This window comes from Flavobacterium sp. FlaQc-47 (assembly GCF_044006475.1).
Classification (GTDB): Bacteria; Bacteroidota; Bacteroidia; order Flavobacteriales; family Flavobacteriaceae; genus Flavobacterium.
The window spans coordinates 115,344-346,029 of record NZ_JBIPCQ010000004.1; the positions used below are offsets into that span (position 1 = coordinate 115,344).

Annotated in this window: 196 protein-coding genes, 4 tRNA genes and 1 pseudogene (1 of these 201 running past the window's edge); 135 read left to right on the plus strand and 66 right to left on the minus strand. The window is 34.4% G+C overall.

Annotated elements, in window-relative coordinates; all coding sequences use genetic code 11:
* Positions 1–775: the 5' portion of a FecR family protein gene (locus ACHRVX_RS13720; protein ID WP_395333101.1), read on the minus strand. 377 nt of this gene lie to the left of the window's left edge; only the first 775 of its 1,152 coding nucleotides appear in the window; its start codon is at positions 773–775; its stop codon lies beyond the left edge, outside the window.
* Between the two features lie 278 nt (positions 776–1,053).
* On the opposite strand from ACHRVX_RS13720, the gene ACHRVX_RS13725 reads away from it, so the two are divergent.
* The 9 genes from ACHRVX_RS13725 (at position 1,054) to ACHRVX_RS13765 (ending at position 10,164) form a co-directional block, all read left to right on the plus strand.
* A complete protein-coding gene (locus ACHRVX_RS13725; RefSeq protein WP_395333103.1) occupies positions 1,054–1,650 on the plus strand; it encodes an RNA polymerase sigma factor in 597 nt (198 codons plus the stop codon).
* Between the two features lie 246 nt (positions 1,651–1,896).
* Entirely contained in the window at positions 1,897–2,274 is a 378-nt protein-coding gene (locus tag ACHRVX_RS13730) for an SDR family NAD(P)-dependent oxidoreductase (protein WP_395334091.1), read from the plus strand.
* Positions 2,275–2,572: 298 nt separating this feature from the next.
* On the plus strand, positions 2,573–3,295 hold the full coding sequence (locus ACHRVX_RS13735) for a helix-turn-helix domain-containing protein (RefSeq protein ID WP_395333105.1): 723 nt from the start codon (positions 2,573–2,575) through the stop codon (positions 3,293–3,295).
* A gap of 176 nt (positions 3,296–3,471) precedes the next feature.
* Positions 3,472–4,416 carry an NADP-dependent oxidoreductase gene (locus tag ACHRVX_RS13740; RefSeq protein ID WP_395333107.1) on the plus strand — a complete coding sequence of 315 codons (945 nt, stop codon included), beginning with the start codon at positions 3,472–3,474 and terminating at the stop codon, positions 4,414–4,416.
* Between the two features lie 51 nt (positions 4,417–4,467).
* A complete protein-coding gene (locus ACHRVX_RS13745; protein ID WP_395333109.1) occupies positions 4,468–4,704 on the plus strand; it encodes a hypothetical protein in 237 nt (78 codons plus the stop codon).
* 317 nt (positions 4,705–5,021) lie between these two features.
* Positions 5,022–5,915 (plus strand): SDR family NAD(P)-dependent oxidoreductase, encoded by an 894-nt coding sequence (locus ACHRVX_RS13750; RefSeq protein WP_395333111.1) that lies wholly within the window; start codon positions 5,022–5,024, stop codon positions 5,913–5,915.
* A gap of 281 nt (positions 5,916–6,196) precedes the next feature.
* Positions 6,197–7,600: an NAD-dependent succinate-semialdehyde dehydrogenase gene (locus ACHRVX_RS13755; RefSeq protein WP_395333113.1), complete on the plus strand. Its 1,404-nt coding sequence runs from the start codon at positions 6,197–6,199 to the stop codon at positions 7,598–7,600.
* Between the two features lie 258 nt (positions 7,601–7,858).
* Complete coding sequence (locus ACHRVX_RS13760) at positions 7,859–9,367, plus strand: ATP-binding protein (protein WP_395333115.1); 1,509 nt, start codon at positions 7,859–7,861, stop codon at positions 9,365–9,367.
* 374 nt (positions 9,368–9,741) lie between these two features.
* The gene (locus ACHRVX_RS13765; RefSeq protein ID WP_395333117.1) at positions 9,742–10,164 is read left to right on the plus strand and encodes a response regulator; all 423 of its coding nucleotides are present in this window, start codon (positions 9,742–9,744) and stop codon (positions 10,162–10,164) included.
* 281 nt (positions 10,165–10,445) lie between these two features.
* On the opposite strand, the gene ACHRVX_RS13770 is transcribed toward ACHRVX_RS13765, so the two are convergent.
* Genes ACHRVX_RS13770 through ACHRVX_RS13805 form a run of 8 tightly spaced genes read right to left on the minus strand, consistent with a single transcriptional unit; the run spans position 10,446 to position 15,589 of the window.
* Complete coding sequence (locus ACHRVX_RS13770) at positions 10,446–11,249, minus strand: PRTRC system ThiF family protein (RefSeq protein ID WP_395333119.1); 804 nt, start codon at positions 11,247–11,249, stop codon at positions 10,446–10,448.
* Positions 11,246–11,962, minus strand: coding sequence for a PRTRC system protein B (locus ACHRVX_RS13775; RefSeq protein ID WP_395333121.1), 717 nt, complete (start codon positions 11,960–11,962; stop codon positions 11,246–11,248). The genes ACHRVX_RS13770 and ACHRVX_RS13775 overlap by 4 nt, the downstream gene beginning before the upstream one ends.
* Positions 11,959–13,050, minus strand: a complete 1,092-nt coding sequence (locus ACHRVX_RS13780) for a hypothetical protein (RefSeq protein ID WP_395333123.1) — start codon at positions 13,048–13,050, stop codon at positions 11,959–11,961. Before ACHRVX_RS13780 ends, ACHRVX_RS13775 begins: the two co-directional genes overlap by 4 nt.
* Positions 13,051–13,106: 56 nt before the next feature.
* Complete coding sequence (locus ACHRVX_RS13785; protein ID WP_395333125.1) at positions 13,107–13,325, minus strand: PRTRC system protein C; 219 nt, start codon at positions 13,323–13,325, stop codon at positions 13,107–13,109.
* Positions 13,319–13,852 (minus strand): prtrc system protein e, encoded by a 534-nt coding sequence (locus ACHRVX_RS13790; protein ID WP_395333127.1) that lies wholly within the window; start codon positions 13,850–13,852, stop codon positions 13,319–13,321. The genes ACHRVX_RS13785 and ACHRVX_RS13790 overlap by 7 nt, the downstream gene beginning before the upstream one ends.
* Positions 13,853–13,856: 4 nt before the next feature.
* A complete protein-coding gene (locus ACHRVX_RS13795) occupies positions 13,857–14,063 on the minus strand; it encodes a hypothetical protein (protein WP_395333129.1) in 207 nt (68 codons plus the stop codon).
* Positions 14,064–14,110: 47 nt separating this feature from the next.
* A complete protein-coding gene (locus tag ACHRVX_RS13800; protein ID WP_395333131.1) occupies positions 14,111–15,172 on the minus strand; it encodes a DUF932 domain-containing protein in 1,062 nt (353 codons plus the stop codon).
* A 30-nt stretch (positions 15,173–15,202) separates the two neighbouring features.
* Positions 15,203–15,589 (minus strand): single-stranded DNA-binding protein, encoded by a 387-nt coding sequence (locus ACHRVX_RS13805; RefSeq protein WP_395333133.1) that lies wholly within the window; start codon positions 15,587–15,589, stop codon positions 15,203–15,205.
* Positions 15,590–16,254: 665 nt separating this feature from the next.
* On the opposite strand from ACHRVX_RS13805, the gene ACHRVX_RS13810 reads away from it, so the two are divergent.
* Positions 16,255–16,902: a hypothetical protein gene (locus ACHRVX_RS13810; RefSeq protein ID WP_395333135.1), complete on the plus strand. Its 648-nt coding sequence runs from the start codon at positions 16,255–16,257 to the stop codon at positions 16,900–16,902.
* A gap of 146 nt (positions 16,903–17,048) precedes the next feature.
* Here ACHRVX_RS13810 and ACHRVX_RS13815 read toward each other — a convergent pair whose 3' ends face one another.
* From ACHRVX_RS13815 to ACHRVX_RS13845, 7 genes are all read right to left on the minus strand, one after another.
* A complete protein-coding gene (locus ACHRVX_RS13815; protein ID WP_395333136.1) occupies positions 17,049–17,603 on the minus strand; it encodes a hypothetical protein in 555 nt (184 codons plus the stop codon).
* Positions 17,604–17,648: 45 nt separating this feature from the next.
* Positions 17,649–18,347 (minus strand): hypothetical protein, encoded by a 699-nt coding sequence (locus ACHRVX_RS13820; RefSeq protein WP_395333138.1) that lies wholly within the window; start codon positions 18,345–18,347, stop codon positions 17,649–17,651.
* A gap of 212 nt (positions 18,348–18,559) precedes the next feature.
* Positions 18,560–19,570 (minus strand): hypothetical protein, encoded by a 1,011-nt coding sequence (locus ACHRVX_RS13825; protein ID WP_395333140.1) that lies wholly within the window; start codon positions 19,568–19,570, stop codon positions 18,560–18,562.
* 164 nt (positions 19,571–19,734) lie between these two features.
* Positions 19,735–20,700, minus strand: a complete 966-nt coding sequence (locus tag ACHRVX_RS13830; protein WP_395334093.1) for a YhcG family protein — start codon at positions 20,698–20,700, stop codon at positions 19,735–19,737.
* 25 nt (positions 20,701–20,725) lie between these two features.
* Positions 20,726–22,708 (minus strand): conjugal transfer protein MobC, encoded by a 1,983-nt coding sequence (gene mobC / locus ACHRVX_RS13835; RefSeq protein WP_395334095.1) that lies wholly within the window; start codon positions 22,706–22,708, stop codon positions 20,726–20,728.
* Between the two features lie 17 nt (positions 22,709–22,725).
* Positions 22,726–24,030: a relaxase/mobilization nuclease domain-containing protein gene (locus tag ACHRVX_RS13840; protein WP_395333142.1), complete on the minus strand. Its 1,305-nt coding sequence runs from the start codon at positions 24,028–24,030 to the stop codon at positions 22,726–22,728.
* The gene (locus ACHRVX_RS13845) at positions 24,015–24,407 is read right to left on the minus strand and encodes a plasmid mobilization protein (protein WP_395333144.1); all 393 of its coding nucleotides are present in this window, start codon (positions 24,405–24,407) and stop codon (positions 24,015–24,017) included. Before ACHRVX_RS13845 ends, ACHRVX_RS13840 begins: the two co-directional genes overlap by 16 nt.
* Before the next feature lie 640 nt (positions 24,408–25,047).
* On the opposite strand from ACHRVX_RS13845, the gene ACHRVX_RS13850 reads away from it, so the two are divergent.
* The 3 genes from ACHRVX_RS13850 to ACHRVX_RS13860 all read left to right on the plus strand — a co-directional run bounded on the left by ACHRVX_RS13850 (position 25,048) and on the right by ACHRVX_RS13860 (position 27,519).
* A complete protein-coding gene (locus ACHRVX_RS13850; protein WP_395333146.1) occupies positions 25,048–25,338 on the plus strand; it encodes a hypothetical protein in 291 nt (96 codons plus the stop codon).
* Positions 25,339–25,666: 328 nt separating this feature from the next.
* Positions 25,667–27,151 carry a DoxX family protein gene (locus ACHRVX_RS13855; RefSeq protein WP_395333149.1) on the plus strand — a complete coding sequence of 495 codons (1,485 nt, stop codon included), beginning with the start codon at positions 25,667–25,669 and terminating at the stop codon, positions 27,149–27,151.
* A 101-nt stretch (positions 27,152–27,252) separates the two neighbouring features.
* Positions 27,253–27,519 (plus strand): DUF6520 family protein, encoded by a 267-nt coding sequence (locus ACHRVX_RS13860; RefSeq protein ID WP_395333151.1) that lies wholly within the window; start codon positions 27,253–27,255, stop codon positions 27,517–27,519.
* Positions 27,520–27,579: 60 nt separating this feature from the next.
* Here ACHRVX_RS13860 and ACHRVX_RS13865 read toward each other — a convergent pair whose 3' ends face one another.
* From ACHRVX_RS13865 to ACHRVX_RS13875, 3 genes are all read right to left on the minus strand, one after another.
* The gene (locus tag ACHRVX_RS13865; protein ID WP_395333153.1) at positions 27,580–30,231 is read right to left on the minus strand and encodes an alpha/beta hydrolase family protein; all 2,652 of its coding nucleotides are present in this window, start codon (positions 30,229–30,231) and stop codon (positions 27,580–27,582) included.
* A gap of 10 nt (positions 30,232–30,241) precedes the next feature.
* Entirely contained in the window at positions 30,242–31,537 is a 1,296-nt protein-coding gene (locus ACHRVX_RS13870) for a RagB/SusD family nutrient uptake outer membrane protein (protein ID WP_395333155.1), read from the minus strand.
* Positions 31,538–31,676: 139 nt separating this feature from the next.
* On the minus strand, positions 31,677–34,706 hold the full coding sequence (locus tag ACHRVX_RS13875) for a SusC/RagA family TonB-linked outer membrane protein (protein ID WP_395333158.1): 3,030 nt from the start codon (positions 34,704–34,706) through the stop codon (positions 31,677–31,679).
* 515 nt (positions 34,707–35,221) lie between these two features.
* Here ACHRVX_RS13875 and ACHRVX_RS13880 point away from each other — a divergent pair.
* Positions 35,222–35,476 carry a helix-turn-helix domain-containing protein gene (locus tag ACHRVX_RS13880; protein WP_395333160.1) on the plus strand — a complete coding sequence of 85 codons (255 nt, stop codon included), beginning with the start codon at positions 35,222–35,224 and terminating at the stop codon, positions 35,474–35,476.
* Between the two features lie 303 nt (positions 35,477–35,779).
* Here the strand turns inward: ACHRVX_RS13880 and ACHRVX_RS13885 are convergent, their stop codons facing one another.
* The 4 genes from ACHRVX_RS13885 to ACHRVX_RS13900 are packed head-to-tail and all read right to left on the minus strand — an operon-like array spanning position 35,780 to position 40,500.
* Positions 35,780–36,691 carry a hypothetical protein gene (locus tag ACHRVX_RS13885; protein WP_395333161.1) on the minus strand — a complete coding sequence of 304 codons (912 nt, stop codon included), beginning with the start codon at positions 36,689–36,691 and terminating at the stop codon, positions 35,780–35,782.
* A gap of 6 nt (positions 36,692–36,697) precedes the next feature.
* Complete coding sequence (locus ACHRVX_RS13890) at positions 36,698–38,467, minus strand: hypothetical protein (RefSeq protein ID WP_395333163.1); 1,770 nt, start codon at positions 38,465–38,467, stop codon at positions 36,698–36,700.
* Between the two features lie 4 nt (positions 38,468–38,471).
* Positions 38,472–39,653, minus strand: a complete 1,182-nt coding sequence (locus tag ACHRVX_RS13895) for a metallophosphoesterase family protein (protein ID WP_395333165.1) — start codon at positions 39,651–39,653, stop codon at positions 38,472–38,474.
* Between the two features lie 4 nt (positions 39,654–39,657).
* Positions 39,658–40,500, minus strand: a complete 843-nt coding sequence (locus tag ACHRVX_RS13900; RefSeq protein WP_395333167.1) for a DNA adenine methylase — start codon at positions 40,498–40,500, stop codon at positions 39,658–39,660.
* Positions 40,501–40,857: 357 nt separating this feature from the next.
* Here ACHRVX_RS13900 and ACHRVX_RS13905 point away from each other — a divergent pair, with 357 nt between their 5' ends.
* From ACHRVX_RS13905 to ACHRVX_RS13955, 11 genes are all read left to right on the plus strand, one after another.
* Entirely contained in the window at positions 40,858–41,874 is a 1,017-nt protein-coding gene (locus tag ACHRVX_RS13905) for a hypothetical protein (RefSeq protein ID WP_395333169.1), read from the plus strand.
* A gap of 124 nt (positions 41,875–41,998) precedes the next feature.
* Positions 41,999–42,541, plus strand: coding sequence for a hypothetical protein (locus ACHRVX_RS13910; RefSeq protein WP_395333171.1), 543 nt, complete (start codon positions 41,999–42,001; stop codon positions 42,539–42,541).
* Positions 42,542–42,767: 226 nt separating this feature from the next.
* Positions 42,768–44,048 carry a DUF4297 family anti-phage-associated protein gene (locus tag ACHRVX_RS13915; RefSeq protein ID WP_395333173.1) on the plus strand — a complete coding sequence of 427 codons (1,281 nt, stop codon included), beginning with the start codon at positions 42,768–42,770 and terminating at the stop codon, positions 44,046–44,048.
* A 2-nt stretch (positions 44,049–44,050) separates the two neighbouring features.
* Positions 44,051–45,730 carry an ATP-binding protein gene (locus ACHRVX_RS13920; protein WP_395333175.1) on the plus strand — a complete coding sequence of 560 codons (1,680 nt, stop codon included), beginning with the start codon at positions 44,051–44,053 and terminating at the stop codon, positions 45,728–45,730.
* A 69-nt stretch (positions 45,731–45,799) separates the two neighbouring features.
* Complete coding sequence (locus ACHRVX_RS13925; RefSeq protein WP_395333176.1) at positions 45,800–46,774, plus strand: hypothetical protein; 975 nt, start codon at positions 45,800–45,802, stop codon at positions 46,772–46,774.
* 248 nt (positions 46,775–47,022) lie between these two features.
* Positions 47,023–48,483 carry a DUF3375 domain-containing protein gene (locus ACHRVX_RS13930; RefSeq protein WP_395333178.1) on the plus strand — a complete coding sequence of 487 codons (1,461 nt, stop codon included), beginning with the start codon at positions 47,023–47,025 and terminating at the stop codon, positions 48,481–48,483.
* Positions 48,480–49,061 (plus strand): DUF4194 domain-containing protein, encoded by a 582-nt coding sequence (locus tag ACHRVX_RS13935; protein WP_395333180.1) that lies wholly within the window; start codon positions 48,480–48,482, stop codon positions 49,059–49,061. Before ACHRVX_RS13930 ends, ACHRVX_RS13935 begins: the two co-directional genes overlap by 4 nt.
* Positions 49,045–52,446, plus strand: a complete 3,402-nt coding sequence (locus ACHRVX_RS13940; protein WP_395333182.1) for an ATP-binding protein — start codon at positions 49,045–49,047, stop codon at positions 52,444–52,446. The genes ACHRVX_RS13935 and ACHRVX_RS13940 overlap by 17 nt, the downstream gene beginning before the upstream one ends.
* Positions 52,443–53,591, plus strand: a complete 1,149-nt coding sequence (locus ACHRVX_RS13945) for a Wadjet anti-phage system protein JetD domain-containing protein (RefSeq protein ID WP_395333184.1) — start codon at positions 52,443–52,445, stop codon at positions 53,589–53,591. Before ACHRVX_RS13940 ends, ACHRVX_RS13945 begins: the two co-directional genes overlap by 4 nt.
* Before the next feature lie 374 nt (positions 53,592–53,965).
* Positions 53,966–54,433 (plus strand): N-acetyltransferase, encoded by a 468-nt coding sequence (locus ACHRVX_RS13950; RefSeq protein WP_395333186.1) that lies wholly within the window; start codon positions 53,966–53,968, stop codon positions 54,431–54,433.
* A complete protein-coding gene (locus ACHRVX_RS13955; RefSeq protein ID WP_395333189.1) occupies positions 54,426–54,974 on the plus strand; it encodes a hypothetical protein in 549 nt (182 codons plus the stop codon). The genes ACHRVX_RS13950 and ACHRVX_RS13955 overlap by 8 nt, the downstream gene beginning before the upstream one ends.
* A 180-nt stretch (positions 54,975–55,154) precedes the next feature.
* Here the strand turns inward: ACHRVX_RS13955 and ACHRVX_RS13960 are convergent, their stop codons facing one another.
* Complete coding sequence (locus ACHRVX_RS13960) at positions 55,155–55,331, minus strand: histone H1 (RefSeq protein ID WP_395333191.1); 177 nt, start codon at positions 55,329–55,331, stop codon at positions 55,155–55,157.
* Between the two features lie 85 nt (positions 55,332–55,416).
* Positions 55,417–57,093 carry an AraC family transcriptional regulator gene (locus ACHRVX_RS13965; protein WP_395333192.1) on the minus strand — a complete coding sequence of 559 codons (1,677 nt, stop codon included), beginning with the start codon at positions 57,091–57,093 and terminating at the stop codon, positions 55,417–55,419.
* A 351-nt stretch (positions 57,094–57,444) separates the two neighbouring features.
* Between ACHRVX_RS13965 and ACHRVX_RS13970 the strand changes: the two genes are divergently transcribed.
* The 23 genes and pseudogenes from ACHRVX_RS13970 to ACHRVX_RS14080 form a co-directional block, all read left to right on the plus strand.
* The gene (locus ACHRVX_RS13970; protein ID WP_395333194.1) at positions 57,445–58,158 is read left to right on the plus strand and encodes a hypothetical protein; all 714 of its coding nucleotides are present in this window, start codon (positions 57,445–57,447) and stop codon (positions 58,156–58,158) included.
* A gap of 337 nt (positions 58,159–58,495) precedes the next feature.
* A complete protein-coding gene (locus ACHRVX_RS13975) occupies positions 58,496–59,359 on the plus strand; it encodes a helix-turn-helix domain-containing protein (protein ID WP_395333196.1) in 864 nt (287 codons plus the stop codon).
* A gap of 108 nt (positions 59,360–59,467) precedes the next feature.
* Positions 59,468–60,148, plus strand: coding sequence for a hypothetical protein (locus tag ACHRVX_RS13980; RefSeq protein ID WP_395333198.1), 681 nt, complete (start codon positions 59,468–59,470; stop codon positions 60,146–60,148).
* Between the two features lie 23 nt (positions 60,149–60,171).
* Complete coding sequence (locus ACHRVX_RS13985; RefSeq protein WP_395333200.1) at positions 60,172–60,720, plus strand: hypothetical protein; 549 nt, start codon at positions 60,172–60,174, stop codon at positions 60,718–60,720.
* A 261-nt stretch (positions 60,721–60,981) separates the two neighbouring features.
* Complete coding sequence (locus tag ACHRVX_RS13990; RefSeq protein ID WP_395333203.1) at positions 60,982–61,461, plus strand: hypothetical protein; 480 nt, start codon at positions 60,982–60,984, stop codon at positions 61,459–61,461.
* 198 nt (positions 61,462–61,659) lie between these two features.
* The gene (locus tag ACHRVX_RS13995) at positions 61,660–61,944 is read left to right on the plus strand and encodes a DUF4134 domain-containing protein (RefSeq protein WP_395333205.1); all 285 of its coding nucleotides are present in this window, start codon (positions 61,660–61,662) and stop codon (positions 61,942–61,944) included.
* Between the two features lie 11 nt (positions 61,945–61,955).
* Positions 61,956–62,384 carry a DUF1896 family protein gene (locus tag ACHRVX_RS14000; RefSeq protein WP_395333207.1) on the plus strand — a complete coding sequence of 143 codons (429 nt, stop codon included), beginning with the start codon at positions 61,956–61,958 and terminating at the stop codon, positions 62,382–62,384.
* Positions 62,385–62,422: 38 nt separating this feature from the next.
* Positions 62,423–67,993 carry an Eco57I restriction-modification methylase domain-containing protein gene (locus ACHRVX_RS14005; RefSeq protein ID WP_395333209.1) on the plus strand — a complete coding sequence of 1,857 codons (5,571 nt, stop codon included), beginning with the start codon at positions 62,423–62,425 and terminating at the stop codon, positions 67,991–67,993.
* 10 nt (positions 67,994–68,003) lie between these two features.
* Positions 68,004–68,321: a DUF4133 domain-containing protein gene (locus ACHRVX_RS14010; protein WP_395333211.1), complete on the plus strand. Its 318-nt coding sequence runs from the start codon at positions 68,004–68,006 to the stop codon at positions 68,319–68,321.
* A gap of 40 nt (positions 68,322–68,361) precedes the next feature.
* Positions 68,362–70,833: a TraG family conjugative transposon ATPase gene (locus ACHRVX_RS14015; RefSeq protein WP_395333213.1), complete on the plus strand. Its 2,472-nt coding sequence runs from the start codon at positions 68,362–68,364 to the stop codon at positions 70,831–70,833.
* A 25-nt stretch (positions 70,834–70,858) separates the two neighbouring features.
* A complete protein-coding gene (locus ACHRVX_RS14020; RefSeq protein WP_395333216.1) occupies positions 70,859–71,545 on the plus strand; it encodes a conjugal transfer protein TraI in 687 nt (228 codons plus the stop codon).
* Between the two features lie 15 nt (positions 71,546–71,560).
* Entirely contained in the window at positions 71,561–72,190 is a 630-nt protein-coding gene (locus tag ACHRVX_RS14025; RefSeq protein WP_395333218.1) for a hypothetical protein, read from the plus strand.
* A complete protein-coding gene (locus ACHRVX_RS14030) occupies positions 72,187–72,822 on the plus strand; it encodes a TerB family tellurite resistance protein (RefSeq protein ID WP_395333220.1) in 636 nt (211 codons plus the stop codon). Before ACHRVX_RS14025 ends, ACHRVX_RS14030 begins: the two co-directional genes overlap by 4 nt.
* 12 nt (positions 72,823–72,834) lie before the next feature.
* On the plus strand, positions 72,835–74,031 hold the full coding sequence (traJ, locus tag ACHRVX_RS14035; protein ID WP_395333222.1) for a conjugative transposon protein TraJ: 1,197 nt from the start codon (positions 72,835–72,837) through the stop codon (positions 74,029–74,031).
* A gap of 29 nt (positions 74,032–74,060) precedes the next feature.
* The gene (traK, locus tag ACHRVX_RS14040; RefSeq protein ID WP_395333224.1) at positions 74,061–74,669 is read left to right on the plus strand and encodes a conjugative transposon protein TraK; all 609 of its coding nucleotides are present in this window, start codon (positions 74,061–74,063) and stop codon (positions 74,667–74,669) included.
* 13 nt (positions 74,670–74,682) lie between these two features.
* Positions 74,683–75,168 (plus strand): hypothetical protein, encoded by a 486-nt coding sequence (locus tag ACHRVX_RS14045; RefSeq protein ID WP_395333226.1) that lies wholly within the window; start codon positions 74,683–74,685, stop codon positions 75,166–75,168.
* A 4-nt stretch (positions 75,169–75,172) separates the two neighbouring features.
* Positions 75,173–76,456: a conjugative transposon protein TraM gene (gene traM, locus ACHRVX_RS14050; RefSeq protein ID WP_395333228.1), complete on the plus strand. Its 1,284-nt coding sequence runs from the start codon at positions 75,173–75,175 to the stop codon at positions 76,454–76,456.
* A gap of 19 nt (positions 76,457–76,475) precedes the next feature.
* Complete coding sequence (gene traN / locus ACHRVX_RS14055; protein ID WP_395333231.1) at positions 76,476–77,321, plus strand: conjugative transposon protein TraN; 846 nt, start codon at positions 76,476–76,478, stop codon at positions 77,319–77,321.
* 29 nt (positions 77,322–77,350) lie between these two features.
* Positions 77,351–78,148 carry a hypothetical protein gene (locus ACHRVX_RS14060; protein ID WP_395333234.1) on the plus strand — a complete coding sequence of 266 codons (798 nt, stop codon included), beginning with the start codon at positions 77,351–77,353 and terminating at the stop codon, positions 78,146–78,148.
* 3 nt (positions 78,149–78,151) lie between these two features.
* Positions 78,152–79,210 carry a hypothetical protein gene (locus ACHRVX_RS14065; protein WP_395333236.1) on the plus strand — a complete coding sequence of 353 codons (1,059 nt, stop codon included), beginning with the start codon at positions 78,152–78,154 and terminating at the stop codon, positions 79,208–79,210.
* An 11-nt stretch (positions 79,211–79,221) separates the two neighbouring features.
* Positions 79,222–79,506 (plus strand): hypothetical protein, encoded by a 285-nt coding sequence (locus ACHRVX_RS14070; protein WP_395333238.1) that lies wholly within the window; start codon positions 79,222–79,224, stop codon positions 79,504–79,506.
* A gap of 74 nt (positions 79,507–79,580) precedes the next feature.
* Complete coding sequence (locus tag ACHRVX_RS14075) at positions 79,581–79,784, plus strand: hypothetical protein (RefSeq protein WP_395333240.1); 204 nt, start codon at positions 79,581–79,583, stop codon at positions 79,782–79,784.
* A gap of 17 nt (positions 79,785–79,801) precedes the next feature.
* Positions 79,802–80,584: pseudogene (locus ACHRVX_RS14080) on the plus strand (recombinase family protein); the annotation flags it as partial.
* Positions 80,585–81,314: 730 nt separating this feature from the next.
* Here ACHRVX_RS14080 and ACHRVX_RS14085 read toward each other — a convergent pair.
* The 3 genes from ACHRVX_RS14085 to ACHRVX_RS14095 form a co-directional block, all read right to left on the minus strand.
* Positions 81,315–81,388 (minus strand) — tRNA-Arg (locus ACHRVX_RS14085).
* A 32-nt stretch (positions 81,389–81,420) separates the two neighbouring features.
* Positions 81,421–81,495: transfer RNA gene (locus tag ACHRVX_RS14090), tRNA-Pro, on the minus strand.
* 17 nt (positions 81,496–81,512) lie between these two features.
* Positions 81,513–81,596: transfer RNA gene (locus ACHRVX_RS14095), tRNA-Ser, on the minus strand.
* 239 nt (positions 81,597–81,835) lie between these two features.
* On the opposite strand from ACHRVX_RS14095, the gene ACHRVX_RS14100 reads away from it, so the two are divergent.
* Together ACHRVX_RS14100 and ACHRVX_RS14105 are read left to right on the plus strand one after the other, a co-directional pair.
* Entirely contained in the window at positions 81,836–83,014 is a 1,179-nt protein-coding gene (locus ACHRVX_RS14100; RefSeq protein ID WP_395333242.1) for an acetyl-CoA C-acyltransferase, read from the plus strand.
* 67 nt (positions 83,015–83,081) lie between these two features.
* Positions 83,082–83,843 carry an NlpC/P60 family protein gene (locus ACHRVX_RS14105; protein WP_395333244.1) on the plus strand — a complete coding sequence of 254 codons (762 nt, stop codon included), beginning with the start codon at positions 83,082–83,084 and terminating at the stop codon, positions 83,841–83,843.
* Positions 83,844–83,977: 134 nt separating this feature from the next.
* On the opposite strand, the gene ACHRVX_RS14110 is transcribed toward ACHRVX_RS14105, so the two are convergent.
* Positions 83,978–84,823: an AraC family transcriptional regulator gene (locus ACHRVX_RS14110; RefSeq protein ID WP_395333246.1), complete on the minus strand. Its 846-nt coding sequence runs from the start codon at positions 84,821–84,823 to the stop codon at positions 83,978–83,980.
* Between the two features lie 119 nt (positions 84,824–84,942).
* On the opposite strand from ACHRVX_RS14110, the gene ACHRVX_RS14115 reads away from it, so the two are divergent.
* From ACHRVX_RS14115 to ACHRVX_RS14125, 3 genes are all read left to right on the plus strand, one after another.
* A complete protein-coding gene (locus ACHRVX_RS14115; RefSeq protein ID WP_395333248.1) occupies positions 84,943–85,929 on the plus strand; it encodes an aldo/keto reductase in 987 nt (328 codons plus the stop codon).
* Between the two features lie 369 nt (positions 85,930–86,298).
* Positions 86,299–86,901 (plus strand): NAD(P)H-dependent oxidoreductase, encoded by a 603-nt coding sequence (locus ACHRVX_RS14120; RefSeq protein ID WP_395333250.1) that lies wholly within the window; start codon positions 86,299–86,301, stop codon positions 86,899–86,901.
* A 19-nt stretch (positions 86,902–86,920) separates the two neighbouring features.
* Entirely contained in the window at positions 86,921–87,199 is a 279-nt protein-coding gene (locus tag ACHRVX_RS14125) for a putative quinol monooxygenase (RefSeq protein WP_395333252.1), read from the plus strand.
* Between the two features lie 87 nt (positions 87,200–87,286).
* On the opposite strand, the gene ACHRVX_RS14130 is transcribed toward ACHRVX_RS14125, so the two are convergent.
* A complete protein-coding gene (locus ACHRVX_RS14130; RefSeq protein WP_395333254.1) occupies positions 87,287–87,994 on the minus strand; it encodes a class I SAM-dependent methyltransferase in 708 nt (235 codons plus the stop codon).
* A 328-nt stretch (positions 87,995–88,322) separates the two neighbouring features.
* Here ACHRVX_RS14130 and ACHRVX_RS14135 point away from each other — a divergent pair, with 328 nt between their 5' ends.
* Positions 88,323–89,204 carry a LysR family transcriptional regulator gene (locus ACHRVX_RS14135; protein WP_395333256.1) on the plus strand — a complete coding sequence of 294 codons (882 nt, stop codon included), beginning with the start codon at positions 88,323–88,325 and terminating at the stop codon, positions 89,202–89,204.
* Positions 89,205–89,462: 258 nt separating this feature from the next.
* Positions 89,463–90,737 (plus strand): DUF2130 domain-containing protein, encoded by a 1,275-nt coding sequence (locus ACHRVX_RS14140; protein WP_395333258.1) that lies wholly within the window; start codon positions 89,463–89,465, stop codon positions 90,735–90,737.
* A 267-nt stretch (positions 90,738–91,004) separates the two neighbouring features.
* Here the strand turns inward: ACHRVX_RS14140 and ACHRVX_RS14145 are convergent, their stop codons facing one another.
* Positions 91,005–91,787: an META domain-containing protein gene (locus tag ACHRVX_RS14145; protein ID WP_395333260.1), complete on the minus strand. Its 783-nt coding sequence runs from the start codon at positions 91,785–91,787 to the stop codon at positions 91,005–91,007.
* A 266-nt stretch (positions 91,788–92,053) separates the two neighbouring features.
* On the opposite strand from ACHRVX_RS14145, the gene nirB reads away from it, so the two are divergent.
* The 8 genes from nirB to ACHRVX_RS14185 all read left to right on the plus strand — a co-directional run bounded on the left by nirB (position 92,054) and on the right by ACHRVX_RS14185 (position 102,279).
* Complete coding sequence (gene nirB, locus ACHRVX_RS14150) at positions 92,054–94,567, plus strand: nitrite reductase large subunit NirB (protein ID WP_395333262.1); 2,514 nt, start codon at positions 92,054–92,056, stop codon at positions 94,565–94,567.
* Positions 94,568–94,763: 196 nt separating this feature from the next.
* Positions 94,764–95,141, plus strand: coding sequence for a nitrite reductase small subunit NirD (nirD, locus tag ACHRVX_RS14155; RefSeq protein ID WP_395333264.1), 378 nt, complete (start codon positions 94,764–94,766; stop codon positions 95,139–95,141).
* Positions 95,142–95,261: 120 nt separating this feature from the next.
* Positions 95,262–95,846 carry a DUF4202 domain-containing protein gene (locus ACHRVX_RS14160; RefSeq protein ID WP_395333266.1) on the plus strand — a complete coding sequence of 195 codons (585 nt, stop codon included), beginning with the start codon at positions 95,262–95,264 and terminating at the stop codon, positions 95,844–95,846.
* Positions 95,847–95,873: 27 nt separating this feature from the next.
* Complete coding sequence (locus tag ACHRVX_RS14165; RefSeq protein WP_395333268.1) at positions 95,874–97,679, plus strand: type IV pili methyl-accepting chemotaxis transducer N-terminal domain-containing protein; 1,806 nt, start codon at positions 95,874–95,876, stop codon at positions 97,677–97,679.
* Between the two features lie 203 nt (positions 97,680–97,882).
* Positions 97,883–98,542, plus strand: coding sequence for a response regulator (locus tag ACHRVX_RS14170; RefSeq protein ID WP_395333270.1), 660 nt, complete (start codon positions 97,883–97,885; stop codon positions 98,540–98,542).
* Between the two features lie 94 nt (positions 98,543–98,636).
* Positions 98,637–100,127, plus strand: coding sequence for a nitrate/nitrite transporter (locus ACHRVX_RS14175; RefSeq protein ID WP_395333272.1), 1,491 nt, complete (start codon positions 98,637–98,639; stop codon positions 100,125–100,127).
* Positions 100,128–100,227: 100 nt separating this feature from the next.
* The gene (locus ACHRVX_RS14180; RefSeq protein ID WP_395333274.1) at positions 100,228–101,490 is read left to right on the plus strand and encodes an alginate export family protein; all 1,263 of its coding nucleotides are present in this window, start codon (positions 100,228–100,230) and stop codon (positions 101,488–101,490) included.
* Positions 101,491–101,655: 165 nt separating this feature from the next.
* Positions 101,656–102,279 (plus strand): class I SAM-dependent methyltransferase, encoded by a 624-nt coding sequence (locus tag ACHRVX_RS14185; RefSeq protein ID WP_395333276.1) that lies wholly within the window; start codon positions 101,656–101,658, stop codon positions 102,277–102,279.
* A 148-nt stretch (positions 102,280–102,427) separates the two neighbouring features.
* Here ACHRVX_RS14185 and ACHRVX_RS14190 read toward each other — a convergent pair whose 3' ends face one another.
* Positions 102,428–103,132, minus strand: coding sequence for a Crp/Fnr family transcriptional regulator (locus ACHRVX_RS14190; protein ID WP_395333278.1), 705 nt, complete (start codon positions 103,130–103,132; stop codon positions 102,428–102,430).
* Between the two features lie 185 nt (positions 103,133–103,317).
* Here ACHRVX_RS14190 and ACHRVX_RS14195 point away from each other — a divergent pair, with 185 nt between their 5' ends.
* The 3 genes from ACHRVX_RS14195 to ACHRVX_RS14205 all read left to right on the plus strand — a co-directional run bounded on the left by ACHRVX_RS14195 (position 103,318) and on the right by ACHRVX_RS14205 (position 109,574).
* Positions 103,318–106,836: a molybdopterin-dependent oxidoreductase gene (locus tag ACHRVX_RS14195; protein ID WP_395333281.1), complete on the plus strand. Its 3,519-nt coding sequence runs from the start codon at positions 103,318–103,320 to the stop codon at positions 106,834–106,836.
* Positions 106,837–107,154: 318 nt separating this feature from the next.
* On the plus strand, positions 107,155–108,585 hold the full coding sequence (locus tag ACHRVX_RS14200; RefSeq protein WP_395333283.1) for a rubredoxin: 1,431 nt from the start codon (positions 107,155–107,157) through the stop codon (positions 108,583–108,585).
* A 371-nt stretch (positions 108,586–108,956) separates the two neighbouring features.
* Entirely contained in the window at positions 108,957–109,574 is a 618-nt protein-coding gene (locus ACHRVX_RS14205) for a hypothetical protein (protein WP_395333286.1), read from the plus strand.
* 492 nt (positions 109,575–110,066) lie between these two features.
* On the opposite strand, the gene moaA is transcribed toward ACHRVX_RS14205, so the two are convergent.
* The 16 genes from moaA to ACHRVX_RS14285 form a co-directional block, all read right to left on the minus strand.
* On the minus strand, positions 110,067–111,074 hold the full coding sequence (gene moaA / locus ACHRVX_RS14210) for a GTP 3',8-cyclase MoaA (protein ID WP_395333288.1): 1,008 nt from the start codon (positions 111,072–111,074) through the stop codon (positions 110,067–110,069).
* The gene (gene moaCB, locus ACHRVX_RS14215) at positions 111,061–111,975 is read right to left on the minus strand and encodes a bifunctional molybdenum cofactor biosynthesis protein MoaC/MoaB (RefSeq protein WP_395333290.1); all 915 of its coding nucleotides are present in this window, start codon (positions 111,973–111,975) and stop codon (positions 111,061–111,063) included. Before moaCB ends, moaA begins: the two co-directional genes overlap by 14 nt.
* Before the next feature lies 1 nt (position 111,976).
* Positions 111,977–112,408, minus strand: a complete 432-nt coding sequence (locus tag ACHRVX_RS14220; protein WP_395333293.1) for a molybdenum cofactor biosynthesis protein MoaE — start codon at positions 112,406–112,408, stop codon at positions 111,977–111,979.
* 179 nt (positions 112,409–112,587) lie between these two features.
* Positions 112,588–113,667: a molybdopterin-synthase adenylyltransferase MoeB gene (moeB, locus tag ACHRVX_RS14225; RefSeq protein ID WP_395333296.1), complete on the minus strand. Its 1,080-nt coding sequence runs from the start codon at positions 113,665–113,667 to the stop codon at positions 112,588–112,590.
* 10 nt (positions 113,668–113,677) lie between these two features.
* The gene (locus ACHRVX_RS14230) at positions 113,678–113,914 is read right to left on the minus strand and encodes a MoaD/ThiS family protein (protein ID WP_395333298.1); all 237 of its coding nucleotides are present in this window, start codon (positions 113,912–113,914) and stop codon (positions 113,678–113,680) included.
* A 30-nt stretch (positions 113,915–113,944) separates the two neighbouring features.
* Positions 113,945–114,718 carry a uroporphyrinogen-III C-methyltransferase gene (cobA, locus tag ACHRVX_RS14235; RefSeq protein ID WP_395333300.1) on the minus strand — a complete coding sequence of 258 codons (774 nt, stop codon included), beginning with the start codon at positions 114,716–114,718 and terminating at the stop codon, positions 113,945–113,947.
* A gap of 5 nt (positions 114,719–114,723) precedes the next feature.
* Positions 114,724–115,296 carry a molybdenum cofactor guanylyltransferase gene (locus ACHRVX_RS14240; protein WP_395333302.1) on the minus strand — a complete coding sequence of 191 codons (573 nt, stop codon included), beginning with the start codon at positions 115,294–115,296 and terminating at the stop codon, positions 114,724–114,726.
* Between the two features lie 222 nt (positions 115,297–115,518).
* A complete protein-coding gene (locus ACHRVX_RS14245; protein WP_395333304.1) occupies positions 115,519–116,265 on the minus strand; it encodes a sulfite exporter TauE/SafE family protein in 747 nt (248 codons plus the stop codon).
* 197 nt (positions 116,266–116,462) lie between these two features.
* On the minus strand, positions 116,463–117,635 hold the full coding sequence (glp, locus tag ACHRVX_RS14250; RefSeq protein ID WP_395333306.1) for a gephyrin-like molybdotransferase Glp: 1,173 nt from the start codon (positions 117,633–117,635) through the stop codon (positions 116,463–116,465).
* Positions 117,636–117,811: 176 nt separating this feature from the next.
* Positions 117,812–118,060 carry a DUF6755 family protein gene (locus ACHRVX_RS14255; protein WP_395333308.1) on the minus strand — a complete coding sequence of 83 codons (249 nt, stop codon included), beginning with the start codon at positions 118,058–118,060 and terminating at the stop codon, positions 117,812–117,814.
* 23 nt (positions 118,061–118,083) lie between these two features.
* Positions 118,084–118,596 (minus strand): ubiquinol-cytochrome c reductase iron-sulfur subunit, encoded by a 513-nt coding sequence (locus ACHRVX_RS14260; RefSeq protein ID WP_395333310.1) that lies wholly within the window; start codon positions 118,594–118,596, stop codon positions 118,084–118,086.
* 10 nt (positions 118,597–118,606) lie between these two features.
* Entirely contained in the window at positions 118,607–119,176 is a 570-nt protein-coding gene (locus ACHRVX_RS14265) for a 4Fe-4S dicluster domain-containing protein (protein WP_395333312.1), read from the minus strand.
* A 19-nt stretch (positions 119,177–119,195) separates the two neighbouring features.
* A complete protein-coding gene (locus ACHRVX_RS14270) occupies positions 119,196–121,412 on the minus strand; it encodes a molybdopterin oxidoreductase family protein (protein ID WP_395333314.1) in 2,217 nt (738 codons plus the stop codon).
* 134 nt (positions 121,413–121,546) lie between these two features.
* The gene (locus tag ACHRVX_RS14275) at positions 121,547–122,599 is read right to left on the minus strand and encodes an MFS transporter (RefSeq protein ID WP_395333316.1); all 1,053 of its coding nucleotides are present in this window, start codon (positions 122,597–122,599) and stop codon (positions 121,547–121,549) included.
* A 26-nt stretch (positions 122,600–122,625) separates the two neighbouring features.
* A complete protein-coding gene (locus ACHRVX_RS14280) occupies positions 122,626–124,218 on the minus strand; it encodes a magnesium transporter MgtE N-terminal domain-containing protein (RefSeq protein ID WP_395333318.1) in 1,593 nt (530 codons plus the stop codon).
* A gap of 12 nt (positions 124,219–124,230) precedes the next feature.
* Entirely contained in the window at positions 124,231–125,706 is a 1,476-nt protein-coding gene (locus tag ACHRVX_RS14285; RefSeq protein WP_395333320.1) for a nitrate/nitrite transporter, read from the minus strand.
* A 1,262-nt stretch (positions 125,707–126,968) separates the two neighbouring features.
* On the opposite strand from ACHRVX_RS14285, the gene ACHRVX_RS14290 reads away from it, so the two are divergent.
* The 13 genes from ACHRVX_RS14290 to ACHRVX_RS14350 all read left to right on the plus strand — a co-directional run bounded on the left by ACHRVX_RS14290 (position 126,969) and on the right by ACHRVX_RS14350 (position 147,957).
* Positions 126,969–130,100, plus strand: coding sequence for a SusC/RagA family TonB-linked outer membrane protein (locus ACHRVX_RS14290; RefSeq protein ID WP_395333322.1), 3,132 nt, complete (start codon positions 126,969–126,971; stop codon positions 130,098–130,100).
* A gap of 16 nt (positions 130,101–130,116) precedes the next feature.
* Entirely contained in the window at positions 130,117–131,589 is a 1,473-nt protein-coding gene (locus ACHRVX_RS14295) for a RagB/SusD family nutrient uptake outer membrane protein (protein ID WP_395333324.1), read from the plus strand.
* 28 nt (positions 131,590–131,617) lie between these two features.
* Positions 131,618–133,549, plus strand: a complete 1,932-nt coding sequence (locus tag ACHRVX_RS14300; RefSeq protein ID WP_395333327.1) for an arylsulfatase — start codon at positions 131,618–131,620, stop codon at positions 133,547–133,549.
* 74 nt (positions 133,550–133,623) lie between these two features.
* A complete protein-coding gene (locus ACHRVX_RS14305) occupies positions 133,624–133,890 on the plus strand; it encodes a hypothetical protein (protein WP_395333329.1) in 267 nt (88 codons plus the stop codon).
* A 3-nt stretch (positions 133,891–133,893) separates the two neighbouring features.
* Complete coding sequence (locus ACHRVX_RS14310; protein WP_395334097.1) at positions 133,894–134,175, plus strand: DUF1254 domain-containing protein; 282 nt, start codon at positions 133,894–133,896, stop codon at positions 134,173–134,175.
* Between the two features lie 707 nt (positions 134,176–134,882).
* Positions 134,883–135,476 (plus strand): DUF1214 domain-containing protein, encoded by a 594-nt coding sequence (locus ACHRVX_RS14315; protein WP_395333331.1) that lies wholly within the window; start codon positions 134,883–134,885, stop codon positions 135,474–135,476.
* 269 nt (positions 135,477–135,745) lie between these two features.
* Positions 135,746–136,816 (plus strand): sterol desaturase family protein, encoded by a 1,071-nt coding sequence (locus ACHRVX_RS14320; RefSeq protein ID WP_395333333.1) that lies wholly within the window; start codon positions 135,746–135,748, stop codon positions 136,814–136,816.
* 74 nt (positions 136,817–136,890) lie between these two features.
* On the plus strand, positions 136,891–137,604 hold the full coding sequence (locus tag ACHRVX_RS14325; protein ID WP_395333335.1) for a rhodanese-like domain-containing protein: 714 nt from the start codon (positions 136,891–136,893) through the stop codon (positions 137,602–137,604).
* Positions 137,605–137,880: 276 nt separating this feature from the next.
* Positions 137,881–139,497, plus strand: a complete 1,617-nt coding sequence (locus ACHRVX_RS14330; RefSeq protein ID WP_395333337.1) for a sulfatase-like hydrolase/transferase — start codon at positions 137,881–137,883, stop codon at positions 139,495–139,497.
* Between the two features lie 299 nt (positions 139,498–139,796).
* Complete coding sequence (locus tag ACHRVX_RS14335) at positions 139,797–141,059, plus strand: YeiH family protein (RefSeq protein ID WP_395333339.1); 1,263 nt, start codon at positions 139,797–139,799, stop codon at positions 141,057–141,059.
* A 451-nt stretch (positions 141,060–141,510) separates the two neighbouring features.
* A complete protein-coding gene (locus tag ACHRVX_RS14340) occupies positions 141,511–143,151 on the plus strand; it encodes an arylsulfatase (protein ID WP_395333342.1) in 1,641 nt (546 codons plus the stop codon).
* Between the two features lie 392 nt (positions 143,152–143,543).
* Positions 143,544–146,552: a SusC/RagA family TonB-linked outer membrane protein gene (locus ACHRVX_RS14345; protein ID WP_395333345.1), complete on the plus strand. Its 3,009-nt coding sequence runs from the start codon at positions 143,544–143,546 to the stop codon at positions 146,550–146,552.
* Positions 146,553–146,562: 10 nt separating this feature from the next.
* On the plus strand, positions 146,563–147,957 hold the full coding sequence (locus tag ACHRVX_RS14350; protein WP_395333347.1) for a RagB/SusD family nutrient uptake outer membrane protein: 1,395 nt from the start codon (positions 146,563–146,565) through the stop codon (positions 147,955–147,957).
* Between the two features lie 70 nt (positions 147,958–148,027).
* Here ACHRVX_RS14350 and ACHRVX_RS14355 read toward each other — a convergent pair whose 3' ends face one another.
* Positions 148,028–148,489: a DUF1810 domain-containing protein gene (locus ACHRVX_RS14355; RefSeq protein ID WP_395333349.1), complete on the minus strand. Its 462-nt coding sequence runs from the start codon at positions 148,487–148,489 to the stop codon at positions 148,028–148,030.
* 417 nt (positions 148,490–148,906) lie between these two features.
* Positions 148,907–150,160, minus strand: coding sequence for an ornithine--oxo-acid transaminase (gene rocD / locus ACHRVX_RS14360; RefSeq protein ID WP_395333351.1), 1,254 nt, complete (start codon positions 150,158–150,160; stop codon positions 148,907–148,909).
* 781 nt (positions 150,161–150,941) lie between these two features.
* Here rocD and ACHRVX_RS14365 point away from each other — a divergent pair.
* The 6 genes from ACHRVX_RS14365 (at position 150,942) to ACHRVX_RS14390 (ending at position 157,059) form a co-directional block, all read left to right on the plus strand.
* On the plus strand, positions 150,942–151,394 hold the full coding sequence (locus tag ACHRVX_RS14365) for an Lrp/AsnC family transcriptional regulator (protein ID WP_395333353.1): 453 nt from the start codon (positions 150,942–150,944) through the stop codon (positions 151,392–151,394).
* Positions 151,395–151,562: 168 nt separating this feature from the next.
* Positions 151,563–152,423, plus strand: a complete 861-nt coding sequence (locus tag ACHRVX_RS14370) for a cyanophycinase (protein WP_395333355.1) — start codon at positions 151,563–151,565, stop codon at positions 152,421–152,423.
* Positions 152,424–152,425: 2 nt separating this feature from the next.
* Positions 152,426–154,627: a penicillin acylase family protein gene (locus tag ACHRVX_RS14375; RefSeq protein ID WP_395333357.1), complete on the plus strand. Its 2,202-nt coding sequence runs from the start codon at positions 152,426–152,428 to the stop codon at positions 154,625–154,627.
* 98 nt (positions 154,628–154,725) lie between these two features.
* Positions 154,726–155,499: a dienelactone hydrolase family protein gene (locus ACHRVX_RS14380; RefSeq protein WP_395333359.1), complete on the plus strand. Its 774-nt coding sequence runs from the start codon at positions 154,726–154,728 to the stop codon at positions 155,497–155,499.
* 162 nt (positions 155,500–155,661) lie between these two features.
* A complete protein-coding gene (locus tag ACHRVX_RS14385) occupies positions 155,662–155,898 on the plus strand; it encodes a hypothetical protein (protein WP_395333361.1) in 237 nt (78 codons plus the stop codon).
* A gap of 144 nt (positions 155,899–156,042) precedes the next feature.
* Positions 156,043–157,059, plus strand: a complete 1,017-nt coding sequence (locus ACHRVX_RS14390) for a M28 family peptidase (RefSeq protein WP_395333363.1) — start codon at positions 156,043–156,045, stop codon at positions 157,057–157,059.
* 298 nt (positions 157,060–157,357) lie between these two features.
* On the opposite strand, the gene rho is transcribed toward ACHRVX_RS14390, so the two are convergent.
* On the minus strand, positions 157,358–159,271 hold the full coding sequence (rho, locus tag ACHRVX_RS14395; protein WP_395333366.1) for a transcription termination factor Rho: 1,914 nt from the start codon (positions 159,269–159,271) through the stop codon (positions 157,358–157,360).
* A gap of 183 nt (positions 159,272–159,454) precedes the next feature.
* On the opposite strand from rho, the gene ACHRVX_RS14400 reads away from it, so the two are divergent.
* The 3 genes from ACHRVX_RS14400 to ACHRVX_RS14410 all read left to right on the plus strand — a co-directional run bounded on the left by ACHRVX_RS14400 (position 159,455) and on the right by ACHRVX_RS14410 (position 161,657).
* Positions 159,455–159,868 carry a DUF4293 domain-containing protein gene (locus tag ACHRVX_RS14400; protein ID WP_395333368.1) on the plus strand — a complete coding sequence of 138 codons (414 nt, stop codon included), beginning with the start codon at positions 159,455–159,457 and terminating at the stop codon, positions 159,866–159,868.
* 167 nt (positions 159,869–160,035) lie between these two features.
* Positions 160,036–160,698 (plus strand): response regulator, encoded by a 663-nt coding sequence (locus tag ACHRVX_RS14405; protein WP_395333370.1) that lies wholly within the window; start codon positions 160,036–160,038, stop codon positions 160,696–160,698.
* Positions 160,699–160,742: 44 nt separating this feature from the next.
* Positions 160,743–161,657: a sensor histidine kinase gene (locus ACHRVX_RS14410; RefSeq protein WP_395333373.1), complete on the plus strand. Its 915-nt coding sequence runs from the start codon at positions 160,743–160,745 to the stop codon at positions 161,655–161,657.
* A 6-nt stretch (positions 161,658–161,663) separates the two neighbouring features.
* Here the strand turns inward: ACHRVX_RS14410 and ACHRVX_RS14415 are convergent, their stop codons facing one another.
* Positions 161,664–162,158: a metallophosphoesterase family protein gene (locus tag ACHRVX_RS14415; protein WP_395333375.1), complete on the minus strand. Its 495-nt coding sequence runs from the start codon at positions 162,156–162,158 to the stop codon at positions 161,664–161,666.
* A gap of 459 nt (positions 162,159–162,617) precedes the next feature.
* Here ACHRVX_RS14415 and truA point away from each other — a divergent pair, with 459 nt between their 5' ends.
* The 8 genes from truA to ACHRVX_RS14455 all read left to right on the plus strand — a co-directional run bounded on the left by truA (position 162,618) and on the right by ACHRVX_RS14455 (position 170,715).
* Positions 162,618–163,352 (plus strand): tRNA pseudouridine(38-40) synthase TruA, encoded by a 735-nt coding sequence (truA, locus tag ACHRVX_RS14420; RefSeq protein ID WP_395333377.1) that lies wholly within the window; start codon positions 162,618–162,620, stop codon positions 163,350–163,352.
* Between the two features lie 71 nt (positions 163,353–163,423).
* The gene (locus ACHRVX_RS14425; RefSeq protein ID WP_395333379.1) at positions 163,424–165,178 is read left to right on the plus strand and encodes an ABC transporter ATP-binding protein; all 1,755 of its coding nucleotides are present in this window, start codon (positions 163,424–163,426) and stop codon (positions 165,176–165,178) included.
* Positions 165,179–165,358: 180 nt separating this feature from the next.
* Entirely contained in the window at positions 165,359–165,652 is a 294-nt protein-coding gene (locus ACHRVX_RS14430) for a ubiquitin-like protein (RefSeq protein ID WP_395333381.1), read from the plus strand.
* Positions 165,653–165,940: 288 nt separating this feature from the next.
* Positions 165,941–166,231, plus strand: coding sequence for a ubiquitin-like protein (locus ACHRVX_RS14435; RefSeq protein ID WP_395333383.1), 291 nt, complete (start codon positions 165,941–165,943; stop codon positions 166,229–166,231).
* 360 nt (positions 166,232–166,591) lie between these two features.
* Entirely contained in the window at positions 166,592–166,882 is a 291-nt protein-coding gene (locus ACHRVX_RS14440; protein WP_395333385.1) for a ubiquitin-like protein, read from the plus strand.
* A 453-nt stretch (positions 166,883–167,335) separates the two neighbouring features.
* The gene (locus ACHRVX_RS14445) at positions 167,336–167,920 is read left to right on the plus strand and encodes an NUMOD4 domain-containing protein (protein WP_213298848.1); all 585 of its coding nucleotides are present in this window, start codon (positions 167,336–167,338) and stop codon (positions 167,918–167,920) included.
* 448 nt (positions 167,921–168,368) lie between these two features.
* Positions 168,369–169,757, plus strand: a complete 1,389-nt coding sequence (gene lpdA / locus ACHRVX_RS14450; RefSeq protein WP_395333388.1) for a dihydrolipoyl dehydrogenase — start codon at positions 168,369–168,371, stop codon at positions 169,755–169,757.
* 208 nt (positions 169,758–169,965) lie between these two features.
* On the plus strand, positions 169,966–170,715 hold the full coding sequence (locus ACHRVX_RS14455; RefSeq protein WP_395333390.1) for a DUF2314 domain-containing protein: 750 nt from the start codon (positions 169,966–169,968) through the stop codon (positions 170,713–170,715).
* Between the two features lie 128 nt (positions 170,716–170,843).
* Here ACHRVX_RS14455 and ACHRVX_RS14460 read toward each other — a convergent pair whose 3' ends face one another.
* Positions 170,844–171,995: a thiol-activated cytolysin family protein gene (locus ACHRVX_RS14460; protein ID WP_395333392.1), complete on the minus strand. Its 1,152-nt coding sequence runs from the start codon at positions 171,993–171,995 to the stop codon at positions 170,844–170,846.
* Between the two features lie 33 nt (positions 171,996–172,028).
* Positions 172,029–172,874 (minus strand): hypothetical protein, encoded by an 846-nt coding sequence (locus ACHRVX_RS14465; protein WP_395333394.1) that lies wholly within the window; start codon positions 172,872–172,874, stop codon positions 172,029–172,031.
* 614 nt (positions 172,875–173,488) lie between these two features.
* Between ACHRVX_RS14465 and ACHRVX_RS14470 the strand changes: the two genes are divergently transcribed.
* The 9 genes from ACHRVX_RS14470 (at position 173,489) to ACHRVX_RS14510 (ending at position 179,530) form a co-directional block, all read left to right on the plus strand.
* Positions 173,489–173,668 carry a SymE family type I addiction module toxin gene (locus ACHRVX_RS14470; RefSeq protein ID WP_395333396.1) on the plus strand — a complete coding sequence of 60 codons (180 nt, stop codon included), beginning with the start codon at positions 173,489–173,491 and terminating at the stop codon, positions 173,666–173,668.
* Between the two features lie 52 nt (positions 173,669–173,720).
* Complete coding sequence (locus ACHRVX_RS14475) at positions 173,721–174,626, plus strand: arginase family protein (RefSeq protein WP_395333398.1); 906 nt, start codon at positions 173,721–173,723, stop codon at positions 174,624–174,626.
* Between the two features lie 184 nt (positions 174,627–174,810).
* Positions 174,811–175,413 (plus strand): carbonic anhydrase, encoded by a 603-nt coding sequence (locus ACHRVX_RS14480; RefSeq protein ID WP_395333400.1) that lies wholly within the window; start codon positions 174,811–174,813, stop codon positions 175,411–175,413.
* 141 nt (positions 175,414–175,554) lie between these two features.
* On the plus strand, positions 175,555–176,199 hold the full coding sequence (locus ACHRVX_RS14485) for a suppressor of fused domain protein (protein ID WP_395333402.1): 645 nt from the start codon (positions 175,555–175,557) through the stop codon (positions 176,197–176,199).
* 867 nt (positions 176,200–177,066) lie between these two features.
* Entirely contained in the window at positions 177,067–177,459 is a 393-nt protein-coding gene (locus ACHRVX_RS14490) for a DUF1801 domain-containing protein (protein ID WP_395333404.1), read from the plus strand.
* 35 nt (positions 177,460–177,494) lie between these two features.
* Positions 177,495–178,049, plus strand: a complete 555-nt coding sequence (locus tag ACHRVX_RS14495; RefSeq protein WP_395333406.1) for a hypothetical protein — start codon at positions 177,495–177,497, stop codon at positions 178,047–178,049.
* A gap of 58 nt (positions 178,050–178,107) precedes the next feature.
* The gene (locus ACHRVX_RS14500) at positions 178,108–178,539 is read left to right on the plus strand and encodes a GNAT family N-acetyltransferase (protein WP_395333408.1); all 432 of its coding nucleotides are present in this window, start codon (positions 178,108–178,110) and stop codon (positions 178,537–178,539) included.
* A gap of 67 nt (positions 178,540–178,606) precedes the next feature.
* On the plus strand, positions 178,607–179,014 hold the full coding sequence (locus ACHRVX_RS14505) for a hypothetical protein (protein WP_395333410.1): 408 nt from the start codon (positions 178,607–178,609) through the stop codon (positions 179,012–179,014).
* Positions 179,015–179,110: 96 nt separating this feature from the next.
* The gene (locus ACHRVX_RS14510; RefSeq protein ID WP_395333412.1) at positions 179,111–179,530 is read left to right on the plus strand and encodes a hypothetical protein; all 420 of its coding nucleotides are present in this window, start codon (positions 179,111–179,113) and stop codon (positions 179,528–179,530) included.
* A gap of 199 nt (positions 179,531–179,729) precedes the next feature.
* Here the strand turns inward: ACHRVX_RS14510 and ACHRVX_RS14515 are convergent, their stop codons facing one another.
* A complete protein-coding gene (locus ACHRVX_RS14515) occupies positions 179,730–182,237 on the minus strand; it encodes a M14 family zinc carboxypeptidase (protein ID WP_395333414.1) in 2,508 nt (835 codons plus the stop codon).
* Between the two features lie 215 nt (positions 182,238–182,452).
* Between ACHRVX_RS14515 and ACHRVX_RS14520 the strand changes: the two genes are divergently transcribed.
* The 16 genes from ACHRVX_RS14520 (at position 182,453) to ACHRVX_RS14595 (ending at position 195,313) form a co-directional block, all read left to right on the plus strand.
* Positions 182,453–183,232, plus strand: a complete 780-nt coding sequence (locus ACHRVX_RS14520) for a hypothetical protein (protein WP_395333416.1) — start codon at positions 182,453–182,455, stop codon at positions 183,230–183,232.
* A gap of 80 nt (positions 183,233–183,312) precedes the next feature.
* On the plus strand, positions 183,313–183,651 hold the full coding sequence (locus ACHRVX_RS14525; protein ID WP_395333419.1) for a nuclear transport factor 2 family protein: 339 nt from the start codon (positions 183,313–183,315) through the stop codon (positions 183,649–183,651).
* A 377-nt stretch (positions 183,652–184,028) separates the two neighbouring features.
* Positions 184,029–184,922 carry an NAD(P)H-binding protein gene (locus tag ACHRVX_RS14530; RefSeq protein WP_395333421.1) on the plus strand — a complete coding sequence of 298 codons (894 nt, stop codon included), beginning with the start codon at positions 184,029–184,031 and terminating at the stop codon, positions 184,920–184,922.
* A gap of 12 nt (positions 184,923–184,934) precedes the next feature.
* Positions 184,935–185,849 (plus strand): helix-turn-helix domain-containing protein, encoded by a 915-nt coding sequence (locus tag ACHRVX_RS14535; RefSeq protein ID WP_395333423.1) that lies wholly within the window; start codon positions 184,935–184,937, stop codon positions 185,847–185,849.
* A gap of 62 nt (positions 185,850–185,911) precedes the next feature.
* Positions 185,912–186,325 (plus strand): hypothetical protein, encoded by a 414-nt coding sequence (locus tag ACHRVX_RS14540; RefSeq protein WP_395333425.1) that lies wholly within the window; start codon positions 185,912–185,914, stop codon positions 186,323–186,325.
* Between the two features lie 24 nt (positions 186,326–186,349).
* Positions 186,350–187,030 carry an aspartate/glutamate racemase family protein gene (locus ACHRVX_RS14545; RefSeq protein ID WP_395333427.1) on the plus strand — a complete coding sequence of 227 codons (681 nt, stop codon included), beginning with the start codon at positions 186,350–186,352 and terminating at the stop codon, positions 187,028–187,030.
* Positions 187,031–187,081: 51 nt separating this feature from the next.
* The gene (locus ACHRVX_RS14550) at positions 187,082–187,687 is read left to right on the plus strand and encodes a hypothetical protein (protein WP_395333429.1); all 606 of its coding nucleotides are present in this window, start codon (positions 187,082–187,084) and stop codon (positions 187,685–187,687) included.
* A 113-nt stretch (positions 187,688–187,800) separates the two neighbouring features.
* The gene (locus tag ACHRVX_RS14555; protein ID WP_395333430.1) at positions 187,801–188,169 is read left to right on the plus strand and encodes a nuclear transport factor 2 family protein; all 369 of its coding nucleotides are present in this window, start codon (positions 187,801–187,803) and stop codon (positions 188,167–188,169) included.
* Positions 188,170–188,308: 139 nt separating this feature from the next.
* Positions 188,309–189,355, plus strand: a complete 1,047-nt coding sequence (locus ACHRVX_RS14560; protein WP_395333432.1) for a serine hydrolase domain-containing protein — start codon at positions 188,309–188,311, stop codon at positions 189,353–189,355.
* Positions 189,356–189,360: 5 nt separating this feature from the next.
* Positions 189,361–189,777 (plus strand): DUF1801 domain-containing protein, encoded by a 417-nt coding sequence (locus ACHRVX_RS14565; protein ID WP_395333434.1) that lies wholly within the window; start codon positions 189,361–189,363, stop codon positions 189,775–189,777.
* A 14-nt stretch (positions 189,778–189,791) separates the two neighbouring features.
* Complete coding sequence (locus ACHRVX_RS14570; RefSeq protein ID WP_395333436.1) at positions 189,792–190,889, plus strand: MBL fold metallo-hydrolase; 1,098 nt, start codon at positions 189,792–189,794, stop codon at positions 190,887–190,889.
* 166 nt (positions 190,890–191,055) lie between these two features.
* Positions 191,056–192,219 carry a lactonase family protein gene (locus tag ACHRVX_RS14575; RefSeq protein WP_395333438.1) on the plus strand — a complete coding sequence of 388 codons (1,164 nt, stop codon included), beginning with the start codon at positions 191,056–191,058 and terminating at the stop codon, positions 192,217–192,219.
* A gap of 199 nt (positions 192,220–192,418) precedes the next feature.
* Positions 192,419–192,958 carry a GNAT family N-acetyltransferase gene (locus tag ACHRVX_RS14580; protein WP_395333440.1) on the plus strand — a complete coding sequence of 180 codons (540 nt, stop codon included), beginning with the start codon at positions 192,419–192,421 and terminating at the stop codon, positions 192,956–192,958.
* 297 nt (positions 192,959–193,255) lie between these two features.
* Complete coding sequence (locus ACHRVX_RS14585) at positions 193,256–193,837, plus strand: TIGR00730 family Rossman fold protein (RefSeq protein ID WP_395333442.1); 582 nt, start codon at positions 193,256–193,258, stop codon at positions 193,835–193,837.
* A gap of 124 nt (positions 193,838–193,961) precedes the next feature.
* Positions 193,962–194,429 (plus strand): SRPBCC family protein, encoded by a 468-nt coding sequence (locus ACHRVX_RS14590; RefSeq protein ID WP_395333444.1) that lies wholly within the window; start codon positions 193,962–193,964, stop codon positions 194,427–194,429.
* Between the two features lie 203 nt (positions 194,430–194,632).
* Entirely contained in the window at positions 194,633–195,313 is a 681-nt protein-coding gene (locus ACHRVX_RS14595; protein WP_395333446.1) for a 2'-5' RNA ligase family protein, read from the plus strand.
* Between the two features lie 104 nt (positions 195,314–195,417).
* Here the strand turns inward: ACHRVX_RS14595 and ACHRVX_RS14600 are convergent, their stop codons facing one another.
* From ACHRVX_RS14600 to ACHRVX_RS14615, 4 genes are all read right to left on the minus strand, one after another.
* Positions 195,418–195,780 carry a VOC family protein gene (locus ACHRVX_RS14600; protein ID WP_395333448.1) on the minus strand — a complete coding sequence of 121 codons (363 nt, stop codon included), beginning with the start codon at positions 195,778–195,780 and terminating at the stop codon, positions 195,418–195,420.
* Between the two features lie 31 nt (positions 195,781–195,811).
* Positions 195,812–196,366 carry a hypothetical protein gene (locus ACHRVX_RS14605; protein WP_395333450.1) on the minus strand — a complete coding sequence of 185 codons (555 nt, stop codon included), beginning with the start codon at positions 196,364–196,366 and terminating at the stop codon, positions 195,812–195,814.
* A 66-nt stretch (positions 196,367–196,432) separates the two neighbouring features.
* Positions 196,433–197,176, minus strand: coding sequence for a DUF2625 domain-containing protein (locus ACHRVX_RS14610; RefSeq protein WP_395333453.1), 744 nt, complete (start codon positions 197,174–197,176; stop codon positions 196,433–196,435).
* Positions 197,177–197,199: 23 nt separating this feature from the next.
* Positions 197,200–199,347, minus strand: a complete 2,148-nt coding sequence (locus tag ACHRVX_RS14615; protein ID WP_395333455.1) for a cation:proton antiporter — start codon at positions 199,345–199,347, stop codon at positions 197,200–197,202.
* A 320-nt stretch (positions 199,348–199,667) separates the two neighbouring features.
* On the opposite strand from ACHRVX_RS14615, the gene ACHRVX_RS14620 reads away from it, so the two are divergent.
* The 8 genes from ACHRVX_RS14620 (at position 199,668) to ACHRVX_RS14655 (ending at position 211,790) form a co-directional block, all read left to right on the plus strand.
* Positions 199,668–201,095 carry an L-serine ammonia-lyase gene (locus ACHRVX_RS14620; protein WP_395333457.1) on the plus strand — a complete coding sequence of 476 codons (1,428 nt, stop codon included), beginning with the start codon at positions 199,668–199,670 and terminating at the stop codon, positions 201,093–201,095.
* 143 nt (positions 201,096–201,238) lie between these two features.
* Positions 201,239–202,438, plus strand: coding sequence for an SH3 domain-containing protein (locus tag ACHRVX_RS14625; protein WP_395333459.1), 1,200 nt, complete (start codon positions 201,239–201,241; stop codon positions 202,436–202,438).
* A gap of 49 nt (positions 202,439–202,487) precedes the next feature.
* Positions 202,488–203,306 (plus strand): 3-methyl-2-oxobutanoate hydroxymethyltransferase, encoded by an 819-nt coding sequence (panB, locus tag ACHRVX_RS14630; protein ID WP_395333460.1) that lies wholly within the window; start codon positions 202,488–202,490, stop codon positions 203,304–203,306.
* A gap of 389 nt (positions 203,307–203,695) precedes the next feature.
* Positions 203,696–204,385, plus strand: coding sequence for an RluA family pseudouridine synthase (locus ACHRVX_RS14635; RefSeq protein ID WP_395333462.1), 690 nt, complete (start codon positions 203,696–203,698; stop codon positions 204,383–204,385).
* A 75-nt stretch (positions 204,386–204,460) separates the two neighbouring features.
* Complete coding sequence (locus ACHRVX_RS14640) at positions 204,461–205,789, plus strand: aldehyde dehydrogenase (protein WP_395333464.1); 1,329 nt, start codon at positions 204,461–204,463, stop codon at positions 205,787–205,789.
* Positions 205,790–205,911: 122 nt separating this feature from the next.
* Positions 205,912–206,703 carry a hypothetical protein gene (locus ACHRVX_RS14645; protein WP_395333466.1) on the plus strand — a complete coding sequence of 264 codons (792 nt, stop codon included), beginning with the start codon at positions 205,912–205,914 and terminating at the stop codon, positions 206,701–206,703.
* A 95-nt stretch (positions 206,704–206,798) separates the two neighbouring features.
* Entirely contained in the window at positions 206,799–210,851 is a 4,053-nt protein-coding gene (locus ACHRVX_RS14650) for a PAS domain S-box protein (protein ID WP_395333468.1), read from the plus strand.
* Between the two features lie 90 nt (positions 210,852–210,941).
* Positions 210,942–211,790, plus strand: a complete 849-nt coding sequence (locus tag ACHRVX_RS14655; protein WP_395333470.1) for a neutral zinc metallopeptidase — start codon at positions 210,942–210,944, stop codon at positions 211,788–211,790.
* A gap of 884 nt (positions 211,791–212,674) precedes the next feature.
* On the opposite strand, the gene ACHRVX_RS14660 is transcribed toward ACHRVX_RS14655, so the two are convergent.
* The 4 genes from ACHRVX_RS14660 to ACHRVX_RS14675 all read right to left on the minus strand — a co-directional run bounded on the left by ACHRVX_RS14660 (position 212,675) and on the right by ACHRVX_RS14675 (position 215,161).
* Positions 212,675–212,748, minus strand: a tRNA-His gene (locus tag ACHRVX_RS14660).
* An 87-nt stretch (positions 212,749–212,835) separates the two neighbouring features.
* Positions 212,836–213,552: a bacillithiol biosynthesis deacetylase BshB1 gene (gene bshB1 / locus ACHRVX_RS14665; protein ID WP_395333472.1), complete on the minus strand. Its 717-nt coding sequence runs from the start codon at positions 213,550–213,552 to the stop codon at positions 212,836–212,838.
* Positions 213,553–213,658: 106 nt separating this feature from the next.
* Positions 213,659–214,726, minus strand: a complete 1,068-nt coding sequence (locus tag ACHRVX_RS14670; protein ID WP_395333474.1) for a chorismate-binding protein — start codon at positions 214,724–214,726, stop codon at positions 213,659–213,661.
* A gap of 3 nt (positions 214,727–214,729) precedes the next feature.
* Complete coding sequence (locus ACHRVX_RS14675; RefSeq protein WP_395333476.1) at positions 214,730–215,161, minus strand: PaaI family thioesterase; 432 nt, start codon at positions 215,159–215,161, stop codon at positions 214,730–214,732.
* 234 nt (positions 215,162–215,395) lie between these two features.
* On the opposite strand from ACHRVX_RS14675, the gene ACHRVX_RS14680 reads away from it, so the two are divergent.
* The 3 genes from ACHRVX_RS14680 (at position 215,396) to purL (ending at position 223,158) form a co-directional block, all read left to right on the plus strand.
* Complete coding sequence (locus ACHRVX_RS14680) at positions 215,396–216,913, plus strand: hypothetical protein (RefSeq protein WP_395333478.1); 1,518 nt, start codon at positions 215,396–215,398, stop codon at positions 216,911–216,913.
* A gap of 338 nt (positions 216,914–217,251) precedes the next feature.
* Positions 217,252–219,117, plus strand: coding sequence for an endonuclease (locus ACHRVX_RS14685; RefSeq protein ID WP_395333480.1), 1,866 nt, complete (start codon positions 217,252–217,254; stop codon positions 219,115–219,117).
* A 369-nt stretch (positions 219,118–219,486) separates the two neighbouring features.
* The gene (gene purL / locus ACHRVX_RS14690; RefSeq protein ID WP_395333482.1) at positions 219,487–223,158 is read left to right on the plus strand and encodes a phosphoribosylformylglycinamidine synthase; all 3,672 of its coding nucleotides are present in this window, start codon (positions 219,487–219,489) and stop codon (positions 223,156–223,158) included.
* A gap of 567 nt (positions 223,159–223,725) precedes the next feature.
* Here the strand turns inward: purL and ACHRVX_RS14695 are convergent.
* Entirely contained in the window at positions 223,726–224,004 is a 279-nt protein-coding gene (locus tag ACHRVX_RS14695; protein WP_395333484.1) for a hypothetical protein, read from the minus strand.
* Positions 224,005–224,343: 339 nt separating this feature from the next.
* Between ACHRVX_RS14695 and ACHRVX_RS14700 the strand changes: the two genes are divergently transcribed.
* The 3 genes from ACHRVX_RS14700 (at position 224,344) to ACHRVX_RS14710 (ending at position 229,274) form a co-directional block, all read left to right on the plus strand.
* Positions 224,344–226,749 (plus strand): TonB-dependent receptor domain-containing protein, encoded by a 2,406-nt coding sequence (locus ACHRVX_RS14700; protein WP_395333486.1) that lies wholly within the window; start codon positions 224,344–224,346, stop codon positions 226,747–226,749.
* 136 nt (positions 226,750–226,885) lie between these two features.
* The gene (locus ACHRVX_RS14705; protein WP_395333488.1) at positions 226,886–227,317 is read left to right on the plus strand and encodes a hypothetical protein; all 432 of its coding nucleotides are present in this window, start codon (positions 226,886–226,888) and stop codon (positions 227,315–227,317) included.
* A gap of 178 nt (positions 227,318–227,495) precedes the next feature.
* Positions 227,496–229,274, plus strand: a complete 1,779-nt coding sequence (locus ACHRVX_RS14710; RefSeq protein WP_395333490.1) for an AMP-dependent synthetase/ligase — start codon at positions 227,496–227,498, stop codon at positions 229,272–229,274.
* 52 nt (positions 229,275–229,326) lie between these two features.
* Here the strand turns inward: ACHRVX_RS14710 and ACHRVX_RS14715 are convergent, their stop codons facing one another.
* Positions 229,327–229,872: an exonuclease domain-containing protein gene (locus ACHRVX_RS14715; protein ID WP_395333492.1), complete on the minus strand. Its 546-nt coding sequence runs from the start codon at positions 229,870–229,872 to the stop codon at positions 229,327–229,329.
* Between the two features lie 187 nt (positions 229,873–230,059).
* Positions 230,060–230,590 (minus strand): hypothetical protein, encoded by a 531-nt coding sequence (locus ACHRVX_RS14720; RefSeq protein WP_395333494.1) that lies wholly within the window; start codon positions 230,588–230,590, stop codon positions 230,060–230,062.
* Between the last annotated feature and the right edge of the window lie 96 nt (positions 230,591–230,686).

Here is a 230,686-nt window from a genome sequence, read left to right on the forward strand (position 1 = left end):
CCGTACTTATATCTTCAGTGTAGCTGCTTACATTGAATCTTGTACCCAAAACCTGCACATTAATATCCTGCGTATTAACCGTGAAAGGATGCTGTTTATCTTTTGCAACTTCAAAATACGCTTCTCCAACCAGAAAAACCTGGCGGGATTTGTTCTTTGAGAATTGCACCGGATATCTAAGGGAGCTTCCAGAATTCAAATACACTATTGTTCCGTCCGAGAGTTGCACATCGAACCTTTTCCCATAAGGAATTTTCAGCGTATTATAGGTAACCGGTCCTTCCAAGTTCGCATCTGAATATACCAGTCTTTTATTGTTAATCTTACCAATCGTTTTTCCAAATTTATCTGTGATGTCCCGGGTTTTGGATGGATCAATTATTTCTGACGCTTCATTACCAATCTGCAAAACAATTTCATTTTCTTTTGGAATGATAACATTCTCTTTCGACACAGATAGAATATCACTTTTATAGAAATAAAAACTTCCAAGTACTACCAGCAAAATTGCAGCATACTGGTAAAAAGATGTATAGTTCCTTTGGTAGAAAGTTTTATCTTCCTTCCGGATTATCTCGGTAAGTTTTTTTTTTACTTTGGAAGAATCATATTCACTAAGCAATATATCGGCGGCGTAGTTAGCTTTTACGAATTGAGCAAAAATCTCTTTGCTTCCATCTTTATCAAGCCACTGAGTCAACAAATTCATCTCTTCCTGCGTAGCCTGGTTGGTGAGATACTTTACAATTAAACGTTCTGACTTTTTTAATGCCATCTTTATCTTTCTTTATGCTAAAACGAATGAATAATAATTGACCCCGTAAATTTTTTAAATAATATTTAAATTTTAACAAATTGTTACCAAATTGAGAGTTAATACTGTCAAATACTTCAAATTTAGTCTATGTTAAAGAGAAATTATACCATAAATAGAAAATAGAATTATTCACTAATTTTCATGCAAAAGAAAAAAAATCTCAAACAAAAGAGCGTTATACTGAAAATAATATTCAATTACTTTTTTAAAACAAACAATTTTATATATTTGCTCTAATGAAAATCAATCAATTCAACGAAAATGAAACTTTAGTCAATTCCCTTATTAAAGGGGATGAAAAAGCATATATGTATTTGATTGATACCCATCATCAGAGTTTATGTGCTTATGCAAATAGCCTTGTTAAAAATATTTACACAGCTGAAGATATTGTACAAAACACCTTTATAAAAGTTTGGGAACAGCGCGATGTATTGAAGCCTAAAAATTCCATTAAAAGCTTTTTGTATAAGTTGGTATATAATGAGTTTATAGATATATACAGAAGATCACAGCTACTATATACAGTCGAAAAAAACTATTTTGAATCACTAAACAACATAGCTCATGAAGATGATTCAGAATCTATAAATCAAATATTAAGTGCTGTAAACAAACAAATTGAAACGCTTCCTCCTAAGTGCCGCAATATATTTATTTTAAGTAAAAAAGAAGGACTGACAAATATTGAGATTGCTGAGCATCTGGAAATATCAATTAAGACTGTTGAATCCCAAATGACAATAGCCCTAGCTTCATTGAAAGGTTCCTTGGAGGAGAAGATAAAAAACTTTCTATTTATTCTTTTTGGAAGAAAAAAAATCACTTTGTAAAGTTAGTTAGACGTCATTTTCGCAATGAATAACAAATATATTGAGAATACGTTTATTTTATTATTAAAAACAAAAATCAGTTATTAATTTATCTTCAAACAAATCAGTAAAAAGACTTTCCACTTAATTTTCATAGATTTGATTCGTGTACAATTATCCTGGCCTCGAAAATGCCCTTTTATTTTCCCCAGATATCTCCGATATCATTATCAAATATAGAATACTATTTCCAAGAGCTTCGGCCTTATCGAAGTAACGCAGCATTTTCTGGAATTGCTAAAAAAATCAGACGAGCCAAGAATTGTCAATGTTTCCAGTGATTTGGCTTCATTGAGTAATCACAAAGATCCTGAATATCCATTCTACGAAGCTAAAGTTGCTGCATATTGCTCATCGAAGACCGCACTTAATGCTTTTACTGTAATGTTATCACACGAACTTAAAAATAAAACACGATTCAAAATTAATAGTGTCAATCCAGCATTTACAGCAACTGACCTAAATCACTTTACAGGAACACAAACTATTGAACAAGGAGCAAATGCTATAGTAAAATACACAACAATTGGCAATGACGGGCCAACTGGTGGTTTCTTCGACCAGGAAGGCGAAATTGCCTGGTAGGAAATTTTCAAAAGATAAATAATGAAGAGCTGGAGTTTACACTTCAGCTCTTTTCTGTTTAACTCGCTAAATCAATTCTGACGATCAAAATAGAATCATCAAAAAAAACTATAAGATAAATTCATTCCTGTATTTATGTATGTTTTATAATTAATTATGAGAATATAAAAGCCACTTTGGACTTAGAAGTTCCCTTTAAGTGAAATATGTAAAAAGTTACCTTATCCATAGTGTCCGGTGTGGATAAATGTAATATTATTGTAAAGAAAAAAAGCTATTATTAAATTAAAAGCCAACTATGAATCAATTTGTTTTAGGTCTGCAGGCACGAAATCTAACTGTTGAAATTCACCACCATTCTGCATACCAGATCGTTTTATCAAATGATACGCCTTTTAATTCAACTATCAGCGGTAAGCTTCATGAGCATATTCACGGTTTTCTCATAAAGCCTCATGTCAGGCATTTGTGTGTAGCAGAAAAAGGAACATTAAATGTTTTGAACATAGAACCCTACTCCTCGATTGGTTTAGAGTTATCAGGCAGGTTTAAAGAAAATCAAGAATCTATAATTTTTGATTCTCCATTAGAAACAAATGCTTTCTTTGATACACCTGCAAACAGTCTTAACATTAATGTGGTGCTTGAAGCCCTGCTTTCAAAATTACCAGCTGCAGATTATGATGAAAGGGTAAGTAAAATAGTTGAGTACATTAAAAATAATTACTACAAATCAGATATAACACCGCAGACCTTTGCTGATATCGTGTTTCTTTCCCCCTCACGCCTGGCCTCTCTTTTTAAGCAGCAGACCGGAAGCAGTTTGTCAAAGTACTTATTGTGGACACGACTGCGACAAGCGATTTATATTGCTCTAACAGATAAAGAAAAAAGCCTTACGGATATTGCGTATGATACTGGATTCTATGACCTTCCGCAACTAAACAAGTATATGTACGAAATGTTTGGAATGCCGCCTAAAGCCTTAAAATTCAGCAGCGATTTAATACAGATTTACTAAGTTAGCAACATACACCTATTTTCTGGAGGGTATCGGCATCATTGCTGATAACCTTTTTTTTATTTCCTAGATTCTATTTATGTTTTCCAAAACACAATAGTGATTTGATACAAGTTTGGCTGGCAGCATATCTGCAATTTTGCCTTATCAAATCTAAACAATTAAAAATTTTAAACATGAGAGCAATAGCATACAAAGATTTTGGAAACACAGCTGTTTTACAAATTATAGAACAAACAAAACCTATGATTCAACCTGAACAGGTTTTAGTCAGAGTAAAAGCATTTTCTATCAATCCAATGGATTGGAAAATAAGAAAAGGAGAAATGAAACTAATGTCAGGATCGAAGTTCCCAAAGCATACGGGAGCTGATTTTTCGGGCATTATTGAAGATATTGGATCTTCTGTAAACAGTTTCAAAATTGGAGATGAAGTTTTTGGAGTGGTAAAAAACATAATGAAAGAAGGCGCTTCATCAGAATATGTTGCCGTGCCGTCTTCCCTGGTTTGGAAAAAACCTGAAAACATCAGTTTTGCACAGGCTGCTTCTATTCCTGTAGCGGGAACAGCGGCCGTAACTGCCATCGAGAAAATGGGTAAAATTAATTCTAAAACTTCCATTTTAGTTAATGGTGCAACAAGCGGTTTCGGAATGTTTTTATTACAATTATTAAAGGAGTACGGCGCAAACCTTACAGCAGTTACAAGTACAAAAGGTATAGAGTATGCTAAAAAATGGGGTGCGGATACGGTCATCGATTACACGAAGGAAAATATTCTTTTACACAGAACTGCCTATGACATTATCATCGACTTGTCCGGCAAACTGGGATATAAAAGCGCAAAAGAAATCATGAAGCCTAAATCTATTTTCCTGAACCCAACCCCACGGCCAATTGAAATCCCGCTCTCAATTTTAAAAAACCTGTTTACAGATAAAAAACACACTGTCATTCTTTCAAGTCCTGGTACAGCTTACACTAATATTCTGTTAGATGCAGTGAATAAGGGGCTGGATATCGAGGTTAATAAGGTATTTCCTTTCTCGCAATATGAAGAAGCTTACCGATATGCAGAAAAAGGCGGCTATACAGGAAAGATTGTCATAGAAATAAATTAATCAAATAAATAATCAAAACAATGATCACGAAAATTGATAATACCATAAAATATGGCAGACAGCCCGAAGGTTTTGGAAAAAGGAGGTGTTTTACAAGGGCTGCAGATTTTTATGCGACCTGAAAAAAATAACCTCCCTGCACAGTTCCAATTTCTCGATCTGCCAGAAATCTACAGTATAAACCAATGGCGAGAAATAGCAGGGAAAGGAAATGATTACCCGCTACAAATTGGAAGTAATACCTGGCTGATGGATTTGCGATTAGAAAAAGGCGAAGAAATCATTTAGCCAGAACCTGCCTCCAAAAACTCAGAATTTCTTTTTTATGTATTTCATGCAGAGATAAACCTAAAGGACAGAATATTGCTTAATGGAGGTGAAAACGCAATAATTTAAAGTCAGCGCCCCGCATTTTCGGCTTTGGAAACTAGTGGGATCGTACTGTTTATTACAGAGCGTGAAGCTAAATATTTCGACCAAGGCATGTACAGTGGCAATCTGCACCAATGATCAGCAAATAAATTATGAACAGTGATTTGATACAAGTTTATCATCGCTGATTACAACACCTTTGCAATGTAATAAATAACTAAAAATTTAAAAAAATGAAACGAAGAATAGTAATACTTGGAGCAACAGGAAATGTTGGAAGCAAAATTGCAGAAAACCTTTTAAATGAGGGCCACAATGTAATTGTTATTGCCAGAAATACAGAAAGACTGGAAAAATTCCGCAGCATGGGTGCCGAAATCATTGCAGGGGATGTAAATGATGCTGAAGTTCTTACCAATGTTTTTAAAAATGCAGATAGCGCCTTTCTCATTCTGCCAGATAATGTTAAAGCTGAAAATACCAGAAACTATCAAAGACAGGTAACGGGAAACTTCATTGAGGCTATTGAAAAGTCTGGCATAAAACATATTGTAAACATGAGCAGTCTAGGTTCCCATATGCATGAAGGAAACGGAATGATGGGAGGAACAGCAGAACAGGAAGTCCGATTAAATCAATTAGCCTGTGTAAACGTCCTGCATATTCGTTCTGCCTATTTTATGGAAAACTTTTTAAGGACTATTGCTCTGGTAAAAAGCAAAGGAATTAATGGAACTGCTGCAGATGGAGATCATCCTATCCCAATGGCAGCAACAAAAGATGTCGCAAAAATTGCAGCAGGGCATCTGGCAGATCTTGATTTTGAAGGCAAAAGCGTCCATGCTGTGATGGGACCCCGCAACTACACTATGAGGGAATTTACCAAAATTGCCGGTGAAGCTATTGGAAACCCAGATTTACAATATGTTCAAATTCCTTTAGAACAGGCAAGACAAATCTTTTCAGGCAATGGTTTTACCGAAGATTTCATAGAAAATCTGTTAGAGATGGCAATTGGCATTAAAGAAGGGATCTTTAATTATCAAAAAAGAGATGAATATACAACCAGCCCAACTACTGCTGAAGATTTTGCAAAGGAAGTTTATGCAGCCGCATATAATAATTAAATTAGAGCTGGCTTCAATTCAGCCATAAAAGTTAAGGCAGTTTTAGAAAACGAGAATAACGGATTGTTTTTTTGACGCTGTACTAATCAGCAATTTCTATTATAATTTACCGTATCCTCATTTTTAGTAGTTCTACCAAAATATACTACTAAGTCGATATTATGGTTTGATTTGATAAACACTTTGCAACTTTAACAAAGCGATAATAAACATTAACAGTACGCTAAGGTTATTGGAAAACCTATAGACTACCTTTATAAGAATACTTTAAATATTATATTATGGAAAATTCAATTAAAGAATCATCTGTTAAATCAGTCAATCCGTTTACTAACGAAATTGTGAAACAGTTTGACGTTATGAACGATAAAGAGCTCGAGTCAAAAATTTCAAAAGCAGACGCAGCTTTCAAAACCTGGAAAAAAACCGCTTTTAATGTCAGAGCTAAATTATTGCATAAAGTAGCCTCTATCATGCGCGACAGAAAAAAAGAATTAGGGGCCTTGGCCACACTGGAAATGGGTAAATTACATCGGGAAGCGATACAAGAAGTAGAACTAAGTGCCGCTATTTTTGATTATTATGCTGACAATGGCGAAAAATTTCTGGCTGATAGTCCGTTAGAAACTCCTATAGGGTCTGCTTTCCTTAGCTATGAACCGCTGGGCGTTTTACTTAGTGTCCAACCTTGGAACTTTCCTTTCTACCAGATTACCAGATCAGCGGCGCCTAATATAATGGCTGGGAATACGATGCTTTTTAAACATGCTTCAAATGTACCCCAGTGTGCTCAGCTTATGGAAGATATTTTTCTGGAAGCCGGTGCTCCCGAGGGCGTTTACCAAAATCTTTTTATACCCGGTGATAAAGCAAGTGAACTTGTTGCCGATTTACGTATTAAAGCTGTTACCCTGACCGGGAGCGAGCCAGCCGGAGCATCGATTGCAGCGGCAGCCGGTAAGTATATCAAAAAATCAACTTTGGAACTTGGCGGAAGCGATGCATTTATTGTGCTAAATGATGCCAATGTAGATGAAGCTGTTGAAGCTGCCGTAAACGGCCGTATGTGGAATGCAGGACAAGTTTGTACTTCTCCTAAACGAATTATTGTTGAGGAAAGCATTGCAGATTCATTTTTAGAAAAAGTTAAAATGAAATTTGCCTCTATTAAAGCGGGAGATCCTATGAGCCCAGAAACAACACTTGCTCCTCTTAGCAGCGAGAAAGCCGTTGAAGGTGTTATCAAACAAGTGCAGCAGGCAGTAAAAGAAGGCGCTACTGTATTATTGGGCGGTAAACGAATTGATCGCAAAGGTGCTTTTATGGAACCGACCCTACTTACAAACATAGAGCCTGGAAACTCTGCTTACACCGAAGAAATCTTTGGCCCGGTATTTATGTTTTATAGTGTTAAAGATGAAAATGAAGCGGTAGAACTTGCTAATGCCACTAATTTTGGTCTTGGCGGAAGTGTTTTTAGCGGCGATGAAAAAAGAGCGTTAAATGTAGCGCGACAAATAGAAACCGGAATGGTTTACATCAACCATCTTACAGGCATTACCCCAGAACTGCCATTTGGGGGAACTAAAGGATCCGGATATGGCCGCGAACAATCTCCTGCCGGAATTTATGAATTTGTAAATGCTAAGCTTATACGAATTACAAAAACTTCAAATCCAAATTAGAAAGATTTTTTTTTCTATAAAGAGTCCGTTTGGGTAAATACCGAAACGGACTCTTTTTTTTATTTTTGGTTAAAAAATTATAATGAAGTATGATATATATTTAATAAACAACTAAAAATTTAAGAATATCAAATAAAAAAGTTTAGATCAATGCATTGAGGGTCAAAACATTGTAATGATGAAATATTCATATAAATTATTATAACAGAAAATGCGGCCAGCTAAAATAAATTCGTAAAAAATCTAAATCTGGCACACATGTATGATAATCTACTGCTTTTAAAAGACATTGTGAATCAAACCCCTCTGCCAATAGCTGTTTATTTAGGAGAAGAACTCAAAATAGAACTGGCCAATACAGCTATGATACAGGCCTGGGGCAAGGGAGATCAGATTATTGGAAAAACATACCTTGAGTTGCTTGCTGAAATTGAAAACCAGCAGTTTTATCAGCAGGCTGTCAGTGTGTTTCAAACCGGGATCCCTTTTCATGCCAAAAACAAAAAAGTGGACCTGGTCATTGATGGTGTCTTGCAGTCCTACTACTTTAACTACAGCTTTATCCCTCTTTTTGACAAACAGGCAAAAATATACGGTATTATGAATACAGGCTCAGATGTGACAGCACTGCATCTGGCAAAGCTTCAGACCCAAAGCGCAGAGGAAAGGCTCAGGATCGCTATTGACTCTTGCGGAATAGGCACTTATGAAATAGATCTAGCTACAAAAAAAATCAAAACCTCTGGAAATTTCAATACAATCTGGTCCCTTGATAAGGAAACAGCAAATGAAGAACTCATTACAAAACTTCATCCCGAGGATCAGGCACTGCGGGAAAAAGCACATCAGCAGGCACAATTGACAGGAAAAATGTGCTATGAGGCCCGAATCATAAATGCCGATCAGACTATTAAATGGGTTAAAATTAACGGCAAAATCATCACAGACGAGAATGGGATTCCTGCCACTATTATTGGGATTGTACAGAATATCCACGAGCAAAAAGTGTTTGAGCAGGAATTAAAAAAACAGGTCGCTGAAAATACCCGCGAACTGAGAAGATCCAATGAGGACCTTATGCATTTCGCCAATATTGTAAGCCATGACCTGAGGGAGCCGGTTCGAAAAATTAAAATCTTCAATACCTTATTAAAAGAGGAAAAGCAATCCGATTTCAATGAAAACTCCAAAAAGTACTTCAGTAAAATTGACCAGTCGACCCAAAGGATGGAAAATATAATAGAGGGGATACTGGCCTACTCCACGCTGGATAAAAGCATGCAGCCAATTGAAAATATTGACCTGAATGAGGTTATTGAAAATATTAAAACAGATCTGGAACTAATCATAAAGGAAAAAGGCGCCATGCTGCATACTTGTAAGTGTCCACAGATAGAAGGTGCCCCGATCCTGATCAGCCAGCTTTTCTTCAACCTGATCCAAAATGCGCTGAAATTCTCCAATGCAGATGAGCCTCCTAGGATTACTATGACCTGTTCGATATTAAATAATAATGACAGGGACTGGGTAGAAATCACAATAAAAGACAATGGAATAGGACTTGATTCCGCGTATGCGGAGAAAATCTTTACAGCCTTTGAAAGACTGCATTCCAAAGACCAGTATGAGGGCAACGGGCTTGGCCTGGCACTCTGCAGAAAAATAGCCAAAAGACACAACGGAACGATCAATGCCAAAGGAGAAAGAGATAATGGGGCAGAATTCACTGTTGTCCTGCCCTTAAAACAGGCAGGCGAAGCGCTTTAATTTTTTCTTCTGCTTTAAACTTTAGGCCTTTTCAGCAAACTTTCCCACTTATGAGATTTATTGCCTGCCAGATAAGGGATGGTAAAATGGAACCGAAGGGTTCATAAATATCCCTACTTGGAATCTGCAGTGCAAAAGTGATAATGATAAAGATTCCCAGCAATATCTCACATATACGCAATAAATCTTCTTGAAAATAAATCCAAAAAAAATCATGGGCACAAAAAGGATTAAACTATAGAATAACTGATGCATAAAGAGCCCCATAAAATTCGGCTTTCAACCACCTGGCTGACGATCTTTGAACATTTGGCTTCTAAGTATGAATATGTAAAAAAAACTTTATACATTTAGATCCCTTTAAAACCTATAAAATGACAAAGAACGGTAATATCCTAATAATAGAAGATGATGCAGATGACAAGGAAATTTTAGAAGATGTAATCGTATCTCTTGGCAACACCAACAAAATAGTGTGGAAAATTAATGGCGCAGAAGCACTTTCCTATCTTTGCGAGAGTACTGAAAAAATGCTGATTATTTTCTGCGATATGAACATGCCAATTATGAATGGACTTGAATTAAAACGACTTATAGATGCTGACCCGATTCTGAGAAAAAAAAGTATCCCTTTCATTTTTTATTCCACTGCTGCAACGCAAAGTGCCATTGAAGAAGCTTACACTACACTCAGCATTCAAGGTTTCTTTAAAAAAGAAAATGATTATCATAAAACAAAATCACTGGTAAATACTGTACTGGAATACTGGAAAACCTGCGTTCACCCAAATAACTAAGTTTGAATTAATTTCTTTCAGTTATTTAATTTGTTTATAATTTCAATTTGCGTGTCACGGCAAAATGCCATTTTAATATCATTGAGTTCAATTATAAATTTGGGAAAATTCAGCACCTTATTGCCCTGTATGCAACACTAAAGCCAGCTTGGAGAATACCTATAACAAACAAACGTGCCTTCCCTTTTCGTTAATTTCACGAAAAGGGAAGGCACACCGCTTAGAGCGCCCCGCAATTGACCGACCAGAGGAAGGAAGCTCAATTGCGGGGCGGGCGGGCATCAGCCCACCGCTATGGGTACTGAGCGCAAAGTTCCCAGATTCAGAAAAAATCCCCTATGGGCGGTCATGCCCTCCCGAAAGAGTTTCCACAGGAGCGATGCCCCCATACTGGCAAGTGTGCTGTTGATAAACAAATCCTGCTTTTCAAGTGCCTCGGCAAGGGAACAGCTCGGCTCATTGCTATCGTCCTGCATTTGGAGTAATTCCTTAAATTCAGCGGTTACCATCGGAAGACTGGAGACCGTCTTGTAAAGGTTAGAGTGAGGCTGTTTGATTTCGCTGATTGTGGAGAGCACAGCCTGTCCCGTATTCTGAGCGTTGCCAAGGTCAAGCCAGTAGAGGGATTTGGTACGTTCAAAATCACTGTTAGCATTACAACTCAGCAGGAAATCTGCAATATCAAAACGTGCCCTTGCGGTATCCACACAGCTGATATAAAGGTTTGCCCTGCCACGATTGGGAAGGGATTTCAGATTAGCTGTTGAGAATTGCTGGGTTACAGCTTTCCAATTGGTTCCAAAAAAACGGTTGGTACGGTTGATAAGTGCCACGGCTTTAGGCAGTCCTACCTCGGCATCTGCAAAAAGCTGTCTGCCCTGATTGGCTTTGGTTATCAGGTCATCATCAAATAAATTGACCTGCAGTCCAACGTGCCCCAAGGCGATAAGGCTGTGGCTTATTCTTGCGAGTTCGGTAAGCATCCTGCTTCCCGTCCCTCCCGCCCCAATGAGATTTACCGTTATAGGATTAGTTGGGTTTATCAGGTAATTGTGGGTGTAATGCATAGCGCTTTGTGTTTTCATGATAGTATATCTTTAATTGTTAAACCGTTTTTGATCAGGGACTTTATTGGAAAGGGTTCATTGCCCCCTACCAGTTTCTGCCAAAGCTGTATGATGTTCCCTTTTACAGGGCTTGAGTTTCCAATGAGATGACTGAAATAGCTGTTAAAAAAATACTGCTCCCATAATGCAATGAATTCTTCCAAATGGCAATTGGGCTTTATATTTACCGATACTGTCCCCATACATACCCTGCCATCGGTGTAGAGATTAAAAAACGGTGCATGGCACAGGGCTGTATTTTCATCCATCTGATCATCAGCGTACATTGCATAAATATACAGGGCATTTTTAGAGGCTTTCCACAGCAATGGCGGTAGAAATGCTTCTCCGTTTTTAATACCCAAACTCTCCACGAAAAACAAACTGACTTTTTGGGAGGGCGTATACCAAATAGCAGAACCATCATGTTCGGGATTCAGGTGCAGTACATTTTTGGGAAGCAGTCCTAAAGGTTTCAGGAATTTGCGAGTGAGTTCCTCTGAGGTGTCAAGCGCATCGGCAAGCTTTGTGCTTTCCCTCAGACTTAAGGGATGGGCATTTATGGGACAGCCGTTTATATCGATGTCATAGCCTTCCACATAAATGGATTTTTCAGCGGAAAGTTTCTGATAGACCACAAAGGCTTTTACAGGATTGTATAATGTCCCGAATTTTTGGGTTATATCTTTCATGTCATATTGTTTAAAAGGGTACATAAATCATTTAGAAGCGCAAAGAGCCTGTACTCGAAATCAAGCAGTTTACGGGTTAACCCGTTTGGGGCGTCATAGACCTGCAGGAGTGTCGGCTCTTCAATTTGGGAGCACTCGTTAAATTCGTCATTGATTACACGTGCAATATTCTCATAGAGCAGTCCATCGGTGTCTGCTATAAAAGAAATATACTGCTCTGCCCTTATTATCCCCTGCTCGCTTTCAAACACCCGATTCGATGTATTTTGGAAAACACTACAGGCAGGATATTCGAGCATTAATGCCAATGCCTGTTTGGCAACACTCAGACAATCCTTTTCGAAATCAGTATTTGGTTTATAACTTCTTATACGTTTTTCAAAGACGTTTAAATGATAGGCATTGTAGATTTTACGGTGCATAACATCTCCGCAGTAAAAAGCGGAGTTTAATTCTGAAATCATGCTGTTTCCTGCTTCGGACTCTTCATCCTCCAATTCATCAATCAGCCATTCTTCCATACACTCGTAGTTATAAAAAAGATAGCTGTTGTTTTCCCTGTAATACGGAATTCCTGCAATATGGTACAGATAGGCAAAAACAGACAGCAATAATTCAGCAGTTTGTTTCTGTTTCCTATTTTGTAATAGTCGATACAAGGGCAGTACAGGAATATAGTACAATGTATTGGAGGTGTTATAGCAATGTTGGGTTGCCAGTTTTACTATGCCATCATCATCCTGCATTATTTTAAGTTCAATATCCTTACCCGATTGACTAAGCTTTTTCTGAATGTCTGTGTATACCAAGAGGATATTATAAGGATAGGATTTGTCTGTCACATCTATTGTTTCAAAATCATACAGCCTTTTCAGGATAACAAGAGAATTGAAAAAATCATTTTCCATCTGAAATTTGCGGGGTAAATTTTCGCCTTTTTCGAACAATGGTAGAAAGGAATGTCTTAAAAAACCATCGGCAAAAGGTCGAGCGGTACGGAACTTTTCGGGTTGTTTCTTATTTCCTGCGCATCGGGAAGCCTCTCTGCGTCCTGAATGAATTTTCCTAACTGCTTGTATAGTCTGCATAGCTTTTTATTTTTTGGAGGCTTAATACTGCCTGCTGTGATTTTCTTTTTCATGGTTTATCCTTTTGTGCCGATCTGAGATATAAATTTGTACTGCACGGCATCATCGTTTATAACAGGTCCTTCTATGGATGCTGTGGTGAGAATGGGATAGGTCTGCGCATAAAAGTTCAATACCGCTTCGGGACTTAGGGATGGTGACGGGTCAGCGAGTTTAATCTCTACCTCTTTATCCTTAAAAGAGAAAATGCGCTCTAAGGTGGTTGCTGTTAACATGATTCTTCGTTATTAGGGTCATTAAAAAGGTCTACGGGAAACTTGTCGGAAAGTTCTGCCTTGCGGGCGTGAATAATATCCTTATACTCAGGATACAGGTCGACAGAAGGCACTTTCATCCATGCTTCCTTAAATTTTCCTGCTGTTTCGAGTTCTTCAGCTTTTTTCATAGCTGATTCATACTGTTTCTGCTTTTCGGATTTTTCCTTTTTCAGTTCGTTGTCTTTCTGCATCTGCGAGCTGACTTTTGCCTGTTCCTTTTCTTTGAGGAACTGCTCCATATTGGCAAAAAGCTTTGCGGTATCTTGTACAGGCTCTGCAATCGCCTGAAAAAATCCGTTGTCGAGTTCCTCTACCGTACCTTTTAGCAAAATAGGCGGTACTTTTTTACGGGCATCATCGCCAATGGTATCGTTAAAAAACAATACCGATACAATGAGTTTGTCTGCCTCTTCTTTGGCTATATTTATGTTCCAATTCCCTGCTACCTGCAAGGCAAGGATTGATTTAAAAAAATTGGTTTCCATTGCTTTACTCTTTAGTTTGTTCTACCTCTAAATCACTAATTGCTACTAACTTTTCGTAAACGTCCTGCCAATAGGCCTGCCGTTTTTTATCAAACTTTTCAAATAGTTTGTCGCTGTGGGCAAAATTTCTGAAATAGTCTGCCTGCTTTATCGCTTCGGATAAATTGATTATATCAATGTTTTCTCCGTTTATATCTTCTATTTGTATCATGTTCTCAGGATTTAAAAGGACAGGCAGGAACTTCCTGTCCTGATTGGTTAATTAAGAATCAAGGCATTCGAACCTTCATTTGCAAAATCCAAGCAAAGATTAAAAGCGGATTGTGTGCGAATCTGCCCTGTACCCCCCATCAAAAGGGAAGTTAATTTAGCCTCTTCATCTTTGTAATTTCTCACGTTCTGAAAATATCCTGTGACTGCATTGTAAGCCCCAAATACAGTTCCCTCGGTGGTATCCATCAATTGTGTTGGGTTGCTCATGGCATATTCAAATGCATTATCTACCATATTGGTAAAGCAAGTGGAGAGTTCCTCTTCCTTACCATCTTGTATGGTTTTAAGCACTTCCTTATTTGGAACAAGGGCGGACTGTATTAGTTTTTTTACTTCATTGTCCGTTATTCGGATTTTTGTCCAACGGTTAAAAATATTCTCCATCTGTGATGATAACATATCGGATATGCCCATTACTTTATGTGCCTGTTCCAAACGCTGTTTGGCATTGGAGGTATGACGAATACGCACGGTATTGGTTTTACTGTTCATAGCGGCATTAAGGGTATTGTTGCATACGATGCGTATGGGGGTGAATGCTGCGGTTATGCTTCCGCTTCCGTCATGGGAAGTGGTCAGGAACAAGTATTTTTCAATCAAATCATCGTTACCAACACGGATATAATCCGGCAGTTTAGCAGTTATAAAGATGCGTTCCCCTTTTCCGAGTGCCCCTGCGGTTTCGTATAGGATACCGTCACCACCTACGATGCTGTCAAAAAAAGAAAAGGCATCCCTGTTTTGTACGATTTGGTAGTCTTTTCCAACCACGCCCAATACAGCATCATTATCGGTTCGCACCGTACTGTAGTAATTCGGTACTTCTATTTTACTCCGGATGATTTCATTATCCAAAATAATTTCAGTTGAACTGGGTGTAAACAGTTTGCGTTTTTCTACTTCATAATCCAAACCTGCATGGGTAATTGCCTGGGCGCTTGTTGGATAATCCGTAATAACCTGCCCTAAATTGTGCCATGCTTTTTCTTTAGTACTGAAAAAACTGTGTTTCCCTGACTGCTCGTTGTAATTTATATTGTGTGCCATGATGTTACATTTTAAGTGATTACTCTATTATTAAAAAGGTACGTCTGCTGTTTTTTTTGATTTCTTTTCCTTTACTACTGAATTGCCCCGAGTAGTTTCTGCTTTTTTAGGAAAAACCAAAATCTTAATGTTATTGGTGTGAAAGGTCAGACTGCCCACCGCTACACCTTCACTGTTATTGTATACACTTAAGCCAATGCGCCCAAAGAGCTGTACGAGTGTCCCTTTTTTCAACCACTGTGCTGTAGCAGTATTTAACCAATAGGAACATTCGATATAGGTTGTTACTTCCTTTACTTCGGTACTGCCTTTAGGCTTGTAACTGTCATTGATGGCAATACTGAAATTGACCACTTGTTTGTCATTGTTCACTTTTTGAACTACTGCATCTGCTGTTAATCGTCCTGTGATTTCCATAATTTTAATTTTTAAGGATTACTACTGTTTACTTTCTCTCTAATCCTGCTCCCACAAAAATTGTTTTCAAAACGAAAAAACGGGAAAAAAGAAAGCAAGATGCCAGTGGCTTAAGGATGTGCACGGGCTATAAGTCCCGAAGGGTGGCAAGGGGAGCGCCGCCATTATGCGCACGGGGCATGCTTAAGTCACTATCTTAGCTGCCCTTTTAGTCCGTTTCGAGTGAAAGCTTAGATAACCTATAGCTTTCTTTACAAATAATTAAGCATTTTGAACAGATGAGTAGTTTTTCTTTAAATGTGCCTCAAAGGGAACTTGTTTTAAGAACAATGAGAAAAAGACAGCACCGAGGATCAATCTTAGAAAATAAATATTTACCGCTTACAGCATAAAAAACTATGCATCAAAGTAGTAAGAGCGGAACAACAAGATGAATCCTAGTAAAAAATTAATACCTGAAAATAAAAAATGAAGTCTAAACCATGAGAAAAATCATTCCACGCTGCCGGAAATCTTTATTCTGCTTATCCAAAAATTACAATTCAGCTGAATAATACGAGATTAACTTTACGGTTTATATGCCGTGATTCATGAAATATTTACACTTTCTATTTACATTTACGGCAGTTTGAAAAATCCCTCATCTAAACATTAGCTGCTATCAAATGAAAAACCTCCTAAAGAACCTCAACAGAAAAAAAACACAAAGCCTTAAGAAGGCCCACGCTGCCAGACAAGACTGGAGTACGTTACGTGAACTTGCAAGAGAAATTTTTTCACAGATCACAAGTACAGCTTCTGAGATAAAGTATTATGATTCTCTGTATATAATTGATGAGCAGGATACGATGTTTTTAAGAACTAAAAATTTCTCCAACTTTATACAGTTTTACATTGGAAAAAGACCCTCGGGAAGATTTCACCAAGAGTTTGACAAAGAAGGGGAACTGCTGAATAGCGAACTTGAGGTGATAGATGGCGGGGCGTTAATAATTTCACAGTCCTCGGATGGAAAGGTACATTTTGTAATTTTTCCCGACACCATTGAAAACCAGCAAAATGAGAAACCTTTCATCCGGTCCGTTTTTAAAAGTCCCAGTAAAGTAAAATATCATCACATTAAAGAGGCAGGTGAAGATTTCTTAACTTTTATTGTACTGACCAGTCCTGATTATATCCCAAATAAACTAGAGAAACTGGAATTATACATGATAACCAAAAAATATAAAAAAGACTTTTTACCCTTCTTTAAAACGTTATTTACCTGGGGCTTACGCATTATTTCATTTGCAAAAGGATTCTTTGCTGCTTAAAGAGATAGATTCCATTCTCTTTTGAAAAAACATTAGTCATAATAAGGAGTCGAGATAAGTATTGAGCTTATGGCTGCAATTTATAAAAGGCATTTAATAATAATTCCCTGTGTATTGATGCAGGGAATTAATTTATATATCTCAAATTAATTTCGGATCCGAAGATTGACTAATGTCGTGTGATTCTCTATTTGCTGCTCCAGATTAACATCTGAAATATTAATTGGTGTCAAATCAACCGGATTACGGCTTTTTATATATTCCATTAAGCTGTTTACCTGATGGTAAATACTATCAAGCCATTGCTGATTAACGATTGTCGAATAATACCGGTTATCGAGAATTCCTGTTTCATTTCTAAAATCAATTTCACTTTCCAGCTGATATCGAAGATAGACCTCGTATTGTTCAAGGTTTATTGTAATGATTTCATTGTATTTTATTTTCGAGTCAGGCTCCAGCAGATCAACAAGTTTTGCCAGCTTGTGCGTTTTTACTTTATTATACGCTTCTTTTACATCAAGCTGGGTTTCAAGAAAGATTAAAGATTTTAAAGCACATTCCAAGGCAAAGCACAAATCAACGAGTAATTTGCTTCTACTACCTAAATGAGAAGCATGTTCGTTTAGTATTTCATAACGCTTTAGAAATTCATAAGCATCAGTGTAGAAGAAATCAGAAATTTTATTTTGTATCGGCATTTGAATTGTCATTTATTTATTAGAGGTACTGCTACTTGTGACGTGTTAGGGTGTCCACCATTCGAAGTTATCCTTAATATCATACAGGTTATCCATTTTTCTGGCAAAAACTCTTCGCAGGGGATTGTAGGCGGGATCAGGATTTTGTAATTCGTCTAAATATGTTCTAAAATACGCTTCCAATGCATATTGAAGCAAGGTCCTGTAAATTACATTCCCCTTCTGTTTCTGTTTAATAAATTTTCGATCTGACGGATTATCATTTGAAGTAGCATTAATATGCCAGTTTCCTTTTGTTTTGGCTTCATGCATTAGTCCGCATCGCACCTGGGCATAAAAAGATGCTGCGCTAAAAGGAGTATTTCTGGGATTTCCTGCTTTGTCTTTCGCATGAAAAATTCCTTCAAAAATTGCAGCCGTAGTAAGGAATCCTGTAAACAGCAAACTGCTGTTTTTGTATTCATATGCAGGACTGTTAGGAGTTAAGCCATGGTTGTAAACTGCTCCTTTTTTAAACGCGGCAAACATTTCAATTAGCGCACACTGCAGAGTTACTATTGCAAAACCCTCCCCTTCTTTGGTATTGGGATGGATAAGATTGTTGATTGCATTAAAATATTTTGTTAGAATTCTATTTTGAAAAATCATTACAGCAGTATTCCACTGCCCTGAGTAATCATAAGAATTATTCAAACTGCTTCTTATGGCGACCCATTGGTCAATTTCGTTGATTTGTTTTTTCATTAAAAGGAAATTAAAAGACGAATGTACATAAAAATAATTCTGTTAAAAAACTAAAGAAAATGTCGTTCCAATATCAAATAAATCTCCTTCAACCCCCAACAAATTGGATAAGAAATAATGCTCTAAACTACTATAACCAATTACGTTCAAGTAAGCGTCTCTATCCGGAAAACTGGTATGGAAAGTCCAAATAATTGTAAACTTTTTGCGCCTTAGTTATCTTGCATAATAGTTGCTGCCATAATTTTTCTAATATTTTCAAAACTATATTTTTTGCCAATGGGTTCCTCGCTTGCCGCAATGTTATCGAATATTTTTTGCTTTAATCTTACATCCATTTTTCCTTTACCACCTAGTTTTTGGTGTAATTGATCAAGAATTTGAGCATATTCGTTCATTCGTAAAGATGCAATATGGTTGACAAGATTTTGAATAATTTCCTGCAGTTCACTTTCCTTAATTGACAATATCCTCTCTGGCGCAAAAGCTGTATTATATTCCGCTTTTTTTATTAAAATTTCTGAACCGTAAAACGTACATTCCATAGCTTTCAAATACGTGGTTTTAAAATAGAAAAACAGAATAAACTCATCAACCATTATTGAATATGGTCTAATATTGAACCCTGAGCAATGAAGGTATGTATGAGGTACCTGCTTATAATTTGCCGACCTTATTAATTTGTATCCTATGTTCTTCAAGTCTTCATCAGAAGTGACGAAATTATCATCAGTCAGGTACTTTTTTAAAATTCTTCTTAGTTTTCTTTCTTCCTTTTCTTTAAGCTTAATTCCGCACTTTCCTAATATGGACAATCTCCAAAGAATTGAAATCCAAAACAAAAAACCAATACCTTCCTTTTCAATACTGTTATAATTGGTGTCATGATCTGCTGTTTTATTTAAACTTACGGCATACAGGCTTTCCAGATTTCCTAATTTTTTTTCACAGTCAGAACAGAAAAAATGGTCTACTACAAGAGAAATATCATTATTTTCAATTAACTGCTCGTCAACCTCTCCATAAATTTTCTCTAAGTCTTCAGGGAGTATATTTCTACCAAAATAACCTTTGGTTTCCAGTTTTCCTATAACAAATCCTAACTCCTTATCCCTTCCTTTTGCCCCGGTTTGGTTGTCAATTCGTTTCATTAAAAAATGAGGGACTATGTGGGAACCTGTTTTATCAGCTTCTTTTTCTTGGCATAAAAGGCATTTTTTCATAATTAAAATCTGTTGGGATGGCTACTTAAACAAGTACAAATTTAACTGCAATTTTCAGCCTTTCGCTGGCAAAATTTAATTTTTACGCTTTTGTATTTAAGATTTGAATCATCGGACACTTTTTAATAAATCCAATTTCAAAAAGCATGAACCGCGAATCATCTCTATTCCAGTAATTCCTGCATTTTTTGCTGCAGTAATTTTTTGTCGGGAAGCTGAATCTTATATTCAGCAACCATAGTAGAAGACATACTCCTATTAAGAGCATACTCCACTACCTTGCTGTCTTTATCGGTGCACAATAATATCCCAATACTTGGATTTTCATGAGGTTTCTTAACGTCCCGATCCAATGCTTCCAGATAAAAATTTAGCTGTCCCAAATGTTCTGGCTTAAATTTATCTGCTTTTAATTCAAAAGCAACTAAACATTGTAATCCTCTGTGGTAAAATAAAAGGTCAATATAAAAATCGCTATTGCCAACCTGCAGTTTATACTCCTGATCAATGAAGATAAAATCTTTCCCTAATTCCAAAATGAAATTCTTCATCTGCTTAATTAGTCCCCGCTGTAATTCGTTCTCACTGTAGAATTCAGAAAGGTTTAAAAAATCAAAAATATAACTGTCTTTAAAAGTATTATTGACATCCGTGTGTATTTCTCGCACCAGTGGTGCGAGTTTTGAATTTCCAATCATAGTTCTTTCAAAAAGACTGGATGAAATCTGACGTTCCAGTTCTCTTTTACTATAGTTTTCTCTTTTTGAAAAGCTTAGATAAAACTCTCGTTCTTCTACTGTTTTACATCTAGAAAAGATAATCAGATTATTGGACCAGTTAATTTCTCGCACCAGTGGTGCGAGTTTTGGCGTATCTTTATAGATTTCATAAAACTGCCTCATACGCCAAAGGTTTGCATCCGAAAATCCTTTTAAATCAGGCTCACTTCTTTGCAAAAAATCAGCCAGTTCTTTAACTACTGATTTCCCCCACTGTGCTGTTTCGATACGATTATAAATGTATTGTCCAATATTCCAGTACAGATTAATCATTTCAGTGTTAACTGCTGAAATGGCTTTTGATCTGGATAGTTTTATTAATTGGATTATATCGGTAAATTGTTCTTGTATCATTATTTTTGATTTTAATTTATTATCACTTCTTAATTACTAAATGACTTAGTTCAATATCATTTAATAGTCTTTCCTTTTCTGCATAAATAATATCCTTGATGTCCTTTTTTATCTGTAGATAATTGCGCTGTACCATTGCATTATCAACTTTGCGAATAATAGGAATATCGACATACCCATCCTGTTCTTTTTTCAATGCTTCATGGTCATTTATTATTTCCGAATGAAATGTTTTGAGTTCTATTTTACAATCAGGATCATCGGCTACCATACCGACGAATTCACCGGAACTAAGTCCAGAAATTTTGGACGGCGGTACAGCAGATTCCAATTGTTTTGACCGGCTTATTGAAGTATCTCCGCTATTGATGGAAAGGCTTTCCCTGTCCTGCATAATTTTTCCAAAACGCTCTGACAATTGTTTGGCAGTATCTCCTGTAACCTGTCCGCTTACTACGTTTCCAACAATATTCATAATCACGTCTGCCTGTTCCCGTCCATAGTCTTTACGCAGCTGGCTAAAATCCTGAATACCCAAACAAGTTGCTACTTTATTGCTCCTAGCTGTGGCAATCAAACTGTCCATATTGTTGAGGTAAATAGTTGGAAATTCATCAAATATCAGACTGCTTTTTTGTTTCTTTTTTTGATTTACCTGCTTTACCAATCGGTTAACATATAGTGATAATACAGCTCCATATATCTGGATTTTCTGCGGATTATTGCCCATGCATACAATCTTGGGATCTTCAGGATTATTGATGTCCAATGTAAAATCATTGCCCGATAAAACATAATACAATTGTGGAGAGGAAAGCCTTGCCATGGCAATTTTCGCTGAAGCAATTTGCCCCTCTAATTGGTCCATAACATTATTTAGGTAGGCATTCACAAAAGGATTAATGAGTACTTCAATTTCTTTTTCAGTCCTAAGCAGAGTAAAGAGACTATCATAGTCTTCCTGCATGAGTTCAATTACATGGGGAAGCGTACAGAATTCGCCGTCTTTATATTTTCGTAAATACCATATTATGGCTGAAAGAAAATTAATCGGTGATTCTACAAAAAAATCGCCCTGTCTTTTTATCCATTCCCTGTTGAGTCCGAGCAAAATAGTACGTGCCGATTCGGAAGCATCCGTTATATCACTCATACCTGAAGGCTCCAACGGATTACACCTGTTTGTTCGGGTCAGATCATCAAAATTAATAACATAAAACTGAGGTAATTTTGGATAGAGATGTTTGTAATTAAGCCAGGTATTATAGACAATTCTGGTCAGGTCGTCAAACTTGAAATCATAGACAAACATGGTAAATTTTTTACGGATGTGCTGGGTAATGACATGACGTATAACAAAATAGGATTTCCCGGCTCCAGGAGTACCGGAAACCAGCAGTCCCCGAAAAGGATTAATAATATTTATCCAGCTGTCCCTTACCTTATCCTTTAAATGATAGCGGGCCGGGAGATTGATGGAATATTCATTTTCCAAAAGTCTTTCTTCCTGAGGAAAAGTTTCATTTTCGTTGTTAAAAATATCTTTGCTGTTGAGCCTGTTTTTTATAATACGCGATAATAATGTACCGCCGGAAAGCATCAGAAGAAAGCCACTGGAAGTAATGGTCATGTAGGCAATTGCTGCCAGCATTAATTCTATTTTCAGGTATAGTGAAAGATAACTTATAAAGTAAATAAGAATGCCTGTAATGATGTAAGCAAAAGCTGTTTTGTAATTCAGTTTTTCATCTTTTCGCCCTTTGGCACCAATTAAAGAAATAATCAAAAATCCCAATGCAAAGAGTTTGGATTTATGAAAATTACTGAATAATCCGGTATTGTAAATATTGCCCATAATTTTATCACTAAAGCCACTGACAAGATGCCACTCCTGAAAAGCAGCATAGCAGTAATAATAAAAATGGATTATTAAAATAATAATGCTGATGAGTCTTGTCATATCCAAGATCTTTCTTAGTGCCTGTTCATTTTCTCCTGTCTGCATAGCCATGATTCTACTTTTTAACGATTATTAGACTGCCCTCTTCTTTTTTTCTTTTTGTTTCTCAGCTCGTATGGTAGGTAATTAGCTGTCTGTTCAGCTTGCGTGAGCATCTCTGCTAATTGCCCCATTATTGTGCTGGATCCTACATATTTGTTATCTATAAAATCATCTCCAAAAAGCGATGCCATAATTTCTGCTTTTGGTGTTTCAAATGTGATTTCATGTAATTTTTCACTAACCAAATTTGTCATTTTTTGCTCTGCCGGATTAATGGATGCACAGCGTTCTTCTATTGCTTTAGCACTGTATTGTTTCCCGAGTGTACTGCCGTTAAAAACACATTTTGTGGTATGGTCAACGTAGGTAATACCATAAAGTAAGCCCTCTGCGTTTTTTCTGAAAACAGTATTGATTCCCTCTTTTTCCAGTAACTGAACTAATTCTTTAAGTGATATTTTTGTTCTTAAAAATGCCATATCAATGGCGTTTTTCACCCTTCTTATATCTGAGACTTCATTTTTGGTATTGGACGCGAATTTTTCTTCTAAAAATTTCAGTGTTGGCTTGTTGTAAAAGAGACTGGCTTTTATGGGGACTCCAACAGGTTTTCCATTTTCATCGAGTATCCTGTACATTAATCCTTTTGCTTTAAACATTCTTGAATCTTCATTGCCCCGGTCTGCTAAAACATTGTATTGTTTGAGCACCGCATTGAGCTGCGGAAGGCTGGTATATTTATACGATGAAAGTACCTGAGCCAGTACATTTGTAATAGCTTTTTTTGATTCGCTTCGCCCGTATTGAATCTTACCTGAAATGATTGGCTTTAGCTGAAAATCCGGACTATTTTTATTGCTTTGTGCCCTAACAAGTCCAAAGCGTTCTTCGATTTCTTTTCTTGCCGGTTCAGATCGATTTTTTCCAATATTCTGCATGTCAATTCGTGTACCATCCCTCTGAACATTTATGGAAACCAAATGGATGTGCGCATGCCCGGAATCATGATGCTGATAGACCAAATAAGGCTGCTGGCTAAATCCGATTTTTTCCATATAAGTATCCGCGATGTCCAATAATTTTTCCTTGGAATAATTTTCGGATGGGTCGAAGTTGATTGAAATATGTACACTGTTTCGTTTTACATTTTCATTTAGTTCCAGCTGTTTCAAAAACCGGTTCAGCTTTACAGTAACTCCCATTTTATCCACATCAATCGGATAATTTCCGGCACCTATACATTCTGCTACACGCTCTTTTACTTTGTTTTCATTGTAATAGAAAACCTTGTGAAGGGAATGACCGGTCTTTATGATCGCAACCATCTTTCCGAGATTTTCCGGATGCAGTTTTTGATTTCATCCATCTTGTCAAAAAGGATCTTTTTATCCAGTTCAGCGCTTATAATCCATACTTTAAATTCCGGAATTTGATTTAGGGTATGCAGTTTTTTAACTGCCTGATTGAAGTTGTTTCCAATGCCGTTTAATTGCCTGAACAACTGGGTCATTTCATGGATCATATCATCCAAAGACTGATTCCTGTAAGTAGTGGTTATAGATTTCTCAAATAGGTGTCTGCGAATGTAATCGCTCAGCTTGCGGCAAGTACTAGCTTTCCATTTTTTCTCAATTTTCGCATACTCTTTAGGTGTAAACCTCAACCCGACAATGCGTGTTCTGTTTGAATTTTCTCTTTTCATCATCTCTCTTTTTCATTGTTATCAAACCTTAATTTATCCTTTCAGTATCACTGCTCACGAGTTCCGAGTGTAGAGCAGCAAGAAGGCTGTTGTTTAACAACAGGACATCTTGCCGATTGCAGGAACGTGGCAATCCTGCTAATACTTTAATGTTCTTTAAACATTCTAGTATTTTCTAAGATTTTAAAAATTTAAAATATCCAACTATTACCTCTTTTTGGACAATTTGACGTTTTAACTGTATTGTTCATAGAACTTAATACACTATAAAGACAGCCATTAAATTTTTAATATTTTTTCTAAAATCTATTTCATTTTTATTTTTAGAATTCAAGGAAAGTGCACACTTCATAGAACTTGGAACTACTGTAACGGGGCAGCTATAATGCCAATTTATCTTCCGATTCTTAGATTGAAAACGTGCTCTTTCAAAGCAATAAACGAATTTTAAAACAACAAAATCCTGACTGTTTTAAGGAAGGTTTTTGATTGCTCATTTTGATCTTTGTTGTTTAATTCAGAGACAAAATTAAGTAGGCGAAATGGATTTTATCTATGATGGACATATTATGTCCATGACACTTTAATATCGGCTTTATACCTTTGTATAAATAAATTACTAATTAAAAACGTGAAGATTATGACAACAAATGATGTGGCCAAGGTGTTTGATACTGTACTGAGTATCCCAAGCATGAATGATGTAGTGAAGATTGATTTGAAAATTTCACGAAAAAATGTATTACTATTAAACCATGTTATTGAACGTGGATTATCTGCTAAGGAAAATGATAAACCATCGATTCTTATGACAAGTATTCAAGAAGAAAACCTACAGGAATTAAAACTCTTAGGAGAGGAATGTTTACAAAAAGCAGGACTGATTGAACTGAGTGAAAAACTTAGTGTCCTTGGTGATGTAATAAAATAGTGACATTTAAAAATCAACAATTACTTGATGCCATTAGAAATTCATTTTTCTTGTGGCATCTTTTCATTATAATCTGCAACTTATTCTGTTTTTTAACTACGATTGATTGTTATTGAAAAATCTTCGCTTGTTTTTGATAACAATCACACTTACTGTTCATTGTAATTTTGCTTTGGATATGACTCTGAACAAAACGAATAGGAAATTTAGTATAGTGTATTATTTATCCTAGTACTAAATCAACATGACTGACATATAAAAAGGTAAAGAATCTTCAGATGATGTTGATAGTTCAAAGTTCTATTTTTTTTACTAAACGTGCAAAAAAATGAAATCAAAGATCAATATTAAAAGTGTTATTATAGAGTCAATTTGTCTTCTGTACATTCTTCTTTTTGTTTATGCGGCTTTGAGCAAATTATTAGACTTTGAGAATTTTCAAACTCAACTTGGACAGTCTCCAATTTTAAGCCTTTATGCTGATTTTTTCTCAATTAGTGTAATTGTAATAGAACTTGTTATAGCAATTTTAATAAGTGTTCCCAGATCAAGGTATTTTGGTTTATGGGGCGCAGTAGTTTTGATGAGTATATTTACCGCTTATATTGTAATCATTTTAAATTTCAGCTCTTTTATTCCCTGCTCCTGCGGAGGCATTTTAGAAAAGTTAGGATGGAAAGCGCATTTAATTTTTAATCTTGGATTTATATTTCTAGCCATTACTGCCATAAGACTAAAATCTGAAACTAATCGTACTGTAATACCACTCATAGTTGTCATTTTAGCGGGTGTTGTTTTCGTAGCAGTATTATTTCTTTTGTCAGAAGATATCATGGAAAAAGAAAATCCCTTTATTCGTCGCTTTCCAAATGCCAGTGCAGCAAAAACTGATCGAATTGACTTAAGGAATTTTTCGTATTATATTATTGGTACCGATAAGGATAAAATATATTTAGCCAATCGAATGGCTCCGCTTCAAATCTTAGAAGTGGATTCCGATTTCAAAAACAAAAAGAGTTATACCATTACATTGGATCGTGAGAATTTCAAATTTAGGGCTGTTGAAGTCCGCCTAAATCCTCCTTATTTTTATGTTATTGACGGGAGTGTTCCGGTAATTTACAGAGGGTTTATTTCTACATGGGAAGCAAAAGTAATAAGTGATGGTAAATTTCGATTTTCAGATATTATTTTCAGTGATGACAAACAGGCATTCATCAGAACTCAAAAGCAGTATACAGGGGAAAATATTCTGGGCTTAATTAATGATTACACTTGTTCAGAGATACAATATAATCAGGAGTTGTTAGAGAAACAGATTGATGGTATTTTTGATACCGATGGAACAATGCAATACAGCAGATCGCTGCGTAAATTGATTTATGTTTATTACTACCGCAACGAGTATATCGCAGTGGATGAAAATTTAAAACTTCAATATCGGTCTAATACTATTGATACCACCAGCAAAGCAAAATTGAAAGTGGTAAAGCTAAAGCAATCGGGAGATACTAAGCTTGCGGCACCGCCACATATGGTCAACCGGCATACCGCACTTTGTAATAATCTGCTTTTTGTCAATTCCCTGCTGCGAGGCAGATATGAAGGAAATGATGTATGGAAACATGCCACAGCTGTTGATGTATATGATATATCAAAACAGCATTATATACTAAGTTTTTACGTGTATGATGAAGAAGGCTTTCGCATGAACAATTTTTTTGCAACCGATTCATCTATGTATATCATTTCGGGACATTATCTGCTCAAATATGGATACGGAAAAAACCTTAAATCAAAATTTAAAAAGTGACTTAATAATGAGTTTAAAAGATACCGGCCGGTAGCAGGAGTAATGATCGAAAACCTGTAGAAAAGAGTAGATCAAATTTTATTAATTTAAATTTTAAGATTATGAAAACTACAATTTTGAAAGCAATTGTACTGCCTGTGGCTGCATTTGTTTTGGCTAGTGCCGGTGCTGTTAGCACCAATACTGCAAAAGAGAGTAAAGCAGATGTTTTAATTACTGCTTACATTCACAATCCGGCAGTGGATGACTGTCAGCCAGTACAGGTTAACTGTAGCCCAGGAGCAGGTCCAACGTGTCTTAGCGGCAGCTTTACAGCTTATGGAAAGGAATCCGCAGAGTCCTGTACTATGCAATTGCACCGCAATTAAATGAATCAAATTAATCCTAAAATGTAATGCAGTTTCTACTTATAGAAACTGCATTATTTTTTAGTTATAAGATACTCCTTTGGTAATCCACGAAGGTCTAAGATCATCTTTTAAAAAGTAGTCAAACCATTGCATCATTCGATTGCTAAGATCAATTTGATTGTCAGGATATTCAAGGGAATGATCCTCGTTAGGATAGACCAGCATAATATTTCTACCCCTAAGTTTTCTAAGGGCTAAATAAAAGGAAATACTCTGGTTCCATGGAATTATTCGATCGTTTTTACCTGTCCATAAAAGCAATGGTGTTTTTACATTTTGAGCATTTAAAATAGGAGAATTTCTAGAGTAACTTTCTTTATCATCGTACAGAGATTTTCCTATGCGGAACTGCTGGCTTTCATAGCGCCACATGTCGGACTGAAAAACACCATTTTTGCTGATGTTGAAATAAGCTCCGATAACATCACTGACTCCCGCCCCTGATACAGCCGCTGCAAAAAGATTGCTTTGAGAAATGATGAAATTAGTCTCGTACGCTCCGAAGGAGTGTCCAAACAAACCAATTTTATTCTTGTCGACATAACCTTTTTTCGTAGCAGTTTCTACTGCTGCAGTCACGCTGGTCAAGGCTGATATACCTGGATTTCCTAATTCATATTGGATATCGGGCAATAATACAAAGTAGCCGTTAAGAGTATAGTTTGTGATGTTAAAACCCTCACTGTTTAGTAAAGATGGATTGACATATTTGTGGATTTCTTTAGACATATTATCATAGATATGAACCACCATCGGATATTTTTTTAAAGGATCAAAATCAGCAGGAAAAAATAGGGCAGCTTTTAATTTTTCCCCTTTTACACTCTCATAATAGAGCAACTCGGATTTACCAAACAAATAATTTTTTTGCTGTTTGTTGGAAGCAAATAAAACAGCAGCTTTGCTATCTTTTTTTCTTTTAATTTCCAGCCATGGTGCCTGATCATAGGTCTGTTTTTTGTACAGATAAGTGTTATTGGGGCTTCTTTGTATTTCGCTCAAATCATAAAAACCATAATCAATTGGTTTTATACCGGAATGGATGTTTAAAACGCAATAACCAGTTGAATGGTTTTGTTTATTCTCAACAGAGAGGATCAAATCTTTGGACATATCAAAAGATGCCTGCAGTCTCCCGTTATAACTGAGCTGTGAGCTGTTATTGAATTCAGAGGATGCGATCCTGTAAACGATGTTTTTCTCACGGCCTTCGGTGAGCCGGATAGATACAGAACCATCTGTTCCTGTAAGCCAGATATCATACGCATCGTAGAGTAAAATATTATTTCCATTCAAACTCCAGCCAGGGTTTCCATAGACCATAAACTGATGAGGGGCAGAAGATTCTGTGCTGTTATCCCATGAAGTCGTAATCTTACCTGTAAGATTGATATGTGTATTTTGCAAAGGATCGAAAATCCACCAATTTTTCTCTTTATAATAAAGTATTTTGTTACTGAGTGGTTCAAATCCTATTTGGCTGGGATCACAAGATTGTTTTTGCAGAATCAGGTTCTGGGTATCATTTTTCAGATCTTTGAGATAGTAATCTACTTCGTCATAATATTTGGACTGCAGACCGTACGCATTTTGATCATAAAGAACAGCATAATCCCGCTGGCCGGTCAGCATAAAATTTGGCAGTTCAGTGTTATTTATTCTCGAATATCCATTAGTTTCGGGATACCAGAGCGCCAGATTAGGAATCCCTGCTTTACTTTCTATACGCTGTTTATCTATAAAGAGCCATTTATCATTTCCATTCCAGATTTCTACTGTTTTTGAATCTTTTTTTACATTGGGCTCTTTTTTTTTAATCTCCATAAAAAACACTTTTTTTCCATCTGGAGAAATCGATAATGAGGTATTATTAAAAACAGTCAGCTGCTTTGGCAATCCTACTTGCGTGTTGTACTCAAAAGAGAAAAGCTTCTTGTCAGCAATCCTGAAATAATTAAGAGCGAACTCTTTTGAAACAGAATCTTTTTCATGGAGAAAAGCGGCTGATTCGGCGTTATTCTGCCAGACTAAATTGCAGAATTTGCCAATACTGTCTTTTGATACAATATATCTGGAGTAAGGCTGAAACCGGATTATCCCCACTTCAATTTGGTTTTTGACTTTGCTTGTATAGAGCAGGGCATTTTTTCGGGAACTTAAGGAGTACTCTGAAATGTCATTTAGACTGTCCCTTATTTCTCCCTTATCATTTCTAATTTTCAAAAGACTTTTCTTTGCATAATCCTGATCAAAAGTAAGGATGTACTTTCCGTCCAATGCCAGTTCATAGCGCTTGACATTTTCAATTGTTTTGAGTTTGCCTATTTTAAGGGTAAGAATTTTTAAGCGGGATTCAGGCTGTAAAAACGTGAATATGTTTTTCCCTGCAAAATGGCCGTCCTGAGCGCCGGCAAAAGAGAAGGTTTTGTTTGTATAAGTGTTCTGTACAAACAAAGTATCGAGATGGTTTTCATAAGACATCTGATAACTCGCCCAGTTTCCGTCATCAGAAAGAGCCTTTACATTTAGAGTTCCCCATTTGATATAATCGCTTTCCTTAAGGTGTTTTTTTTGCTGCACCTGCCCCGTTAAAGGGCAGGTTAACAGCAAAAGCAACCAATTCAAAATGGAAACGTTAATGCTTCTTTTTATTAAAAAGAGATTGGTCATAACGTGTTATTTAGTATCCTTGATTCTGTGGTTTTAGATTTGGATTGGCATTTAGTTCCAGAACTGGAATTGGCCAGAGACTGTCCGTTGCACTCCAGCCGGGCTTAGAAGCGGATAAAGTTTCATTTAATTTTCCGGTTCGTTTCAAATCAAAAAAACGTTGTCCAAATTCAGTAAAGAGTTCAAAACGGCGCTGATTGAGAACATCTTTCACAATTTCTTCTGCGCTAATGGCGGTTGTATTGGAAAGCCCGGCGGTGTTTCTAATGATGTTTAAATCTTCTTTGGCACCAATTAAATCTCCCTGATAGGCTCTGGCTTCTGCACGGATAAGATATTGCTCTGATATTCGAAACAAGATGGAGTATTCCACCGAAGTAGGTGTACTGGATTCCTGTTTGTATTTGGAAGCATAATACCATGTTGCTCCGTCGTTTGTGACCTCTGTAGTCCAGTGTGTTTTTCTTTGATCATTGCTCTCAAAAGCATTTATAAATTCAGGTTTAAGGGCTACAATAGCCGGAGGTCCTGCTGTAAAAATATAGAGACTGCCTTCTGATGTATTGGCCCCGGCTACTGAGGGCATAAACTGCCAAATGGTGGTCTTACTTGTTTTTAGAAATATTTTATCTAAATCACTCTCTCCTATATAAAGCGGATTATTGATCACTGCCGATGCAGCATTGGACGCCTCGGGATATAATTTCATATAGAGATATACTCTTGCCAGAAGAGCCTGGGCTGTACTTCGGTTGGGACGAATGCGATCAGTTGAGATATAATTCTCCGAGAGCAATGTAATGGACTGGTTCAGATCTTTTACAATATACTGGTAAACCTGATCTGCAGATAATCTTGAAACCCGGCTGTTCTGCAAATAATCTGTTGTGGTGATATACGGGATATCCCCGTAGATATTTAAAAGATAGAAGTGTAACAGGGCTCTTATAAAAATGGCTTCTCCCAGAGGCTGTTTTTTGTCGGATTCAGTAATGGAATTGGATTTATTTAATCCTTCAATTATAGAGTTGGCAGAATATATTTGGTTATAACTTTGATTCCATATATCATTTACTCCCAAGTCTGCAGCAAATAAAGAGTTGTTGTAAAAGTTGCTCACGGCATTTTGCTGATAATAGTCAAATTCATCGGCGTACAAACCCAGATAGCAGGAAATACCCGTTGCGTCTCCTGCTAGTATTCCACTGTTTCGCATTTTGGTATATACTCCGGCCATAGCAGCATTGGCTGTTGCGACATCTTCAAAAACGGCCTGGGCTGTAAGCTGGGATTTAGGAATGTCCACATCCACAAAGTCATTGCAGGAGCCCAAAAGAGTACACAGTGCAAGGAGCAAGAATTGATAATGACTTAAACGATTCTTATCTCTAAAAAAGAGAACCTGTGGTATTTTAAGTATATTTTTCATGGCTTTACGTGTTAAGTTAAAAAGTGAGCTGGATTCCTGCTGTACATACTTTCAGAGGAGGAAGATAACCGGTGTATTTAAATTCAGGATCACCGCCTTTGTATGACGTGAAGGTCAGCATATTCTGCCCCTGAAGCGATATTCTGCAATGAACGCCCTTTATTGTGTTCAATGGAAGATCGTAACTCAGGGCTATATTTTTCAGTCTTACATAGGAAGCGTCTACAATTCCGGCATTGCTGTCAATGTAATTGTAATAGGCATTTACAGCATCTCCATTTTGCCCGGAGGTATTAATTTGAAAAGAAGCTTTATCACCCACTTGTGTCCATGCACTAGTCATCTCCAAGGGCTGGTTTATTGGACTGCCTCCCGGTACATTTGAAGTGTAATTGTAATTCTGCTGTTTTACAAATTGAAAGAGAAAGTCAAGCTGCCAGTTTTTGTATTGAAGCTGGTTTTCCAAACCTCCAAAATATTTTGGAGTCAGATCAGCTATCGTTTTTTTGTCTTCCAACGAAGTAATTTGACCATCTTTATTTACATCTTCAACTTCATATAATCCGGTTTGTGGATTAATTCCCTTGTACTGGTAAACTTTTACAATGTTTGTAGATTGTCCTATTACGTAGTTGTTGGAGTAGGTAGATCCTTCGAGTCCGGGAAAGGAAATCAGCTTGTTTTTGGCAAGTGATATATTAAAGTTTGTAGACCATTTAAAAGCTCCGGCATTAAAATTTACAGTACGAAGGGTAAATTCGAAACCTGAATTCTGAACAGTTGCATCCAGATTGGCATTTATAGAACTGAATCCGGAGGTACCGGGAAGCGGGATTCCAACGAGCTGGTTTGAAGACCTGTTTTGGTACCAGGCAGCGGTAAGGAAAATACGATCCCTGAAAAAACCGGTTTCAATTGCCGCTTCGAGTTTTTTATTGATTTCCCAACTGAAATTTGGATTGTAAAGGCGTGTCGGATCCATACCGATGATGCCGTTGTAACTTTGTCCCGAAGACACATAGGTGTCTAAATATTGGTAATCTCCGATCTGGTCACTTCCGGTACTTCCATAGCTGGCACGAAGTTTTCCAAAACTCAGAAAAGAGCTTTCTTTTAAAAAGTTTTCTTTTGAGAACAGCCAGGCAGCTCCTGCTGCTGCAAAGACTGAAAACTGTTTTCCCGGACCAAATCGGCTTGAACCGTCCCTTCTGGCAGTAAGGTTCAAAATGTATTTCTCCTCCCAGTTGTAATTGATCCTGCCGAAGAAAGCCTGATATTTATAAATGGTCTGATCGCTTACGAAAATTGATTTTGTTGTTGCCGATGCAATATCAGTAATTAGGCTGTTGCTTGTAAAACCACGGCCATATTGGTATAATCTTGAGGAGTTTTGCTGCTGCGCCGTAGCACCAATTAAAACATCGAGTTTACTGCTTTCAAATTCATGGTTCCAGCGAAGCTGAGGCTCGATAATCCAGGATTGTCTTGAGGTAAGATTGGAATACATCAATGATCTGCTGCTGCCGATTTTAAAAGCAGGATCATAAATGGTAGAAGGCAGTAATCGCTGTTCTGCATTTTTTAGATCCGTGAATCCCAGATTGACTTTAAGTTCCCAGTTCGGTCTGAATTCATAGCTGATCACACTGTTGGCTACAAGATCATTTGTTTTGGCGGTAGTTACAGCCCGAAGTGCCGCAAGCGGATTTTGAAAGGTACTGTTTTCGAAGTTCAGACTCCCGTCAGGGTTATATAAAGCCGGAGCATTCGGCGCAAGGTTTCTGGCAGTACGGGTAAGATCTGTTGCTGCCTGTTTATTATTTTGGAAGGTGTAACCGGTTGAAAAAGTAAGTTTAAATTTTCTGTCTTCACTGGCATGGTTCATATTAAAATGAACTGCTCCCTTATCGTATCCAAAATCTTCGGGAAGAACAGTTGTTTCTGTATGATAGGTTCCGCTTAGCAAATATTGTGTCAGATCGGAACCTCCCGAGAGGGATGTCTGAAGGTTGGTCATAACAGAGGTTCCTCCTAATAGTTCTTTCTGCCAGTCGGTATATCTGCTTTGATCCCAAGTTCCGTTGATATCATAATCTGTAGCAGGATAAGAAGTAATACCATCATTGGCAAATCCCTGTCTTCTCATCTGCAGATACTGTGGAGTATTCATCAGGTTCATCATTTTGGTTACCTGTCCAAATCCTGATGAGGCAGTAACTGTTACACGGGTTTTTCCTGATATTCCTTTTTTAGTGGTAATCAGTACAACGCCATTGGCTCCACGGGAGCCATAAATAGCAGTGGCATCGGCATCTTTTAAAACCTCGACACTTTCAATGTCAGAGGGATTGATATTATTAAGAGGGCTTGTCGGGGTCGGAATTCCTGTTGTGGTATTGCTGTACCCAATAATATCGGAGGAATAAGGAACCCCATCAATAATATATAATGGCTGATTACCTTCTTCACGCAGACTGTTGATCCCTCTTATTTTTATCTGAAAGCCTCCACCGGGTGTTCCTGAATCCTGAATTATATCCACTCCTGCCATTCGCCCCTGCATGGTGGCCAGTACATTGGTAACAGGCTGTTTCTCGATGTCTTTTGCCGATATTTTGGCAATGCTTCCGGTACGCTCACTTTCTTTTACAGAATAATATCCTGCATTCACACGAACTTCCTGCAAGGTTGTAGTGTCATAAATCAATTGAATATCTACTGTTTTACGCCCTTTTATTGGCACGAGGGCAGTTTTAAAACCTATAAACGAAACGATTAAGGTATCGGTAGCTGAGGCAGAAATACTATACTGACCGCTATAATCTGAAATTGCAGAAACACCTGATTTATTTTTAATAACAATGGTTACCCCGGGCAAAGGATTACTGCCATCGGCGACGATTCCCTGAATTTGGTTTTGTTGAAAAACAGAAATGCTCTTCCGATTGTAAGATTTGGCATGAATAGATGAAAAAGAAAAACAAAGCCATATAAAAAATAGGCAATAAAGACCTTTCCCATCCTTGTAAAATGAAAAATTATTCATAATATTGGATTGGTTAATTGAAACATTGGTTGAATTAGCTATGATCCTCTATACTAGTTTGCGAGACGAAGTAGAGGGTCATTTTTTATGCTGTAAGTTGAATGTTGTATGGTATCTACTACCATTTTTGTTAAATCATGGGCACTAAATTTTGGTTAGTTAAACTAATTAGAGTTTTACGAGACTTAAAAAAACAATGAAGATTGGTGCTATGAATGAAAGCTGAAGGATTTGCTTAAAAATAAAAAGGGCAGGTACTCAGCTTATTGCTCCTAAGGTACTGGTATACCCGTACGCGAATAAGTGAGCCCACGCCCTTTAAGGCGTGAGCATTTACACTTATCGTCCTGCGCGTACGAAAATTACCAGTTTTAAGGAGCAGGATTCAAAGCGAATGCTTCAAATATTTTCAAATGAAGTATCGCAAATTTAATAATTCTATTCAAAAGTATAGAAAAAAAATATGTAATGCAAATGCATTACACTAAAAATATAAAAAAAAATGAAATTGCTATATGGGAAATTTAAGACCAGAGGATATAATTTTACGAGATCAGATTAAATTAAGGCTTAAAGAGTTAAGAGAAAAAGCAAGCCAAAATAAGTCTAATCTATCGAAAGATGTTGAGATAGATAGACAAAATTTTCAGGCATGGGAAAAACTGGAGATTGGAAGAGGAATGACCATTTATTCTATCGGCAGAGTTTGTAAAGCTTTAGGAATTACACTTAAAGATTTTTTTGATAGTGATATATTCGACAATACATAAAAAAAAGATGCTTAATGAAATTTAAAAAAGGTATACATACATTAGCAATATCTTTTTTAAAAGAATTATTTTGCAACATAATAATGAGACTGATTACGGAAAACCGTAAACTAAAACAAAAGCGGTATTGTACGTTTTGTAGAGAAAAGTGATGTCATAAAGCTAACCGAAATTAGATTTATTGAAGCTGTTTTATATCAGGTTTAAATGAGTTAGCACCATTTTCCCCATAGGACTAAGATAAGAATAAATATATTTACTTCTTACATTACAATTTTAGGATTATTTTGGATATCTTAATATTTACTGTTCAAATAATACTTCACAAATTATAAATGACTTATCATTAATTGGTTCATTATAATATTCATTTATATCATTGCCAGAACCTACCCGCCAAATATCGATATCAGGATATTTGATTGACATGAGCATTGATATAAAAGTAAAGGGTTTGGGTCCAAGTGGAGCTATGATAATACTGTAATCATCTCTTAATGTGAAATATAAAGAAGTTAATTCTCTCTCAAGAAACAATAAATCATTAAAAGGATAAGTACGAGTATAGTTAGACCGTTCTTCTAAAATATTAAAATTATTAATTTCTAATGTTTTAACAAACTTATTTTCTGAAGCAGGTTTAGTATAAAATAGGTAAGATAGTTTTGGGTCTAAATGTTCAATAATACCTTCTGCTTTATTTTGTTCGTAACCTAGACAAACTATTAGTGCTTTTGGCTTATCTGTAGGTACTATGTACTTTCCTGGTAATGGTCCAATTTCTTTATTAGGTTTAGGTTCTTTAGGTTCATTATACTTTGAAGGCGTGTAACTAAAAAGAATGGAAACTTTTTGAAATTCAATCTCTTTATTTTTTAAATATAAAATAATTGAATAATACCATGATTTGGTCATACATGAATAATCGATAACGATAGTTATGCTCTCTTTTGTAATTTCTTTAAAAAGTTTATCTAATAATTTATAAATTTCAGAATGGTTATTTATTCTAATTTTTTTTACACCTTCTTTTTTAGTTTTACAAATTTCATCTTTGTAACACAATACTATTGAAGTATTAATTTTGTGGGTTACTTGCAGTTTATCAAGTAAAGCGTATGATCTTTTTTCATGATTTTCGACACAAAAAAATAAATCAATTTCTATTGAATCTATATCATTTATTAAAATTTGTTTACCGTATGATATTTCCATGGATTATTAAAATAAAGTAGTTTGAAATGATAAATCTGTACCCTTAAGACATTCGCTTAGATTTACTTTAGTATAATTTCTAAGTGGTAAATTATATATTGCAAAGAATAAATAAGATAATTTAAATCTATGTCCTCTAATCTCAAAATCAAAAAAATCGTCATTTGAATCAAGTAATATAAATGCGCCTTGAGAAATTCCTTTTTCTATTAATTCTATTATATTATCTGGAATTTTTGAATTTTCTTTATCAACGGAAAATGTTCCTTTAGGATCCATTTTAAACTGTGAACCCAAAATTTGATCTTTGAAATAAACTCCAATTTTGTCTATTACATCAATGATTGTTAATTTATTATTTCCAATAGGAATATTTTCTATTACATTTTTAAAACGTTGAGCTGCTGAAAATAGTTCACTATACTGAATGTTTTTATCAGCACCATGTTCATCGGATTTCGCAAGTATAGAATTTATTATACCAATTAACCATCGAGGATTACCATCACAAATTTTGCTTAAAACCTCAATACCTGAAAGTAGTTCATTCGCCTTTCTGCTTCTAAAATTATGACTTTTTCCACCTTTTTTAATAAAGAAGTTCCTGTAATAAACTATTGGTTTTATTTTTCTATGTAATGTGTTTTTTTGATCTTCACTAATTGGGATAGGATTTGATAATTTCACCTTTTTACTTTTCAAAAATTCTTTAAACGAATCATCTTTTTTGATCAGCTCAAGCATTTCATTATAAAAATCGCTATCCTTCTCATAACTATTAGATTTACCGTTATAAATATTGTTTGTTCCAAAGTATTCTACACAATCTGCAGATGGATATTTTCTAATAAGTAATGACTCAATTAATTTTTTTGAAAAAGATTCGTGATCAGGCAAATTCCACATTTTAATTAGCTGATAATCATTTCCCGAAGTAGCCCTATATGCACCTTTTAACGAATTTTCTAATTCATAGGATAATATTGGGCTTGCGCTTAATTTGTAAAGGATGAACTGCTTTCTACTTCTTAAAGACAGAAAAAGTTCAGTTTGAAGCCATAATGGGGCAAATTCAAGTTCATCAAAGCATAGAGCCCATTTTTTTTTATTTTCTACACCATAAATTCTTTCAAAAATAGGAATTATAGATTCAATTGAAGTTTCAAAGGATAGATTAAAATAATCTGCATGAGGTAACAAATCACCCGAATTATAATTAAAAATAAGATGTTGAATCATTTGATTCACTTCATCAATTCTTGTGTTTAAAGCTTCCTTAATGAATTTTAACTTTGGAATAACTGAACTAAGTTTCCAAGCAGAAATTAAACATTTACATAACTCAGTTTCTTTTTCCTCATTAGAATCATTTATTTCATACTGTATAATATTCATAAATGTATCACACAAGGAAGTGAAGACATTTGTAGAAACTGAGAATCTAGAAATTAATAGTGGAAAGTTTCCAAATTCCGATAGTTGGGAATTATATGTTTGATTTTTAACATCCCAATAAATATCGGTGGATATGTATATAGCATAGAAACTGATATCTTTTTTTATACTTTCAGCTTTTTCATGAAGCCATGAGTATAGTGCTGGTAAGGTTAACATTTTCATTAAAGTGGTTTTGCCACAACCTCTAGCTCCTAAAATTACTGAATGATTATCTTGAATTAATTTTTCAAAACTTTCCGACCAAATGAAACTTTCAGCAACATCCTTTGGCGCATAATGGCGTGCATTATATGTTGGAAATATTGTATCAACTTTCATGATTTTAATAATTTGAGTTAAAAATATATGTTGGACATTCCCAAATATGTTTGTCTGTTAGAAGCCCATTACTTTTTAGTAATTCATTCAATTTCTTTGAATCATCAGGTATTAAATTTTTTATATCCTCTATGTCATCAGTAATTTCAGACCACGTTAATTTATTCTTATCTTTTATTAGATCACTTACTCTTTCATAAATTTGATCAACTGTCTTAACATTTCCAAAGCCAGCAAAAGGTGCGAAACCATTTTGATCATAATTTATCTTCCAGCCTTCATTTGGAAAAAATGTCCAAGTTTTTATCTCACCTTTGCAAATTTTCGCTTTTTTAGTTACATCTATGATATGAAAAGCGTTACGGACACTTGAAAATATTAGATTAGCGCCAGATGAAAAACTTCCTGCTGAAAAAAGTGTAATTTTATTATTTCCATTAACGGTATTGTAATTTTTAATAAATGGATCATGTTTATGACCGTAGATAAATAAATCAAAATTATTTTTACCTAATAAATCTAAGAGCAAATCTCCATTTACAATTTTGTCATCTTCACCGAGTTTTTTATTGGGATGAGGAACTGGAGGATGATGACTCATCGCAATTTGGATTTTGTCATCGTTGAATTTTTTTAGGTAGTCATCAATGTATTCGATAGCATCATCGCTAATTTTACCATCATGTGAAGCTTCTTTGTTATAATGAAAATGTGAACTATTAATTACAAGAATTCTATATATATCCTCTTCTACAAAAACACAACCTTTTTCCCAGAAAATTGTTCTTTGCTCGTCACTTTTAATAGGGAAATCGCGTTTAATTCCTTTTGCATTTGTTAAGCTATAGTTGGAAGTAGATAAATATACATCAACATCATGATTACCAACTGTTGCAATTATGTTTTCTGATTTAAGTTCTTGACTAATTTCTAAGGAAAATCCCCATCCAGATATTAGACCTTGTAAATTTGATTTATCAGTAAAATCTCCTGGACATAGCGTTATATTAACTGTAATTTCTTCCTCTCTAATAATTTTCAAAAGGCTTTCTACTGGATGATCGTTGCTAGGGGATCGGAGCTTATCAGCTAATAAGTATGTTTCATCAATTCCTTCTTCTTTTTTTCTTTTAGGATGACAATGAAGATCACTAATAATAGCAATTCTTAGTTTTTTTTCATTCATAATATCAAGGTCTCGTATTATGTATTATTAATTCATTATAAACTCCTCTAGTCTTATTTCTTCCTCCTACCTGACTGTTCCTAGATAATTTTATTATTTTGCCCACTGCTCCATATAAATTAGTTATAGATATATGCGACGCATTGGTCAATATATAAAAAGCTTTCTTTTCAATAATGTTTTCAACATAAACTTTTAATCTTTCTTGATCTTCCCATGAGAATAACTTTTGATTATATTCGATAAATCCATTATTCTCATGAGCTACGGTATAGGGAGGATCTATGAAAACAAGATCTCCCTCATTAATATTTCTAAGATTTTCTTCAAAACTCTCGTTTTTAATGATAGCATTTTTTAGTTTTTGACTGATGTTCATTAATAAATTTTCATTTATAAAATCAACATTTTTTCGCTTACCGTATGGTACATTATAAATTCCCCTGCTATTAACTCGAAATATTCCATTAAAAGAAGTTTTATTTAAATATATAAAGCGGGCAGCTCTTTTTTCTTTAATGCGTGGGTTAACATCCCGAATTTTGTAATAATACTCTGAAGTGTTTTTAAATTTTTTTAAATATTTAATAACAGATTCCGGATTATCCCTCAATTGTATATAGGTGTTTATTAGGTCTTCGTTTGTATCAGATAAATAAAATTGTCTATCAGGTTTTCCAGTAGAATTTATTAAATAAAAGAAAACTGATCCAGCACCTAAAAATGGCTCATGATAATTGTTAAAATTAGAAGGTAAAAAATCATTTAAATATTTATTTACAAACCACCGTTTGGATCCAGTCCATCTAAGAAAAGGTGTAATTCTATCGACTTCTATATTAACCATTAATTTAGTTGTTTTAAAAAGTTCCGCTCTAATTTAATTTGAAACCTATGTAAAGCGCAAAGATGATTAATTTGTTGCTGAATTTCTTTAAGATACATTATTTTTTTTGCATTTAATTGTCTAAAATAGTTTTTTTTAGGTTTCAAAATAATGCAATTTTGATTATTATTCTAAAAACCTCTTATCCTTACATTAAAATTTAATGCAAAAAGAGTAGAATAAATATCCTGTTGATGGTTTATAATCTTTTTTGGTTATTTTTGAAAATATACAAAACGAAACAAACTTGTTTGTACACATCAAATTAATTAGATTGGTGATGTTTGCTTCATATAGCTAAAATTTAAAAGAAATTTTATGGAAACCCAAAGCAAATATAATGTCTTTTATTCATGGCAATCGGATCTGCCAAAGGAAACTAATTTAAATGGCATTAGACAATGTTTAAGAGAATCAGCCAATCTTTTAGAAAATGAGATAAGTGAAATTCATATCGAATTAGATGAAGCCACAAGAAATACTTCTGGCAGTCCAAATATTCCTATGACAATTTTTAGCAAAATAGAGAATACTGATATTTTTATTTGTGATTTAACAATTATAAATGAGGATTATGAAGGAAGAAAGGTTCCTAATCCGAATGTTTTAATCGAACTTGGACATGCCATTTCTTCTCTGGGATGGGAAAGAATTATTTTATTATACAATTTAAAGTTTGGTAAATTTCCTGAAGATTTGCCTTTTGACATAGATAGGCATAGAATTACAACATTCAAAATAGAAGACAAAAATGATAAATCTGGTAAAGGAGCTTTGTCAAGAGTTCTTAAGGAATCAATCGAAACTATATTAAAAAAATCTCCTCTCAAGCCATCACAAATAAAAAAAGAAACTCTCGAAGAAAAAAAAAGGAGAATGGATGTGGAAAATTTAAAATGGATTCTTGAATCCCTACATATTCCAACTTTTGACTCATTCATTCAGGAATTTCCTGATTTAATAATTCATAAGATATTTGATTTTGAACTTAATTTTAATTCAATTTTTGACAGTAGCTCCTTTCACTTATATGACAAAAAAATATTAAAACTTCTTAAAAATTATAAACTTTTATGGGAAAAATCTCTGTCATATTATAGACACTATTATCCAATTCCTGGTGCAAAAGTTTATAAATTCACTTCAACAACTGTACATGGAGACAAAATTAAGGATGCTGACCTTGATTATCAGACACTAACCGAAGTAGTTGTAGAACTAAAGAAAAGTTTTTCTGCTCTATTAAAACACGTTCGAGAATACTATTTGGAAATTGATTTAAATGAAACAAGTGAAGTAGCCTTAAGAAACTACATCAACGGAGTTCAAGAATAAAATTTTACCCGCTCACGAAGTAATCTTACATGCTATTGCAAATGTCCCTGACTCTTCTTGCATTTTTTTCAAACATTTGAGTCGCATATCTTTTGTGAATATAATTTTAAAAATAGTCTTAAATATGAAACAAATATTATTAGAAATTTCAGATTTTGAAGATTTAAAAACATTAAAACTTTTTGAAGAATTGGAATCATTAAGCAAGCAAGATTATTTGACAAAAGAACAGCTTTTGAAAATTCTTAATTGGAAGTCACCACGGCCACTAAATCATTATAAAGCAAATAGTGAAAGTGAAATAAAAGAGATCACAAAACTTGCATTCAGTACAGAAAATGACATCTTGAAAATTCATATTCTGACCGCTTTAAAAGGTGTAAGTTTTCCGGCTGCTTCTGCTATTCTTATGTTTTATAATCCTAAAAAATTTCCGGTACTGGATATTAGAGTTTGGAGGCAATTATATTATGCTAAATTGGTTGATACAAATGCACGTGGTCAAAATTTTTCATTGAATGATTGTGCAAAATATTTTCAAGTTGTTCGAATGCTTGCGGATGAACTTAATATAACAGCGAGACAAGTCGAAAAGCGCTTGTTTGATTACGATAAATCGAATCAGATAGGTAATTTATATCGTGTAAATGTTCCAAAAGAACCTTAATATGAAAATTTTAAAGATGCGTTGGCATTTTTTTTATGCTCGATAAAATTTTAAAACAGGTATTTATACGGTATCCTTTTCATTATTAAAAGAATTATTTTGTTATTTATTAATGATACAGATTATGGAAAACCGTAAAATAAAATAAAAACGGTTCTGTAAGTTTGATCAAGTAGAATATAATGACATAAAGCTTAATAAAATTAGATCTATTTAAGCCGTTTTTATGGCAAGAATAAATGAGATAGTTAAATATAAAAAGAAAAGGGAAACAACAGAAATCATTTTAACATATATGGCAGACAGAACAGCAATTGACACGATAAAAGGTTACTTCTACCAATTCGATTATGCAATTGTAAAAGTATTGGAATTAAGTCAAGATACTGATGCAATCATTGTTGAGGGAATTGAAGACGTGGACTTAAACACAGTAACAGAAGAAACCGCAATTCAATGTAAGTATTACGCGAAAACTGAGTACAATCATTCGGTAATTGCAAAACCAATAAAGCTGATGCTTAATCACTACAAGGAAGTAACAAATGGAACTAAAAAAAGAATAAATTACAAGCTTTATGGTTATTTTCAATCAGGTCAAACAAAATTAGCCCTTCCAATAAGTTCAACTTTTCTAAAAGACCATTTTCTAACTTATACCGAAAATAAAATAAAACGTTACCATCATTTAGAGCTAAATCTTACTGATGTAGAATTAGATGATTTCATTTCTTTACTTGAAATAGATATTTCAGCTTTAGAATATCAATCACAGCTTTCAAAAATATCCACATTATTGATGAATCATTTTGGATGTAAGGCTTTTGAAGCTGAACATTTTTTCTATAACAATGCTCTTAAAGTAATAAAAGATATTGCAGTAGAAAGTAACATCGCAAAAAGAAAAATAAGCAAGTCGGAATTTCTAAAAAGAATCAATTTCAAAAGAGTCTTATTTAATGAATGGTTCATTTTGTATAAAGGAGAAGCAAAATTATTTGCGGAATTAAGAACTCAATACTTCACAGATTTAAACATCTCACCTTTTGAACGATTTTTTATTATCGAAGTACCGACCATAAATTATGTAAGAGCAGAATTAAAAGATTTAATCTTTACTGTTTCAAGAAAATGGTCGAAACTTTCAGCAAGAGAACCACACCCATTTTGTCCATACATTTACCTGCATAATATTCTTCCACAAGAGTTACTTGATTTAAAAAAAGAACTTTTTTCAGAAGGCTTCATTTTTATTGATGGATTTGATTTTGATGGTTCTGAATTTAATCCAAAATCAATTTCTAAATCAGCTAACAATAGTAATTGCATTAAACTTAAAATACTCAATAAATTAGAACACATTGATTTAACCGTAAAAGAAATTAACAAAACTAAAGAGATATATCAGTTCTACAATTCCAATCCCTTTTTTGATATTCCATATCCAAGTGTTAAACAAACTCATATTCAATTTTCATTATTAACCGACATCAAAAAAATTATATAAAAATGGCAGACGAAGTTAAAAAAGTAAATGCAGAGGTAATTGCAGTTTACCCAGATAAAATAAAAATTGTTGTTGACAATCTTGAAGACTTTAGATTAGCAGGAGAGGTTTTGCAAGTTGGTTCATATCTCAAAATTTCAGATAATGAAAATGCTATCTTAATGTCGATAATTGAAAACTTTTCAATTATTGTAAATGACTCAGGAAAAAGAGATTATGCAATTGAAGCACTTCCATTAGGAATGATAAAAAATGGAATGTTTATTAGAGGTGGAGATTCTTTAGCAATTCCTCCAAAAAAAGTCGAACCAGCGACAGAAGAAGAAATTAAAAAAATATACGAGCAATCTATTGACCCTAAAGAGAAATTTACTTTTGCTTCGTTATCCTCAAATCACAACATACGAATACCAGTAAACGGGAATAAGTTCTTCAATAAACATGTTGCAATAGTGGGTTCAACAGGCTCAGGAAAATCTCACACGCTATCTACAATAATCCAAAAAGCTGTTTCAGAAAAAAGTGGAGAATTTTCAATTAATAATTCTCACGTTATTATATTTGACATTCACTCTGAATACAAGTCAGCATTTCCAACAGCAAATTTTATAGACATAAAAAATTTGGTATTACCATATTGGCTATTAAATAGTGAAGAATTAGAGGAGTTTTTTTTAGATACTGAAGCGAATGACCATAATCAAAAATTTATCTTCAAAGAAGCCATTGTTTCAGACAGAAAAAAGCATTTCAAAGGAACTGATACAAACAAAAATAAAATACACTATGATTCGCCTTTGTACTTTGACATTGACTATGTTTTAGAATATGCAAATATGAAAAACACTGAATTAGTTGATTCGGGTGAAGTTTATGCAGCTAGTAATAAAGAAAAAGCAGGACAACCGAAGCTTACAAATGGAAGCCTAAACGGTAAACTTACAAACTTTGTAAATAGATTAGAAAATAAAATAAACGATAACCGTTTATCATTTTTACTGGGAGAAAATTCAAAAAAAATTACATTTGAAGAAACATTAAATCAATTAATTGGTTATCAAAAAGACAAGAATTCTAATGTAACAGTTATTGATTTAAGTGGTGTTCCTTTTGAGGTTTTAAGTATTACAGTTTCCCTTATTTCAAGAATGGTTTTTGAATATGGGTATTTCTACAAAAGACTAAGGAATGCAAAAGACCCTAATGAAAAAATAAATAATGACATTCCTATTTTACTTGTTTACGAGGAAGCACATAAATATGTTCCCAACAGTGATTTAGTTAAATATCGTTCTTCAAAAAAATCAATTGAGCGAATTGCAAAAGAAGGTAGGAAATATGGAATCACTTTACTTCTTGCAAGTCAAAGACCATCTGAAATTTCAGAAACAATATTTTCACAATGCAACAACTTTATTGCTATGCGTTTAACAAATCCTATTGACCAAGGCTATGTAAAAAAACTTCTACCAGACACTTTAGGAACTCTAATTGACACAATGCCATCATTGAAACAAGGAGAAGCTTTACTTGTTGGAGAATCAATTATTTTACCCTCTATTGTTCAAATTGACAGATGCACAAATGAACCATCATCTAATGATATACCATATTGGGAACTATGGAAAGAGGAATGGAAGGATATGAGCATTGACGAAATTAAAACCGAATGGTATAGCTAAAAATCCACTACACCGTTACCGGCTATAATACAACAGCTGGGCAAAACAACAAACAACTAAAATGAAAATATGTGCAAAACGGCCAATCATAAGAAAACTGACATCACTTTGACAACAACTCATTGTTCAAAGGCAGGTCCTCTGACAGAAAAATCAACTTTAACTACCGACCTTGCGGTTATTGGTATTTGGATTTTACTTTCTGTTATTGTTTATTTCTTTTTTCAGCGACTTATAAAACAAAAAGCAATTGACAAGGCAAGGTTTTTCGTTGGCTATTTGGTATTGTCCTCCTTGACAGTTTTAATATTAATTGGCAGCCACTTAATTTCATCTGACTATTACGCAAACCTTGTGACAGAAGTTATTGGTATTGCATTAACCGTTCTAATCATTGACAGAGTTAATCATTACTTAACCGACCGTAATGAAAAACTACATCGAGAGATTTCTTTAAGACATTGTAAAACGCCAATTTATTCATACTGCTATATGTGGTTTGCAATTTACGAGCCTAACCAAACGACAAGACAAACAAGACTTCAATCATATCAGACTTTAGAACATTTTTATATGTCGGATGACTTTTATAATTCAGTTTGTGCCTTCAACTTTGCAAACTTAATTGCACCAACTAAAACCAGTGCTCAATACTATGCTGAGAAGCTTGACAAAACGGAAGAAAGTTTCCAAAACATTCTTGCCAAATATGCTTCTAAGCTATCGTTAGAAGACATACAAAGACTTGAATTTTTTGGTGGTGGTTCCTATTTATACAAAGTATTTAGAATTATGGACTTTTTGAGAACAGTCCAAGTTTCCACACAGATAAATAATAATCCCGTGACACCGCAGAGAAATTTGACACATATAAATAACTTTACTAGCGTTAGCAAGGATAACTTTCAAAAACATTTTAAAAAATTACTTGCACTTATAAATGACTATAATTCAGTAAGTAGTACTAATGACCAATGGACAATTACTTCTTTAAATACTTTGACAACATTGGCTGGACCAAATGCAAATAATTATGACTGGTAAACTAATCTAAGAGAGAATTACGGCAGCTAACTGCTACAACTGATTTGGGAAATTGGTTTAATGAAAAGTTGGTTTTGTATTTGACAATTTGGCAAAACCGAATAATGGAGTTAATTTAGTAGAAAGCTCTCTTTGTAACATCCTGAAAGTTGTGTCTCAATCTATTAAGAATGACAATGCTAACATAAGCCTACCTTTCGCAGAACCAAAAGAGCTAATTTTGCCAATCCAAGATACCGCTGAAACTAATGATTGACAGTTCAAAAATATCACATATACTAAACAACTCTCCTAGTGTTGAGCTTCTCCGACTCAGAAACAGAGACACGATAATTATATTTCTTGTCAATACTTTTTCAAACCATCAAGGAGCAATTTCTGCTGAAAACATAAATACCAGACTTGCTGACTATTTAGAGTACAGACAAATTGAAAATGATGAAGAAAGTGAAATCGAAGTTTTTGACACTTATGAAATAAAGGCAAAAAAATACATTCATAATTGGACAAACAGAGGTTTCTTGACAAATTACCAAGACGAAAGAGGTGAAATATTTTACGAGCTTTCCTCCCATTCGAGTAAGACAATAGATTGGCTTATAAGTCTAAAAAAAGAAGAATATGTTGGAACTGAATCTAAATTTAAAAACATCTTTAGCCTACTAAAAGAGCTAGTTGAATTTACAAATGATGATGCAGAAAAAAGAATTCAATTACTTGAAGACAAGAAACTTGAAATTGAACAGCAAATTCAGCGAATAAAAATTGGCGAAGATGTAAAAGTATTTGAAGAATTTGAAATCGTTCCAAGGTTTAATCAACTTAATCAATCAGCCAAAGAACTTTTATCAGACTTCAAAGAAGTTGAAGACAACTTTAAAGAAATTACAAAAGGAATTTATCAAAAACACGCTGACGGAAGTCTTACGAAAAGTGATATTCTTGAGTTTACTTTTGAGGCTCTAGATGAATTAAAAGAAAGCCAACAAGGCAAAAGCTTTTATGCTTTTTGGTCCTTCCTTTTAAATCCAGGTTTACAGTTGGAATGGGAAAACCTTACCAAAGAGCTTTATTTTACATTAGAAGAAAAAGGAATTTCAGTAAATGACCTTTTCCTAAAGGGGATGAAAAATCATTTGTGGACTTCTGGACAAAAGGTTTACAAAGCAAATGATAAAATGGCTGAAAAACTTAGTAGAATTATAAGAGAGAATGAAGCCTCGAAATCAGAAGTCACAAAAAACATAATTCAAGAAATTAAAAAATCACTTTTAGAAATTAGCAAATCAAAGAAAAGATCTGAGCTTTCTTTTGAACTAGAATCAGACTTTGAAATAAATATTCCTTTTGAAAGAAAACTCACTTTTGAACAAACAGAAGTGCAAACATATAATTCCCGTCCAAAACTTGCAGATGAAGATATTACTCACTCAAATCATCTGAATGGACTTTTTTCAAAATCAAACATTGACAAAGACCTTCTACGAAAAAGGATAAAGGATGTGTTGAGGAACAAATCTCAAACTACTATTTACGAAGTAATAGAAAACAATGGAGGTATTGAAAATGGCTTACCTGAATTATTTGGCTATATCGGAGTGGTGAAAGAGTTTAAGTATTCTATAAGCACAGAAAAAACACAAAGAATTTTGTTTGATGTGGAGCAAAATAAGTCAATTCAAATACCTGAAATTATTTTAACTAGATGAGCAATTTAGAAAAGAATATAAAACCATATTCAAAGGCAATTGTAAAATTGCTCAAATCCCCTGTAGAAAGAAATTCACCTATTTGGGATGATGTGGTTAACTATCAATTGGAAATCCAAAATTATATAAGTCAAATTGGACTGGAACTTATTGTAAAGAAAGATGAAGGATTTGCTTTTGTAAAACAATTTGAAGATAGCGAAGGAAGCACTCTTGGCTTAATTGTGAGAAGACAAATTGGGTTTGAGACATCTATAATATTAGTTGTCCTTCGTCAATCATTAGAGGAATTTGATAGTAATCCAACACAATTTCAAGTTGCGGAAAAATTCATAACCGATTCTGAAATCAAAGAAGAATTAGAACTTTTCCTTCAAGAAGGTTACAATAGATTAAGGTTTCTAAAAGACCTGGACAAATACATAAAAAATGTTGTTGATTTAGGTTATTTGAAAGAAGTAAACAAGAAAAACAATGAGACTCAATATCAAATACACAGAATCATAAAAGAAAAAATAACGCTGGATATCTTACAAGAATTTAAAACCAAATTACAAGAGTATGTTGAGTCTATTTAGCACTAGTTCTGATAAAGCTGGTTTTAGACTTCAATATATGGAAGTTTATAACTGGGGAACATTTCACGAGAAGATTTTCAAGATTAATCCTCAGGGGAATAACTCTTTATTGACAGGAGCAAACGCTTCTGGAAAAAGCACATACATTGATGCCCTTTTAACTCTATTAGTACCAGTGAAAAAAGATAGATTTTACAATCAATCATCTGGAGTGGACAAGAAAGGCGATAGAACAGAAGAAACATATGTTTACGGTAACTATGGCAACATTCAACGAGAAGGTGAACTAAGCACAACCACACAAACATTAAGGGATAAATCGGCTTATTCAGTAATTCTTGCATCATTTTCGAATACCGACCAAAGAAATATTACACTCTTCCAAGTAAGATGGTTTTCTAATGGTGAATTAAGAAGAGCTTTTGGAATTGCTCACGTTCAGCTTGAAATTGAAAAGGATTTTAGTGATTTTGACAGTAAAGGGAATTGGAAAAAGCGTTTGGAAAAAATCTACAATTCAAATACTACAAAAAAGAAAATTGAATTTTTGGATGGTCCTACCTCCTATGCCGAAAAAATTTCCTACTTGTTTGGTATGCGTTCTACAAAAGCACTTAGTCTATTCAACCAAGTTGTTGGTGTAAAAGTGTTGGACGACTTAGATGATTTCATAAGAACCAATATGCTCGAAGAGCAGGATGCCGAAACAGAGTTCATTCAGCTAAAAGGAAGCTTTATGACATTGATGGATGCAAAAACCAATATAGAAAAAGCAAAGGAACAAATTGCTCAATTAACTCCTATCGATGATATAGCAAACAAGCTCAATGAAATTCAGTCTGAATTAATCAAGTTAAACAAATCTAAGCACCTTGGGGTTCATTGGTTTGCCAAAAAGAATGTGCAGCTTGCCGAAAAAGAACTTGTCAATTACAGTGAAAAGCTGGAAAACCTTAACATTGAACTCGAAAATTTAAGAGAAAAAGAGAAAACTTTTAAGCAAGAAGAAAGAGCTTTATCAATTTCAATTGAAAGTGATGAGGTTGGAAGTAAAATCAAAGACTTTGAAAAAGAAATCAAAAGTCTAACCGGACAAAAAGAAACAAGAAGCAGAAAACTTGATCAATACAATAAAATTGCTCAGAATGTTGAATTAAACACCAATCCAGGTGAAGAAACCTTTAAAGTAAATAGAGAAAAGGCGAGTCAGAAAAGGTCTGAGTTGGAATTAAAAAGGCTGGAAAATGATGAAAAACTGAGATTATCCAAAAACAAACGTGAAGATTTAAATAAAAAAATTGAAGAAGGCATTGAAATTATCAAAACACTTCAAAGGAATAAAAATAATATTACTGGAAGAGTAGCAGACATACGAGATGACATTTTAGAACATATTGGTGCTACTAAAGAGGAAATTCCATTTATTGGAGAACTTATAAAAGTCCGAGATAACGAAAATGAATGGGAACTTTCGACAGAAAAGATTCTTCACAATTTCGCGTTACGACTTATCGTTCCTGAAAAATATTACAATAAGGTTAACGAGTATGTGAATAGCACCAATTTAAAAGGAAGAATAACCTACCAAAGATTCAAGGGCTTTACTTCATTGTCAAATATGAACAATAAAAATATTGCTCAAAACGCTCTTATCAATAAATTAGAATTTAAACAAAAAAGCGTTTATGCAGAATGGCTAGAAGATATTATTTCGAATCAGTACAATTATGCTTGTGTCAATGATCTAAAGGAATTTGGCTTATATGAAGAAAAAGCTATCACTAAGGAAGGACTAATAAAGTTTGCAAAGGGAAAACATGAAAAAGACGATAGACCGCATATTTCAAGAAAGGAAAACTTTGTTTTGGGTTGGGATAACAAGGACAAAATTAGATTACTCCAAAACGAAATAAAAGATCTTCAAGAAAAGGAACGATTAGCATTACAGGAGAACCGAGAAATTGAGCAAAGAATAAAAGCTATAGAAAATCAAAAAGAATCATATTCTGACCTTTTCAAGCTATTCCCAAAATATGATGACATAGATTGGAAAACCTTTGCAGAAGAAATACAGGAAAAAGAGGGTCAGAAGGCGGTATTAGAAAAAACTAACAATCGTGTTCAAGCTCTTCAAAGACAATTAGAAGAGGTTCAAGGAAAATTGAAACAACTTTCAGAAGTTGAAATATTTAATAAAGGGCAAGAAATTTTTTCTCAGAAAAAAAAGATTGAAGATTTAAATTCAGAAATGCTAGAAGCCAATAAGATTCTTCAAATAACAGGAATTGTTGACACTATAGAATTTGAAAGCCAAAATTCTGAATTGCAGAATATTGAGTATTCCAATTTAAAAACAACACAAGCAGAATTTCAAAAAGAGCTTTCAAGTAAGCTCACTGAATTAGATAAAGATAAACGAACAAAAGAAGATGAAGTTAAATTGAAGATCAATGCCTTTAAGCAACCCCTTCAAGAAATCACAGACAAATTTAAAGACTGGCGCGCAGATGTGAACCGCCTTCCTGATTCTACACATTTAGAATTTATCAGTGACTATCAGACACTTCTCAAACAATTGATAAACGATAATTTACCAAAGTTTGAAAAGAAATTCAATGAGTATTTACAAGAAACCATAACAAACAAAGTTGGTGACTTTAGAATGTTTTTCGAAAATTGGTCTGATTCAATCAAAGAAAATATCAGACTATTAAATGATTCGCTAAGGGAAATTGATTTTAGAGATAAGGACTTCAAAACTTATATTCAAATTGTAGCTCCAAACCGAATTAGTGATGAAGTGAAAGAATTTAGAGCCTTGCTTAACAATGCCATTCCTAATATTCGAGAAATGGATGCTTCAATAGATGGCCGAAAAAATCATTTCTACAATAATATTGAACCTCTAATCACTAAATTAGATAAAGAGGATTGGAGAAAGAAAGTAATGGAAGTTCGTTCATGGTTTAGTTATAAGGCAGAAGAATTCTATAAAGGGAACCTTTCAAAGTTCAAGACATACGAAAATATGGGACAACTTTCGGGTGGTGAAAAGGCTCAATTAACTTATACAATTTTAGGTTCGGCAATTGCTTACCAATTTGGTTTGACAAAAGAAGGCTTACAGAGTAACTCCTTCCGATTTATTGCAATAGATGAAGCCTTTAAAGCGCAGGATGAAGACAAAGCAAGATACTTGATTACACTTTGCAAACAGCTGCATCTTCAATTATTAGTAGTTACACCAAGCGACAATATACACATTGTTGAAAATGATATTTCGTTTGTTCATTTTGTTGAACGAAAAGAAGAAAAGTATTCTTGGCTTTACGATATGCCTATTGAACAGTTCAAGGAAAAAAAAGCAAATTTCTTTAATCAATGATAAGTCCGAGCGAAATAAAAACTAAAGCTGGTAGAAAGTATCTTTCGTTTCTTCAATCGATGCTTGAGGAAAAACCTTTCACGGAACTTGTAATTCGTGGTGACAAAAATTATACTAAATCATCATTATCCGAATTCGAAAAAGAGATTTTGCTCTTAATTAGCCAGTCAAAAGAAAAAAAGGGGTTTGGCTATACATTAGATTTTCAAAAGGTAAAAACAAAATATTTAGGAACTCAAGACCTACCAATCACCATCTATTTTGAGACAGAGACTGACTTGCTTAAATATTTGGGCAAAGAGAAGGAAGCGGAACTTTTTAAAGTAAATTGTGAAAAGATTATCTTCAACTTTCCAGAGTTGAGGAATTGGGTAATTCAAAATCCTTCAAGGATAATACAAAATCAAAATGAATGGGAAAGCATATTAAAGGTTTGTATTTTTTTTAAGCAGAATCCTAAACCTAATCTTTATGTTAGGGAATTACCTATAAGTGTTCATACAAAGTTTGTGGAAAGAAATCAGGCTTTCATAAAAGATATACTTGATGAGCTTATTCCTGAATCTGCGAATACTCAAGAAAGGCAGTTTGAGAAGAGATTCAATCTAAAATTCAGTGAGCCATTAGTCCGATTTAAAATACTTGAAAAGGAGATAAGTCGCAACTTATTTTCAGGACTTGACGACATTGCAATTCCTGTTAGTCAATTTGAGAAATTGAACTTGCCAGTAAACAAAGTAATTATAGTTGAAAACAAAACAACACTTTATACAACTTTGACACTTCCAAGAATGAATAAGACTATTGCAATATTTGGAAGTGGATACAGTGTTTCCAATCTTAAAAATGTTAACTGGTTTAAAAATCTTGAATTACTTTATTGGGGCGACATTGACGTTCATGGCTTTGAAATTTTATCTCAATTCAGAGGCTATTTTCCGCACACACAAAGTAGGTTAATGGACAAGCAAACCTTCGATAGATTTTTTGAAAATGACCTTGGAACAGTTTCTAATATCACAAGGAAACTCAATCTGACGCATTCTGAACAAGAACTTTATACTATTTTAAAGTTAAACAATTGGCGACTTGAACAAGAGAAAATCCCATTTGACTATGTAAACAAATCCTTTGAAAATGAATAAACCAACTCTTCACAAAATGCTATGGCGAACTTCTCTGGCTTCGCACTTTTTTATCACTTATAAATTGTAAATACTATAAAAATTTTCAGAACTTTTAAAATCGATTATTACTTTCTTTGATTTATTAAATATCAAAAGCTCTAATTAACTTGTCAAATAATTCGTTTACATTAACATTCCTATACCCGTTATAGTTTCAGAACTTTGTAAATCATTTTAAAAACCACTACATTTTTAAAAAATTATAGACCTATGATACAAACACTATCACTTAAGTTGTTTCGCATACATACAAGTCAGCTGTAACTTTCCTAAAAACGTAAACTTAACAATAAATGTTTCCGTAATAAGTAAACTATTTGTAAATTTGTAAGATGACAATTCAAGAAACTTCTTCGGGAAAAATTTACAATGTAGAAATTCTGCCGGTAGAGGATATTGATTTTAAGTCTATAGATAAAAAACGCTATTTTTTCGATTGGAAGACTGAAAAGGCGTACGAAATCTATAAGTTAAAAATTGTCAATTCAAATGATATTTTAGGAATTATTTCTTTGGAAAGAATGCCCGGCGAATGGAGAGTCCATATTAGACTTCTGACTGTTTCATTAGAAAATAAAGGTGCGAATAAGAAATTTGATAATATTGCTGCAAACTTAATTGCACATGCTGCGAAAATTGCAGTAGCAGAATATGCAGAGTTAGCCTGCATATCACTCAAACCAAAAAGTAATATTGCCCAGCATTATATCGACAAATACAATATGAATATAACCGGAATGACTTTGAGTCTTGAGGTTCCAGAAATTTTAAACTTGATAAACACATACGATAATGAATAAGAAAGTAAATATTGAAGATATTGAATTTGGAGTAGATTCAAGATACAAATCAAATTCAGAACGTGACACTGATGGAGCGGCTTTAATGGAAGCACGTTTACAACGAATTAAAAACTTACCCATAGATCAGGTTATTCGTGCCAAACTATTACAATTGAAATTAAAAATGGAAGCTTATATAAGCAAACCGACTTATGATAATCATCACTATTTTTCAGAATTCTTATCGGCATATATTGATACTATTTACAATAAGAGAAGCAGTTTCGCAAAAGATATTGATATAACTCCGGTAAGTTTAAGTCAAGTCATAAACAATCATCGAGAACCTAAAGAAGAATTTATTATGAAGTTAATGATCCATTCTGAAAAAACATATCAGAATGTTTGTGAGTTCCATAAAAAGACATGGTATCAAGTTTATTTTCATGAAAAAATTTGTGATACTATGTCAACACAGGACAAATGGAGACCAAAAATTGAAAAACACGTAAAGTTTAATGAATCTATAAAATTAGAAACTGTAGATAACAGCCGATAACCAAAACAGATAATAGCAATTACTCTTTTAGGGGCTCATTGTGTTACTTTCATAATATTAGAATCTCAGGGATTAAAATTACTTACAGATTTATTAAGATCTATTACAAGGATCATAATCAGTTTATTATAAAAAAGCCTTTCAGAATCTGAAAGGCTTTTTAAGTAAAGTAAGATTGAATTATTTTTTCGACTCTTCAATAGAAACTTTTCTAAACTCTTTTAAAAGTTTTTCAATCTCTAATGACGATTTACGTGCTCTTGCTCCTGCTGCTTTAACACCTTTCTCAGATAATGATTCAGATTCTGTTTTGAATATTTCAAGTTCAGCGTTGATTTTTACTAATAAATCTTTCATGATATTTTATATTAAATTAAAGGAGCAAAAATAGAATTTTACTTCTTATACACAACAGCGATAGGCTAAATAATAAAATTACTTATTACTCCGAAGTCTTATTAAGTTCCTCTACAAAATAAGATGTCGGAAATCCCATTTTCGAATAAAAAGCCTGCGAAAACTTTTGGGTAGTGCTAAACCCTACCTCATCACCCAATGCTTTATTTGTATACTTTCTTATTTTCTTATCTTTTTTCATTAATGTGACCAGATAGTCAATTTTTAGATCACTAATGTATGTGACAAACTTTTTACCTCTATAATGATAAATAACTCTTGACAAATATTTCGGATTACAGCCAAATGCCGCTGCAAGTTTGATCGAATTGAGATCTCTTTCAAGAAATTTTTTATCTTTCTCAAATTTCTCAAGTTTAATGAGTATATCTGCAACCTTATCCTCACTTATCTCATCAATACCTTTTGGAACTATATTGGCTACATCTTTGGAAACTACTTTGTTTTTCTGCATGTATTCCTCATACCTTAATTTATAAATACTTTTGATCTTAAAATGCCTGTAAGCAAAAAATAATAAGACCATAAGCATGACTACAATAATAGCAGTAAAGATTAGGTCATTATACTTTCTTTTATTAAACAAATTTTGAATTCTTTCCTTTTCTGCAAGCAGTAATTTTGTATCATAAACTTTCCTAACGCGACCTGAAAGATAGATGAACTTGTTATCTAGTACACTATCTGCCTTAAGCAGTTTCTCTGTATAATAAAGCTGTTTGTGAAGTTCCTTCTTTGATCTATAATATTTCAATAGTAATTCGTAGTTCTGCCTAAGATCCGGACGAATATAACCTTTCGAATCAAAAATGTGATCTACCTTAATGAAATAAGGAAGTGCCATTTCCGGTTTGTGCAGACCCCAATAGCTTTTACCAATGTAAAAATATCCAACAGACTCATTGCCAAAATCTTTATTTTTCTTTATAGAAGGAATTGAGTAGTTTATTTTTTTTATAGCTTCTGCATAGTTATTTTTAAAGTATTGATTGATACCTTCAGAGTGAATAAAGTAGCTTCTCATCTCATTATTTGACAGTCTTTCCCCTTCTTGAATTCCTTTCTTATTTATCTCAGAGCATAATCCGTAATTACCAATCCTATTATAACACAGACCCAGTAAATGCAATGAGTTAAGATATGCCCTTGTATTTTCCTCTTTAAAATAATCAGCACACTCAGTAAACAAAGAAATTGCTTCATCATAAAAACCGAGAAAATATTTTATGCTGGCAATATTATATTTAACCTTGTAGATTAAATACTTATCATGGGTTCTGGAAATAAAATTATCTGCTATCAGATAATTATCCAGAGCATTTTTATGCTCTTTCCTGGCGTAGTAAACAATTCCCTTTGAAAGATAAGATGAACCAATAAGAGCGTTGTCGTACGATTTTTTGGCAGCATAAATCATACTGTCCGCATACACTAATTTTAGATCTTCGGAAGAATAGTGTAAATAGTTTTTATATGCATTTACAACTTCCTCGAAATTTTTCTCCCTTTTAGCCTTACGCAAAAAATATTGAAGATAATACAGCTGTTTTAACTTATCATCAGCAAGAGTTTCTATACGCTCAAATAGGTAATCATAATCCTTTTTTTGAAGCGTATCAGAACCCTTAGATCCCATTTCCTGAGCATAAATCTGCTCTATTAAGCAAAGAATTACTAATAATATATACTTTTTAATAATCATGTTAAATAAAAATTAGACATTATTTGATGTGAAATATATTTTTTAGACAAAAAACACATTGTAATTACACAACTCATTATTTTTCAAAAAAAACAGCATCAAAACTAACTTAATTAATTAACAATCAATGTGATATACTTCACAAAACGCCTATGGATTTTCCGAAAATCCATATCCTAAATGCGGAAAATCCATACTAAATGTTTTGTAAACCCCAATAAGTGATTTTAGATTTGCCTTGAATTCAAAAGCAAAAAACATTTGGCATCGTGCCAGATTAAAGTTCTGCTGACCCGGGTAAAATGAACTGACTGAGAAAAAAGCAGTCGTTACATTTAACACTTTTTAATCATGAAAAATCTTTTATTATTGTTGGTGATTCTTACGTCACTATTGTTCTCGTGTACAAGCGAGAATATCGAAAGCTCAAGTATTAATTTGGTCGAAGAGAAATCTAAAAACACGGCAAAACTACTTCAAAATCTGAGCCCTGAAAATCCTGCTAATGCATATGATATAGCAGGTAAAATACACAATGATCTTCTTGATGTTTACCTCTCGTGTAATTACACATTTAGTACAATTCCTGAAATAAGTCAGAAAGTAGATTCCATCTCGGCTCTAAATAATGACCTTTTAATTTTAGGAACAAATCTTCCTGTAAACTTTCAGGAAATTCAAGAAATTGTAGATGATCCTCAAACAAAATTAGAGCAGGCGATTACAAACTCCTCAATGACAAATGCTGCTAAAATCTGTCTATCCAATTATATGGCATCCTTACTCTTATGGGATACAAATGAATATCCTATAATTCATCAGTCCATCATTTCATTTGAAGCATCCATCTTAGCCAATACACAGTTTACCAGTGAAGATAAAAGAATCATTCTGACCACTTCATCTATTGTAAGATATTCGACCTATTACGCCAAAGAGCGCAAAGACAAAGACTGGGAAACTTCTGTTGGTAATCGTGTTGGAGCTGTGCAAGGTGCGGTGGCTAATTCTTCAACTGCGGTTAACAAATCAATTGTAACAGGACTTCTAATTCACAATCTCTAAGCTAAATAGTGATGTACCTAACTGAGTTGAAAGAAAAACAGTTGCAATATGTCTATTGTGTGTTTTTGATTCTTTTCAATCTTGTAAGCCTTTATTTCATCATAGATCTATTATCCTATGATGAAATAATAGGCTATTTAACCGATGGCGGGATAAAAACTGATTGTCCCAGAAGACTGGCCTATTTATTTTTTATAAACGGAGTTTCAAATTTATTTTTTGTCTGCGTTTCATTGATGGCCAGATTATTTGACAAGTAGTACTTTGTGTTTGATTTCATCAATACAAAGCAAACACTTAGAGCACAAATAAAATTAAACTTTATAAAATATTTATTTTGGCATCTATTAAATCCATTTATAATCGCTTAGGCATACAAATTTACATTTTTGAAGCCATCACATCCAGGATTGTTTTGAGAGAAATACTTACAGTGGATAGATTTACCGTCTTGATGGTAAATTCCGGGGCAGTATATATGCACATTAACAGCAGAAAGATCCACTTGTTTATAAACGAGGTTATGGTTATTCCAAAAAGGTCAGTATGTGAAATTTTAATCATAACTAATCCCTTTAAAATTAGCCTGCTGTCTTTTACCTCTGAGTTTGCTTTTCATAATAGTACCAGATGGCCTCATATAGGATATTTTGAATTTTTTATTGCAAAAGATGCTGGTAAATTTTTTTTAAAGGACAAAGAAATCGGATTGCTGGTTGATTTGCTTAAAATAATCAATAGTAAAGCAAGGAGTTCAAATAAGCACATTTTTAAAAAGGAATTATTGCTTTTGAGTTTTAATCTTTTTCTCTACGAATTGGCAAGGTCTTACTATAGATCGGCATGGTATAAAAATGTTAAGCATACTGGAAATGAAAAAATCGCCATCCATTTTTTCAGATTATTAGAACTTAACTGCAGAAAAGAACACAGTGTAAAGTTCTATGCAAACGCTTTAAATGTAACAACGGGCCATCTTACTAAAACTATCAAACAAGTTACAGAGATAACAGCAAAACAATGTATCGAAAATGCAATAATTCTGGAAGCCAAAATTCTTCTTCAAAATAATGATTTAACTATTTTACATATTTCAGAAGAATTGAAATTTGCCAATACTTCCTTTTTTAGTACTTTTTTTAAAAAGCATACTTACCTGTCTCCTTCCAAATACCGATTACAATTAAACTCACTTAAATAATCAAACAATAAAGTTTTTTGACTAGGTAGAGGATGTTCTATAAGCATTGATTCAGAGTACTGTCGGCAATAATCCGGGAGAGATATTTACTAAGTAAAAGTAAAAAAAATGACTCAAACCTATCTTTTAGAATGGATGGATGTAACGGTGACTTCAACCCTTAATCCCAATAAAACAGACCTTAAGATGATTACTCCTGTTCAATCAAGAGCAATTATTAAGAAAGCGACCGAGCAGACATTTTTGATTCAGTCACAATTTACTATACAAGTTTTTTCGCTTACTAAGGAGAAACAGATTAAAATTTTAGTTGGGAATTATCATTCGGCATTACTTTTTCTTTTGGATAAAATCAGGGAAATAAATAGTCGTGATGATTTGGACAGAGTTAATCTAAAGGAGGTAACAGCTGCCTTAATATCTTGTCTTGATGAATTGATAACATTTGTTGAGTCAAGATTTGCAAACTATTTAAGCGCGCCTTTTCAAATTATTGAAAAGAAAATAAGTACGCCTGTAGTTATGAATAATATTTCCGGCAAAGTTTTATGTAAACTTTCAACGGATCAAACAGCATTAATACTCAGGGCTTCCGATGAATTAAAAATTCTTATTTCAAAATCAATGAATCATTTATTTAAAACAATTGTTCCTTTTCTATCTACTCCAAACAGAGCTGATCTGTCTTACAATGCCATGCGGAGCAAAGCATACGTTTTTGAAGAAAGGGATAAGCAAATAGCAATTGAAACTTTAGAACGTATGATTAAACAGATTAAAGAATACTAAATAATAATTTAAAATTTAAAAATATGAAAAAGCTATCTTTTATTTTGACAATGGTATTTCTAATAATGACAAGCTGCCAGCCTGGAAAGCTGGATGAGAAATTGGCTACAGCCCTTATTTTGGAAAGAAAACATTACCCTGCTATTGTACACCATGACATTTTTTGCAGTGATCCGACGCATGCTTACACCATTTTTAAATCCGGACTCGTAGAAAAAGGATTTGTAAAAGTACTTCAAAGCAAGAAATTTGGTGATACAACTTCGTTTGTGAGTTTTACCCCTGCAGCAAAACCGTACCTACTACATACACCAGCAGATGATAAAATAAGTAAAATACAGCGCGTAAAAGTAGCTGATGAAGAATTTGGGGCAATCAAAGAAATAAGGATGATGAGTTCTGGTAATAAGGCAATTGTAGAATACACTACAATTCGAAGAAAGAATGTTTTTGCTGCTGCCATTAAAAACGGATTGAAAGATACACTAAATCATGAAGTCTATTTTATACGAACAGAAGATGGCTGGAATCTCATGGATAAAAAGTCAGAATTTGAATTTTTATCTTATTAGAATAGGATCAACGATTCAAAAATAATCTATTTCATCATCAATTTGGCCTCCCCATTCGGGAGGCTTTTATTTTTCTTGCATTTTTTTAAATTTTTTCTGCTTGATTTTACTGGGGGTTCAATGAGGTACAACTGGGGTACAACAAAAAGTTGTACTTGTGGCAGTTTTATCTCTATCGTTTCTTTGCCTTGTAATGATGAAGATCCGGACTTAGAAACCGGGATTATGAGAAACTAATGTAGAACGATAAAATGATGAGGTATGTTTACAAACATTTCATGGAGTAATTACATAGTTGTAGTTATTCTGCTATTGGCAAGCTGGTATTTATTTGTTGGATTTCGATTTTATTTTGATGATCTCAAAGAAGTCTTATCTGGAAAGCGGAAACTTCAATTCCGTGGATTTGAAAATACAATCTACCAAGATATTGAACCCGAATTAAAGAATGATGATTCTCCTGAACTGACTTCAAACCAAACTTCTTTTGGAGAATTTGACACCACTTTTCAGGACGTTGATGTTTTGGTGGCAAGATTAAAAACTTTTATTGCAGATGCCGCAAAGAAAAAATTAGTCAAAAAAGAATTTACCTATTATCTGCAGCTTCTCCTAAGAGAATTTCCCTCAGTTAAAAATTCCCCTTTTAATTCCTCAGTAAGTGAGTTGATAGTTTCAGAATGTGACAAACTCGAATCAATTACTTTAACACAGAAGGAAGCAGAAGCTCTTTGGGAATAAACTCTAAAACAATATAACGGAGGAACTGTCCCTGTCCGTCCCGGCGCAGTATGGCAGATGTAACAGGAAAGTGGAACTGCGACAGCGGCAATACCTCCGTTTTTTATCTGAATTTTTAAACTTTAAAAATAATGTGTGATGAAAAAATGGAACTGGAATTTTAAAAAGTTTATTCAAGAAAAAACAAATAAGATCTGTATGCTTCTGACACAAATCCTTTTTGTGATCAGTTATGAAACCTACGCCCAAGATGGTCTGGCGGGAATCAATGAAGCCAACCAACAGGTAAGAAGCTATTTTGATGCCGGAACGGAACTCATGTACGCCGTTGGAGCACTTCTCGGACTGATAGGTGCTGTGAAGGTATATCAAAAGTGGAATGCTGGTGATCCTGATACCGGAAAAGTGGCTGCTGCCTGGTTTGGAAGCTGTGTTTTTCTGGTAGTAGTAGCTACCGTAATCAAATCCTTCTTTGGGATTTAAAACAAATCGTTATGGAAGATTTACTCAAAGAAAAGTTATGGTTTTACATTATCCATAACAATCCCGATTTGATGTTTACACTACAGGAAGATTATAGTGTATTGGATTATCTCAATGAGAAAATAAGTAGTGTAAAATCCATATTGGACGATATGCTATCTGATGATACACCTCAATACATCATCGAAGAAATCTGTCTAAATGTACTTACCGAAGATCTGAAACCTTCCCGGTTTTTATATATCCGCTCCCTTCTTTCGGATGAGTTTGAGAAAACTTATGCCGCTTTTCAAGAATCAGGTATCCTGACCTTTGAAGTAATCAATCTTATGGAAAGCTGCAAGACGGTTTTTGAAACTATTGGTTTTAGTAAAGAAAATGAAGAAGATCCTAATTTGAGAAATGCCCTTATCGGTCAGATTGCTGACTATCTGAATTGAGCTATTTATAGCAGTGTGCAAAATGAAAAGGAGTAATTATGGCTTACAATCAATCCCAAAAACTAAATACCAATATCAAGGCGATTACCATTGCAATGCAATGGCAGCAAGGTGATGCTTTATCGGCAGAAGCAGTTGACGCGCTTAAGGCATATGCCGGCTTCGGAGGTATCAAGGCTGTATTATACCCAAATGGCACTACCGAAGACTGGATAAAATCTGGCGCTACTAAAGAAGATCTGAAGTTGCATCCGGAAATGACAAGACTGCATGAATTATTGCAGGAACACTATTCTGAAAAAGAGTATAATCCAGTTATTTCTTCACTTCGTAATAGTGTCCTTACCGCATTTTATACACCGGAAATAGTACCGAGCACTTTGTACACTGCTTTGGAAGAACAAGGTATTAATCCTAAAAGATTATACGAGCCATCAGCAGGATCAGGCATTTTTATGACTGAAGCAGACAGAGCATTTTCAAGTTTGGAACAAATTACTGCTGTGGAAAAAGACCAATTAAGCGGACTGGTGCTTTCAGTATTAAGCAGTACACTTTCGACCCAAAATACCACACATGTAATAGGACTCGAAGAAGCTCCAACAAATGATAACGGCAGTTATGATCTTGTGGTCAGCAATATTCCTTTTGGTAATTTTTCTGTGTATGATGAGGCTTATCCCGATAAAACGATTTCGGGAAAAATTCACAATTACTTCTTTGCAAAAGGACTGGACAAACTGGCTGATGGCGGTCTTATGTCATACATAACTACAGACGGTTTTTTGAACAGTCCTTCCAATCAGAGTGTCCGCGAATATCTTTTTCAAAATGCAGATTTTGTGAGTATCATAGTTATGCCTGATAATCTGATGAAGGAAACCGGAAATACCGATGCTCCTAATCATCTGCTTATTGTTCAGAAAAACGAGCATAAACAAACCCTGTCTGCTAATGAAAATGAACTGCTGCAAACCGTTGAACTCGAAAATGAATTTGGAAAATACAGTATTAATAAATATCTGCATAATAAACCTGAACTCATCATTGGTAATGAAATACAAGCCGGTAAAAACCAATACGGACAGGCGCACCAAAGCGTGAGACAAAACGGTGACATTAATTCTATTGGAAACCGTCTTGGAGAAAATATTGCCAAAGGATTAAAAGAAAACTTTAATACGGAACGCTTTGAGCAGGCTCAAAAAACGGAGATCGTTCAGCCTGCTGAAGCAATCGGGCAAAAGTTCACTTATTTACCCATGCCCGAGAGTAAAGCAAGCGGTATTTCAGTTCAGCTTGGCTTGTTTGATACTGTGCCTGCAGAGAATATCAATCGTGCTATGGATTACATCAATCCTCTTGATGAAACTGTAGTAGATAAAAAAACAGCACGAATACTCAGTACCATACGCACAAATGATAATCCCTTACATGAAAATGTTGTGCTTATCACTGCTAAACAAAACAAGTCCAATCGGTATTTGTATAAATTATATTCTAATGTAAAAGAAATCGATGGCTTTTCAGCCAATTGGATGAATGGCGGATTACTGTCACATGAATTATTGGCTTTATCTAATACCCTTCAATACTATGATCACAAGTATACTTATGAAGGGGATAAAACCCTTGAACCTGCTTTTAACCTTGAAAAAAGACTTTATGAAGAAGTTGCTTCATTTAAATCTTTTTATACAGAAGGCACTCTGGTTAGGGTTAGAGAATCCATTGGGATTATCAGTGATATCAATGAGCAGCACAAACAAGCCTTTTTCCAACCATTAGTACCACAAGGCAATCTGAAATTCTATGATTCCTATATTGCTATTCGGGATCATTATCTGGAATTGTTTGAGAAAGATCAATCAGATAAAGCTGGCAGTGAAGAGGTTCGGACAAATCTAGATGAGCAGTATACCAAATTTGTGTCCCACTATGGTATTTTAAACAGTGCTGAGAATCGCAGGTTAATCATGCAGGATTCCGCATTTGGTTTTACCATACTTTCTTCATTGGAACGCAAAGAAGGCGAACGTTATGTGAAGTCTGATATTTTAATCGAGTCTGTAGTAAAACAGCAAGAACGCTATTATACAGATGATCCGGTTGAAGCGCTGGCCCGAAGTCTGAATGAAAAAGGAGCTGTTGACTTAGGATTCATAACTGCTGCAACAGGACTTGAACAAAACGAGGTTATAGAACGTCTGAACCATCATATTTATTTGAATCCTACAGGTCAGAATTGGGAAACTTCAGACCTCTATTTAAGCGGCAATGTTGTAAAAAAGTTACAACAGGCTAAACAGGCTGTGGAGTTATACCCTGAAAACACGCAATATTACAAAGGATTACAGGCACTGGAAAAAGTTCAGCCAGAGCGTATCCCTTTTGAATTACTTGACTTTAATCTGGGCGAGCGATGGATTCCCAACCGTTACTATGAAAGTTTTGCCGGAAAATTATTTGACCAGCCAACTGAAATTAATTATTTCCCATCTCTGGATACCTTTAAAGTAAGTACAGGGCATAATACCAAAATAGACAGAGAATTTTCTGTAACTCCCAAAAGCGGCAGAACCACTTATGGCTACACGATATTGGAGCATGCACTCGAAAATACGGCTCCCTTTTTTACCTATGAAGTTGAGGGAGCTGGTGGCAAACCCATCCGACTGCCCGATAATGAAGCCATACAGCTTGCTCATCAAAAAATCGAAAACATCCGTAATGTCTTTATTGAGTGGCTGCAGGAATTGCCCATAAGCGATAAAAATGAACTGGAAAGCCTCTATAATAATACCTTCAATTGTTATGTATTACGCGAGTATGACGGAAGTCATCTGAGCTTTCCGGGTTTGGATAAAAAAGCACTTGAAATTGATGACTTGTACAGTTCTCAGAAAAATGCGGCATGGCGTATTATGCAGAACCGTGGCGCTTTAATTGATCATGAGGTTGGGCTTGGAAAGACATTAACCATGATTGTGGCTGCCAATGAAATGAAACGATTAGGGATTATTCATAAACCTGCAATACTGGCATTGAATGCCAATGTAAATCAAATTGCAGCAACCTATCGAAAGGCTTATCCCAATGCAAGAATATTGGCACCTGGTGAAAATGATTTTACTCCGGCAAAAAGAATGAGACTCTTCCATGAGATTAAAAATAATAATTGGGACTGTATCATTTTAACCCACGATCAGTTTGGTAAAATTCCGCAGTCACCCGACATACAAAAAGAGATCTTACAAAATGAGCTGGATAATATAGAACGGGACCTTGATACGGCCAGAGATCTGGGAGGCGATATCTCTAAGAAAATATTAAAAGGTCTTGAAATACGAAAAAATAATCTGGACGGCAGACTAAAAACACTGCTGAAAGATATAGAAGATAAAAAGGACAGCGGTATCAACTTTAAAGAAATGGGGATTGATCATTTGTTTGTAGATGAATCTCACAAATTCAAAAATCTGACTTTCACTACCCGTCATGACCGTGTTGCCGGAATAGGAAATATGCAGGGAAGCCAAAAGGCGCTTAATATGTTATTTGCTGTACGCACGCTTCAGGAAAAATTCGATTCGGATCTAAGTGTGACCTTTCTTTCAGGTACTCCTATTTCAAACAGTCTGACAGAAATGTACCTTCTTTTCAAATACTTGCGACCTAAAGAAATGGAACGCCAGCATATTGAAAACTTTGACGGATGGGCAGCTGTTTTTGCCAGAAAAACAACTGATTTTGAATTTTCGGTCACCAATGAGATTATTGCAAAGGAGCGTTTTCGCCATTTTATTAAAGTTCCGGAACTGGCACTGTTCTATAATGAGATTACCGATTATAAAACAGCCAAACATATTGAATTGGATAAACCTGAAATTGAGGAACAGCTTGTCAATATCAGTCCTACACCGGAGCAGAGCGAGTTCATTACCCAGCTCATGCAGTTTGCCAAAACAGGTAATGCAACACTTATCGGCAGGGCACCTCTTACACAACAAGAAGATAAAGGCAGGATGCTAATCGCTACTAATTATGCTAAAAAAATGGCTGCCGATATGAGGCTGATAAATGAAAGATATGGCGATCATCCGAATAATAAAGTGAATACATGCGCCAGAAATGTGGCTGAAATTTACCATGCTTCCATGGAGCATAAAGGCACCCAGATTGTTTTTTCGGATATCGGGACACCAAAGCCGGATGACTTTAATATTTATGATGCCCTTAAAGAAAAATTGGTAAGGAATTTTAATATCCCGGCTCATGAGATTACCTATATACACGACTGGACCGATAAGAAGAAACCTGAGTTGTTTTCTAAAATGAATACAGGTGAGATACGTATTCTTCTGGGCAGTACGGAAAAAGCAGGTACCGGGCTTAATGTACAAAAGCGTGTTGTAGCGATGCATCATATGGATATTCCCTGGAGACCATCAGATCTGGGACAACGCAACGGCCGAGGCAGCAGACAAGGTAATGAAGTCGCCAAACAGCATTATGGGAATAAAGTAAAGAATTTCATCTATGCCACAGAGCAATCCCTTGATAATTACAAATTCAACCTTTTGAAGAACAAACAGACTTTTATCAGTCAGATGAAAAACTGTGAACTTAATGTGAGGACTATTGATGAGGGGGCAATGGATGAGCAAAGCGGAATGAACTTTTCAGAATATATCGCAGTATTATCAGGTGATACTTCATTATTGGAAAAATCAAAATTGGAGAAAAAAGTAACGGTAATGGAAAGCCTAAAAAAGGCACATTACAAGGAAATTTCCAGAACTAAATATCAGGTTGAATACCTAATGGAGGAAAAAGGAATCACCACTAAAACACTGGACAAACTAACTGCTGATCACAGTTTTTACAAAAACAATCTGAAGTATGAGCCTGATGGTTCCAAAGCCAATCCTATAGAGTTGTATGACTGCAAGACATCAGATCTTGAAAGTATCGGTAAAGAAATTATCCTGCTCTATAAAAACTGGAAACCTCCCGAAGGAGAAAACCAGGCAAAACAAATTGGGAAATTATATGATTTTGGACTCTATATAAAAAGAGAACGTGAAGCCTATCAAAATGATGGTTTGTACCAGTACCGTTACTCCAACAGCTTTTATGCACAACGTTTGGAAGATGGTATTAAATATACTTCCAATGGAGGAACTCCAAATGTAGACAATCCAAAATTGGCAGCCCGTCATTTTCTAAATGCCATTGATAAGGTGGAACATCTCACGGCAAAATACCAAAAGTCCCTGAATGATATTGAAAACCAACTGCCGGAATTACAACAATTAACCACAAGAGTATTTAGTCAGGAAGATGAACTTCAAAAAATGAAAAGCGACCTCTTTAGTCTGGAAAGGGAAATAGCCCTGAAAATTCAGGAGAATCAATTGAAAGAAGCCAATCCGCAAGAGGCTAGTCTCAGTAATGAAACAAAATTAACGGATACAGCTCCGGTAATTCAACTCCCAATAAAGAGCAGTGAAGAATCACAGCGTTTCAAAGGGGTAGAAAGTAATACTGATAAATGGCAGGAACGCTCTTTTTCAGAAATGAGACGCAGCAGCAGGATGAAATTTTAAAATAAATACCATGTCAAACAGTGTGTATCAAATCAACAAAGGAATTAATCAAAGCATAGAGTTTAAGGGTTTAAAAGCACAATATATCTGGTATTTGGGCGGTGGCGTAATTGTCCTTATGATACTGTTTGCCATTATGTACATAGCCGGATTACCCTCTTTAATCTGTATCGGAATTATTGGTGTTTCAGGAATATTATGGGTTTTGAAAATATATAAAATGAGCCATCAATACGGTGAATATGGAATGATGAAAGCTTTAGCGAAACGACAGATTCCAAAAGCTGTGAAATCGCAAAGCAGAAAAATTTTTATGATGACCAAATAGAATTTGCTCAGCATTACCTGAGCGGTAAAAAAAGAGGATGATGGAAAAGATGATAGATGATATTTTACCAATTATAGCTGTAGAGCACGATTGCATCCTGTCCAAACAGGGAGATGTGACAGTAGTGTTTAGAGCAGAACTGCCCGAGATATTTACCTTGTCAGATCAGGAATACGAAGCATTTCATCAGGCGTGGCTTAAAGCAATAAAGTTATTGCCGAAATTTAGTGTATTCCATAAACAGGACTGGTTTATAGACAGCAAGTTTCAGCCCGATTTCACAAGCGAAGATTCGAGTTTTCTTACCCGAAGCAGTGAACGGTTTTTTAATGAACGTCCCTTTCTGGATCATTCTTGTTACATTTTTTTAACCAAAAAACCGGCAGGAAGAAAGACATCCAGTTCCCTGTTTTCAAATTTACTTAGGAGTTCAATAGTTCCGGAAGAAACATTAAAAGCACAGCTGCGTCAGGAATTTATTGACAGTACCGGACAATTCAGACGTATACTGGAAGACAGTGGTTTTGTGAAACTGACCCGTCTTGGAAACGATGAGCTCAGAAGTCACAGTAGAAAGATCGGTATCATTGAACAATATTGTTTTTTGTCTGAAAAACAAAACTCATTTGTTTTTAAGGACATTGCTTTTGATGATGGTTTGCAGGTTGGTGACAAGCATTGCCAGATTTATACGTTGGGGGATGCCGCTGATCTGCCTGCCTTATGTGGTTCGAGAATTAATTATGACCGCTATTCCACAGATAAGACCAAATTCAGTATCGGATTTGCTTCGACTCTGGGGCAATTACTTTCCTGTAACCACATTTATAATCAATATATTTTCATAGAGGATTTCCAGAAAACGCTGCAAAAACTTGAAAGTAAAAGACTGCGACTGCAATCCTTATCAGCCTATAGCAGGGAGAACCTGATTGCACGTGATGCCACTAATGATTTTCTTAACGAAGCTATCAGTCAGCAGAGACTGCCTGTCAAAGCCCATTTTAATGTACTGATATGGACGGATAATAAAGAAGAACTCAAAGACCTGAAGAACAAAGTTTCATCTGCTTTGGCTCAGATGGATGCAGCTGCTAAACAAGAGACAGTAGGCGCTGCACAAATATTTTGGGCAGGAATTCCCGGAAATTCCGCAGATTTCCCAATGAATGACACTTTCGATACATTCACGGAACAAGCGACATGCTTCCTGAATCTGGAAACAGGTTATCGTTCTTCCCTTAGTCCAACTGGAATTCGATTAGGAGACCGTTTGACTGGAAAGCCAGTTCATGTAGACATTAGTGATGAGCCTGTTAAGATTGGAATTTGTACCAATCGGAACAAATTCATACTGGGGCCTTCGGGAAGTGGTAAATCATTTTTTACCAACCACATGGTTAGAAGTTACTATGAACAAGGAACTCATGTTGTACTTGTTGATGTTGGACACAGCTACAAAGGATTGTGTGATATGGTAAAGGGCTACTATTTTACCTATGATGAAAAGAACCCGATCCGGTTTAATCCGTTTTATATCAGCGAAGGTGATTCGCTTGACACCGAGAAAAAAGAAAGTATTAAAACACTCTTATTGGCACTCTGGAAAAAAGACAATGAAACTTTCAATCGAAGTGAATATGTAGCACTGTCCAATGCACTGCAATTGTACTATGAAAAGCTAGACAGCAATTCCGATTTATTTCCATGTTTTGACAGTTTTTATGAATTTCTGAAAAATGAGTTTGTCTCCATATTGGAAGGTGACAAGGTAAAGGAAAAGGATTTTGATGTCAATAATTTCCTTTATGTGCTTCGTCCTTACTACAAGGGAGGTGAATTTGATTACCTGCTCAATGCTACCGAGAATCTGGATCTGTTAAAAGAACGCTTTATTGTGTTTGAACTCGATAATATCAAAGACCATCCGATACTCTTTCCAGTGGTGACCATCATCATTATGGAAGTCTTTATAAGTAAAATGCGCAAGCTTAAAGGAGTACGCAAAATGATCCTGATTGAAGAAGCCTGGAAAGCTATTGCTAAGGAAGGAATGGCAGAATATATTCGGTATTTATTCAAGACTGTTCGTAAATTCTTTGGGGAAGCCATTGTAGTGACTCAAGAAGTAGAAGATATTATTTCTTCTCCGGTCGTTAAACAAGCTATTATCAATAACAGTGACTGCAAGATATTATTAGACCAAAGCAAGTATCAAAATAAGTTCGAACAGATTCAGGAACTGCTTGGTCTTACCGAAAAAGAAAAGGCACTCGTGCTCTCTGTAAACAAAGCCAATGATCCTGATAAGAAATACAAAGAAGTATTTATATCCCTTGGAGGCATGCAGTCTAAAGTATACCGTACCGAGGTGTCTCTTGAGGAATATTACGCCTACACAACCGAAGAAACTGAAAAAGTAAAAGTACAGGCGTATGCTAAGAAATTTGATGGAGACATCAGAAAAGGCATTGCAGCACTTGCAATTGATTTGCGCGCACAAATATCTTGAAAATGGAATTTAAACTATAATACTTATGAAAGCAAAAAAGAAAATCATGATTTGCCTGTTGTGCTTTTTACTGATCAGCACACCGGCAAGACCGGCAACGGTCGCAGCAATACCGATTTTAGAAATTGTAAAAGCGGTAGCCAAAAAGGTAATTAAGGCTATTGACCTAAGGATCCAAAAACTGCAGAACAAAACGATCTGGCTTCAGAATGCGCAGAAAAAAATAGAAAATGTACTCTCCAAACTAAAGCTGGATGAGATTTCCGATTGGACCCAGAAACAAAAAGAACTCTACAAGAATTACTATGAGGAACTGGCAAAAGTCAAATCCATTATTACCTATTACCAGCGTATCAAAGATATCAGTGCAAAGCAGGTTCGTCTGGTAGATGAATACGAAAGAGCCTGGAACCTGTTTCAAAAAGATACTCATTTTAATACCAGTGAACTCGATTATATGCAAAGTGTATATTCTGGAATATTAAATGAAAGCCTGAAAAACATCGATCAGATTTTCCTTGTATTGGATTCTTTTACCACACAGATGAGTGATGCCAAAAGACTGGATATTATAAATGCTGCTGCAGATCAGATTGATGCTAATTATGATGACCTGACGCTCTTCAACAGACAGAATATACTACTGAGCCTTCAAAGAGCCAAAACAGAGCATGATGTCAAATCCGTTAAACAATTTTACGGAATTCCGTAAACAAGTAATAAAATCATGAAAAAGATATTTTTAGTAGTGCTTTTTACTGCACTGACCACAGGGAATCTTCATGCACAGGCAAAACAGCAAAGGATGCTTTTAGAGCAAATAGCAGCCCTGCAAGTCTATATCGGATATGCTCAAAAAGGCTATTCGGCAGTCAAAAAAGGACTCAATACCATAGGAGATTTCAAACGTGGAGAATTTAATCTTCATACCGATTATCTGAATTCTCTTAAGACAGTCAATCCCAAAATAAAAAAGTATGCCAGGGTAACAGAAATTATAGGGCTCCAGACAAAAATCATGAAAAGCTACAAAAGCTTATATCAGCAAATCCGGCAGGATGATTTGTTTCATGGAGATGAAGTCGATTATATCAGAAGGGTCTTTGAAAGGTTAATCAAAAATTGTGATACCAATCTGGATGAGCTTCTAACAATCGTTACGGACGGAAATTTAGAAATGAAAGATGATGAACGAATGAAACGCATTGATCTGATTTACCAGAATATGCTTGATAACTATGCTTTCTCTGAGAGCTTTAGCAATCAAGCTAAAGTTATGGCTGTATCAAAAGCAGCCGAATTAAAAGAAGCAAAAAACAGCCGTGTCCTGAACGGCATAAATACTGATTTGCCATGAAAAAATTACTGATTATAGGGATTGTGATTACCACATTGCTATTTCCATTCACGATAACAGCCCAAAAACAAGAAATCCAGCAATTGATTTTGAACATAGAGAAGTTAGCGCAGTTCAAACAGATTTTAAAGGATATGAAAAAGGGCTATGAAATACTAAGTGGAGGCTATAATACGGTAAAAGATTTATCTGAAGGAAATTTCAGTCTTCATGAAACATTTCTTGATGCGCTGATGCAGGTTAGCCCCACAGTTAAGAATTACAGACGTATTGGTGACATTGTGAATTATCAGGTGCTCTTGGTAAAAGAATACAAGTCCGCTTTTAGCCGCTTTAGGGATAGTAAAAATTTTAATCCAGAAGAAATTGCCTATTTCGAAAGGGTGTACGATAATCTGTTTAAACAAAGTCTTAGAAATCTTGATGAACTGACCTCGGTGATTACTGCTAATAAAATGCGAATGTCAGATGATGAAAGGCTGGCCTCTATTGACAAAATATATGCAGATATGCAGGACAAACTTTTGTTTTTGAGAAGCTTCAACAATAATACTGCTGTACTGGCTTTACAGCGTGCAAAAGAGCGTAATGATATTCAAGCAATGCGTAATATTTATAAGTTAAATAACTAAATATCCACTGTTATGATAAAGATAAATAAGCAGATAATACTTGTTCTTCTTGCAATGATATTGCCATTTACGACCCAGGCACAAGGAATTGCAGACGACATGAACGGACTGCATAGTGTACTGGAACAATTGTATGATGAAATGATGCCTTTATGCAGTAACCTGATTGGCGTTGGACAGGGACTTGCTGGTTTTGCAGCTATGTGGTATATATCCTCAAGAGTTTGGAGACATATTGCCAGTGCTGAACCGATAGACTTCTATCCTCTCTTTCGTCCTTTTGTTATTGGATTTTGCATTATGATTTTTCCCTCTGTTCTCTATATGATTAATGGTGTCATGAAACCTACCGTTACAGCAACTGCAGCAATGGTGGAAGGATCGAACAAAGCGATTGAAAGACTGCTTAAAGAAAAAGAAGAAGCACTCAAAGAAACAGATCCCTGGAAAATGTATGTGGGTTCGACAGGAAGCGGCGATCAGGATAAATGGTATAGATATACCCATGATGATGCAGATCCTAGTGGGCAGGGAATGCTGGATGGTATTGGAAATGATATCAAATTTGCCATGAGCAAAGCTTCTTATAATTTTCGAAATTCAGTAAAAGAGTGGATGAGCGAAGTACTGCGTGTATTATTTGAAGCTGCTTCCCTGTGCATCGATACGCTGCGGACTTTTCAATTGGTGGTGCTTTCTATTTTAGGTCCAATCGTTTTTGGCATTTCGGTCTTCGATGGTTTTCAACACACCCTTACTGTGTGGCTGGCACGTTACATAAATATCTATCTGTGGCTTCCTGTGGCTAACATATTTGGAAGCATCATCGGAAAAATTCAGGAGAATATGCTGAAAATTGATATTGCGCAAGCAGGAGAATATGGAGATACTTTCTTTAGCAGGACTGATGTTGCCTATTTGGTATTTATGATTATTGGGATTATAGGCTATTTCACTGTCCCTTCTGTTGCCAATTACATTGTTCATGCCGGTGGTAGCGGTGCACTGGGACAAAAAGTAACCAGTATGTTTAGTAATTCTACAACTTCCCTTGTCAATACTACATCTCAGGGCACTACAATGGTAGCAGATGCTATGGGAAATGCTGCCGGACGTATGTATCAAAGCATGTCAGATTCTGGAAATTCTGCGCCTTACTTCAAGGACAAGGATAATTATATGGCTGACAAATTAAAAGGTAAATCTTAACCCTAAATTCAAATCTTATGTTTAGCAAAATGAAAAATATTGACACTGCCTTTCGGCATGTTCGCGGTTTTACCATGCTTGTTATTATGGGAAGTATTTTAATTAGCTGCTTTTCACTTTATAAGAGTTTCTCATTGGTGTCTCAAATGCAGAATAAGGTTTATATACTGGCAAACGGAAAAGCGCTGGAAGCCTATGCTTCGGACCGAAAAGATAATATTCCTGTAGAGGCCAGAGATCATGTAAAAACGTTCCACAAACTGTTTTTCACACTTGACCCGGATGATAAAGTCATTAAAAGCAATGTAACAAAGGCTCTTTATCTGGCGGATGACAGTGCCAAAAGGGTCTATGATGATTTAAAGGAAAATGGTTACTACTCCGGCATTATATCAGGGAATGTCAGCCAGACGATACAGATTGACAGTGTGACTATTGATCTTAACAATTATCCATATGGATTCCGATGTTATGCTACTCAAAATATCATTCGTACCACGAGCATTGCCCATCGAAGCCTGATAACGGAAGGCAACCTTCGTAACGTATCAAGAAGTGACAACAATCCGCATGGCTTTTTAATCGAGCGATGGAATACTATTGAGAATCGGGACATAAGTACCGAAAATCGAAAATAATAAACTACTAATTATGAAAGTCACTTTTAAAAGAAATAACAATGCTATTACAGGTGCTAAAAATAGTATCTGGGAGAAATTTGAGCAGGCCAATCTTCGATTGCAACATAAGTGTGCACAATGGCTAGAGCGTAAAACAGCTCATTTTTCAAGACTCAATTGGATAGTGGTTCTATTCACTTTTATATTGTTTACAGGAGGTTGCAGTATTTACCTAATTGTGAATAGCTTTTCAAATAATAAATCTAGAAATATAACAATAGCCCCGATTATCAAACCAACCAATGATATACCCTTAAAAGAAAAGCCTCTTGAACTCAATGCGATTATTAGTAAAACAGAATTTGAAAAAATCACAAGTTTTAGGAAATATATGGATAGTCTGGGGCGAAGTCCCACAGGCAAAAAAACGCATGACAGTATTGTGTTAAACCGTCCGGGACTTTTGGATAGCTTAACAATTGTAGAAAATTATTATTACTCACATCTTAAAAAATAATACCATGGAACAAAAAGCAAAATCACTAAAAGTACTAAAGCAGCGTAAGATGCTCTTGGTACTGCCAATATTGGCTCTGCCTTTTATAACTGCCATTTTTTGGGCATTGGGCGGTGGAAAAATGGATGCTGCCAATTCAGCAGCACCACAGCAAAAAGGTTTTAACCTAAAACTTCCCAATGCGAACCTGAAAGAAGGACTTCTACTGGATAAAATGAATTACTACGATATGGCAGCGCTTGATTCAGCAAAGCTTAATGAACTTATCAAAAAAGACCCCAACTATTTGAGTCAGTCCTTTCAGATTGATTCCACTGAAGACAGCAGTGCTGTAACTCATAGAAAAGAAAGACATGGTTTAAATAAATCCGTTTATCGTGATCCGAATGAAGAAAAAGTGCATCAAAAATTGGAAACATTGCAAAAAGCAATCAATTCTCCGGTATCAGTTGCGGTACAAAACCCAGATTATGATAAATATACAAAATCAAGTAAAATCTCAATGCAGTCCAATGATGTAGACAGGCTGGAACAAATGATGCAATCCATGAGTGATGGGCAGGAAAGTCAGGATCCTGAACTGCAGCAACTCGGAGGAATGCTGGAGAGTATTTTGGATATCCAACATCCGGGCAGAGTACAAGAAAAATTAAAAAAAGCTTCCGAGGCTCAGCGTGGACAAATATTTACTATTTCAACCAAGGAGCATGAAGATCCTGTTTCTTCTTTACAAAACAAAACATTGAACAGTTCTGAGTACAAACAGAATGGTTTTTACTCTTTAGACGAATTTCAAAATGATGATTTAATGCAGAATGCTATAGAAGCCATTATTCATGAAACTCAGACTATTGTAAATGGCTCCACAGTTAAGTTCCGACTCATGAAAGACATCTTCATAAATGGTATTAAAATTCAAAAAGACAATTTTTTGTTTGGAGTTGCTTCCTTAAAAGGAGAACGATTAACTATCAATATTACTAGTATCAGATACAACAACTCCATATTCCCAGTAGACTTGTCGGTTTATGATATGGATGGACTTGCTGGTATATATATTCCGGGAGCCATTAATCGTGATGTTGCCAAAGCCTCGGCTGATCGCTCCATGCAAACTTTAGGAGTTGCATCTCTTGACGATTCCTGGGGAGCTCAGGCAGCGGGAGCAGGAATTGAAGCGGCTAAAAGTCTGCTAAGCAAAAAAGTAAAACTGGTTAAAGTAGTTGTAAAAGCAGGTTATAAGGTACTGCTGCATGATGAAAAACAGAAACAAAAAAATTCCAATTAAAAACTAAAAAATGATAGAGATGAAAAATTTTAAACTATTGGTGATGGGGCATTTATTATTTATGACCATCGGTGTATTGGCACAGCAAACAAGTAAAAACCGTTTATTCCAAACAGAATCAGACTCCTTAATGATAGCCTATTCAAAAACGACCAATATTGTATTTCCTTTTGCCATAAAAAGTGTCGACAAGGGAAGTACCGATATATTGGTACAAAAAGCAAAAGGTCTTGAAAATATCCTTCAGGTTAAGGCAGCCCAAAAGGGATTTATTCAGACCAATCTTACGGTGGTGACTGCAGATGGAAAATTCTACTCTTTCGTACTGGACTATAATGAAGAATTTCCACAGCTGAATCTTACCCTTAATAAAACTAAGCCTGATGGACAGGAAATTTATTTTTCAGATGAAATTATTAATGATCAGGATATTGAGGAATATTCAAAGTTAGCGCTATACGACAAAAAAAAGCTGCGAGGTCAAAAGGAAAGTAAATACGATATTGATTTTAGGCTCAACGGAATTTTTATTCGTGACGAGGTTATGTATTACAGGATAAAGATAACCAACAATTCTAAAATCAATTATGAGATCGATCAGCTTCGTTTTTTTATTCGCGACACTAAAAAAATTAAACGTACTGCTTCACAGGAAATTGAAATTACGCCCATTTATATCCTGAATGATATTGATAAAATTGAAGCTGAAGCAGAAAACATATTTGTATTTGCGCTGCCAAAATTTACAATTCCGGAAAAAAAATATTTAGCCATACAACTCATGGAGAAAAATGGCGGTAGACATTTAGAAGAACATATCAAGAATACAAAACTGGTACAGGTTACTGTACTTCCAAAATTATAAACTATTTAATAATTAAAAAAAATGAAATCATGAACGAGAAAAATTTTGAATACTTAAGAGATCAGATTAAGTATACTGGATTCGGTGAAGCACTGGAATCTCAATTAAAAGAAAAAATGCAGAAGGAAGAGCCTAATTTTACTTTGACGCATAATGCTCAATACGGTAATGATACCGCTACAGCGACGTTAAATTTTAAAAAATCCGATCAAAGCGACATTTACTTTTTTAATTCTTATAAAGTAGAATTGCAAAAAGAAAATTCTAAAGAAGCCCTGGAACAAACCTTTTACATCAATAAAGGCAGCAACATAACAATGAAGGAAGCTTACAATCTTATGGAAGGCAGATCGGTAAATAAAGATCTCACCAGTAAAGAGGGGGAAGTTTATAATTCTTGGGTTCAAATGGACTTCAAACAATCCGAATCTAATGGAAACTTTAAACTAAACCATTACCATCAAAATTACGGTTATGATTTAGAAGCAGCACTGTCCAAACATCCGATTAAAGAACTGGAAACCCCAAAATACAAAGAAGACTTGATAAATTCTTTGAAAAAAGGAAATCTGCAGAGCGCTACTTTTTTAAAAGAAGGTAATGAGATCAAGCAGTATATTGAAGCCAGCCCGCAATTCAAAACAATTAATATCTATGATAATAATATGAAAAGGATTGACAATCGTAAAGCCCAGGAAGAAAAACAATCCGAAAGCCAGCACACTTCAGAAAAGCAGAGCAGCAAAAAACAAAACCAAACTGCCGATGATGATGGACCTGAAATACAAAAGGAAGCTAAGAGAAAAAGGAAAAGCCAATCCATGTAATCGATGAACGAACAACTTCCCGTTAACAGAGTGGAAATGGAATTAAAACAGTGGCACTCCAGGGAAGAGCGCTTTAGTAAGCTGTTTAATTTCAGCCTTTCCAATAATAGGTCACTACTTAAGGAAAAACTGCATCATTACGAGCGTATTGGGACAAAGTTTAAGGGAACAAAAAATTTGGAAGAACGTTTTGCATTACAGATACTCAAGCAGGAAAAAAACAATATTCTAAAACAGCTTTATCCTAATTTATTAGTACGACTTGTCCGTAAACTGATAATTGCACCACTCATAGACCAAATTGCTGTTCGAAAAGATGCAAAAGAGGAAGAAAAAAATAACCAATCGCTGTATGATCAGATGCAGCGTATTGGTTTTAGAGATTTGTCAAATCAAATTGATCAGCAAATCAAAGAAGGTCATGAGCAGTTCACTATTCCTGTGTCCTATTACATTAACGAAAAAGAACGACTGGATCACGAGTTGTCTTTTGTAAAAGACCAGAGTGGACAGTATCAATTTGAAGCATATAAAACCACTTTGCAAAATGAATCAAAGCCTGATGAAGAGAGAAGCCAATATTTTAAAGTACAACAAGGAAATTCTATTGATACAACACAGGCATATAATTTATTAGCTGGACGTTCCATTCAGAAGGAAAAATCCTGGATCCAACTGGATCTTAATGATAAAGACGCAAGTGGCAATCACCGCATCAAAGAATTTCGTTCCGGGTATGGTTATGATCTTGAAAAAGCCTTACAGCAACTTCCTTTAAAGGAATTATCAAATAAAACTCAAGCCGATAAATTAAAGGATGAGTTAAAACAAGGAAATCGTCTGCCTGTAACCTTGATTAAAAATGGAAAAGAACATCGGTTTTATATTGAAGCCAACCCTCAGTTTAAATCGGTAAATATTTATGATGAGCATTCCAGAAAAATAACAATTGCAACGGCTTTAGGCAATAAAACAATGGAAACTGTAAAACAAATACAAAAGACTAATGAAAGCGAACAGCAAAACCATTCAAAACGGAATGGTATGAGAATAAGTTTATAAACCCGAAAAGAATGGAAACACTACAGCCCTTATCCGATTTCTTTAAAGCAATAGAGAAAGATTACCGTATTAGTATCACACACATAGGCATTTATGCAGCTTTATTGCAATTTAGAGCTGATAAAGGCTTTATTAATCCAGTAAAGGCCTATAGACATGAAATTATGAAAATTGCTAAAATAACTGGTCCGGTGACGTATCATAAGTGCATACGCGAACTAAATGAATATGGGTATATAACTTATTCCCCTAAACGAAATAGAAACCAAAGAAGCATAATCTATTTTCCAATATAAATTAGCAAACAGCAAATTTAAAATTAGTAAAGCCCGTTTTTCGGGCTTTTGCATTCAATATAAGAAGATGAAAGATGAGAAATGAAAATATTGATAGAATAACAGCTCAGGAAGCTATGGAATTATTGCAAAAAGATGGTGTAAATGTCGATATTGAGCAGGCAAAAATAATCACGGATTTTCTTTACGAAATGGCTGAAATAGTGGTCAATACCTATTTATCTCAGCAAAAAAATGTAAATTTACCTACAGTTAAAAAATCTCTTAATGAAGTTTAGAAATCAATTTTATTATCATGAAAGTTGCAGATTTATATATCAGAGTAAGTACAGAAGAGCAGGCAGATAAAGGATATTCACAACGTGATCAGGAGGAACGTCTGCGCAAGTATTGTGAATTAAATTCACTTAATGTGCGTAAAGTTATAATAGAAGATCATTCCGCTAAAACATTTAACCGTCCAGCCTGGAAAAAACTATTATCTGAACTTCGGGCGCGCAGGGGACATTCTGACCTGATTCTTTTTACAAAATGGGACAGATTCAGCAGAAATGCCGGAGATTCCTACCAAATGATCAGTACACTACGTACTTTAGGAGTAGAACCACAGGCCGTTGAGCAGCCATTAGACCTTTCAATTCCTGAAAATAAAATGATGCTTGCGTTTTATCTTGCAGCACCGGAGGTAGAGAACGACCGTCGCGCATTAAATGTATTCAATGGAATGCGGAGAGCGAAAAAAGAAGGTCGTGTAATGGGTCGACCACCTCTAGGTTACATCAATAGAATTACTGAAACAGGAAAAAAATATATAGCCTTTAAAGAAGATCAGGCCGTTATTATGCGCTGGGTATTTGAAGAAATTGCTAAAGGACAAATCCACACAGAGCAAATATGGAAAGCAGCAAAGAAAAAAGGTCTTAATTCAACACGAAGCTGCTTCTGGGTTGCACTGAGAAATCCTATTTACTTCGGTAAAGTATTCGTTGCAAAATATAAAGATGAAGATTGTCATTTAGTACAGGGACAACATGAGCCGCTTATAACTGAAGCAATGTTTTATGATGTACAGGATGTACTCGATGGCCGAAAAAAAATAAAAAGAACGACATTAACAGTAGATCCTGCAATCCCCTTGAGAGGCTATTTATTGTGTCCTAAATGCGGAAAAGTGCTAACAGGAAGTGCTTCAAAAGGGCGTTACAAGTATTACTATTACTATCATTGTACAAAGGGATGTATATTTAGAGAAAAAGCACCTATAGTAAATAATAAAATTGTAGAGGAGATTAGAAAATATGTCAGACCATTACCCTTTCTCGAACTGTACAAGCAAACAATTACTTCTGTATACAACAGTAAAACCAAATATAATAGAAGCGATACTGATGTTTTGAAAAAGAAACTGGAAGAAACAAATCAAAGATTGACACGTGCGAGAAACTTATTAATAGCCGGTGATTTAGATGCTGAAGATTATAAAAAAATAAAAATTGAAACAGCAGATAATATAAATCGTCTAGAAGCACAACTCACAAGTCAAAACAACAACATTCCAAACGTTGATCCTCTTTTAAATAAAGCGCTGAGCAACATTTCACAGCTAGATAAACTTTATGAAGAAGCATCTACAGAAGGGAAAAGAAAGATAATTGGTTCGATATTTCCTGAAAAACTCACTTTTGAAAATAACGAAGTTCGAACCACTAAAATTAACGAAGCCCTCCGACTTATGTTATTGTTTTACAAGGAGTTATACGCTAAAAAAAAAGGACAAAATCAGCAAAAAACTGATTTGTCCTTTTATGTGAACGCAGAAGGATTCGAACCTTCGACCGCCTGCTTAGAAGGCAGGTGCTCTATCCAACTGAGCTATGCGTCCATTTGTTTTAAAACTTTATGGTAAAGTTTCTGTCGGGGTGGCAGGATTCGAACCTGCGGCCTCCTGCTCCCAAAGCAGGCGCGATAACCGGGCTACGCTACACCCCGAAGGCAAAATTATTAAGCGGAGAGACAGGGACTCGAACCCTGGCGACGATTGCTCGTCGACAGATTAGCAATCTGCTCCATTACCGCTCTGGCACCTCTCCAAGCTCAAGGAACGTGTCCTGTTTTGCGGTGGCAAAGGTATGACAACATTCCATATCTCACAACTATTTCTGCGCTTTTTTTTATCTTTTTTCAATCTTTTTTTTAAACCGCTTCACAATCAAACATATAGAATTAACAAAAAATTGATATTAAATTTAAAATCCAATCGAATTGCCCCAAAATTTGAATTTATTCAAATAAAGAGTAAATTTGCTTGATTAACTAATATTAACAGAAAATGAACAAAAGAGTTGTTATCGTTTCTGCCGTTAGAACACCTATCGGAAGTTTCATGGGAGGTTTATCTACCGTACCCGCACCAAAATTAGGTGCTGCCGCTATAAAGGGCGCACTTCAAAAAATTAACCTGGACCCAAAATTAGTTGATGAAGTATTTATGGGTAATGTAGTACAAGCCGGAGTTGGACAAGCACCAGCACGTCAGGCAGCACTTTTCGCAGGTTTATCTGATCAAGTAGTTGCTACAACCGTAAATAAAGTTTGTGCTTCAGGAATGAAAGCCGTAATGTTTGCTGCGCAGGCGATCGCTTGTGGCGATGCCGAAATTGTTGTGGCCGGAGGAATGGAAAACATGAGTTTGATTCCGCATTACGTACAAATGCGTAACGGAACTAAATTTGGTCCTGCAACAATGCTTGACGGAATGCAAAAAGATGGCTTGACAGATGCTTACGATAACAACGCAATGGGAGTTTGCGCTGACTTATGTGCATCTGAATATAACATCAGCCGTGAAGAACAGGATAATTTTGCGATTCAGTCTTATGAAAGAAGTGCAAAAGCCTGGGATGCCGGAAAATTCGACAATGAAATTGTTCCTGTTGAAGTTCCGCAAAGACGCGGTGAACCAATCATTGTTTCAAAAGATGAGGAATACACAAACGTAAAACTGGATAAAATTCCTTCATTAGCTGCCGTTTTCACAAAAGACGGAACCGTTACTGCTGCAAACGCCTCGACAATCAATGACGGAGCTGCAGCTTTGGTTTTAATGTCTGAAGAAAAAGCAATCGAATTAGGATTAAAACCCCTTGCCTACATAAAAAGTTATGCTGATGCTGCTCAGGAGCCAAAATGGTTCACGACAAGCCCGTCAAAAGCATTACCAAAAGCTTTAGACAAAGCAGGAATTGCTATTGGCGATGTTGATTATTTCGAATTCAACGAAGCATTTGCGGTTGTTGGATTAGCCAATTCAAAAATCCTTGGTCTTGATAACGATAAAGTAAACGTAAATGGCGGAGCAGTTTCATTAGGTCATCCACTAGGATGTTCGGGAGCAAGAATCATCGTAACTTTGCTCAATGTTTTAGAACAAAACAATGCAAAAACCGGAGCTGCTGCAATTTGCAACGGTGGCGGTGGAGCATCAGCAATAGTTATCGAAAGAGCTTAAATAATATTACATCAGGAGTTATTTCACTGTAAATAACTCCTGATTTTCAACTTATAAAGTACCCTAAATGTTCGGAATTTGCAATCTAGCCATAGTACCCGTTCGATCTGAGCCAAGTGACAGAAGTGAAATCGTTACGCAACTTTTGTTTGGCGAACACATCGAGATTTTAGAACGCCAAAATCAATGGGCCCGAATAAAAATTCAGTTTGATGATTATGAAGGCTGGGTAGATTCTAAACAATATCAGGTTATTTCAGAAGCAAATTTCAATCAATTAAGCAAAGAAGCCATTATTCTAAATGCTGACTTAATTGATTATATCACTTCATCAAATAATTTACTATTGCCAATTCCGCTTGGTGCGTCATTATCTTTTTTAAATAATAACGAAATCAATACTTCAAACTTCGATTTTGAAGGCACAAAAACCAGCGGTATCAAACCTAAAAGCGCCTTAATAAATACCGCTTTTATGTATTTAAATGCTCCCTATCTTTGGGGCGGAAAAACACCTTTTGGAATCGATTGTTCCGGTTTTACGCAAATGGTATACAAACTCAACGGATACAAAATTCACCGTGATGCTTCACAGCAAGCGCTTGAAGGCGAAGCTTTAAGCTTCATTGAAGAAAGTGAAGTTGGAGATTTAGCCTTTTTTGATAATGACGAAGGAAACATCACACATGTTGGTATCATAATGGAAAATAATTACATCATTCATGCCAGTGGAAAAGTCCGTATTGACCGCTTAGATCACTTAGGAATTTACAATCCGGAAATAAACAAACACACGCATAAATTACGCGTAATTAAGAAAATTATTTAATTTTTTTTAGCCACAGATTAAAGGATTAAAAATGTTTTTTTAAACCATTGAATAAATGGCAAAAAAAAAAAAAAAAAAATCCGCGACAATCCGTGTTTTCGCTTGAGAATCCGCGTCATCCGCGTGCCAATTCATCACGCACTAACACGAATCACTTTCCGAAACTCCGAAGGACTATTCCCTCGCTGTTTCTTAAAGAATTTATTAAAGTGACTTTCATCCGTAAAGCCAAATTCATACGCAATTTCGTTAATACGTTTATCACTGAATTGCAAACGATGTTCTATCAGTTTCGTTTTATAATTACTAATATATTGCTGCATCGTTTCATTAGCATGTTTCTTGAAATAACGCCCTAAGTACGTATTCGAAATCCCAAAATACTCACTCAGCGATTCCGCTTTAATTCTTTCAGGATAATAAATATTGTTTTGAATGTATTGCAGAATATCCATTGCTTTAGCCTCACAGCCAATATTGACCTGCTCCGGCAAATATTTCGCAATATTTCTTGCTACAATAATGATTAGCGTATTGACCAATTGCTGAATCAATTCTTTATTATAAACATCCTTATCCTGACGTTCTCTAATAATGGCTTCAACCATTACTTTTACCAGACATTTATCTGCATGATTCTTTAAAATGCAACCCGGCTGATGATTTGCATTTTGTAGAATATATTCTAAACGCTGAATATTCTCATTTTGTAAACTTGAATTTTTCAAATAAATATCATTAAACCTCAAAAAGAAAAACTTCGTCTCTGTTTCAATTGTAAAGTTATGACAATCCTCCGGCGTCAGTAAAAACATATGTCCGGCATCATACTCAAAAACATTTTTGTTGATGCACTGTCTTCCCGTTCCGTCTAAAATATAAACCAGTTCAAAGAAATTATGACGATCCCCAACATCCGGATATTCATCCAGAGTTTCAAAGGAAACAGTAAACGGCTCGTATAAATTTTCTTTTTTCATAATAGTCTTTATTAATTCGGCTACAAATTTACATAAAAAAGGCAAATATATACAACTTAATACTCTTAAAAACGGTATAATTTTGCCAAAGAAATTCTAAGCATTAAAAATATAAGATTATGGAATATAGAAAATTAGGCAATACTGAACTTGAATTATCAACTATTACATACGGTGCATTTGCCATTGGCGGAAACATGTGGGGCGGAAACGAAAAGAAAGATTCAATCGACTCCATTCACGCATCAATCGATCACGGCGTAACTACAATAGACACCGCTCCTTTTTACGGATTTGGTTTAAGCGAAGAAATGATTGGCGAAGCACTAAAATCTAAAGATCGTTCAAAAGTTCAACTATTAACAAAATTTGGTCTTGTTTGGGATGGAAGCAACAACAATAAAGGAGAATTCTTTTTTGATGCCGAAGACAACGGAAAGAAAATACCGGTTTATAAATACGCATCAAAAAGTAACATCATAAAAGAAGTCGAAGAAAGCCTGAAACGCCTACAAACCGATTATATCGATTTACTGCAAATTCACTGGCCAGACTCCACTACTCCAATTCACGAAACAATGGAAGCATTAAAAACCTTAATTCAACAAGGAAAAATCAGAGCAGCCGGAGTAAGTAATTATAGTGCAGAACAAATTCAGGAAGCACAAAAAACAATTCAATTAGCATCAAATCAGGTTCCGTTTAGTATGTTGAATCGTAAAATTGAAACCGATTTGACTCCACTTACGCTAAAAGAAAACATCGGAATCATTGCTTACAGCCCAATGGAAAGAGGCTTATTAACTGGGAAATATTTCACAAACAGCAAACTAAAAGACAACGACCACAGAAACGGATATTTCGGTCAGTTTGATCTTCAAAAAGTAAAAACTTTAGTCGAAGAATTGAGTTCATTAGCAAACGTAAAACACATTTCAATTTCGCAATTAGTTTTACGCTGGACCACTTTACAAAAAGGAATCACAATTGTTTTGGCCGGAGCCAGAAACGCAGAACAAGCCATTTCAAACACAAAAGCAATGGATTTTGATTTATCTGTTTCAGAATTAGATTTTATCAATCAGGCTATTGCGAAAGTAAAATGATTTATTTAACCACATAGAAACATAGCCAATAAGAATGTAAAAAGGCGTTTCACTTGTATTAACACACATAGTGCACAATCTTGTCATTTCGACGGAGGAGAAATCTTCACGAGAAACTCGACAAAGATTAACAAATCTATGTGTTAGAAACAAGTTTCTTTTCGCATCCTCCAAAGACAAAGTAAAACCTATGTTTCTATGTGTTTAAAATTCTACGCAATAAATAAAAAACAATAAAAATAATTTGGGTGTGACCCGCAGAAAAAGCGGGTCGGGCTATCCGTTGCAATCTTTTATGCCGAACCCCGGCACAAAAGGATTTCCACTTCTATCCCTCACACTCACAAATACATAAGAACATTTACAATTATGAAGAAAATATTTATTATCAACGGAAGTCAAAATTTCGCACATTCCGGCGGAAAATTCAACGAAACCGTTACCAATTGGACAATCGAATACTTAACCAACAGCAAACAATTCGAAATTAAAACAACCGACATCAAACAAGATTTTGACCTTGATAAAGAAGTCGAGAAATTTGTTTGGGCAGATGTTATAGTATATCACACACCTGTTTGGTGGTTTCAGCTACCCAACCAATTCAAAAAATACATCGACGACGTTTTCACAGCAGGACACAACAAAGGTATTTACAAAAGCGACGGAAGAACCAGAACAAATCCCGACATCAATTACGGAACCGGAGGACAATTACACGGACGTAAATACATGTTAACCACAAGCTGGAATGCACCCGCAACAGCCTTCACTCTTCCGGGAGAATTCTTTGAAGAAACCTCTGTAGATGACGGAGCAATGTTTGGTTTCCATAAAATGAATAAATTTACAGGGATGGAAAAACTGGATGGTTTTCATTTCCATGATGTTGAAAAAGGTGCCACTGCCGAAAACATTGATATCTTTAAGGAAAATTACACCACGCACTTAGAAAAAACTTTTAACTTCTAACATTTAACTTTTCACAATTATGATTTCAATTACAGCAATATTCAAAAGTAGACCAGAAAATAAAGAACAACTACAAAGCATGTTAGATTATTTGGTGACCGAAACCAGAAAAGAAGCTGCCTGTGAACGTTATGACCTTCACGCAGCAGAAAATGTTTTTATAATTTGGGAAGAATGGAAAGATCAGCCAGGACTTGATATTCACAATAATCAGCCTTATTTAAAAGATTTTATTACTAAAAGTGAAAGTTTAGTATCTGAACCTGCTCAAGTATACAAAACAGTTCAGATTTTATAATTTTTTTTAGCCACGAATTTCACAAATTTTCACGAATTAAATTTTAAGTTTCAAATATGAAAATTCGTAAAAATTCGTGGCAAACTATTATTTAATTCCGCCAAAAGCACCAAAACACATATTCTTGTGCAAAATTTCTACGCTTTTAAAACCCAGTTTCTTCATTAAATCCAGTTGGTAATTCATGGATCTTGGCGTATCTTCTTTCTCAACATAATCCAAAACTTTCTGGCGATATTCTGCGCCGCCAATTCCCTCTAAATAATCACCATAACGTTGCCATGTATATTCATTCAATAATTCAGTATCCTGCGTAATCAAATCCGAAATCATAAAACAACCGCCTGGTTTTAATAATTTGAATATTTTGGTAAAAGTTGTTTCCCAATCCTGATTATCACGCAAATGATGCAAAACGGCTCCAGCCAAAATAATATCAAAATGATTCTCCGGTAAATCAACGTTACGAATATCGCCATGCTTCACTTCTACCCTTCCGTTTGTTTCCTTTGATACTCTTTCAAAAGCCCTTTCAAGCATTGGCAAACTCAAATCGACCAAAGTACAATTCAAATTTGGTACTTTCGAAAGCATTTTTAAAGTATAATTTCCGGCTCCACAGCCAATATCCAAAACATTCACCGCATCAGGAACAATTCTTTTTGAAGCTTCCGTAATTAATTCTAAAGAAATTGTAGCATCAATTGTAGCAACTTGCCCCGTTTCTAAATTCGAAAATCGTTCGACATCATTATCAAAACGTTCTCTGATTTCTTCAATAGTTGATTTTTTCATAACCTTTTTTTTTGTTTTTCGGCCCACGGATGATACGGATTTAACTGGTTTACACGGATTTATTTTTTATAATCTGTATTTGTTTTTGCTATAGATTAAAGGATTAGCACAGATTATTTTTAGCGTAATCAAAATTAAATTTTAAAATCATTTTAAATCCCTTAATCTATTGCATTAACTTCTTTTCCATTCAATAAAATAAAAAAACCTGTGTAAACCAGTTAAATCCGCGTCATCCGTGGGCCATATATTTTTTTGTAAAACTAACTCTTTGATATATACTTCAAAAATACTTATTTTGTCAATTATCAATACTTAATAGGTATTCATGGAATTACGTCACTTAAAATATTTTTTGGCTGTCGCCGAAGAATTAAACTTTACTAAAGCCGCTGAGAAACTTTATATCTCCCAACCTCCTCTGAGCCGACAAATCATCGAATTAGAAAATGAAATTCAGGCGAAACTTTTCATCCGAAACAATAAAAAAGTAGAACTAACCGAAGCTGGAAAATATCTTGAAAAAGAAGTACGGGAACTTTTTCAGCATCTGGAACGCATTTCAATCAAAACCCGGAAAATTGCCCAAAATGTTTCGGGAGATTTTAGAATCGCTTACATCAGTTCCATTTATTCAAGCGTAATTTCAGATTTAATAAAACATCTTAAAGTAGAATTTCCGTACGTTAATTTCAAGCTATTTGAAGTTTCTACAACCAAACAAATCGCAGCTTTGGAACAAGGAAAAATCGAATTGGGAATTATTCGGTCACCCATAAAATCTCCTAAAATCAAAGCACAAGTATGGTTTAAAGACGGATTTTCTGTTGTCTATCACAAAGGTACCATTCAAATAAAATCCGAAGAAGACATTCCTAATCTGAAAAATGAAACCTTTGTGTTTTTTAATAAAGATTATGCGCCTCATTATCACGAAGTTTTATTGCAAATTTGCGCGTTTTATGGCTTTGAGCCAAAAGTAGTTCACGAATCAAACAATATTAATTCGATTGTACAATTGGTCAAAAACGGTTTAGGAATTTCGATTGTACCGTCTAATATTGCCAAGAACAATCAGGATAATGAAATAGGTTTTGTTGAATTAAAAAAAGTCAATTTATTTAAAGATGTATCCTTAATTACTTCAAAAGAAGACAGTTCTGAAATCACGAAATCTGCTGTTGCCTTTTTATTGAATTTTAAAAAATAATTTATAAGAATTTAATGCTCAGCTTTAACTTAAAGAGAATCTCGCATTTTATCATAGAATGCGAGATTATTTTTCAAATTACGGTAGTCCGTAAAAATCAAAAACTCAAAGCAATTAAATTGCACATTATAAACAGAACAATTAGCGAAAATTCGTGGCAAAAAAGTTACAATTTATCACAAGTAAATTTCCTGAAAAGAACGAACTTTTAAATACCTTAGCGGATTATTACAATACATAAAAAAAAACTCAATAAAAATGGCGGAGCAATCTTCAATTCAGTGCCCAAATTGCGGAACAACTATCGATGTAAATGACATTTTAAAGCATCAGTTAGAAGATAATATTCGTAAAGAATACCAACAAAAAGCCAATGCTCAAACTCGGGAACTGGAACTTAAAAATGAGCAATTCGAAAAAGCTAAATCTGAATTTGAAGCCAAAAAGAAACAGGAAAACGAGCTTTTTGCAGAACGTTTAGACCGTGAAAAAAAGGTTGCTGAAAAGGAAATTACCGAAAAACTAAAAACAAAACTCGACGAAGAAAATAAAGATCGTTTGCTTTCAATGGAAAAAGAACTTTCTGAGAAATCCGAAAAACTTCGTGAACTTAATAAAATGACTGGCGAAATTGCAAAATTACAGCGTGAAAAACTGGAAATGAAAGAAGCAATCGAAGCCGAAGCACAAAAACAACTCAACGCCACTTTAGTTTTAGAACGTGATAAAATCCGTAAACAGGAAGAAGAAAAAAACGAGCTGAAAATAAAAGAATACCAAAAACAATCCGACGATCAAAAAAAGCTGATCGAAGAAATGAAACGCAAACAGGAACAAGGTTCTATGCAATTGCAAGGCGAAGTAATGGAATTGGCAATTGAGGAATGGCTTGCCAATAATTTTCCTTTAGATACGATTGATGAAATTAAAAAAGGCGCAAATGGCGCTGATTGTCTCCAGATTGTAAATACTCGTGAGTTACAAAATTGCGGATCTATTTATTATGAAAGCAAGCGTACAAAAGCTTTTCAGCCTGCATGGATTGAAAAATTCAAAAATGATATTAGAACTAAAAGAGCCAATATTGGAGTTTTAGTAACCGAAGTTATGCCTGCCGGAATGGACAGGATGGGAATGCGTGACGGAATCTGGATTTGCACTTATGAAGAATTTAAAGGTTTAAGTGCCGTATTGCGTCAATCGTTAATTCAGGTAAGTCAGGCAGTTCAGGCACAGGAAAACAAAGGGGATAAAATGTCGATGTTGTATGATTTTTTAACGAGCAACGAATTTCGTTTGCAGATTGAAGGAATTGTAGAAGGTTTCACCCAAATGCAAGGCGATCTTGATGCCGAAAAAAGAGCCATGCAGCGTATCTGGAAACAACGCGAAAAACAAATTGAAAAAGTAGTTCACAATACTTTAGGAATGTACGGATCAATTCGTGGTATTGCCGGAAATGCAGTTCAAACTGTCAGAGCTTTGGAACTTGACTTTATTGAAGATGAAGAAGATCCTAAGGAATTGGAATAGCAATGTGAAATGGCACACGGATTTTACGGATTCACTAAAGCGAAAACGCAGATTTACACGGATTTCTTATTGTTTTTTTTAAACTGAACGAAGTCGAAATGTCAAACTGAACGAAGTTGAACTTTAAAACTATGCGATATTAAATTGTCTAACTGAGTTAAGTCAAATTGTTAAACTTAGCGATATTGAATTGTCAGACTTGACCAAACGAATTTGTCAGACTGAGCGAAGTCGAAGTCCCCTCAAATAGATTTTTAAGACTGCAAATCAATCTACTTTTCTAAAAACCAAAATCTTTCCGGAAGGATTTGAAAGCGTTAGTCGGTTATCACCAATGGAATACGTCGTTGTACTTTGAAGTGCTTTTGTAAATTCACCTTCTTTATTACCGGGCGCGCAAGCCATTCTGGTTGAAATAACCTGGGTAAATCGGAGTACATCTTTTTCATAAAAAATGCTGCCGCTAACAGCATTACAACCTCCATAACCCATAAATTTATTTTCGGCAGAATTAATTTCTATTCTAGGCAATTCTCTTTGAAAATCGGTTATAAAAACTTTAAATCCGTTTAGTTCTTCTAAAACCCAAATATCATGAAGTCGATAATCCGTATTATAATTACCACATCCGGTTATTTTTTTTAATTCAAGTTCTGAATTATTCTTGATTTCAATTGAAACTTTATAAGGAGAAATTGCTCCGGACATTGAATTCTGACATTCTAATTGTTGAATTGAAATTGTTGCACTCGATGTCTCATTACTAACTTTATACATTTTTATATTGGCATCCATCGCTTTTATCGCTTCACTTGCAGGAAAAATAAGTTTTTCTTTCCCGGCAATTAATGAGGTAAACTCAATGTTTTCTGTTCCCATTTTTAGTGCCCAAAATGGTTCGTTTCCGGTTGCGGTAAAATAGTATTTCATTTGATCTTCCTGAGTTCCGTATTCAGAAGTAGTCCCTTTTGTATCTGAAATTTTGCCGGCTGTAGATTTACAACCTACTATCAATGACAGTACTAGCAAAAATGAAAGTAATTTTTTCATAGAATTTATGTTAAGAATATTTCATTTGAATAAAACACATGTAAAATTCTTATGAATTTACGACATTTTTTCGAAATTCTTATTTAGAATCTTTTCAAATTTATACTAATCATAATTTTAATTATTATATCAAACCTGCACTACGTAAAAGATTACGATAAATAACGTAATTAACTTTGGCTTTCTTTTATAAAAAATATTCTATATACGTATTTTTATAAGTACAAATACTTATATTTGCGTAGTAATATTTAATTAAAGAAATCATGATAAGAGTAATAGTAGTTGGAAACGGCATGGTTGGTTATAAATTTTGCGAAAAATTCATTGCAAAATCAGGACAGGAAAAGTATCAGATTACCGTTTTTGGCGAAGAGCCGAGACGAGCCTACGACCGTGTTCACTTAAGTGAATACTTTGGAGGAAAAACGGCAGATGATTTATCACTTTGTACCAGCGAATGGTATACTGAAAATAATATTACTCTAAACACTTCTGAATTAATTACAGATATTAATCGAAAAGAAAAAACAATACATACACATTTAGAAAAAACCCATACGTATGATTACTTAGTTCTTGCAACGGGATCTTCTGCTTTTGTACCACCAATTGATGGCGTTGAAAAAGAAGGTGTTTTTGTCTACAGGACTATTGAAGATCTGGATGCTATTATGGTCTACGCCAAAAAAATAAAACAAAAAGGTGCTACAGAAGCTGCCGTTTTAGGCGGTGGTTTACTAGGTCTTGAAGCTGCGAAAGCTGTTCGGGATTTAGGACTAAATCCGCATGTGGTAGAATTTGCTCCGCGTTTGATGCCGAGACAATTAGACAAAGGCGCCAGCGATATGCTGCAATCTAAAATAGAGGAATTAAACATTGGCATTCATCTTAACAAAGCCACACAATATATCGACGGGACAACATGTATAACGGGAATGATGTTTGCCAATGACGAATTGTTAAAAGTAGACATGTTGGTTATTTCTGCCGGAATTAAACCTCGTGACGAATTAGCACGGGTTTCAGGACTTGAGGTCGGTTTAAGAGGCGGTGTTGTGGTAAACAATCAGATGCAAACATCAGATCCTTCGATTTTTGCTATTGGTGAAGTAGCGCTTTACAATCAAAATATTTACGGACTCGTTGCTCCGGGTTACGAAATGGCCGATGTTGCTGCCGAGCAAATATTGAAGGGTACAAAAACAATGAGAGAGGCCATCGATATGTCAACACAATTAAAATTAATTGGTGTTGAAGTGGCGAGTTTTGGTGATCCTTTTGTCGAAAATAATGATGTAACAGCAATTATTTATGAAAATAAATTAAGTGGCATTTACAAAAGAATTAACGTTACCAAAGATTCTAAAACTTTATTGGGCGGAATTTTGGTTGGAGATTCCAGCGACTACAATTCTCTTTTTCAGATTTTTAGCAATGCTATGGCGTTGCCAAAAAATCCCGAGGATTTGATTTTGGGTTCGCGCGATGGTTCTGAAGGTGCTAGTTTAGGCAGCGTTCTTGATATACCTGATACCGCAGTAATTTGTTCTTGCGAAAATGTTACAAAAGGCGCAATCTGTTGTTCACTTTTAGATGAAACCTGCTCTAATTTTTCAGATGTTGTCAAACATACCAAAGCTACTTCTGGTTGTGGAGGCTGTAAACCAATGGTTTCTGATTTGGTAAAAGCTACTCAAAAATCTCTTGGAAAAGAAGTCAAAGATGTTATTTGCGAGCATTTTAGTTATACTCGTCAGGAATTATTCGATTTAGTAAAAATCAATAAATACGAGAATTTCTACGATGTAATTGATCATCACGGCAAAGGCGACGGTTGCGAAGTTTGCAAACCTGTTGTTGCATCGATTTTTTCCAGTATTTATAATGATACCGCCAATAAACATGTAACAACACAAGATACAAACGATAGATTTCTGGCTAATATTCAAAGAAACGGAACGTATTCTGTAGTTCCAAGAGTTGCCGGAGGCGAAATTACGGCTGAAAAACTAATCGTAATTGGCGAAGTAGCCAAACAATTTGATTTATATACCAAAATAACCGGAGCACAAAGAGTTGATTTATTTGGCGCACATTTGAGTGATTTGCCAAAAATCTGGAAAATTTTAATTGATAATGGTTTCGAAAGCGGTCACGCTTACGGAAAATCGCTTCGTGCCGTAAAAAGCTGCGTTGGAAATGCCTGGTGCCGTTACGGAATGGACGACAGTGCCGGATTTGCCATAGAACTCGAAAACAGATACAAAGGAATTCGTTCTCCTCATAAATTAAAAGGCGGAGTTTCGGCCTGTATTCGCGAATGTGCAGAAGCCAGAGGTAAAGATTTTGGATTGATTGCGGTTGAAGGTGGATGGAATTTATACATCGCAGGAAACGGTGGTGCAAACCCAAAACACGCCGTTTTATTAGCCGAAAAAATTGATAAAGAAACCGTTATCAAATATCTGGATCGCTTTTTAATGTACTATATCCGCACCGCTGGTCCGTTAATCAGAACTGCAACCTGGTTAGAAAAACTTGACGGAGGTTTAGAATATTTAAAAGAAGTAATCATCGAAGACAGCCTGGGAATTTGTCAAACCCTTGAAGCCGAAATGCAAACTCTGGTAAATACTTTTGAATGCGAATGGAAACAAGTTCTTGAAAAACCAAGATTACTAAAACGCTTCAACCACTTTGTAAACTCTGAAGAAAAAGATGACAATGTTGTTTTTGTTCCGTTACGAGATCAAAAAGCACCAAAAGCGTGGTCTTAGCTTTATAAATAATTATTTAAACACATAGAAACATAGCTTTTGAGTGACTAAAAAAGGCGTTTCACTTAATTTAAACAAACATAGCTATGAGTGAGAAACTAGTTTCTTTTTAATAAACTTTTGTTTACGAGATAAAAATCTATGTTCCTATGTGTTAAAAAAATAAGTTCCAAAAAAAAACAAAAAATATATCAAAATGGAAGAAATCTTAAATCAATACGAAACAGTTCATCCAAACGATGCAACAATTTGGTTCAAAGCCGGAAAAACAGAAGATTTCCCCACCAATCGCGGCGGCTGCATTAAGTACAAAAACAAACAAATTGCCATTTTTAATTTCGCTCGTCGTAACGAATGGTACGCGTGTCAAAATGCCTGTCCGCATAAAATGGAAATGGTTTTGGCAAGAGGAATGACAGGATCAACAGATGATATCCCGAAAATTGCCTGCCCGATGCATAAAAAAACTTTTTCATTAGTTGACGGTTCTAACTTAAATGGTGATGATTTTAAAATTGCAACATATCCAATTAAAGTTGTTGAAGACGAAGTGTTTGTTGGTTTTGTAGATTAGAAAAAATGTAAGATGTGAAATGTGAAAAATGAACGGAGTGTCATGATTTTTACATTTCACATCTCACATTAGACTTTTCTACTAATTACGTATATTTGAAAATCTATTATCTTACCAACAATGACAACACCTTTTCAAAAAGCAAGCGAGTGGATTGATGCTGAAAACGCTCAGGATCCAAATATCGAAACTGATCAAAATACCGAATATCCAAAGGAATTATTGTATTCCAACAGGATGTACGAAAGGTTGATGCAGTTTGAACCCGAAGCTTCAGAACAAGTTCAGATTGCCTCAAAAGCACAACACATTTGCCGATGGAAAGTAGCACGCGAATCCTATCCAATGGATCGTGTTGGTTATTTGAGATGGAGAGAAGATCTTAAAAAATTTCACGCCAAAACTACTTCCGAAATCTTAGAAAAAGCAGGATACAATCAGGATTTCATTGATAGGGTTTCTTTTTTAATCGAAAAGAAATTATTGAAGAAAGATGCCGAAACCCAATTGCTGGAGGATATAATATGCCTCGTATTTCTGGAATATTATCTGGATCCTTTTGTACACAAACACGATGATGAAAAACTAAAAAATATCATCAAAAAAACCTGGGATAAAATGTCTGATAAAGGACATCAGGAAGCCTTGAAAATTAATTATTCTGAAGAAAACTTAAACTTAATAAAAGCATCTTTAGGTTTATAATTAGTTTTTAAGAAAATATCACTTATAATGAAAAAAAGCAATCAGGAAGCTGCAGATAAAATTACTTTCAAAAATTTACGCCGTTGGTATTTTTTTGCACTTTGGACCATTGCTATAACGGTTATTTTAAGCCAGATTTTAGTTCAGTACAATTTAAACCAGCAATTAAGCGATTCTAAAATTATCAATATTTCCGGCAAACAAAGAATGCTGAGCCAGAAAATTGTCAAGGAAGTTTTGATTTTACATTATGTTACTGATACGGCTTCATCCAAACAAATTTCGCATTTAAAGAACGTTTTAAAACTTTGGAAAACGACTCAGAATGCACTTGAAAATGGCAGCGATAGTTTGGCCTTTCCAAAAGAAAAAAGCGAAACACTTCGTAAATTATATTCTCAAATCAATCCCATTTTCAATAATATTACTCAGGCAACAGATTTGTTTCTTTTGAATTTAAAACAAAAAAACAAACACACTGATAATCAAAAACTGGTACAAACTATTCTAAATAATGAAGGGGATTTTCTTTTGAGAATGAATCAGATTGTTAGTCAGTATGATCTTGAAGCCCACGAAAAAGTTACGGAACAACGCAAAATAGAATATTGGATTTTTACCTTTACCCTATTTGTTTTATTATTGGAGTTTTTCTTTATTTTTAAACCAACAAATAAAAAAATTGAAAAACTTATTGCCAAGCTTTTAGCTTCTGAAAAAAAAGCTTTAAAACTCGCATATGATACTGAAGTTATCAGCGAAATAAAGGAAAACTCCGTTAAAGAGTTAAAGTCCCTGAATTATGCCATGGAAAATACGTTGCTGTATTGCCGTATTGCGCCAGATGGTTCAATTATTCATATAGGAGAAAAATTTGCCAAACTTATAAATTATACGAGATTTTCATCGAATAAAAAATTCTCAGAAGTTGTAACAACAGACGAAAAAGAGCAGCTCAATATTGACCGCATTATTTTTGAAAAACAAAGAAGTGGCTGGACCGGCGAAATTAAAATAGTCAATAAGGAAGCCCAAACTTTCTGGCTGGATTTATCAATGGTTCCCGTAACCATCAAAAAAGACGAATCAGAACTTTTAATTATTTGTTTCAATATTACGGAACGTAAAAAAGCACAGCGCGAAGTAGAACGTCTGAATATCGAAAACAGCACAGAAAAAATTAATCAGCAAAAAATAATTTCAAGCAAAATTGTTGAAAATCAAGAAAACGAACAAAACCGAATCGCAAAAGAAATTCACGACGGAATTGGGCAAATGCTTACCGGTTTAAAGTTTAGCCTGGAAAGCATCAATTTAGATGACAAAGAAAAATCGGCACAAAAAATTGACTATTTAAAGAAATTATCACTCGATATTATCAAAGGAGTCCGCACGGCAACTTTCAATTTAATGCCTCCGGAATTAAGCGATCATGGCATTGTTCCGTCACTTGCAAAACTCACGCAGGAACTTTCCAAACTTACCGGAAAAGAAATTCTGTTTTACAATAAAACCGATTTCAATCAACGTTTAGATTCTTTAATCGAAATTAACATTTACCGCCTAACGCAGGAAGCTATCAATAATGCCATAAAATACGCCGAATCATCACATATTATTGTACAGCTCTCCCACAGCAATACATTGTTAAGTGTTATTATTGACGATAACGGGAAAGGTTTTGATATTAAAGCAGTTGATAAAAAACGAAACAGCGAATCCGGAATGGGCTTATTGTTTATGAAAGAAAGAATTCAATACATTAATGGTCGCGTATTTATCAATTCGATTATAGATGAAGGAACAAGAATTACTTTTAATATTCCTATCTAAATAAGGGAAATTCCAAAATTTATCAGAATAATTAAAGGTAAAGCTAATGAGTTGTCGATTTTTTAATGAATTTTTAATATTCGCTTTAACATTGGAATTTGGAATTTCAGAAATTTGGAATTTAAAATCTAAAAATTACGTATCTTAGCATCTTCTTTATAGATGAATATACGTAAAAAATTAGCATTAAAATTAAGTAAACCATGAGTAATAGCATTCGAGTAGTTCTGGCAGATGATCATGTATTTGTAAGAGACGGAATTAAATCTTTACTGGAAAACGAGGCTAACATCGAGGTTGTAGGCGAAGCTATTGATGGAGCCGATGCTCTTGAAGTTATCGCATCAAGCAATCCTGATTTACTTATAGCAGATATTCGTATGCCTAACTTAACAGGCATTGAGCTGGTAGAAAAACTTAGAAGCGAAAATAATAACGTAAAAATCATCATGCTTTCGATGCACGAATCTGAGGAGTATGTTTTGAAATCAATCAAAGCCGGAGCCGATGGTTATTTATTAAAAGGTTCAAGCAAAGAAGAATTTCTAAAAGCATTGCATACCGTAGCTGCGGGCGGTAAGTATTTTAGCGGAGACATTTCTTCTATACTAATAAGTCAATTAACCAACTCATCAAACTCATTTGAACCTAAGCAAAATTTAGGCGAAGAAATGATGATTACCAAAAGAGAAAAAGAAATCCTTACGCTCTTATTATCCGGAAAAGGAAATAAAGAAATCGCTGAAGCCCTTGAAATAAGTAAGCGTACAGCAGAAGTTCACCGTTTCAATTTAATGAAAAAATTAAAAGTAAAGAACCTGATGGAACTGTCTAACAAAGCCACAGAATTTTCACTATTATAAATTACGTATAAATACTTATTTTTTTTTCAAAAACTGCGTTTTAGCATCTTTTAGCTAAGTTATAGTACTTATTTTTATCAAAAAATAAAGTAATATGAAAACTACAAACCCATTATCACAATCACACAAAATTTTATTTTTAAACACATTAGCTTTTACAGTGTGTTTTGCCTGCTGGACATTGAACGGTGTTTTAGTCACGTTTTTAGTCGATAACGGAATCTTCCACTGGAGTGTTGTTCAGGTGGGTTGGTTACTTGGTATCCCAATTCTGACTGGTTCTGTAATGCGTTTACCAATAGGTATTCTCACAGATAAATTTGGAGGTAAATATGTTTTTTCACTTTTACTGCTGCTCAGTTCTATTCCGCTATTTTTATTGCCGTATGCCGATAGCTTTTTTATGTTTGCAGTATTAAGTTTCTTTTTTGGAATGGTAGGTACCAGTTTTGCTGTAGGAATTGGCTATACTTCAATTTGGTATCCAAAAGAATGGCAAGGACGCGCTCTGGGAATTTTCGGAATGGGCAATGCGGGTGCAGCAATAACCACTTTTTTAGCACCTTCATTACTAAATCATTTCTCAACAGAAGATCCTCAAAATGGATGGAAAATACTTCCTGTCATTTACGCTGTGGCTTTAGTAATTATTGGAATTGCCTTTTTAATTTTCGCTACAAATAAAAAGCTGGAAAACAATACCAAAACCGTTTCTCAAATGTTACAATCATTAAAATCTGCCAGAGTTTGGCGTTTTGGAGCGTATTACTTTTTAGTCTTTGGCTGTTTTGTAGCCTATTCACAATGGCTTTTACCCAATTTTATGAATGTTTATCAAACAAGTTTAGTAATGGGCGGATTATTTGCTACACTTTTTAGTTTGCCTTCCGGAGTTATCAGAGCTTTTGGAGGTTATTTGTCTGATAAATTTGGAGCAAGAAAAGTGATGTACTGGGTGTTAAGTTCTTCGGTTGTTTTAAGCGCGTTGTTAATGATTCCAAAAATGGAAATTACAACAACCGGACCAGGTGTTTTAGCCACTAAAAAAGGAACTGTAACTTCGGTATCAAACGAGAATATTAAAGTTGGAAATACAGATTTTGCAATAGCTCAAAAGAATGAAAATGAGAATGAAAATGAGAATGAAAATGCCATTTTTCCAACTAAAACTTCATGGCAGCAAGTTGTAGTGCAGCAAAATCAGACCGTCAAGAAAAAAGAATTACTTGCTAAAGGCATTACAGTTATTAAATTTGATGCTAATATGTGGGTTTTCCTTATATTGGTCATCCTTATAGGAATCTCTTGGGGAATAGGAAAAGCAGCCGTTTACAAACATATTCCAGAATATTTCCCTACCGAAGTTGGAGTTGTTGGCGGAATGGTAGGAATGATTGGCGGATTAGGCGGTTTTTTTGGTCCGATAATTTTTGGATATTTGCTGACTTCAACAGGAATCTGGTCTAGTTCATGGATTTTTATTTTAGTTTTTTCTATTATTTGTTTGATTTGGATGCATTACACGATAACAAAAATGATGAACGAAAAGCAGCCTAATTTATCTAAACTAATTGATACACAATAATGTCCACAAAAACCAAAAAAAAATATTAAATTCGTATGATTTTTATCACAAAATAAAAATTTTCAATAGTTTACATTTGCCTCATAATAAACAATCAATCATGAAAAAAATTACAATAATTGCTTTATTACTTTTAGGAGGAATTGCTCACGTTGAAGCACAAGAATTAGATGTTAATTTGCAAATTAGACCGCGTTTTGAATATAGAAACGGATATAAGACGCTTATTCCGTACGGTACAGAAAGTACTTCGCAAATCTCACAACGTTCCCGATTAAATTTCAATTATAAACAGGAAGATTTAACTGTCAAATTAACGTTACAAAATACAAGAACCTGGGGTGATGTTATTCCTACCGCGACAAAAGATCAAAATGGAGTTGCTGTTTTTGAAGCCTGGGCACAATATGATTTTACAAAAAAATGGAGTGCCAGAATGGGGCGTCAGGTACTTTCATACGATAATCAGCGTATTTTGGGTGAACAAGACTGGGGAACGCAGGCACAAAGTCATGATGCGTTAACAGTAAGTTTTCATCCGGAAAACCATCAATTAGATTTGGGAATTGCCTATAACTCAGATGCTGAAAATACTTTTCAAACTCCTTATACAGTAGCCAATTATAAAGCAATGCAATATGCATGGTATCATACTACTTTTGACAAAGTAGGCGCAAGTTTATTATTACTGAATACCGGTTATGAATATGCGAATCTACAATCAAAATTATTAGTTGACTATAAGCAAACTTTTGGAACTTACTTAACCTATAAAACCGATAAAATTGACACTAACTTGAGTGCTTACGGTCAAACCGGGAAAAACGCGAATAAACAAGTTAGTGCATGGAATGCCGCATTAAATTTTGGATATAATATAACAAATTCATTTAAAGCAGGCTTAGGGTATGAATTTTTATCAGGAAAAGATTCAAATGACAAAAGTACTGTCGTAAAATCATTCAATCCTTTATTTGGAACAAATCATGCTTTTAATGGTTACATGGATTATTTTTATGTAGGCGGAGGCCATCTAAACAACGTTGGTTTACAAGATGCTTTTTTAAAATTAAATTACAACGTTAACAAATGGCAGTTTGCTTTGATGCCTCACGTATTTTTAGCTGCTGCTGATGTAGTTACTCCTTTAAATGAAAAAATGGATTCATATCTTGGAACTGAAATCGATGCCACTTTTGGCTATAATTTCAAAAAAGATATTGTAGTTAGCGGAGGTTACTCTCAAATGTTTGGTTCTAAAACTATGGAATTCATCAAAGCTCCGGGAGATGCTGGTCACACTAACAATTGGGCGTGGTTAATGATTTCTGTAAATCCAAGAATATTTAGCTGGAAGAAATAGATTTTTTCTAAAATATATATTTATAATTTACCCTTTTTTTGTTTAGAAAAAAGGGTGTTTTTTTTTTTGTTTTATGGCGAAGACTTTTATTTTCTAATTGGGTATATTTGATTAAAAAAGAGAATGTTTTTTTCTCTTCAAGAATTATATTATACAAACAAAATCATGAACAACGCCTGGACAAACAGATGGGATGATCGCTACAGCAAAGAAGAATTTGCTTATGGCGAAGACCCAAACAATTATTTCAGAGAACAGATAGAAAAACTAAATCCCGGATCAATTTTATTTCCAGCTGAAGGTGAAGGACGAAATGCTGTTTATGCCGCCAAATTAGGCTGGGAAGTTGCTGCTTTTGATATTAGTGCCGAAGGAAAAAACAAAGCCCTTAAACTTGCCGAAGCAAATAACGTTTCAATTGATTATCAGGTTGGAGAATTAGAAACGCTTGATTATCAAACAGAACAATTTGATGCCATTGCTTTGATTTACGCCCATTTTCCGGCAGCAATTAAATCAGATATTCATAAAACTTTAGCAACTTATTTACGCAAAGGTGGTATTATTATTTTTGAAGCCTTTAGCAAAAAGCATTTAGAATATCTGGCAATAAATGATAAAGTTGGCGGTCCAAAAGATATAGAATCCCTCTTTTCTATTGAAGAAATACAATCTGATTTTCCAGATTATGAGATTATCACATTAGAAGAAAAAGAAATTGAATTGAACGAGGGTTTGTTCCATAACGGAAAAGGCTCGGTAATTCGATTTGTGGGCAGAAAAATATAGTATTCTTACAATCATTTTAACACATAGAGACATAGCTCAACTTTCTTTAAAAGGCATTTCATTTTTACAAAACACACATAGCTATGTTTTAAAAATTAAGATTTCCCTCAACATATTAAAAAAACCTATTCTTCTATGTGTTAGAAATTTAAAAATATTTATGTTCCATAATTTCAGAACGTAATTCCGACATATTCAGTATCCCAATTTTTTTACCAACCGTTTTTATCAGCATTTCTTTTTTAAGATTAGAAATAACCCGAATTGCCTGTTCTTCGGTAGTTCCTGCAAAATCTGCAATCTCCTTTCTTGAAAGTTCAATATCTATTAAGTCATTTATTTGTCCAAATTTTCGATGAATGTACAATAGCAAATCTATCACACGTTCCCGCACATTCATGTGAGCAATTTTTCTAATATTGTTTTCACTTTTATTCAATTCATCCGCATAAAACAGCATTAATGCATACGTAAATTCAGGAACATTGTGCAAAATCTCAAACATAGTTGCATTGCTAAAATTACACAAAACAGTATCCTCTAATGCAGATGCACTAATTAAGTATTTTTTACTGGTCCCGAATCCGCGAAAACCTATTGTGTCTCCGTTTTTAGTTAACCGCACAATTTGTTCACGTCCGTTAATTCCTGTTTTTATTGTTTTTACTTTTCCGCTGCAAATAAAATAAAGTCCCTGAATCGAATCTCCTTCGGTAATAAACTGATTGGATTTTTTGCAAACAAAACTCTCTTTTTTTACAACATATTGCTTCATCTTTTCTAAATGTAAATGTCTTTTGATAAAACAATTTTCATTGAGACAACTATAACAAATTGGCTGATCTTCTTTCATGAGTTATAATTATTTGCAGTTAAAAAACTAATTTGTTGTTCCTCATTTATTTTGATCAAAAATAGAAAAATAAATTTAAAAATTAAGTATTATTACGTATAAATACTTATTTTTGTTTTAGATGAATAAGTGAATTATCTAGATTGGAAACAGAATTGATTAGTAGTACTTAAAAAAAAGTGTAGATGCAAAATTCCAAAATTAAAACTACGTGTTCCTATTGTGGCGTTGGCTGTGGTATAATCGTAACCAAAGACGCTAAGAATGGCGTTATGGTAACGGGCGACAAAGACCATCCTGTCAATAAAGGAATGTTATGTTCTAAAGGAATGAATTTGCACTACGTAGTCAACGATACATCTGACAGGATTTTATATCCGGAAATGCGAGGCAGTAAATCCTATCCGCTGGAACGCGTAAGTTGGGATACAGCATTAGATCGTGCTGCTGCAGTTTTTACTTCTATTATTAAAAAACACGGGCCAGACAGTGTTGGCTTTTATATCTCGGGCCAATGCTTAACCGAAGAATATTATCTGGTAAACAAACTTGTAAAAGGTTTTTTGAAAACCAATAATATCGATACCAATTCCAGACTTTGCATGAGTTCTGCGGTCGTAGGTTACAAAAAAACTTTCGGCGAAGATTCGGTTCCAATTGCTTATGATGATATTGAACTTGCAGATACTTTCCTTATTACAGGCGCAAACCCGGCTTGGTGTCATCCGATTTTATTTAGAAGAATCGAAAAACACAAAGAGAAAAACCCGAAAATAAAAATTATCGTTATTGATCCAAGACGTACAGATACAGCTGCTTTCGCCGATTTGCATTTGCAAATTATTCCGGGATCAGATATTATTTTATATCACGCAATTGCCAAACGCATTATCGAAAAAGGCTACGTAGATCATGATTTTGTAAAGAATCATGCCGAAAATTTCAAACAATACAAAGACTTGGTTTTAAGTACTTCGTTAGAAAAAGCGTCTAAGATTTGCGGAATTTCGGTCAACGATATCAAACTTGCGGCAGATATTATTGGCAAAGCAAAAGGATTTATCTCGCTTTGGGCAATGGGATTGAACCAAAGTGCTGTTGGCGTAGATAAAAACACCGCTTTACTAAATTTGTCTTTGTTAACAGGACAAATTGGGAAACCAGGTTCAGGACCATTTTCGTTAACCGGACAGCCCAATGCTATGGGCGGAAGAGAAGTGGGCGGAATGGCAACACTTTTAGCGGCGCACAAAGACATTGCAAATCCGGAACATCGAAAAGAAGTGGCTGATTTTTGGGGCGTTGATGAAATCTCAGACAAGCCCGGATTAACTGCGACAGAAATGTTTGATGCATTAGAATCAGGTAAAATGAAAGCGGTCTGGATTATCTGTACCAATCCTTTAGTGAGTTTACCGGATTCACGCCGAATTGAAAAAGCTTTACAAAATGCCAAATTCGTTGTCGTTCAGGATATTTCGCACAATGCGAATACCTCAAAATATGCCGATTTATTATTACCTGCTGCCGGTTGGTTAGAAAAAGAAGGCACCATGACCAATTCAGAACGCCGCATTTCTTATTTACCTAAAGGAATAAATGCTCCCGGTGAAGCACTTTCAGACATTGAAATTTTAATTCGCTTTGCTAAAAAAATGAATTTCAACGGATTCAATTTCAATAGTGCCGAAGAAATTTACAAGGAACATTGCGCGCTGACAAAAAATACAAACATCGATATTTCATTCTTAAATTATCACCGACTAAAAACCGAAGGAACTTTTCAATGGCCCGTTCCTGATTACGGACATCCGGGAACTCCCCGCCTTTTTACCGATAAAAAATTCTATACGCCGTCACAAAAAGCGATTTTCAGTTTGCCAACAGCTATTGAAAATACTTCGGAACAACCAAGTCCTCAATTTCCTTTCATTTTAACCACAGGAAGAGTTCGCGACCAATGGCATACAATGACAAAAACAGGAAAAGTGTCGCGATTAATGACGCATACACCAAGTCCGGTTTTAGAAATCAACCCAATTGATGCTTTCAAAAATGATATAAAAAATGGCGATATTGTCGTAGTAGCGAGTAAAAATGGGGAAGTTCGGGTAAAAGCAAAAGTGACAGATTCAATAAAAGAAAAAGTAGTTTTTCTGCCAATTCACTGGGGAAAACAACTCGAAAATGATTTGAACCGAACCAATAATTTAACCAATACTGTTGTTGATCCCGTTTCAAAAGAACCTGATTTTAAATACACTACGGTTAATATTAGTAAATATGTAAAACCTTTCCAGAAAATCGCAATCATTGGCGCAGGAGCAGCAGCTTTTCGATTCATTCAAAATTACAGGGAGTTCAATTCTACAGATGAAATTATAGTTTTTTCGAATGAAGTGAATCCGTTTTACAATCGTGTATTACTTCCGGAATATATGACAGGAGAATTTACCTGGGAACAATTGCTAAAAGTCAAAGATGGCGAGGCCTTAAACAAGCTAAAAATTACCATGAAAGCGGGCATCGCCATTACTAAAATTGATTCTAATAAAAAAACAATAACGGATAATTTAGGCGAAACTCATCATTTTGATTCTTTAATTATGGCGACAGGAAGTCGGCCTTTTGTTCCTGAAAATGCGCAACTTCATCTACCCGGTCGTTTTACAGTACGCCGAAAAGAAGATGCAGATCGTTTAAAAAAGCATCTTGACAGCACAAATTTACCTCCGGAAGAGCAACATGTTGTTATTATTGGCGGTGGATTATTAGGATTAGAATTAGCGGCGGCTTTAAAACATAAAAAAGTTAAAACAACCATTATTCAAAGAGCTTCCCGATTGATGGAACGACAATTGGATAGAATTTCAAGTAAATTACTGGCCGAGGAAGTTCAGCTTCGGGACATTCAGATTTATTTTGATAATGAAGTCAGTACGGTTTTTGAAACAGATAATCCACACGAAATAGAAATTGCTTTAAAAAGTGGCCGAATCATTATGGCAAATGCCATTGTGTACACAATTGGAACAATTCCTAATATTGAAATTGCCCGTGAAAGCGGACTTGCCTGCGGTCGTGGCGTAAAAGTCAATCAGTATTTACAAACTTCAAATCCAGATATTTTTGCCATTGGAGAAATCGCCGAATTCAATAATAAATTATTCGGAATCACTTCTGCTGCCGAAGAACAAGCTGATATTCTGGCTAACTTTTTAGCGGGCGATATTAGCAGTTTTTACAAAGGTTCTATTTTAATGAATATTCTAAAGCTTGAAGATATTAATTTGTGCAGCATTGGCGATATTGAAATTCCTGAAAATGACGATTCATATGAAGAAATCATTTTTGCAGATTTGAAAAAAAGATATTACAAAAAATGCATTGTAAAAGATGATCTCCTGGTTGGAGCAATTTTAATGGGAGATAAAAATGAGTTTGCCGAATTCAAAACCATGATCGAAAGCAAAATCGAATTATCAGACAAACGAAATTTATTACTAAGAGGAAGTTCAACAGCAAAACCTGTTCTAGGAAAATTAGTGTGTTCCTGCAGTCAGGTTGGAGCCGGAAACCTCGAAGAAACCATTAAAAGCGGTGTAAATAATTTTACTGATTTATGCAAAAACACCGGCGCAGGATTAGGCTGCGGAAGCTGCAAAACAGAGGTTAAAGAGATATTGGCAAAGTGCAAAATATAGTTTCAAGTTTGTTTTGTTTCATGTTTGTTTTGTTTCATGTTTCAAGTTACTTTACTATGAACATAAATTTTACCGCAGAGTGCACAAAGGTTTTTCGCAAAGTTTCGCAAAGATTATTACGCTTAATAAGTAGTCAAAGTTCGCAAAGCTTTGGGAGAAGATTTTGACGCATAGCTTTGTGGACTTTTTTCGATAGAAAACAAACTTTACATACAGCATATAAAACTTTGCGAAAAACCTTTGAAACTTTGCGGTTAAATAAACACAATCCAACAACCTGAAACAAAATAAACATGAAACCTGAAACAAAATAAAAAAATGGAACTAACAAGACTTATAGTAAAAGGAGGCGTTATTTCGCCGGGAGAATTGAAAGAAGTTGTAAATATGGCTATGGATCAGGGTCTGGATTCTATTTCCTTTGGTTCAAGACAGGATATTATTTTCCCAAAAGGGTTTCAAATTTTGGATAAAGAAATAACAGGCAAACATCATTTTGTTTTTCCAGAACAAAAAAGCGGTAATAATATTGTTTCCTCCTATATTGCTACAGATATTTTCAGAAATACCAATTGGCTTACGGGCAATAAGTTTTTATATCTTTTAGAACAATTTAAAGAACAGCCAAGACTAAAAGTAAACATTACTGATCCTAAGCAACAATTGGTTCCGCTGTTTACCGGACATCTTAATTTTATCGCTTCGGAGCACGAAGATTACTGGTATTTGTACATTCGTTTGCCCAATTGGGAGCGTATGGAAGTTTATCCCGCTTTAATTTATAGCTGGGATATTGCTAAATTTTATTATGAAATTGAAAAGATAACTACAGAAGAATCTATTGGCATCGATGTGATATTTGCGCTTGTCAGCGAAACTTTAGATACCAATAATCGAACAATTGATAAACCATTGAATATTCCGTTTTATCCTTTTCCGTATTACGAAGGCATGAATAGAATGGGAATTGACCAATATTGGCTCGGTTTATACTGGAGAAATAATTTATACGATTTAGAGTTTCTAAAAGAAATATGCGATTTATGTTTTGACTGTAAAATTGGAAAAATATGTATTACGCCATGGAAATCTTTTATTATAAAAGGAATCCCCAAAGATCGAAAACTGGAATGGGAGAAGTTTTTAGGTAAACGAGGAATCAACGTTCGCCATTCTCTATTAGAACTAAACTGGCATTTGCCTGTAGCCATGGATTGGGCGCTAAATCTTAAAACATATCTTGTTCGAACACTTGATCAGTTTGACATCAGTACTTACGGATTAACTTTTGGTTTATCTGAATACAATCGCAATGGACATTATTTTACTTCGATTGTAGTCGAAAAAAATGATTTACCCAAAGATTTGGCTTCTATTAAAATCAGGGATACCTATAATATTTTGTTTGCAAAGAATTTCGATCCTAATACACGCGAGTATATTGTGCATTCACAAGATATTGATAAACTCGAATTACCCACAATACTAATTGAATTAAGCCGAAAATATTTCGATGAAATCGGAACTTCTGTTACCGAAACAACAGAAGATCTTCAGAAAAAAGAAAAACCGCAATTGAATATTTACCAATGTCAGGAATGCCTAACGCTTTACAAATCAGAATATGGAGATGAAAGTCAGGGAATTCCAAAAGGTATTTCATTCACCAATTTACCTGAAAGTTATTGTTGTTCTCTATGCGAAGCACCAAAAAACAACTTTAAGATTCTTGAAATTGTCGTTAATTAAGGATTAATTTATTGATTTTTTAAGGAGCTATTTCCGGCTCTCCGCTTTATCTTTTATTTTTTAAAGAAAAAAACAAAAGGATGCCGCTTCGATCCGGGCTAGGACATTAGTTTTCAATAAATCTTTTTAAAATTAGCATTTTTACCATTTCATTTTATCAGGTAATTACTGTATTTCGCCGCATAATTGTTAAGAGATTTTAGTATTTAAAATTCACTAAAAACTTAATTCGCTAAAAATAAATAGCTTAACTTTTATTTATATTGAAAAACTTAACATTGGCGGATTTGTTTAATGGTTATCTTTACTTAACTGTTAATTAACAATTTAGTTACATTGTTAACGAAATCCTTATCAAAAGCGCAATTATTATGGAAAACAACAACGAAGAAATTACCCCAAAAGTCGATTCAACAACACCTGAAAATAGTCAGCCAGCTTCAGAAAATAAAACAGAAGTAAATACACCGCCTTTAAAAACCCCAGTTCGTAAAGCTCCGGTTAAGCCAGTAACAACTGTGCCGCCAAAATCAACAACAAAAACTCCAGCTGCAACTACAGTAAAAAGTGCTGCTACTACTCCTGACAAAGGAGCCAGAACTGCTCCGGCAAGAAAAGTAACTCCGGCTGCTATCGAAAAAACAGAAGAAATATCAACTCCAAAAGTAATTATAGGAGAGCCTAAAAAAGAAAAAAAACTAAAAAGTAAATCCAAGGATACTACTGGAATAACAGAAATAAATAATAAAGATAAAAAGAAGAAAAAAGTGAAAGACAAAGACAAGGAAAAAGAGAAAAAGAAATTAGCTAAGAAAAAAGATCAGGCTAAAAAAGACAAAAAGAAAGAAAAAGCTAAAAAAGCAAAACAAAAAGCTACTGCTAAGAAAAAAGAAAAAGCAAAAAAAGCTAAGGATAAAGCGAAAGCTAAAAAAATAGCAAAAAAGAAAGCAAAGTCTCAAAAAAAGGCAAAAGCTAAAAAGAAGAAATAATTAATAAAGAAAGGTTTGACTTATAGTTGAACCTTTTTTTATGCGTCCTAGTCATTGCGACGAACGAAGCAATCTCACTAGATTATTCTACAACTTCTGTGTAATCCCTACGGGATATTTACGCTGGTTTGATATTCTTTCCTACCGACATTTAACTCCTAACGGAGTATTTGCAGACATTTAAATGTTAAAAAAAACATCTACTTTTACTAATAATAAATCCTGGTAGGCATACCTCGTAGAGGTTAAATGTCGGCAAAAAAAAACAATGGATACCGCGAATTTGTCGCATAGCGACTACACATCTCCAAAAGCATTTAACCATAGCAAATGAGATTGCTTCGTTCCTCGCAATTACAAGATTGTGGGCAATCATCTTTGTCAAAATTTCAAACTTTGGCAAAGATTGTCGCTGTAATTACAAGATTTTTCAAAGGCTTCTACTTCGCTCAGTCAGATAACAAACATGAAATCATGAGAGAATTCAAAGGATTATCCCCCAATCGCAATCATACTACGATTGTCAAAATGCAATAACGGATCATCCATTTCTTCAATTGTGACCATTCCGGCTCTGACCTTCTTTTTATTTTTAATAGATTCATAAATCAAATTCGTAATTGATTCGCCATTTCTTAAAGCGGTCAGTAAATCAGTTTCTGAGTTAGAAAAAAGGCAATTTTTAATTTTTCCGTTCGCCGTCAGGCGGATTCTGTTGCAGCCATCACAAAACGGATTTGTAATCGAACTTATGATTCCAAAATCTCCCTGAAAACCTTTTATTTTATAAGTTCTTGCAGTGAAGTTTTTTTCATCTTCCAGTTTCTGAATTTCTTCAGATGAAAAGGTCTTTTCAAGCTCAGATAAAATTTCGTTTTGGGAAACCATCTTACTTCTGTCCCATTCATTTCCGGCAAAAGGCATGAACTCAATAAAACGAACCGAAACAGGCAAAAACTGAGTTAGTTTAACAAAGTCAATAATTTCATTTTCATTAAAACCTTTCATCAAAACCACATTTATTTTTACTTTAAAATCATGTTTCAGAAGCAAATGCAAATTATTAATTACTTTCTCAAACTGATCACGAAGCGTAATAGAATGAAATTTAGAGGCAATTAAAGTATCTAAACTCAGATTAATTTTGTTGATTTTGTTTTGTTGTAAAACATCAATATGGCGATCAATCAAAATACCATTTGTAGTAATCGAAAGAGAAATTCCTAATGTTCCTAATTTTGATACAATTTCAGGAAAATCTTTTCTTAGCAGAGGTTCACCACCCGTTAATCTAATTTTATCCACACCATTTTCTACGAAAGTCTGAGCAATTGAAAAAATCTCTTCTGCCGTCATTAAACTGGCTTTTGGAGATAAAACAATTCCGTCGGCAGGCATGCAATACGTACAGCGCAGATTGCATTTTTCCAGTAACGAAATACGCAAATAATTGTGTTTTCGCCCAAAATCATCCGTTAAAATGGTTTTAGAGGGTATCATGATTTTTTCCTTTTAAAATATGAAAAACGTGCATAACATGCGGGAAAACAGCATCCATAGATTCTCTTGCTCCGTTTGTTGATCCTGGCAAAGCCAAAACCAAACTTTTTCCTAATGTTCCTGCAACCGTTCTTGATAACATTGCATATGGCATTCGTTGTTGTCCGTAATCACGAATCGCTTCTTCAATTCCCGGTATTCTGCTTTCTAATAATGGCGATAATGCTTCGGGTGTTACATCTCTCGGCGACAATCCCGTTCCACCCGTAAAAATTACCAGCTGATGATCTTTCGCGAAAGCTTTTGTTCGTTCCTGGATAATATCAATTTCATCCGGAATAATTTCATAATGTGCTGTTTCGACTCCGTATGAAGTTAATTTTTCCACAATGATTTTTCCTGAACGATCTTCTTTATCGCCGGCAAAAATCGAATCAGAACAAACAAAAACGGCCGCTTTTATTACATTCGAAAATTTATTTTTGAAAGATGATTTTCCACCATCTTTATTGATTAATTTGATTGTCGAAATTTCAATTTCTTTATCAATTGGCTTCAGCATATCATACATTGTTAATGCGACAATTGATGCACCGTGCATTGCCTCGACCTCAACTCCTGTTTTATAAACGGTCTTTACATTGAAAATAATTTCGATCGTTAAACCCTCAACCTTATATTCTACCGATGTGAATTCAATTGGAATGGGATGACAATCCGGAATCGATAGATGCGTATTTTTCACCGCAAATAATCCAGCCGTTTTAGCCATTTCAAACACATTCCCTTTTGGAACCAGATTATTCACCACAGCATCAATTGTTTCCTGTTTACTAACTTTGACAATTGCCGTTGCTGTTGCAGCTCTTAATGTGCTTATTTTATGCGTAATATCAACCATTTTAGGTATTTTGTTTCCAGGTGAATGTATCGTTTTCAAATATTTCCTTGCCAAAAATTGGCACATCAGTTTTAATCCAGTTTACAATGGCTTCCGTGGCTTCATAAACTTGTTTGCGACGTGTTGCCGAAACAAATACGAACAAACATATCTCGCCTGCTTTTACAACTCCCAAACTGTGGTAAATATGCATGCAGGTTAAGTCGAATTTAGCAAAAGCTTTTTCCCGAATTGCGTGCAAAGCTTCATTCGCCATATCGGTATATGCCGAATAATCTATTGCTACAACCGTATTATCATGAATAACATCGGCACGAACCTGACCCAGAAAAATATTATGCGCACCAATCGTATGTTTCGACTGATGTTTAGCGATCGACTCTGCGATAAAAGCGGGAGCAATTGGTCCTTCTACAAATACATTTTTACTCATTTTTTTGTTTTTTTTGCCACGAATTACACGAATTTTCGCGAATTAATAATCCACATAGCATTTGTCAGCGCAATCTTTGTCATTTCGAGGAACGAGAAATCAAATCCAGAGAGCGACGTACTGCGTGTAAGTTTCCTGTGTGATTTCTCGTTCCTCGAAATGACAAACAGCACAATGATCTATACTTTTATTTTTTCTTCTTTTAATAATTTATTCAATGCCAAAGCTCCTCCGGCAATACTTTTTATATTCTTAAATTGATGTTTCTGAAGCAATTCAACAGCTATTTTGCTTCTGATTCCGGATTGGCAGAAAACATAAATAGTTTGATTGGGATTTAGTTTTTTTATTTCACTTCTTAAATTCATTAACGGAATCTGATTTCCATTTTTGAAATTAATTTTCGGAATTTCATCTTCATTTCTAACATCTAAAAAAAGAACCTCATTATTGTTTATTTCATCCAGAACTTCTTTGGCTAAAATTTCTTCAACCAGATTTTCAATAATAGTATACTTTTCTTCAAAAGTTTGTTTATTGATTACAACATTCGCATTTTTTTCAAAATCATACTTTTGCTGTTCATTATTCAAAATATTATAAACCAGAATTTTACCATTTAAAACCTGTCCTGTTTCCAAAATCATTTTAATGACTTCATTGGCTTGTAACATTCCAATAATTCCAACCGAAATCCCAATTACTCCGGCATCTTCACAATTTAAAGATTGTGTGTTTTCATCCGGATATAAACATCTGTAAGTTGGTCCGTTTTGATAATTAAAAACCGAAACCTGACCCTGAAACCTGAAAATAGAACCGTACACCATTGGTTTATTGGTTATAATACAGACATCATTTATAAGATATTTTATAGCAATATTATCCGTTGCGTCAACAATAATATCATATTTTTCAAATAATTCAATGGCATTATTTCCAAATAATTTCTCGGCAATAGCATTGACTTTAATCGTTGGATTCAATTCATTTAGCATCAGTTTAGCTTCATCCACTTTGTATTTTCCAACAGCTGAACTTTTATAAATCACCTGACGGTGTAAATTCGAAATCTCGATTACATCATCATCCATAATTCCTATTTCGCCTACACCTGCTGCTGCTAAATACGGCAATATTGATGCCCCTAAACCTCCTGCTCCAACAACCAGTACTTTAGCTTTTGAGAATTTATCCTGACCGGAATCTCCTATTTCAGGAAGTATAATTTGTCGGTTATAGCGATCTTTTGTATTCATAAAACTAATTTTATCCTCCTGCAAAAGGCGGTAGCAATGCCACAATATCACTTGTTTGTAAAGTGTAATCGGTCGCTTTTGGGACTATTTTCTGGTTGACTGCAACACTAAACGATAATGATTCAAATTGGTATTTGTTTTCTAAATCCTGCAATAATTTCTGCAGGGAAATTTCAGAAAAAGATACTTTTTCGAACTCACATTTTGTCTTTTCCGCAACTGCTCCAAAATATTTTATCTCAATCATTATTCTAAATTTAAATTCTGAATCCGATAGCTATCGGGATAAATTCTTAACTTTTTGTTCCTTAAAATAAGAAGTCAATTTTGATGTATTTTTAACCACTTCCCCAATAACAATAATTGCCGGTGACGAAATTTTATTTTCTGATACTAATTTACTTATCGTACTTATTGTTCCAACAACTTTTTGCTCCGTATTTTTTGTTCCGTTTTGGATAATTGCTATTGGTAAATCATCTGTTCTATTTTCCTGGTAAATCGAAATGATTTCCTCTAATTTATGCATTCCCATTAAAATAACAACCGTTGCATTCGATTTTGAGGCTAAATTAACATCTTTAGACAGTTCGTGATTGGATGTTGTTCCTGTAATAACCCAAAAACTTTCGGCTATTAGTCTTTGTGTCAAACTAATCCCCACCGAAGCCGGAACCCCTAAAGCAGATGAAATTCCCGGAACAATTTCTGTTGCAATTCCAAATCTTTCCACATACTCAATTTCTTCACTTCCTCTTCCAAAAATAAAAGGATCACCACCTTTTAACCGCACCACATGACCGTAACGATTTGCCATTGAAACAATCAATTCATTAATCTGATCTTGTGTGTAAGCATGACAGCCTAAACGTTTGCCTACAAAAACAATTTCTGCCTTTGTCGCGTATTGCAACAACTCTTCGTTGACCAAAGCGTCATACAAAACAACATCAGCATTTTCTAAGGCTTTAATTGCTTTTAACGTAATCAATTCAACATCTCCGGGACCTGCGCCTACAATTGTCAGTTTTTGTGTTTTTAAATCTCGCATAGTATTTAACTTAAATTGATATTCAGGTCATTTAATTCGTCAACCGAATTAATATTGGTCAAATGAAAGTTTTCGCTTTCGTCAATCGTGATGATTTGATGCGGAACTTTCGCTATTAAATTCATCATTTTTAAATCATCGCTATCAATTGCGCTTTTGATAACGGCTAATACTTTTTTAGAATAAATCCCAATTAAAGGATGCATTCTACTTTCAGAAGCAAAAACAGTAATTTCAGCTTCTTTATTATGTTTTGAAATTAGTTCCGATAATAATTCTGTCGAAATTAACGGAATATCACAACTTAAAATCAGATTAAATTCGGTTTCAGAATTTGTCAAAGCTGTGTAAATTCCGCCTAACGGACCTTTATCTGTAATGATATCCGGTATTTTTTGATAACTCAGATAATCGTATTCCTTGCTATTTGTTATTAATTTTATTGTTGCCGTAATGGGCAAAATTGCTTTGATTATATGTTCAATAAATGGTTTTTCCTGAAACAATACTAATCCTTTCTCTGAATGCATTCGAGAACTTTTTCCTCCACAAAGAATAAATACTGTTAGTGTTTCCATGACTAATTTTGTTTCAGGTTAAAATGATGAAAATTTTACCGCAAAGAGCGCCAAGATTTTATTTTCTACTGAGTTTAAAAATAAAGTTCGCAAAGCTGAATCAATACAAAGCTTTGCGAACTTTGCTATTTTCAATAAATTACTTAGGCAAAAGAACATTGCGTACTTTGCGGTTAATTTTTTTGTTTCAAATTCAGGCTTTACCATTGTTACTTATTTTTTTTACGGAAAAATCAACTTTATACTTGCCATTAAAATCACAACTCCCAAAACCATTTTTAATGTTCTGTTAGAAAAATAGCCGCTGCCATAAAATCCACCTAGAACTCCTCCTATAACTGCAATTGGAACCAAATAAAAACTTTCGACTGGGATTGTTTTTCCTCCTAAAAAAAATCCTAACATTCCGGCAAATGAATTCACGAAAATAAATAAACTCGAAATTGCTGCTGACTCTTTTACTGTTGCCCATCCTAAAAATAATAAAATAGGGCTTAAAATAATTCCGCCTCCAATACCTAACATACCGGATAATAAACCTATTACAAATCCTATTGCTAATGCAAAAGGTAATTTGATTTCAACTGCTTCTTTTTCTTTAAAATTAAATATCCCAAATAATCTTAATGCTGCAAAAACCAATACAATTCCTAAAACAATTTTATAAATTGTACTGTCTAATGTCACAAAACCTCCAATAAATGCTGCCGGAACTGAGGCAATAGCAAACGGATAAAACAGTTTTGGTTTGAAATAATTCATTCTGTAATAAAAGAAAAATGAAATACTTGAAACAAACAAATTCAATAACAAAGCCGAAGGTTTCATAATCGCCACCGGAAAAGCAAAAATTGTCATCAATGCCAAGTAACCTGATGCCCCGCCATGTCCAACACTAGAATATAAAAAAGCAATTACAATTAAGGCAAAGCTAAACAGGACAATATTTTCGGAACTCAATAAATTCATACGTTTATTTCAGATTTTTGTTTCAGGTTTCAAGTTTTTTGTTTCAGGTTTTTGTTTCAGGTTTTCTTTGTTTCAGGTTTATGCTGTGTGTTTAAATTTACATACTGCTTTCTATAATCTTTACTCTATAATCTTTATATCTTTATTCTGTAATCTTCAATCTATTCTCTTTCCTCTTTAATCTTTTCTCTAAAAATCTAATCTATCGGCAGCAAAGTTACCAATTCGTCTTTTTTAATCGACTCCATATCATGTGGCACAACCAATAAACTATTCGCAATTGCAAAAGTATTTAACATGGCTGAACTTTGCCCGTCTAAAACTGTAACGTGTGTTTCGTCATACAATGCTTTTAAAAACAATGTTTTTCCGGTTGTATTTGTAATATCATCATTTAATTTTCGCAACAATTTCTTCAAATGAATGTCTGAAAATCCCATTCTGTTTTTGATTGCCGGATAAACATAAATGTAAAAATTAGTTAATGATGAAGCAGGATTTCCTGGCAAAGCAAAAACTAAAGTTTCATTTTTAGATCCAAAAAACATTGGTTTCCCAGGTCTTTGGTTGAGTTTATAAAAGAGTTCTGTTACATCATTTTGAACTAAAGCCTCTTTTACAAAATCATAATCTCCAACAGAAATTCCGCCTGAGATTAAAACAATATCGTGTTTTTTTAAAATTACTTTCAAAGCTTTTTTAGTCGCTTTAAGGCTATCTTTTACTTTATAGACTTTCGCTTTTTTTATTCCAACATTTTGCAGCGCAGCCTGTAACATTACCGAATTACTTTCGTAAATTTTTCCTTTTGGTAATTCCTCACCCGGTTCTACCAATTCATTACCGGTTACTAAAATGGCCACTTTTGGCTTTTTATAAACTGAAATTTCAGTAATTCCTAAACAAACTAAAAAACCAATTGCCGCTGGTGTAATCAAAGTATTGGCATTAAAAACAACTTCATCTTTGCCAATTTGTTCTCCTTTGCTTCTAATATTTTCATATTGCTCCGGCATTCTGGTAATCAAAATCGAATTTTCTGTAGCCATTACATGTTCCTGCATGACAACAGTATCAGCATTATGAGGAACAAAAGCACCTGTAAAAATCCTAACCGCTTCGTTTTCTTTCAGTTTGATTTTTGAATGATCTCCGGCTTGTGAAATACCTACTATATCATATTGGTGTTTTTCGCTGTGAATGAAAGCGTAACCATCCATCGCCGATTGACGAAATGGCGGCATTGCAATTGGCGAATAAACTGTTTCTGCCAGAATATAGCCCAGTGATTTATTCACCTGAATTTTCTGAACCGGCATCTTAGTGCTGTTCTCTGCAATAATCAATAAGGCTTCTTCGACTTGGATCATGGTTTGCTATTTTATTAAGCAAAAATACTTATCACAAATATAAGTACTTTTACTTAGTTTCAATCATTAATAATCTAAAAAATTTAAAGAATATAAATTTAGGCTTAATTCTTCATATACTTCCGGAAAAAACGATAAATAGCTTTTTGAATTTAAATTTGTTACGATTATATGAATTATTTCCTTTTAAAATTTCCCGACGGTAAATAATACAACCATGCAAATCCAATGAAAAACAAAATTGCAGAAGCGATAAATGCAGGTAATAATATCTCTTTATTATTATCTAAGGCATTATTTAGCGACGCATATAATAACCAGATTTGAATACTTACATTTAATATTAAAATAAAAATAAGTGTCGAAAGTATATTGTTAAGTTTATTTGGATTAACCCGATTCTGACTTCTTCTAAAAGTACTCATATTGATTCTATTTAGGATTATAACTAACTGTCTTTGTTTGCTACAAGTGCTTTTACGTAAACAGCATTATCTTTAAAAAACACTTCTAATTGCGGTAATGCTCTTGGCGGCGGACCTGCAATTACATCTCCGGTCATGGCGTCAAATGAACCTTCGTGACACGGACAATGAATAATTCCGGTTCCGGGTTTGTAAAATACTGAACATGAAAGATGTGTGCATTTTTGCTCATACGCCCTGAAATCGCCACTTTCAAGATGAATTAATATATACGGAATTGTACTCCCTTCAATTACAAATCCTCTTGTTCCTCCTACCGGAACTTCGTTTTTATTGCATATAAAATGTTCCCCTTGTACACCTTCTTTTGGTAATAAGTACGCTTTTGCAGCAACAAATCCGCTGCCCACCATTAATCCGCCGGATACAAAAGTCAGAAACTTGGCAAAATCCCGACGACTCACCTGAGTGGATTCCTGTTTTTTTATTGGGAAATCTTTTTTCCAGTTTTCATTTAAATTATCTTCTTTTGACATGGATACAGATTTAATATATTTTTAATTCATTACTTCCTTTTGGCATCATTATATTCACTTTGGTATTTACTGTTTCCTTACCAAAAATAAATGTATTGATTGGCGAACTATTCGGTCTCATTTCTTCGATTTCGGCTCTTGTTCCGTAAAACAAAGCTCCACTTGGGCAAACCGTTGCACACATTGGTTTTTTACCAACGCTGGTTCTGTCATAACACATGGTACATTTCATCATCAAATCATATTCTTCCATCTTTTTAGGAACCCCAAACGGACAAGCCATTACGCAATTGGAACAACCGATACATCTTTCTGTATTTGCGGTATGAACAATTCCGAATTCGTCTTGCGAAATTGCATCGGCAGGGCAAACATTTGCACAAACCGGATCTTCACAATGCATACAAACCTGCACCGTTGTTTGAATCGTTGAAGAACGTTCAACGTAATTCACACTTATTAGAGATTCCTGCCCGTTTGTTTCACATTCGGCGCAAGCCATTTCACAGGCTTTACAGCCAATGCAGCGTTGCAGATCTACAAAAAACTCTTCGTTTTTATTGAAATTAGTTAAATTCATCGTGTCATTTTTTTATAGATTAAACACTTGCATAAGCTTGAGATTCTGTCGATGGCGGAGCAATTACTCCTTGCGGATCTAGCAAACAGGCGCATACTTTAAATTCAGGTATTTTTGAAACAGGATCTAAAATACCGGTTGTCAATTGATTTGCAGATTTGGCTCCCGGCCAGTGATAGGGTATAAAAACGGTATCTTTTCTAATTGTTTCCACAATATTTGCCGGAAAAATCCCTTCTCCCCTTCGGGTGGCAACTCTTACTAATTCGCGTTGTTTTATACCGTATTTTGCAGCCAGTTCAGGATGAATTTCCAACATTGGTTCCGGAAACTGATCTACCAATTTACCAATTCGGCGTGTTTGTGTTCCGCTTAAATATTGGGAAACTACACGACCTGTTGTAAGTGTGATAGGGTATTCATCGTTTGTAATTTCTCCTGGTTCCCTGTAAGGAGCTGGATTAAAATGTGCTTTTTTATCCGGAGTAGCAAAGACTTTATCTTCCCATAATCTTGGGGTTCCCGGATGATCGTCTGTAGGACAAGGCCAGAAAACGCCCATATTATCTTCTACTTTTTTATAGGATATTCCAAAATAATCTGCTGTTCCTCCTTTTGAGGCAACACGTAATTCATTGAATATGGCTTCACTATTTTCATAGGTAAATTTATCTTCTTCACCCAATCTTTTGGCTAGTTCTAAAAATATTGAAGTATCTGTTCTGGCATCTCCCGGAGGTGTCACAGCCTGACGAATTCTAATAACACGTCCTTCTGCAGATGTTGTAGTTCCTTCTTCCTCTTCCTGTAATGATCCTGCCAGAATAATATCCGCATGACGGGCAGTTTCATTCAAAAAGAAATCGATACAAACATAAAATTCTAATTTTTCAAGAGCAGCTCTTACGTAATTATTATTAGGCAACGAAACCAGCGGATTAAAACAAATAGAAATTAATCCTTTGATTTCACCGCTATGAATGGCTTCGATAATTTCATAAGCCGTAAGTCCTTTTCCGGGCATATCTTTTTCATCAATTCCCCAAACTTCTGATATATATTTTCGATGTTCCGGATTTTCAATATCTCTGTTTCCCGGCAATTGATCGCATTTATGACCGTGTTCTCTTCCTCCTTGTCCGTTTCCTTGTCCGGTAATTGTTCCGTAACCACAATAAGGTCTGCCAATTCTTCCAGTTGCCAAAACGAGATTTATACAGCCTAAAACATTATCAACTCCTTTTGAATGGTGTTCGATTCCGCGTGCGTGAAGCAGGAAACTTGTTTTGGCATTTCCCCATAATTCAGCGGCTTCTTGTATTTTATATTTATCAATTCCTGTAATTTCTTCTGCCCATTCTAAAGTATAATCTTTAACAGCATCGATTGTTTCCTGAAAACCTGATGTATAATTGTCAATAAAATCGTGATCAAGCATATCATGATCGACTAAATATTTTAGCATCGCACCATACAAAGCAGAATCTGTTCCGGGTTTTACATCTAAATGAACATCAGCAGTTCTGGCTAAAGGAATCATTCTGGGATCGATCACTATTAATTTGGCTCCGCGATCTCTTGCTTTCCAAATCCAGTGTGTTAGTGTGGGGAAAGTTTCACTGATATTGGCTCCGGCCACGATAATTACCTCAGCATATTCTAAATCAGAATAATTGTTTGATGCACGATCTAAACCAAAAGCTTTTTTATTTCCGGCTCCGGCACTTACCATACAAAGTCTTCCGTTATAATCCAGATTTCTGGTTTTTAATGCAACACGGGCGAACTTTCCAACGAGATAACTTTTTTCATTTGTTAGTGAAACTCCTGATAACATTGAAAAAGCATGTTTACCATATTTCTCCTGAATTCTTTTAATTTCAGATACGGTTTTATCCATTGCTTCATCCCAGGTCGTTTTCTCAAAGCCTTTTCCTTCTACTCTTTTTAAAGGACTTAGAATCCGATCCGGATGATTATTTTGTAAATAGCGCTGTACTCCTTTTGGACACAAACGTCCTTCATTAAAAGGAAATTCCATCCAGGGTTCAAAACCTACTACTTTATTTTCTTTGACTAGCAATTGAATTCCACATTGCATTCCGCAAAAACAACAATGTGTTTTTACAACTTCGTCCGGTTCATCTCTACCTGCGTAACCATCTTTTGGGGCATAGTTTAAATGCGGTCCAAAATCTTCAATAATCTTTTCTGTTGATACGGGTAATTTTGCCATGTTTCTTTTTTGTTTTATTTCGTTTTCAGTTTTCTTTGTTTCAGGTTTCAAGTTATTATGCTTGTGTATAAACTAAAGTCTACACAAAGTGTGAACCTGAAACATGAAACAAAAAAAACCTGAAACAATATTCTTTATCCAAATAAATTCCCGCCATTTTCAAGTCTTGCTTTCAAATGTGCTTTTGCCAAACGGGATCTTTTCCCTTCGGGGCTTAAATCAAGGTGTGACGTTCCATCTTCATGGGTAAAGTCAAAACCTAATTGTTTGGTTACGATTTTTAAATCATTGATATGAAGTTGTGTCGCAAATTCTTCTCCGGTGTGCGGACAAACTGCCATTCCGGCCTTACTACCTTCTTTTTTGTAAATGTGTGCTCCAATTTGTGCCGGTCGCTGTATGATGTGGAAGAATTTCCCAAACGGAATCCATATTAAAAACATAATTACTGTTACGGCATGAATTACAGCAAGAAAATCATACGCAAATCCTTTCATAAACTGATACGAATAAGTAAGGCACAATCCTGTTACTGATATTGCTATTAATAAGATCAGCGGCAGTAGATCTCCTTCAAATGTTTGGGTTGCTATTAAACCGGGATTTGTCAATCGTCTTCGTAAATAATAAACAGATCCGAATATTACCAGCCATGAAGACCAGTTTAAAGCGTGAAAAATTAAAAATGCCAATACAGATCCTATTTGGAAATCCATCATTTTAAATCCAAAAAAATGAGCTTCATAAATTGATATGGAATTGGGTGCCAGCGTAAAATGGATCCATCCAAATGTCAGCGGAATTGTAATTGCAAATGCTGACAAACATCCTATAGCAATACAAAAATGGGCTGCCCAGCGGTATTTACTTCTGGGATAGATAAATTTTTGAACTACGATATTTTCTACAGATTCCTTGCCTAAAAACCACATATGAGAAAAAATTTTTCCCGTAAACAGAAATTTAATGCTTCGTTTGAAATACATCCAGGTTGGCGGACGCTGCAACCAAACTGAATATCTGTAAACAATTCCGAAGAAAGCGAATATCGTTCCGAATAAATAGGTGACTAACGCAGCATCGAAATTTTGCAATTGTCTTGATCCGTAAAAAACCAATACTATCGTTAATGCCGACACAAAGGTTGCAACAAGTAAAGCTTTGGTATTAAATGTTTTATTTTTCATCCTTAATTTTATTTAATGATTACTTGTTAACTTGGTTTTTCACAACCTTTACGATTATAAAACCACCAATTGATACCTGTAGCCAATATAGTGAATACTGCTACACCAATAAAAAACTGATTTACAGTGCCATTAGCAGAAAGATTATTCCCTATTAATTTAGAAAAGATAAAGGGTCCAAATGCTGCAATTGCTGCTGTCCAACCAATAACTCCGGCGGCCTGACGTTGATTTTCGGCAAAAATAATTGGGTATTGTCTAAAAGTACCTGCGTTTCCAATTCCTGTAAAAAAGAACATTCCTAAAATTACAGCTACAAAAAGAGGAAACTGATCCATGCTTGTTGGTGCTACTAATCCTTCTGTAACTAATACTATTGATCCTGCCAAAATTCCTAATCCTGTGATTGTAGTAAGAATCGCGCCTCCAACTTTATCGGCTATAAAACCAAAAGCGATTCTACTTGCTGAACCAATAAGCGGACCGTAAAAAGCATATACTAAAGGATCCGGTGCATTGGGGAAATCTCCGTATAAAAATTTAATCATTAACGGAAAAGCGGCTGATAAACCTGCAAATGTCCCAAAAGTCATTACATATGTAATCGTGCAATACCAAGTATGTTTATTGGAGAAAATATCCATTTGTTCTTTTATGGAAGCTTTCATTGGAATACTTCTTAAATAAAACCAACTAAGTATGGACAATAGAATTAGAAAGGGCGCGAACCAGAATGCTGCTGATTGCAAATATATTGGTGTGTTTTTAACAGCTACGTTTGCAGGGCTAATATCATTTAAGATTTTTTCAGCCAGTTTTGGATTTGCATTTGCAATTGCTTTGGCTTTTATTTTTACAGGCAATGATGCAAATAAAACTACTTTATCGTCAGATTGTATTGAGGCTGAGACAGAATCAAGTACATTTTTCTTGACGTTTGCTAAAATTTTAGTTTGTACATCAGGATTCAGAGCTGCAAAAACTTCTTTTTGTTTTACTACACTTGAATTCTCAAAAACTTTTATGGTTTCTTTAGGATCAATACTGGTAAAAACCGAAGCTGCTCCATAAATCCCAACGCTAATAATAAGCGGCGTTACAAATTGTGCTACGGAGACTCCAAAATTTCCTATTCCGGCTTGTATTCCAAGTGCTGTTCCTTTAAGTCTTTTAGGAAAAAATAAACTTGTACTTGGCATGTAAGAGGAAAAATCTCCTCCGCCAAAACCTGTTGTAAAAGCTAAAACGGCAAATACCCAAAATGGTGTGCTGATGTCCATCACTGCAAAGCCAATTCCGATTACGGGAATTAATTTAATGGCTGTTGCAAACGAAACTACATGTCTTGTCCCAAAGATGGGTAATATAAAAGTGTGAATTATTCGCAAAAAACCTGCTGCCAATCCCGGAATTGCTGTTAACCAGAAAAGTTGATCTTTAGAAAAATTAAATCCTAATCCCGGTAATTTCACCGCTATAACGCTCATCATAAACCATGAGGCAAACGATAATATTAATGTAAGTGTTGTTATTGTTAATGTTTTCCACGCAATTGTACTTCCGCCAGAACTCCAAAATACTTCATCTTCAGGTTCCCATTTGTCTAACCAAGTTTTCATTTTTTTTGTTTTTTAATTATTGTTTTCAATATCTCTTGTAAAATCAGGTGATTTTAATCGCATTGCATTTATAATCGTTCGATGCATCCACAATAAACACAGTACAGAAACTATGAAAATAAAGATCCATGAACTGGTCCAGAGTCCGGTATAGTTAAGAAGATATCCAAAGATAATAGGACCAACAAATCCACCTAATCCGCCTATTAAACCTACCATTCCTCCTACTACACCAACTTCATTAGGGAAATATTCAGGAATATGTTTATAGACCGCAGCTTTCCCAATTCCCCATGAAATACCAATCAGGATTACTAATATTACATAGACCCAAAGATTTGCGCTAAACTTGATTTGTGTGATGCCTTCTGCTAAAAGCTCTTTCTTTTTTACTTCCTGATTTTGTTTGACAACAATTTCCTGCCATGACGTTTTTACAGGAAAAACAGCTGTTGTATGATCTTCAGAAGCTTCTTTTACATTGATTTTATGAACCTTACCATTAACAATAACAGAATTTGCAGCAACTTCGGTAACGACGCCGTTAGTAGTTGCAAGAACTCCGGGTCCTGCGGTAAAAATTTCCATTTTGGGGAACATCAACAAAAAACTAATCACTATTGATGATCCTAAAACCCAGTACATAACTTTTCTCGCGCCAAATTTATCTGATAAGTATCCGCCAAAAGCCCTGATAATTCCGGAAGGCAAACTAAACATTGTGGCAAACATTCCGCCCATTACAAGTGAAGTGTGATAAACGTTCATGAAATTTGGTAATAACCATTGCGAATAGGCTACAAAAAAGCCAAAAACTAAAAAGTAGTACGCCCCAAACCTCCAGACTCTGATATTTTTAAGCGGAGACAGTAACTCTTTCATTGTTTTTGAAACTCCTTCATTTGTCTTGTTTTTAGCAAAAACTATAAAAAGTATTCCTATAAATACCAGAACTGCACCATAAATTACCGGCAATATTTTCCATCCGTTTTGAGGATCCGTTTCTGATAAATTATTTAGTAAAGTTGGCGCAATAAAAGTCGTAATTGCAGCACCGGCATTTCCCATTCCGAAAATACCTAAAGCCCTTCCCTGCCAGTTTTTAGGATACCAAATTGATGTATAGCCTATTCCTACTGCAAAGCTTGTTCCTACTAATCCGAAGAAAAAACTTAATACGGCAAAACTCCAGAATGAGTTCGCAAAAGGCAGTAGAAAAAGTGGAATTGAACATAAAAGCAATAAAACAGAAAATACTATTTTTCCACCGTATTTGTCTGATAAAATACCAATAGGAAGTCGGAAAATAGAACCTGACAAAATGGGAATCCCTAATAGCCAACCCGTTTCAACCACTGTCCAGTTGAAAATTCCTTTATCAACAAGGTAAGTTACTAAAACACCATTTAATGTCCAGCAGGCAAAACAAATTGTAAATGCCAATGTGTTTAAAAATAAAATTTTGTGTGATTGAGACAGATTACTCATATAAAAATATTAAAATATCTAATTTTTAAATTATTAGTGAGTACTGAATTCCTCCCTAAAAACACAAAATTAAAGCGTTAGATTCTTACAAAATATGATATATGTCATATAAAAAAGACATAAGTGTCTTTAATATCAAACAGCAATAACTACTTCAACAATAACTACTTTTAAAAATATATTTAATGATTTTCCTGTAAGTGAGGCTTTTAGATTGAAATTATATTGTAAGAATAATTTCAGGTATTTGAGGATAGATTATTTGTACAGCTTTGTAATAAATAATAATGGTTATTTCTTTTAATAATAAATTATACTCTAAAAGTAAGTAAAAATATTCTCACTAAAACATTAATAACTAATTATTTATAAAATAAAACTAAGAATTATCTTAACTATAATAATTTAGTTAATTTTTATAGTTTCAATACTTATTACTATTTACAATTTTTAAAATTATAACTCCATCTATATTGTTTTACAAATCGTGTCCGAAAACAAAAAAACTGCTCTAAACGACGTTTTTTGATTGGAATTAAAGTTGCTAAAGATTTAAAAATTAGAAAATTAAGTATAAAATACTACATTTTTACCCTTTTGTAAATAAGTAATTTAACATTTGTTTGAGTTAAAACACATAACATAAACAACTGACAAACAAACGTTTATATAATTTTAAAATATATTTAAATGATAGATTTCAAGTTTTTTCAAAAAAAATTGAGGAATTTTTTGGATTTTATTATATTAAAATTAACTTTGTCTATAGGATTAGTAGAGTATAAAAATATTTAAAACCATAAAGAATTATATTTTGAAAACAACCGAGAGCATATCGTATTACATTCTTCCTAAAAAATATACTTATAACACTTTTTGTTATATGTGCTTCTGTTGCTAATTCCCAGCATTTTTTCCGTTTGTATCTGATTCACCTTTTACACCAAAATCGATTCAAAAACGAAACTTTCTAACTACCGAAAATATTTATTGAAAATTACAAAAGTCTGTTTGATACACATTTGTGTCAAAAGGATTGTTGAAACTATATCTACAATTCAAAAAAGAAAAACAACCCATAACTAATAAACTAAAATGAAAAAGATGCAAAGCTGTTGCTGTAAATAAAAAAAGCCATTTCTGCGGCAACAGAAATGGCGAGGCTTAAAGAACATTTATCACTAAACCAAGATTACCTATTAGAGAGTTGAAAATTCAACTTTCAGGGCGCCTTGTTAATTACTTAAAACCAGTACAAAGAAATGAAAAATTTTTTAAAAATAAACTCATTACTATTTCTCCTGCTTGTCACGGCAGGAATACATGCACAAAATACAACGCCGCTTATACAATCTAAGCTTGATGGAACGGTTGTAGACGATGTTACAAACCAACCTATTATTGGAGCTTCGGTTGTGATCAAAGGGACAACTCACGGTGTTCAAACGGACGCTGAAGGAAAATTTTATTTTCAAACCGGACAAAAATTTCCTTATACCTTAATAGTAAGTTACATTGGATATAAAAAAGCGGAGATAATCGTAGATAAAAATCCAATTACAATTAATTTAAAAGAAGAACGTCAGGAATTAGATGAATTAGTGGTTGTAGGTTACGGATCTCAAAAACGAAAAGATATTACAGGTTCTGTAGCTTCTGTACCAAAAGCAAATTTGTCACAAGTAACCTCATCGGCAGATAACTTATTACGCGGCGCAATTGCGGGAGTGGTAGTTACACAAAGTTCCGGTCGTCCGGGAGCTTCTTCAAGCGTTCGTATTCGTGGAGGAAACTCGATTACGGCAGGAAATGAACCGCTGTATGTTGTTGACGGAATATTGATTTACAACGACAATAATAATAGTTCTGCCGGAGTATCAAATGCCGGTGCAAGTGTAAACGTATTGTCTACCATTAATCCGGGTGATATTGAATCGATCGAAGTATTAAAAGATGCCTCTGCAACTGCAATTTACGGATCTCGCGGTGCAAATGGTGTTGTAATTATTACGACTAAAAAAGGGACCAAAGGACAGGATAATATTTCGTATCAGGGGTATTTCGGATTTCAGAATGTATCTAAAAAACTGAATTTAATGAATGCCAGTCAATGGGCAAGCTTACGTAATGATGTTCAGGCAAGTATAGGTCAGGCACCTGCTTTTTCGGCAGCACAAATTGAAGCTTTCAAAACTTCGGGAAGTTATAACTGGCAGGACGCGCTTTTTAGAACTGCGGCTCCTGTTCAAAATCATCAATTGTCATTTTCCGGAGGTGATGAACGTTCCAGATATGCGATTTCTGCAGGATATTTTCAACAGGACGGAATTGTGATTGCATCTGATTTTAAAAGAATTTCGCTTCGTGTGAATTACGAAAGAAACTATTCCCAGAATTTTAAATTTGGTGTAAACGCCAATTACAGTAATTCGGTTTCAAACGGTGTAGGAACAAATGGCGGTGCTACTGCAGGAAGATCTCCAAGCCCGTTAGTTGTTGCTTTGTATCAGCCGCCCGTAGTGCCCATTAAAAATGCTGACGGAAGTTATAATTTAACTAATAATCCTTATTCAACGGCAGTTAACGGAATCATTGGGAACCCAATATATGATTTGGTGAGTACCACTAATGAAACTAAAATTAACCGAATCCTGACGAGTTTATTTGGTGAATATAAAATTACCAAAAAACTGACTGCAAAAGTAGCGGTTAGTGGCGATGTACTGGACACAAAACAAAATTATTATGCGCCGTCAACTACAACAATTGGTGCGGGAACTAAAGGATTAGCATCTGTAGGAAACCGATTAGTGAGTTCTGTTTTAAACGAAAATACGCTGAATTACAATACTACTTTTGGCGAAAATCATAAATTTTCTGCTTTAGGAGGTTATACGCTTCAATATACAAAAGGAGAAGTTGTGAATGCCGGTGCGAATACATTTGTAAATGATGCCAATACTTATAATGCTTTGCAAGATGGTGTTCCTGTAAAGCCTTATAGCGATGCTTTTGAAAGTGTTTTGAAATCATGGTTAACGAGAGTCAATTATTCTTATAAAGGAAAATACAACTTTACGCTTTCTGCACGTGCAGATGGTTCTTCAAGATTTGGATCTGAATCACTTTGGGGATATTTTCCATCGGCAGGATTTTCATGGAATATTACCGATGAAAATTTTGCCCAAAACATTAAAGGTGTAACCGAAGCCAAACTTAGAATCACGGCGGGAACAACCGGAAATCAGGAAATAGGCAATTACCTTTCGCTTGCGCAAATGGGTTCTGTAAACTATGCTTTTGGAGGTACTTTGCAAACTGGTCTTGCTCCTACCCGATTAGCAAATCCGGATTTGAAATGGGAAAAAACAGATCAGTATAATGTGGGTTTAGACCTATCATTATTAGATAGAAAAATAAACTTTGTTTTTGATGTTTACTACAAAAAAACAAACGATTTATTGATTAATGTACCCATTCCGTTAGCTTCAGGATATGCTACAGTGCTTCAAAATATTGGCGGAGTTGAAAACAAAGGTGTAGAAGTTGGCTTGATTACTGAAAACATCAAAACGGAAACTTTCTCCTGGAATTCTAACATCGTTTTCTCTGCAAACAGAAACAAAGTCGTTTCAATAGGAAACGGAGTTGATCAGTTTTTTCCGGTAGTGCCAAACGGATCATTATTGCAGCAACAACCTGTTACGGTAAAAGTAGGTTTGCCTCTTGGAACTTTCTGGGGATATAAAACCAATGGCATTTTCCAGACTCAGGAAGAAGTAAATACACAGCCAAAAATTAACAGTTTAGCCAATACAAAAGTTGGAGACCGAAGATATGTTGACACGAATGGCGACGGCGTAATTTCGGCTCTTGATAAAGGAAATCTGGGAAGTTCTCAGCCCAAATTTGTTGGAAGTTTCAGCAATACGGTTTCCTATCATGATTTTGATTTAAATTTTTCTTTTCAGGGATCTTACGGCGCAAAAATATTCAATGCTTTGAATCAGCAATTAGAAATTTCAACTCTTGGAACAAATGCTAATGTTACGCTTGAAGACCGCTGGACGCCAAGCAACCCAAGTAATGAAATTCCAAGAGCAACAAGTTCTCCACTTGGAATCGTTTCTGAGCGTTATGTTGAAGATGCTTCTTTTGTAAGATTAAAACTAATCACTTTAGGATATACTTTACCTAAAAGCGTTTCTAAAAAATTAGGCACAAAAAGCATTAAATTCTACCTATCTGCCGAGAATTTAATTACATGGACAAAATACACGGGTTATGATCCGGAGGTAAGTTCATACGAACAAAACAACTTGTATCCGGGAATTGATTTTGGTTCTTACCCAAATTCTAAAACCTTTATTTCCGGACTGAATCTAACTTTCTAAGTAAAAAATATACAACATGAAAAATATACTATTAACAATCATATTAAGTGCCGGTCTATTTGCATCGTGCACGGATCTGGAGGTAACACCCACCTCTTTTGTAACCGAAGACAATTATTTTAAAACCCAGGATGATGCTATTGCAAGTGTATCAGCAGTTTATGCTTCGTTAGCACTTGATCCGGGAGAACAAAGTTTATTTGGGCGAAATTTATATTTTTTAACAGATATGGCTACGGATTATGCTGCGGCAGGAGTTTCGGCAACAAATCCGCAAGTTCGGGCTTTAAGCAGTCTGACTCATGATGCAACTTCAGATCGTGTTCAGGTTGCGTGGCGCCAAATTTATGCCGGAATCAACAGAGCGAATGTTTCTATAGACAATATCCCAAAAGTAGCAGGAACAGAAGCTGTTAAAACGAGATTGATCAACGAAGCAAAATTCATTAGAGGATTATTATACTTTCAGGCAGTTCGTCTTTGGGGTGGAGTTCCAATCATTTTGCACGAACCAACTTCTATTCAATTAGAAAGTTTAAAATCAAAAAGAGCGACAGTAGAGGAAGTTTATGCTCAAATTATTTCAGATTTAAATGCTGCAGAAGCTTTACCTGCAACTTATCCTGCGACCGATGCAGGACGTGCAACTTCGGGAGCTGCAAAAGCAATTTTAGCAAAAGTATATCTAACCAGAAAAGACTATCCAAATGCCATTTTAAAAGCAAGGGAAGTGATTAACGGCGGTTACGGATACGGACTTTTTGAAAGCTTTCAGGATATTTTTACTAAAACAAAAAAGAACGGAAAAGAACATATTTTTTCTGTACAATTTGAGCCTAATATGGCTGGAAACGGATCAAGCGGAAGTACTTTTCAATCTACTTCATTTACTGGATTTACAGCAACGGAACCAGCGGATATAATCTCAGATGTAGCTTTATTTTATGATATTTATGCTCCTGGTGATACCCGCAGAGATGTAAGTTATGCCAAGACATTACCAATTCCGGGAACAGCAAATATTTATACTTTTCCGAAACCTATCTTTAAAAAATACCTTGATCTGACCAATTTGGCAACTCCGGGAAATGTGGCAATTAATTTTCCTGTTATTCGTTATGCTGATATTTTATTGTCTTTGGCAGAAGCCATAAATGAACAGGGAGTTCCAACTCCTGAAGCTTACGAACTAATCAATCAGGTGAGAAGAAGAGCATTTGGAAAACCGATCACAACGCCGGATCCCACGGTAGATTTAGCAGGATTAACGCAAACCACTTTTCGAACGGCAATTCAGGAAGAACGCAAAAAAGAATTTGTTCAGGAAGGACAGCGCTGGTTTGACTTGGTACGTTGGGGAACTCTGGTTACTGAAGTGAAAAAAGTAACGGCAAAAAACTCCGTTTCTGAAAGAAATAATCTATATCCAATTCCGCAAAGCGAAAGAAATATTGATCCTGTAGGTTTACCACAAAACCCAGAATATTAACTAAAACCACAACCAAAAAATTAGAATTATGAAAAATTATCCATTTAATATAACAATCAAAAGTCCTAAAAAAGGGCTTTTGATTACTGCGTTGCTTGTCGCGCAATTGGGTTTTGCACAAAATAATCCAAATGCTGATTTTAAAGGTGTTATTGGCAAAACCCTGGCCGACTCTAAAGAATATTGGCCAGATCCTGTAAAAGCACCAAAAGGTGCACCCAATGTAATCTGGATTTTATTGGATGATGTCGGGTTTGGAGCTTCAAGTGCCTTTGGAGGATTGATCCAGACACCTACTTTTGACGAATTAGCCAATAACGGTTTACGTTATACCAACTTTCATACAACCGCAATTTGTGCTCCTACCCGTGCGGCAATTTTAACCGGAAGAAATTCAGGAAGAGTGCACGTCAGCGGATTTTCACATACTATTTTATCAGCAGGTTTTCCGGGTTGGGATGGTAAAATTCCATCAGATAAAGGAACTATTGCCGAGATTTTGCGTGATAATGGATACAACACTTTTGCCGTTGGTAAATATGGAGTAACTCCGGATGAAGACGCTACAGATGCTGGTCCGTTTGACAGATGGCCAACCGGAAAAGGATTTGACCATTTCTACGGATTCTTAGGTTCGCAAACAGATCAGTACAATCCTGATTTAGTCGAAGATCAGGTTCATATTACACCAGACGGTCGTCATTTAAGTGAACTTATTACTGATAAAGCAATTAGTTTTATTGCGAAACAACAAAAGGCCGCACCGGGAAAACCGTTTTTTTTATACTACGCACCGGGAGCTGCTCATGCACCGCATCAGGTTGCTACAAAATGGAGCGATCCCTATAAAGGAAAATTCGACAAAGGTTGGGACGCCTATCGTGAAGAAGTTATTGCCAACCAAAAGAAATTGGGTGTAATTCCGGCAAATGCAGTATTACCGGAACGAAATCCGTTAATTACCGACTGGAAAAAACTCACTCCGGATCAAAAGAAAGTGTACGCAAGATTCATGGAAGTGTATGCAGGATTTTTGACGTATACTGATTATGAAATTGGAAGGGTTGTTAATTATCTTAAAGAAACCAATCAATTAGAAAATACCGTAATTTTTGTTGCCATTGGTGATAATGGCGCCAGTAAAGAAGGAACTACAGAAGGAACAATCAACCAGAGTTTGTTTTCTCAGGGAAAATCTGATGAAGAGAATCTTCAGACGAATGTAGCGAACATTGACCAGATTGGAACTGCAAAAGGTTTGAATACCAACTATCCTTTAGGATGGGCTCAGGCAACAAATGTGCCTTTTAAAAACTGGAAACAAGATGCACAATCTGAAGGAGGAACACATAATCCGTTGATTGTTTACTATCCAAAAGGAATCAAGGAAAAAGGCGGAATAAGAAACCAGTACAGCCATGTAACAGATTTATTGCCTACAACACTGGATATTGCAGGAATTAAAGCACCGGAATATATCAAAAATGTGAAACAGGATATTATTCAGGGATCTTCATTATATGCTTCATTAAATGATGCTAAAGCCGAATCATTACACAAAGTTCAATACTATTACATTTTTGGGAACAGAGCGATTTATAAAGACGGATGGAAAGCCGGAGCAGCGCATTTACCGGATTCATTTGCCGTAAAAAAATCGTTAAGCAAAAATGAAAAACCTGTAGAAAGCAACTTTGATACTGATGTTTGGGAATTATACAACCTGAACGAAGATTTTAATGAACGCAATAATCTGGCTAAAAAATACCCTGAAAAATTAGCCGAACTTCAAAAACTGTTTGATGAACAAGCCAAAGAAAATAACGTTTATCCACTAATTGACTGGCAGGATGTTTACAACAGAAGAATTCACAATACAGGTGCAGACAAAGGTAAATCGCTTCAGGAATTAATTAAACAGGTAACAAAACCCGGAGATGCAAAAGGAAGTACTAATTAATAAATAACAATTATTCAGGGCTATTTAATCTTCTGCGAAAGCAAATGAATAGCTCTGATTAAAACCAATATCATATGGCGACAACAAAACCCATTTTGAAAAGAGGATTCTTTGCCTTGATTCTTGTAGTAATTGCAGTAAGTTTTTACTACTTAACCATATGGATTACTCCGTATTATGTGCAAAAAAAGTTTGCCGAAAAAAGTTTGGGCGAGATCAATACACCAAGATTTGGAGACCAGCCCAATGCTGAAAACAGCAGGGTGATTCCGTTACCAAATCCTGACTTTTTATATTCAACGATTAATTATGATTTGAACGATAATGTATTGAAAATCTAAGGAATTGTTCCGGATTCGACTTATTGGTCAATATCTGCGTATCAGGAAAACACGACTAATTTTTTTGTTGAAAATGAAGAAAAGGTAAAAGCAAAATTCGAATATTATTTAGCTCCTGAAGGAAGTAAAGCTGAAGTTTTGAAAAATATTCCGAAAGAAAAAATCATTTACAGCCCAACGGCAAAAGGTTTGATTTTGTTTCGTTACCTGGTTTCAAAAGCATATCCGGTAAAAACATTGGCAGAATTGCAACATGGAGTTACGGTAGAAAAGTTAGGGAAGTAAAATCATTACGCCGGAATCTTTCTTTAAGAAGTTCCGGAGGAACAAAATATATTGTAGGGATGGATTTTAATCCATCATTCGCGATCGTGACCACAATTTTTGTCATTTCGAAGAATGAGAAATCTCATAAGAAACTCGACAATGATTGGTAAAATTCTATGCGGAGTTTATAGTGTGATCTTACTTCGTCAGGATGACAAAAAATACGCATAAGCTTTGTCATGAATTCAACACATATTTCTACCCACATAATCTCTACAAGATATTTTTAAGAATATTGTTAGAAATACAAAGTAATACTCCGTTAGGAGTTAAATATTGGTAGAAAATAAAAAAAGTAGGAGAGGAATTTTCCCGTAGGGACTAAACAAATAATCCTGGACAAAGATTGATACAATTCTGGAAGGAGTTTCTAGTGTGATCCTTCCTGCGTCAGGATGACAAAAATACGTATAAGCTTTGTCATGATACGCAGATGACACGGATTTGCTTTGCAAAGACGCGGATTTAGACGGATTTTTTATTTAATTCCAAAAAACGTCATTGATAGCAACGAGGGATATCCGTGAATAAATCGACAAAGATTGACCTAGCCCCGATAGAAGTGTAAATCCTTTTGTGGCGGGGTTCGCCACGAAAGATTGTAACGGATAGCGGGATTAGCTCCTGAAAAAAACAAAAACATTCAACATTAAAATAAAATAAAAATGGCTTTAAATCAAAAAATAAAAAATATAGGACTTGGTGTAGCATTGATCATCCTGGCTACTATATTTGGAAGTGCCGTTGGGGTTTACAACATTCAATCAGGAAAAAGCAGTTCGCAACGAATAATAGGCAATTGGTCAACGGTTGATAAAGACAAAGATCTTAGTACAGCTGATCTGCTGACAATAGCACAAGTAGCAGTTTACGGTCCTTATGCCTTAACAAAAAAAGAAGTAATCTATTTGAGCACAAGTACAGACAGCGACGGCAACGCATTAGATCCCAAATCAGCATATGTAATTAACGGAAAAAAGCTTGACGCTAAATATTGGAGCATTACAGCCTATGACGAAAATGGTTTTTTAATTAAAAATCCGATCAACAAATACAGCTATAATCTTGAAGATGTAAAATATGAAGCCGATAGTACTTCTTATAAAATCAACTTATCAGGAGTTGAGAAAAAGGAAAACTGGTTACCGGTAAATGATGTTAAAAAAGTAACTTTAATCATTCGTTTGTATTTACCATCACAGAAACTTCGTGACAATTTAACGGTGGAAACACTTCCAACAATTCAAAAAGTAAAATAATCAGTACAAATTATAACAAATTATGAAGAATTAATTAAATAAAACTCTACTAAATCCATAGAATTAGAAGTTTATTTTATTTATTTTTACATTTTTCAAAACGTACTGATTTTCAATACAGTTATAAACATAAAATTAGAAATCATGAAAAGAGTAGACTATGAAATCATAGGAAAAAAAATCGTCGTGGGAGCGATCGTTTTTTTAATTCCTCTGGCTATTTTGGCGGGAGGTTTAGCATTAATTAGTAATTTTTTAAAATAAAAATCATGGCAGCAACAGATCACAATTCAAAAAGTAAACTAACACGAGATTTAAGCATCAGCTTATTAATATATTCACTTCCGGTAGTGGCCATTTTTCTTTATTTTAAATTGACCAATGGTTTAATAACGGAATCACATATCTCATTACCATCATTTTTAGCATTTGCACAACCTGCATTTCAACACATCCGCACTTGGGGATTAATTGTTTTTATGCTCGTTTTAGGAGCGATTGAATTTGCTGCAGGTTTATACGATGACGAATGGACTGGCGAAGAACGCAAAATAGATATTGTTTGTTTCCTGGCTCCAAAATTGCTTTTACCGCCTGTAATTGCTTTTTTCAGTTTAACGGCTTTACCTTACTTAATTCCTCATTTGGCAAACTCACTTTCATGGGTTCCATTTTGGGGAGGATTTTTCCTTATTGCAATTGCCGATGATTTAACCCAATATTGGTATCACCGTTTGCACCATCAGGTTCCGTTTTTATGGCGTTTTCACAGAACACATCACTCGGCGCCGTATATGGGAATGGCGATGGCTTCAAGACAAAATTTTATCTATACGGTTTTATTTTCTCAAATATACTTAACTGCAACTTTAACTTATTTAGGTTTAGGTTTACCGGCTTTGTTTGTTTTGGTCATCAAAAGTGTCATCACATTAGGAGCACATTCCAGTATTGCATGGGACAAACCATTTTACAAATACAAAGTTTTACATCCTTTTGCGTGGGTTTTAGAAAGATTAATCTCTACTCCTGCTACGCATCATGCACATCACGCAGATACCAGCGGTGATGGAGTTGGACATTTTAAAGGCAACTTCGGAAACATGTTTTTTATCTGGGATATCATTTTCGGAACGGGTTTAATCACCCGTAAATTCCCAAAATCATACGGAATGAAATCGTACAAACAAGAAGAATGGTACGCTCAATTTTTATGGCCAATATTCAAATCTAAAAAAGAAGGAAGCGCATTAGCCGAAGGTGTATTAGCAGTTCCGTTAAAACAAAAGGCAGAAAATCTATCTCCAAGCCCGGTTTATTACGAGCAGGCACAATCATAAAAAGTAAAAAATAACGTAACGCAGTGTATTCAAACACAACTTGAATACACTGTTGTTTTATAAAAAAATAAATAATGCAAAATAAAATACTTAAAAACAGTATTACAACATTCCTGCTGCTCTTTACTATTTTAGGTTTTTCGCAGGAAAAAAGCGCAAATGTTTTACTGGATGCCTTTTATTCGAAAATTAAAAGCCAAAAAAATCCACAGATAATTGATGCCAGGGGTCCGGATGAATTTGCCTTAAATCATATTGAAGGTGCAGTAAACTTTAATCTGAAATCAGAGAATTATGAAAAAGCTGTTTCGGCTTTAAATACGTCGCAACCCGTATTTATTTATTCCATTGCCGCTTACAGAAGCGGATTATTAGCAAACGATTTACTTAAAAAAGGATTCTCTGAAGTTTATATTCTTGAAGGCGGAATCGCAGCCTGGATTGGTGGAGGAAAACCTTTTTACAGCAACCTCAAAAGTAAATTAACGATTGCTGAATACAAAAAAATTATTGCTGATAATGAATATGTGTTGGTTGACATTGGCTCAAAATATTGTGCGACCTGTAAAACAGTTAAACCAATTTTAGAAGATCTTAGAACTCAATACGGCGAAAAACTAAAAATTGTTCAAATTGAATTAGAAGAAAGCCCGCAAGTAATCGCTGACTTAAAAACAGTAAAGGTTTTCCCAACTTTAATTTTATATCAAAAAGGGAAAATTGTTTTCAAAAAAGACGGTTTAGGTGATTTGAAAAATGACGTTGATGTGGTGTTGGCTGCCAGATAAATACAATCATTTTCATTTTACCAAGGAGAAATCGCACTAGAAATTCCATAAAGAATGTCGACGAACTTTGTCGAGCAGCGAGTGTGATTTCTCCTTCGTCGAAATGACAAACATGAGCATAAATCTTTGTCAAAGTTTTCAAAATAAAAATCATGATTTATTCACATAGAACTAGGAGTTTTATTTAAAGTGAAACGTCTTTTTTTAAAGACTACAAAAATCTATGTTTCTATGTGTTAAAAAAAACGTCCCAAAAAGCATCAAAAAACAAAAACTATGGCATTATCCAAAGCAAAAAAAATTATTTTACCAATAGTTGGGATACTTTTTTTACTGGCAGTATTCTTTTTCTGGCCTATCAATACAGATGGTACTTTAATAAAACCTGACTTCAAATTATTAGCCGGAAAGGCGGTATTTCTCGCTGAAAAAGTTCCAACAGACACCGTTTTCAAAAAACCGAATATCATTATTCTTCTTGCCGATGATTTAGGGAAATATGACATTTCGTTATACGGAGGAAAATCGACACCAACGCCACAAATAGATTCCCTTGCAGCTTCGGGCGTAACGTTTCAGGATGGTTATGTATCGGCTTCGATTTGTTCACCATCTCGTGCGGGAATATTAACCGGTCGTTATCAGGAACGTTTCGGACATGAATTTCAACCGGGAGACCGATATCCAAAAAACAATTTGGAGTATTACGGTTTCAAGTATTTAATTAATACAAATGGCTGGAGACTGAACCCAAAAATCAATTATCCTAACGAAGCCTCTATCGCTACACAGGGTTTACCGCAATCTGAAATTACATTTGCAGATCTTGCAAAAAGAGAAGGTTACAGCACAGGAATTATAGGAAAATGGCATTTGGGACATAACAAAGGATTTTTTCCTTTGGATCGTGGTTTTGATTATCATTACGGATTTTATCAGGCATTTTCGCTTTACACCCCGGAAGACGATAATCCGGATATTATCAACCATCATCACAAAGATTTTACTGATAAAATGATTTGGGGAAATGGTCGCGTTGGCATTGGACAAATTCGTCGTGACACCACTATCATACATAATAAAGCCTATTTAACCGAAACATTTGCTGACGAAGCAGAAGCTTTTATCGATAAAAACAAAACCAAACCTTTTTTACTTTATGTTCCTTTTAATGCGCCACACACGCCTTTTCAGGTGCGTAAAAAATATTACGACCGTTTCCCGAATGTAAAAGACGAAAACAAACGCGTTTATTTTGCTATGATCAGCGCGTTAGACGATGCCGTGGGAAGAATCAGAGCTAAAATCAAAAAAGAAGGTCTTGAAGAGAATACGTTAATCATTTTTGCAAGCGATAACGGCGGTGCAGATTATACTTTTGCAACTACAAATGCACCGCTAAAAGCCGGGAAATTTTCTCATTTTGAAGGTGGCGTAAATGTTCCGTTTGCTTTGTCATGGAAAGGAAAAATTAAACCGCACACGATTTATAAAACTCCCGTAAGTACGCTGGATATTTTTAGCACAATTGCTGCTGCAATTCATTCTGATTTGCCCAAAGACAGGGTTTATGACGGTGTAGATTTGGTTAGTACAGTTAACCAAAATAGAGAAGCGCACAAAATCTTGTACTGGCGTTCCGGAGATGCAAAAGCGATTAGAAGCGGTGATTGGAAATTGATCATCAGCGGAAAAACGCATCAGGAATGGCTTTATAACTTAGCAACCGATAAATCTGAAACTACAGATCTGGCTCAAAAAAATCCGGCAAAAGTAAAAGAATTACATATTGCATTACAAAACTGGGAAAAAGGATTAATAAAACCTTTATGGCCAAATTTAACGCATTATGAATTTGACTTTGGCAAACAAAAATATTTTGTGGATTTGTAACGTAAAATACAAACCCGACAGATTTTAAAAACCTGTCGGGTTTAATTCAGAAGAATATTTGAAAAAATGAATTGCCTCCAGCTTTAGCTGGAGGTATAAATGTTAATTAGAAATTGGCTTTAGCCAAAATTGTCATTTGGCTAAAGCTAATTTTATGATTTTTTTTTTCCAGCCAAAGCTGGAGGCAATTCAAGACTAAAACTTTATAAATTTTCTCCATTAGTAAATATAAAATCATTCTAACAGTCCCGAAGCCTCAGGATAAAAACCTATTAGGAAAATAAAATAATAAACATACAATGTCAGCCCAAACAAACCAATTCAACATTCATGAAGACTGGACCGTCGTAATTCTCGGTTTTATAATCATCGGAATTTCCCTTTTTATTTTCCTTCCCGAAGTTCCCGTTTTCAAATGGTCCAACGGAACCGAATTATTTCAAGATGTCTTCGATTTCGGAAATTTAAAGATGATTGCATTACAATTTTTATATCTCATTTCCATTGGAACATTAGGTGCTTTTTTAATTGGTAAATCGGTAAAGTATTTTTTATTGGGGTTTCCCATCGTTTATATTCTAACCGTTATTGCTTTAATCATAGCAGGAAATACTGAAATAAAAGGGCTAAATCTTGAAGCTGTAATTTTCAGTTTGATAATTGGTTTAGCGATTGGGAATTTGTTCCAGCTTCCGGATTGGTTTCGATCAGCACTTTCAACAGAAGTATTTGTAAAAATTGGATTGGTATTATTGGGAACCAGCGTCATTTTTTCAGACATTTTAAAAGCAGGTTCATTAGGATTAATTCAGGCTTTAGTCGTCGTATTATCAGTTTGGTATTTTGCTTTCTGGCTGTGTAAAAAACTAAAAGTCGACGACGAATTGACGATGATGATTTCCAGTGCCGTTTCTATTTGTGGCGTTTCTGCTGCAATTGCCACTTCCGGAGCCATCAAAGGCGATTCTAAAAAATTATCCTATGTGATTTCGATTGTTTTGGTAACCGCAATTCCCATGATGATTTTCATGCCAATGATGGCGAAATATTTCAATTTTCCGGAAGAAGTTACCGGCGCATGGCTTGGCGGAAGTATTGATACATCCGGCGCTGTTGTCGCTTCGGGTTCTTTGGTTGGTGAAACCGCTTTAAAAATCAGTACTATTGTAAAATTCTCTCAAAATGTATTACTCGGAATCGCTGCTTTTGCCATATCGGTTTATTGGACGTATACCCACAATAAATCGGCGCAAGCTGTGGAATCAAAACCAACATTGAGCATTATCTGGGAACGTTTCCCAAAATTCGTTATTGGCTTTATTGTTGCTTCATTGCTATTTTCTTTTGTGCTTTCGCCCGAAGTTAGAGACGGCGTAAAAGACAGCTTGAAAAATTTACAAGGTATTTGGTTTGCGCTTGCTTTTACCAGTATTGGTCTGGAAACCCACTTTAAAGATTTACTGGGTAATAATAACCGAAAACCTTTATATGCTTTTTTAATCGCACAATTATTCAATGTGATTGTCACGTTGATTATTGCTTTTTTTCTGTTTGGGAAATAATTAAACTTAAGCGCATAATTTTTTTTAACACATAGTCCCGATAGCTATCGGGACATAGTTTTTAGTAGTTTTTAAAAAAGTCGTTTCACTCAAACTAAAATACATAGCAAACAGCAAAAAATAACCATAATTATTGTCATCCTGATTTGTATAATAAAAACAAATCTTTTTGATAAGGGATTTGATTTATTTCTCGCAGATTTTGCAGATTGAGCAGATTTTATTTTGACAATCATTGTCATCCTGAGCGAAGTCAAACACAAAAGTAACTCGACAAAGATTTGTCATTTCGATCGAAGAGAGAAATGACAATAGAAACCCGACAACGATTGTCAGCATTTCTTTGTAGAGTTTCTAGTGCGATCTCTGGTTCCTCGTCATGACAAAAATGCACATACAACTTTGACAAAGTTAAACCCCATAATTTCGACAAATTAAAATATCAATTAAAATGAAAAAAACACTTATTACAATCCACCTTTTATTCGCTTTTAGCTTTTCAATTCATTCCCAAAACCAAACAAAACCCAATATTATATTGATTATGGTAGATGATATGGGCTATTCTGATTTAGGGAATTACGGTTCCGAAATTAAAACACCCAATCTGGATAAATTAGCGAGTGAAGGTTTGCGTTTGCGCGAATTTTACAATAATTCGATTTGCGCGCCAACCCGAGGATCATTGTTAACCGGACAATATCAGCACAAAGCCGGAATGGGATTTTTTGATGTCAATTTAGGTTTACCGGCTTATCAGGGATATTTAAACAAGGAATCTTTGACATTAGGGGAAGTTTTCCGTTCTGGCGGTTACAGTACTTTACTTTCCGGAAAATGGCACGTAGGCTCTGAAGATCAGGCGCAATGGCCGAATCAGAGAGGTTTTGATAAATTTTATGGAATCTTAAAAGGAGCGTCAAACTATTTTGATACTAAACCTTTGCCTTTTGGGAAAACGCCTTATCCCGTAAAATTGATTCGCAATAATGAAGAATTGCATCCAAAAGATGATTCGTATTATTTTACAGATGAAATTGGAAATAATGCTGTGACTTTTTTAGACGAACAAAATAAGGAAAACAAACCGTTCTTTTTGTATTTGGCGTTTACGGCTCCGCACTGGCCGTTGCAGGCAAAACCGGTTGATATTGCCAAATACAGAGGTAAATTTGATGAAGGCTGGGATATTTTAAGAGAAAGAAGAATTGAGAAATTAAAAGCAAACGGAATTTTAACTGCCACTCAAACTATTTCTGCCAGAGATCCTGAAGTTCCGGAATGGAGCAAATTATCCTATGACGAGAAACAATTCTGGAAAGCTAAAATGGAAGTTTATGCCGCAATGGTGGATAATATGGACCAGAATGTAGGTAAAGTCCTGGAGAAACTAAAAGCTTTAAAGAAGGATAAAAACACGCTGATTATTTTTATTTCAGACAATGGTGCGCAAGGCGGTTTCAATACTTATAATCCGCTAGGACGTGGTTTGGTTCGAAATGACGGACCTGTTGGAACTTCGGGATCATTTGATTATCAGGAACAAAACTGGGCTTATTTATCGAATACTCCGCTCCTGCAATATAAAAATAATATGCACGAAGGCGGTTTCAGTTCTCCATTTATTGCCTGGTTTCCATCAAAAATAAAAGCAGGCAGAATCGATAAAGGAACGGGACATATTATTGACCTTGCTCCTACTTTTTATGAACTTGCAGGCATTGAATATCCAAAGGAATATAATGGTGTAAAATCAAATCCGTTAGCAGGGAAAAGTTTATTACCGGTTTTATTCGATAATGTTTCTGAAGTCAACAGAGGCGCACCATTATTCTGGGAAAGAGCTGGAAACAGAGCCGTAAGGGATGGGAAATGGAAATTAGTTTCAATTTATCCTTCTTATGAATGGGAACTTTATAATATAGACACTGATCGTGGCGAAACAACCAATGTCGCACAGCAAAATCCGGGAATTGTCAATAAACTTTCGGCTTCTTATTTTGATTGGGCAGACCAAACCGGAGTTGTCGAATACAGTAAATTCAAATTAAAACCAGAAACAATGCCCGGAGGAGCTGCTTTAAAAAAATAAGAGAAAATCTATTGTAGAAATCTCTTAAGATGATAATTACTTTTTTGATATTTTAAGTAATTATAAACCAGAAAAGCGATTGTTTTTTAAACAGTCGCTTTTCGATTTTCAAATAAAAAAAACATTACATCATATTTAAACAAATCAAACAAACACTAGACAAACCCTTGATAATTCTGTTAAATCATCAATTTAAAACCATCAATAAGGTAAAATCGATTACATTATAGATAATAAATAATATTCATTTTTATAAATCCATCTATTTTTTGGTTCAAATGTTACAAATATTACAAAAGCATCTTCTATTGTGAGATATAATGTTAAAAAGAAACGTTTCTTTAACATATTTTTAAGACATTTGAGAAAACTAATCCAAAACTTATTTAAAAATGAAAATTAATCTAAAGCTTTTTTTGTGGCTTTTATTGGTATTAATAGTGCAAATAGCCCACGCACAAGAAGGATCTATTTCTGGTAAGGTAACTGATGCAAAAGGGGTTCCTATTCCCGGAGTGAATATTGTGGTAAAAGGAACAAAAGTAAGTACACAAACTGACTTTGACGGAAATTATAAAATAAAAGCAAATAAGGGAGATACCTTTATCGTAAGCTATGTAAGCTTTGCAACTATTCAGGTTCCGGCTTCAAACGCTACGACAATTCAATTATTTGAAACCCAAAACGAACTTGAAGCGGTTTTAGTTGTAGGTTACGGAACGCAAATCAAGAAAAACTCAACAGACAATATTGCCCGTGTAACTGCAAAGGATATTCAGCAAATTCCCGTTTCGAACCTGCAAAATGCTTTAGTAGGTAAATTAGCCGGTGTACAAATCACACAAACAAATGGTAAAGTCGAAGGAGGAATCAATATCAGAGTTCGTGGTGCTGCGAGTATCAGTGCAGGATCACAGCCCTTATATGTATTAGATGGAATCCCGTTAATTAATGATAATGAATCAAGTAACGGAGCTCCAACCAATCCGTTATTGACATTGAGCACAAGCGAAATCGAATCTATAGATGTATTAAAAGATGCCTCTTCGGCGGCTATTTATGGTGCGCGTGGTGCAAACGGAGTGGTAATTATCACAACTAAAAAAGGAAAAGACGGAAAAGGAACCTTCACTATCAATTTATCGCAAGGTGTCAGCGAAGCTACTCATAATAAAAAATGGCTGAATGCTAAACAATATGTTGCGTTATTGCAGGAAGCCGGAACTAACGTTGACGATCTGGAATCTGTAGAAGACGAATTAGAATTTTTATCTCAGGGAACAGATTGGAGAAATGGTGCAGTAAATACGGACTGGCAAAAAGAAGCCATAAAAACTGGTTACACAACAGATGCTGATTTTTCGGTTTCAGGTGGAGATGATAAAACGAAATACTTTTTCTCAGGATCTTACAATAAAACAATCGGGATTGTAGACAGCAATAGTTTAGAAAGGTTAACTGCGAGAAGCAACTTGTCACACAAAGTCTCTGAACGTTTTACTGCCGGAATGAATATTGGTTTTTCAAGATCAGCAATTGACAGGGTTCAGGATGATAACTCTTTTACAACGCCATTGCAAGCTGTTGCACAAGCTCCAATTTCGCAAGCAAGATTAGAAGACGGAACAGCAAATCCTAATACAGAATATGCCAATTATCTTTTAGCAAAAGACAATTCTTTCTGGAAAACAATTATGAGAAGAATAACCGGAAAAGTATTTGGCGAGCTTAAGGTTTTAAAGTCTTTAAAATTCAACTCTGATTTTTCATACGACCTTTTAAGCCAGACAGAAGATTACTGGCAAGGAAAAAATGCACCTTTTATGGCAACTGACGGGGCTGTTTTTGCAACGAATGTAAATACTGAAAATTATGTTTTTAGTAACTACTTTACTTTCGATAAAACATTTGCCGAAAAACATGCTTTTAATGCTGTTGCAGGTATGGAATTCAATAAATATAACAGAAGATATCAGGATGTTAACAGTATTTATTTCCCTAACGACAATTTCCAGACTGTCGATGGCGGAGCCGAAGTAAATGAAGGACACGGAAGTCAGACTGATTACGCATTTGTTTCTCAATTTGGGAGATTAAATTATAGTTATGATGGCAAATATCTTTTTAAAGCGAGCATTCGTCGTGACGGATCTTCTCGTTTTGGAAAAAATAACAGATTCGGGGTTTTCCCTGCTTTTTCTGCCGGTTGGGTTATTTCTCAGGAAAATTTCCTGAAAGACAATCCTGTTTTATCGTATTTAAAATTAAAAGGAAGCTGGGGTAAATTAGGAAATGCCGAAATTGGAAACTTTGCTTCACGCCAATTGTACCAGACAAATCCGTATAACTTAAAATCGGGATTGACGTTTTCCCAACCAGGAAACGACGATCTTACATGGGAAAAATCAACTCAGACTGATTTTGGTGTTGAAGTTGGTTTCTTAAATAAAATTACACTTGAAGTTGATTATTATCAAAAAGATACTGACGGATTACTTTTTGATGTACCGCTTCCTAAAAGTGCAGGCGCTGGAACTGACGGGACAATCAGCAAGAATATTGGCCAAATCAGAAGCAGTGGTTTTGAGTTTACTTTAAACACAAAAAACATTGAAACAGAAGATTTTAAATGGAATACAAGTTTCAATTTAACTACGAACGAATCTAAAGTAAAATCACTGCCTAACAATAATACAGATATTATATCTGACTTTACTATTAATAGAGTGGGACAAAATATTTCTTCCTTTTATTTAGTTCAATATGCAGGAGTTGACTCAGAAAACGGAGATGCACTTTTTGTAAAAAACACGGTAAATGCTGACGGAACTCTTGACAAAAGAACAACAAATGATTACAGCGAGGCAAAAAGGGTGATTACCGGAAATCCTTTCCCTACTTTAATGTCCGGTTTAACCAATACCATTATCTATAAAGGAATCGATTTTACCTTTACATTTCAGGGAGAATGGGGCGCCAGTATTTATAATTCGGCAGGATTATACCAATCAACCGCAGCAGATTATTTTGACAATCAAACAGCAGACCAGTTAAATCGCTGGCAAAAACCGGGTGATATTACAAATGTTCCTCAGGCAAGATTTGGCGGTTCAAACGGAACACAAAATTCAACTCGTTATTTAGATAAATCAGATTTTGTTCGTTTAAGAAATATAACATTAGGATATTCTTTGCCTAAACAAACGGTAAGCGATATGGGAATGAGTAGTTTAAGAGTTTATATTACAGCTGTAAACTTACTTACTTTTACCAATTATGAAGGAACTGATCCCGAAGCAAGAAGAGATGACAGCAGCAGAACCAGCCCAAGAGCGGGAGAAGATTTCTACTCAGCTCCGCCAGCGAGAACAATTGCTATGGGAGTAAATATTAATTTTTAAAACGAACAAGATGAAAGCAAATAAAATAATTTTATATCTATTTTTCGCCGTGCTTTTTGCAAGTTGCGAAAATGAACTGGACATTGATCCTAAACAAACCGAAGATGCTTCGGTCACTTTAAGTACAGAAGCCGGAATAACTAATATACTTACAGGAACTTATGCGCTGGCAGCAAATGGAAATGCGTATGGCGGAAGAATTTTAGTCTACGCGGATTTATTAGGAGTCAGTGGTGCACTAACTACGACAGATCTTAGATGGAGAGGAACTTATGGTGAATTACGACAAATGTATATCAAGAATATGCAATCTGACAATGTGATTATTGAAGGTACATATTCAAGATGTTACGAGATCATTAACGCCGCAAATACTGTAATTGAAAACGTAGATAAAGTAAAAGATCCAACGAAACAAGCGACTATGATTGGTGAAGCCAGCTTTTTAAGATCATTAGCCTATTTTGATTTGGTTCGCTTTTTTGCAAAACCCTATGTTAGCGGTCAGCCAAACACGCAATTAGGAGTTGTAATCAGACCTAATGCTATTTATAATTTTAACGTCGATCTTTCAAAAGAAAGAAGTACTGTTGACGAAGTTTATAAAGTGATTATTGATGGCTTAAATGTAGCCTACACCAATTTGCCCGATGAAAATAGTTTTTATGCTGATAAATATGCCGCAAAAGCATTATTAGCCAGAGTTTATTTGCAACAAGGTAATTATTCTGAAGCGAGAGATGCCGCAAATGATGTTATAGAAAATAGCGGACACGGATTATCAACAACTTATGCAGGTGCTTTTAATCATGATACTGACCAGACAGAAGATATATTTTCGATCCAAATTACAAAACAAACCGGATTAAATGATGCCAATACTTTTTACGAATCTGAAAATAATGGAGGTCGTGGCGGAGATTTTTCTATAAGAGATCATTATTTAGAAAAATTTAGCGATCCGGATGACAGAGCAAACTTCAACTACGAAAATGATGCAAACGGCAGAATATTAACCTCTAAATTCACCAATCAATTTGCTAATATTGGACTTATTCGTTTAGCCGAAATGTATTTAATAAGAGCCGAAGCCAATTTTATGGAAGGAACGGCTATTGGGAATACTCCGCTTGACGATATAAATATTATCAGAACAAGAGCTAAGGCAGATAATTTGGCGGCAGTCACAATTGATGATATTTTATTGGAACGAGAATTAGAACTGGGAATGGAAGGATTTTTGATCCATGATATTAAAAGAACAAAACGTTCTATTGATATTAGCGAAGATGGAGACGGATCTGATTTACTTTTATATGATGCCAATAATCTCGTATTTCCTATTCCGTTAAGTGAAACTGATGCGAACAAAAAAATCACTCAGAATCCCGGATATAGTAATTAAGAAATAACCTAAAAAGTAAAAAGCCATTCCGATCTTAACGGAATGGCTTTTTTTCTTTAGAAATTGAAATTTATGATAATGCTTCAACAGCTGGCGACATTACTTGTGAATCGATCACAGACAAAGTAAGTTGGTCAGAATATCCTAAGAAAAAGGTATCTAATACTTCCTGAAATATAGGATTAGCTCCTTCAACCTGAGAAAACAACGTCATTGACGAACATAATTTACGAGCTCCTAAATCTCCTAAAATACCTTCGGCAGATTTTCTTTTAAAAGTCAATAAAAGTTGTGAAATCTCAATTAAATGTTTCGCTAAAATAGGATGATTAAGATATTCTTTAGCTTCATTAAGATCAGCAATTGCATAATATTTTGAAATATTACTTGTTCCCAATCCTTTTATTTGTGGAAAAATAAACCACATCCAGTGTGTTTCTTTTTTCCCTTTTTTAATTTCGGCAATAGCAGTCAGATAAAGTTTATTCTGCGCATCTAAAAAACGTGTTATATCATTATTTGAGTAAGCCATTATTATTAGAGTTGTATTTATAAAAATTAATAAAACTGTGTTTTTGTTGTGTTTTATCTCTATTTGAAATTAAATAATCCCTTTTTCGAATCAATTTTATTTCGTTTTTAAAGACATTCAAAACTACTTCCCAACTCAGCAAAAAAAATTATAGAATTAATTCAGTTTGTTATATAATTCATGGACTTGGGAATTTGCAGTCTCAGTTTTCAGTCTCAGTTTACAGTTTCTTAACAGGGACTGAGACAGAATACTGAGACTGGGACTGGGACTGAGACTGAAAACTGAAAACTGAGACTGAGACCGAGACTGACACCGACACCGAGACTGAGACTGAGACTGAGACTGAGACTGAAAACTAAAAAAAAAGCTGTTCATCCCTGAACAGCTTTTTTTAGTTTAAATATTTTAAAAAAATTAGTCTCTGAAATCGTTTAATGATTTCTCGATAATTTCCAGGCATTCGTGAATTTGAGCTTCCGTCATTACTAATGGCGGCGCCAGTCTGATTTTATTACCGTGAGTTGGTTTTGCTAATAATCCGTTATCTCTGAATTTCAGGCAAATTTCCCATGCAAGATCTGAATCTTCTCCACAATTAATAACAATAGCATTCAGTAAACCTTTTCCGCGAACTAGTGTAATTATATTATTTCTCTCAGCAATTTCGTTTAGACCTTTTCTTAAAATGATTCCCAAACGTTCTGCATTTTCAGCCAGATTTTCATCTTTTATTACTTCAAGTGCAGCAATGGCAACAGCTGCAGCAACAGGATTTCCACCAAAAGTCGATCCGTGTTGACCCGGTTTAATCACATTCATAATTTCGTCATTACATAAAACAGCCGAAACAGGATAAACTCCGCCGGAAATAGCTTTACCTAAAATTAAAATATCAGGCTGAACATTTTCATGATGAACCGCTAATAATTTCCCGGTACGGGCAATTCCCGTTTGAACTTCATCAGCAATAAACAACACATTATGTTTCTCACACAATGCTTTTGCTTGTGCCAAATATCCTTCAGACGGCACATAAACTCCTGCTTCTCCCTGAATTGGTTCAACCAAAAATCCAGCTATATTTTTTGATGATTCTAAAACCTTTTCAAGAGCTTCAAGATTATCGTATTCAATTTTTATAAATCCTTCTGTAAAAGGTCCGAAGTTTTTACGGGCACTTTCATCATTAGAAAATGAAATAATTGTCGTCGTTCTTCCGTGGAAATTATTCTCACAAACAATAACCTGCGCCTGATTCTCCGGAATACCTTTTACTTCATAAGCCCATTTTCGACATACTTTAAGCGCAGTTTCAACGGCTTCAGCACCGGTATTCATTGGCAAAACCTTATCAAAACCAAAATATTTAGTTACAAACTCTTCATAATCACCTAATTTGTCATTATAAAAAGCACGTGAAGTCAAGGTCAGTTTTTGCGCCTGATCAATCATTGCTTTCACAATTTTTGGGTGGCAATGTCCTTGATTTACCGCAGAATAAGCCGATAAAAAATCATAATATTTTTTTCCGTCAACATCCCAAACATATACACCTTCTCCTCTTTCTAAGACAACAGGAAGTGGATGATAATTGTGAGCACCGTATTTATTTTCTTTTTCAATCAAAACTTCTGATTTTGACGATAGGGATTTTTCAGTTTGAATCATGATATGTTTATTTAAAAAGCAAAAGTATCAAAAATTATTATATATACGACCAAATTATATAATTTTGACTTTTAAAATGATTTATTTAAGTCAAATATATTTTTTAATTCATTAAAAATAACAAATTCAACTTTAGAGAAATACAGATGTTCTGATGTTTATTTTAAATAATTACTTTTATGAATTATAAAAATCTTTTTCAGTGAATTGAATTGGTGTAGTCCCTACGGGACAAAATCATGTGGGGTATCTCTTTTTTTTACCAATATTTAATTCCTAACGGAATATTTTTAGAATTAAAACATGACGAATATTGTAGGGTAAATATTGAAAGCATCAATAAAAAAATATTCCGCCAGGAATTAGATTATAAAATTGACGAACTTGTAAAATGTTCCGTAGGAACTACACATTTTCACCACAAAAAAACATTAAATTAGAACACAATTAAATGAATAAATATATTTGCCAAAAATATTCCGTTAGGAATTAAATCCTGATAGAAAATTAAATATTGTAAAAATAATCGAAACCTTAAAAATGTCCCTTAGGGCAATGTCATTAAGTTAAAATTTTTCAAACTATATTTTCAAGTAAAGTGTAGGTTTGAATTGCCTCCAGCTTTAGCTGGAGTTTAAATAATCAATCTGAATGGCTTTAGCCAAAATGTGTGATTTGGCTAAAGCCACATTATTGTACATATTAAACAACTCCAGCTAAAGCTGGAGGCTAGTCAAAAGCTTAACAACAACATCTGTAAAATCACAACACAATTAAAAGAATGGATATATTAGACGAATTTGATATTAGCATCATAAAAGAATTAGAAAAAGATGGCAGAATGGCGTTTTCTGCAATTGCTGCTAATTTGAAAATATCAAACACTATGGTGCATCAGCGCATTAACCGAATGACTGAACAAGGTATCATTAGCGGAATTAAACCTATCATTCAGGAAAAGAAAATTGGTTATGACTGGGCTTCATTTACAGGAATCACCTTAAATAAGGATTCTGATTCTGACCGAATTATCGAAGCTTTAAAAAATATTCCCGAAATTACGGAATGCTATTTTGTAACGGGTTCGTTTACATTATACATCAAAATTATTGCAACAAATCATGAACATATGCGACGAATTCTTTACGAAAAAATCGATAGTATTCCAGGAATTGCAAAAACCGATTCGATTATTGAATTAGGTTGCGCCTTCAAGCGAAATATTACGTTATAAATTTAATTTGAACACATAGAAACATAGTTTTTAGCACTTAAAAAAGGCATTACACTTAAAGTGATACACATAGCTATGTGATAAAATCAAGATTTTTTTTAAACTCTTTTTAAATTAGATCTTATATTTATTTTTTTTAGCATTCAGTTTTAATTTTAATCTTACGATATGAACAACATAAATTCCGGGTTTTCTTTTGCTAAAATTACTATAAGTTTATTTCTGCTGATTAGTAGTTTTTTAAATGCCCAAACTCCAAAAGGGAAATTGTTTATAATTGGCGGCGGCAATCGATCTGATGAATTGATGCAACAGGTTTTAAGCGTAGCCGAATTATCTAAAAAAGATTATATCGCGGTTTTACCCATGTCAAGCGAACAACCGGATAGTTCGTTTATCTTTTTTAAAACTCAAATGTTGAAATTAACGGCGAACCCAATTGTGATGCTTAATTTTAATCGTGAAACTGCTCAAAATAAAACTTTAGCAGATTCTGTGCAAAAAGCAAAACTCATTTTTATAACTGGCGGTGACCAGGTTCGCTTTATGAATGTGGTTCAAAATACGCCTATAAAAACAGCGATACAAAAAGCATACGAAAACGGAAGTACCATTTCCGGAACCAGCGCCGGAGCAGCTGTAATGTCAGAGAAAATGATCACAGGAAATCAGAAATTACAAAAACAATATTCGGGAACTTTTGATAATATCCGATATGATAATCTGGAAACATCCGAAGGTTTAGGACTTTTAAAAACCGCTATTATCGATCAGCATTTTTTAAAGAGAAATCGTTACAATCGTTTGCTTTCTGCTTTAGTTGAATTTCCTGCTTTAACCGGAATTGGAATCGATGAAAGTACTGCGATAATTGTACGGAACAATCAAATTGAAGTTGCCGGAGAAAGCGAAGTAATTGTCGTTAGAAACCCCAAAGGGATTTTGAAATCCAAAAAGAATAATCTGATTTCCATCGAAAATCTTCAAATGAGCATTTATACTGCTGGACAAAAATTTAATATCAAATAAACATGTTCGATTCCCTCAAAATATTAAAATTAACTCTTTTTATTTGTTGCATTAATTTTCAGATATCTGCACAAAAAATAAACATAAAAGAAGTCAGTCGTTTAGAGAAATTAGCGCAGCAAGTTTCAATCATTCGGGATAAATGGGGAATTCCTCATGTTTATGGTAAAACTGATGCCGATGCTGTTTTCGGATTATTATATGCACAATGTGAAGATGATTTTAAACGAATTGAAATGAATTATATCGAAAAACTCGGTCGCCTTTCAGAAATAAAAGGACAATCGGTTTTATATAATGATTTAGAAATTCGCCTTTTAATTGATACTGAAGAAGCAAAATCAGATTATAAAAAAGCCCCGCTTTGGCTCCAAAAACTTTTAAATAGTTATGCTGATGCGATCAATTTTTATTTATACAAACATCCGGAAGTGAAACCGGCACTTTTAACGCATTTTGAACCGTGGTTTCCGTTGCTTTGGACAGACGGAAGTATTGGCGCCATAAGTACCGCTGATCTTTCAACCGGAGAATTAAAAGCTTTTTATTCCGGCAATACTGACAAAGTCGCTTATGTAGAACGAGAAAAAAATGTTCAGACAGGCTCAAATGGTTTCGCTTTTTCACCTTCAAAAACAGCCGATGGAAATGCCATTTTATACATTAATCCGCATACTACTTTTTATTTCAGACCTGAAGTTCAAATTACAAGTGAAGAAGGTTTGAATGTTTACGGAGCTGTAACCTGGGGACAATTTTTTATCTATCAGGGTTTTAATGAAAATTGCGGATGGATGCATACCTCATCAAACGTTGATGTTGCCGATATGTACGCAGAAAAAATCACTAACAAAAACGGAAAGTTATTTTATGAATTCGATAAAAAGCTTTTACCTGTTATCGAAAAAGAAATCACGATAAATTATACTGAAAACGGGAAATTAATTGCGAAGAAATTCAAAACTTATTTTACCAACAACGGTCCAATTATGGCAAAACGTGACGGAAAATGGATCAGTTTAAAATCCAATAATCGTTCTATGACAAGTTTGATTCAGAGTTGGGTCAGAACCAAATCTACCAGTTTTGAAGACTATAAAAAAGCGATGGATTTAAAGGCAAATACATCCAACAATACGGTTTACGCAGATAGTAAAGGGAATATCGCCTATTGGCACGGTAATTTTATTCCGATTAGAGATAAAACTCTAAATTGGTCAAAAGTAATTGACGGCTCGATTTCATCAACACAATGGAAAGGTTTGCATGAAGTTAACGAAACCGTTCATATCTACAATCCAATAAATGGCTGGTTGCAAAATTGTAATTCCACACCCTATTCTGTAGCTGGGGAAAATAGTCCGAAAAGAGAAAACTACTTGCCGTATATGGCGCCGGACGGTGAAAACTTCAGGGGAATTAATGCTGTTAGAATTTTCAGCAAAGGAAATAAATATACTTTGGATAAAGTAATCGCGGATGGTTATGATACTAAATTATCGATTTTTGAAATTTTGATTCCGAGTTTAATTGAGGTTTTCGAAAAAAATATAAAATCCACAGATCCGGAATATGCTGAATTAATGGAACCAATTTCTGTACTAAAAAATTGGGATTATTATGCCCGGGAAAATTCGACAGCCACCACATTAGCCATTGAATGGGCGTATAAATTAGATCCAATTATTTTAAAGGCCTATATTGATGAAGGAGAATTAGATCAGGTTGAAAACACCAAAAAATTTGCTGAAAACGCAACAGTAAAGCAACTAATCCCTCAATTACAAGAAGTTATAAAAGATTTAAATTCAAAATGGGGAACATGGAAAGTGGCTTGGGGAGAAATCAACCGTTTTCAGCGTTCCAGCGGAGATATCGATTTAAAATATGACGATTCTCAACCTAGTTTACCCATTGCTTTTGGTCCGGGTTCGTGGGGAAGTTTGCCTTCTTTTAAAAGCAATTATCAAAATGGCTCAAAAAAGCGTTACGGTTATAATGGCAACAGTTTTGTTTGTGCAGTTGAATTTGGTCCAAAAATAAAAGCCAAATCATTATTGGCAGGCGGAAATAGCGGTGATTCGAATTCAAAACATTTTACAGATCAGGCTGAAATGTACCAAAAAGGACAATTTAAAGATGTTTTATTTTATAAAGAAGATGTAATTAAAAATGCTGAAAAAACATATCATCCCGGTGAATAATTTTTAGCTTGTAAATAACGCAAAAACCTCGGAAGAAATGTCTTTCGAGGTTTTTTTCTAACATAATATTTCTGATATTTGTTTAAAATTGTATTACTATGAAAAATTCGGCTCTACTTCTATTTGCTACCATACTGTTTTCTAACACTATAAGCGCACAATTAAAAACGGTAAAATACACAGACGGTTCTCAGGCACTAAATGGTTTATTTGTAAAATCAGCTAAAAAAAGCAGTCAAAATCCTGGTATTTTACTTTTACCTGCCTGGCTTGGAATTGATAAAGCCTCAAAAGACATTGCCGAAAATTTATCAAAACTAGGTTATAATGTTTTCATCGCTGATATTTATGGCGAAGGAAATTACCCTGCAAATACTACCGAAGCCGGAAAACAAGCCGGATATTATAAAAAAAATCACGAAATCTATCAAAAACGTATTAACGCAGCTTTACAGGAATTAGTAAAATCCGGAGCAAATGCTGATAATATTGTGGCTATTGGATATTGTTTTGGAGGAACCGGAGTTCTTGAAGCAGCCCGCGGACACTTGAATGTAAAAGGTGTTGTTTCATTTCATGGCGGTTTAGGCAAAGATGCTGCTCGTCCGGTTGAACCTATTACCGCTAAAGTTTTAGTTTGTCATGGTGCTGATGATCCATTTGAATCTAAAGAAGAAATTACTGCCTTTCAACAAGAAATGCGCGATTCAAAAGCTGATTGGCAAATGATTTATTATGCAAATTCAGTACACTCTTTTACAAATCCTGAAGCCGGAAACGATAATTCAAAAGGTGCAGCATACAATGCAGTTGCAGCAAAAAGATCATTTGATCATTTACAGCTTTTCCTGAATGAGGTTTTGAAAAAATAATAGCCCGCAGATTTAGCGGATTAAACAGATTAACGCAGATTTTAAATTAAAATTCGAGGTAATTAGTGCAATTCGTGGCAAAAAAAATAGCCCACAGATTTAGCGGATTAAACAGATTGACGCAGATTTTAAATTTAAAATTCGAGCTAATTCGTGCAATTCGTGGCAAAAAAAATAGCCCACAGATTGGACGGATTAAAGATATTGACGCAGTTTTTAAATTTAAAATTCGGGCTAATTCATGCAATTCGTGGCAAAAAAAATAGCCCACAGATTGGACGGATTAAACAAATTGACACAGATATTAAATTAAAATTCGGGCTAATTCGTGCAATTCGTGGCAAAAAAAATAGCCCACAGATTCAACGGAATAAACGTATTGGCGCAGATTTAAATTAAAATTCGAGGTAATTCGTGCAATTCGTGGCAAAAAAATAGCTTACAGATTTAACGGATTAAACATATTAGCACACATTTTAAAATCTATTTAATTCTATTTTTACTAATTATATATTCTACCTATTTATCAACTTATATTACACAATGAAAAAAATTTTAATTCTATTAATAATCGGTTCTGCTTTTTCTTGCAAAAACACACAATCGGTTGTATCAAAAGACAATTCAGATCCAAGCAAATACATTAAATTAATTTCTGAAAAAGACTTAAAAACGATGTTATACGTTGTTGCTTCTGACGAAATGGAAGGCCGCGAAACTGGTTCTAAAGGTCAAAAAAAAGCGGGTCTTTATATGATCGAACAATACAAAAAAAGCGGCGTTTCGTTTCCTAAAGGCGCCACTGATTATTACCAGCATATTCCTGCAGCTTTCCTAAACGCAAAACGCAATGAGAATTTACCGGATTCTGAGAATATCTGGGCATATATTGAAGGTTCTGAAAAACCTGATGAAGTTTTAGTAATTTCTGCTCATTACGATCACGTAGGAATTAAAAAAGGTGAAGTCTATAACGGGGCTGATGATGACGGGTCCGGAACTGTAGCGGTAATAGAAATGGCAAAAGCCTTTGCAAAAGCTAAAAAAGACGGGCACGGACCAAAGCGTTCTATTCTTTTCCTGCACGTAACGGGCGAAGAACACGGTTTACACGGTTCACGATATTATTCTGAAAATCCATTATTTCCTATCGCCAACACTATTGCCGATATTAATATAGATATGATTGGTCGTCGCGATGTTGAACATGCGCAAACAAACAATTATGTGTATGTAATTGGTGCTGACAGATTATCTACAGATTTACATAATATTGTGGTTGCACAAAATGAAAAATATGCAAAAATAGATTTAGATTTTAAATTTAATGATCCTAAAGATCCAAATCATTTTTATGAGCGTTCTGATCATTACAATTTTGCAAAATTTGGAATCCCTGCAGTTTTCTTCTTCAACGGAGTTCACGAAGATTACCACCAAAAAGGTGACGAACCTCAAAAAATTGAATACGACGCTTTGACTAAAAGAACTCAATTAGCTTTTTCTGTTGCCTGGGATTTAGCAAACAGAGAAAACAGACCGGTAGTGGATAAAAAGTAAGCTTTTTTAAAGTTGCTAAGGTTCTGAGAGACTAAGATTCTAAGATTTTTTTAGACTTAAGTTTACATAATATTGTCATTTCGACGGAGGAGAAATGACATCCAGAGAGCGACGTATTATATGTCTTCACTTTATGTGATTTCTCCCCCGTCGAAATCACACAACTTTGAAGATTAGCAAATAAAAAACAAAAAAGGGATGAGTTTTTAAAACTCATCCCTTTTTTTATATAATTTAGTTTAATCTCAAAGAAAAAAAACTTAGAACCTCAGCATCTTAGCAACTTAGAACCTTCCTCCTAGTCATTCATAGAAATCAAAAACTCTTCGTTATTTCTTGTTTTCTTGAAACGTTCGTTTACAAAATCCATAGATTCTACCGGGTTCATATCTGATAGATATTTACGCATAATCCACATTCTTTGTAATGTTTTTTCGTCTAATAATAAATCGTCACGACGTGTACTTGACGAAGTAAGATCAATAGCAGGAAAAATACGTTTGTTCGCAATTTTACGATCTAATTGTAACTCCATGTTACCTGTACCTTTAAATTCCTCAAAGATAACCTCATCCATTTTTGAACCTGTTTCAGTCAAAGCAGTTGCTATGATACTTAGTGAACCGCCATTTTCTACATTTCTTGCCGCTCCAAAGAAACGTTTTGGTTTTTGTAATGCATTTGCATCAACACCACCACTTAAAACTTTTCCTGATGCAGGCTGAACGGTATTATAAGCTCTTGCTAAACGTGTAATTGAATCTAATAAAATAACAACATCATGACCGCATTCTACTAAACGTTTTGCTTTTTCAAGAACGATATTCGCAATTTTTACGTGTTCTTGTGGCTCTCTGTCAAATGTAGAAGCGATAACTTCTCCACGAACGCTTCTTTGCATATCTGTAACCTCTTCCGGACGCTCATCAATCAAAAGAACGATAAGATAAACTTCAGGATGATTTGCGGCAATTGCGTTTGCAATGTCTTTTAACAACATTGTTTTACCCGTTTTTGGTTGCGCGACTATCATACCACGTTGTCCTTTCCCTATTGGAGAAAACAAATCGATAATACGAGTGGAAACCGAACTTCCTTTTTCGGCTAATTTGAATTTTTCTGAAGGAAAAACTGGCGTCAGGTGCTCAAAAGAAACTCTGTCACGAACCACTTGCGGATCGTGACCATTGATTTTAAGTACACGAACTAATGGGAAAAACTTTTCGCCTTCTTTAGGAGGACGAACCACTCCTTTTACAGTATCTCCGGTTTTAAGACCAAATAATCTGATTTGTGACGTTGATAAATAAATATCATCGGGAGAGGCTAAATAATTATAATCTGACGAACGTAAGAAACCATAACCATCCGGCATCATTTCAAGAACACCTTCACTTTCGATAATTCCGTCAAATTCAAAATCGGAATCTCTGAAATTATTCTTTTTATTTTTATGGTTTGGATTTTGATTCCCGTTACTCACATTTCCATTTGCATTTCCGTTTGGATTCTGATTTGGATTTGGATTCGCATTCCCATTTTGGTTCGGATTTGCGTTTTGGTTGGGATTCTGGTTTGGATTTTTATTTTGGTTCGGATTTACCTTTTTTATTAAAACCGGTGCTTCTGTTTTTTCAGCCGTTGTAGTTTCTGCTACCGCTTCACCATCCTGAACTGGTTCTTTTTCAGCTTCCTTTTCTTTTTGCAAAGCGACTTTTTTCTCGTAAGCTGATTTATTAAATTTTACGATTTTTGGTCCTTTTTTCTCTACTGCCGGATTCTCTGGAGTTACCTGAACTTCTGTAGTTTCAGTTCCTTCATTTTCTGCAACTTCCTTCGTCTCTGCAACTGCTTTAATTGCGGGAGTTTTACCTTTAGGAGTTATTTTTGCTGCCGGAGTGATTTTTGCTGCTACCGGAGTTTCCGTTTTTTCCGGAGTTTCTTCTACTGAATCAAATTCTAATACTGGAGCATTTTTACTGATAGCCGCTTTTTTCACAGGAACAATTCTTGCTCTTTTAGGCTTATCATCAATGTTTTCTGTTTCGGTTACAGCACTAGCTGGTGGTGCTACAGTTGTTTCCTGATGTGCTAAGATCTGGCTTATTAGAGCGTCTTTTTTAACACCATTAAACTTTATAGTTTTAGCTAACTTAGCTATTTCTTGAAGCTCAGAAAGCTTCATTTCTTTTAATGCAGAAATATCAAACATGAATGTTCTATGAATTTAATTATTTTAACGGAAATACTGTAAAAAGAATAGGTAGATATTTTTTTTCAATTGACCGCAGTATGAAGTGCTTACGGTATTATGATGCAATAATACGAATAAATTTTAATCATACAATAGTATTTTAAAAAAAGAAAATATATTTTTGTAAAACAATTTTATACCATGATACAACGAATTCAGACGATATATTTAATTCTTACCTTTTTAATCACAGGCGTTCTGGTGTTTTTTATTCCGCTTTGGACATTAAATAACGGGAAGGACTTTTATTTTATGCAAGATCAGTTTTACACCATCTTGTTCGGATTAAGTACTATGTTAACTATCATAAGTATCATTTCATACAAAAAAAGACAAAATCAGTTTGTAATGGGCAGACTGAACATAATATTAAATTTAATTTTATTAGGATTGTTTGTATATCGTTCTCTAAATTTATCTGGAGAGACACTTGCTGTTTCAGAGAAAGGTATTGGGATGTTTCTGCCAATTGTTGCTATCGTATTATTAGTATTAGCTAATAAGGCCATCAAGAAGGATGAAGATCTCGTAAAATCTGTAGATCGTTTGAGGTAAACCTATAAACTTAAGTTTTTTGTGCGAAGAGAACCCGAATTTTATAATTCGGGTTTTTTTGTGTCTTTATTTTTTTTCCGATTATTACAGAACCGTTAAAACAAGGATTTAAAACGAACTTTGTAAGATATTTTTCATAATTTTACAACCTAAGTTCCATACCAATCATGACACAAAAAATAAGGATACATCTTGCTGATGACCATCAGGTACTTATCGATGGTCTTACCAATTTACTGCAAACTGTAGATAACTTTGAAGTAGTTGGTAATTCATTAGATGGAACTTCAGTTTATGATGATGTCATTAGTAACAATGCCGATATTTTAGTTTTAGATATTAGCATGCCAAAAAAAGATGGCATTGATGTATTAAAAGATTTTAGCAAAAAACAATTCCCTTGTAAAGTAATTATATTATCAAGTTATGATGATTTAAAAATCGTAAAGGAAGTAATGAAATTAGGGGCTAAAGGTTATCTCACAAAAAAATGCGCCGGCGAAAACATAATTGAAGCTATAGAAGCTGTTTATCAGGGGCAGGAATATTTTTGTGATGCCGTAAGAGACAAAATCTTTAACAGCTTTATGCATAATAATCCTAAATTGAATAAAAACAATTATGTTAAAAATCCCGTTTTAAGTACCCGCGAAATCGAGATTATCAAATTGATCGCACTAGAATATAGTGGTAAACAAATAAGCGAAGAACTTTTTATTAGTATGCATACTGTTGAATCACACCGAAAAAACATCATGAAAAAATTAAACATTACAAGCACAATTGGACTTGTAAAATATGCGCTAAAAAACGATTTAATAAATGCTTAGTTTCACTTTAAATTCAAAATCCTTCAAATAATTAAAATTGATTTATGCGTTTAATTAAAGTTTTCATATGGTACTTTTTTTTATCTTCTTTAAGCAGCAGCACTTTATCAGGTCAGCAAAAATTCGCTGTATCCACACAACAATCCAATAATTCAAGTCAAAAAAATACTCTTCCTGAAGTTAGAAATTTTGAACAATTAAAGAGCAGAGAAATTGTCAGCTTGTGTATTGTCCTTATTATAATGGTATTTTTTTTACTATTTTACTTTCATGAGAATAATAAGCTCAAACAAAAAATTAAGCGAAAAGATACCAAACAAAAAATATTCCTTGATATCATCAACGCAGGAATTGATACCCAGGAAATAGAACGTAAAAAAATCGCCTCTTTTTTACACGATAACATCAACTCTTTATTATCATCTGTTGGTTTGCATTTGAATACTTTTACAGCGCAAAACGATATAAAATCTGAAGAAATCCAGAAAGCAAAAGCTATTTTACAAGAGGCGCACGACCTTTTGCGTGATATGTCTCACGACTTAGTACCGTCACTTTTGGTCCGTTTTGGTTTGATTTATGCCTTGGATGATTTATGCGAAAGAAATTCTAATTCTAATACAAAATTTGAATTTTCAAGCAGAATTTTAACTGATAAACGGTACGGTGAAAAATTTGAAATGAAAGTTTATTTTATTATTTCAGAATTATTCAGCAATATCATCAAACACAGTGGCGCAAAAAAAGCAGAAATTTCATTGCATGAAAAAGAGAATCAACTTATTATGATCATTAAGGATAATGGTAAAGGTTTTAAAACCGAAACATTAAATGAAGCCGAAGGTTTTGGTTTAAACCGAATTAGGGCAAGAATTAAAAAATACAAAGGAAGTCTGGAAATTAAATCAAATGCAGATAAAGGAACTTTGATTAAAATTAAAATCCCTTTACCGCATTAAATAAAATTATTTCTTTCCTATTTCAACAATTTCCAGGTCTTTTATTTTGTCATCATCTATTACAAATCGCAACATGGTTCGTACCTGATGAAATCCGCTTTTTCCAGCCGCACCGGGATTCATATGCAATAGATTTTTCTTTTTATCAAAAATTACTTTTAAGATATGTGAATGTCCGCAAATGAATAATTTAGGCGGATTCAAAGCCATTTCTTCTCTTATTGCCGGATTATACTTCCCCGGATAACCTCCAATATGAGTAATCCAAACAGAAACATTTTCGCATACAAACCTATTGTGCAAAGGAAATTCCAAGCGTGCTTGTGCATCATCGATATTTCCGTAAACACAACGTAAAGGTTTTAGCTTTTTAATTGTATCAGTAACATTCAAATCTCCAATATCTCCGGCATGCCAAACTTCATCGGCCTGATTTACATATTTTAAGATAGTATCATCAATATGACTGTGAGTATCTGAAAGGAGGAGGATTTTTTTCATTCTTTTTTGAAAGTTCTAAGATTCTAAGTTGCTGAGATTTTTTCAGCAGGCTCAAAGGTACAAAGGTTTTTTTTAAGGTTCTAAGATGCTAAGTTGCTAAGATGCTCAGTTTTTTTGTTGAGACGTGCTGTTTTATTCCTTTTTGGGTTCTGTAGTTTGGCAAATCATGTCCTTTTATCCGTTCGACAAACCCGACAGGTTTTAAAACATCTCTGGTTTACTATGCGTAAAAATTGGCGGTTCTCTCCCTCACGTGAGACGCACTGCTGTGCACCTCTACGATATGGCATATCAAAATTCATTGTCCCTATGAATCTCTGAACCTTTGTTCCTTTGAACCTCTAAGCCTTTGAACCTTAAAAAACCTATAAAGAAAAACTCAGCATCTTAGCACCTCACAACCTTAGCAACTTCAAAAAAACCTTTGTACCTTTGCCCTTAGAACCTCTGCACCTTAAAATGAGATATTTTATTCAATTCGCTTATAACGGAACACATTATCATGGCTGGCAATTTCAGCCCAATGCCTCTTCTGTTCAGGAAACTTTAAACAAAGCTTTTTCGGTTTTATTAAATGCTCCTATTAATATAATGGGTGCAGGAAGAACAGATACGGGTGTTCATGCGCAGGAAATGTACGGTCATTTTGATTTTGAAAATACTATTGATATTCCGAATTTAGTGCACAAGCTGAATTCGTATTTACCAAAGGACATTGCTGTTTTTGATATTATTTTGGTTCACGATGATGCACATTGCAGATTTGACGCGACAAAAAGAACGTATGAATACCACATCAATACTGTTAAAAATCCGTTTTTGAAGGAATTGAGTTGGTATTTTAACCAAAAATTAGACGTAGATTTGATGAATCAAGCGGCCGGAATCTTACTGAATCATAAGGATTTCCAGTGTTTCTCAAAAGTAAATACAGATGTCAATACTTTTGACTGCACTATTTTTGAGGCCTTTTGGAAACAGGAAAACAGCAAGCTTATTTTTACCATATCGGCAAACAGGTTTTTACGCAATATGGTTCGTTCTATTGTGGGAACTTTGGTAAACATAGGTTTACATAAAATTTCTCTTCGTGATTTTGAAAATATCATTGCTAGTAAAAGCAGAGAAAAAGCCGGGTTTTCGGTTCCGGCACATGGATTATATTTAGCCGAAATTAATTACGATTACATATAGCAATAAGCTGTAGGCTATAAGCATTAAGCCTATTGCCTAAAGCCTATAGCTTAAAGCATAGAAAAAATATAATGAAAGCAAAAGCATTTGATACCGGATTATTCAAACGAATTTTAACTTATACTAAACCTTATAAATGGCGCTATTACGGCGTTATTCTTTTTGCTGTTTCCCTTTCGATTTTTGCGGCACTTCGCCCCTATTTATTAAAGCAAACGGTCGACGGCTATATCAAGACCCATGACAAGGAAGGTTTATTGATGTACATCGTTTTAATGGGCATTGTACTTATCTGCGAAGTTTTCTCTCAGTTTTATTTTGTGTATTGGGCAAACTGGCTGGGTCAGGATATTGTGAAGGATATCAGGACCAAGCTTTTTAAGCATATTTTGAGTTTCAGGATGAAATATTTTGATTTGGTTCCGGTGGGACAATTGGTAACCAGATCAGTATCAGACATTGAATCTATTGCACGTATTTTCAGTCAGGGTTTGTTTATGATTATAAGCGACTTGATGAAAATGCTGGTGGTGCTTATTTTTATGTTTTACATGAATTGGAAATTAACCTGGATTGTAGTTGTTGCAATGCCAATTTTGGTTTTTATTACCAGAATTTTCCAACGTAAAATGCAGGTTGCTTTTGAAGAAGTTCGTACGCAAATTGCCAATATGAACTCGTTTGTTCAGGAACGTGTTACGGGAATGAAGATTGTGCAGCTTTTTAACCGCGAGAAAATTGAAGCCGAAAACTTTAAGGAAATCAATAATAAACATAGAGTTGCGTGGATTAAAACGATTTTGTACAACTCAATATTTTTTCCAATTGCTGATATTATTTCTTCGATTACTTTAGGATTGGTTGTGGTGTATGGCGGATTCAAAATTTTGAACGGAGATCACTTCACGACTTTTGGAGATTTATTTTCATATACAATGTTTATTGGGATGCTGTTTAATCCGCTTCGTCAGATTGCGGATAAGTTCAACGAGATGCAATTAGGAATGATTGCTGCTAATCGTGTTTTTGATATTATTGATACGCAGGATCATATTCAGGATACAGGAACGCTTGAAGCTCCTGTTTTCGACGGAAGTATTGAATTTGCTAACGTTCGTTTTAGTTATATTCCAGAGGAAGAAGTGATAAAAGGAATTGATTTATCGGTAGCTTCGGGACAAACAATCGCTATTGTAGGTTCTACAGGCGCAGGAAAGTCGACGATTATTAATTTACTGAATCGCTTTTACGAAATCAATAGCGGAACTATTTTTATTGACGGTCAAAACATTGAAAATTATACCTTGGCATCTTTAAGAAAACAAATTGCAGTAGTTTTACAGGATGTGTTTTTATTTGCCGATACTATATACAATAATATCACTTTGCATAATCCTGAAATTACGCGTGAGAAAGTCCTTGATGCCGCCAAAAAAATTGGTGTGCACGATTTCATTATGAGCTTGCCTGATAATTATGATTTTGATGTTAAAGAACGTGGCGTAATGCTTTCGTCAGGACAACGCCAGTTAATCGCTTTTTTACGATCATATGTTAGTAATCCTAGCATTTTGATTTTAGATGAAGCCACGTCGTCAATTGATACTTATTCTGAAGAATTGATTCAGCGCGCAACAGAAACGATTACAAAAGGAAGAACTTCAATAATCATTGCACACAGATTAGCAACAATCGTTAATGCTGATAAAATTGTGGTAATGGACAAAGGCTTAATTGTGGAACAGGGAACACATCAGGAATTATTGACCAAAACTGATGGCTATTACAAAAACCTATACGATTCACAATTTTCAGTAGCTAATTAGTTTTACGAAATTTCCTATATTACTAATCCTTAGAACCTTACAAACATTTAAATACTAAAAACACGATCTTTTATTATTTTTAGGGAAAAATGAAATTCAATATAACTCCGTAATTTTACTTGTATTCTTACAAATAAATAAGTAAGTTTGAAAAACAAATAATCATTTTAAAAAAAACCTATGAAAAAAAAATTATTTTTTATCGTTTTATTTTTAGCCTTTTCGGTTAATGCTTTCTCCATGCAAATCATGATGAGAGTTGTTGGTTCTCTACAAACTATTACTCTTGAAGTTGAAAGTTCTGACACTATTGATACTGTAAAGCAAAAAATATTTGACAAAGAAGGAATTCATGTTAATTGCCAAAGGATTATATTTGCAGGTAGACAACTTGAAGACGGCAGAACCTTAAATGATTATAACATTCAAAAAGAATCCTATCTATATCTGATTATTAGCAATCAATGTGATTAATATTTTTTTTATATAGAAAACAAAAGACAATTTTAAAAAGTGTAAAGATTAAAAATAAAAGGGTTTGACTTTAAATTTGAACCCTTTTTTTGATATGACAGTAGAATTAGCTTTAAGAAAATTCCCTACATCCTTTAGGCTCAAAATCTTACAAACGCTCAAATGCTAAAATTACTTTCATTCATTATATTTAAGGTTAAGTGAATTTGCACAACCCTTTAATTCCACTTGTATTCTTACAAATAAATAAGTACGTTTGAAGAATAAATAATCATTTAAACAAAAACCATGAAAAAAAAATTACTAATTATTTTATTTTTAGCCTTTTCTGCTAATGCGTTCTCCATGCAACTTTTTATAAAAGTTGTGGGGAATGGAAAAACCATAACCATTGAGGCTGAACCTTCTGATACTATTGATAATATTAAGTCTAAAATATTCGACAAAGAAGGAATTCCTGTCCACTGCCAAAGGCTTATATTTGGAGGAATACAAATTGAAGACAGCAGAACATTATCTGACTATAACATTCAAAAAGAAAGCACAATATTTTTGGTTCTTAGCAATCCTTGCAATTAATTGTTTCTCAAAAAAAGATGACAATATTAAATACATTTTAAACTGGATGTGATACACTTATTATTTCGGTTTCAAATTCAATATGAAAACCAAAAGACACTTCTAAAAAGTGTGCAAGATTAAAAATAGAAGGGTTTGACTTTAAAGCTGAACCCTTTTTTTTGATATGACAGTAGAATTAGCTTTAAGAAAATTCCCTATATTCTTTAGGCTCAAAATCTTACAAACGCTCAAATGCTAAAATTACTATCATTCATTATATTTAAGGTTAAGTGAATTAACGAAACCCTATAATTTCACTTGTATTCTTACAAATAAATAAGTACGTTTGAAGAATAAATAATCACTTAAACAAAAACCATGAAAAAAAAATTACTAATTATTTTATTTTTAGCCTTTTCTGCTAATGCGTTCTCCATGCAACTTTTTATAAAAACTTTGACTGGAAAGATCATAACCATTGAGGCTGAATGTTGGGATACTATTGATAACATTAAGCAAAAAGTATTTGATAAAGAAGGAATTCCAGTCGACTGCCAAAGATTAATATTTGCAGGAAAACAACTTGAAGATGGCAGAACATTATGTGATTATAACATTCAAAAAGAAAGTACTATACATATGGTTTTTAGAGAGCTTCCTTGCAACTAATTGTTTCTTAAAGAAAATGACAATGTGTTTTAATATATTGTAAAATGGATTTGATACACTTATTACTTCGGTTTCAAATTCAATATAGAAAACCAAAAGACACTGTCCTGTAAAGTGTGTAATTTAAATAAATGGGGTTGACTTTTAATTAAGTTGAACCTCATTATTTTTATCAGGGATTCCGATTCTTATACGATTTCGTTTTTAAACATCTACAGTCGAATATCTTTTAAAACCATTGGAAGAATAAGAGCAAAGCCGACTAATGTTATAAAAATCTCTACAATTCATAATTTTCAGTAGCTAACTCCATTTTCAAATGCTAAAATATTTCTTAAAAAAGTTAAATTAGCGTTATAGGAATCATAAATGTAAGATCTACGCGAAATTATGTAACATCTAAGGTTTTTGAATTTTTTATATTTGAGAATATATAATCAAATGTAAAAGAAAATGCCACAAAACAGATTTTATCCTAACGAACAGTTTAAAGAAATAGAAATAAATGCATCACTGCAACTTAGATATGCAATTTCAAATAAAGGCCGATTAATAAGCTTTTCTGATGAAATTCAAAACGGACGTATCCTAAAAGGCGGTTTGAGTGATGGCTATCCAACTTTTAGATTTAAGGTAAAAAATGACGATAAAATTGTCAATAAATATCTTTTTTTATACAAATTAGTTGCCCAATATTTTATTCCTAAAACATCTGAAGAACAGACTTATGTACTTCATTTAGATTACAATCGCAGCAATGACGATGTGAACAATTTACGCTGGGCTACAAAAGCCGAAATGATGGCGCACAGTCGTAAAAGTCCGCGCGTGATCCAGGCGAAAAAGAACCTGATTGAACACAACTTAAAAGCCGACGGACGAAAATTAACCACTACAAAAGTGATGTTAATCAAAAAGATACTTTCAAGACCCGAACAAACAACACGCTTAAAAATGATCGCAAAACAATTTGGCGTAAGCGAAATGCAAATCAGACGTATTGCCAGCGGTGAAAACTGGGGACACGTTAAGGTGTAATTGCTTATTTGTTTATTTGTGAAATGTTAAAGGTAAAATGTGAGATGTACGATATTTAATCAACATCTCACATTTTGCCTTTTTTACTTTTTTACTTTTACATTTTTACCTTTCACATCTTACTTTTTACATCTTACTTTTCACATCTTACTTTTCACATCTCACATTTTCACATCATACTTTTTCACATCTTACTTTTTTACATCATAACTACTACGAATTACTAAAAGCAGAATGTTAGATTTAGGATATTCAATCAGAGATCTCACATTTTACCTTTTTACTTTTCTCACATTTTCACATTTTACCTTTTTACTTTTTTACATCTTACTATTTTTTTAAAATAAATCCTTAAATTCGCAATCACAAATAACAAAAGAAAAAATCGGAAAATGAGTTTCGGAATTATAAACTTCATTTTCGGTATTTAATACTAAAAACCAAACAAATGAAATACGACGTTATTGTTTTAGGAAGTGGTCCCGGCGGATATGTAACAGCTATCAGAGCTTCACAATTAGGCTTTAAAGTAGCTATAGTTGAAAAAGAAAATTTAGGTGGTGTATGTTTAAACTGGGGATGTATCCCAACAAAAGCATTACTAAAATCTGCTCAGGTTTTTGATTACTTAAAGCACGCTTCTGACTACGGTTTGAAAGTTTCTGAATTTGATAAAGATTTCCCTGCAGTAGTTCAACGTAGCCGTAATGTTGCTGACGGAATGAGCAAAGGAGTTCAGTTCCTGATGAAAAAAAATAAAATCGACGTTATCGAAGGTTTTGGAAAACTTAAACCAGGAAAAAAACTTGACGTTACAGATAAAGACAATAAAGTAACTGAATATAGCGCTGACCATATTATTATTGCTACCGGAGCTCGCTCTCGTGAGTTACCAAACTTACCACAAGATGGCGTAAAAGTAATAGGTTACCGTCAGGCAATGACATTACCAACACAACCAAAATCTATGATTATTGTAGGTTCAGGAGCAATAGGAGTTGAATTTGCACATTTTTACAACTCAATGGGAACTGAAGTTACTATTGTAGAATTTATGCCAAACATTGTACCTGTTGAAGACGAAGACATTTCGAAACAAATGGAGCGTTCAATGAAAAAAGCAGGTGTAAAAATCATGACTAATTCATCTGTAGAGAAAATTGATACTACAGGAACTGGCGTGAAAGCAACTGTAAAAACAGCAAAAGGAGAAGAAATTCTTGAAGCTGACATCGTACTTTCGGCAGTTGGAATCAAAACTAACATTGAAAACATAGGTCTGGAAGAAGTTGGAATTGCTGTTGACAGAGATAAAATCTTAGTAAACGCTTACAACCAAACTAATATTCCCGGATATTACGCAATTGGAGACGTTACTCCCGGACAAGCTTTAGCTCACGTAGCATCGGCAGAAGGAATTAATTGTGTTGAAAAAATTGCTGGTTTACATGTAGACCCAATCGATTACGGAAACGTTCCTGGTTGTACTTATGCAACTCCGGAAATTGCATCTGTAGGGTTAACAGAAAAACAAGCTAAAGAAAAAGGATACGAATTAAAAATTGGTAAATTCCCATTTTCTGCTTCAGGAAAAGCAAAAGCAGCTGGTGCGTCTGACGGATTCGTAAAAGTAATCTTTGATGCTAAATACGGAGAATGGTTAGGATGTCACATGATTGGTGCAGGTGTTACAGATATGATTGCTGAAGCAGTTGTAGCACGTAAACTGGAAACTACAGGTCATGAAATCCTAAAATCTATTCACCCACACCCAACAATGAGCGAGGCAGTTATGGAAGCTGTAGCCGATGCTTACGGCGAAGTAATTCACTTGTAAAACATATTTGTAGAAACGCAGATTCCTGCATTTTTACAGGTTATATATAATTTTCAATTTAAAAAATCCGATTTGTGAAAGCAAGTCGGATTTTTTTTGACCTGTTATCTTCGTAAAACATTCATAAATCAGTCAAAATTGCTTTTCTGTTTGTAGTAAAAAAATTATATTTACTTATATGAAAATAATTATTATAAAAATATAAGCCATGGAAAATACACCCATATTTTTTGCCGACGGAGAAAGTCCAAAAATGATTGACGCATTTAAAAAAGCACAGGAAACTTTTAAATATTTCTGGAGAGAATTATCATGGGAATATCGCCGAATTGTTCCTGCTCTTGATGTTGCCTGCGTAAAACTAGCATTTACACAAGAAATAAATAATGATACCATTGTTGAACATATGTGGATTAACGACATTAATTTTGATGGCGAAAAAATAAAAGGAATATTAGTAAATGATCCTGACGAATTAACAAATGTAGCTAATGGTGATTATGTGGAGATTCCGTCAAACCAAATAAGCGACTGGTTATTTGTAACTCAGGACAAAACTTACGGAGGTTTTACAATTCAGGCCATGCGATCTGAAATGAGCGAAACCGAAAGACAAGAACACGACGCTGCCTGGGGATTAAATTTTGGAGATTACAATGACATTCTCCTTGCTTATGAGCAAAAAGAAAATCCCGAAAATTTAATCGAACACCCAATGAGCATCAACATGAAGGAAAGTCTTCTTGAATTTGTAAAATCAAACCCAAACGAACTTACGGCACAAGATGAACTGGGATATACATTTTTACACCGCGAAGCAATTGCAGGAAACAGCACAATTGTAAAAGTATTATTAGAATCCGGCGCAGATAAAAATGCCAAAACCTACAACGATAAAACGCCTTTGGATTTTGCCAAAGAACTAAAATGGAATCACGTAATTCCAGTACTTGAATAATATTATTTTTTTTTAATACAATAAGAAATCTATGTGTTAAATAAGTTGAATCCAATAAAAAATGAATAACAATAAAAAAGTCCGGTTTGCCTTCGCAAATCGGACTTTTTTTAAAATGAATTAACGTATTAGTTTGCTTTTAACTCTTTAAATTGTTCACTGTACATATCTTTAACTTCAACCTCAGTATTATCTTTTAACCTGCGTATTTTGTATGATATTGGAGCAGATGACGAAACAAGATCCGAAGAACTTGGAGCTTGTAAAAAACTTACAAAACTATTGTAATCCGTCACTTTACCTCCTAAAGCTAAAGGTCCGCCTACAATCATAATCTTTACCTTATTTTGGGCAAATAATTTTTTAAACTCTTCAGAATAACTTACATCAACACCAATGTCAACAACTTTTAATGCCACACCTACAGATGCCTTAACCATCATATTGTTATAAGATTCATCTTTATTAGTTTCGATTAATATATAAGCAACTCTGCCATAATCAACATTGCTAACATATACAGGCTCATGAGTTCCAAAATTATTCATATTGATATCTCCATCAATCCAGTCTGTATAATATTTTGGATCAATAGTCATACTATACAAGCGTTGTCTCACTTTTACCATTACATAATTTTTAGTAGTGCTTGCGCCGCTATTTTGCGTATAACCAAAATTTGCTTTCACCATACCGCCCAATACGTTTACATTTAAATGCGCATCAAGTGCTTTTTTAAAACTATTTTCGGTTGTAATTTCATCACTTTGATATTCGTAATATGTTGGCACAGCATTGTAATCAATTAGTCCCTTATTTTTACTTACTAATCCATTTATAACTGTATTTACTTCACTAGGAATAGGTAAAGTTTGTGCACTAACAGATAAATCCCCTCTTAAAGACATGGATAGCACAACAGGTTTAAAAGCGTTTTTAAGAACTAACGGATCATAAACCGCATTCATAAAACTGGAGCCACGCAAAATACTTCCCGGATAAATTACATCCAGATTAGCTTCGTTTATAATTGACAAAGGCGAAAGCGTAGTTTGTTTTTCAACTTCGGTCAAATAAACATATTCGTTATTACCCGTTGTAGGATTTAGTTCCTGTAATCCGGTTTTTTTAGAGCTTATTACATTATCCGGTTTCGTTGCAAAAACTACAGGCTGTAAATTTTCTAAACTCCCGCTGGTATCATCATTTTTATCATCACTACTACAAGCAGTAAATAGTAAGGTACTAAAGGCGAGAGCAAAAATTAGATTTTTTTTCATTTGGTTTTTCATGATAGTTACTTTAAAAAATTATTATTTCTGTTTAATATTCAAATTGTTATATGAAATAATGTTATCAGGTCCACTATTTCTTTTTTGCGTAATTTTAAGTTCAGCTAATATCCAGTCAGGCACTATTTGCGCACCTTTTTCAGTATTTACTTTTTTACTAAATGTCAATACAGTATTTACAGCAATATCTCCATCATACTTTTCACCATTATAAAATGCTGTATAAGTATTTTTGCTAGAATCGTTGTTTGTTAAGTAAGTGTCGTTAGTTTGATCTCCATGGTCAATCGTAAATTCATAATAACGACTGTGCTTTGAGTTCGAAAACATAGTAGCATTATCCGTTTGTTGATTACGGGTGTAAACATCAATTTTTACTGCAGAAAATAGCATTTCCTGTGAAGATCCTGCAACATATTTGTTCAATTGCATCTTGCGAAGCTCGTATTGATGCACGAAATTTCCCGGTTTTAAAACCGAAATAAAAAACGAAGAATTGGCTTTTGTAATAATAATGCTGTCTCGTGTTTTTTTCACAAGAATACTGTCTTTCACAGACGAAGACATATTTATTGAAGGTGTTTTTATTTCTTCCTGAAAATTATAGTCAACTTTATTTTGTTGATGCGCAGTAGCATTTATAGTAATTGGTTTTAGAACATAAACTACATCTGCAGAAGAATCGAAGTCTTTGATTTTGACGTCAAATTTTAACCCTTCTCCTACTTGAATATTGTTCCAAACCGCACGTTCAGTACTTTTCGATAAAGTAAAGTTGGCCTCATTGTGCTGAATAATTTCAGATGAACTATTGTCCTCACTACAAGAGGCAAGACCAACAAGCATAAAAATAAGATATTTCTTCATGTTAAAAATTTTAACAAAGAAATATCTTAAGAAATCATCTTTTATACCTTAAAAGTTTTTAAAGTAATAAAATAGGGTTTAATTTAAGGAAGTGAAAAAATGAGTTTTTATAAATTGTCACATAAATATAAACACTTTAAAAACAAACAATTAGCAACCTATAAATTGTTTTAAATTTTAAAAAATGCACTTGTCATATTATTAGATGACAACATTCTTATTTATTTGTCTGAAATTTGCTTCATCAGGGATAGAAGCTAATGTCATTAAAAAAAAAGGATAAAAAAGATTTAATATTTTAGATTTTAGATGTGAAACAGCATAGAATCGACAATTATATTATTTCATGACAATTACGATTTGAAAACTTACTATTTGTGCCGTTAGGCACTAAATATTGGTAGTTAATATGAAATGGAATAATATAGCGTGCCGTAGGTACGCAATAGTTGTCATTTGTTGCGTACCTACGGCACGCCAACATACTTCTAATGTATATTAACTACCAATATTTAGTGCCTGACGGCACATTTCAACTTTTGCTTTGAATTACTTATAATTACAAACAAAGCTTAACATAATGATATTGGGATAGAAGCTAAAAGACTTAGACAATGAAAGATTCAAGAAAACTAAAAATCCATACAAAATTTAAAGGTGAATATGGCAGCACAAAAATTCCGATAATAAAACTGGAAGGTAAATGGCTCAAAAAATTTGGCTTTAACGAAGGGCAAATGATAAGCGTAAAACAACAGCAAAATAAGCTGACCATAACAATCGAAAAAGAATAGAAACGATATCTTCAACTAAAATTTAATAACTTTATAACCAAATCTAAAAGTTATGAAAGAAATATGCATTGTTGAATTTCCGTCAAATTTAGGTTTAAAAGAACCTCAACCCGGCAAAGAACCTGGCGTAAAAAACTTGCCTGACTGGTTCTGGAAACACAATTTGCACAAAGCTATTTCAAACAATATCATCAGGCTGGATCCACCAAAATACTCTAATATTAAAGATGTTGAAACGCAAATTCTCAACGCAAATTCATTAGTTGAATATGCCAGAGAACAAGCGTATTTAATCAACAATTTACTTACTCAAAATAAATTTCCGTTTATCCTTGGCGGAGATTGCAGCATACTTTTAGGAACAGCAATTGCATTAAAACAAAAAGGCAATTACGGATTATTTTATCTTGACGGACATACAGATTTCATGGATATTTCATTATCTGAAACCGGCGGCGTTGGCGGAATGGCAGCTTCAATAGTAACAGGAAACGGACATGAAAAACTGACCAATATTCTTAATTTATCGCCTTATATTAAAGAGGAAAATCTTTGGTGTGTAGGAAATCGTGAATACGATGATCAATACGAAAATGAAATCAGAAACTCTTCTGCCACCTATTTAAGCCTTCATGAATTGAGGAAAAAAGGTGTTTTAAACTGTGTAAAATCTTTTCTTCAGGAAGTTGAAACCAAAAATCATGACGGTTTTTGGCTTCATATTGATGTTGACGTTCTCAACGATTCCATAATGCCGTGCGTAGACAGTCGAACTCCGGACGGTCTTACTTATGAGGAATTCAACAAACTTACCTCCTTTTTATTTCAAAGCAATAAACTTAGCGGACTTGAAATAACAATTCTTGATCCGGATTTAGACACAACCGGCGAATACACAAAAAACTTCGTAACTAATTTAACCTCAACATTCAACACATTCAGAAATACCATTAATTGATATAAAAAAGACTTCTTGTGGCACATTTTAGAGCAAAAGCAAAATAATTTTGCAGAGTTCTAAAATCAAAACAGAACGTCAAACAAATACCAATTAAATATTTCGAAAAATGAAAACAAAAATTGCAATCCTAATACTTATAATTTTTTCTATTGTTAGTTGTAAAAAACATCACGAGAAAAAAATGATAGACGCAGAAGTAAATAAAAGTTCAAATCCAATAGAAAAACTAAATTCTGGTAATCAGCGTTTTATATCCGAAAAAACAATTCATCCACATCAAAACAAAAAATCTGTTTTAGCCAATCAGGATAGCCAAAAACCGTTTGCCGTAATCATAACATGTTCTGATAGCAGAGTTTCTCCCGAAATTGTTTTTGATCAGGGAATTGGCGATTTATTCGTCATCCGCAATGCCGGAAATTTAATTTCAGATATTGATATGGGAAGCATCGAATATGCCGTAGAACATCTGGACACAAAATTAATCGTCGTTTTAGGTCATACAGAATGTGGCGCGATTAAAGCTTATATCAATGATAAAGACGGCGCTTACAAAAAACATTTTAATCATATTGATAACATTGTTGAAACGATATCTTTAGAAAATGAAGAAATCGAAGCCGATAAAACAACACCAAAAGCAACAAATTATTTAGGTGCTATTGATGCCAATATCAAACATTCATTAAAACTAATTCAGGACAATCCTATTATAAAAGAGCACAAAATAAAAGTCGTTCCCATGTTATACGATGTACATACAGGAAAAGTAATTCCGTTATAAATTAGAATAAAATCTAAAAACAAAAATCCGATAGATGAAAATGTATCGGATTTTTTTTGTTTTAAAAATGAGCAGCAGATTTTATTTAGGTCAATTTAAAAAAAGTTTTAAATTTATAATATCATCTTTAATCCTAAAAACATGACATTAGACGAATACAAAAAACAATTTTCAGAAGACGACGCTGTTGGTTGGTTATCAATCGATAAAGAATTCGATACACTTTATCCCAATCAGGAACCCAAACATTTTGCGCCCGCAATAAGTTATATGTTAGGCGGGGAAAATCCGCTTGATGGCGTAAGTATTTACGAAAGCAAAAAGCAAACAGATCATTATCATTTTATAACCTACGGATTTTCGGAGTTGTATTATGACGAAACAAAACTGGAAAGCGAATTTAGTAAATGGGGATTTGAACTCACTTTTCGACTAAAACCATTTGAGGCCGATAACGGAAATCCAAGTTGGGTAATTGCACTTTTGCAAAACATTGCCAAGTATGTATTTGATAGCGGAAACTGGTTTGAAGAGTTTCATTATATGCCCGCAAACGGACCAATCAGGTTGGATACAGAAACTGATATTACGGCTTTAATAATTGTAGCAGATCCTGAAATAGAAAAAATACAAACTCCACATGGCGAAGTTACTTTTTTACAAATCGTAGGAATCACTACTGCCGAATTCGATCATTTAAAAGAAAACCCCGAAACCGCACAAGATTTAGTAAATAAACTAAAAGAAAATAATCCTTTATTAATTACAGATCTAACCAGAAAATAATTGCATTTTAGTATAAAAAAACATAGAACATTATGTCCATCAAGATTTGAAAGGCTATAATTTGTGCAGTTTATCACTAAATATTGTTGTTAACATGAATCCAAATAAATATAGCGTTCCGTAGGTACGCAGTAATCATTATTTTGTTGCGTACCTACGGCACGCTAACGTATTTATGATCTATATTATTTACCAATATTTAGTGCCTAACGGCACATTTAATCTTATCGCTAATTACTTTAATTGCTTTAATTATCAAAAAAAAAGTATTAATCTCAAAACCTGTAGAGAGAAAAAAATTACCACAAAGCACGCGAAGATTTTTTACCAAAGAGAATGGATATAAACACCAAGTTCACAAAGCTATGTCAATACAAAGCTTTGTGAACTTGGTGTTTTTCAACAGACGCTACTATAAAAAACTTTGTGGCTTTGCGGTAAAATCACCCAGTATATATTTATAATCTCTTCGTGATATTTTTTTTTACTCCGTTAGGAATTAAATATTGTTAAGACTTAAATTACCACGAAGCAAGCGAAGATTTTTTGACCAAAGAGGATTGGATAAACACAAAGTAAACAAAGCCAGGTCAACACAACGCTTTGTGAACTTTGTGTTTTTCAACAGACTCTACTATAAAAACTTTGCGGGCTTTGCGGTAAAATCAACCAGTATATAAATGTAATCTCTCCGGGATATTTTTTTTACTCCGTTAGGTCCAACTGAATCCCTTACGCAAACTCAGATTTTCAAAATAATATCATTTTGCTATTTAAATATTCTCACAAAAAAAGATTATTTTAGCATAACATTAAAAATCAAAACCTACACATTCAATTAGTTACAAATAAAAAAATGTTATTATTATGAATGCAGAAATATCAGAATACAATAATTTACAAACCTCTGCAGATAAAGAAATCTGCGATCAGTTAGCCACAATAATCAATAAAAATGTACCAAATGCCGAAAATAAAATCTGGCACGCACATCCGGTTTGGTTTCTGGACGGAAATCCAATTGTAGGTTACAGCAAATTAAAAAACAACGTTCGTTTACTTTTCTGGAGCGGACAATCCTTTGACGAAGAAAACCTCATCAACGAAGGTTCCTTCAAAGCAGCCGAATTCCGTTATACTTCACCCACACAAATCAATACTACAGACTTAGAACGATGGCTCAAAAAAGCGCAGGAAATACAATGGGATTATAAAAACCTGATCAAACGAAAAGGAGTTTTAATAAAATTAAACCTTTAATTATTCCTATTTAATTTTAATATTATTCCAGCATTATGAGTCGCCGACACCGAAAAAACAAAATAAACCTAAGCACAAAAAAAGAACTAATCGTTTTTATTATCAAAGTGCTTTCAATTCCACTTTCCCTGCTTTCATTTATTTACCTCACCAGACAATACAACAACTTCATTATTATAAAATTTGAATTTGTACTTTATTTCTACATCATTTCCGGTCTTGCTTTTGGATTTTTATTTTATAATTACGAGAAAAAAAAGGAAGGTAAAAACTTTAAAATACTCGAACATTTTTCATTGATTCTTTTAATCTACGGTTCTATTTCATGCACCGTTTTTTTGATTGCAAACGAATATTTATCGACCACCAAAGAATATAAAATAGTTTCGCCTATTATTGCAAAACACGAAAGCTATAAAAGATCTCCTAATAGTATCACCGTAAACATTGAAGGAACCGAAAGAGAAATCAACATTCACAACTGCGATTTCAAGAAAATAAACACCTATAATTTTGCCGAAATAAAAATAAAAAAAGGATATTGGAATTTTCCCATTATAATGGAAACGACATTGAAAACTGATAAATAAATAAGCTACTTTTATCCTGACAATACAAATAGTAATCTTGTTTACCACGATCAATAAAATGGAAATTTCACCAATAAAAAACACCGATTACGACGCTTTAAGAAACCTGTTTTTAAACGAAAGAAAATCAACATTTTCGTGGCTTGACACATCAAATTATCAATTAAAAGATTTTGATAAGGAAATTCATGGCGAAGAAGTTTTAGTTGCCAATATTGATAATGTTGTTATTGGTTTTATTTCGATATGGATGCCAAATAATTTCATTCATCATTTATATGTTGATAAAAAACATCATGGCAAAGGCGTTGGAACTCAATTATTAAAAGCCGCAATTGAAAAAACTAAATTCCCAATAACTTTAAAATGTTTAGAGAATAATACAAAAGCCGTTGCATTTTACAGACGAAAAGGTTTTATAGATCAAGAAAGAGGACCATCTACAAACGGAGATTATATCTTATTTGAGTTATCAGAAAATATAAAGTAAACCTATAAATCTTCACAATTAATTTTACAATATAAAAATTCCAAATACCTAAAAGATCAATTCAATAATGGCAAATACTTATTACTCATACTTAGCATTTATAGCACCAAATTCAGATGCGAATCTCATTGCTTTAAAAAATAATTTAGACGCTTTTTATGAACCCGTAACCGAAAACAAACCTGCAATTGTACTTGAAAGCAACCAAATCAATCTTGTCTTTGAAGATGATTATCGTTTATACATTGCATTTTCAGAAGAAGCGTATGTGAACGAAGAAGCGCTTGAAATTGCCGCAGAACATAAGTTTGACTGGAATGAGAACTCATTTGATAAAGCAAAATTAGAAACCTGTAGCAAACGATTTGAAGTCTGGGGAGACGATGATTTTGATATGGAATATTTCAACGATAGTTTATATATCATCGAAGAAATAGAAAGATTCAGTGATGTCATTATTTTTAACATGCAATAAAATATAAAACAAATTTTAAAACTTTAATCAATTACAACGCAACCATTTAACAAAACTTGCATCTTTTAAATAAACCAATGTAAAAAAATTTAAACCATGAAAAAATTGTTTGTGTTAATCGCCGTTGTTTTATTTGTTTCTTGTAATAACGATGACAAAGAATCATCTGTAAATAATTTAAAAGGCAGTTGGATCTTTATTGGCGCTTCCGGCGGTATTACGGGTTCAACGTTTCCGATAACCACAGATCAGCAAACAGTTTTAGAATTTTCTGACACTACATTGAAAACCTATATCAATTCAAATTTAGTGAGCACTCACACGTATTCTATTCAAACAAAAAAATCAATTTTTGGCGGGATTAGAAAGATGATTGTAACTCCAACAGGTGCAGTTGCCAATGATATTGACAGAGTTCAATCGTATGAAATCAAAGGCGAAAAATTGTATTTACGCGATGAATGTTTTGATTGCTATACAGCAGAATATGAAAAAATAAATCCTGCTGCGTTCTAAAATCTTTTAAATCATAAAGCTGTAGAATAGCCCCGATGGAAACGGCATCCTTTTTCTTGCTTCTTTAGCAAGGAAAAGATATAGTGTACAGCGGGACAAAAGGTCTTGTGAACCTAATTTTTTCTGCTCCTGAAAATAAAAAATGTAATATTTAAAATGCCAAATTCCATTTTTCTGTGAATGGAATTTGGCATTTTTATTAATTCACTAAAAACAGAGAATTGCTGAATAACAGGATTCCGTTTTCCCAGAAACCTCTAAAAAGCGGGTTGTCCATCATGTAGATCACGACGCCATCGCCACGTTTATCTACGGCAAAACTCACAGTTTCATTTAGCTTTTTCTTGATGTCGTTTCCAATAAAGCCATAACTCACATAATCTTTTGGAATATACGCTACATTGATGGCATTTTTTAATAATGAAAATGATCTTTCGTTGCTTTTAAGGCTAAAATACGTGTTGCCTAAACCAAAAGCCATTGGATAGGTTTTGTCCAGTTTATTCTCGATAATCGCACCCGGAATAGAACCTGAAATTCCTCGACGTTCTGAACCTTCAAAATCAAGAAAACGTTTTTTAAGTTCGGTTTCGCTATCTTCTTTTTCAGACTTTTCTTTGTCTTCCTTGCTTGCAAACAAACTCAAAGCATAACCGGCGCGATCCTGAAATAACGAAATAGCATTGCTCATTGCAATTACTTTTCCGCCATTTTTGATCCATTCGTCAATTTGCTTTTTTTGATCTTCAGATAAGTCATAACTTCCGTCAGAAAGTATTAAGGTATTGTAATTGTATAATTTAACGCGATTAAAATTCGCTGTTTCCACAATACTTACCGGATAACTAACCGTTTCGTCAAGATAATACCAGGTCGCGCCAAACTCAGTCGAAACAACTCCTTTTCCTGAAAGCATTAAAATTTTTGGTGCTTTTAGCAATGTGAAATTCTCTCCGCCAATATCTTTAGAATTGGTCGAAAATCCTGTAGTTATAAAACTGTAATCGGTTTTTATTTTGACGATATCGCTGACTGTTTTTTCAAAATCGGCAATTTTTGGGTTATCGCCACGGCTTATAATTAATCCGCCCGGTTCAACCGCAACCGTTCCAAAAACAGCTTTTTTCATTGCCGAACGCACTTTTATTCCCGCCTGATGCAATAATGAAACTACCTGAGCCGAGATTCTGCTATTCCACGGAACGTAAAAAGCATAAACACTTGCAGGAACCGTTTTTTCCGGAATTTCGATCTTCGCTTTTGTTTTTATTTGCAGCGTATTTTTAACCGCATAACCTTCAACTCCATACGCTAATGGCAAAGCCCAAGCCGTAATATCATAGGATAAACTATCATTTAATTTTTGATTGGGTTCAAATAAAACCTGCGCCAAAACTGACCTCGGCTGATCGGCTTTTATAATTAAATCATTGGGTTCAATCTTGAAACTTTCATTTTTCTTTGTTTGGTAATGAAAACCTGATCCGTTTGCCGATGCATCTGCGTAAGCAAATTCAATGTCGTTTTTCTTCAGCATTTCGGTTAATTGTTCCAGTTTAGGATTGCTTTTCAAAACATAGGTATTGTAAACGCCTTTTGCTTTTATTCTGGCATTGGTATGAAAATCCCTGAAACCTTTTAACAAAACCTCTTTTTGCGAAGCGGCACTTTCTACCACCGTTAAAACTGCTGTTGCGTGATGCGTTAATCTGTCTTTTATGGTAACATTTGCACCATTTTCCATGGTTACTTCACGCCCAGCTCCTATTCCGCCTTGTTCCAGCGTTAAGCCAACTGCACCATTATAGGTAGGATAAGTGTCGCCGTAACTTGGATAAAACAAATCAAATCGTTCTCTGGTGGTGTACATCCAGTTTTGCTTGTCGAATTTCTCTGAGATATTTTTACCCAGTACATTATAAAAATCCTTTTGATATTGCTCTATAAATTCATGCAAAGGTTCTGCCGCCGGAGGGAAAAAATATGGCGAATTATAACTCATTTCGTGAACATCAGTATGAACCTGAGGCATCCATTGATTGTACAATTTGATGCGTTGCTGCGTTTCTATTTGAGTTTGCCACGCCCAATCTCTGTTCAAATCAAACAAATAGTGATTGTATCTTCCGCCTGGCCAGACTTCCATGTGTTCTCTGTCATACAAACCCGGATGTGTTTTTTTGCCTGTAACTTCTCTTAGCCAGTTTCCGTATCGTGAATATCCGTCAGGATTAATACACGGATCGAGAATTACGATGGTGTTTTTCAACCATTGTTTTGTCACTTCGTTTGATGGATTCAACAATTCGTACGCCACTGTCAAAGCACTTTCGGTTCCGGCAAATTCATTTCCGTGAACGTTGAAACTCAGCCAGACTATAATTTTATCTTCAACGGCTGTATTTTTTTTATCTGATAATCCAATTGATGCCAAATTATTATTGCGAATTTGTTCCAGATTTGCCAGATTTTCAGGAGTCGAAATATAATAGACATTTAAATCACGTTGCTCGTTTGTTGCGCCGTATTTCTGCTTTTTGATCGATTGAGATTGCTCCGTAAGATAATTGAAATAATCTTCGACCTGATGGTAATAACTGATTTGTTTACCGTAATTGGGAATAAATTCTGATGGCGTTTTAAGTTGCGCAAAAACAGAAAAAGAAACGGTTAACAGCAATACTGTCGCGATAAATGTTTTGTTCATTGGTAAGTTGAATTTGGATAGGTCGTTAAAAATAACAATTAACTTTATACAGAAAGACAAGATTGCAGTATTTTTTTTGGAGATACTTATTAATGTTCAGTAAGTACAACAAGTTTTCAAAACCTGTCGGGTTTAGAACATTCCTTTTACATGAAAGAATCATGTTACTATTGTGGTTTTAATTTGTATTTTCGTTCAGTAAATCAAACTATATTATGGAAGAAGCATTACTTGAAAAATCAGTTTTTGAAGAAATACCAACAGGAAAAATTTATTCTGAAAAAGCAATTAGGGTTGGAACTTTTTTAGGAGGCCCATTAGTTGCAGGTTATTTTATTGCCGAAAATTTTAAAACTTTTAATGATTTTGATAAAGTTAAAAAAACGTGGATTATTACGATACTTGCTTCGATTTTTATTTTTGGTTTGATCTTTCTGATTCCGGAAAATATAAATATTCCAAATGCGATATTTCCGGTTATTTATATGATAATTGCCGGTTATTTGACAAAACATTTTCAGGAGCAAAAAATAAATGAGCACATACAAAATGGCGGTCTGGAGTTTAATTGGTGGCGCACAATAGGAATTTCGCTTATTGGCTGTTTTATTACAGTTGGTGTGTTGGTAGGTCTTGGTTTTGCCAATGAAGCCGCAAACGGAAGAATCGCCGAATCAACAAAAACATATGGCGTTATGAATCATGAGATCGCTTATACAACTAATATCAATGAAAAAGAAGTGGATAAAATTGCAAAATCATTTGAAAAAGGAACTTTTTTTGACGACGCAGTAACTAAATATGTTTACTTAGAAAAAATCGATAACAACTACGAAATAGCTATTTCATGCAATGAATCTATTAAAACCGATTTAAACTCTTACCAATATTTTGTCGCTTTAAGAAATGATATGCAAAAGGATTTTCCTGACAATAAACTCATCTTTAAATTAGTTGTCGAAGATCTTGATAATGTGATAAAAAGAATTGAATAATTTTAAAAACTAAACGTTTACGCACGCCAAACCCGACAGGTTTTAAAACCTGTCGGGTTTAAAATAAAAAACTAATATAAATGACTATAGAAGAAATTATCGATGCTCAAATGTCAGCTTTTGACAATAGAAACATAAATAATATGATGCCTTTATTTAGCGACAACATCAGGATTATTAATTTCAATGATAACTCAATCGCAATTGATGGAATAAAAGAATGTGAAAAAATGTTTATTACATTATTCGAAAATTCACCAAATCTTCGCGCCGAGATTATAAAGACTATACATTTTGATAATAAAGTAATCGTTCACGAATACATTTACGGTCGAAACGGAAGCAACGAAAGAACGGAACAAGTCGTTATTTTTGAAATTAAAGATCAAAAAATTAGCAGAATGGATTTAATAAAATAAATCTAAAAAATATTACTACAAAATCTTAAATTCTAAAATTTGATTTGCTTCATCCGCACGACAAACCCGACAGGTTTTAAAAAGCTGTCGAGTTTAAAAACACAACGTAAACCCAAACCCCTTACATCTTAAAAACTAAACCTCTAATCCAGCCCCGATGGAAGCGGAAATCCTTTTGCTTTTTTCTTTAAAAAGCAAAAGATTAAAGCGAACAGCGGGACAAAAGGTCATTTGAAAATAAAATTACTGCTCCAAAAAATAAATCCAAAAAAATCTAAAGATTAATAATCTATTGCTTTTGGCTACGACAATAATAGTTTTGGCTAAATCTGTTCTTTGAATGTTGCGCAACTTTGTATTAATAAAAACACATACAAATGAAAATTACAATTACAGGTTCTTTAGGGAACATTAGCAAACCGTTAGCGCAGGACTTAGTACAAAACGGACATGAAGTTACGGTCATTAGCAGCAGCAACGACAAACAAGCTGAAATTGAAACTTTAGGAGCCTCGGCGACGATTGGTTCGGTGGAAGATGTGGCATTTTTGACACAGGCATTTACGGGAGCAGATGCGGTTTATTGCATGATTCCGCGTGCGAATTATTTTGATCCTAATTTGGATTTAGATGCTTTTACACGTACAATTGGAAATAATTATGCCGAAGCTATCACAAAATCAGGCGTGAAACGTGTGGTGTTTTTGAGCAGTATTGGCGCGCATTTAGAAAAGAATTCAGGAATTATTCAGCGTTATAATGAAATCGAAGCCGTTTTGAATCTACTCGATGTTTCGATTACCTTTATGCGTCCAACTTCTTTCTTTTATAATTTGCTGGCTTATATTCCGCTAATTAAATCACAGGGAATTATTGCAGCAAATTATGGTGCCGACAGAATGATTCCGTGGGTTTCTCCCAATGATATTGCACTTGCCATTGCAGATGAAATCGTTACTCCGCTTGACGGGAAAAAAGTTCGTTATGTTTCAAGCGAAGAACTTACAGGTCATGAAACAGCGCAAATTTTAGGAAATGCAATAGGAAAACCGGATTTAAAATGGGTTTTAACTACTGATGAAGAAACCTTAAACGGATTGGTAAATGTGGGAATGCAGCCAAAAATCGCCGAAGGTTTGGTCGAAATGTACGCCGGACTTTATAATGGTTTACTTGCCGCGGATTATATCAAAAACAAACCTGCAGTAATGGGACAAACAAAATTAGCCGATTATGCTAAAGAATTTGCTGCAATTTACAACCAGAAATAAGTACCTTAGACTATGGCAAATAATCAACCTGTTCGAATAAAAAGTATCAGCGAATTTCATGAATTTAGAAATTTGCCCAAGCCGGAACATCCCTTAGTGAGCGTTTATAACTTTGAAGATTTAAAGTATCTGAACGAAAATGAACCTAAAAGCTTAATGCTTGATTTTTACTCGATTGCATTGAAACGAAATGCAAACGCTAAAATGAAATACGGTCAGCAGGAATATGATTTTAAGGAAGGGGTTTTGATGTTTATTTCGCCGGGTCAGGTTTTTTCTATCGAAGGAAATTCAGAACTTCAACATACAGGATGGTCATTATTAGTCCATCCTGATTTTTTATGGAATACGCCGCTTGCTAAAAAAATCAAGCAATACGAGTATTTTGGTTATTCGGTTTATGAGGCTTTACATCTTTCGGATAAAGAAGAAAAAATGATTATTAATCTCATGAAAAACATTCAGCAGGAATATCAGTCGAATATTGATAAATTCAGTCAGGATGTTATTATTGCCCAAATCGAATTATTACTGACTTATGCAGAACGTTTTTATAATAGACAATTTATTACCCGAAAAATAAGCAACCATCAAATTCTCGCAAAATTAGAGCAATTACTTGACCATTATTTTGCAAATGATTCCCTGACCAAAAACGGTTTACCAACGGTGCATTATATTGCCGAAAACTTAAATATTACGCCTAATTATTTAAGCGGATTATTGAAATCATTAACCGGTCAAAGCACACAACAGCATATTCATGATAAATTGATTGAAAAAGCCAAAGAAAAACTAACGACAACAAACTTATCCATAAGTGAAATTGCCTTTGAATTAGGCTTTGAACATCAGCAATCCTTCAGTAAATTATTCAAGACCAAAACCAACATTTCTCCTCTGGAATTCAGGCAGTCTTTTAATTAAAAAGGCTTTCGGCAAAATAACATCTTTAATTTTCATAAATTCGTTCAATAAAAAATAAGTTTATGAATCCCGTTTTCAAAAATACACTTGCCGTAATCATTGGTCTTTTCGTAGGAAGTATTGCTAATATGTCTATCCTATTAATGAGCAGCTCTGTTATTCCGGCTCCTCACGGTGCAGATGTCACTACAATGGAAGGATTGAAAGCCACCATGCATTTATTTGAACCTAAACATTTTATTTTCCCATTTGTGGCACATGCACTGGGAACTTTTGCCGGCGCAGCAACAACAGCTTTAATCGCGGCAAATAACAAAATGAGATTAGCGCTCGTAATTGGTGCTTTCTTTCTATTGGGTGGAATCGTGAATGTCTGCACACTGCCTTCGCCAATTTGGTACAATGTTATTGATCTTGTATTTGCTTATCTTCCAATGGCTTATTTCGCTAAAAAAATAGTTACATCAGAAGAATAACAGCATTTTAAACGGAATAAAAACATGAAAAAAATTGGACTTGTAGGCGGAATCAGCTGGGTTTCGACAATTGATTATTACAAATTAATTAACGAAGGCGTTAATAAAAAACTAGGCGGACTGCAATTTGCAGAATGCCTGATTTACTCCTTAAACTTTGGTGATATCCAGGAAAAAACCTGGACGAACTCCTATGAATTACTACTTAATGCATGTTTGAGTTTAAAGAAAAGTGGCGTCGATGCCATAGTTTTATGCGCCAATACTGCGCATATGTATGCCGATGAAATTGAAAAAGCGATTGGATTACCATTAATTCATATTGGTACAGAAACCGCAAAAGCCATAATAAAAGAAAAAATTACTACAATTGGACTTTTAGGAACTTCGTTTTCTATGGAAATGGATTTTTATAAAGACCGCCTTAAAAGTTTTGGACTAAATGTATTGATTCCCGAAAAACAGGAAACTAGAGATTATATACAATATGTATTGAAAGAAGAATTGGGAAGAGGAATTATAAATCCCGAATCGAAACAGAATTATATTAAAATTGCCAACGAACTTATTGAAAAAGGCGCCGAAGGAATTATTTTAGGCTGTACCGAAATTCCGTTGCTAATCGATCAATCTAATTTTTCGGTTCCGGTTTTTGATACTGCTAAAATACATTCTGAAGCGATAGTCAATTTTATAGTTGCTTAAAATAATCAGTCCGTAAATTTGTAATTGTTTGAACCAAATAAAGCTCTTATTATGAAAAGTACCTTTAGAATATTTCTTATTTTATTGATTTCTATTTCATTATTAAATTGTGCTTCATTTTCTACTAAAAATTTCAAAAACGACTACACTTCAATTAATCCCGGCAATTTACATTCGTTTGACGGAAAGTTTAGTTTTTCTCCGATAAAAAAATTCGACAAAAAAAACGAACATTCCAATATAGATAATTTAAAAAAACATATCAATTTGTATAACTTCATTACAAATGAAAGTGTAAAATTCAACGATATTGATTCTATTTTAAATGGAAGAGTCAACTATCAAATTGAACTGAAAATTATTACTGATAAAGAAATAAGCGTTGAATTATTTAAAAATAATCAAAGCATAAAAAAGCAACAAATTAAAGGCGAACTTAAAAAAGACGGAATGTTTTATCTTGATAATAAATTCCTGAAATGTACCGGAATCCCTTACCTTTTTGGTGGATGCCAAAACAATAAACGCCGAATAGCAATTTCAAATACTAACAATTTGATTGTAAATGAAGCCTTAGACAATACCGGAGCGCTATTGTTTTTATTTTGGGCGGGACAAAGCTATAATAGTGCTTATGAGTTTCAACGTCTGGAATAAACGATTTCACTTACCCTGATTTTAGATCTTTAAAAATCTAAAATTATTAAATGCTTTTTTTAATTTCCTACATACTTATTTTATAACTTAGTTAGCTTTTAAATAGTAAGATCATGACCAGGAAAGAAATAGCTACTGAGTTTTTAAATCTCGCTGCAAACGGGCATTCGCACCAGGCATTTCGTTTGTACGTAGGTGAAAATTTCAAACATCATAACGCCTATTTTAAAGGCGATGCAGATACCTTAATGCTCGCCATGGAAGAATCCACCAGAATGAACCCAAATAAAATTTTTAAAATTCATCATATTCTTGAAGATGATAATTTAGTAGCCGTACATTCTCACTTAAAACAAACTCCCGTAGAACTCGGTTTCGCAGTAGTACATATTCTAAAATTCAAATCAGATAAAATCGTCGAACTTTGGGATTTAGGGCAGCCAATTCCAAAAGATCCTATTAATGAAAATGGGATGTTTTAGTTTTTTAGTTTTCAGTCGCAGTTTTCAGTCGCAGTCGCAGTTTAAACCGAGACTGAAAACTGAGACTGAGACTGAGACTGAAAACTGAGACTGAAAACCGAGACTGAAACCTGAAACAAAAAATAACAAAACCTTCTAAATGAACTCCCCTACCAGAATCACCTTCCTTTTATCTTTCCTTTTTTTATTTTCGAATTGCAATTCATTTGCTCAAAAAAAAGAGAATTATTCTGCTCAAATTGATAGTCTAGTTACCAATACATTGCCTGTTTTTAATGGCGTTGTTTTGATTTCAAAAAACGGAAAAACAATATATTCTAAAGTAAAAGGAGTTGCTAACTTTGAATCTAAGAAACCATTGACAATTGACAGTCAGTTTGAAATCATGTCAAACAGCAAACTAATTGCGGCTGTTTTAGTTTTACTAGAAGTTGAAAAAGGGAAAATAAATTTACAGGATCCTATTAAAAAATACTTACCGGAACTTAAACAAACCTGGGCAGATTCCATTACCGTTCATCAACTTTTAAATCATACTCACGGCATCATAGATGTACAAAAACCGCTCGCTTTTAAACCCGGAACTGATTTTAAATACGGAAACCTCAGTTTTAATTTACTGGGAAAAATTGTAGCATTTACGAACAAAAAAAGGTATTCAGAAGTAGCTGATGCGCTTTTCAGGAAATTAAATATGAAAAATACTTTCTGTTATTCTGACGATAAAAAACAAAATGTAGTGACAGGATATAATAATAAAAACGGCATACTTGAACCTGACGAAAAAAGCCAGATTAACGAGGAAACTCTGGGCGGAGATGGTGTCATTTCTACCGTAAAGGACTTGGCGATTTGGAATAATAATCTGCATAAAGGAAAAATTCTAAAACCTGAAACGTATCAATTACTGATACAACCAAGTGCTTTATCACAACATAATTTCTTTGGGAAAGAAAAAGACGGTTACGGTTATGGGATTAGAGTTATCGAAAAAGAACCAGTGAAATATATTGGTCATACCGGCTTAGGCGATGGGTTTTCTTCTGTAAATTTGTATTTTCCTGAAAGCGATGTCAGTTTAATCATTTTAGAAAATCAAATGAATGAAGATGCTAATTTATTTTATATTTCTGAATTCAAAATCAAAAACATCGTACTGAAAAGTGATTTGCTCAACAAAAAATAAAAACAATGGCAAAAAACAAAACTACCGAAACCGAAAGCAGTGTTGCTGATTTTATAAATGTTATTGATGACGAAATAAAAAGAAATGACGCTTTTGAACTGGCTAAAATAATGAAGAAAATTTCAGGCTTCGAACCCAAAATGTGGGGAACAGGTATAATTGGTTTCGGAAGTTATCATTATAAATATGCAAGCGGTCATGAAGGCGATGCGCCATTAATAGCCTTTTCTCCAAGAAAAGCATCAATTTCACTTTATCTCAATATTCCAACTGAAAGCAGAGACGAATTACTGTTACAATTAGGAAAACATAAATCAGCAAAAGCTTGCGTTTATATTAAAAAGCTTATTGATATTGATCTTGTTGCGCTGCAAAATATCATTTCTATTTCTTTAGAAAATTCAAAAAAATTATATTCCTAAAAATTAAAAACAACATGATTATTACCATCCTACTTCTTATAATCGCTCTTCTTATCTACGTTTTTACGCATCCCAGATACGGAAAAAGACCTTCGGGAGAACGATTGGCATTACTGCAAAAATCACCTCAATACAAAAACGGAAGATTTGAAAATGAACATTTTACGCCTGAACTTGCAGAAGGTTACAGCTACTTTAATGTTATTTCTGAATTCTTTTTTAAAAAAGTAGACCGCAAAATTCCCACTGACATTATTCCTTCGATCAAAACTAATTTACATGAACTTACTTTAGATCAGGATGTTTTGGTTTGGTTTGGGCATTCTTCTTATTATATCCAGCTTAGCGGAAAACGTTTTTTAATTGATCCCGTTTTTAGTGGTAACGCCTCGCCTATTTACGGAACTACAAAAGCATTCAAAGGAACTGATATTTACACAGTCGATGATATTCCGGAAATTGATTATTTATTAATCACACACGATCATTATGACCATTTAGATTATAAAACGATAATGGAATTAAAACCAAAAATCAAACAAATAATTTGTGCGCTTGGTGTAGGCTCCCATTTTGAATTTTGGGAATTCCCAACAGCAATTATCACAGAAAAAGACTGGCATGAAAAAATAGAACTAGATCAAAACCTGACGCTTTATACAACGCCGTCGAGACATTTTTCCGGCAGAAGTACCAAACGCTGTAATACGCTCTGGACATCTTTTGTACTGGAAACAAAAGACTTTAAAATGTATTTAGGCGGTGACAGCGGTTACGACACTCATTTTGCTGAAATTGGCAATAAATTTGGTCCTTTTGACATTGCGCTTATCGATAACGGTCAATACAATCCTGCCTGGAAATACATTCATAATTTACCCGAAGATGTAATAAAAGCCATGAAAGATTTAAAAGCAAAACGAGTTTTTCCCGTGCATTCGTCAAAATTTGCACTGGCACTTCACGCCTGGGACCAACCGTTGATAAAAATAACTGAACTCAATGCCATTTCCGAAAATCCGATTCCGTTAATAACACCAATGATTGGCGAATTAGTTCAATTAAGAAACGAAAACCAAGAGTTCAAACAATGGTGGAAAGGAGTTAATTGATTTTAGATTGGAGATTGGAGATTTTAGATTGGAGATTGGAGATTGGAGATTTTAGATTTTAGATTTTAGATTTAAAACTGCGACCGTAAACTGCGACTGTAAACTATGACTATAAACTGCGACCGGAAACTGTGACTGAAAACTTGAAACATGAAACAAAATAAACATGAAACAAATAAAACCCGAAACAAATAAAACAAAAAAAACCTTGAAACTAAAAACAACCCTTTTCGCCTTTATATTCCTGATAAGCTTCAACATCTTTTCCCAAAATACTTATGTCTTTTTAGGAAGTTATAACCGCGATAAAGCAGCAGAATCTATTCAGGTATATCAATTGGATACAAACGGAAATTTGACAAAAGTTACCTCTGCAAAAGACATGATTAATCCATCGTATTTGACATTATCACCCAACGGAAAATATCTTTATGCCTGCACAGATACAAGAGTTCCAAATGGCGGAAGTGTGAGCAGTTTTGAGTTTAATCCTGAAAATAAAACGCTGACATTCTTAAACAAACAATCAAGCGGCGGTGAAAATCCGGTTTATCTTTCGGTTCATAAAAACGGTAAATGGCTCGTAAATGGCAATTATAATGAAGGAAGTGTTTCAGTGCATCCGTTATTAGAAAACGGAAAAATTGATTCGCTGGCGCAGCATTTTCAATATTCTGACGGAAGTGTCAATAAAGAACGTCAAACTAAAGCGCATGTTCATTCGACCGTATTTTCTCCTCAAAACGATTATTTATTCATGCCCGATTTAGGTGCAGATAAAATACGCTGTTATCGCTTTGATGAAACTCAAAAACAGCCTTTAAAGGAAACAAAAGTTCCTTTTACAAAAACAGATTTAGAAGCCGGACCAAGACATTTTACGTTTCATCCCAATCAGAAATTTGGTTATTGTATAGAAGAAATGTCGGGATCCATAAGTGTTTATAAATATGATAGTGGAACTTTAAAACAAATTCAGCGCATCAACACACATCCGGACACTATAACATCCGGTTTCGAAAGCTCAGATATTCATGTTTCGCCAGACGGAAAGTTTTTATATGCGAGCAATCGCGGGAAAGAAAATAATATTGCCATTTTTTCTATTAACAAAAAAGGATTACTGAAAAATATCGGGTATCAATCGACATTAGGCAATCATCCAAGAGTTTTTGCCCTGGACGAAAGCGGAAAATTTTTAATTGCAACTAATGTTAATTCAGGAAATGTAGTTGTATTTGCAAGAAACCCAAAAACAGGATTGCTTACAAAAGTAGGAAATGAGGTGAAAATGGAAAATGTTACTTGCGTTCAAATTAAAAATATTTAATTTTAATGGCGAACTTATCTCACGGGTTTTCGGGTTTAAACGACTTTTCGCTGGTTTGTTCTCCTTTAACTTAAAATACATAATGCAATATTAGATGTAATTTCTCCTTCGTCGAAACTGACAAGAGTATGGTAAATTCGAAATAATTCGTGGCGAAAAAATCTTTTTAATCACTTTAATCAGTGGCAAAAAAATAAAAATGACAAATTCAAAATTCAATTTACAGCCTGAAATTCTTGAAGACGAAATCACAAAATTAATTCCTTTGCAGGAAAGTGATTTTGACGAACTTTATAAAGTAGCTTCAGATCCCTTGATTTGGGAACAACACCCAATAAAAAACCGATATAAAATAGAAGTTTTCAGCTCTTTTTTTGATGCAGCAATCGATTCAAAAAGTTCCTTTTTAATTGTAGATAAAAAGACAAATGAAATTATAGGCAACACCAGATTCTATGATTACAATCCTGAAAAATCAAGCGTTGCTATTGGCTTTACTTTTATTGGCAGAAAATTTTGGGGCGGTTTGTACAATAAATCAAATAAAAAACTTTTGATAGATTACGCTTTTCAACATTTAGATTCGGTGATTTTTCATATTGGCGCAGATAATATACGTTCGCAAAAAGCAGTAGAAAAACTGGGAGCGATAAAAATAAACGAAATGAATGTTACCAATAACGGAATTGATATTCCTCATTTTGAATATGAATTAAAGAGGGTTAATTATAAATTATGAGTTATGCTATTAATTGGGATTTTTGAAAATTAGCTTTGAAACGTGTCGTTATGTAGTAAATATTGGTAGTGATTTTTTGATTCAAAATTCATTGGTGTGACACAGGAATCATATTGCGTACCTACGGCACGCTAATCTATTTCTGATTCATTTTTTCTACCAATATTTAGTGCCTAACGGCACAGAATATGTCTTTAATAGAAATCAAATAACTCATAACCTTCAACAAATAACTGATAACCTTTCACCTTTGACAAATAACCTTTCACCTTTACAAATAACATATAACAATATACAATGAAAAGAATAACAGTTTTTTGCGGATCAAGTTTTGGAACCGAAGAAATTTACAAAGAACAAGCTACACTATTAGGCAAAACGTTGGCTCAACAAAATATCGAATTGGTTTATGGCGGCGCAAACGTAGGTTTAATGGGCGCGGTTGCTGATGGAGTTTTAAACGAAGGCGGAAAAGCAATTGGAGTTTTACCGAATTTTTTAAGATCGAAAGAGATTGCGCATTTAGGTTTAACCGAATTAATTTTGGTCGAAAGTATGCATGAAAGAAAAACCAAAATGGATGAATTATGCGATGGTGTAATTGCACTTCCTGGTGGTTTTGGAACGCTTGAAGAACTTTTCGAAATGCTGACATGGGCGCAATTAGGTTTACATAAAAAGCCAATTGCTATTTTAAACATCAATGGTTTCTATGATTCACTTATAGAATTAACTAAAGTTATGGTCGAAAAAGGTTTACTGAAAGATGTAAACCAACAAATGCTTTTGGTTAGCGATAACATTGATGATTTATTAAACCAAATGAAAAATTACGTTCCTCCAACTGTTGGAAAATGGATTAAAAAAAAAGAGCTATGAATTTTGAGTTATGAGTTTTGAGTTAAGTGTTAAGAGTTAAAAAATTATGAAAAATAAGAATTATATTTACTTCTGCTCTTCTGGACATTTAACTTATAACGTATAACTTCTAATATAAAAAGACATGAAACCAGAAAATAACCACTTCGCAAAAGCCGAAATGCTGATTAGAAAACCTGTTTCAGAAGTTTTTCAGGCTTTTACAGATCCGGAAATTACCAGTAAATTTTGGTTTACAAAAGGTTCTGGAAAATTAGAACAGGACACTATAACCGAGTGGACTTGGGAAATGTTCGGTTTCTCACTAACCGTTACAACTCATGTTTTGCAGGAAAATCATAAAATTGTGATTGAATGGGGAAATCCCGGCGACACGACTTTAGTCGAATGGATTTTTAGTCCGCTTGATGAAAATGAAACTTTTGTAAGCATTACCAATTCCGGTTTAAAAGGAGATTCGGATAAAATAATTGATCAGGTCAGAAATTCAACCGAAGGATTTACATTAGTTCTTGCCGGTGCAAAAGCCTATTTAGAACATAATATAGAACTGAATCTGGTTCTGGACCGATTCCCGAAAGGACTTGCTTAATTTGAATTAAATGCAAAGTTTAATGATTTTCGCAAGAGCGCTGAGTTTTTTTGCACGCAAAGTCGCAGAGGCGCAAAGTTTTATTTTCTTGCAACTTATTGCCTATTAAGAAATGAAACAAAAAGTAAAACCGCAAAACTTAAAAAACTTTGCGCCTTCGCATCTTTGCGAGATTTAAAAAAAAGGCCATAAAATAATTCCCAATGGATTTAAAACAGCATTACAATCAACTTTATAAAACATCGTCTGAAGCTATTTTACAGGGAAATTATAAACTTGACACACAAATTAGCGATGCTTCAGATTCACGATTTGGAGTTACGTTATTAATACGCCCAAACGAAACCCTAAAAAATAAAATTCACTCCTTTTTAGATGAATTAAAAGCGATTGAACCGGAACAATATTATTATCCTGATTCAGATATTCATATTACTGTATTGTCGATTATTTCGTGTTATGAAGGTTTTACTCTGGATAAAATCAAAATTCAGGATTATATAGACATAATTCAGCAAAGCCTGGTACATTTAGATAAAATCAAAATTGAGTTTCGAGGTATAACAGCTTCGCCTTCAGCAATAATGATTCAGGGTTTTCCAACAGATGAATCTTTGAATGATTTCCGCGAAAAACTACGGGAGAATTTCAAAAAATCAACTTTACAACAAAGTATTGATAGCAGGTATTCCATAGCAACGGCGCATTCTACGGTTTTAAGATTTAAGGAAAAACTTCAAAAACCGGAGAAACTGATGCACATTGTCAAGCAGTTCAGAGATTTTGATTTTGGAGAATTTACAGTAGAAAATTTAGAATTAGTATATAATGATTGGTATCAAAGAGAAAAAAACACCATTCAATTAGCAAAATTTATGATTTAATTTTTTTAACAGATTTTTTTTGCCAAGAATTTCACGAATTTTCGCTAATTGAAATACGCATAATAGAATTTGTGCTAATTATTACAATTCGTGGGAAAAAAACTTTATTCTTTAAACTTCCCAAAATGCCATAACACACCAGATGGATCGTGTAAAAAACATTCGCTTCCCCAATCAAAATGACGCGTTGGAGTTAATTTTACGCCGTATTTCTCCGTTAGATTTAAAGCTAATAACTGATTGTAATAGTAATCAACGTCGTCGACTTCAAGAAAAATCATGGTGTTTTCATTCCAGCTTTTCTCATAATAATCCTGAAGATAAAAAGCGAGTTCTCCGGTTTTAAAAACAGAAAAATTAGCTTCTAAAACAGTTTCTTCAAATCCTAAATCACGGTAAAAACTTCTTGAAATTTCAAAATCTTTGGCACCAATAAAAGGTCGGATGGATTTAGCTTTGTGATTCATAATTATTATAGATTAAAAAATTAGACTTAATTCAAAATACATCATAGCTTTGTAAAATATCGAAACCGAGTCCACCACTTCTTACGCGGACTTTCACGTTATTGGCTGAATTAACCTGTTCAGTATCTTCAAACTTAAAAACAAGTTCTTTCTCAAAACCAAAGTAGTTAAATTTAACCAATGGCGCTCTTTCACTTCGACTTCCTTTTGGTTTTGGCATTGAACTTTTCTCTATAATTTTTGCTTGACAATTTTTAATAATTGGACTTGCCAAATAATAATTTAAAGCCATAAATAGATAACATGAAATAAAACCCCAAGAGACTAAATTCTGAATTATTATAATGAAATTACCAGAATTTGAATATATTTTTTTTAGATGTTTCTTACTAATCAAAAAACCTATAAGACCAGTGACCAATAAAATTGAGATCGGTATATATAAATTAATTAGTGTTTTTCTGAAAATTGCTATTTCAAAAAATAACAAAACAATACCTATCATAAAAATTGAGGAATAGAAAAATTTCCATTTCCATTCTTTTTTTGATGCAGGCTTTCCTTTTATCCCGGTAACGTTCTTCATAAAAACTATTCTTTCTTCAAAATCTTCATTAAACCTAGAATGAGTTACTCCATTTTAAGACCGATTTTATTTACTCGAACTCATTTGTTTTCGCAAATCCAGATTCAAACTGTATTGTTCTTCAACAGGAATTATTTTTCGGGAACTTTTATTGATATCACTTCCTTCGGCTGACCATAGAAACGGATAAAAATTAAAAACCTCATCGCCTTTTAATTTCGAAACTTCTTCTCGCCATCCATTCCACCTGTTTCCTTCATAAAACTTATCTAAATTGTTATTAAAACAAAATTCCAAAAATTCAGAATACGTAATATCCAGCGCTTCATATTCCAGATTATCAGGAGAAAAATAATAAATCTTGCCTACATCGCTTCCTAATCCGCCACCATTTAAAAGATAAAAACCACCAATTGCATCATCGGCAATTAATAAAAATGAAGGCGTTTCACCAAATTCCTTAAATGATTTTCCTTTGTTCCAGTCCGGAAGTGAACGATTAAACCTTGAATTTCCAGAACCTAAAATCCTGATCCATCCATCATCAATTAAAAGTCCGCCTGTCATAAAAACAATTGCACCCATTGGCGAACGCGTTGTAACCTGTGTTTTATATAAGGCATCTTTTGCTTTTGCAGCATCAACCGGCAAAATCTCTACTTTATTTTTGGCTGTTTTTATCCAATCCTGAACAATTGTCCAGCCCGGATCCTTTTTGTCAATAAGTTCTTCCGCTTTTTTCATTTTATTTTGTGCAGTTGCTGCAAAAGTTACCAATATCAATGCAATTAAAATAAACCTTCTTGTCATTATTATCCTGTAAATATTTATATCTAGCTTTTCTTCAAAATATTCCCCAAACCGCGACCTATTTGTTCAATCGCTTCAAGACCTTTAGTTAATGGCGTTGCGTTAAAATCCTCGTATGCATCCATCGCTGTGCCTTTGCGGTCGTCTTGTGCATACACTAAAATCAGATTATTATCATCAAATGATTTTTCGAATTTCTGTGGCAATTTATCAAAGATCGATTTGTATGAAACAGATCCTTTTCGGGATAAATTAAAAACAATCAAATCGGTTGGTTTAATTTCATCTGAAATCGATTCAAAATCTTCCCAATCCATGATGCTTTTGAAACCTAATTTTGCATTTAATTTTAAATTAAGCGCAATTTGCTGAATCGTCTGATGCGTTTTATATTCCGCATAAATGATAATCGGAACACTTAATTCCTGCGATAATCGGCAGATTTTCTGTAGTAAAAGATGAAATCCAACGCCTCTTTCTGAAAATGGCGGACAGATGAAAACCAATCTCTTTTCCTCAATAAATGTTTTTTGAAATCTACAAATAAATAAACTTTTATCTACGTTATTGATAATCGAATCTACGTTTTCTCCAAAAATTTTATCCAGGAAACCTGTTTTTCTCGGCCATCCAATAATCACAATATCCGACATTATTTCCTTTGAAGTTCTGGCAATTCCGCTTGCAGGATGATGGTCGATTCTGGCAATCGTATTGATTTTAACTTCAGATGCTGATCCCTGAATTACAAATTTATCAACTGCTTTTCTATATTTTAAAATATTCTTTTCTGCCTGATCATTATTAGGAACAATGGTTAACAACGTCACCGGATTAGCTGATTTTTTATCTTTTATCAAAAGCGCAAAATCCAATAATGTGGCTGTCGCCGAAGTTTTGGCCAACGGAATTAAAATGTGCTCATCTAAAATCTGGTCGCTGTGTGCATCTTCATGAGAAACTTCTTCCTCGCAAATAGCAATTTTTTTGGCTGCTTTTTCAGTTGCGAAAGAGGCTACAATACACGTAATTAATATTAAGATAATAGTTCCGTTTAAGATGTTTTCGTCAAGGATTTTGGCTTTAAAACCCACTAAAATTACGGCTAAAGTTGCCGCCGCGTGCGCGCTGCTTAATCCAAAAATAAGTTGACGTTCTGTCTTGGTATATTTAAAAGTAATCTGGGTAAAAAACGCTGCAATCCATTTCCCGAAAATAGCCACGACGCTCAAAGTTCCTGCTACAATTAATGCCGTTGGTCCGCTTAAAATAACGCTGATATCAACCAGCATTCCCACAGAAATCAGGAAAAACGGAATAAATAATGAATTCCCGATAAACTCAATTCTGTTCATTAAAGCAGATGAATGCGGAATTAAGGGATTCAGTGCCAATCCGGCAACGAACGCACCAATAATAGGCTCAACCCCTGCAACTTCGGCTAAAAACGCTGCGAAGAAAACAACCGAAAGTACAAAGATATAATGTGCGTGTTTTTCACTTTCTAACTTCTTAAAGAACCATTTTGCAATCCTTGGAATAACCAAAAACATAATGGCAGAAAAAATCGCCAGTGAAACGCCCAGTTTTATCCAGAAAGCCTGATTAAGATTTCCCTGACTGCTTCCCATAATAATGGCAAGAATAATTAAAACTGCGGTATCGGTTAAAATAGTTCCTCCTACGGTTATAGCAACAGCCTGATTTTTAGCAATTCCCATTTTACTTACAATAGGATAAGCAACTAAAGTGTGTGTCGCAAACATACTTGCCGTTAAAAAACTTGCATTAAAATCATAATTCAGTAAATAATAACAAACCGGAAACCCAATTGATAATGGAAATATAAAGGTGAAAAATCCAAAGAGCAAACTTTTATTTCGGTTCGCCTTAAACTCGTTCATATCAAGTTCTAAACCGGCGATAAACATAATGTATAAAAGCCCGATTGTTGAAAATAAATCAACGGCTGAGTTTTTGGCAAGAATATTAAGTCCGTGTGGTCCAATGATTACACCCGAAATAATAAGACCGATTATCCCCGGAATATTTATTTTTTTGAGTAAAATAGGTGACAAGAGAATAATGAAAAGTATCAACGAAAAAATTAATACTGGGTTGCTTAGTGGTAATTCGAATTCTTGTAAAAAATGCTTGAAAAATTCTATCATAATGTAATTTTATCTTCTTTGTAGTCTTTTAATTTCCGCAAAAAGAGTTTTCTAAATTAAAATGAAATCGCAGAAGTTATTATTTTCCAACTTTATTTTAAAAACGTAATAAAATTGGATTCTTTAGTGATTGCTTCACTACAAAAATACCTAAAAAAAACGCGCACTCTTTACCAAAACCGCATATTAAGTAATAAAATTTGTTTCATTGCCAAATTATTAGAATTTAATATTTTTTTTAACAAAACTGCAACATTAACAAATGAAAATAAATGTTCGTTGCATTATTCAATTATCTTTGTCTTAATAAATATTGCACAATGGAAGAATGTATCTCTGTTTTTGATATGCTTAAAATTGGCGTTGGCCCTTCAAGTTCCCATACTTTAGGACCGTGGAGAGCCGCAGAACGTTTTTTAGAAGAGTTAAAAAACGAATCAATTTTAGACCAAATTAAACGAGTAAAAGTCGATTTATACGGATCTCTTTCTTTAACTGGAAAAGGCCACGCTACTGATTTATCTGTAATGTTGGGTCTAAGCGGACAAGATCCTGAGTATATCCCGATAGATGATATTGCCGGAATTATTAAAAACATCGAAGATACAAGCGAAATTATTCTGGCAAATGAACATAAAATTCCGTTTTACTTTCTACAGGATATTGTGTTCAATAAAGAGTTTCTTCCCTTCCATGCAAATGGATTAAAATTCACCGCTTATAAAGAAGATGATGCTGAATACGAATCTACTTTTTATTCTATTGGAGGAGGTTTTGTGGTCAAAGAAGAACGCATAAATGCCAAAATAAAAGAAGTTATAAAATGCGCGTTCCCCTTCCCGATTCAAAATGCGGTTGAACTTTTAAATTATACGGTTTCAGAGAATAAATTGATCTCGGAAATTGTGTATGAAAACGAAAAATCGATGCGTCCGGAAGCAGAAATTCACTCAGAATTAATGCGAATCTGGAACACGATGTTAGAATGTATGTATATTGGCTGTCATACCGGAGGAATTCTCCCGGGCGGATTAAACGTTCGCAGAAGGGCTTTTGATATGCACCAAAACTTAATAGGTCTATCAAATTATTCGAACCCGCAAACGTGGCTGGAAGAAATTAGAAAAACCGAAGTGAAATTTCGTCAGATCCTGAAATGGGTAAGTTGTTTTGCACTTGCCGTAAATGAAGTAAATGCTTCTTTAGGGCGCGTTGTTACTGCACCTACAAACGGAAGTGCCGGTGTAATTCCGGCAGTTTTAATGTATTATCTGGTCATTGAAAACCATGATGCAGGCGAAAAAGAAATCAAACAATTTTTGATGGTTGCCGGAGAAATTGGAAGTATCTTCAAAAAAGGTTCCACAATATCTGCTGCAATGGGCGGTTGTCAGGCCGAAATTGGCGTTTCGTCATCTATGGCTGCGGCGGCACTTTGCGAATTAATGGGCGGATCTCCTGCTCAGGTTTTAATGGCTGCCGAAATCGCAATGGAACATCACCTTGGCTTAACCTGCGACCCAATTGGCGGCTTGGTTCAGATTCCATGTATCGAAAGAAATACAATGGGCGCCATAAAAGCCATAAACGCTGCAGAACTTGCGCTTGAAACGGATTCTAAAAACGCAAAAGTACCACTTGACAAAGTCATCAATACAATGTGGCAAACTGCAAAAGATATGAATTCTAAATACAAAGAAACTTCTGAAGGAGGACTTGCAATTGCCGTAAATATGGCGGATTGTTAAAACGTCAAAAAGTTCGCCACGAATTTCACTAATTTGCACTAATTTGCACTAATATTTATATTCGCAAAGTATAAAGTTCAATACTAATTAGTGAAAATTCGTGAAATTTGTGGCGAAAAAAAATTTCTCCAAAAATATACTACATGAAAAAATACCACTTTATTATTGCACTATTATTTTGCTCAGTTTTATTGCATTCCCAAGAACGTTATTTCCTTAATTCAGATACACGTTTGTACACTTCGGCAAGTGCTTCGTCTGAATTTTCAGGCTATTTTAAATATGGTGCCGAAGTACAATTATTATCCGAAAGTAAAAATGGCTGGTATAAAGTAAAAGCAGATAATTTAACGGAAGGTTTTATTCCTGAAAAATTTGTTGCCACAAGATTAAATTCAGCCGACATTAAAGTGCGTGACAACGAAAACCCAATTATTGAAGGAACCGATAATTACTACGGAAGTAATCATCTTTTTGTTTTAGTTGCCGGTTTAAAAGCAAGAACCCAGCCTGATAAAACGTCTAAAATTAAGGAAATCCTAAATGTTGGTGATCCGGTTGCTGTAAATTATCTACCCAAAAATCAGGAAGAATGGGTCAATATAAGTGGTAATTTTAGTGATGAATATGCAAAATTTACTTTAAGAAAATTCATTGGCAAAAGACCCGATTTCAATACTCTATTAAAAGATTTCGATAAACTGGATAGTAATAATATTACAGAACGCAAAACTGTTGGTGAGCGAATTGTAGAATTAGCGTGGAATAGTGATGTTGCAACTTTAGCTCCGGCTTACCAAAGATATTATGAAGTTGTCAAACAATTAAACGACACCAAACTTCTTGCTGATACTGAACTGAATATGGCTGTAGCCAAAGGATTAGCGAAACATAAAAAACCGGAAGAGATTCTTGCTTTCGTTAAAAAATCAGAATTTGTCCTGAAAGGTTTAAAAACTAAATCATGGTACCTGACTCAAAAAGATCTGGTAAAAACTTTTGGGAAACCTGTTAAAAAGGCAACTGTAAGTGATGAATGCGGTGTTTATTTAAGTGAGACTTTTTACTATTATCAAGACTTGGAAGCTTCTGTAGATGAACAAAAAAATCAGGCAGAAATCACAAAAGTTTTCATTAACGAGAACAACAAACTTGTTCTAAACCCAAATGCAACATTAGACAGTTCAGTAACTGAAAAAGCATTTATCGAAAAATACGGATCTTATATTGTTGCCTCTATAAAAGCGCCACACAATTACTCTATACAATTAGAAGACAGCGAATTTCAGATAGAATTTAAGGATGGAAAAATATTTACCATCGAAATATTCTTCTATTGCTGATTTCAATCTATAATTAATCAATACTTTTACATCTTCAAAAAAAAATAAAATGTCAGTAGCAAAAAAAGATTATAAAAGAATCACAACAAAGTCATTGATCGAAATGAAAAGCAACGGAGAAAAAATCTCTATGCTTACCGCTTACGATTTTACAATGGCAAAAATTGTTGATACCGCAGGAGTCGATGTGATTTTAGTGGGCGATTCAGCATCAAACGTTATGGCGGGTCACGAAACGACTTTGCCTATTACTTTAGATCAAATGATTTATCACGCTTCATCTGTAGTTCGTGCTGTAGAAAGAGCGTTAGTTGTGGTCGATTTACCTTTTGGAAGTTACCAGTCTGATCCTAAAGAAGCATTGCGTTCTGCTATCAGAATCATGAAAGAAAGCGGCGGTCACGCTGTGAAACTTGAAGGTGGAAAAGAAATCAAAGAATCGATTAAAAAAATATTAAACGCAGGAATCCCGGTTATGGGACATTTGGGTTTAACACCTCAATCAATCTACAAATTTGGAACTTATAGCGTTCGTGCCAAAGAAGATCAGGAAGCCGAAAAACTAATTGAAGATGCTAAATTATTAGAAAAAATTGGCTGTTTTGGTATTGTTCTTGAAAAAATCCCTGCTCACCTGGCAGAACAAGTTGCTAAAAGTATTTCAATTCCCGTTATTGGTATTGGTGCCGGAGGCGGCGTCGACGGACAAGTATTGGTTATTCATGATATGTTAGGAATGAACAATGAATTTAGCCCGCGTTTCTTGCGTCGTTACCTAAACTTATACGACGAAATGACAAAAGCAATTGGTCAATATGCTGCTGATGTTAAGTCAAGTGATTTTCCTAATTCGAGTGAACAGTATTAATTTTTTTTAAGGTTCTGAGATGCTAAGGAAGTAAGGTTCTAAGTTTTTCTTTAAATTAAGAATTTTAAACACAATCTTGTCAGGCTGAGCGGAGTCGAAGCCCACGAAAGTAACTCGGCAAAGAAAATTTTACCGCAAAGTCCGCAAAGGATTACGCAAAGTTCGCAAAGTTTTATGAACTACGCTTTGCTTTAAGATCGCAAAGGGATTGTGTTTAAAAAAGCTTAACTTAATAACATTGTAGTTCGGGACTAAGTTTTTTTAAATTAAATAGCCTCCAGCTTTAGCTGGAGGAATATTTTAAATTTACCAAAAGGCTTTAGCCAAATTCTTTTTATCTAAAATCTAATATCCGAAATCTAAAATCTAAAATTACACACAAGTCTAGTATGAAAATCGTTTCAGATAAAAATAATCTCCAGGTTCTACACGAAGACAACCATATTATTGTGGTTAATAAGCGCGTAGGCGATATTGTACAAGGTGATAAAACGGGTGATAAGCCATTATCTGATGTTGTAAAAGAATACATTAAAGACAAATACAACAAACCTGGTGACGTTTTTCTGGGTGTGATTCATCGTTTGGATCGTCCTACAACCGGAATTGTTGTTTTTGCCAGAACAAGTAAAGCTTTAACGAGAATGAACGAAATGTTCAGCAATCGTGAAACGCAAAAAACCTATTGGGCAGTTGTCAAGAATAAACCTCAGGAAAAAACTGCGAAATTGGTTCATTATCTCAAGCGAAATGAAAAAAATAATACGTCAAAAGCACATTTAAAAGAGGTTCCGGACAGTAAACTGGCAAGTTTAGATTATACTGTTTTTAAAGAACTTCAAAATTATGTGGCGCTGGAAATTAATTTGCATACCGGTCGTCATCACCAGATTCGCGCGCAATTAGCTGCAATTGGATCGCCAATTAAAGGAGATTTAAAATACGGTTTTGACCGAAGTAATCCTGACGGAGGAATTCACCTTCATGCCAGAAAGCTGGTTTTTATTCACCCGGTTTCTAAAGAAAACGTTACAATTGTTGCGCCAACTCCGGACGAAACTATTTGGAATGCTCTTTGATTTTTATGTTTTAATTTATAATTTTTTAATTTTTATCGATTAACTTGCAGAGACATAAATCAAGCTGATCAAAAAATGGATTATAAAAACGACATCGGATACAGAAAAGAAACGCTAAAAAAGTTGTTGTATAACATTCAGAAAAGCGAAGACTTAATTGTAAAAGCTTTATACGATGATTTTAAAAAGCCTGAATTTGAAGCTGTTCTAACCGAAACCAATTATGTGATTTCGGAATTAAAAGACACAATCAAAAACCTTAGTAAATGGGCAAAACGCAAACGTGTTTTTCCTTCGATTCTTAATTTCCCTTCTACAGATTATATTTATAAAGAACCTTACGGAGACGTTTTGGTAATTGCGCCCTGGAATTATCCGTTTCAATTGGCTTTATGTCCCTTGATTTCTGCCGTTGCAGCCGGAAACAGAGTCGTTTTAAAACCATCAGAACTTACTCCCAATACTTCATCCATAATTACAAAAATTATTGAAAAAGCATTTCACGTTAGTCATGTTGAAGTTGTTGAAGGCGGTGTCGAAGTTTCGAATAAATTACTGGCACAACGCTGGGATTATATTTTCTTTACAGGAAGTGTCGCTGTTGGAAAAATAGTAGCCAAAGCAGCGGCCGAAAATCTAACTCCGATAACTTTAGAATTAGGTGGTAAAAATCCTTGCATTATAGATGAAACTGCTAATTTAAGACTAGCTGCAAAACGTATTGTCTGGGGAAAATTTATTAATGCAGGTCAAACTTGTATTGCGCCGGATTATATTTTGATTCAGAAAAACATGAAAGTCAATTTCATTTCCTTTGTAATCGAAGAAATCATAAAAGCGTACGGCAAAAAAATCGATAAATCTCCTGACTTTGCCCGAATAATTAATACCAAAAACTGGGTTCGGCTGGATAGTATGATTGAGCGCGAAAAAGTTATTTTTGGAGGAGAAACTGATGCCACTACCCTATATATTTCGCCTACTCTTATTGAAGAACCGGCATTAGAAAGTCCGGTAATGAACGAAGAAATATTTGGACCTATTTTACCCATCCTGATTTATGAGACGGAAGCCGATATACAAAACATAATTAGCCGTTATGAGAAACCCCTTGCATTTTATGTTTTTAGCGAAAATAAATCATTTGCCAGAAAATTAATCAAAACGCATTCCTTTGGCGGGGGTTGTATCAATGATACAGTGGTTCATTTTTCTAATAAAAGACTGCCTTTTGGGGGTGTCGGGCACAGCGGAATTGGCGCTTACCACGGAAAATTGAGCTTTGATATTTTCTCTCATCACAAAGCGGTTGTGAAAAAAGCAAACTGGCTGGATTTGCCCATGAGATATGCACCTTACAAAGATAAATTATCCTCAATTAAAAGAATATTGGACTGGATGTAACCTCAAAAAACAATTTCGTAATGTTTTCGAGTTTTTCATAGGGAATTGATTAAAAATATTATATTTACGCTTGAATAACATCCTAAATCGCGGAAATATAAAATAATTCTACTTACCCAAAAATGAAATCCATATCTGATCAAATCAAAGACATTAAAAATCATGGTTATACTTTAGATTTTTCAAATGTTTTTAACCTTGCTTTTGAGAATTATAAAAAAATAGCAGTTTACGCCGGATTAATCTTATTAGTCTTTTCGGTATTTTTTGGTGTGATCGCTGCCGTGATTCTGATCGTTTTTTTTGGTATCGATAAAGTAGAAAACGCAAAATTTCTTACTATTGAGCCACAACATTTAACACAGATTCAATTAGTGTATTACATTTTTGGAACTGCAATTCTTTCCGCAATATTTAGTCCGTTTACTGCCGGATTTTTAAAAATGGCAGACTCTGCTCAAAAAGACCAGGAATTTAAAGTTGCTACAGTTTTTACTTATTACAAAAACCATTACTTTTTACAAATATTTCTTGCCACATTTACAGTTGCTTTATTAAATGTTGCAATAGGCACATTTTTAGAGTTCCAGCACCTCAACGTTTTAGGGCTGGCAGTATCTCTGTTTTTATCCTTTTTCACATTCCTGATCATTCCGCTAATTATATTCGGAAATTTAAAAGCATTCGATGCTATAAAATCAAGTTTTATTATTATTTCAAAGCAGCCTGCCATATTACTCGCCTTAATAATTACTATCATTGGCGCAATGATTGTTGGCTTTATGGCATTTTGTATCGGAATACTCTTTACAATTCCATTTAGTTATTCGATGACTTACGCCATATATTGTACCATTTTCAATGTTAATAAAGAAGATCCGATTGATTCAATTGGAAAATCGGATTTAGAATAAAAACAGAAAATTTCAGATCATAACAGAGCTTAACCTACTCTTTCTGAAATTTTCAAAAAGGCTTATTTACTAAACCAAAACATACCCCAAAATCTATGGTAGAAAACTATAGTTTTTTCAATTCGTTGATTTCAGGAATTGCCATTATTGGGAATGCCCTAAAATCAATTATTGCAAACTGGTACGTTTTTACTTCGGACATTATTTTTTATAACAATCCTAAAATCATTCTTTTAGGTTTAGCCTTAATTGGTTTCGTTGGGATTCTGGTTTACCAATTCATTAAAATAAAAGCCCGAATTGGTTATTTTATCGAAAAAAAGCTAGAAACAGAAACTGCAAATCGCGAATATCAGCTTTATCTTTTATTTTTTGGTATCTCTATTATTGTTATCGAAATCATCAACGAAATTTTTAAAGTCAGACCCAAAAGTATGCTGATTTTAAACGTTACCATTGGTTCTGTAATTCTCGTAATTTATCTCATAACGGTTAAAGTCAAATTTCTTCTTGACAGGGTCCAGCAAATATTTATTATATTATTCTTACTATTTCTAATACATGTAGGCTATAATATCATTTATCTCACTCATGATTTAGTTCCTATAATTGCTTTTCTGATTTGCTTTTACTTCTCTTACAGCATTTTAAAGCCCATAAAAGTATATTGGGCATTTGTGGGAGTAGTATTTATCTATCTTATCATCACGGTTGTTTTTCATTTAATTCCGGTAAAATCATCTATTTTACTCATCAATTACTGCATTATTGTTTTTATAATTAATCAGGTAAAATATGCCGTTTTACTAAACAACAGAGATAATTTCAGGTTTACAAATGAAATTGTTCACAAAGGAAATTCACTGACAATTGCCACCAATAAAAAAAACGAAGTTTTGTTTTGCAGTGAAACCATCACTTCTATTTTAGGTTATTTACCGGATGAAGTAATGGGTTTGAGGTTTTGGAAATTAACAAAGGAAACTGATGTGATGGAGAATATAAAAAATTTCAATCACGAAGAAAATACGCTTTATATTAGAAAATTAAAAAGCAAAAATGGCGAATTCAAATACATTCAATGGAAAGATAAAAAATTCTCCGAAGATTTAATTATAAGTATTGGACAGGATGTTACGGAACAAATCAATGTCAGGGATCAATATAAAAATCTGATTCAGACTGCAACAGATATTATTTTTGAAATTGATACTGACGGTTATTTTACTTTTGTAAATGATTTTGGATTTTCAATTTTAGGATATTCTGAAAAAGAAGTTATTGCACAACATTATTCTAATTTCATTCATGAAAATTATCAGCGAAATGCGGTTGATTTTTATGAAAACCTGGATAGTAATGAAAACAACTTTCCCGTAATTGAAATTCCGATATTAAAGAAAAATGGAAAACCATTATGGATTTCCCAAAAAATTATAATTCGTAAAAATGACTTTGGTCAAATTATTGGTTTTGCCGGAATTGCGCGTGATATTACCGATATTAAAAACATAGAAAACGAGAAAAAGAAACGTCTTAAAAAAATTGAGTCCTATAACAATTCCACAAAAAAATTATCAACTTCAGATTTCAGCAAATACGACACTTTAAATTCGGTAATTGATTATATCATTAAAGAAGCTTCGACAGTATCAAAAACGAATCGGGTAAGTTTCTGGAAATATTCTGATGATTTAATTACCTGCAAAAACTTATTCAGCCTTGATAATCAAAATTTAAGCGATAAAAATATCCTGGATAAGGAATCGTATCCTATTTATTTTGAAACCTTAAAAAGCAAGGCAATTATAAATGCTCCGGATGTTTTTAACAAACTGGAAACATCTGAATTTCAGAGACTTTATTTTACTAAAAATCAGATAAAATCAATGCTTGATGTCCCGATATTTTTAAGCGGACAACTTGCGGGTGTGGTTTGTTTTGAAAGTACCGATGAAAAAAGAGACTGGGATAATGAAGACATCAATTATGCCCGAACGATTTCTGATGTTATTTCTTTAGCGATTTCGTCTCAAATGCGTCTTGAAGCAGAACGAAGATTAGAATTTAAAAGTCAGTTGCTTTCTGCACTTGCTTTATGTACAGAGAAATTTTTATTGAGCAAAACGACTCACGAAATGTTTCAGGAAACGTATGATCTTATAGGAAAAGCGGCCAAAGTCGATCATATGTATTACTATGAAAAAGATTTTACAAGTGATACTGTGTGCCAAAAATACAAATGGTCCAGAAAAGGAATTGAACATCAAATAACGGAACTACGCCATTTTACAGAAGATAATTTAAAAGAAATTCATGAAGCTGCACAAAGCAAAAAAATCTTTAATACATTAACCCGTAAACTCGATGATACTTTTTTTAAGAAATTGCTGAGTGATAACGAAATCAAATCAATCTTGATTTTGCCTTTGTATATCAATGATATTTTTACAGGTTTTATAGGTTTTGACGATTGTACAAATGAGCGAAAATGGTCTGACGAAGAAATTTACATTTTTCAGGTTCTTGCCAACAATATTTCATCGGCATTAGAGAGAAATCGAAATGAAACTAAAATTCTTGAAAGTGAAGAAAAATTCAAATTGATTGCCAACAATATTCCGGGCACCGTTTATTTATCTAAATTTGATGCATTTTCGACCAAAATATTCCTGAATGATGAAATTTCAAACTTAACAGGTTATTCTAAATCAGAATTTGTCGAGAACAATCTTTCTTTTTTATCTCTCATTCATCCTGAAGATAAAGAAGACGTAATTAACAGTCAGATTAACAATTTACAAACCGGAATGCCTTTGCATAATGTTTATAGAATTCAGCGAAAAAGTGGCGAATACATTTGGGTAGAAGAATTTGGAGATGTGATCAAAAAAGCAGGAGAAATTGAATTTGTGGGTGGAATTTACTTTGATATCACCAACAAAAAAGAAACCGAAGATGCAATAAAAGCCAAACAACTTGCCGAAGCTGCAAATAAATCGAAATCTGACTTTTTAGCCAATATGTCGCATGAAATTAGAACTCCGTTAAACGGAATTATTGGTTTTACTCATTTATTGATGAAAACAGAACTTGAAGAAATTCAGGAAAAATACATGACTACAATTAACCAGTCAGCACATTCGCTGTTGGAAATTATAAACGATATTCTTGATTTTTCTAAAATTGAAGCCGGAAAACTGGAACTTTTTATTGATTTATATGATATTAAAAAAGTACTGGGACAAGTATTTGATTTAATTGTTTACGAGTCAAATCAAAAAAACCTGAAACTGGAATTAAATGTAGATCCTGATGTTCCTAAATACATCTGGACTGATATTGTACGAATCAAACAAATTTTAATCAACTTACTTTCAAACGCAGTAAAATTCACAAATGAAGGCTCTATTAAACTGAATGTTTCGGTTTTAGAAAAAAATAAAGGTAATAATTGCGTGATTCGATTCTCTGTTGTAGATACCGGAATTGGGATTCTTGAAAAAAATCAAAAGAAGATTTTTAAAGCATTTTCGCAGGAAGATAGTTCTACAACCCGAAAATTTGGAGGAACAGGTTTAGGTTTAACCATTTCAAATCAGTTATTAGGGCTGATGGAAAGCCATTTGCAGCTTGAAAGCAAAATTGATTCAGGAAGTAATTTTTATTTTGATTTAAATTTAAAAACAAGCAATCATAGCATCAACGAAAAATATAATGCCGAACTTAAAAAAATCAGCCTGGAATTAAGCGCTAATAATATTATTTCCAATCATAAAAATATTACCTTTTTGATTGTAGAAGATAATAAGGTAAACATGTTACTGCTAAAAACTATCATTAAAAACTTGTACAGCACTGCTTACATTTATGAATGCGAAAATGGATATGAAGCTGTAAATCAATTTGAAAGCATTAATCCTGATCTTGTTTTTATGGACATTCAAATGCCTATTATGAATGGTTACGAAACAACAAAAGCGATTAGAAATACAATTACCGGCAAAGATATTCCGATAATTGCTGTAACAGCCGGCGCTGAAAAAGACGAAAGAAACAAATGCATATCAGCCGGAATGGATGATTATATCTCAAAGCCAATCATTAAAGGTACTGTCGAAGAAGCATTGGTGAAATGGTTAAAATAGTAAAAACTAAAGTATAACTGTAATGTATATTTACTAAAAAATATATAAATTCGTACAAATAAAATTCAATAAACTAAAATACAATATAATATGAAGTGGTTAGGATCAAGACAAAGTGATAACGTAGAAGACAGAAGAGGTATGTCTGGCGGAAAAGTAGCCGTTGGAGGTGGAGTTATTGGTATCATTATTTTGTTGTTAAACGTTTTTGGTGGTGAAACCGGTCAAACTGTTGGAAATGTATTGGAGCAAATGCAAGGCGGTCAAACGCAAACTGAAGCCGCGGCGCCATTAAGTAAGGCAGATGAAGAAATGGGGAATTTTGTAAGAACTGTGCTGGCTAAAACTGAAGATACCTGGGGCAAAATATTTACCGAACACGGTATGACCTATAAGAATCCAAAATTAGTACTTTTTAGAGGCTCTGTAAATACCGCTTGTGGTGGAGCATCATCTGCATCGGGACCATTTTATTGTCCGGGCGATCAAAAAGTATATATGGATTTAGCCTTCTTTGAAGAGCTAAAAAGTAAATTTGGCGCTAAGGGTGGTGATTTTGCTATTGCGTATGTTATAGCGCATGAAATTGGGCATCACGTACAAACTTTAATGGGAACCTCAGCGAAAATGCATGAGGAGCAAGAAGGAAAAAGCGAAGCCGAAGCCAATAAATTATCTGTAGCATTAGAATTGCAAGCTGATTTTTATGCCGGAGTTTGGGCTCATGACAACGAACAATATTTAGAGTCTGGAGATATTGAAGAAGCTTTAAGTGCAGCAAATGCCGTGGGCGATGACGCTATTCAAAGTAAAATGTCTGGTCAGGTTGTTCCGGATTCCTTTACACATGGTACATCAGAACAAAGAATGTACTGGTTTAAAAAGGGATTCAAAACAGGCGATATCAAGCAAGGTGATACTTTTGCCGAAATACGATAAATTATAAAGCCACTATAATAAACTAAATGAGCATGACTTAAACGTCATGCTTTTTTGTTTTTTAACAATTAATATTATGATTTATTTGTAGTGGCGCACAGTAGTGCGTCTTATTTTAAACCATATAAGTGATATAAGTTCATTTAATATTATGTTCTATTCGTAGAGGCGAACAGCAGTGCGTCTTATTTTAAACCATATAAGTGATATAAGTTCATTTAATATTATGATCTAATTGTAGAGTTACACAGCAATGTTTCTTAAAAGTTCATTTAAAAATTATTTTCAAATCGTGTTTTTTTTTTACGACGAAGGAGGAATCATCTAAAATCTAATCTTAATTTTTAAATGAACTTATATCACTTATATGGGATCAAGACTAAATGTTGTGGAAAAGCATAAAAGATATTAGTAGCTAATTGAAGTTGCTCGTTTAATAATTCAACAAATAAATTGGATTTAAAAAGTTTAATCCCTACGGGATATTTTTCTTGTTGATTCTTATTCTACCAATATTAAACTCCTAACGGAGTAAAAAAAATATCCCGAAGAGATTACATTTATATACTGGATGATTTTTACCGCAAAGCACTCAAAGTTTTTTATCATAGAGTGTGTTGACAAACAACAAAGTTCACAAAGCTTTGTGTTGACATAGCTTTGTGAACTTTGTGTTTATATCCATTCTTCTTGGTAAGAAATCTTTGAGCGCCCTGTGGTAATTTTTTTCTCTCTCCAAAGCTTTTCGTATTGATCCTTTTTAGTATTGATCCAATCTTTGTCGAATCACTCGTGCGATTCTTCGTTCCTCAGAATGACAATATTGTGTGAAAATTAAGCGCACAAAAAAAGCCTTGAATTTCTTCAAGGCTTTCCAAATTCTGGGTGGCTGACCGGGTTCGAACCGGCGACCCTCGGCACCACAAACCAATACTCTAACCAGCTGAGCTACAACCACCATTTTTCTTTGCGGTTGCAAATATACAACAAAGGTTTACTTCTACAAAGAAAAATTTGAAAAAATTACATCAAAAAATTGAAAAATTTATATCAAATTATCTAAGCTATTGATTGCCAAACACCTTTCAACAGTAAAACCTTCGGCAAATTCTTTACCAACTAACCTTCCCAAGTCCTGCGCACGGTAATTTAAACTTTCCAAGAAGTTTTTACTCGTAATTGGAGTTGCAGGTTCTTTAGAATTCGGATCATAAAATTGCGTTTTATAAGCCGTAATTGCTTCTACTTTTTTATTTTCAAAACCTGTAATGTCTACTACAAAATCAGGTTTAATATTTTTCCACTGTATATAATGGTACACCACTTTTGGTCGCCACGCTTCCTGATTCACTCCATCAATCGAAGTTTCGATTTTCATTAATCCTGATAAAAAGCAAGCGTCCGAAACTAATTTGCTTCCTTTACCGTGATCAATATGGCGATCGTCAATTGCGTTGCACAATACAATTTCAGGCTTATATTTACGAATCATTTTAATGACTTCCAACTGATGCTTTTCGTCATTGGTAAAAAAACCATCACGCATTTCTAAATTTTCGCGAACCAAAACCCCTAGGATTTCTGCCGCATCTTTTGCTTCCTGATCTCTCGTTTCTGCCGTACCGCGCGTTCCTAATTCCCCACGCGTTAAATCCACAATCCCTACTTTCTTACCAAGGGATACTTCTTTCAAAATTGTTCCTGCACAACCTAATTCCACATCATCAGGATGTGCGCCAAAGGCTAATATATCTAATTTCATATTTTTCAATGTCAATGTCAAAAATCAATTGCAATAAACTAACTGACTTTTTGTTATCTATTATCTTTACTCTTTACTCTTTACTCTTTACTCTTTACTCTTTCCTCTATCTTCTCCTCAAAACCCTTTTCATCGTCATTGATTTATTCACGCTTTCCTCCCATTCTTTTTCGGGAATACTTTCTTTTGTGATTCCGCAGCCCATGTATAAAATGGCTTTATTATCCTGAATTTGCATGCTTCGTAAATTTACAAATAAATCAGAGCTAATATCATTGTTAGCAAAACTGCTGTTTAATTCCCCCAGGAAACCGGTATAAAAAGTCCTGTGATAATTTTCGTTTTCAATGATAAATGCCTTTGCTTTTTTCTTTGGCAAACCACAAACTGCCGGAGTTGGATGAAGCGTATCAATCACTTCTTCTAAAGTCGAGTTAGCGTTCAATACTCCCGAAATATCTGTTTTAATGTGCCATATTGATCCTGCTTTTACACTATAAGGTTCGGTTATATCAACTGCCGAAGCTACTTCACGCAATCTTTTTACGATAAAATCAGTTACATATTGCTGTTCGTCTTTTTCTTTTTGCTGCCAGACAATTTCAGCTTCTAAATTAGCTTTTTGAGTTCCTGCCAAAGCCGTCGTTTCAAAAACATTTCCGTTTGCTTTTAATAATTGTTCCGGCGTTGCTCCCATCCAAAACCCAATTTCAGGATGAAAAAAGGCATACGAAAAAGTCGTGGGATACAATTCAATCAAATGCTGAAAGGTTTCAATAAAGTCAAATTCAGCCAAGTCAACTTTCTCACTTCTGGACAAAACCACTTTTTTGAATTCTTCGTTTTTAATTGCCGCAATTCCTTTTGAGACCAATTCTTCGTATTGAATTTTAGCGGCTGCATCAAAATTTAAATCTTCAATTTCGATAGTATCAAAAGTAATTTCCTCTTGTTCCGTCGTTATAATTTCCGATTCATTCTCCGGAATTAAAATCAGTTGTTTTTCATCAAAAGAAGCAAAAACAAACCCTTTTTCTTTATAATCGGAGATTTTATGTAAAGTATTATTTTGTTGTAAAAGCCCAAAAATATTGCTTGAATTTGGCTTGGAATACATCACAAAAGGCAATTGCTTATTGTAATGGTTTTTTATTTTAGAAAAAAAGTCACTCATGTTTTATTCAGTTTTCTTTTTGTCTAAAACCATATTCGTCAGTTTACAAAGCGAAATCAGATTTCCGGCTTCATCTGTGATTTTAATTTCCCACAAATGAACACTTCTGCCTTTATGAATGATTTTTGCTGTCCCGAAAACCCAGCCTTCACGAATACTTTTCAAATGATTTGCCGAAATTTCAATTCCGCGTACTTCCTGCTCCTTTGGGTTAATAAAAAAAAAGGATGCCGCACTTCCCACACTTTCTGCTAATGCTACAGAAGCTCCGCCGTGCAATAATCCCATGGGTTGGTGAACAGACGGATTAACAGGCATTTTTGCTGTCAAAAAGTCTTCGCCAGCATCTATATATTCTATTTTTAGCGTTTCCATTAGCGTGTTTTTAGAGAACTCGTTACAACGCGCTAAAATTTGCTCTTTTGTATAATTCATTAAAATGGAATTTAAAATCGTAAAATTAAAGAAAAGAAGAGATACAAATTAGAAAATACAATTCTAAATTAAAAATCATCTGCGAACATGTAAGTTTTTTGTTATTTTTACAATCAATAAAAATATTTGCCACAGATTTCACAGATTCTCACAGATTAAAAATAAAATTTATTAAAGACTGAAATAGAAAAATCTTTTTAATCCTTTAATCTGTGCAAAAAAAAACTCATTCAAATGCGTCAATTCTTTATACTTTTTATTTTCGGAATAATTCTAACTTTTAGTTCTTGCCGAACTGATTTTGATACCGTTGCCAATTCCGGAAATTTAAAATTTTCAAAAGACACTGTATATTTAGATACTGTTTTCAAAAATATCGGATCAAGTACGTACCAGCTTAAAGTGTATAATAAAAGTAAAGATGATATTTCGATTCCGACGATTCAGCTTAAAAATGGCCTGAATTCAAAATACAGAATGACGGTTGACGGAACGAGCGGAAACAACGGAAAAATCTTTAAAGATATTACGCTTTTGGCCAAAGACAGTTTGTATATTTTTATAGAAACTACAGCAGATATTACAGACGCAAATCCGACTGACTTTTTATATACAGATCAAATTCAGTTTGATAGCGGCGCTAATCTTCAGGAAGTGGCGCTGGTCACTTTAATTCAGGATGCTGTTTTTCTTTATCCAAAACAAAATCCAGACGGAACTAAAGAAAAAATTAAAATAGATGATAAAGATGTGGATGGCTTTTATTTAGATGAAAATGATCCCGCAAACGGAAATGAATTACTTTTTACCAATCAGAAACCTTACGTGATTTATGGATTCGCAGGAATTCCCGAAAATAAAACGGTCACTTTTGAGGCCGGAGCACGGGTATTTTTTCATGCTAATTCAGGACTTTATATAGCTAATAAAGCATCGCTTCAAATTAACGGAACTGCCTCAACAACTGACAAATTAGAAAACGAAGTTATTTTTGAAGGCGATCGATTAGAATCCCTGTACGATAATATTCCCGGACAATGGAATTCGGTTATTTTTGCTAACGGAAGTAAAAATCATGCGATAAATCATCTTACTTTAAAAAATGCAATCACAGGTTTAAACCTGAAAAATCCGGATAACAGTACTACCATTCAAATAAAAAACACCCAGATTTACAATTGTGCCGAATATGGAATTTTGGCTCAAAATGCACATATTAAAGGAGAAAATATTGTAATTAATTCTGCCGGTTTAGCGAGTTTATCCTGCATATATGGCGGAGATTATATCTTTACGCATTGTACTTTTAATAATAATTGGCAAAATAGTGCACAATTTGCCGTTAATTTAAGTAACAGTTTAGCAGGTGCCACTCCTGAAACAAATCCGTTAACACAAGCGACTTTCAATAATTGCATTATTTACGGATCGGGCAGTAATGAATTCAATTTGAATAAAAATGCTACTACTCCATTTGTGTATCAACTAAATAATTGTCTGTTGAAATTTAGCAGTTCAAGCACAAATCCCGATTATCAATTTAAAACTGACGCTGCTCATTACAATCAGATTATTTTAAACGAAAACCCGAAGTTCTTCAATATTTCCCAAAACAAACTGAATATCGATAATACTTCCTCCGCTTTCGCGAAAGGAAATCAGGCTTATATAATTCCGATAGATATTATTGGAAAAACAAGAACTTCTCCGCCTGATTTAGGTGCTTATCAAAGTGCGGCATTTCCTAAATAGTTTATTTAAACCATATAAGTGATATAAGATAATTTAAGTTTTTTATTTTTTACCGCGGAGTTTCTTGTGTGATTTCTCCTTCGTCGAAATGACAAAAGTGAACGTCTTTAACAATAAAAAAAACTTTGCGCCATTGCGTCTGTACGAAATCATTTTTAAACATACTTCTAAAATGAACTTGCATCACTTATATGGTTCAAAAATTACCCGTAAGAAAATTTATCTAAAAATAATCATTCCTTAACTCAGCGTATTCCTAAAAGTAGTATTTTTGATACAATAATAAATTAAAAACCTAAAGTTCAATTTATTAACAACCCAAATCTTAAACTATTTTTATGAAAAAAAACTACTCTTTATTTTTTTTACTGCTTGTCACGGTTGGTTTTGCGCAAATTCCGTCCGGTTATTACAGCACTGCAACAGGAACAGGTTACACATTAAAAACTCAATTGTACAACATTATTAAAGGACATACTAATAATGGATATGCCGGCTTGTACACGACTTACCAAACTTCAGATGTTGATAATTTCTATGAAAATGACGGAAGTGTTTTAGACATGTACTCTGAAAATCCGTCAGGAACAGATCCTTATAATTACAGTACAGGAACAACACAAAGATGCGGCAATTATTCCGCAGAAGGCGATTGTTATAACAGAGAACACATCATTCCACAATCGATTTTTAATGAAGCATCACCAATGGTTGCCGATGCACATTTTATCACGCCAACTGACGGAAAGGTAAACGGAATGCGTTCTAATTATCCGCATGGAACCGTAAGTTCAGCAACTTATACTTCTCAAAACGGAAGCAAACTGGGGTCAAGTGCTGTTTCCGGATATTCAGGAACTGTTTTTGAACCTATCAATGCTTTTAAAGGTGACATTGCCCGAATGTATTTCTACTTTGCAACACGATACGAAAATACTGTTTCCGGATATTCTTACCCAATGTTTGACGGCTCAGCCAACAAAGTTTTTACTACTGCATTTTTAAATATGTTATTGGCATGGAATGCTCAGGATCCTGTGAGCGCAAGAGAAATTGCAAGAAACAATGCTATTTATGGTCGTCAAAATAACAGAAATCCCTATATAGATCATCCTGAATATGTAAATCAAATTTGGGGCGGTACTGCTCCTTCCGGAGATACTCAGGCGCCAACTGCTGCAACAAGTTTAGCTTCTACAGCAAAAACCGCGACTTCTATTACACTTGCATGGAACGCATCGACTGATAATGTTGGCGTAACAGGTTATGATGTTTATGCCAATAGCGTTTTAAAAACTACTATATCCGGAACATCTGCAACAATCACTGGTTTAACTGCTTCAACAAGTTATTCAATTTATGTAAAAGCCAAAGATGCAGCAGGAAATACCTCAGCATCAAGCAATACAATCACCGTTATAACCAACGCAGGCGGAGGAACCGGAGGAACAGCAACGGAATTATTATTCTCTGAATATATTGAAGGATCAGGAAATAATAAAGCCTTAGAAATCGCTAATAATACAGGAAGTTCAGTAAGTTTATCAGCCTATACCGTAAAAAAACAAACAAATGGCGCCGGTTCATGGAGCACAGGTTTGGTTTTAAGCGGAACATTAACTGCCGGAAGTAAATTTACGATTGTCAACAGTTCAATGTCTTCAAGCTGTTTTGCTACAAGTGCCGCTAATATTTCAACAACGGCAACAGAGTTAACTTTTAACGGAAATGACGCTGTTGGTTTATTTAAAAACGGAGTTTTAATTGACATCATTGGAACTTTTAGTGGCGGAACTGCAAATTTTGCCGCTGATGTAACTTTAAGAAGAAAATCTACAGTAACTGCTCCGTCTACAACATTCAACCTAAGCTCTCAATGGGATTCGTATAGCGTTGATACTTGTTCAAATTTAGGTGCTAAACCAGCAAATGATACAAATCTTGCAATACCGGAAGAAACTTATACGGAATTACAAGGTCCGATTTTATATCCAAATCCATCTAACGGAAATTTCAACATTTACTTTAATACTATTAATTCACCTTATTCTATCGAGATAATTTCAATAGCAGGTCAGAAGGTATTTGAGCAATCAAATCGTACTGATTCATTATCGACGATAAATAATTTGCCAAAAGGCATCTACATTGTTCGTGTTACTACAGATGATGAAACTTTTAGTAAAAAAATCATTATCAACTAATTAAAACGAGTGCTTACTACATTTAAAAGCGGCAATATTGCCGCTTTTTTTGTTTTACCATTCCTGGCTTTTTTCCCACCATATAAGTGATATAAGTTTATTTTAAGTTTTACTTTTTTCGCACAAAGTCGCAAAGTTTTTATTCACTAATTCTAAGAAACTTAAATTATCCCATATAACTTATATGTGAAAAACAAAAAACCTTAGGTATTTGCGAGCAAAATTCACACGTTAGTTAAATGAACTTATATTACTTATATGGTTTAAAAAAGCATCTGTTTATTTTTTCAAAAGACTTTGTTTTCAAATTTGCGCTTGCTATTTATTTACACTAAATTTGCACCTCAATACAACAAACTACACAAAACAATGATCCATTTCTTTGAAAACCAAAGCAAAACTGTTTTTGCCGTACAAACGCAAAACGAAATTTCGGCTCAAGACATTTCAAAATTAAACTGGCTTTTTGCCAACTCTAATAAGATCGAAAAATCCGCGCTGTCGGATTTTTTTGTTGGTCCACGTGCCACTATGATCACACCCTGGAGTACAAATGCTGTAGAAATCACTCAAAATATGGGTATTCCCGGCATTATCAGAATTGAAGAATTTCATCCGGCAACGGAAGATTTCACTGATTTTGACCCAATGCTTTCACAAAAATTCAATCAATTAGATCAGGAGATTTTCACGATCAATGTTCAGCCTGAACCAATTTTGGAAATCGATGATATTGCAACTTATAATAAAGTTGAAGGTTTGGCTTTAAGCCAGGAAGAAGTAGATTATTTAGACAATCTTGCTGTAAAACTAGGAAGAAAATTAACTGATTCTGAAATTTTTGCTTTCTCTCAGGCAAATTCAGAACACTGTCGTCACAAAATTTTCAACGGAACTTTTGTAATCGATGGTGAAGAAAAAGAAACTTCTCTTTTTAAATTAATCAAAAAAACATCACAGGAAAATCCTAATGATATAGTGTCTGCTTACAAAGACAACGTTGCTTTTGTAAAAGGACCAAAAGTGCAGCAATTTGCACCAAAAACAGCAGACAAACCAGATTATTACGAGATCAAAGAATTTGATTCGGTTTTATCTTTAAAAGCAGAAACACACAATTTCCCAACAACTGTAGAACCTTTCAACGGAGCTGCAACAGGTTCAGGAGGAGAAATTCGTGACCGTTTAGCTGGAGGACAAGGTTCTTTGCCATTAGCAGGAACTGCAGTTTATATGACTTCATATTCTCGTTTGAAATCCTTCGACTCCGCTCAGGATGACAGGACTTGGGAAAATGCAATGGAAGAAAGAAAATGGCTGTACCAAACCCCAATGGATATTTTGATCAAAGCTTCAAACGGAGCTTCTGATTTTGGAAATAAATTCGGCCAACCGCTTATTACAGGTTCGGTTTTGACTTTCGAACATTCAGAAAATGACCGTAAAATTGGTTATGATAAAGTAATCATGCAAGCGGGCGGAATTGGTTACGGAAAATTAGATCAGGCTATTAAAAAGAAACCACAAGAAGGCGATAAAATCGTAATCTTAGGTGGAGAAAATTATAGAATCGGAATGGGTGGAGCTGCGGTTTCCTCTGCAGATACTGGAGCTTTTGGTTCAGGAATTGAATTAAATGCAATCCAACGTTCGAACCCGGAAATGCAAAAACGTGCTGCAAACGCCATTCGTGGTTTGGTAGAAAGCGATCACAACCCAATTGTTTCTATTCACGATCACGGAGCTGGAGGACACTTAAACTGTCTTTCTGAATTGGTGGAAGAAACGGGCGGATTAATCGATTTGGATAAATTGCCTGTTGGAGATCCTACACTTTCTGCAAAAGAAATTATTGGTAACGAATCTCAGGAAAGAATGGGATTGGTTATTGGTCAAAAAGATATTGATATTTTGCAACGAATCGCCGACAGAGAGCGTTCGCCAATGTATCAGGTTGGAGATGTTACGGGAGATCACCGTTTTACCTTTCAATCAAAATCAAATGGTTCAAAACCGATGGATTATGCTTTAGAAGATTTCTTCGGAAGCTCTCCTAAAACGGTTATGAATGACAAAACTATCGATAGAAAATATGCTGATGTTTCTTATGACAAAGCAGATTTCGAAAAATATTTACAAGATGTTTTACGTCTTGAAGCTGTTGCCTCAAAAGACTGGTTGACGAATAAAGTAGACCGTTGTGTGGGTGGAAAAGTAGCAAAACAACAAAATGCAGGTCCTCTACAATTGCCTTTGAATAATGTTGGAGTTATGGCTCTGGATTATTTAGGTAAGGAAGGAATCGCCACTTCTATTGGCCACGCTCCTATTGCCGCTTTGATTGATCCGGTTGCAGGAAGCAGAAATGCTATCGCAGAATCGTTATCAAACATTGTTTGGGCACCAATAAAAGATGGTTTAAAAGGAATTTCATTATCGGCTAACTGGATGTGGGCTTGTAAAAACGAAGGTGAAGACGCTCGTTTATACGCTGCTGTTGAAGGTTGTTCTGAATTTGCAATCGAATTGGGAATCAATATTCCGACAGGAAAAGATTCACTTTCGATGAAACAAAAATATCCAAACGACGAAGTAATCGCACCGGGAACGGTTATTATTTCGGCTGGAGGAAACTGTACCGATATTAGAAAAGTAGTTGAACCGGTTTTACAGAAAAACGGAGATTCTATCTATTATATCAATTTGTCTCAGGATGATTTCAAATTAGGAGGGTCTTCTTTTGCACAAATCAGAAACACAATTGGGAAAGAAACTTCTACTATAAAAGATGCATCTTTCTTTAAAAATGCTTTTAATACGATTCAGGAATTAATCGGTGAGAACCAAATTCTTGCAGGTCACGATATTGGAAGCGGTGGTTTGATTACTACTTTATTAGAATTGTGTTTTGCTGATGTAAATCTGGGAGCAAAAATTGATTTTAGTGCTTTCGCGGAAAAAGACTTATTGAAAATCCTTTTCGCTGAAAACATCGGAATTGTTTTTCAAGCTAAATCTGATGCTGCTGTTGAAGCTAAATTAAATGCGAATAATATCGAATTCTTCAAATTAGGAAAAGCGACAACTACTGAGACTTTAGACCTTGGACTTTGGACTTTAGACATTAAAAAGTACAGAGACATTTGGTTTGAAACTTCTTATTTATTAGATCAAAAACAATCTAAAAACGGAAGAGCTCTGGCACGCTTTGATAACTATAAAAATCAGGTTCTACAATATACTTTCCCAGCTCACTTTACAGGTAAAAAGCCAGTAATCGATGCTTCGAAGCCAAAACCTAAGGCTGCTATTATTCGTGAAAAAGGAAGTAATTCTGAGCGCGAAATGGCAAATGCAATGTACTTAGCAGGTTTTGATGTAAAAGACGTTCACATGACCGATTTAATTTCCGGACGTGAAACTCTTGAAGATATTCAGTTTATTGGTGCTGTTGGAGGATTCTCTAATTCAGACGTTTTAGGTTCTGCCAAAGGTTGGGCGGGAGCTTTCTTATACAACGAAAAAGCAAAAACAGCTTTAGATAATTTCTTTAAAAGAAAAGATACGTTGTCTGTTGGTATCTGTAACGGTTGCCAATTGTTTATGGAATTGGAAGTGATTAATCCTGAGCATGAAGTTCATGGAAAAATGCTTCATAACGAAAGCCAGAAACACGAAAGTATCTTTACATCTGTAAAAGTTCAGGAGAATAATTCGGTTATGTTGTCGACTTTAGCCGGAAGTACTTTAGGAGTTTGGGTTTCTCACGGAGAAGGAAAGTTCAATTTGCCTCTTGCCGAAGAAAACTACAATATCGTTTCTAAATATGCTTACGAAGGTTATCCTGCAAACCCTAACGGATCTGATTATAACACAGCAATGATGTGTGATAAAACAGGAAGACATTTAGTGATGATGCCTCATATTGAGCGTTCAACTTTCCAATGGAACTGGGCGAATTATCCAAAAGACAGAAATGATGAAGTTTCGCCTTGGCATGAAGCTTTTGTGAATGCAAGAAAATGGATTGAGAAAATCTAAAAATATATTTTAAAAACGCCCGAATTTTATCGGGCGTTTTTTTTTGTTTTTTTGCCACGAATTGCACTAATTTCCACTAATTGCTTTGTGTTAATTTTTACAATTTCAAAAAAGCTAAATTAATTTGCGCTAATTCGTGCAATTCGTGGCGAAAAAAATGAGTGTAAAATGTATGTTTTGTTTTTTTTGCCAAGAATTGCACAAATTCCCACTAATTGCTTTGTGTTAATTTTTTGCGATTTCAAAAAAAGCTTAATTAATTCGCGCTAATTCGTGAAATTCGCGGCTGAAAAAAAATGAGTGTAAACTGTGTGTTCTGTTTTTTTGCCACGAATTGCACAAATTCCCACTAATTGCTTTGTGTTAATTTTTTGCGATTTCAAAAAAAGCTTAATTAATTCGTGTTAATTCGTGAAATTCGCGGCTGAAAAAAAATGAGTGTAAACTATATGTTCTGTTTTTTTTGCCACAAATTGCACAAATTCCCACTAATTGCTTTGTGTTAATTTTTTGCGATTTCAAAAAAGCTAAATTAATTCGTGCGATTCGTGGCGAAAAATATTTCTTCTACCTTTTAGCTAAGGAAGCAAGTCCCGTAACAATTCCTGAAGAAGCAAATGCTGCTAATCCGGAAGCAATGGCATTTTGACCTGCAAAAAATTGATTCTCCATTATTGCATTTCTAAACAATGTTCCTCCGGCAATTCCGGCAATTATTGACAAGCCTAAAACAGTATAAACCCACCAAGGCTCAGGATCTGGATGCGGATGTGGATTTTTCCAGGGTCTCCAACCCGGATATTTTGTGCCACATAATCCCATCATTACAAAAAAAGCAGTTTCCATAATATAAATTTTAAAATAATGCCTACTCATTTGCTTTTCGGCTTACGCAATTAATTCATTACAAAACTACTTTGTCCTTAAATGGAATTACTTCTGCTTTTGCCTGTTTTTATCAGGGGAAAAATACCCTTTTTTAGTGAAGCTCAAAATAGTAAATTTCTAACAAATAGAAACATAGATAAATACTTCAAAAAAGACATTTCAGTTATTAAAATGCACAGCTCTAAATAGGTCAAAAAGCATCTTACATCGTATTCTTTAATACTATCTAAGAATAATTTAATACTATCTTAAGGCAGTTTAAGCAAGGGTATTTATTGGGATAAATATCTTTGTTTTATGAAAAAATGGAAACAAAACTTATCTCTATTGATTTTCTTATTTACTATAAGTCAATTTTCTTTTGGTCAAAAATCCTCATCCGTACAAGGCACAATTTCTGACGGGAAACTTCCTTTGGAATTTGTTGACGTTATTTTAAAAAACACAAACGACTCTACAAAAGTGGCCAATTATGCCGTGACAGATGCGTTGGGAAATTTTTCTCTTGATAATGTACTTTCGGGAGATTATGAGTTACAATTCAAGTTAATAGGTTTCAAAACTTTTACTCAAAAAATCAAAGTTGCTGATTCTCCAATATTTATTCGAAACATTACTTTACAAAACGACACTAATTTACTGAATGCTGTTGTGGTGAATTCTCAAAAGAAACAAATACAAAAAACAGCCGAAGGTTTTGTTTTTAATGCCGTTTCGAATATTTCACAATCCGGTGGAACTGCTACAGATATGCTAAAAAGTATTCCAACAGTTACTGTTGATGCTGACGGAGGAATAACATTACGCGGAAAATCGCCTATGATTTTGATTAACGGAAAAAATTCTGCGATAACTAATATGGATCAGATTGCCGCAAGCAGTATTGAAAGTATTGAGGTTATTAGCAATCCTACTGCCAAGTATGATGCAAACGCCGAAAGCGGAATTATCAATATTAAGCTTAAAAAAAATAACCAAAGCGGTATAAATGGTGCTGTAGTTTTAGGAAGTGGTTTTGGTGCAAAAGGCAGATGGAACAGTTCTGTGCTTATAAATCAAAAATCAGAAAAGTGGAATTTTGGTTTGGGATATGACAATCGTTTTGCGGGAAGGACTAAAAAAATAAAAGGCGAAAGAATTAATAATTTCATTGATGATGAACATTTTATCAATCAAAATAGAAATGACGAAAGAACGGAAGGTTTACAGAATCTAAAATTTAATATTGATTTTTCGCCAAACGAGAGCAACAGCTTTTCATTTGAAGCTTTAGGAAATCTGGAAAATCAGGATAATGACGAGACTTTGCATACGCAGGTGAACACACATATGAATCAGTTTTTTTCTGATAATATCCGGCATTCTCTTGAATTAGAACGATCAAAAGTTGGTGAACTGGCTTTTACTTATGACAGGAAATTTGCTGATGATCGAAAAAGCCTGACCGCGAGTATTACTTCTTCTTTTAATAAACACAGGGAAAACACCAATATTGATACTTATAACTACGATCAGTATAATGCGCAAATTGGTGATGCTTTTTTACAAAGAACGCACAATTACGAACACGAAAATATATCAAATACTCTTGTAAATTATGCGATTCCGGTTTCGCAAAAATCTATTCTGGAAACGGGTTACAAAGGAACATTTCGCTTTTTTAATTCAGATTTTGAAAGTGCCGAAAGGAATAACGGAGAATATGTAATTAATTCCTTATCCAGTAATTCATTTCGCTTTAATGAACAAATAAATGCTGTTTACGGTATGCTGAATTCTTTTGTTGGCGATAACGAAAACCCAAAGTGGAAATATAATCTGGGTTTACGTGCAGAAAATGTTTCGAACAATGGAGCAACAAAAAATAATAGTGACCGCTTTAGTAATGATTATTATAAACTTTTTCCAGCAGCATCTTTACAATTAAATTTAGGATCTGATGAATTTGTTAAAATTGGGTATAACAAACGTATTAATCGTCCGGATTTAGACGAGTTGAACCCATTTGTAGATATTACTGATGCGCTGAATCCGCATGGTGGAAACCCATATTTGAAACCAGAAATTATTCATATTGGCGAAATAAGTTATAATAAGGAGTGGTCAAAATACTCGTTTTCAACCAATGCTTTTTATAGAAATGCGACCAATACTATTAAACAATATGGCGAATTACAAGACAATGGTGTTATTTTCCTGCAACCCCGAAATATTGCTACCACAATTACTTATGGTTTAGAAACTATTTTTAGTTTAAAACCAGTTGCCTTTTACGATGCAAATATCAGTGTCACTACTTTTCAGCAAAATATAAATGCTTCTAATTTAGCGCAGGATGTGGTGAATAAAGCTTTAAGCTGGTACGGAAAAATCATTAATAATTTTATTCCCTGGAAAGGCTCAAAATTACAAATCATTGGTAATTATAATTCGGCGTTGGCAACTTCGCAAGGAAAAAGAATTCCTGTTTATAATGTTGATATGGGTTTTCAGCAAAAAATAGGCAAAGGAAATGCGCGTCTGGGATTGGTTATTACTGATATGTTCAACACGCTGGAAAGCGGTTATAAAAACAATACGTTGCTTTTTAGTAATAACCGAACTTCAAAATCTGATACGCGTGCATTGATGGTTACTTTTGCGTATACTTTTAAATCTGATTTTAAAGAAAAATTATTAGAAAATCAGTTTTCTACGGAGTAATATTTTTATATAATAAAAAAATTCATTCTTGTAATTGGGATTCATTTTTCTAATGAAATTTGAACTATATTCGCAAAAAAATCTTGCCACTGGATTTTTTTTTGTAATTCAAAAAAACACTAAATCCTACTATAGAATGAAATCTTTACATGTATTACTTATCACGTTATTTTTAGTTGCGACACAATCTCATTCACAAGTTCAGGTGGACCAAATTGCCTACAATGGCCGCGATCATTTTATTACTACAACTATTGGTTATCCTGCTTCCGGGACTTATATCCCAACGGGACAAAAAGTCCCAAGTACAATACTTAATCCTGATGGAACAGGAGTGATTCAGGCTGATGATTTAACTAAAACAAAGATCAACTGGGGAATTGAATGTACGGATGAAGGAATTCCAATTTTCAAGGAAGGATTCAATAGTGCTACTTATACATTCTGGTACAGAACAAACGATAGCGATAAGTGGAATTATTCTCAATTTTCAATACATTTTGCCAAGAAAAAAATGTTTTTAATGGGCGAAAGAGTAAGAGAATATGTTGATTACAATGTGCAATAATCTTAAAGAGACCTAAATCAAAATAAATTTTTCTTGGTTTTTTAGAGCATTTGCTACAAATAAGAAAACGTTTTCGTAAAATTTCAATAGTACCTATAATTTTTCCCATAAATTTTAATAAAATTAAGAATTATACCTTATTTTTATTTAATTTGCAGTAAAATTCAATATATTAAACATGGTTTCAATCACACGCCTTTTTGATTTTCCTTATTATCAACAAGAAACTTATAACCTTCAGGTTGCCTTAGCAACTAAAAAAAATGGAGTCTGGGAAAAAACTTCTAGCCAGGAATATATTGAAAAAGCTAATGCTGTTTCAAGGGCATTATTACGAATGGGCGTTCAGAAAGATGATAAAATCGCTTTAATCACTTCAAGCAATCGTACAGAATGGAATATCATGGATATTGGTATTTTGCAAACCGGTGCACAGAACGTGCCTATTTATCCAACAATTTCAGAAGAAGATTACGAATATATATTAAACCACAGCGGTAGTATTTACTGTTTTGTTTCTGATGATGAAGTACTTCAAAAGGTAAATGCGATTAAAGCAAATGTACCAAGCTTGAAAGAAGTGTATACTTTTGATGAGATTTCAGGTGCTAAACATTGGTCAGAATTATTGACTTTAGGATCTGATGAAAGTAATCAGTCCGAAGTTGAAGCTAAAAAAGACAGCATTAACGAAGATGATTTAGCTACTATAATATACACGTCAGGAACTACAGGAAAACCTAAAGGTGTTATGTTATCGCACAAAAATATCGTGTCGAATGTTTTAGACAGCGCGCCAAGAATTCCGTTTGATGCAGGAAAAAGTACTGCTTTGAGCTTCTTGCCTATTTGCCATATTTTTGAAAGAATGATTTTATACATTTATCAATATTATGGTGTGTCGGTTTATTTTGGAGAATCAATTGAGAAAATCAGTGATAATTTAAAAGAAGTCCGACCAACGGTTATTACGGCTGTACCAAGACTTTTAGAAAAAGTTTACGATAAAATTTACGCAAAAGGAGCTGAATTAACCGGCATTAAGAAAAAACTATTTTTCTGGGCTATTGATTTAGGTTTAAAATATGAACCATACGGAGCAAATGGTTTCTGGTATGAGTTTCAATTAAAGATTGCAAGAAAACTTATTTTCAGTAAATGGAAAGAAGGTTTAGGAGGAAATTTAGAATTACTGGTTTCCGGTAGTGCCGCTTTACAACCTCGCTTAACAAGAGTTTTTGCTGCTGCCGAACTTCCTGTTATGGAAGGTTACGGATTATCCGAGACATCTCCGGTAATTGCGGTTAACGATCAAAGAAACAAAGGTTTCAAGATTGGAACTGTTGGAAAAGTGATTCAAAATGTAGAAGTTAAAATTGCACAAGACGGCGAAATTCTTTGCAAAGGACCTAATGTAATGATGGGTTATTTTAAGGATCCTGAAAAAACTGCCGAAGCTTTACAGGACGGATATTTTCATACGGGAGATATTGGTGAAATTGACAGTGAAGGCTTCCTTAAAATTACAGACCGTAAAAAGGAAATGTTTAAGACTTCCGGAGGGAAATATATTGCACCTCAATTGATTGAAAATGCAATGAAACAATCTCGTTTTATTGAGCAGATCATGGTAATTGGTGAAGGCGAAAAAATGCCGGCAGCTTTTATCCAGCCTAATTTTGAATTTGTAAAAGAATGGGCAAAAATTCACAAAATAACTTTAGGAAGCACTGACAAAGAAATCAGCGAAAACCCTGATGTTATCAAACGTATTGACGAAGAAGTAGAAGGAATCAATGAGAAATTTGGTCACTGGGAAAAAATCAAACGTTTTGAGTTAACTCCGGATGTCTGGTCTATTAATGGCGGACAGCTTACTCCTACTTTGAAACTGAAACGTAAAATTATTAAAGAAATTTATAAAGATCTTTATCTTAAAATATACGATCACAATTAAATCAAAATAATATAACCCACGAAAACGGCTGCCTTTTTTAAGACAGCCGTTTTTAATTCTGCAAACACCAATTCAGGATTTTGGCGATGTTTTTTGCATCGTCAATACCACGGTGATGCGTTCCTTCCAGCGGAATATCCAATAAATGCAAAGCACCGTTCATTCCGGTTGGTTTTTGCAAATTCAATTTCTCCGCAACAAGCGTTTTAACATTGATATGCTGATCGCCCATTGGGTAGGCAATTCCAAATGATTTACATTGTATTTTGATCATATTGATATCGTATTGACCGTAACTTACCCACGTATGTAAATCAGGCTGATATTCGCTGACCAATTTTTCAATAGCTTCCTCAAAAGAAATTCTGTTTTTATCCAGTAAATCCTGTGTAATCGTGGTTAATTCTGTACAAAACGGACTTACAACCGATCGCTGGGCCTTTATTAATATCCCTTGATTTTGAGTAATTTCTCCGGTTTTTGAATCTAAAACGGCTATACCAATTTCAATAATTTCATTTTCCTGACCTTCAGGAATTGTACTTTGCCAACATGTGGCTTCTAAATCGATAATAATAATTTTATCTGTGGTTTTCATTTTTGTTTTTATTATTGGTTTGTTATATCAACACATAGAATTATAGCTTGTTAACTTGCTTTACAGACATCTGTGTTTGTTAGATAAAACTTCCCGTGTTTTATATTAATTTTAAATTTCTCTATTTTAATAGAGGTTTCAGTTCAGGAATACTGTTTCAATTGACCCTGTTTTTTGACCTGTTTCCCTAGAAAAGGTAGCTGCAAAATTTCAGGAAAAGATTTTCTTTTTTAGGAGGTCTTATTGACGCTCCATTTTTATTGTCCACAAAACTCTGTTTTGCAGTGGTCTCTTTTTCTATTGCAGCAACTGTTTTAGGCTTATCAGTAACATCAAACTGTTTAGCCTCATCAATTCTGTACTTTTCATTAAACTTTTTAAAAGGACGCGGTTGAAAATCTACCATAATCGCTGCCATATTGATTGCATCGATATTCGATGGATCTGTTTCGCCCTTAAAGAAGGTTTCGATAGGTCTGAACTTATCTTTTTGCTCCTTAAACTTATTCTTTTTTGTATGATCAAAATCTATAGAGAATAAATTTCTAAAAACATTCAGGTCATCCTGAGTTGGGTTATTTTCGAAAATTAACCAACAGAAATCACGTAGTTTTCCACGAGACGGACTATATAAATAATCAAAGTATTGTTGTTCTTTCTCTATCTCATATTTATTCTGGATCGCTTTTTTATATTCTTTTAGTGTATTATTACGCATGATATTTCTTTTTTAGAAATTCTTGGGAATCTCAGGAAAGAGAAGTATTTCCGGGAATCGTTTACATACAATATCCCTTGAATTTACCTTTTCATT

Bases quoted from the DNA above. Each gene is read 5' to 3' on its own strand.
- ACHRVX_RS14470 (WP_395333396.1), top strand. From the start codon at position 173,489: ATGAAAGATTCAAGAAAACTAAAAATCCATACAAAATTTAAAGGTGAA.
- ACHRVX_RS13780 (WP_395333123.1), bottom strand. From the start codon at position 13,050: ATGCAGACTATACAAGCAGTTAGGAAAATTCATTCAGGACGCAGAGAG.
- ACHRVX_RS14430 (WP_395333381.1), top strand. From the start codon at position 165,359: ATGAAAAAAAAATTATTTTTTATCGTTTTATTTTTAGCCTTTTCGGTT.
- ACHRVX_RS14405 (WP_395333370.1), top strand. From the start codon at position 160,036: ATGACACAAAAAATAAGGATACATCTTGCTGATGACCATCAGGTACTT.
- ACHRVX_RS14580 (WP_395333440.1), top strand. From the start codon at position 192,419: ATGACAAATTCAAAATTCAATTTACAGCCTGAAATTCTTGAAGACGAA.
- ACHRVX_RS13845 (WP_395333144.1), bottom strand. From the start codon at position 24,407: ATGAAAAGAGAAAATTCAAACAGAACACGCATTGTCGGGTTGAGGTTT.
- ACHRVX_RS14480 (WP_395333400.1), top strand. From the start codon at position 174,811: ATGATAGACGCAGAAGTAAATAAAAGTTCAAATCCAATAGAAAAACTA.
- ACHRVX_RS14535 (WP_395333423.1), top strand. From the start codon at position 184,935: ATGGCAAATAATCAACCTGTTCGAATAAAAAGTATCAGCGAATTTCAT.
- ACHRVX_RS14315 (WP_395333331.1), top strand. From the start codon at position 134,883: ATGGCTTTAAATCAAAAAATAAAAAATATAGGACTTGGTGTAGCATTG.
- ACHRVX_RS14145 (WP_395333260.1), bottom strand. From the start codon at position 91,787: ATGAAAAAATTACTTTCATTTTTGCTAGTACTGTCATTGATAGTAGGT.
- ACHRVX_RS13885 (WP_395333161.1), bottom strand. From the start codon at position 36,691: ATGGAAATATCATACGGTAAACAAATTTTAATAAATGATATAGATTCA.
- ACHRVX_RS14300 (WP_395333327.1), top strand. From the start codon at position 131,618: ATGAAAAATTATCCATTTAATATAACAATCAAAAGTCCTAAAAAAGGG.
- ACHRVX_RS14425 (WP_395333379.1), top strand. From the start codon at position 163,424: ATGAAAGCAAAAGCATTTGATACCGGATTATTCAAACGAATTTTAACT.
- ACHRVX_RS13995 (WP_395333205.1), top strand. From the start codon at position 61,660: ATGCTTCTGACACAAATCCTTTTTGTGATCAGTTATGAAACCTACGCC.
- ACHRVX_RS13850 (WP_395333146.1), top strand. From the start codon at position 25,048: ATGACAACAAATGATGTGGCCAAGGTGTTTGATACTGTACTGAGTATC.
- ACHRVX_RS14370 (WP_395333355.1), top strand. From the start codon at position 151,563: ATGAACAACATAAATTCCGGGTTTTCTTTTGCTAAAATTACTATAAGT.
- ACHRVX_RS14590 (WP_395333444.1), top strand. From the start codon at position 193,962: ATGAAACCAGAAAATAACCACTTCGCAAAAGCCGAAATGCTGATTAGA.
- ACHRVX_RS13915 (WP_395333173.1), top strand. From the start codon at position 42,768: ATGGCAAGAATAAATGAGATAGTTAAATATAAAAAGAAAAGGGAAACA.
- ACHRVX_RS14545 (WP_395333427.1), top strand. From the start codon at position 186,350: ATGAAAAAAATTGGACTTGTAGGCGGAATCAGCTGGGTTTCGACAATT.
- moeB (WP_395333296.1), bottom strand. From the start codon at position 113,667: ATGAATACAAAAGATCGCTATAACCGACAAATTATACTTCCTGAAATA.
- ACHRVX_RS14550 (WP_395333429.1), top strand. From the start codon at position 187,082: ATGAAAAGTACCTTTAGAATATTTCTTATTTTATTGATTTCTATTTCA.
- ACHRVX_RS14060 (WP_395333234.1), top strand. From the start codon at position 77,351: ATGAACGAGAAAAATTTTGAATACTTAAGAGATCAGATTAAGTATACT.
- ACHRVX_RS13985 (WP_395333200.1), top strand. From the start codon at position 60,172: ATGAAAAAGCTATCTTTTATTTTGACAATGGTATTTCTAATAATGACA.
- ACHRVX_RS14115 (WP_395333248.1), top strand. From the start codon at position 84,943: ATGGAATATAGAAAATTAGGCAATACTGAACTTGAATTATCAACTATT.
- ACHRVX_RS14615 (WP_395333455.1), bottom strand. From the start codon at position 199,347: ATGATAGAATTTTTCAAGCATTTTTTACAAGAATTCGAATTACCACTA.
- ACHRVX_RS14565 (WP_395333434.1), top strand. From the start codon at position 189,361: ATGGCAAAAAACAAAACTACCGAAACCGAAAGCAGTGTTGCTGATTTT.
- ACHRVX_RS14010 (WP_395333211.1), top strand. From the start codon at position 68,004: ATGTCAAACAGTGTGTATCAAATCAACAAAGGAATTAATCAAAGCATA.
- ACHRVX_RS14620 (WP_395333457.1), top strand. From the start codon at position 199,668: ATGGAAGAATGTATCTCTGTTTTTGATATGCTTAAAATTGGCGTTGGC.
- ACHRVX_RS14165 (WP_395333268.1), top strand. From the start codon at position 95,874: ATGAAAAAAAGCAATCAGGAAGCTGCAGATAAAATTACTTTCAAAAAT.
- ACHRVX_RS14140 (WP_395333258.1), top strand. From the start codon at position 89,463: ATGGCGGAGCAATCTTCAATTCAGTGCCCAAATTGCGGAACAACTATC.
- nirD (WP_395333264.1), top strand. From the start codon at position 94,764: ATGGAAGAAATCTTAAATCAATACGAAACAGTTCATCCAAACGATGCA.
- ACHRVX_RS14475 (WP_395333398.1), top strand. From the start codon at position 173,721: ATGAAAGAAATATGCATTGTTGAATTTCCGTCAAATTTAGGTTTAAAA.
- ACHRVX_RS14575 (WP_395333438.1), top strand. From the start codon at position 191,056: ATGAAACAAATAAAACCCGAAACAAATAAAACAAAAAAAACCTTGAAA.
- ACHRVX_RS13790 (WP_395333127.1), bottom strand. From the start codon at position 13,852: ATGGAAACCAATTTTTTTAAATCAATCCTTGCCTTGCAGGTAGCAGGG.
- ACHRVX_RS13865 (WP_395333153.1), bottom strand. From the start codon at position 30,231: ATGACCAATCTCTTTTTAATAAAAAGAAGCATTAACGTTTCCATTTTG.
- ACHRVX_RS13805 (WP_395333133.1), bottom strand. From the start codon at position 15,589: ATGGAAATCACAGGACGATTAACAGCAGATGCAGTAGTTCAAAAAGTG.
- ACHRVX_RS14180 (WP_395333274.1), top strand. From the start codon at position 100,228: ATGAAAAAAATTACAATAATTGCTTTATTACTTTTAGGAGGAATTGCT.
- ACHRVX_RS13815 (WP_395333136.1), bottom strand. From the start codon at position 17,603: ATGCCGATACAAAATAAAATTTCTGATTTCTTCTACACTGATGCTTAT.
- ACHRVX_RS14495 (WP_395333406.1), top strand. From the start codon at position 177,495: ATGAGTCGCCGACACCGAAAAAACAAAATAAACCTAAGCACAAAAAAA.
- ACHRVX_RS13890 (WP_395333163.1), bottom strand. From the start codon at position 38,467: ATGAAAGTTGATACAATATTTCCAACATATAATGCACGCCATTATGCG.
- ACHRVX_RS14065 (WP_395333236.1), top strand. From the start codon at position 78,152: ATGAACGAACAACTTCCCGTTAACAGAGTGGAAATGGAATTAAAACAG.
- rho (WP_395333366.1), bottom strand. From the start codon at position 159,271: ATGTTTGATATTTCTGCATTAAAAGAAATGAAGCTTTCTGAGCTTCAA.
- ACHRVX_RS14265 (WP_395333312.1), bottom strand. From the start codon at position 119,176: ATGAATTTAACTAATTTCAATAAAAACGAAGAGTTTTTTGTAGATCTG.
- ACHRVX_RS14530 (WP_395333421.1), top strand. From the start codon at position 184,029: ATGAAAATTACAATTACAGGTTCTTTAGGGAACATTAGCAAACCGTTA.
- ACHRVX_RS14600 (WP_395333448.1), bottom strand. From the start codon at position 195,780: ATGAATCACAAAGCTAAATCCATCCGACCTTTTATTGGTGCCAAAGAT.
- ACHRVX_RS14540 (WP_395333425.1), top strand. From the start codon at position 185,912: ATGAATCCCGTTTTCAAAAATACACTTGCCGTAATCATTGGTCTTTTC.
- ACHRVX_RS14605 (WP_395333450.1), bottom strand. From the start codon at position 196,366: ATGAAGAACGTTACCGGGATAAAAGGAAAGCCTGCATCAAAAAAAGAA.
- ACHRVX_RS14275 (WP_395333316.1), bottom strand. From the start codon at position 122,599: ATGAAAAATAAAACATTTAATACCAAAGCTTTACTTGTTGCAACCTTT.
- ACHRVX_RS14325 (WP_395333335.1), top strand. From the start codon at position 136,891: ATGCAAAATAAAATACTTAAAAACAGTATTACAACATTCCTGCTGCTC.
- ACHRVX_RS14640 (WP_395333464.1), top strand. From the start codon at position 204,461: ATGGATTATAAAAACGACATCGGATACAGAAAAGAAACGCTAAAAAAG.
- ACHRVX_RS14440 (WP_395333385.1), top strand. From the start codon at position 166,592: ATGAAAAAAAAATTACTAATTATTTTATTTTTAGCCTTTTCTGCTAAT.
- ACHRVX_RS14460 (WP_395333392.1), bottom strand. From the start codon at position 171,995: ATGAAAAAAAATCTAATTTTTGCTCTCGCCTTTAGTACCTTACTATTT.
- ACHRVX_RS14485 (WP_395333402.1), top strand. From the start codon at position 175,555: ATGACATTAGACGAATACAAAAAACAATTTTCAGAAGACGACGCTGTT.
- ACHRVX_RS14270 (WP_395333314.1), bottom strand. From the start codon at position 121,412: ATGGCAAAATTACCCGTATCAACAGAAAAGATTATTGAAGATTTTGGA.
- ACHRVX_RS14135 (WP_395333256.1), top strand. From the start codon at position 88,323: ATGGAATTACGTCACTTAAAATATTTTTTGGCTGTCGCCGAAGAATTA.
- purL (WP_395333482.1), top strand. From the start codon at position 219,487: ATGATCCATTTCTTTGAAAACCAAAGCAAAACTGTTTTTGCCGTACAA.
- ACHRVX_RS14435 (WP_395333383.1), top strand. From the start codon at position 165,941: ATGAAAAAAAAATTACTAATTATTTTATTTTTAGCCTTTTCTGCTAAT.
- ACHRVX_RS13760 (WP_395333115.1), top strand. From the start codon at position 7,859: ATGTATGATAATCTACTGCTTTTAAAAGACATTGTGAATCAAACCCCT.
- ACHRVX_RS13970 (WP_395333194.1), top strand. From the start codon at position 57,445: ATGAAAAATCTTTTATTATTGTTGGTGATTCTTACGTCACTATTGTTC.
- rocD (WP_395333351.1), bottom strand. From the start codon at position 150,160: ATGATTCAAACTGAAAAATCCCTATCGTCAAAATCAGAAGTTTTGATT.
- mobC (WP_395334095.1), bottom strand. From the start codon at position 22,708: ATGCAGACAGGAGAAAATGAACAGGCACTAAGAAAGATCTTGGATATG.
- ACHRVX_RS14025 (WP_395333218.1), top strand. From the start codon at position 71,561: ATGAAAAAGATATTTTTAGTAGTGCTTTTTACTGCACTGACCACAGGG.
- ACHRVX_RS13755 (WP_395333113.1), top strand. From the start codon at position 6,197: ATGGAAAATTCAATTAAAGAATCATCTGTTAAATCAGTCAATCCGTTT.
- ACHRVX_RS13990 (WP_395333203.1), top strand. From the start codon at position 60,982: ATGTTTACAAACATTTCATGGAGTAATTACATAGTTGTAGTTATTCTG.
- ACHRVX_RS14720 (WP_395333494.1), bottom strand. From the start codon at position 230,590: ATGCGTAATAATACACTAAAAGAATATAAAAAAGCGATCCAGAATAAA.
- ACHRVX_RS13735 (WP_395333105.1), top strand. From the start codon at position 2,573: ATGAATCAATTTGTTTTAGGTCTGCAGGCACGAAATCTAACTGTTGAA.
- ACHRVX_RS14240 (WP_395333302.1), bottom strand. From the start codon at position 115,296: ATGGAAACACTAACAGTATTTATTCTTTGTGGAGGAAAAAGTTCTCGA.
- ACHRVX_RS14645 (WP_395333466.1), top strand. From the start codon at position 205,912: ATGAAATCCATATCTGATCAAATCAAAGACATTAAAAATCATGGTTAT.
- glp (WP_395333306.1), bottom strand. From the start codon at position 117,635: ATGATCCAAGTCGAAGAAGCCTTATTGATTATTGCAGAGAACAGCACT.
- ACHRVX_RS14355 (WP_395333349.1), bottom strand. From the start codon at position 148,489: ATGGCTTACTCAAATAATGATATAACACGTTTTTTAGATGCGCAGAAT.
- traM (WP_395333228.1), top strand. From the start codon at position 75,173: ATGGAACAAAAAGCAAAATCACTAAAAGTACTAAAGCAGCGTAAGATG.
- ACHRVX_RS14075 (WP_395333240.1), top strand. From the start codon at position 79,581: ATGAGAAATGAAAATATTGATAGAATAACAGCTCAGGAAGCTATGGAA.
- ACHRVX_RS14675 (WP_395333476.1), bottom strand. From the start codon at position 215,161: ATGAATTATACAAAAGAGCAAATTTTAGCGCGTTGTAACGAGTTCTCT.
- ACHRVX_RS14000 (WP_395333207.1), top strand. From the start codon at position 61,956: ATGGAAGATTTACTCAAAGAAAAGTTATGGTTTTACATTATCCATAAC.
- moaA (WP_395333288.1), bottom strand. From the start codon at position 111,074: ATGATACCCTCTAAAACCATTTTAACGGATGATTTTGGGCGAAAACAC.
- ACHRVX_RS13785 (WP_395333125.1), bottom strand. From the start codon at position 13,325: ATGTTAACAGCAACCACCTTAGAGCGCATTTTCTCTTTTAAGGATAAA.
- ACHRVX_RS13770 (WP_395333119.1), bottom strand. From the start codon at position 11,249: ATGAAAACACAAAGCGCTATGCATTACACCCACAATTACCTGATAAAC.
- panB (WP_395333460.1), top strand. From the start codon at position 202,488: ATGTCAGTAGCAAAAAAAGATTATAAAAGAATCACAACAAAGTCATTG.
- ACHRVX_RS14525 (WP_395333419.1), top strand. From the start codon at position 183,313: ATGACTATAGAAGAAATTATCGATGCTCAAATGTCAGCTTTTGACAAT.
- ACHRVX_RS13820 (WP_395333138.1), bottom strand. From the start codon at position 18,347: ATGAAAAAACAAATCAACGAAATTGACCAATGGGTCGCCATAAGAAGC.
- traK (WP_395333224.1), top strand. From the start codon at position 74,061: ATGAAAAATATTGACACTGCCTTTCGGCATGTTCGCGGTTTTACCATG.
- ACHRVX_RS14290 (WP_395333322.1), top strand. From the start codon at position 126,969: ATGAAAAATTTTTTAAAAATAAACTCATTACTATTTCTCCTGCTTGTC.
- ACHRVX_RS13840 (WP_395333142.1), bottom strand. From the start codon at position 24,030: ATGGTTGCGATCATAAAGACCGGTCATTCCCTTCACAAGGTTTTCTAT.
- ACHRVX_RS14230 (WP_395333298.1), bottom strand. From the start codon at position 113,914: ATGATTGAGATAAAATATTTTGGAGCAGTTGCGGAAAAGACAAAATGT.
- ACHRVX_RS14595 (WP_395333446.1), top strand. From the start codon at position 194,633: ATGGATTTAAAACAGCATTACAATCAACTTTATAAAACATCGTCTGAA.
- ACHRVX_RS14585 (WP_395333442.1), top strand. From the start codon at position 193,256: ATGAAAAGAATAACAGTTTTTTGCGGATCAAGTTTTGGAACCGAAGAA.
- ACHRVX_RS14030 (WP_395333220.1), top strand. From the start codon at position 72,187: ATGAAAAAATTACTGATTATAGGGATTGTGATTACCACATTGCTATTT.
- ACHRVX_RS14700 (WP_395333486.1), top strand. From the start codon at position 224,344: ATGAAAAAATGGAAACAAAACTTATCTCTATTGATTTTCTTATTTACT.
- ACHRVX_RS14380 (WP_395333359.1), top strand. From the start codon at position 154,726: ATGAAAAATTCGGCTCTACTTCTATTTGCTACCATACTGTTTTCTAAC.
- ACHRVX_RS14560 (WP_395333432.1), top strand. From the start codon at position 188,309: ATGAACTCCCCTACCAGAATCACCTTCCTTTTATCTTTCCTTTTTTTA.
- ACHRVX_RS13875 (WP_395333158.1), bottom strand. From the start codon at position 34,706: ATGAATAATTTTTCATTTTACAAGGATGGGAAAGGTCTTTATTGCCTA.
- ACHRVX_RS14400 (WP_395333368.1), top strand. From the start codon at position 159,455: ATGATACAACGAATTCAGACGATATATTTAATTCTTACCTTTTTAATC.
- ACHRVX_RS13800 (WP_395333131.1), bottom strand. From the start codon at position 15,172: ATGGCACACAATATAAATTACAACGAGCAGTCAGGGAAACACAGTTTT.
- ACHRVX_RS13960 (WP_395333191.1), bottom strand. From the start codon at position 55,331: ATGAAAGATTTATTAGTAAAAATCAACGCTGAACTTGAAATATTCAAA.
- ACHRVX_RS14695 (WP_395333484.1), bottom strand. From the start codon at position 224,004: ATGGAAACTGCTTTTTTTGTAATGATGGGATTATGTGGCACAAAATAT.
- ACHRVX_RS14685 (WP_395333480.1), top strand. From the start codon at position 217,252: ATGAAAAAAAACTACTCTTTATTTTTTTTACTGCTTGTCACGGTTGGT.
- ACHRVX_RS13920 (WP_395333175.1), top strand. From the start codon at position 44,051: ATGGCAGACGAAGTTAAAAAAGTAAATGCAGAGGTAATTGCAGTTTAC.
- ACHRVX_RS13925 (WP_395333176.1), top strand. From the start codon at position 45,800: ATGTGCAAAACGGCCAATCATAAGAAAACTGACATCACTTTGACAACA.
- ACHRVX_RS14045 (WP_395333226.1), top strand. From the start codon at position 74,683: ATGAAAGTCACTTTTAAAAGAAATAACAATGCTATTACAGGTGCTAAA.
- ACHRVX_RS14635 (WP_395333462.1), top strand. From the start codon at position 203,696: ATGAAAATCGTTTCAGATAAAAATAATCTCCAGGTTCTACACGAAGAC.
- ACHRVX_RS14625 (WP_395333459.1), top strand. From the start codon at position 201,239: ATGAAAAAATACCACTTTATTATTGCACTATTATTTTGCTCAGTTTTA.
- ACHRVX_RS13900 (WP_395333167.1), bottom strand. From the start codon at position 40,500: ATGGTTAATATAGAAGTCGATAGAATTACACCTTTTCTTAGATGGACT.
- ACHRVX_RS13825 (WP_395333140.1), bottom strand. From the start codon at position 19,570: ATGAAAAAATGCCTTTTATGCCAAGAAAAAGAAGCTGATAAAACAGGT.
- ACHRVX_RS14415 (WP_395333375.1), bottom strand. From the start codon at position 162,158: ATGAAAAAAATCCTCCTCCTTTCAGATACTCACAGTCATATTGATGAT.
- ACHRVX_RS13860 (WP_395333151.1), top strand. From the start codon at position 27,253: ATGAAAACTACAATTTTGAAAGCAATTGTACTGCCTGTGGCTGCATTT.
- ACHRVX_RS14160 (WP_395333266.1), top strand. From the start codon at position 95,262: ATGACAACACCTTTTCAAAAAGCAAGCGAGTGGATTGATGCTGAAAAC.
- ACHRVX_RS13810 (WP_395333135.1), top strand. From the start codon at position 16,255: ATGAAAAACCTCCTAAAGAACCTCAACAGAAAAAAAACACAAAGCCTT.
- traN (WP_395333231.1), top strand. From the start codon at position 76,476: ATGAAAAATTTTAAACTATTGGTGATGGGGCATTTATTATTTATGACC.
- ACHRVX_RS14680 (WP_395333478.1), top strand. From the start codon at position 215,396: ATGCGTCAATTCTTTATACTTTTTATTTTCGGAATAATTCTAACTTTT.
- ACHRVX_RS14125 (WP_395333252.1), top strand. From the start codon at position 86,921: ATGATTTCAATTACAGCAATATTCAAAAGTAGACCAGAAAATAAAGAA.
- ACHRVX_RS14705 (WP_395333488.1), top strand. From the start codon at position 226,886: ATGAAATCTTTACATGTATTACTTATCACGTTATTTTTAGTTGCGACA.
- ACHRVX_RS14185 (WP_395333276.1), top strand. From the start codon at position 101,656: ATGAACAACGCCTGGACAAACAGATGGGATGATCGCTACAGCAAAGAA.
- ACHRVX_RS13965 (WP_395333192.1), bottom strand. From the start codon at position 57,093: ATGATTATTAAAAAGTATATATTATTAGTAATTCTTTGCTTAATAGAG.
- ACHRVX_RS14070 (WP_395333238.1), top strand. From the start codon at position 79,222: ATGGAAACACTACAGCCCTTATCCGATTTCTTTAAAGCAATAGAGAAA.
- ACHRVX_RS14015 (WP_395333213.1), top strand. From the start codon at position 68,362: ATGGAAAAGATGATAGATGATATTTTACCAATTATAGCTGTAGAGCAC.
- ACHRVX_RS14455 (WP_395333390.1), top strand. From the start codon at position 169,966: ATGGAAAATACACCCATATTTTTTGCCGACGGAGAAAGTCCAAAAATG.
- ACHRVX_RS14120 (WP_395333250.1), top strand. From the start codon at position 86,299: ATGAAGAAAATATTTATTATCAACGGAAGTCAAAATTTCGCACATTCC.
- ACHRVX_RS14110 (WP_395333246.1), bottom strand. From the start codon at position 84,823: ATGAAAAAAGAAAATTTATACGAGCCGTTTACTGTTTCCTTTGAAACT.
- ACHRVX_RS13880 (WP_395333160.1), top strand. From the start codon at position 35,222: ATGGGAAATTTAAGACCAGAGGATATAATTTTACGAGATCAGATTAAA.
- ACHRVX_RS13775 (WP_395333121.1), bottom strand. From the start codon at position 11,962: ATGAAAGATATAACCCAAAAATTCGGGACATTATACAATCCTGTAAAA.
- ACHRVX_RS14245 (WP_395333304.1), bottom strand. From the start codon at position 116,265: ATGAATTTATTGAGTTCCGAAAATATTGTCCTGTTTAGCTTTGCCTTA.
- traJ (WP_395333222.1), top strand. From the start codon at position 72,835: ATGATAAAGATAAATAAGCAGATAATACTTGTTCTTCTTGCAATGATA.
- ACHRVX_RS13940 (WP_395333182.1), top strand. From the start codon at position 49,045: ATGTTGAGTCTATTTAGCACTAGTTCTGATAAAGCTGGTTTTAGACTT.
- ACHRVX_RS14130 (WP_395333254.1), bottom strand. From the start codon at position 87,994: ATGAAAAAATCAACTATTGAAGAAATCAGAGAACGTTTTGATAATGAT.
- ACHRVX_RS13795 (WP_395333129.1), bottom strand. From the start codon at position 14,063: ATGATACAAATAGAAGATATAAACGGAGAAAACATTGATATAATCAAT.
- ACHRVX_RS14555 (WP_395333430.1), top strand. From the start codon at position 187,801: ATGACCAGGAAAGAAATAGCTACTGAGTTTTTAAATCTCGCTGCAAAC.
- ACHRVX_RS14500 (WP_395333408.1), top strand. From the start codon at position 178,108: ATGGAAATTTCACCAATAAAAAACACCGATTACGACGCTTTAAGAAAC.
- ACHRVX_RS14350 (WP_395333347.1), top strand. From the start codon at position 146,563: ATGAAAGCAAATAAAATAATTTTATATCTATTTTTCGCCGTGCTTTTT.
- ACHRVX_RS14170 (WP_395333270.1), top strand. From the start codon at position 97,883: ATGAGTAATAGCATTCGAGTAGTTCTGGCAGATGATCATGTATTTGTA.
- ACHRVX_RS14365 (WP_395333353.1), top strand. From the start codon at position 150,942: ATGGATATATTAGACGAATTTGATATTAGCATCATAAAAGAATTAGAA.
- ACHRVX_RS14520 (WP_395333416.1), top strand. From the start codon at position 182,453: ATGGAAGAAGCATTACTTGAAAAATCAGTTTTTGAAGAAATACCAACA.
- cobA (WP_395333300.1), bottom strand. From the start codon at position 114,718: ATGCGAGATTTAAAAACACAAAAACTGACAATTGTAGGCGCAGGTCCC.
- ACHRVX_RS14410 (WP_395333373.1), top strand. From the start codon at position 160,743: ATGCGTTTAATTAAAGTTTTCATATGGTACTTTTTTTTATCTTCTTTA.
- ACHRVX_RS14335 (WP_395333339.1), top strand. From the start codon at position 139,797: ATGTCAGCCCAAACAAACCAATTCAACATTCATGAAGACTGGACCGTC.
- ACHRVX_RS14175 (WP_395333272.1), top strand. From the start codon at position 98,637: ATGAAAACTACAAACCCATTATCACAATCACACAAAATTTTATTTTTA.
- ACHRVX_RS14510 (WP_395333412.1), top strand. From the start codon at position 179,111: ATGAAAAAATTGTTTGTGTTAATCGCCGTTGTTTTATTTGTTTCTTGT.
- ACHRVX_RS14255 (WP_395333308.1), bottom strand. From the start codon at position 118,060: ATGAGTACTTTTAGAAGAAGTCAGAATCGGGTTAATCCAAATAAACTT.
- ACHRVX_RS14650 (WP_395333468.1), top strand. From the start codon at position 206,799: ATGGTAGAAAACTATAGTTTTTTCAATTCGTTGATTTCAGGAATTGCC.
- ACHRVX_RS13750 (WP_395333111.1), top strand. From the start codon at position 5,022: ATGAAACGAAGAATAGTAATACTTGGAGCAACAGGAAATGTTGGAAGC.
- ACHRVX_RS14570 (WP_395333436.1), top strand. From the start codon at position 189,792: ATGATTATTACCATCCTACTTCTTATAATCGCTCTTCTTATCTACGTT.
- ACHRVX_RS14390 (WP_395333363.1), top strand. From the start codon at position 156,043: ATGAAAAAAATTTTAATTCTATTAATAATCGGTTCTGCTTTTTCTTGC.
- ACHRVX_RS14195 (WP_395333281.1), top strand. From the start codon at position 103,318: ATGCAAAATTCCAAAATTAAAACTACGTGTTCCTATTGTGGCGTTGGC.
- ACHRVX_RS13935 (WP_395333180.1), top strand. From the start codon at position 48,480: ATGAGCAATTTAGAAAAGAATATAAAACCATATTCAAAGGCAATTGTA.
- ACHRVX_RS14280 (WP_395333318.1), bottom strand. From the start codon at position 124,218: ATGAAAACTTGGTTAGACAAATGGGAACCTGAAGATGAAGTATTTTGG.
- ACHRVX_RS13765 (WP_395333117.1), top strand. From the start codon at position 9,742: ATGACAAAGAACGGTAATATCCTAATAATAGAAGATGATGCAGATGAC.
- ACHRVX_RS13950 (WP_395333186.1), top strand. From the start codon at position 53,966: ATGACAATTCAAGAAACTTCTTCGGGAAAAATTTACAATGTAGAAATT.
- lpdA (WP_395333388.1), top strand. From the start codon at position 168,369: ATGAAATACGACGTTATTGTTTTAGGAAGTGGTCCCGGCGGATATGTA.
- ACHRVX_RS14105 (WP_395333244.1), top strand. From the start codon at position 83,082: ATGTTCGGAATTTGCAATCTAGCCATAGTACCCGTTCGATCTGAGCCA.
- ACHRVX_RS13905 (WP_395333169.1), top strand. From the start codon at position 40,858: ATGGAAACCCAAAGCAAATATAATGTCTTTTATTCATGGCAATCGGAT.
- ACHRVX_RS13910 (WP_395333171.1), top strand. From the start codon at position 41,999: ATGAAACAAATATTATTAGAAATTTCAGATTTTGAAGATTTAAAAACA.
- moaCB (WP_395333290.1), bottom strand. From the start codon at position 111,975: ATGGTTGATATTACGCATAAAATAAGCACATTAAGAGCTGCAACAGCA.
- ACHRVX_RS14340 (WP_395333342.1), top strand. From the start codon at position 141,511: ATGAAAAAAACACTTATTACAATCCACCTTTTATTCGCTTTTAGCTTT.
- ACHRVX_RS14005 (WP_395333209.1), top strand. From the start codon at position 62,423: ATGGCTTACAATCAATCCCAAAAACTAAATACCAATATCAAGGCGATT.
- ACHRVX_RS14655 (WP_395333470.1), top strand. From the start codon at position 210,942: ATGAAGTGGTTAGGATCAAGACAAAGTGATAACGTAGAAGACAGAAGA.
- ACHRVX_RS13980 (WP_395333198.1), top strand. From the start codon at position 59,468: ATGACTCAAACCTATCTTTTAGAATGGATGGATGTAACGGTGACTTCA.
- ACHRVX_RS14295 (WP_395333324.1), top strand. From the start codon at position 130,117: ATGAAAAATATACTATTAACAATCATATTAAGTGCCGGTCTATTTGCA.
- truA (WP_395333377.1), top strand. From the start codon at position 162,618: ATGAGATATTTTATTCAATTCGCTTATAACGGAACACATTATCATGGC.
- ACHRVX_RS13930 (WP_395333178.1), top strand. From the start codon at position 47,023: ATGATTGACAGTTCAAAAATATCACATATACTAAACAACTCTCCTAGT.
- ACHRVX_RS14100 (WP_395333242.1), top strand. From the start codon at position 81,836: ATGAACAAAAGAGTTGTTATCGTTTCTGCCGTTAGAACACCTATCGGA.
- ACHRVX_RS13855 (WP_395333149.1), top strand. From the start codon at position 25,667: ATGAAATCAAAGATCAATATTAAAAGTGTTATTATAGAGTCAATTTGT.
- bshB1 (WP_395333472.1), bottom strand. From the start codon at position 213,552: ATGAAATTAGATATATTAGCCTTTGGCGCACATCCTGATGATGTGGAA.
- ACHRVX_RS14285 (WP_395333320.1), bottom strand. From the start codon at position 125,706: ATGAGTAATCTGTCTCAATCACACAAAATTTTATTTTTAAACACATTG.
- ACHRVX_RS14330 (WP_395333337.1), top strand. From the start codon at position 137,881: ATGGCATTATCCAAAGCAAAAAAAATTATTTTACCAATAGTTGGGATA.
- ACHRVX_RS14610 (WP_395333453.1), bottom strand. From the start codon at position 197,176: ATGACAAGAAGGTTTATTTTAATTGCATTGATATTGGTAACTTTTGCA.
- ACHRVX_RS14205 (WP_395333286.1), top strand. From the start codon at position 108,957: ATGGAAAACAACAACGAAGAAATTACCCCAAAAGTCGATTCAACAACA.
- ACHRVX_RS14490 (WP_395333404.1), top strand. From the start codon at position 177,067: ATGAATGCAGAAATATCAGAATACAATAATTTACAAACCTCTGCAGAT.
- ACHRVX_RS14320 (WP_395333333.1), top strand. From the start codon at position 135,746: ATGGCAGCAACAGATCACAATTCAAAAAGTAAACTAACACGAGATTTA.
- ACHRVX_RS14190 (WP_395333278.1), bottom strand. From the start codon at position 103,132: ATGAAAGAAGATCAGCCAATTTGTTATAGTTGTCTCAATGAAAATTGT.
- ACHRVX_RS13955 (WP_395333189.1), top strand. From the start codon at position 54,426: ATGAATAAGAAAGTAAATATTGAAGATATTGAATTTGGAGTAGATTCA.
- ACHRVX_RS14020 (WP_395333216.1), top strand. From the start codon at position 70,859: ATGAAAGCAAAAAAGAAAATCATGATTTGCCTGTTGTGCTTTTTACTG.
- ACHRVX_RS14670 (WP_395333474.1), bottom strand. From the start codon at position 214,726: ATGAGTGACTTTTTTTCTAAAATAAAAAACCATTACAATAAGCAATTG.
- ACHRVX_RS14220 (WP_395333293.1), bottom strand. From the start codon at position 112,408: ATGAGTAAAAATGTATTTGTAGAAGGACCAATTGCTCCCGCTTTTATC.
- ACHRVX_RS14200 (WP_395333283.1), top strand. From the start codon at position 107,155: ATGGAACTAACAAGACTTATAGTAAAAGGAGGCGTTATTTCGCCGGGA.
- ACHRVX_RS13725 (WP_395333103.1), top strand. From the start codon at position 1,054: ATGAAAATCAATCAATTCAACGAAAATGAAACTTTAGTCAATTCCCTT.
- ACHRVX_RS13745 (WP_395333109.1), top strand. From the start codon at position 4,468: ATGGCAGACAGCCCGAAGGTTTTGGAAAAAGGAGGTGTTTTACAAGGG.
- ACHRVX_RS14445 (WP_213298848.1), top strand. From the start codon at position 167,336: ATGCCACAAAACAGATTTTATCCTAACGAACAGTTTAAAGAAATAGAA.
- ACHRVX_RS14345 (WP_395333345.1), top strand. From the start codon at position 143,544: ATGAAAATTAATCTAAAGCTTTTTTTGTGGCTTTTATTGGTATTAATA.
- ACHRVX_RS13945 (WP_395333184.1), top strand. From the start codon at position 52,443: ATGATAAGTCCGAGCGAAATAAAAACTAAAGCTGGTAGAAAGTATCTT.
- ACHRVX_RS14375 (WP_395333357.1), top strand. From the start codon at position 152,426: ATGTTCGATTCCCTCAAAATATTAAAATTAACTCTTTTTATTTGTTGC.
- ACHRVX_RS13740 (WP_395333107.1), top strand. From the start codon at position 3,472: ATGAGAGCAATAGCATACAAAGATTTTGGAAACACAGCTGTTTTACAA.
- ACHRVX_RS14710 (WP_395333490.1), top strand. From the start codon at position 227,496: ATGGTTTCAATCACACGCCTTTTTGATTTTCCTTATTATCAACAAGAA.
- ACHRVX_RS13895 (WP_395333165.1), bottom strand. From the start codon at position 39,653: ATGAATGAAAAAAAACTAAGAATTGCTATTATTAGTGATCTTCATTGT.
- ACHRVX_RS14465 (WP_395333394.1), bottom strand. From the start codon at position 172,874: ATGAAGAAATATCTTATTTTTATGCTTGTTGGTCTTGCCTCTTGTAGT.
- ACHRVX_RS14715 (WP_395333492.1), bottom strand. From the start codon at position 229,872: ATGAAAACCACAGATAAAATTATTATTATCGATTTAGAAGCCACATGT.
- ACHRVX_RS14305 (WP_395333329.1), top strand. From the start codon at position 133,624: ATGGCGACAACAAAACCCATTTTGAAAAGAGGATTCTTTGCCTTGATT.
- ACHRVX_RS14515 (WP_395333414.1), bottom strand. From the start codon at position 182,237: ATGAACAAAACATTTATCGCGACAGTATTGCTGTTAACCGTTTCTTTT.
- ACHRVX_RS14505 (WP_395333410.1), top strand. From the start codon at position 178,607: ATGGCAAATACTTATTACTCATACTTAGCATTTATAGCACCAAATTCA.
- ACHRVX_RS14260 (WP_395333310.1), bottom strand. From the start codon at position 118,596: ATGTCAAAAGAAGATAATTTAAATGAAAACTGGAAAAAAGATTTCCCA.
- nirB (WP_395333262.1), top strand. From the start codon at position 92,054: ATGATAAGAGTAATAGTAGTTGGAAACGGCATGGTTGGTTATAAATTT.